Annotated in this window: 194 protein-coding genes; 88 read left to right on the top strand and 106 right to left on the bottom strand. The window is 57.9% G+C overall.

Going from position 1 to position 184680, the window contains the following annotated elements; translation table 11 throughout:
- The first annotated feature begins 321 nt into the window (after nt 1-321).
- The 5 genes from AC2FIP_RS14915 to AC2FIP_RS14895 are packed head-to-tail and all read left to right on the top strand — an operon-like array spanning nt 322 to nt 4096.
- A complete protein-coding gene (locus AC2FIP_RS14915; protein WP_496787025.1) occupies nt 322-972 on the top strand; it encodes a histidine phosphatase family protein in 651 nt (216 codons plus the stop codon).
- A 21-nt stretch (nt 973-993) separates the two neighbouring features.
- On the top strand, nt 994-1608 hold the full coding sequence (locus tag AC2FIP_RS14910) for a glutathione S-transferase family protein (RefSeq protein ID WP_496703581.1): 615 nt from the start codon (nt 994-996) through the stop codon (nt 1606-1608).
- Nucleotides 1609-1623: 15 nt separating this feature from the next.
- Nucleotides 1624-2670, top strand: a complete 1047-nt coding sequence (locus tag AC2FIP_RS14905; RefSeq protein WP_496787024.1) for a saccharopine dehydrogenase — start codon at nt 1624-1626, stop codon at nt 2668-2670.
- 12 nt (nt 2671-2682) lie between these two features.
- Nucleotides 2683-2931, top strand: a complete 249-nt coding sequence (locus tag AC2FIP_RS14900; protein ID WP_142640081.1) for a SemiSWEET family sugar transporter — start codon at nt 2683-2685, stop codon at nt 2929-2931.
- Nucleotides 2932-2953: 22 nt separating this feature from the next.
- Nucleotides 2954-4096 carry a saccharopine dehydrogenase family protein gene (locus AC2FIP_RS14895; protein ID WP_496787023.1) on the top strand — a complete coding sequence of 381 codons (1143 nt, stop codon included), beginning with the start codon at nt 2954-2956 and terminating at the stop codon, nt 4094-4096.
- A 41-nt stretch (nt 4097-4137) separates the two neighbouring features.
- On the opposite strand, the gene AC2FIP_RS14890 is transcribed toward AC2FIP_RS14895, so the two are convergent.
- From AC2FIP_RS14890 to AC2FIP_RS14880, 3 genes are all read right to left on the bottom strand, one after another.
- Nucleotides 4138-5136 (bottom strand): tetratricopeptide repeat protein, encoded by a 999-nt coding sequence (locus AC2FIP_RS14890; RefSeq protein ID WP_496787021.1) that lies wholly within the window; start codon nt 5134-5136, stop codon nt 4138-4140.
- 206 nt (nt 5137-5342) lie between these two features.
- Entirely contained in the window at nt 5343-5660 is a 318-nt protein-coding gene (locus AC2FIP_RS14885) for a DUF3775 domain-containing protein (protein WP_142640076.1), read from the bottom strand.
- A 79-nt stretch (nt 5661-5739) separates the two neighbouring features.
- Complete coding sequence (locus AC2FIP_RS14880) at nt 5740-6516, bottom strand: DUF1365 domain-containing protein (RefSeq protein WP_496787020.1); 777 nt, start codon at nt 6514-6516, stop codon at nt 5740-5742.
- A 147-nt stretch (nt 6517-6663) separates the two neighbouring features.
- Between AC2FIP_RS14880 and AC2FIP_RS14875 the strand changes: the two genes are divergently transcribed.
- Together AC2FIP_RS14875 and AC2FIP_RS14870 are read left to right on the top strand one after the other, a co-directional pair.
- Nucleotides 6664-7320 (top strand): sigma-70 family RNA polymerase sigma factor, encoded by a 657-nt coding sequence (locus AC2FIP_RS14875; protein ID WP_496787018.1) that lies wholly within the window; start codon nt 6664-6666, stop codon nt 7318-7320.
- A 10-nt stretch (nt 7321-7330) separates the two neighbouring features.
- Entirely contained in the window at nt 7331-7981 is a 651-nt protein-coding gene (locus tag AC2FIP_RS14870; RefSeq protein ID WP_496697724.1) for a ChrR family anti-sigma-E factor, read from the top strand.
- Between the two features lie 60 nt (nt 7982-8041).
- Here AC2FIP_RS14870 and AC2FIP_RS14865 read toward each other — a convergent pair whose 3' ends face one another.
- The 6 genes from AC2FIP_RS14865 to AC2FIP_RS14840 form a co-directional block, all read right to left on the bottom strand.
- Entirely contained in the window at nt 8042-9271 is a 1230-nt protein-coding gene (locus AC2FIP_RS14865) for a DNA recombination protein RmuC (RefSeq protein WP_142640068.1), read from the bottom strand.
- Nucleotides 9272-9323: 52 nt separating this feature from the next.
- Nucleotides 9324-11174 carry a DNA mismatch repair endonuclease MutL gene (gene mutL / locus AC2FIP_RS14860; RefSeq protein WP_496787017.1) on the bottom strand — a complete coding sequence of 617 codons (1851 nt, stop codon included), beginning with the start codon at nt 11172-11174 and terminating at the stop codon, nt 9324-9326.
- Between the two features lie 282 nt (nt 11175-11456).
- Complete coding sequence (locus tag AC2FIP_RS14855) at nt 11457-12386, bottom strand: metal ABC transporter permease (protein ID WP_496787016.1); 930 nt, start codon at nt 12384-12386, stop codon at nt 11457-11459.
- Nucleotides 12383-13588, bottom strand: a complete 1206-nt coding sequence (locus tag AC2FIP_RS14850) for a metal ABC transporter permease (protein ID WP_496787014.1) — start codon at nt 13586-13588, stop codon at nt 12383-12385. Before AC2FIP_RS14850 ends, AC2FIP_RS14855 begins: the two co-directional genes overlap by 4 nt.
- A gap of 3 nt (nt 13589-13591) precedes the next feature.
- Nucleotides 13592-14395 (bottom strand): metal ABC transporter ATP-binding protein, encoded by an 804-nt coding sequence (locus tag AC2FIP_RS14845; RefSeq protein ID WP_142640060.1) that lies wholly within the window; start codon nt 14393-14395, stop codon nt 13592-13594.
- A 3-nt stretch (nt 14396-14398) separates the two neighbouring features.
- Complete coding sequence (locus AC2FIP_RS14840) at nt 14399-15352, bottom strand: metal ABC transporter solute-binding protein, Zn/Mn family (protein ID WP_496787012.1); 954 nt, start codon at nt 15350-15352, stop codon at nt 14399-14401.
- A gap of 198 nt (nt 15353-15550) precedes the next feature.
- Here AC2FIP_RS14840 and deoC point away from each other — a divergent pair, with 198 nt between their 5' ends.
- From deoC to AC2FIP_RS14825, 3 genes are all read left to right on the top strand, one after another.
- Nucleotides 15551-16549, top strand: coding sequence for a deoxyribose-phosphate aldolase (deoC, locus tag AC2FIP_RS14835; RefSeq protein WP_496787010.1), 999 nt, complete (start codon nt 15551-15553; stop codon nt 16547-16549).
- An 11-nt stretch (nt 16550-16560) separates the two neighbouring features.
- Nucleotides 16561-18894, top strand: a complete 2334-nt coding sequence (locus AC2FIP_RS14830; RefSeq protein ID WP_496787007.1) for an aldehyde dehydrogenase family protein — start codon at nt 16561-16563, stop codon at nt 18892-18894.
- Between the two features lie 177 nt (nt 18895-19071).
- Nucleotides 19072-19803, top strand: coding sequence for a Crp/Fnr family transcriptional regulator (locus tag AC2FIP_RS14825; RefSeq protein WP_281996041.1), 732 nt, complete (start codon nt 19072-19074; stop codon nt 19801-19803).
- Between the two features lie 3 nt (nt 19804-19806).
- Here the strand turns inward: AC2FIP_RS14825 and AC2FIP_RS14820 are convergent, their stop codons facing one another.
- The 7 genes from AC2FIP_RS14820 to AC2FIP_RS14790 form a co-directional block, all read right to left on the bottom strand.
- Nucleotides 19807-21111 (bottom strand): M16 family metallopeptidase, encoded by a 1305-nt coding sequence (locus tag AC2FIP_RS14820; protein ID WP_271952138.1) that lies wholly within the window; start codon nt 21109-21111, stop codon nt 19807-19809.
- Nucleotides 21108-22448 carry a M16 family metallopeptidase gene (locus AC2FIP_RS14815; RefSeq protein WP_496787005.1) on the bottom strand — a complete coding sequence of 447 codons (1341 nt, stop codon included), beginning with the start codon at nt 22446-22448 and terminating at the stop codon, nt 21108-21110. Before AC2FIP_RS14815 ends, AC2FIP_RS14820 begins: the two co-directional genes overlap by 4 nt.
- An 81-nt stretch (nt 22449-22529) precedes the next feature.
- Complete coding sequence (locus AC2FIP_RS14810) at nt 22530-23048, bottom strand: DUF3035 domain-containing protein (protein ID WP_271952136.1); 519 nt, start codon at nt 23046-23048, stop codon at nt 22530-22532.
- Nucleotides 23049-23098: 50 nt separating this feature from the next.
- Nucleotides 23099-23569 carry a signal peptidase II gene (gene lspA / locus AC2FIP_RS14805; RefSeq protein ID WP_496693040.1) on the bottom strand — a complete coding sequence of 157 codons (471 nt, stop codon included), beginning with the start codon at nt 23567-23569 and terminating at the stop codon, nt 23099-23101.
- Nucleotides 23569-25158, bottom strand: coding sequence for a bifunctional phosphoribosylaminoimidazolecarboxamide formyltransferase/IMP cyclohydrolase (purH, locus tag AC2FIP_RS14800; protein WP_496697742.1), 1590 nt, complete (start codon nt 25156-25158; stop codon nt 23569-23571). The genes lspA and purH overlap by 1 nt, the downstream gene beginning before the upstream one ends.
- Nucleotides 25159-25180: 22 nt before the next feature.
- Nucleotides 25181-26920, bottom strand: a complete 1740-nt coding sequence (locus AC2FIP_RS14795) for a heparinase II/III family protein (protein ID WP_496693042.1) — start codon at nt 26918-26920, stop codon at nt 25181-25183.
- Nucleotides 26921-27010: 90 nt separating this feature from the next.
- Nucleotides 27011-28267, bottom strand: a complete 1257-nt coding sequence (locus AC2FIP_RS14790) for an RsmB/NOP family class I SAM-dependent RNA methyltransferase (RefSeq protein ID WP_496787003.1) — start codon at nt 28265-28267, stop codon at nt 27011-27013.
- Between the two features lie 89 nt (nt 28268-28356).
- Here AC2FIP_RS14790 and AC2FIP_RS14785 point away from each other — a divergent pair, with 89 nt between their 5' ends.
- Complete coding sequence (locus AC2FIP_RS14785) at nt 28357-28539, top strand: DUF1674 domain-containing protein (protein WP_496787002.1); 183 nt, start codon at nt 28357-28359, stop codon at nt 28537-28539.
- On the opposite strand, the gene AC2FIP_RS14780 is transcribed toward AC2FIP_RS14785, so the two are convergent.
- Nucleotides 28540-29397 (bottom strand): LysR family transcriptional regulator, encoded by an 858-nt coding sequence (locus tag AC2FIP_RS14780; protein WP_496787001.1) that lies wholly within the window; start codon nt 29395-29397, stop codon nt 28540-28542.
- 98 nt (nt 29398-29495) lie between these two features.
- Between AC2FIP_RS14780 and tmpA the strand changes: the two genes are divergently transcribed.
- From tmpA to AC2FIP_RS14765, 3 genes are read left to right on the top strand one after another with little or no spacing between them, the layout of a single operon-like run.
- Nucleotides 29496-30632 carry a 2-trimethylaminoethylphosphonate dioxygenase gene (tmpA, locus tag AC2FIP_RS14775; RefSeq protein WP_496703550.1) on the top strand — a complete coding sequence of 379 codons (1137 nt, stop codon included), beginning with the start codon at nt 29496-29498 and terminating at the stop codon, nt 30630-30632.
- A complete protein-coding gene (gene tmpB, locus AC2FIP_RS14770; protein ID WP_142640030.1) occupies nt 30629-31219 on the top strand; it encodes a (R)-1-hydroxy-2-trimethylaminoethylphosphonate oxygenase in 591 nt (196 codons plus the stop codon). Before tmpA ends, tmpB begins: the two co-directional genes overlap by 4 nt.
- Nucleotides 31216-31884 (top strand): ureidoglycolate lyase, encoded by a 669-nt coding sequence (locus AC2FIP_RS14765; RefSeq protein WP_496787000.1) that lies wholly within the window; start codon nt 31216-31218, stop codon nt 31882-31884. The genes tmpB and AC2FIP_RS14765 overlap by 4 nt, the downstream gene beginning before the upstream one ends.
- A gap of 25 nt (nt 31885-31909) precedes the next feature.
- Here AC2FIP_RS14765 and dapB read toward each other — a convergent pair whose 3' ends face one another.
- Nucleotides 31910-32719, bottom strand: a complete 810-nt coding sequence (gene dapB, locus AC2FIP_RS14760; protein WP_496786998.1) for a 4-hydroxy-tetrahydrodipicolinate reductase — start codon at nt 32717-32719, stop codon at nt 31910-31912.
- Between the two features lie 91 nt (nt 32720-32810).
- Here dapB and rbfA point away from each other — a divergent pair, with 91 nt between their 5' ends.
- The 14 genes from rbfA to AC2FIP_RS14690 all read left to right on the top strand — a co-directional run bounded on the left by rbfA (nt 32811) and on the right by AC2FIP_RS14690 (nt 43458).
- Entirely contained in the window at nt 32811-33206 is a 396-nt protein-coding gene (gene rbfA / locus AC2FIP_RS14755; protein WP_142640024.1) for a 30S ribosome-binding factor RbfA, read from the top strand.
- Entirely contained in the window at nt 33203-33940 is a 738-nt protein-coding gene (locus AC2FIP_RS14750) for a phosphodiester glycosidase family protein (protein ID WP_496786997.1), read from the top strand. Before rbfA ends, AC2FIP_RS14750 begins: the two co-directional genes overlap by 4 nt.
- A gap of 60 nt (nt 33941-34000) precedes the next feature.
- Complete coding sequence (gene truB / locus AC2FIP_RS14745; protein ID WP_496786995.1) at nt 34001-34906, top strand: tRNA pseudouridine(55) synthase TruB; 906 nt, start codon at nt 34001-34003, stop codon at nt 34904-34906.
- Between the two features lie 21 nt (nt 34907-34927).
- The gene (locus tag AC2FIP_RS14740) at nt 34928-35431 is read left to right on the top strand and encodes a DUF1643 domain-containing protein (protein ID WP_496786994.1); all 504 of its coding nucleotides are present in this window, start codon (nt 34928-34930) and stop codon (nt 35429-35431) included.
- A 94-nt stretch (nt 35432-35525) separates the two neighbouring features.
- Entirely contained in the window at nt 35526-36539 is a 1014-nt protein-coding gene (locus AC2FIP_RS14735; protein ID WP_496786992.1) for a calcium-binding protein, read from the top strand.
- A gap of 145 nt (nt 36540-36684) precedes the next feature.
- Nucleotides 36685-36954, top strand: a complete 270-nt coding sequence (gene rpsO / locus AC2FIP_RS14730) for a 30S ribosomal protein S15 (RefSeq protein WP_142640015.1) — start codon at nt 36685-36687, stop codon at nt 36952-36954.
- A gap of 689 nt (nt 36955-37643) precedes the next feature.
- Nucleotides 37644-37853, top strand: a complete 210-nt coding sequence (locus AC2FIP_RS14725) for a hypothetical protein (protein WP_496786991.1) — start codon at nt 37644-37646, stop codon at nt 37851-37853.
- A gap of 316 nt (nt 37854-38169) precedes the next feature.
- On the top strand, nt 38170-38523 hold the full coding sequence (locus AC2FIP_RS14720) for an ArsR/SmtB family transcription factor (RefSeq protein WP_142640011.1): 354 nt from the start codon (nt 38170-38172) through the stop codon (nt 38521-38523).
- Nucleotides 38504-38926 carry an SRPBCC family protein gene (locus tag AC2FIP_RS14715; RefSeq protein ID WP_496786989.1) on the top strand — a complete coding sequence of 141 codons (423 nt, stop codon included), beginning with the start codon at nt 38504-38506 and terminating at the stop codon, nt 38924-38926. Before AC2FIP_RS14720 ends, AC2FIP_RS14715 begins: the two co-directional genes overlap by 20 nt.
- Nucleotides 38923-39291, top strand: a complete 369-nt coding sequence (locus AC2FIP_RS14710) for a DUF1761 family protein (protein ID WP_496786988.1) — start codon at nt 38923-38925, stop codon at nt 39289-39291. The genes AC2FIP_RS14715 and AC2FIP_RS14710 overlap by 4 nt, the downstream gene beginning before the upstream one ends.
- Nucleotides 39292-39527: 236 nt before the next feature.
- Complete coding sequence (gene pnp / locus AC2FIP_RS14705) at nt 39528-41678, top strand: polyribonucleotide nucleotidyltransferase (protein ID WP_281973783.1); 2151 nt, start codon at nt 39528-39530, stop codon at nt 41676-41678.
- Between the two features lie 173 nt (nt 41679-41851).
- Complete coding sequence (locus tag AC2FIP_RS14700) at nt 41852-42124, top strand: PepSY domain-containing protein (RefSeq protein ID WP_142640003.1); 273 nt, start codon at nt 41852-41854, stop codon at nt 42122-42124.
- 23 nt (nt 42125-42147) lie between these two features.
- Entirely contained in the window at nt 42148-42678 is a 531-nt protein-coding gene (locus AC2FIP_RS14695; RefSeq protein ID WP_142640002.1) for a helix-turn-helix transcriptional regulator, read from the top strand.
- A 48-nt stretch (nt 42679-42726) separates the two neighbouring features.
- Nucleotides 42727-43458 (top strand): glycosyltransferase family 25 protein, encoded by a 732-nt coding sequence (locus tag AC2FIP_RS14690; RefSeq protein WP_496786987.1) that lies wholly within the window; start codon nt 42727-42729, stop codon nt 43456-43458.
- 71 nt (nt 43459-43529) lie between these two features.
- On the opposite strand, the gene AC2FIP_RS14685 is transcribed toward AC2FIP_RS14690, so the two are convergent.
- On the bottom strand, nt 43530-44180 hold the full coding sequence (locus tag AC2FIP_RS14685; protein WP_142639998.1) for a peroxiredoxin: 651 nt from the start codon (nt 44178-44180) through the stop codon (nt 43530-43532).
- 207 nt (nt 44181-44387) lie between these two features.
- On the opposite strand from AC2FIP_RS14685, the gene AC2FIP_RS14680 reads away from it, so the two are divergent.
- On the top strand, nt 44388-45827 hold the full coding sequence (locus AC2FIP_RS14680; RefSeq protein WP_142639996.1) for an aldehyde dehydrogenase family protein: 1440 nt from the start codon (nt 44388-44390) through the stop codon (nt 45825-45827).
- Nucleotides 45828-45839: 12 nt separating this feature from the next.
- Here the strand turns inward: AC2FIP_RS14680 and AC2FIP_RS14675 are convergent, their stop codons facing one another.
- The 3 genes from AC2FIP_RS14675 to AC2FIP_RS14665 form a co-directional block, all read right to left on the bottom strand.
- A complete protein-coding gene (locus tag AC2FIP_RS14675) occupies nt 45840-46739 on the bottom strand; it encodes a cation diffusion facilitator family transporter (RefSeq protein WP_496697771.1) in 900 nt (299 codons plus the stop codon).
- A 76-nt stretch (nt 46740-46815) separates the two neighbouring features.
- A complete protein-coding gene (locus tag AC2FIP_RS14670; protein WP_281973788.1) occupies nt 46816-47667 on the bottom strand; it encodes a bifunctional helix-turn-helix domain-containing protein/methylated-DNA--[protein]-cysteine S-methyltransferase in 852 nt (283 codons plus the stop codon).
- 77 nt (nt 47668-47744) lie between these two features.
- Nucleotides 47745-48788 (bottom strand): heme-binding protein, encoded by a 1044-nt coding sequence (locus tag AC2FIP_RS14665; protein ID WP_496786985.1) that lies wholly within the window; start codon nt 48786-48788, stop codon nt 47745-47747.
- 210 nt (nt 48789-48998) lie between these two features.
- Here AC2FIP_RS14665 and nth point away from each other — a divergent pair, with 210 nt between their 5' ends.
- Nucleotides 48999-49643 (top strand): endonuclease III, encoded by a 645-nt coding sequence (gene nth, locus AC2FIP_RS14660; protein ID WP_271952085.1) that lies wholly within the window; start codon nt 48999-49001, stop codon nt 49641-49643.
- Entirely contained in the window at nt 49640-50629 is a 990-nt protein-coding gene (locus AC2FIP_RS14655) for an adenosine kinase (protein ID WP_496709465.1), read from the top strand. The genes nth and AC2FIP_RS14655 overlap by 4 nt, the downstream gene beginning before the upstream one ends.
- Before the next feature lie 49 nt (nt 50630-50678).
- Here AC2FIP_RS14655 and trhA read toward each other — a convergent pair whose 3' ends face one another.
- A complete protein-coding gene (gene trhA, locus AC2FIP_RS14650; RefSeq protein WP_496703530.1) occupies nt 50679-51332 on the bottom strand; it encodes a PAQR family membrane homeostasis protein TrhA in 654 nt (217 codons plus the stop codon).
- Between the two features lies 1 nt (nt 51333).
- Nucleotides 51334-51819, bottom strand: a complete 486-nt coding sequence (locus tag AC2FIP_RS14645) for an RNA pyrophosphohydrolase (RefSeq protein ID WP_496703528.1) — start codon at nt 51817-51819, stop codon at nt 51334-51336.
- A 138-nt stretch (nt 51820-51957) separates the two neighbouring features.
- Between AC2FIP_RS14645 and AC2FIP_RS14640 the strand changes: the two genes are divergently transcribed.
- Complete coding sequence (locus tag AC2FIP_RS14640) at nt 51958-53985, top strand: 2,4-dienoyl-CoA reductase FMN-binding domain-containing protein (protein ID WP_496697782.1); 2028 nt, start codon at nt 51958-51960, stop codon at nt 53983-53985.
- 51 nt (nt 53986-54036) lie between these two features.
- Here AC2FIP_RS14640 and AC2FIP_RS14635 read toward each other — a convergent pair whose 3' ends face one another.
- Complete coding sequence (locus AC2FIP_RS14635; protein ID WP_496786984.1) at nt 54037-54645, bottom strand: LysE family translocator; 609 nt, start codon at nt 54643-54645, stop codon at nt 54037-54039.
- A 127-nt stretch (nt 54646-54772) separates the two neighbouring features.
- Complete coding sequence (locus AC2FIP_RS14630) at nt 54773-55213, bottom strand: DUF4399 domain-containing protein (RefSeq protein ID WP_281973795.1); 441 nt, start codon at nt 55211-55213, stop codon at nt 54773-54775.
- Between the two features lie 228 nt (nt 55214-55441).
- On the opposite strand from AC2FIP_RS14630, the gene AC2FIP_RS14625 reads away from it, so the two are divergent.
- Nucleotides 55442-56347, top strand: coding sequence for a LysR family transcriptional regulator (locus AC2FIP_RS14625; RefSeq protein WP_142639975.1), 906 nt, complete (start codon nt 55442-55444; stop codon nt 56345-56347).
- A gap of 57 nt (nt 56348-56404) precedes the next feature.
- On the opposite strand, the gene AC2FIP_RS14620 is transcribed toward AC2FIP_RS14625, so the two are convergent.
- Nucleotides 56405-57322, bottom strand: a complete 918-nt coding sequence (locus AC2FIP_RS14620) for a hydrogen peroxide-inducible genes activator (protein ID WP_496786983.1) — start codon at nt 57320-57322, stop codon at nt 56405-56407.
- 97 nt (nt 57323-57419) lie between these two features.
- Between AC2FIP_RS14620 and AC2FIP_RS14615 the strand changes: the two genes are divergently transcribed.
- On the top strand, nt 57420-58382 hold the full coding sequence (locus AC2FIP_RS14615; RefSeq protein ID WP_496697790.1) for a sodium-dependent bicarbonate transport family permease: 963 nt from the start codon (nt 57420-57422) through the stop codon (nt 58380-58382).
- A gap of 3 nt (nt 58383-58385) precedes the next feature.
- Here the strand turns inward: AC2FIP_RS14615 and AC2FIP_RS14610 are convergent, their stop codons facing one another.
- Genes AC2FIP_RS14610 through AC2FIP_RS14595 form a run of 4 tightly spaced genes read right to left on the bottom strand, consistent with a single transcriptional unit; the run spans nt 58386 to nt 61301 of the window.
- Nucleotides 58386-59288, bottom strand: coding sequence for an OmpA family protein (locus AC2FIP_RS14610; RefSeq protein WP_496786982.1), 903 nt, complete (start codon nt 59286-59288; stop codon nt 58386-58388).
- Nucleotides 59285-59818 (bottom strand): peroxidase-related enzyme, encoded by a 534-nt coding sequence (locus AC2FIP_RS14605; RefSeq protein ID WP_496787028.1) that lies wholly within the window; start codon nt 59816-59818, stop codon nt 59285-59287. The genes AC2FIP_RS14610 and AC2FIP_RS14605 overlap by 4 nt, the downstream gene beginning before the upstream one ends.
- A gap of 35 nt (nt 59819-59853) precedes the next feature.
- Nucleotides 59854-60582 (bottom strand): GNAT family N-acetyltransferase, encoded by a 729-nt coding sequence (locus AC2FIP_RS14600; RefSeq protein WP_496786981.1) that lies wholly within the window; start codon nt 60580-60582, stop codon nt 59854-59856.
- Nucleotides 60579-61301: a competence/damage-inducible protein A gene (locus AC2FIP_RS14595; protein ID WP_496786980.1), complete on the bottom strand. Its 723-nt coding sequence runs from the start codon at nt 61299-61301 to the stop codon at nt 60579-60581. Before AC2FIP_RS14595 ends, AC2FIP_RS14600 begins: the two co-directional genes overlap by 4 nt.
- Before the next feature lie 49 nt (nt 61302-61350).
- Here AC2FIP_RS14595 and sfsA point away from each other — a divergent pair, with 49 nt between their 5' ends.
- Nucleotides 61351-62067, top strand: coding sequence for a DNA/RNA nuclease SfsA (gene sfsA / locus AC2FIP_RS14590; RefSeq protein ID WP_496786978.1), 717 nt, complete (start codon nt 61351-61353; stop codon nt 62065-62067).
- Between the two features lie 291 nt (nt 62068-62358).
- Here the strand turns inward: sfsA and AC2FIP_RS14585 are convergent, their stop codons facing one another.
- From AC2FIP_RS14585 to AC2FIP_RS14575, 3 genes are read right to left on the bottom strand one after another with little or no spacing between them, the layout of a single operon-like run.
- Entirely contained in the window at nt 62359-62895 is a 537-nt protein-coding gene (locus AC2FIP_RS14585; RefSeq protein ID WP_496707019.1) for a GNAT family N-acetyltransferase, read from the bottom strand.
- Nucleotides 62892-63299 carry a DUF6632 domain-containing protein gene (locus AC2FIP_RS14580; RefSeq protein WP_496786977.1) on the bottom strand — a complete coding sequence of 136 codons (408 nt, stop codon included), beginning with the start codon at nt 63297-63299 and terminating at the stop codon, nt 62892-62894. The genes AC2FIP_RS14585 and AC2FIP_RS14580 overlap by 4 nt, the downstream gene beginning before the upstream one ends.
- Nucleotides 63296-63856: a carboxymuconolactone decarboxylase family protein gene (locus tag AC2FIP_RS14575; protein ID WP_496786975.1), complete on the bottom strand. Its 561-nt coding sequence runs from the start codon at nt 63854-63856 to the stop codon at nt 63296-63298. The genes AC2FIP_RS14580 and AC2FIP_RS14575 overlap by 4 nt, the downstream gene beginning before the upstream one ends.
- A gap of 145 nt (nt 63857-64001) precedes the next feature.
- Between AC2FIP_RS14575 and AC2FIP_RS14570 the strand changes: the two genes are divergently transcribed.
- On the top strand, nt 64002-64703 hold the full coding sequence (locus AC2FIP_RS14570; RefSeq protein ID WP_496703513.1) for a winged helix-turn-helix transcriptional regulator: 702 nt from the start codon (nt 64002-64004) through the stop codon (nt 64701-64703).
- Here the strand turns inward: AC2FIP_RS14570 and AC2FIP_RS14565 are convergent.
- From AC2FIP_RS14565 to AC2FIP_RS14545, 5 genes are all read right to left on the bottom strand, one after another.
- A complete protein-coding gene (locus tag AC2FIP_RS14565) occupies nt 64700-65707 on the bottom strand; it encodes an NAD(P)H-dependent flavin oxidoreductase (protein ID WP_496786974.1) in 1008 nt (335 codons plus the stop codon). The two genes, AC2FIP_RS14570 and AC2FIP_RS14565, sit on opposite strands and share 4 nt — an antisense overlap.
- A 12-nt stretch (nt 65708-65719) precedes the next feature.
- Nucleotides 65720-66955: an NAD(P)-binding domain-containing protein gene (locus AC2FIP_RS14560; protein ID WP_496709454.1), complete on the bottom strand. Its 1236-nt coding sequence runs from the start codon at nt 66953-66955 to the stop codon at nt 65720-65722.
- A 27-nt stretch (nt 66956-66982) separates the two neighbouring features.
- The gene (locus tag AC2FIP_RS14555; protein ID WP_496692757.1) at nt 66983-67549 is read right to left on the bottom strand and encodes an OsmC family protein; all 567 of its coding nucleotides are present in this window, start codon (nt 67547-67549) and stop codon (nt 66983-66985) included.
- A 688-nt stretch (nt 67550-68237) separates the two neighbouring features.
- Entirely contained in the window at nt 68238-68483 is a 246-nt protein-coding gene (locus AC2FIP_RS14550) for a hypothetical protein (RefSeq protein WP_496692758.1), read from the bottom strand.
- Nucleotides 68484-68683: 200 nt separating this feature from the next.
- Entirely contained in the window at nt 68684-68962 is a 279-nt protein-coding gene (locus tag AC2FIP_RS14545; protein ID WP_496750627.1) for a hypothetical protein, read from the bottom strand.
- Between the two features lie 327 nt (nt 68963-69289).
- Here AC2FIP_RS14545 and AC2FIP_RS14540 point away from each other — a divergent pair, with 327 nt between their 5' ends.
- The gene (locus AC2FIP_RS14540) at nt 69290-69532 is read left to right on the top strand and encodes a hypothetical protein (protein WP_496786973.1); all 243 of its coding nucleotides are present in this window, start codon (nt 69290-69292) and stop codon (nt 69530-69532) included.
- A gap of 221 nt (nt 69533-69753) precedes the next feature.
- Here AC2FIP_RS14540 and AC2FIP_RS14535 read toward each other — a convergent pair whose 3' ends face one another.
- Entirely contained in the window at nt 69754-70413 is a 660-nt protein-coding gene (locus tag AC2FIP_RS14535; RefSeq protein WP_496692761.1) for a sulfotransferase family 2 domain-containing protein, read from the bottom strand.
- A gap of 590 nt (nt 70414-71003) precedes the next feature.
- On the opposite strand from AC2FIP_RS14535, the gene map reads away from it, so the two are divergent.
- The gene (gene map, locus AC2FIP_RS14530; RefSeq protein ID WP_271952408.1) at nt 71004-71816 is read left to right on the top strand and encodes a type I methionyl aminopeptidase; all 813 of its coding nucleotides are present in this window, start codon (nt 71004-71006) and stop codon (nt 71814-71816) included.
- On the opposite strand, the gene AC2FIP_RS14525 is transcribed toward map, so the two are convergent.
- Genes AC2FIP_RS14525 through AC2FIP_RS14510 form a run of 4 tightly spaced genes read right to left on the bottom strand, consistent with a single transcriptional unit; the run spans nt 71804 to nt 74404 of the window.
- Nucleotides 71804-71983, bottom strand: a complete 180-nt coding sequence (locus tag AC2FIP_RS14525) for a hypothetical protein (protein ID WP_496786972.1) — start codon at nt 71981-71983, stop codon at nt 71804-71806. The two genes, map and AC2FIP_RS14525, sit on opposite strands and share 13 nt — an antisense overlap.
- A gap of 24 nt (nt 71984-72007) precedes the next feature.
- Nucleotides 72008-72655 carry an HAD family hydrolase gene (locus tag AC2FIP_RS14520; RefSeq protein ID WP_496786971.1) on the bottom strand — a complete coding sequence of 216 codons (648 nt, stop codon included), beginning with the start codon at nt 72653-72655 and terminating at the stop codon, nt 72008-72010.
- Complete coding sequence (gene rsmD, locus AC2FIP_RS14515) at nt 72636-73196, bottom strand: 16S rRNA (guanine(966)-N(2))-methyltransferase RsmD (RefSeq protein ID WP_496786969.1); 561 nt, start codon at nt 73194-73196, stop codon at nt 72636-72638. Before rsmD ends, AC2FIP_RS14520 begins: the two co-directional genes overlap by 20 nt.
- On the bottom strand, nt 73193-74404 hold the full coding sequence (locus AC2FIP_RS14510) for an NAD(P)/FAD-dependent oxidoreductase (RefSeq protein ID WP_496786968.1): 1212 nt from the start codon (nt 74402-74404) through the stop codon (nt 73193-73195). Before AC2FIP_RS14510 ends, rsmD begins: the two co-directional genes overlap by 4 nt.
- 99 nt (nt 74405-74503) lie before the next feature.
- Between AC2FIP_RS14510 and AC2FIP_RS14505 the strand changes: the two genes are divergently transcribed.
- The 4 genes from AC2FIP_RS14505 to AC2FIP_RS14490 all read left to right on the top strand — a co-directional run bounded on the left by AC2FIP_RS14505 (nt 74504) and on the right by AC2FIP_RS14490 (nt 76038).
- Nucleotides 74504-74989: a peroxiredoxin gene (locus AC2FIP_RS14505; protein WP_142638675.1), complete on the top strand. Its 486-nt coding sequence runs from the start codon at nt 74504-74506 to the stop codon at nt 74987-74989.
- Nucleotides 74990-75091: 102 nt separating this feature from the next.
- Entirely contained in the window at nt 75092-75337 is a 246-nt protein-coding gene (locus AC2FIP_RS14500; RefSeq protein ID WP_496786967.1) for a glycine zipper 2TM domain-containing protein, read from the top strand.
- 11 nt (nt 75338-75348) lie between these two features.
- On the top strand, nt 75349-75693 hold the full coding sequence (locus tag AC2FIP_RS14495; protein ID WP_142638671.1) for an EF-hand domain-containing protein: 345 nt from the start codon (nt 75349-75351) through the stop codon (nt 75691-75693).
- A 33-nt stretch (nt 75694-75726) separates the two neighbouring features.
- A complete protein-coding gene (locus AC2FIP_RS14490) occupies nt 75727-76038 on the top strand; it encodes a hypothetical protein (RefSeq protein WP_496692764.1) in 312 nt (103 codons plus the stop codon).
- Here AC2FIP_RS14490 and AC2FIP_RS14485 read toward each other — a convergent pair.
- Genes AC2FIP_RS14485 through AC2FIP_RS14470 form a run of 4 tightly spaced genes read right to left on the bottom strand, consistent with a single transcriptional unit; the run spans nt 76035 to nt 78777 of the window.
- Nucleotides 76035-76328: a 4a-hydroxytetrahydrobiopterin dehydratase gene (locus AC2FIP_RS14485; RefSeq protein WP_142638667.1), complete on the bottom strand. Its 294-nt coding sequence runs from the start codon at nt 76326-76328 to the stop codon at nt 76035-76037. The genes AC2FIP_RS14490 and AC2FIP_RS14485 overlap by 4 nt on opposite strands.
- Nucleotides 76325-77512: a GNAT family N-acetyltransferase gene (locus tag AC2FIP_RS14480; protein WP_496786966.1), complete on the bottom strand. Its 1188-nt coding sequence runs from the start codon at nt 77510-77512 to the stop codon at nt 76325-76327. The genes AC2FIP_RS14485 and AC2FIP_RS14480 overlap by 4 nt, the downstream gene beginning before the upstream one ends.
- A gap of 45 nt (nt 77513-77557) precedes the next feature.
- Nucleotides 77558-78325, bottom strand: a complete 768-nt coding sequence (locus tag AC2FIP_RS14475) for a glycerophosphodiester phosphodiesterase family protein (RefSeq protein ID WP_142638663.1) — start codon at nt 78323-78325, stop codon at nt 77558-77560.
- A complete protein-coding gene (locus AC2FIP_RS14470) occupies nt 78322-78777 on the bottom strand; it encodes a RidA family protein (RefSeq protein ID WP_496709451.1) in 456 nt (151 codons plus the stop codon). The genes AC2FIP_RS14475 and AC2FIP_RS14470 overlap by 4 nt, the downstream gene beginning before the upstream one ends.
- A gap of 345 nt (nt 78778-79122) precedes the next feature.
- Here AC2FIP_RS14470 and AC2FIP_RS14465 point away from each other — a divergent pair, with 345 nt between their 5' ends.
- Both AC2FIP_RS14465 and AC2FIP_RS14460 read left to right on the top strand, forming a co-directional pair.
- Complete coding sequence (locus tag AC2FIP_RS14465) at nt 79123-79893, top strand: MlaA family lipoprotein (RefSeq protein WP_142638706.1); 771 nt, start codon at nt 79123-79125, stop codon at nt 79891-79893.
- Nucleotides 79883-80491, top strand: coding sequence for an MlaC/ttg2D family ABC transporter substrate-binding protein (locus tag AC2FIP_RS14460; protein WP_496692767.1), 609 nt, complete (start codon nt 79883-79885; stop codon nt 80489-80491). Before AC2FIP_RS14465 ends, AC2FIP_RS14460 begins: the two co-directional genes overlap by 11 nt.
- A 2-nt stretch (nt 80492-80493) precedes the next feature.
- Here the strand turns inward: AC2FIP_RS14460 and AC2FIP_RS14455 are convergent, their stop codons facing one another.
- The 5 genes from AC2FIP_RS14455 to AC2FIP_RS14435 form a co-directional block, all read right to left on the bottom strand.
- Entirely contained in the window at nt 80494-80826 is a 333-nt protein-coding gene (locus AC2FIP_RS14455; RefSeq protein ID WP_271952393.1) for a putative quinol monooxygenase, read from the bottom strand.
- Between the two features lie 92 nt (nt 80827-80918).
- Nucleotides 80919-82016 carry an ABC transporter ATP-binding protein gene (locus AC2FIP_RS14450; protein ID WP_142638656.1) on the bottom strand — a complete coding sequence of 366 codons (1098 nt, stop codon included), beginning with the start codon at nt 82014-82016 and terminating at the stop codon, nt 80919-80921.
- 4 nt (nt 82017-82020) lie between these two features.
- On the bottom strand, nt 82021-82920 hold the full coding sequence (locus AC2FIP_RS14445; RefSeq protein WP_271952391.1) for a carbohydrate ABC transporter permease: 900 nt from the start codon (nt 82918-82920) through the stop codon (nt 82021-82023).
- The gene (locus tag AC2FIP_RS14440; RefSeq protein WP_142638652.1) at nt 82913-83785 is read right to left on the bottom strand and encodes a carbohydrate ABC transporter permease; all 873 of its coding nucleotides are present in this window, start codon (nt 83783-83785) and stop codon (nt 82913-82915) included. Before AC2FIP_RS14440 ends, AC2FIP_RS14445 begins: the two co-directional genes overlap by 8 nt.
- Nucleotides 83786-83842: 57 nt before the next feature.
- Entirely contained in the window at nt 83843-85087 is a 1245-nt protein-coding gene (locus tag AC2FIP_RS14435) for an ABC transporter substrate-binding protein (protein ID WP_282022100.1), read from the bottom strand.
- A 214-nt stretch (nt 85088-85301) separates the two neighbouring features.
- On the opposite strand from AC2FIP_RS14435, the gene AC2FIP_RS14430 reads away from it, so the two are divergent.
- Together AC2FIP_RS14430 and AC2FIP_RS14425 are read left to right on the top strand one after the other, a co-directional pair.
- Nucleotides 85302-86039 carry a response regulator transcription factor gene (locus AC2FIP_RS14430; RefSeq protein WP_496786964.1) on the top strand — a complete coding sequence of 246 codons (738 nt, stop codon included), beginning with the start codon at nt 85302-85304 and terminating at the stop codon, nt 86037-86039.
- Nucleotides 86036-87487 carry a sensor histidine kinase gene (locus AC2FIP_RS14425; protein ID WP_496786962.1) on the top strand — a complete coding sequence of 484 codons (1452 nt, stop codon included), beginning with the start codon at nt 86036-86038 and terminating at the stop codon, nt 87485-87487. The genes AC2FIP_RS14430 and AC2FIP_RS14425 overlap by 4 nt, the downstream gene beginning before the upstream one ends.
- A 4-nt stretch (nt 87488-87491) precedes the next feature.
- Here the strand turns inward: AC2FIP_RS14425 and fliP are convergent, their stop codons facing one another.
- The 4 genes from fliP to fliF are packed head-to-tail and all read right to left on the bottom strand — an operon-like array spanning nt 87492 to nt 90682.
- Nucleotides 87492-88220, bottom strand: coding sequence for a flagellar type III secretion system pore protein FliP (gene fliP, locus AC2FIP_RS14420; protein WP_496692770.1), 729 nt, complete (start codon nt 88218-88220; stop codon nt 87492-87494).
- Complete coding sequence (locus tag AC2FIP_RS14415; RefSeq protein WP_271952383.1) at nt 88220-88507, bottom strand: FliM/FliN family flagellar motor switch protein; 288 nt, start codon at nt 88505-88507, stop codon at nt 88220-88222. Before AC2FIP_RS14415 ends, fliP begins: the two co-directional genes overlap by 1 nt.
- Nucleotides 88500-89096, bottom strand: coding sequence for a FliH/SctL family protein (locus AC2FIP_RS14410; protein ID WP_496786961.1), 597 nt, complete (start codon nt 89094-89096; stop codon nt 88500-88502). The genes AC2FIP_RS14415 and AC2FIP_RS14410 overlap by 8 nt, the downstream gene beginning before the upstream one ends.
- Nucleotides 89096-90682, bottom strand: a complete 1587-nt coding sequence (gene fliF / locus AC2FIP_RS14405; protein WP_496709448.1) for a flagellar basal-body MS-ring/collar protein FliF — start codon at nt 90680-90682, stop codon at nt 89096-89098. The genes AC2FIP_RS14410 and fliF overlap by 1 nt, the downstream gene beginning before the upstream one ends.
- 119 nt (nt 90683-90801) lie before the next feature.
- On the opposite strand from fliF, the gene AC2FIP_RS14400 reads away from it, so the two are divergent.
- Genes AC2FIP_RS14400 through AC2FIP_RS14380 form a run of 5 tightly spaced genes read left to right on the top strand, consistent with a single transcriptional unit; the run spans nt 90802 to nt 95435 of the window.
- Nucleotides 90802-91299: a flagellar basal body-associated FliL family protein gene (locus tag AC2FIP_RS14400; RefSeq protein ID WP_496703491.1), complete on the top strand. Its 498-nt coding sequence runs from the start codon at nt 90802-90804 to the stop codon at nt 91297-91299.
- Nucleotides 91300-91308: 9 nt separating this feature from the next.
- Nucleotides 91309-91815 (top strand): hypothetical protein, encoded by a 507-nt coding sequence (locus AC2FIP_RS14395; RefSeq protein ID WP_496786959.1) that lies wholly within the window; start codon nt 91309-91311, stop codon nt 91813-91815.
- Entirely contained in the window at nt 91812-92387 is a 576-nt protein-coding gene (locus AC2FIP_RS14390; protein ID WP_496786958.1) for a MotE family protein, read from the top strand. Before AC2FIP_RS14395 ends, AC2FIP_RS14390 begins: the two co-directional genes overlap by 4 nt.
- A 46-nt stretch (nt 92388-92433) precedes the next feature.
- A complete protein-coding gene (gene motA, locus AC2FIP_RS14385) occupies nt 92434-93303 on the top strand; it encodes a flagellar motor stator protein MotA (RefSeq protein WP_496786956.1) in 870 nt (289 codons plus the stop codon).
- A complete protein-coding gene (locus AC2FIP_RS14380; protein ID WP_496786954.1) occupies nt 93300-95435 on the top strand; it encodes a hypothetical protein in 2136 nt (711 codons plus the stop codon). Before motA ends, AC2FIP_RS14380 begins: the two co-directional genes overlap by 4 nt.
- 122 nt (nt 95436-95557) lie before the next feature.
- Here AC2FIP_RS14380 and betB read toward each other — a convergent pair whose 3' ends face one another.
- Complete coding sequence (gene betB, locus AC2FIP_RS14375) at nt 95558-97012, bottom strand: betaine-aldehyde dehydrogenase (protein WP_281995702.1); 1455 nt, start codon at nt 97010-97012, stop codon at nt 95558-95560.
- Between the two features lie 166 nt (nt 97013-97178).
- On the opposite strand from betB, the gene AC2FIP_RS14370 reads away from it, so the two are divergent.
- Complete coding sequence (locus tag AC2FIP_RS14370) at nt 97179-97508, top strand: hypothetical protein (RefSeq protein WP_496690257.1); 330 nt, start codon at nt 97179-97181, stop codon at nt 97506-97508.
- A 13-nt stretch (nt 97509-97521) separates the two neighbouring features.
- Here AC2FIP_RS14370 and AC2FIP_RS14365 read toward each other — a convergent pair whose 3' ends face one another.
- Both AC2FIP_RS14365 and trhO read right to left on the bottom strand, forming a co-directional pair.
- Nucleotides 97522-98025, bottom strand: coding sequence for a potassium channel family protein (locus AC2FIP_RS14365; RefSeq protein WP_142638623.1), 504 nt, complete (start codon nt 98023-98025; stop codon nt 97522-97524).
- 73 nt (nt 98026-98098) lie between these two features.
- Nucleotides 98099-99004 (bottom strand): oxygen-dependent tRNA uridine(34) hydroxylase TrhO, encoded by a 906-nt coding sequence (trhO, locus tag AC2FIP_RS14360; protein WP_496786952.1) that lies wholly within the window; start codon nt 99002-99004, stop codon nt 98099-98101.
- Between the two features lie 96 nt (nt 99005-99100).
- Here trhO and pncA point away from each other — a divergent pair, with 96 nt between their 5' ends.
- Complete coding sequence (pncA, locus tag AC2FIP_RS14355) at nt 99101-99694, top strand: bifunctional nicotinamidase/pyrazinamidase (RefSeq protein WP_496697857.1); 594 nt, start codon at nt 99101-99103, stop codon at nt 99692-99694.
- Here the strand turns inward: pncA and AC2FIP_RS14350 are convergent.
- Nucleotides 99691-100224, bottom strand: a complete 534-nt coding sequence (locus AC2FIP_RS14350; RefSeq protein ID WP_281973310.1) for a hypothetical protein — start codon at nt 100222-100224, stop codon at nt 99691-99693. The genes pncA and AC2FIP_RS14350 overlap by 4 nt on opposite strands.
- Nucleotides 100225-100389: 165 nt before the next feature.
- Between AC2FIP_RS14350 and pncB the strand changes: the two genes are divergently transcribed.
- Complete coding sequence (gene pncB, locus AC2FIP_RS14345) at nt 100390-101682, top strand: nicotinate phosphoribosyltransferase (RefSeq protein WP_142638615.1); 1293 nt, start codon at nt 100390-100392, stop codon at nt 101680-101682.
- A 3-nt stretch (nt 101683-101685) separates the two neighbouring features.
- On the opposite strand, the gene AC2FIP_RS14340 is transcribed toward pncB, so the two are convergent.
- The 6 genes from AC2FIP_RS14340 to AC2FIP_RS14315 are packed head-to-tail and all read right to left on the bottom strand — an operon-like array spanning nt 101686 to nt 109099.
- Nucleotides 101686-103137, bottom strand: a complete 1452-nt coding sequence (locus AC2FIP_RS14340) for an aldehyde dehydrogenase family protein (RefSeq protein ID WP_496786950.1) — start codon at nt 103135-103137, stop codon at nt 101686-101688.
- Between the two features lie 32 nt (nt 103138-103169).
- Entirely contained in the window at nt 103170-104768 is a 1599-nt protein-coding gene (locus tag AC2FIP_RS14335) for an ABC transporter ATP-binding protein (protein ID WP_496786948.1), read from the bottom strand.
- A complete protein-coding gene (locus AC2FIP_RS14330) occupies nt 104765-105580 on the bottom strand; it encodes an ABC transporter permease (protein ID WP_496786947.1) in 816 nt (271 codons plus the stop codon). Before AC2FIP_RS14330 ends, AC2FIP_RS14335 begins: the two co-directional genes overlap by 4 nt.
- Nucleotides 105577-106524 carry an ABC transporter permease gene (locus tag AC2FIP_RS14325; protein WP_281973312.1) on the bottom strand — a complete coding sequence of 316 codons (948 nt, stop codon included), beginning with the start codon at nt 106522-106524 and terminating at the stop codon, nt 105577-105579. Before AC2FIP_RS14325 ends, AC2FIP_RS14330 begins: the two co-directional genes overlap by 4 nt.
- 40 nt (nt 106525-106564) lie before the next feature.
- Nucleotides 106565-107584, bottom strand: coding sequence for a hypothetical protein (locus AC2FIP_RS14320; protein WP_496786946.1), 1020 nt, complete (start codon nt 107582-107584; stop codon nt 106565-106567).
- A gap of 27 nt (nt 107585-107611) precedes the next feature.
- Nucleotides 107612-109099 (bottom strand): ABC transporter substrate-binding protein, encoded by a 1488-nt coding sequence (locus tag AC2FIP_RS14315; protein WP_496786945.1) that lies wholly within the window; start codon nt 109097-109099, stop codon nt 107612-107614.
- Between the two features lie 170 nt (nt 109100-109269).
- Between AC2FIP_RS14315 and panB the strand changes: the two genes are divergently transcribed.
- The 3 genes from panB (at nt 109270) to glpK (ending at nt 112498) form a co-directional block, all read left to right on the top strand.
- A complete protein-coding gene (gene panB / locus AC2FIP_RS14310) occupies nt 109270-110109 on the top strand; it encodes a 3-methyl-2-oxobutanoate hydroxymethyltransferase (protein ID WP_496702501.1) in 840 nt (279 codons plus the stop codon).
- Entirely contained in the window at nt 110106-110948 is an 843-nt protein-coding gene (gene panC / locus AC2FIP_RS14305; RefSeq protein ID WP_496786944.1) for a pantoate--beta-alanine ligase, read from the top strand. The genes panB and panC overlap by 4 nt, the downstream gene beginning before the upstream one ends.
- 71 nt (nt 110949-111019) lie before the next feature.
- Complete coding sequence (glpK, locus tag AC2FIP_RS14300) at nt 111020-112498, top strand: glycerol kinase GlpK (RefSeq protein WP_496786942.1); 1479 nt, start codon at nt 111020-111022, stop codon at nt 112496-112498.
- Nucleotides 112499-112853: 355 nt separating this feature from the next.
- Here the strand turns inward: glpK and AC2FIP_RS14295 are convergent, their stop codons facing one another.
- From AC2FIP_RS14295 to AC2FIP_RS14245, 11 genes are all read right to left on the bottom strand, one after another.
- Nucleotides 112854-113603 (bottom strand): hypothetical protein, encoded by a 750-nt coding sequence (locus AC2FIP_RS14295; protein ID WP_496786941.1) that lies wholly within the window; start codon nt 113601-113603, stop codon nt 112854-112856.
- Between the two features lie 245 nt (nt 113604-113848).
- On the bottom strand, nt 113849-114325 hold the full coding sequence (smpB, locus tag AC2FIP_RS14290) for an SsrA-binding protein SmpB (protein ID WP_271951849.1): 477 nt from the start codon (nt 114323-114325) through the stop codon (nt 113849-113851).
- A 46-nt stretch (nt 114326-114371) separates the two neighbouring features.
- Nucleotides 114372-114914 (bottom strand): isopentenyl-diphosphate Delta-isomerase, encoded by a 543-nt coding sequence (gene idi / locus AC2FIP_RS14285; protein ID WP_496697875.1) that lies wholly within the window; start codon nt 114912-114914, stop codon nt 114372-114374.
- A 207-nt stretch (nt 114915-115121) separates the two neighbouring features.
- Entirely contained in the window at nt 115122-115535 is a 414-nt protein-coding gene (locus AC2FIP_RS14280) for a c-type cytochrome (RefSeq protein ID WP_496786938.1), read from the bottom strand.
- Between the two features lie 113 nt (nt 115536-115648).
- Nucleotides 115649-116665: a P1 family peptidase gene (locus tag AC2FIP_RS14275; RefSeq protein ID WP_496786937.1), complete on the bottom strand. Its 1017-nt coding sequence runs from the start codon at nt 116663-116665 to the stop codon at nt 115649-115651.
- Nucleotides 116666-116747: 82 nt separating this feature from the next.
- The gene (locus tag AC2FIP_RS14270) at nt 116748-117494 is read right to left on the bottom strand and encodes an SDR family oxidoreductase (RefSeq protein ID WP_496697879.1); all 747 of its coding nucleotides are present in this window, start codon (nt 117492-117494) and stop codon (nt 116748-116750) included.
- Nucleotides 117495-117553: 59 nt separating this feature from the next.
- Nucleotides 117554-117973 carry an alternative ribosome rescue aminoacyl-tRNA hydrolase ArfB gene (gene arfB / locus AC2FIP_RS14265; RefSeq protein ID WP_496697881.1) on the bottom strand — a complete coding sequence of 140 codons (420 nt, stop codon included), beginning with the start codon at nt 117971-117973 and terminating at the stop codon, nt 117554-117556.
- A gap of 262 nt (nt 117974-118235) precedes the next feature.
- Nucleotides 118236-118880: a queuosine precursor transporter gene (locus AC2FIP_RS14260; RefSeq protein WP_496697882.1), complete on the bottom strand. Its 645-nt coding sequence runs from the start codon at nt 118878-118880 to the stop codon at nt 118236-118238.
- 91 nt (nt 118881-118971) lie between these two features.
- On the bottom strand, nt 118972-119856 hold the full coding sequence (locus tag AC2FIP_RS14255; RefSeq protein ID WP_496697884.1) for an esterase-like activity of phytase family protein: 885 nt from the start codon (nt 119854-119856) through the stop codon (nt 118972-118974).
- On the bottom strand, nt 119829-120692 hold the full coding sequence (mepA, locus tag AC2FIP_RS14250; protein WP_496697886.1) for a penicillin-insensitive murein endopeptidase: 864 nt from the start codon (nt 120690-120692) through the stop codon (nt 119829-119831). Before mepA ends, AC2FIP_RS14255 begins: the two co-directional genes overlap by 28 nt.
- A complete protein-coding gene (locus AC2FIP_RS14245; RefSeq protein ID WP_271951852.1) occupies nt 120689-122056 on the bottom strand; it encodes an MFS transporter in 1368 nt (455 codons plus the stop codon). Before AC2FIP_RS14245 ends, mepA begins: the two co-directional genes overlap by 4 nt.
- A 132-nt stretch (nt 122057-122188) precedes the next feature.
- Between AC2FIP_RS14245 and AC2FIP_RS14240 the strand changes: the two genes are divergently transcribed.
- From AC2FIP_RS14240 to yaaA, 3 genes are all read left to right on the top strand, one after another.
- A complete protein-coding gene (locus AC2FIP_RS14240) occupies nt 122189-122476 on the top strand; it encodes a YggT family protein (RefSeq protein ID WP_271951835.1) in 288 nt (95 codons plus the stop codon).
- A 78-nt stretch (nt 122477-122554) separates the two neighbouring features.
- Nucleotides 122555-124594 carry a DNA helicase RecQ gene (gene recQ / locus AC2FIP_RS14235; protein WP_496786934.1) on the top strand — a complete coding sequence of 680 codons (2040 nt, stop codon included), beginning with the start codon at nt 122555-122557 and terminating at the stop codon, nt 124592-124594.
- 33 nt (nt 124595-124627) lie between these two features.
- On the top strand, nt 124628-125419 hold the full coding sequence (yaaA, locus tag AC2FIP_RS14230) for a peroxide stress protein YaaA (RefSeq protein WP_496786933.1): 792 nt from the start codon (nt 124628-124630) through the stop codon (nt 125417-125419).
- On the opposite strand, the gene AC2FIP_RS14225 is transcribed toward yaaA, so the two are convergent.
- The 6 genes from AC2FIP_RS14225 to AC2FIP_RS14200 all read right to left on the bottom strand — a co-directional run bounded on the left by AC2FIP_RS14225 (nt 125389) and on the right by AC2FIP_RS14200 (nt 135066).
- Nucleotides 125389-125850 carry a VOC family protein gene (locus AC2FIP_RS14225; protein ID WP_496786931.1) on the bottom strand — a complete coding sequence of 154 codons (462 nt, stop codon included), beginning with the start codon at nt 125848-125850 and terminating at the stop codon, nt 125389-125391. The genes yaaA and AC2FIP_RS14225 overlap by 31 nt on opposite strands.
- 9 nt (nt 125851-125859) lie before the next feature.
- A complete protein-coding gene (locus AC2FIP_RS14220) occupies nt 125860-128076 on the bottom strand; it encodes a response regulator (protein ID WP_496786929.1) in 2217 nt (738 codons plus the stop codon).
- Nucleotides 128077-128388: 312 nt separating this feature from the next.
- Nucleotides 128389-130431 (bottom strand): hypothetical protein, encoded by a 2043-nt coding sequence (locus AC2FIP_RS14215; RefSeq protein WP_496786927.1) that lies wholly within the window; start codon nt 130429-130431, stop codon nt 128389-128391.
- Nucleotides 130428-133190: a DUF4159 domain-containing protein gene (locus tag AC2FIP_RS14210; protein ID WP_496786926.1), complete on the bottom strand. Its 2763-nt coding sequence runs from the start codon at nt 133188-133190 to the stop codon at nt 130428-130430. The genes AC2FIP_RS14215 and AC2FIP_RS14210 overlap by 4 nt, the downstream gene beginning before the upstream one ends.
- Nucleotides 133187-134062, bottom strand: coding sequence for a DUF58 domain-containing protein (locus AC2FIP_RS14205; RefSeq protein ID WP_496786924.1), 876 nt, complete (start codon nt 134060-134062; stop codon nt 133187-133189). The genes AC2FIP_RS14210 and AC2FIP_RS14205 overlap by 4 nt, the downstream gene beginning before the upstream one ends.
- Nucleotides 134059-135066, bottom strand: coding sequence for an AAA family ATPase (locus tag AC2FIP_RS14200; RefSeq protein ID WP_496786922.1), 1008 nt, complete (start codon nt 135064-135066; stop codon nt 134059-134061). The genes AC2FIP_RS14205 and AC2FIP_RS14200 overlap by 4 nt, the downstream gene beginning before the upstream one ends.
- 64 nt (nt 135067-135130) lie before the next feature.
- On the opposite strand from AC2FIP_RS14200, the gene AC2FIP_RS14195 reads away from it, so the two are divergent.
- Nucleotides 135131-135706 carry a DUF1285 domain-containing protein gene (locus AC2FIP_RS14195; protein WP_281995727.1) on the top strand — a complete coding sequence of 192 codons (576 nt, stop codon included), beginning with the start codon at nt 135131-135133 and terminating at the stop codon, nt 135704-135706.
- Here AC2FIP_RS14195 and AC2FIP_RS14190 read toward each other — a convergent pair.
- On the bottom strand, nt 135689-136633 hold the full coding sequence (locus tag AC2FIP_RS14190) for a DMT family transporter (RefSeq protein ID WP_281973329.1): 945 nt from the start codon (nt 136631-136633) through the stop codon (nt 135689-135691). The two genes, AC2FIP_RS14195 and AC2FIP_RS14190, sit on opposite strands and share 18 nt — an antisense overlap.
- A 178-nt stretch (nt 136634-136811) precedes the next feature.
- Here AC2FIP_RS14190 and AC2FIP_RS14185 point away from each other — a divergent pair, with 178 nt between their 5' ends.
- On the top strand, nt 136812-137567 hold the full coding sequence (locus tag AC2FIP_RS14185) for a hydroxypyruvate isomerase family protein (protein WP_496786920.1): 756 nt from the start codon (nt 136812-136814) through the stop codon (nt 137565-137567).
- Nucleotides 137568-137638: 71 nt separating this feature from the next.
- Nucleotides 137639-137869 (top strand): DUF2798 domain-containing protein, encoded by a 231-nt coding sequence (locus AC2FIP_RS14180; protein ID WP_496786918.1) that lies wholly within the window; start codon nt 137639-137641, stop codon nt 137867-137869.
- 42 nt (nt 137870-137911) lie between these two features.
- On the opposite strand, the gene polA is transcribed toward AC2FIP_RS14180, so the two are convergent.
- The 3 genes from polA to AC2FIP_RS14165 all read right to left on the bottom strand — a co-directional run bounded on the left by polA (nt 137912) and on the right by AC2FIP_RS14165 (nt 141839).
- Nucleotides 137912-140710, bottom strand: a complete 2799-nt coding sequence (gene polA / locus AC2FIP_RS14175) for a DNA polymerase I (protein WP_496786916.1) — start codon at nt 140708-140710, stop codon at nt 137912-137914.
- A gap of 70 nt (nt 140711-140780) precedes the next feature.
- The gene (locus tag AC2FIP_RS14170) at nt 140781-141248 is read right to left on the bottom strand and encodes a hypothetical protein (protein ID WP_496786914.1); all 468 of its coding nucleotides are present in this window, start codon (nt 141246-141248) and stop codon (nt 140781-140783) included.
- Between the two features lie 411 nt (nt 141249-141659).
- The gene (locus AC2FIP_RS14165) at nt 141660-141839 is read right to left on the bottom strand and encodes a zinc-finger domain-containing protein (protein ID WP_142638543.1); all 180 of its coding nucleotides are present in this window, start codon (nt 141837-141839) and stop codon (nt 141660-141662) included.
- An 87-nt stretch (nt 141840-141926) separates the two neighbouring features.
- Here AC2FIP_RS14165 and AC2FIP_RS14160 point away from each other — a divergent pair, with 87 nt between their 5' ends.
- Nucleotides 141927-142919 (top strand): ABC transporter ATP-binding protein, encoded by a 993-nt coding sequence (locus tag AC2FIP_RS14160; protein WP_496678519.1) that lies wholly within the window; start codon nt 141927-141929, stop codon nt 142917-142919.
- Here AC2FIP_RS14160 and AC2FIP_RS14155 read toward each other — a convergent pair.
- The gene (locus AC2FIP_RS14155; RefSeq protein ID WP_496697916.1) at nt 142916-143383 is read right to left on the bottom strand and encodes a DUF1203 domain-containing protein; all 468 of its coding nucleotides are present in this window, start codon (nt 143381-143383) and stop codon (nt 142916-142918) included. The genes AC2FIP_RS14160 and AC2FIP_RS14155 overlap by 4 nt on opposite strands.
- Before the next feature lie 165 nt (nt 143384-143548).
- Here AC2FIP_RS14155 and AC2FIP_RS14150 point away from each other — a divergent pair, with 165 nt between their 5' ends.
- A complete protein-coding gene (locus AC2FIP_RS14150) occupies nt 143549-143980 on the top strand; it encodes a group III truncated hemoglobin (protein WP_142638539.1) in 432 nt (143 codons plus the stop codon).
- A gap of 112 nt (nt 143981-144092) precedes the next feature.
- A complete protein-coding gene (locus AC2FIP_RS14145) occupies nt 144093-145031 on the top strand; it encodes a DMT family transporter (RefSeq protein ID WP_496706935.1) in 939 nt (312 codons plus the stop codon).
- A gap of 53 nt (nt 145032-145084) precedes the next feature.
- Here AC2FIP_RS14145 and AC2FIP_RS14140 read toward each other — a convergent pair whose 3' ends face one another.
- Nucleotides 145085-146197, bottom strand: a complete 1113-nt coding sequence (locus AC2FIP_RS14140; RefSeq protein ID WP_142638535.1) for an S-(hydroxymethyl)glutathione dehydrogenase/class III alcohol dehydrogenase — start codon at nt 146195-146197, stop codon at nt 145085-145087.
- 130 nt (nt 146198-146327) lie between these two features.
- On the opposite strand from AC2FIP_RS14140, the gene AC2FIP_RS14135 reads away from it, so the two are divergent.
- Nucleotides 146328-146615: an I78 family peptidase inhibitor gene (locus AC2FIP_RS14135; protein WP_496678465.1), complete on the top strand. Its 288-nt coding sequence runs from the start codon at nt 146328-146330 to the stop codon at nt 146613-146615.
- A 34-nt stretch (nt 146616-146649) separates the two neighbouring features.
- On the opposite strand, the gene AC2FIP_RS14130 is transcribed toward AC2FIP_RS14135, so the two are convergent.
- Nucleotides 146650-147375 carry an SDR family NAD(P)-dependent oxidoreductase gene (locus tag AC2FIP_RS14130; protein WP_496786911.1) on the bottom strand — a complete coding sequence of 242 codons (726 nt, stop codon included), beginning with the start codon at nt 147373-147375 and terminating at the stop codon, nt 146650-146652.
- 178 nt (nt 147376-147553) lie between these two features.
- Here AC2FIP_RS14130 and AC2FIP_RS14125 point away from each other — a divergent pair, with 178 nt between their 5' ends.
- From AC2FIP_RS14125 to AC2FIP_RS14105, 5 genes are read left to right on the top strand one after another with little or no spacing between them, the layout of a single operon-like run.
- Nucleotides 147554-148888, top strand: coding sequence for an NAD(P)/FAD-dependent oxidoreductase (locus AC2FIP_RS14125; RefSeq protein ID WP_496786909.1), 1335 nt, complete (start codon nt 147554-147556; stop codon nt 148886-148888).
- Nucleotides 148839-149384 carry a hypothetical protein gene (locus AC2FIP_RS14120; RefSeq protein WP_496786907.1) on the top strand — a complete coding sequence of 182 codons (546 nt, stop codon included), beginning with the start codon at nt 148839-148841 and terminating at the stop codon, nt 149382-149384. Before AC2FIP_RS14125 ends, AC2FIP_RS14120 begins: the two co-directional genes overlap by 50 nt.
- Entirely contained in the window at nt 149384-150607 is a 1224-nt protein-coding gene (locus AC2FIP_RS14115) for an MFS transporter (protein ID WP_496786905.1), read from the top strand. Before AC2FIP_RS14120 ends, AC2FIP_RS14115 begins: the two co-directional genes overlap by 1 nt.
- Nucleotides 150604-151221 carry a DUF3833 domain-containing protein gene (locus AC2FIP_RS14110; protein ID WP_281995739.1) on the top strand — a complete coding sequence of 206 codons (618 nt, stop codon included), beginning with the start codon at nt 150604-150606 and terminating at the stop codon, nt 151219-151221. Before AC2FIP_RS14115 ends, AC2FIP_RS14110 begins: the two co-directional genes overlap by 4 nt.
- Nucleotides 151218-151760, top strand: coding sequence for a DUF3833 domain-containing protein (locus AC2FIP_RS14105; RefSeq protein WP_496786902.1), 543 nt, complete (start codon nt 151218-151220; stop codon nt 151758-151760). The genes AC2FIP_RS14110 and AC2FIP_RS14105 overlap by 4 nt, the downstream gene beginning before the upstream one ends.
- Nucleotides 151761-151820: 60 nt before the next feature.
- On the opposite strand, the gene AC2FIP_RS14100 is transcribed toward AC2FIP_RS14105, so the two are convergent.
- The 6 genes from AC2FIP_RS14100 to AC2FIP_RS14075 form a co-directional block, all read right to left on the bottom strand.
- On the bottom strand, nt 151821-152828 hold the full coding sequence (locus AC2FIP_RS14100; RefSeq protein ID WP_496678480.1) for a porin: 1008 nt from the start codon (nt 152826-152828) through the stop codon (nt 151821-151823).
- 442 nt (nt 152829-153270) lie between these two features.
- Nucleotides 153271-154392 carry an energy transducer TonB family protein gene (locus tag AC2FIP_RS14095; protein WP_496786900.1) on the bottom strand — a complete coding sequence of 374 codons (1122 nt, stop codon included), beginning with the start codon at nt 154390-154392 and terminating at the stop codon, nt 153271-153273.
- Complete coding sequence (locus AC2FIP_RS14090) at nt 154389-154766, bottom strand: ExbD/TolR family protein (protein WP_496697933.1); 378 nt, start codon at nt 154764-154766, stop codon at nt 154389-154391. Before AC2FIP_RS14090 ends, AC2FIP_RS14095 begins: the two co-directional genes overlap by 4 nt.
- Nucleotides 154767-154770: 4 nt before the next feature.
- The gene (locus AC2FIP_RS14085) at nt 154771-155136 is read right to left on the bottom strand and encodes a biopolymer transporter ExbD (protein ID WP_496703416.1); all 366 of its coding nucleotides are present in this window, start codon (nt 155134-155136) and stop codon (nt 154771-154773) included.
- Nucleotides 155129-155794 (bottom strand): MotA/TolQ/ExbB proton channel family protein, encoded by a 666-nt coding sequence (locus AC2FIP_RS14080; RefSeq protein ID WP_496697937.1) that lies wholly within the window; start codon nt 155792-155794, stop codon nt 155129-155131. Before AC2FIP_RS14080 ends, AC2FIP_RS14085 begins: the two co-directional genes overlap by 8 nt.
- Nucleotides 155791-156225, bottom strand: a complete 435-nt coding sequence (locus AC2FIP_RS14075; protein ID WP_496786898.1) for a hypothetical protein — start codon at nt 156223-156225, stop codon at nt 155791-155793. The genes AC2FIP_RS14080 and AC2FIP_RS14075 overlap by 4 nt, the downstream gene beginning before the upstream one ends.
- 448 nt (nt 156226-156673) lie before the next feature.
- Between AC2FIP_RS14075 and AC2FIP_RS14070 the strand changes: the two genes are divergently transcribed.
- The 6 genes from AC2FIP_RS14070 to AC2FIP_RS14045 all read left to right on the top strand — a co-directional run bounded on the left by AC2FIP_RS14070 (nt 156674) and on the right by AC2FIP_RS14045 (nt 165354).
- A complete protein-coding gene (locus AC2FIP_RS14070; protein WP_496786896.1) occupies nt 156674-159877 on the top strand; it encodes an adenylate/guanylate cyclase domain-containing protein in 3204 nt (1067 codons plus the stop codon).
- Between the two features lie 53 nt (nt 159878-159930).
- Nucleotides 159931-160812, top strand: a complete 882-nt coding sequence (locus tag AC2FIP_RS14065) for an encapsulin (protein ID WP_496786894.1) — start codon at nt 159931-159933, stop codon at nt 160810-160812.
- Between the two features lie 14 nt (nt 160813-160826).
- A complete protein-coding gene (locus AC2FIP_RS14060) occupies nt 160827-161654 on the top strand; it encodes a DUF3237 domain-containing protein (protein ID WP_281995742.1) in 828 nt (275 codons plus the stop codon).
- The gene (locus AC2FIP_RS14055; protein WP_496786892.1) at nt 161647-163695 is read left to right on the top strand and encodes a hydroxysqualene dehydroxylase; all 2049 of its coding nucleotides are present in this window, start codon (nt 161647-161649) and stop codon (nt 163693-163695) included. The genes AC2FIP_RS14060 and AC2FIP_RS14055 overlap by 8 nt, the downstream gene beginning before the upstream one ends.
- Before the next feature lie 3 nt (nt 163696-163698).
- Complete coding sequence (locus AC2FIP_RS14050) at nt 163699-164769, top strand: polyprenyl synthetase family protein (RefSeq protein ID WP_496786890.1); 1071 nt, start codon at nt 163699-163701, stop codon at nt 164767-164769.
- Nucleotides 164770-164889: 120 nt separating this feature from the next.
- Entirely contained in the window at nt 164890-165354 is a 465-nt protein-coding gene (locus AC2FIP_RS14045; RefSeq protein ID WP_142638504.1) for a hypothetical protein, read from the top strand.
- Nucleotides 165355-165865: 511 nt separating this feature from the next.
- On the opposite strand, the gene AC2FIP_RS14040 is transcribed toward AC2FIP_RS14045, so the two are convergent.
- A complete protein-coding gene (locus AC2FIP_RS14040) occupies nt 165866-166762 on the bottom strand; it encodes an alpha/beta fold hydrolase (protein ID WP_496786888.1) in 897 nt (298 codons plus the stop codon).
- 23 nt (nt 166763-166785) lie between these two features.
- Nucleotides 166786-168036 carry an MFS transporter gene (locus tag AC2FIP_RS14035; RefSeq protein WP_496786886.1) on the bottom strand — a complete coding sequence of 417 codons (1251 nt, stop codon included), beginning with the start codon at nt 168034-168036 and terminating at the stop codon, nt 166786-166788.
- A gap of 70 nt (nt 168037-168106) precedes the next feature.
- Here AC2FIP_RS14035 and AC2FIP_RS14030 point away from each other — a divergent pair, with 70 nt between their 5' ends.
- The gene (locus tag AC2FIP_RS14030; protein ID WP_496786884.1) at nt 168107-168523 is read left to right on the top strand and encodes a helix-turn-helix domain-containing protein; all 417 of its coding nucleotides are present in this window, start codon (nt 168107-168109) and stop codon (nt 168521-168523) included.
- A gap of 95 nt (nt 168524-168618) precedes the next feature.
- Here AC2FIP_RS14030 and AC2FIP_RS14025 read toward each other — a convergent pair whose 3' ends face one another.
- A complete protein-coding gene (locus AC2FIP_RS14025) occupies nt 168619-169641 on the bottom strand; it encodes an alpha/beta hydrolase family protein (protein ID WP_496702439.1) in 1023 nt (340 codons plus the stop codon).
- Between the two features lie 137 nt (nt 169642-169778).
- Between AC2FIP_RS14025 and AC2FIP_RS14020 the strand changes: the two genes are divergently transcribed.
- On the top strand, nt 169779-170801 hold the full coding sequence (locus AC2FIP_RS14020) for a helix-turn-helix domain-containing protein (RefSeq protein ID WP_496692830.1): 1023 nt from the start codon (nt 169779-169781) through the stop codon (nt 170799-170801).
- 237 nt (nt 170802-171038) lie between these two features.
- Entirely contained in the window at nt 171039-171695 is a 657-nt protein-coding gene (locus AC2FIP_RS14015) for a helix-turn-helix domain-containing protein (protein WP_496692831.1), read from the top strand.
- Here the strand turns inward: AC2FIP_RS14015 and AC2FIP_RS14010 are convergent.
- Genes AC2FIP_RS14010 through AC2FIP_RS13990 form a run of 5 tightly spaced genes read right to left on the bottom strand, consistent with a single transcriptional unit; the run spans nt 171673 to nt 176035 of the window.
- Nucleotides 171673-172191, bottom strand: a complete 519-nt coding sequence (locus AC2FIP_RS14010; protein WP_496786882.1) for a GNAT family N-acetyltransferase — start codon at nt 172189-172191, stop codon at nt 171673-171675. The genes AC2FIP_RS14015 and AC2FIP_RS14010 overlap by 23 nt on opposite strands.
- A 7-nt stretch (nt 172192-172198) precedes the next feature.
- Nucleotides 172199-173266: a heme-dependent oxidative N-demethylase family protein gene (locus AC2FIP_RS14005; protein ID WP_142638490.1), complete on the bottom strand. Its 1068-nt coding sequence runs from the start codon at nt 173264-173266 to the stop codon at nt 172199-172201.
- A gap of 13 nt (nt 173267-173279) precedes the next feature.
- Nucleotides 173280-174242, bottom strand: coding sequence for a PDR/VanB family oxidoreductase (locus AC2FIP_RS14000; protein ID WP_281973362.1), 963 nt, complete (start codon nt 174240-174242; stop codon nt 173280-173282).
- Nucleotides 174239-174835 carry a dimethylamine monooxygenase subunit DmmA family protein gene (locus AC2FIP_RS13995; protein ID WP_142638486.1) on the bottom strand — a complete coding sequence of 199 codons (597 nt, stop codon included), beginning with the start codon at nt 174833-174835 and terminating at the stop codon, nt 174239-174241. Before AC2FIP_RS13995 ends, AC2FIP_RS14000 begins: the two co-directional genes overlap by 4 nt.
- A gap of 54 nt (nt 174836-174889) precedes the next feature.
- The gene (locus tag AC2FIP_RS13990; protein WP_496703398.1) at nt 174890-176035 is read right to left on the bottom strand and encodes an aminomethyl transferase family protein; all 1146 of its coding nucleotides are present in this window, start codon (nt 176033-176035) and stop codon (nt 174890-174892) included.
- Nucleotides 176036-176374: 339 nt separating this feature from the next.
- On the opposite strand from AC2FIP_RS13990, the gene AC2FIP_RS13985 reads away from it, so the two are divergent.
- The 6 genes from AC2FIP_RS13985 to glnT all read left to right on the top strand — a co-directional run bounded on the left by AC2FIP_RS13985 (nt 176375) and on the right by glnT (nt 182496).
- Complete coding sequence (locus AC2FIP_RS13985; protein WP_271951763.1) at nt 176375-177748, top strand: ammonium transporter; 1374 nt, start codon at nt 176375-176377, stop codon at nt 177746-177748.
- Between the two features lie 11 nt (nt 177749-177759).
- Nucleotides 177760-177975, top strand: coding sequence for a hypothetical protein (locus tag AC2FIP_RS13980; protein ID WP_142638480.1), 216 nt, complete (start codon nt 177760-177762; stop codon nt 177973-177975).
- A 148-nt stretch (nt 177976-178123) separates the two neighbouring features.
- Nucleotides 178124-179053, top strand: a complete 930-nt coding sequence (locus AC2FIP_RS13975) for a class II glutamine amidotransferase (RefSeq protein WP_271951761.1) — start codon at nt 178124-178126, stop codon at nt 179051-179053.
- Between the two features lies 1 nt (nt 179054).
- Nucleotides 179055-179738, top strand: coding sequence for a protein GlxC (locus AC2FIP_RS13970; protein ID WP_496678512.1), 684 nt, complete (start codon nt 179055-179057; stop codon nt 179736-179738).
- A 20-nt stretch (nt 179739-179758) separates the two neighbouring features.
- Nucleotides 179759-181087 (top strand): FMN-binding glutamate synthase family protein, encoded by a 1329-nt coding sequence (locus AC2FIP_RS13965; RefSeq protein WP_496678521.1) that lies wholly within the window; start codon nt 179759-179761, stop codon nt 181085-181087.
- Nucleotides 181088-181167: 80 nt separating this feature from the next.
- Nucleotides 181168-182496, top strand: a complete 1329-nt coding sequence (glnT, locus tag AC2FIP_RS13960) for a type III glutamate--ammonia ligase (RefSeq protein ID WP_496678514.1) — start codon at nt 181168-181170, stop codon at nt 182494-182496.
- A gap of 431 nt (nt 182497-182927) precedes the next feature.
- Here the strand turns inward: glnT and AC2FIP_RS13955 are convergent, their stop codons facing one another.
- Nucleotides 182928-183362 carry a group II truncated hemoglobin gene (locus AC2FIP_RS13955; RefSeq protein WP_496786880.1) on the bottom strand — a complete coding sequence of 145 codons (435 nt, stop codon included), beginning with the start codon at nt 183360-183362 and terminating at the stop codon, nt 182928-182930.
- A 109-nt stretch (nt 183363-183471) separates the two neighbouring features.
- On the opposite strand from AC2FIP_RS13955, the gene AC2FIP_RS13950 reads away from it, so the two are divergent.
- Nucleotides 183472-184347: an EamA family transporter gene (locus AC2FIP_RS13950; RefSeq protein ID WP_496786878.1), complete on the top strand. Its 876-nt coding sequence runs from the start codon at nt 183472-183474 to the stop codon at nt 184345-184347.
- Nucleotides 184348-184680 lie beyond the last annotated feature (333 nt).

The raw sequence follows: 184680 nt of genomic DNA, 5'->3' as shown, positions 1-184680 counted from the left end.
TGAACAGGCATCTCCCAACCAGCAAAATCAACCAACTTACCTCCCAACTCAACATGCAAACCATGCAAAGGCGTGCGCTTAATATCCGTCATAAATAAACCCTTTCCCAAGCCAGTTTTCCGAGGTCATCGAATAGCTTGCAACGATGAATTTGCAGGACAGTCTGATATCACCAAGGTTCCTGTGGACGGTCTTGCGAGTCAACAACAATACCGCCCGGCCAGATTCGGGGGTGAGCGAGAATAATTTCCAAACCGCAACGAACGGCTCTGGCCCCGGACCTAGACCTGTCCTAAGACTTGCCACGCAAGAGGGACCGACATGTCACATATCACACTGGTGCGTCACGGGCAGGCCAACACTACCGCGCGCGACGAAAAGAACTATGACAAGCTCAGCGATCTGGGGCATCAGCAGGCCCGCTGGCTGGGGGCGCATCTGCAGGACACACGCAGCCATTTTCCCCGGGTCTATTGCGGCACCCTGATCCGCCACGCCGAGACCACCGCCAGCATGGGGCTGGCTGATCCGATCCGCGATCCGCGGCTGAACGAGATCGAGTATTTCACCATCGCGCAGCTGTTCGAGGAACAGCACGGAGTGAAAGTGCCCACTGATCGCGAAGGTTTTGTCGAGCATCTGCCCCGCACCTTTGCCGCCTGGGCCGATGGCGCCATCAAAAACACACCGGAAACCTTCGAGGAATTCGAAACCCGGGTGCGCGACGCGCTGACCGATATCGGAACCGAAGGCGGCCCTGCCATCGTTGTGACCTCGGGCGGATTGATTTCGATGGTTGTCCGGCAGGCGATGGGGCTGGATATCCCGGCCATGGCGCGGGTGGCTCTTGCCATCATGAACACATCAATGCACCGTTTATACCCGATAGGTACACAGCTCAGCCCGGTTCTGTTCAATGCCGTTCCGCATCTGGAAGCACCAGACCGGCAGTTTGCACAGACCCACCTGTAACCCCAAACCAGAGGCTTTGTGATGCAACTTTACTATGCCCCTCGCACGATTTCGGTCGCCGTTGCGATTGCACTGGAAGAGGCCGGGCTGGACTATGAGGCCATCCAACTGGACTTTGCCGGTGGAGAGCAAACCAAATCCGCCTACAAGCAGATCAACCCAAAAGGCCGGGTTCCGGCGTTGGTGGTAGACGGTGGGATTTTGACCGAAACCGGGGCACTTTTGGAGTTCATCGCAGCAATGGCTCCGAAGGCCGGGCTGGTGCCTGCGGACCCGATCATGGCCGCCCGGATGCGCGAGGTGATGTATTACCTTGCCTCGACCATGCATGTGAACCACGCCCATAAGCTGCGCGGCGCACGGTGGGCCGACAAGAAATCCAGCTGGAAGGATATGACGGCAAAAGTCGCGCAGACCATGGCAGCGTCCTGCGACTATATCTGTTCGAACGGTCTGCGTGGACCGTTTGTGCTGGGCGAGGCGTTCTCGCTTGCCGATGCCTATTTGTATGTGGTTTGCAGTTGGTTGGAAGGCGACGGCGTCGACATCGCAGCCTACCCCAAGATCGTCGCCTTTCGTGAGGCGGCAGAGGCGCGCGCTTCGCTGAAAGCCGTACGTGCCGCCGGAATGCTCTGATAAAGGGGACAAAATATGACGCATCTATGGGTCCGGGCCGAACAGCGCCCGAACGAAGAACGGGTCGGGCTGACCCCTGAAGGCGCTTTGGCTCTGATCGCTGCTGGCATCCGCGTAACGGTCGAGGAAAGCCATGTTCGCGCCATCCCCATCGACGGTTACAAGGCTGCTGGCTGCGAGATCGCGCCCGAGAATTCCTGGCCAGATGCACCTAATGACGCGATCATCTTTGGCCTCAAGGAACTGCCCGAGGATGGCACGCCCCTGCCCCACCGCCACATCATGTTCGGCCATGCCTATAAGGGTCAGCATTCCGGCCGGGCGCTGCTAGAACGGTTCAAGGCCGGGGGCGGAACGCTGTATGATCTGGAATATCTTGTCGAGGAAAACGGCCGCCGAGTCGCCGCCTTTGGCTATTGGGCCGGCTATGCCGGGGCTGCGGTGACACTCAAGACTTGGGCCGCGCAGCAGCGGGGCGCGGAATGCCCTCCGGTTGGTGTCTATCCCAGCAAGGACGCGTTGAATTTCGAGCTTCTGGCTGAACTAGATGCCATCGAGGCCAATAAACCAAGGGCCATCGTCATCGGTGCTCTTGGCCGCGTGGGTACCGGCGCCAGCGACCTTTGCACGGCGATGGGTGTCAGTGTCACCAAGTGGGACATGGCCGAAACCGCCAGCGGCGGGCCGTTCCCTGAAATCCTCGACCACGACCTGTTCCTGAACTGTATCTTCGCGCGCCCAGGCACGCCGATTTTTGTCCCGCATGAGGCACTGGCCGCTGACCGCAAGCTGACCGCCATCGGCGATGTCGCCTGTGACCCTGACAGCGATTATAACCCTGTTCCGGTTTATGACCGAGCAACCACTTGGGACGCACCTGCCCTGCGCGTGGCGACCAATCCGGTTCTTGATGTAGTTGCAATCGACAATCTGCCGTCGATGCTACCGGTCGAAAGCTCGGAAGATTATGCAGCACAGCTTCTGCCTTCTCTGTTGACCCTGACCGACTTGGACAGCGGCGTCTGGGGCCGGGCCCGCGATACGTTCGACAACCATGTCTAGGAGTAGCCACGCATGGAACACCTGATCGGGGGCGCGGCTGCGGTGCTGGGCACTGTATGTTGGCTTCCTCAAACCCTAAAGACCTGGCGCTCCCGCGAGACCAAGGATCTGTCTATGCCGGCGAACCTGTTGATTCTGGCCACGCTGAGCCTGTGGCTGATTTACGGAGTGATGATTGCGGCATGGCCGCTGATATTGGGTAATGTGATATCGATCCTGCTTGTCAGCGCGATCGTGATTGCAAAACTGAGGTTTGGCTGAACAGCCGTAAAGGAGTTTTCACATGACGATTCACTGGTGTGGCACCGGCCTGTCGGCCATTCCCGGCTTACGCCGCCTGATCGAAGGCGGGCAAAAGGTCACAGTCTGGAACAGGACAATCGAAAAGGCCAAGGCCGAAGTTGGTGACCTGACCAGCGATATCCGCGTTTTTGACATCGACGCCTTGGCCGCGGTGCTGGAACAGGGCGATGTCATCGTTTCGATGTTGCCCGGCGATTGGCACGTGCCCTTGGCCGAGCTTGCAATCGCGAAACAGGCGAATTTCGTCTCATCCTCCTATATCGCCCCCGAGATGCGCGCGTTGGACGACGCGGCCCGCGAAGCCGGGGTGGCGCTGGTCAACGAGGTCGGGCTGGACCCGGGCATCGATCACTTGATGGCTCATGCACTGATCGACGACTATCGCGCTTCGGACGCGTTCGACCCGCAGAACCACCTGAGTTTCATCTCTTATTGCGGTGGTATCCCCAGGCATCCGAACCCGTTCCGGTACAAGTTCAGCTGGTCACCGCTGGGTGTGCTCAAGGCGTTGCGTTCACCATCGAAATCAATTCGCAATTATGCTCTGCTGGACGTGGCGCGCCCATGGGATGCGATTACCAGCTATATCGCACCCCTGCCCACACCCGAAAGCTTTGAGGTCTACCCGAACCGCGACTCGATCCCGTTCATGGCGCAGTACCATTTCGAGGATCACTGGCCGGTCAAGGAATTCGTCCGCGGTACGCTGCGTCTGAATGGCTGGGCCGATGCGTGGTCAGATGTGTTTGCCGAAATCGAAACCCTGTCAGGGCCCGAAGGCGATGCACGCCTGAAGGAGATGTCGGACCAGTTCTGGGCCGAAAACGCCTATGACGAGGGCGAGCCGGACCGTGTGGTTCTGTGTGTGGGCCTGAAGGCGGAAAAAGACGGCGTTCCGGTCTGGCACAAAACCTATGTGATGGATGCCTGGGGTGACGACCGCGGCACGGCAATGGCGCGGCTGGTCTCGGTCCCCGTTTCACTGGCTGTCGAAGCCGTCTTGAACCGCGCTATCCCGGCAGGCGTTCATGCGGCCCCCAATGATCCAAAGCTGGTGCAGAGTTGGATGGCTGAAATTGACCGGCTGGCGCAGCATCTGCAGGTGGTGGATCACGCGGGCTGAAAACTAAGCCCGCACCAACCTGGATTGGCCGGGTTGGTACATCAATTCAGATGCGTATACGCGAGATCGACAAGGTTTCTACGCAATTCCGGTCCAAACAAGTGTTCAGCTGCATAGCGGTGTTCTTCGGAGCCCTTATCCGAGCCCGAAAAGTAATATTCGCCACCCGAAACACACTCAAACATGGCGCTGTCTACTATCAACCTATTTGCATATTCTTTTGACGCAGTCTGCTCGAATCCGATTGCTGTGCCGAGGTAAACAACCTGCACCAGGACCTTTGCACGCCAATCACCTTGGTCGATCAGGTCATACGGCGTATCAAAACCAGCTCCGCTGTGAAAATCTGGATATTGCTCTGCAAACTGCAATGCAATGTCTTCGCAGCTAAGCTCAGCATAGCTCGCGCGTTTTTCAGGAAACAGAGGCGGGCAATCTGGGCCAGCAAGTCGGCAGGCCTCAAGGAACTTGCGGCGATCATATGCATTGTGTGGATCGGCATGTAACGCTTCGGAAAAGGCCAAAGCCGAGGGTCTATACTCCTTTGCCCGCAATCTGAAATAGCCAGCATAGCTCCAGGCCCACGGGCCCACTTTATGGTTGGCTATGGCGTCTTCAACCAGAGGCTCAACCTCTGACAACCGATCCATCCGGCGCAAGAGTTTGGCTTTTGTCTCTAGCGAATAGTCATTACCCGGGGCAATCTCCAGCGCTGCCTCAATTGCCTCCATCGCCGCTGGGTATTCTTCGGCGCGGGCGTGGGCCAGCGCCTTCCACTGCCACGGCACGCGGCTTTCAGGGTCTTCTGCAATAGCCAGATCAGCCTCGCTTTGGGCAGCCTCCCAGTCTCTATTCCACATATGTGCCCGCATCTTGTGTCGATGGATCAGCGACCGGGTTGACGGGTTATATGCCGCCCATATCAACAACGTATCACAGGCGGCCAACTTGTCTTCCAAGTCAGCCTTACTAAAGTTGCAGGTAGCCATCAGCTTTTTACGTTCTTGGCCTAGCACCAAAACCCCAGCGATTGCGATCAAGACAATACCCGTTAGAACACGGGCGAGCTTCGATTTTCTGTGTCGCAAAGAAGCTGGGGTATCGGATGTCATTCGTTCAACCAAAAGTAGTTCACCCGAACCTAAATCAAACCTGGCTAAAATTGTCCACGACCATCCCTTTATCCGATTAAACCACCAGACAAGAAGGTGTGGAAAACTCTGTCCTCGATCCGTTGCGCAATCGCCTACATCAGATCGTTTTCCACATCTTCCGCCGATACCCCCAGCGCATCCAAACCATTTTCCAGATGATCTGACATGTGCGGCGTGCCGATCAGGTAATCAGCGCAGGGGGTTGAGGCTTCGGCCCTTGCGGTGGCGATGGCTTCGACCAGATCCTCGGCGAAGAAGCTTTCACGCCCGATCCACATGATAGCCACCAGTTCGGCCTGTTCGTCCTCGCTCATGTGATCAATGAACGCGCGCAACTCGCCCTCGGCCCGATTCAGCTCGCGCCCCATCAGCGCAACCTGAGCAACTTTTCTTGCTGAAATTTCCAACATGACCCGACTCCTGTGTTCGCGGCTTTCGAATGAAACAACCACTAGGCAGAGCCCGAGTCTTTGATCTTGAACAAACGCGTTAGCGCAGGCGCACACGCGAAACCGGCTGATCCGGCACCGGTGCGGTTCTGAACGGGCGAAAGGTGGCTTTTTTCACCCAAAGTTTAAGTGCTTGCCAGATGATCAGCGCAAAGGTCCGCCGCGCACCAAATGGGCGGCGCAGCAGCGACCACAGGATCACCCGGTTGGTCAGCGGACGGCGTGTCCCGGTCAGGGTGGCGATCAATCCGCCCTCGGGGCGGGTATACTCGATCCAAACGCCAACACGTTCGGGGCGATAGTCGAAACGGAAGGTATAGCTGCCCTCGATCTTCTGGAAGGGCGAAACATGCAGCAGCTTGTCAGCCACCATCCTGTCGGTTGCCTTGATGGGTGAAAAGCCGGGATTGTGGCACAGATAGCTGTGGCGCGTGCCATAGGTATTGGTCACCTCGGCCACAACCGCATAGAGCGCACCCTGCCCATCGAAACAGAACCAGAAGCTGACCGGGTTGAAGACATGACCCAAAACCCGGGGCTGGGTCAGCAACATCAGGCGCGCCGGTTGCGCCACCTGCATCTGATCGAACTGGGTGCGCAGCCATACGGCAGCGCCGCCTTGGCCCGGCGCCCCCCCGTGGTCCTGCGACCGCCAGTTGGTAAGGTTGGACCGGTTCACCGAAAACAGCACTGGTGTAGTCAGATCACATTCGGGGTTCAGAAGAATGTAGTCGACCGAATAGCGGAAGGCGTTTTCGATCGCCCCCTTGCGCCCGTGAAAGGTATGGCCCGCAACATGATCAACGGTTTGTGTCATTCAGTATGGTCCGGCCCGCTTGTAACCGCCCGGAGGGGCGTGGTTTTCTGAAGGTTTCTGTTAGTTAGAATACGGCATCCAGCCAGGATTGGATCAAAAATATCGCTTCAGAGTGATCCGGCTTGGGACACCAACCGTATTGTGGTTATGTTTACCGATATAGACACCGTGACCTTGGACGAGCCGGCGGCTATACCCGCCGTGCTCAAGCCATGGCGCTCAAGAAAACGCATCAAGGGTAAACAGGTGAACGGAACACAAAGCAGTTGCGACACCAGGATTGAGTGGGTGGACCATGTCAGGCGCATTCGGGATGCGCAGGATCAGGCGGCTTTTGCCGAGCTGTTCCAGCATTTTGCGCCGCGTATCAAGGCGTTCCTGATGAAGTCAGGCTCGGACGCGACCATGTCCGAGGAATGTGCGCAAGAGGTGATGGCGACCTTGTGGCACAAGGCCCATCTGTTCGATCCGACCCGGGCAACGGTGGCCACATGGGTGTTCACCATCGCACGGAACAAACGCATCGACGCCCTGCGCAAGCAACGGCGCCCCGAACCGGAAGAACTGGGATGGGGCCCCGAGTCCGAACCTGATCAGGACGACGTGATCGTCTTGCAACAAGAAACCGCGCAGCTGCGCACTGCCTTGAAGGCGTTGCCTGACGCGCAAAGAGACTTGATCGAAAAGGCCTATTTCGGAGACCTGAGTCACCGGGAAATTGCGTTTCAGACTGGATTGCCTCTGGGAACGATCAAATCAAGAATTAGGCTGGCGCTGGATCGCCTGCGCCACGCAATGAACTGAGACAGAGACGATGAGCAAACAGATTAAGCATCACCTGACGGAAGATCTGCTGATGGCATATGCCGCTGGCAGCCTGCCCGAAGCGTTCGATCTGATGGTCGCGACCCATCTGTCGCTGTGTGACCATTGCCGCGCGCAGGCTGAAAGCTTTGATGCGGTTGGCGGACAGATACTGGACGAGCTGCCCTATCCTGCCCAAATGAGCGACAGCGCGCTGGCTGCGACGATGGCGCTGATCGCCCAAGGCGCACCGACCCCCAAGCCCGTGAACAAGGGCTGCGCCGTCCTACCTGCCCCCCTGCAGGACTACGTCGGCGGCACTGTCAACGACATCCGATGGCGGCCCATCGGAATGGGCGTCAGACAAGCTATCTTGCCGACGAGCGGCGACGCTTCGGCACGTCTGCTGTTCATTCCGGCCGGAACCGCAGTTCCGGATCACAGCCATAACGGTATGGAATTGACCATGGTTCTGCAGGGTGCGTTCTCGGATGAGGTTGATCACTTTGCACGCGGCGATGTCGAGATTGCCGATGAAGATCTGCATCACACCCCGACCGCAGACATTACCGCAGATTGCATCTGTCTGGCCGTTACCGACGCGCCGCTAAAATTCACCAAGCTCATGCCCCGCTTGTTCCAGCCCTTCCTGCGTATCTGATCTCTGGGACCTGACGCGGTGTGCTGGCCAATTCCGGCCAATGTCGCATCGAACGGCTTGTCAGATTTCGTGCCGCGCCAGCGGTACAACGCCCGGCGTGTCGTCAGGTGCGATCTCTTCGAAATCGAAATTGTCCAGTCGCTGCGCCCGGCGCCCTGCCTTTTCAGCGCTGATCTTGATTTCCGAGATATCCTTGGCCGCCTGCCCGAAATGACGGTCCAGATTGGAAACCCGATCGCCCAGGCGATCTACATCCTTGTGCAGCAGACCCAGCTCTTTGCGGATAGCACCCGCCTGTTCCCGCATCCTTGCGTCCTTCAGGATCGCGCGCATCGTGTTCAGCGTTGCCATGCAGGTGGTGGGCGAGACGATCCAAACGCGTTTGGTAAAGCTCTCCTGCACCAATTCGGGAAACTTGGCGTGCAACTCGGCATAAACCGCTTCAGAAGGTAGGAACATCAACGCGCCATCGGCGGTTTCCCCGTCCAGAATGTATTTCTCGGAGATGTCGTTGATATGCTTGCGCACAGTTGTTCGGAACATCTGCACCGCCGCTTTCAGCTCCGTATCATTGGTCGACCCGATCAGCGCCTCATACGCTTCCAACGGGAATTTGCTGTCGATCACAATGGGGCCTGGTGGGTTGGGCAGGTGAATCAGGCAATCCGCCCGACGCCCGTTCGACAAGGTCGCCTGCAGCTTGAAACTGTCCGAGGGCAATGCCTTGGAGACGATATCGTTCAACTGAATCTCTCCGAACGCACCGCGCGTCTGTTTGTTCGACAGAATATCCTGAAGCGACAGCACATCGCCCGACAGTTTGGTGATGTTATCCTGCGCCTTGTCGATGGCCGCCAGACGCTCCTGCAACTGGGTCAGTGACGTCGCCGTCTGTTTCGACGAGCCGTGCAGCGATTCCTTCATCCGCTCCTGCATCTCGGCCAGCGCACGCGCGGATTTCATCGCGTTATCTGCCAGCCGATCGTTCATCTGCTGCTGCACCGAAGACAGGCGGGATTCAACCGTCTGGATCACCTGCAGCTGCGCATTGGCCTGCGTGTCCGAGACATGCTGCAGACCACCGCGCAGCTGCTCTTGTCCTTGTCCCAACTGCTGAACATGCTGACCCAGATGCGCCATTTGCCGCGACAGTGGCTCGGCCATCCTGGCTGACCGGTTGGCCGCTCGCAAAGACAGGAACAGCAGCAACAGGATCAATGCCACCACCCCGCCAACGATCAGGATCACGGGGTCGTTCAATGCAAATTGGGTTCCTGCAATCTCGATCATTTTGCCTCGGGTGTTCTTGTTTTATTCTTCATAGCCCGCGCACCCCGCGGGATCAACTGCGTCCGAACAATCGTTCGATATCGGCCAGTTTCAGTTCCACATAAGTTGGCCGCCCATGGTTGCACTGGCCGGAATGGGGTGTCGCCTCCATCTCGCGCAGCAGGGCGTTCATCTCTTCGGCCCGCATTCGGCGGCCCGAGCGGATCGAACCGTGACAGGCGACACGGCTGAGGATCGCCTCAATCCGCGCCTGCACCATCTGGCTTTCACCCTGATCGGACAGCTCATCCAGAATATCCAGAATCATTGCGCGGGCGTTGACCTCACCCAGAATGGCCGGGGTTTCACGCACGGCAACCGCACCGCCGCCGAAGGGCTCGAGCTTCAGGCCAAAGCGCGAAAGATCATCTGCCACAGCCATAAGTCGCGCGCAGTCGCCTTCAGACAACTCTACGATCTCGGGGATCAGCAGCGCCTGCGCCGCCACGCCGTTCGCCGCCATCTGGGTTTTGAGCTTTTCGTAGACCAACCGCTCATGCGCGGCGTGCTGATCGACAATCACCATACCATCAGCGGTCTGGGCGATAATGTAGTTTTCATGCACCTGCCCGCGTGCAGCCCCCAAAGGCAGGTCTTCTACCGGCGTCTCGGAAACAGATTCCGCGACCGGCTCGACCACGCTGCCGCTGTAATCGCGGGTCAGTTCAGCAAAGCCCGGTGCCTGCGCCTGATAGGCCATCTGGCGCGCGGCAGGTGAAGGGCGATCCATCTGATACACCCGCGCCGGAATGGGTTGCGGTGATTCAGGCCGCATCGCGCCAAGCGTCGCGTTTGCGACGGTCGAGGACGCCCGGTGCCCCGCTTCGGCTAGTGCGTGCCGCAGGGCCGAGACGATCAGCCCGCGTGCGACGCCGGGATCGCGGAACCGCACTTCGGATTTGGCAGGGTGCACGTTCACATCCACCAGCGCCGGATCACAGTCGATGAACAGAGCCGCCGCCGGATGCCGATCACGGCTGAGAAAGTCGAAATAGGCCGCCCGCAATGCACCGGTCAGCATCTTGTCACGCACAGGCCGTCCATTGACGAACAGGTACTGCGCCACCGCTGCGCCCCGAGAATAGGTCGGCAGAGCGGCATAGCCATACAGCCGGATACCCTCACGCGTGGCGTCAATTTGCAACGCGTTCTCGGCAAACTCGCGCCCGATCACGCGGGCCAGTCGGGCATGCAACGCGTCAAACAGATCACCATTCTCGCGGTCAGCACGGAAGGTTACGCGCCCCTCGCCGCCGCCCGAGACATCGCGCAGGGTAAAGGTGACCGAGGGCTCGGCCATGGCCAGACGTTTGACCGTATCGGCGATGGCCTGCGTCTCGGCGCGGTCGGTACGCATGAATTTCAGACGCGCAGGCGTGGCAAAGAACAGATCGCGCAACTCGACCACGGTACCCGCGCGCAGAGCCGCGGGTTTCACCGCGGACATTGTGCCACCAGCGACCTGAATCTGCGCCGCATCCGCCCCCGGAACACGACTGGTTATGGTCAAACGCCCGACCGCGCCCAGCGAGGGCAACGCCTCACCGCGAAAGCCGAAAGTATGAATGTTCAGCAGATCCGACCCGTCGATTTTCGAGGTTGCGTGGCGGGACAAAGCCAACGGCAAGTCCGCCGCCGCAATACCACAGCCGTCATCGGTGACGCGAATCAGCGTCTTGCCCCCATCGGCGATCTCTATCGCAACCCGCGTGGCACCTGCATCAATGGCGTTCTCGATCAATTCCTTGACCGCAGAGGCCGGTCGCTCGACCACTTCGCCGGCTGCGATCCGGTTGATTGCAGCATCGTCCAACTGCCGAATTACCGGTCGAAACTCGTTGATATTGGGGTTTGCCTGCTCCATACCCCTAGACCTAGCACATGCGCACACGATTCTGCCACCGCTATGGTATTCAGATTTTGTGCAAGAGGGGGGCGTTCGGACAATCGCGCCATGTCGGCCTGCAAGGCGACGACCTTGATCACGATTGCCCGAACAAGCCGGGGTGAGTGGTGGTCAGTTGCTTAACAATACAACAACCTTAGCACGATCTGCAGATTAAGGCTCATTAACTCTGGCCGTGCTGTTCGCGTTGGCAAAGTTCAGCCGAAATACGGCATCAGCCAACAGCAGGAATTTGCCGGATCAGACAGTGCCTGGAGCGCCGGCGCGGGTCCGGCAGGGGCCGAAAACAGCCGCAAGCGCCAGAATCACACCCGATACCGTTGCGATCATTCCGGCGGCACTCACGGCATCGCGGGCACCCAGCCAAAATGGGCCATAGCCCGCCAGAACATAGCCCATCACCGCCGAAACCACGGCAAATACAACACTCCATGCGATTTGAGTTTCCAATCGGTTGGTCATCAACCGCGCCGCAGCGGGGGGGCAGATGAACATGGCGATCACGATGATCGAGCCAACCGCGTCGAAGGCTGCGACGGCAGCTATCGCCGCTGTGATCACCAGCGCAAACCCCAAAGGACCGGTCCGAATACCAATCGTGCTGGCAAAACCTTCGTCAAAGGTCGAAATCTTCAATGGTCGCCAGAATACCCAGGTAAACAGCGAAACCCCCGCAAGCGTCAGCGCGATACGCGGCAATTCCGGGGGCAACCCCGCAAGCGCGGCCGGGTCCCGCAGCGAGGCCCATCCCGTTGCGTCCAGCCAGATCAGACTTTCGAGATTGCCATACAGCGCGTGTTCCACATCCAGATGCACGGTCGAGGTGTCCGTCTGCTCCAACAAAAGAACACCCGCCGCAAATAGGGTAGTAAAGACCACGCCCATTGCCGCACCGGGTTCGATCTGACCCAGCCTGCGGATCGCCTCGATCATCACCACAGCAACCACGGCAGCACCCGCCGCGCCCAGCATCATCGGCCAGGTCGAGATCGCGCCGGTCAGCAGAAAGGCCACCACGATGCCCGGCAACACTACATGGCTGATCGCATCCCCGATCAGCGCCTGTTTGCGCAGAACCAGAAAGTTTCCCGGAAGAGCGCAGGCAATGGCCGCAAATGTCCCGATCAGCAGCGGTGTCAAAGACAGTGGAACGAATTCTTCGCCGCTCATGTTGCTACCCCCTGCGGGCCACCAATCTGCCGGTCGATTTCGGTAATCTGGTCGTGCGTTAGCACTGTTTCGATATCGCGCAGCCCATCATACAACGCCGCTGTTGCTTCGTGGGCCTGGTCCGTGCGAACGACCTCCCACCGCTTTTCGTCGCGCAGGGCTTTGGCGGCGCGGGCCTTGCCAGCCTCGGTTGCCACGCCGTCGGGGCGTGCCAACCCGGCCCGGCGCAACAAACGCAGGGTCAGCGGCTCATAGATTTTCTGCCCTTGTGCCAACGCAAGCAAGCCCTGCCGGATATGAACCCGACGCTGGAATTGCAGGTGCCGCAACACCGCCGCCATAACACCGCGAACCGGCGCCAACAGCAACGACAGGACAAACACGGCAAAACTGACAAGAACGATAAGCGGACCCGTCGGCAGATTGGGAGCCGCCGCCGACAGCGCCGCACCGATATAGCCCGAGACGCCCCCGATCAGACCCGCCAGCAACACTACTCTTTCGGACCGCTCAGTCCAAAACCGGGCTGTCACCGGCGGAATGATCAAAAGCGCAACGATCAGGATCAACCCGACAACTTTCAGGCCAACCACTGTGACGGCCATTACCAGACCCATCATTGCAAGGTCGATGCGATGCACCGGCAGGCCCCTGGCTGCGGCAAATTCAGGGTCAAAGGCCACGATCGTCATTGGACGGCGGATAATCATGACAAGCGCCAGCGTTGCCGCGCCTCCGATCGCAATGATCATCGCATCTGCCCAAAGCATCCCAGCGGTCGAGCCCAGCAGAAACCCTTCAAGCCCCGCCTGTCGGCCCACACCCATGGTCTGGATCACCGTCAGCAGCACAATGCCGAAACCAAAGAATACAGATAGGACCGCTCCGATCGCGGCATCCTCGGCCAGCCGCGTGTGCCGCGTCAGCCAGTTCATACATAAAAGGCCGATCCAAGCGGATATTGCCGACCCAACGAGCAGGCCGATCAGGTTTCTGCCGTCCCCACCGAGGGCCACAAGCACCATAAAGGCCAGACACACACCCGGCAATGTCGCATGGCTGATCGCATCGCTGACCAGTGCACGTTTGCGCAAGAACAGAAATGTGCCGGTTACCCCGGCGGAAATGCCCAGCAGGCTTGCACCGATTGCGACAAGCGTGGCGTTATAGCCAAGCTGAAGGGTCAGAGCATCCCAATGCATGACTCACCCCAGCGCGCGTGAGATCTGGTCGATCTGCGCAGTAGCCAGACGGCCGCCATAGGCAGATTGCAATGTCTTGGCCGTAAATGCCTCGGCCACGGGCCCCTCGGCGACTTTGCGCGTGTTGATCAGGAAAACATGGTCGAAATAGTCGGTGACGGTCGCCAGGTCATGATGCACCGCAACCACGGTCTTGCCCGCCTCTTTCAGCGATTTCAGGACGGAAATGATGGCCTTTTCCGTTGCCGCATCAACCCCGGCAAAAGGTTCGTCCAGCAGATACAGATCGGCGGCCTGGGCCAAGGCGCGCGCCAGAAAGACCCTCTGCTGCTGGCCGCCTGACAACTGGCCGATCTGCCGGTCGGCAAAGTCACGCATCCCTACACGGTGCAGACAATCCATCGCCTGCGCCTTATGCCGGGCGCGCACCCGCCCCAACAGCCCCAGTTCGCGCGACAAGCCCATCAGAACCACGTCAATCACGCGCGTCGGGAAGTCCCAGTCCACGCTGGCCCGCTGCGGCACATATGCGATCCGGGACCGCTGTCGATCCAGCCGATCGCCAAACACCGTCACCTGACCGGACAGGGGTGAGACAATCCCCAAAGCCGCCTTCAACAGGGTCGATTTACCAGCACCGTTTGGCCCGATGATCGCTGTCATTGCACCCGGCTGCACGGTCATATCAACCGAGAAAACCGCCGGCTTCTGCCCGTACGAGACGGTCAGGCCACGAATGGCCAGCGGGCTTTTTCCAATGTCGTTTTCCGGAAGGGGGATGCCCTGATGTGCCGCCAGTTCCAGCATCTCTTAAAACCCCGCGGACAGATTGCCGCTCATGCCGGTTTTGGGAATATCAGCCCCCAGAGCGCCTGCAATTACAGTGATATTGTGATCCAGCATCCCGATGTAGGTACCCTCATAGGTGCCGGGCTCGCCCATCGCGTCCGAATAAAGCTGTCCACCGACTTCGACCTGATGTCCCCTGGCCGCTGCGCCCTCGATCAGTGCACGCATCGACCGATCCGAGACCGAGCTTTCCACGAAAACTGCCGTCAGTTGCCGGTCAACCAGCGTATCGACCAATTCGCTAATCCGGTTCAGTCCCGCCTCGGATTGGGTTGAAATACCCTGAATTCCAAGCACATCGTACCCGTATTCAGCACCGAAATACCCAAAGGCATCATGTGCCGTCACCAGAACACGGTTGTTTTCCGGGACCGCCGCAAGCACTTGCTTGCCATAAGCCTCCAGTTCCGCAATCCGCACAAGAAAAGCCTCTGTGTTTGCCGCAAAGATGCCCGCGGCCTCGGGGCGCGCCTGGGTCAGCGCTTTTTGCACCTCGACCACGACATCGCGCCACAGGGTCGGGCTCATCCAAAGATGGGGATCGTATTTGTCAGCATAATTGTCATGCGCGTGCAGCTTTGAATTATCAACGCCTTCGGCTACCGCAACAACCATGCGTTTACGCCCAAGGTCATGAAAGAACTCTTCCATCTGCGCCTCAAGATACAGACCATGCCACAGGATCAGATCGGACCTGGTCATAGCGACGATATCACTGCGGGTCTGACGATAGGCATGCGGGTCGACACCGGGGCCCATAAGGCCCTTCACCTCGACCTGATCACCTCCGACCTGACGAGCGGCATCGGCAATCATACCGGTCGTGGCCACCACTTTCAGCGGCGCATCGGCCCAGGCCGAGAATGGGAATACAGCGGCGAATGCCAGCGCTGCAAGGAAACTACGACGAATCATGTCAGGCCCCAGAATTGGTATCTTGCTAAGATGAATATGAGAACCGCTCGCAACTAAGTCAATGCTATTGAGAATTATTCGCAAGAAAACGCCTATTTTGTCCATTTGGTCAAAAAATTTACCCTTCCAATGCCGGATGGCCTTCCATTTGCATCTTACCCGTGCGAATTTGATACAAACCTCCCAAAGGATGTGAAAATGGAAACGCAGAGCTCAGAAAGCCCCGTGCGCACCGCGCATCTGCCGCAAGTGACCGAGCCCCGGAACCCTGGAATGGAGCTTGATCTGGATTGGGTGCGGGCCGTACAGGTCAACACCTCGGCCGTTGAGCGCCGCGCAGCCACCCTGCCGGGTCGGCGCTCGGTAAAAAAGGACTACCAGGCGGCGTGGCTGCTCAAGGCGATCACCCTGATCGACCTGACCACCCTATCGGGAGACGATACCGTCGGCCGTGTCCGGCGCCTGTGCGCCAAAGCGCGGCAACCCGTGGCTTCTGCAACACTTCAGGCGTTGGACATGCCACCGATCACCACCGGCGCGGTCTGTGTCTATCACGACATGATCGAAACCGCTGTGGATGCGCTGAGGGGCACCGGGATTCCGGTGGCCGCCGTATCGACCGGATTCCCTGCAGGCTTGTCCCCGTTCCACCTGCGCGTGGCCGAGATCGAAGAAAGCGTCAAAGCCGGAGCCGAGGAAATCGACATCGTAATCTCTCGGCGTCATGTGCTGTCGGGCGACTGGAAGGCCTTGTATGACGAGATGAAAGCGTTCCGCGTGGCTTGTGGCGACGCGCATGTCAAAGCCATCCTTGCAACCGGCGAACTGGGCAGCCTACGCAACGTGGCGCGTGCCTCGCTGGTCTGCATGATGGCGGGGGCGGATTTCATCAAGACTTCGACCGGTAAGGAAAGCGTCAACGCCACGCTGCCCGTGTCGCTGGTGATGATCCGGGCGATCCGCGATTACTATGACCGCACCGGGTATCGTGTCGGATATAAACCCGCAGGCGGGATTTCCAAAGCCAAGGACGCACTAGTTTACCTGTCGCTGATCAAGGATGAGTTGGGCGACCGTTGGCTGGAGCCGGACCTGTTTCGCTTTGGCGCGTCGTCGCTGTTGGGCGATATCGAACGGCAGCTAGAACATTTCGTAACGGGTGCTTATTCCGCCGGTTACAGGCACTCGATGGGCTGAGGACGAAAACAATGACAGTCAAAGAGATTTTCGAGACCATGGATTACGGCCCTGCCCCCGAAAGCTCAGCCGAAGCGCTGGCCTGGCTGGTCGATCAGGGTGACAAATTTGGTCACTATATCGACGGGGCCTTCACCAAACCGGGCAAGGGGTTCGACAGCCGCAACCCGGCGACCGGAGAGGTTTTGGCCAAGCTGACCCAGGCCAGGCAAGCCGATGTCGACGCCGCCGTATCCGCCGCCCGCAAGGCGCAGCCAAAATGGGAGAAGATGGGCGGTGCGGGTCGTGCGCGCTACCTCTATGCCGTCGCGCGCCTGCTGCAGAAGCACTCGCGTCTGTTTGCAGTGCTGGAAAGCTTGGATAACGGCAAGCCGATCCGTGAATCGCGCGACATCGACATCCCTCTGGTACAGCGCCATTTTTACTACCACGCCGGCATGGCGCAGTTGATGGAAAGCGAACTACCCAACGCCGAAGCGCTGGGAGTGTGTGGACAAATCGTTCCTTGGAACTTCCCGCTGCTGATGCTGGCTTGGAAGATTGCTCCGGCGCTGGCCATGGGTAACACGGTCGTTCTGAAACCTGCCGAATATACCTCTCTGACTGCGCTGCTGTTTGCCGATATCTGCTCACAGGCCGGGCTGCCCAAGGGTGTGGTCAACATCGTCACGGGCGATGGCGCGGTGGGTGAGATGATCGTGGCCTCGGACGTGGACAAGATCGCCTTTACCGGCTCAACCGCAGTGGGTCGGCGCATCCGTGAGGCGACCGCCGGTTCGGGTAAGGCGCTGACTTTGGAGCTGGGCGGCAAGTCCGCCTATATCGTCTTTGACGACGCCGATATCGATTCCGCCATCGAAGGCCTGGTCGACGCGATCTGGTTCAATCAGGGTCAGGTTTGTTGCGCAGGTTCGCGTCTGTTGGTTCAGGAAGGCATCGCCGATCGGTTCCACGAGAAACTGCGCGCCCGAATGGACACTCTGCGCATCGGTGATCCATTGGACAAATGCATCGACGTGGGTGCTGTGGTCGACCCGGTCCAGTTGCAGACCATCAAGAGCATGGTCGACAGCAACTCCGCGGGTCACGTTTATCAGGCGGCTGGCGCGCTGCCCGAAAATGGCTGTTTCTACCCGCCAACGCTGATCTCGGGCCTCGAAACCTCCGATCAACTGATGCAGGAGGAAATTTTCGGTCCGGTGCTGGTGTCCTCGACCTTCCGTACTCCGGAAGAGGCGGTTGAGCTGGCCAACAACACCCGTTACGGGCTGGCGGCAACGGTATGGACCGAGAACGTGAACCTTGCACTGGATATCGCACCGAAGCTGGTCGCGGGCGTTGTCTGGGTGAATGCCACCAATCTGTTCGATGCCGCAGCCGGGTTCGGCGGTGTGCGCGAAAGCGGCTTTGGCCGCGAAGGTGGCTGGGAAGGTCTGACCGCCTACACCAAGCCCAAAGGCAAAGGCAAGCCATTGGCCAAGGCCGAGGCCGCGATGGGCGAAGGTGCCCCGGTCGATCCGATTGACCGTACTGCCAAAATGTATGTCGGCGGCAAACAGGCCCGTCCTGACAGCGGATATTCGAAACCCGTCTGGGGCAAGCCTGGCCTGCTGGGCCATGTGGGTCTGGCCAACCGCAAAGACGTCCGCAACGCGGTCGAGGCCGCAGCGGGGGCCAAGGGTTGGTCCAAGACCACCGGCCATCTACGGGCACAGATCTTGTATTACATCGGCGAAAACCTCTCGGCCCGCGCGGGTGAATTCGCTGCGCGCCTTGATGCCATGACCGGCAGGAAAGACGGCGCGAAAGAGGTCGAAGCCTCGATCCAGCGCCTGTTCACTGCCGCTGCCTGGGCCGACAAGTATGACGGCCAGGTGCACGGCGTTCCGATCCGGGGCGTGGCCATTGCCATGAAAGAACCTGTCGGCGTGATCGGCGCGCTCTGTGCTGACGAGGCGCCGCTGCTGGGTCTGGTCTCGGCCATGGCGCCTGCGATTGCGATGGGCAACCGGGTGGTTCTTGCGGCAAGCGAGCCTTACCCGCTGGCGGCGACGGATTTCTACCAAATCCTCGAAACCTCTGACGTGCCCGCTGGCGTGGTCAACATCCTGACTGGCAGCCACACGGAACTGGCGAAGCCGCTGGCTTCGCATCTGAATGTGGATGCGATCTGGTCATTCTCGTCTACCGATCTGTCGGCCGAGATCGAGCGGGCTTCGGCCGGGAACCTGAAACGGAGTTGGGTTAATAACGCCATGGCAACCGACTGGCACGAGGATCAGACTCGCCGCTTCCTGCAGGCTGCGACCGAGGTTAAAAACATCTGGGTGCCCTACGGCGAGTAGGGCCCCAGCCCTGGAAAACCCAGGGGTGCAAACAGTTTGTTCGGGTACAGATGGCGCGCTGCTGCATAGAGTGATCATTGAATGCACATAACGATGATTAACATGTGACATTGTTCATATACAGCGCCGCCACTATCCCTCAGCTTGGATCCAGTCTTTACAAGGTTGGATCGGTCCATGCTGAGTTTTCCATACGAGTTTCCAGAACTGGTACAGGTCGCCACGATGATCGGCGTCTTTGGCGCGGGCCTCTACATCACCAGCTATTTTCTGCTGCAGATGGGGATCATCCGGGGCAACGGCAGCCTCTACCCCCTGCTTGTGATCGCCGCAGCCGGATGTGTTCTGTTCAGCATGTCGGAAGAATTCAACCTCGCGGGCTCGATCATTCAGCTGGCCTATATCTCGATCTCGATCCTGGGCCTGCTGCGCGGGTTTCTGTCCCGGCATCTGCTTCGGTTTTCAGATGACGAACGTCAGTTCATTGCCCTGCACCTTGAATCGCTGAAACCCCACCAAGCCCGGAAACTGTTGAACACCGCCGCCGTCAAGACCTATGAAAACGGTGACATCCTGATCGAAGAAGGCAAGACAACCGACTTTTTGGGCTTTGTCTTAAAGGGGCGGACCACGATCCTGAAAAACGGCCGGGTCATCAACCAATGTGGCGAAGATGAGATTTTGGGAGAGCTGACCTTTGGCCTTGGGCTGCCTGCCACAGCCACGGTAATAGCCACCGAACCCACCAAATGCCTGGTCTTCGACAATATCAGCCTGATGCGCTTGCTGCGGCGGAGCCGCCATATCGACGATGCATTGAAAGCAGCGCATTTCCGACATACACGGCAAAAGCTGTTGAACAGCAACAAGCACACGCTGCAGGCCCAGAGAAGACCTGCAGCGGCCTAAGGGTCAGCCGTCCAGACCTTCGGGTTTGCCAACGATGGTAAAGTGTAAACCATCTGGGTCCAGCAGTTCGGAGGCCACCCGGTTCACATCCTCAAGCGTCACTGCATTCACCTTGTCATTGCGTGTGGCGATATAGTCGATAGGCAAATCCTCCATCTGCATACCCACCATGATCCCAGCGATCTGGCTGTTGCCATCAAAGCGCAGCGGATAGGCACCGGTCAGATAGGTCTTGGCGTCGTCCAACTCCTTCTGAGTGACCCCTTCGGATGCGGCGCGCGCCCATTCGTTGCGGATCACATCAACGGCTTCGGCGATACGGTCATTGGCCGAGGACACCGACCCAAGATACACAGAGGCCAGATCCTTTGGCACCAGATAGGTCGCCACGCCATAGGTCAGACCGCGTTTTTCGCGCACTTCCTGCATCAGGCGGCTTTCGAAACCCCCGCCGCCAAGAATATGGTTCAACAGATAGGCGGAAAAGAAATCCGGGTCGTCGCGGTCGATCCCGGCATGGCCGAACAGAGCCACCGATTGCGGCGTATCGAACTCGATCACGCTCACTCCGCCAGTGATCGTCACATCGGCCCGCTTAGGGATCGGTTTGCCGGTATCCGGCAGATCAAGCAAGAGCTCGTCCAGCACCGCGCCCAGTTCCTCTGGGGTGATATCGCCGACCGCGCCTACATACAGACGATCCTTGGTAAACACGTTCTCATATGCCGTGACCACATCATCGCGGGTCAAGGCGCTGACACTCTCGATCGTGCCCTTGCCTTCGGAGCCGTAGGGATGATCGCCATAGGCCATTTCCGCAAAGCTGCGCCCGGCAATGTCACTGGGGCTGGTCTGATCTGACCGCAGACCCGACAGAACCTGAGCGCGAACACGGTCTACTGCATCCTGATCGAAACGCGGTTCGTGAATCGTGGTCCGCAGCAGGTCAATCACCTCATCCCTGTTTTCGGTCAGAAACTGTGCCGAGATCGACACTGAATCGTCTGAGGCGCTATACCCGAACGACGCGGCCAGAGATTCCAGCTCGCGCGCATAGGTACGGGCATCCATTTCGCCAGCGCCTTCTTCGATCAGGCCGCTCATCAGATACACCGCGCCGCGCTTTGTCGGGTCGTCCAGCGACGTGCCACCGCGGAACCGCAGCTCCAGGGCGGTGAAGGGGATCGAGTGATCCTCGACCAGCCATGCGGTGATGCCACCCGGCGAGGTGACTTCTTCAATCTCGATCTCGGCCCATGCAGGAACTGCGATGACCAAAGCAATCAGAGTTACAAATATCCGCTTCATTGCGTTACCTCATCGTCTCGCATCAGCCAGCCCGTGACCGAGGTTTCAGGCTGCAGCACCTCGCGCGCGGCGGCGATGATCTGATCACCGGTCACCGCCTGCAGGACATCAGGCCAAGCCTGTACATCTTCGACCGTCAGCCCGCTGGTCAGGGCACGGCCATAGCGATTGCCGATCCCGTCCACATTGTCACGCGCATAGGTCTGCGCGGCGCGCAGCTGCATCTTGATCCGATCCAGATCCTCTTCGTTCACACCTTCGGCGATGAAATCGGTCACGGCCTGATCCATCGCATCCTCGGCCTCTTGCAGCGACACGCCTTCGGCCGGAACAACCAGCAGATCAAATGTGGTATCGTCAAGCGACACGCCTCGGTAGAACGCACCGGTATAGACGACCTTTTGCTGCTCGAACTGCAGTTTTTCATTCAGGTACGACGTCGTGCTGCCTCCCAGTAATTCAGCCAGAAGGAACAGGGCGGCGGCTTTTTCCTGCGCACCTGCGTCCCGTTCGGGTGCAAGATAGCTGCGCTGAACATAGGGCTGCGATACGCGCGCATCCTTAAAGGTCAGACGGCGTTCAGCGGTTTGTGGCGGCTCCTGTGATCGCACCCGTTCGGGCAGGTCCGGGTTTGCCGGGATTACCCCGTAATATTGCTCGGCCAGGGATTTGACCTCGTCTGGCTCAACATCGCCGGTCACCACCAGGATGGCGTTATTTGGCGAATAGTGGATCTGATAGAAGGACAGTGCATCGTCCAGGTCCAGCGTTTCCATCTCGTGTTTCCAACCGATAACGGGGACACCATAGCGGTGGTTGAGGTATTGCGCCGCGCTGACCTGTTCACCGAACAGGGCGCGCGGGTTGTTTTCGGTACGCTGGTTACGCTCTTCCAGGATCACGTCGCGCTCGGTGGCGATGTCGTCATCGGACAGGCGGATATTGCGCATCCTGTCTGACTCCATCCGCATCATCAGCTCAAGCCGGTCGGCAGCGACACGTTGAAAATAGGCGGTGTAATCATACGAGGTGAACGCGTTGTCATTGCCGCCATTGGCCGCGACGGTGGCAGAAAACTCGCCCGCCTCCAGCGTGTCGGTGGCCTTGAACAACAGGTGTTCCAGAAAATGCGCCACACCGGACGAACCAACCGGCTCATCCGCCGATCCGGCGCGATACCAGACCATGTGCTGCACGACTGGGGCGCGGTGATCCTCGATCACGACAACGTCCATACCGTTATCCAGCGTAAAGGTGGTGACCGCCTCGTGCCCAACTTCGGCAAAAACCGGGGTGGCGGCGATCAGAGCAGCCGACAGTGCCAGAGCCCGAACCATGGGGCATCCTCCGTTTCGTTTCTGGTGTTCAAACTACGGTGGTGCCGCGCGGGTTCAACCCCGATGACGGAAAGTTAAGAATTATTCATTGACCGGCGGCGCCGATGGCGTTTCGATCCCAGCGTTCCGCGCAGCCTGGGTTTGCTTGTTCGGGTCGATAGCCCAGCGACGGTAAACCTGCGAATATCGATCTACGTTGAACAGCCGCAAACGGGTCCAGCGCCCCTGACGCTTGCGGAAATCCGCATCTTCTTGGTTGACGACCTGCCGTGTGTTTGACGGAACGCCATATCGGCTAGAGGCCGTGACAAGCGCGCCATCAGAGGCAGGCACAGCGGTATTTGGATTCGAAGCAGCCGGATTCCCGCCCAGCGCGGCAATAGCATCCCCTGTGGGATTGGCATCGGTCAGGTTGGTGCCACCCGGTGTCGGTGCGGGCAAAGAGTTGTAGTTCTCGGGCTGGGTCAGAGGTTTGACCGGCAGAATCGCAAACTCGTCCGGACCCGGGCCCGGCGGCTCGAGGTGGCGCAGACCGATATCCGAACATCCCGCAACCGCAAGACTCATAGTCACAACAAATATGGAACGCGGCAACCGCATGAAAGTCTCCAGCCTGTTTCAGGCGCTTTTATCGTATTTCCAAACCCGCGTCACGAGGGCTTTTTCCTATCAAACAGCACCAACCCGAACGCACCTGCGAATATGAATACATCGGCCAGATTGAACACATAGGGGTTGTCGAAACCACAGCAGGACATGTTCAGAAAATCCAGCACATATCCGTACAACACGCGGTCCACCACATTGCCAAGCGCACCGCCGATCAGCAGGCCGCCACAGACCAACATGAGCTTTGAGGGGGCCGTGCGCATCAACCAAATCAACACGCCCACTGAAATCACCAGTGAAACTCCGATCAGAGCCCAGCGCGCGGCGTCGCCATTGCCCTGAAACAGGCCGAAATTGATGCCGCGATTCTCGCCATATCTGAACACCAGAAAGGGCGGCAGAACGCTGATCGGCTCTTCGGCCACGCGCATCACATGAACGACCAGGTACTTGCTGATCTGGTCGATCAGAAACGCGGTCAGCGCCGCCCAGAGGAGCAATCGGGCACGCATCAGTGACGGAAATGCCGCATGCCGGTAAAGACCATGGCCAGACCGGCCTCATCTGCGGCGGCGATCACGTCGTCATCTCGCATCGAGCCGCCAGGCTGAATCACGCAGGTGGCCCCGGCCTCTGCGGCCTCCATCAAACCGTCGGGAAAGGGGAAGAACGCGTCCGACGCCACCGCTGAGCCGATGGTCAGCGGCTGTGGCAGGCCTAGAACATCGGCCATGCGCTCGGCCTTTTTGGCCGCGATCAGGGCCGAATCCACGCGGCTCATCTGGCCAGCGCCGACACCCACGGTCGCGCCGTCCTTAACATAGACGATGGCGTTGGATTTCACGTGCTTTGCCACCTTCCAGGCAAACAGAAGGTCGCGCATCTGTTCATCCGTCGGGGCCTTCTTGGTGACAACCGTCAGGTCATCCATGCCGACGAAACCGTTATCCTTGTCTTGCACCAACAGACCGCCCGCGACCTGACGCACGGTTTTGCCACCGGCGGTCACATCCGGCAGGCCTTCGGTCGTCAGAAGGCGCAGGTTTTTCTTGGCGGCAAAGATCGCCTTGGCCTCATCCGAGGCGCCAGGTGCGATCACAACCTCGGTGAAAATCCCTGTGATCTCCTGCGCGGTTTCAGCGTCCAGCGGCTGATTCAGGGCCACGATCCCGCCAAAGGCCGAGGTACGGTCACAGTCGAACGCGGCCTTATAGGCGTCCAGCAGCGTGCCTCCTGTCGCAACGCCACACGGGTTGGCATGTTTGATGATGGCACAGGCCGCACCCTTGACGGGATCGAATTCCGCAACCAGCTCAAACGCCGCATCAGTGTCGTTAATGTTGTTATAGCTCAGTTCCTTGCCCTGATGCTGAAGGGCGGTCGCCACACCGGGTCGGTTGGTACCGTCGGTATAAAATGCAGCGGTCTGATGGCTGTTCTCGCCATAGCGCAGTGTCTGTTTCAACTCGCCCGCAAAAGCGCGGCGTTTGGGGGCCTCAAGCAGCAGCGCATCGGCCATCCAGTTCGACACGGCGGTGTCGTAAGCAGCGGTGCGGGCATAGGCCTTTTGCGCCAGCCACTGACGGAAACCATATGAGGTCTTGCCATAATTCTCGTCCAGCTGATCCAACAGCGACGAGTAATCCTCGACATCGACCACGACATTGACAAACGCGTGGTTCTTGGACGCGGCGCGGATCATCGCCGGGCCGCCGATGTCGATATTCTCGATACATTCGTCATAGCCAGCGCCTTTAGCCACGGTCGCCTCGAACGGATAGAGGTTCACCACCAGCAAGTCGATCGCGTCGATGCCGTGTTCGTTCATCGCGGCGACATGGGTGTCATTGTCACGCAAGGCCAGCAAGCCGCCATGCACCATCGGGTGCAGCGTTTTGACCCGGCCATCCATCATCTCGGGGAAACCGGTGATCTCGCTGACATCCTTCACCTCCAACCCCGCATCGCGCAACGCTTTTGCTGTGCCGCCGGTCGACAACAACTCGACCCCGCGGTCGGCCAGCGCCTTACCCAGCTCGATCAGCCCGGTCTTGTCGGATACGGAAAGCAACGCGCGGCGCACGGGGTGAAGATCGGTCATGGGTCCAAAGGTCCTTTTGGCGTCAGTCAAACTCGGGCTCGTCCCGGTGCAGGTCGCGCACGGCAAAGGCTGTATCCTGCGCCTTGCTCAACGTCCACCGGATGCGCGTCGCATACTCCATTGCGCGGCCAGATAGAACGATCTGTTTTGTCGCGCGTGGCTTCAAACGGCCCTTTTCAAGGTAAACACTTGGCTCGATTGACAATTTCCCCACACCATCATGGCGGAACACCCAAATCTCACCGCTTTTGAGCGCCATGGACACCGCCGCACCGCCCAAATCTATCGCCGCATCCACGTCCGGATGCAGATGGAACCGTATGTCAAAGCCGATACCAGTCAGGTTCGACGCATCCAGCGCCTTGTCAAATTGCCGCTTGGCCCTGTCACTTGTGGTAAGCAGAATATCTTCGCCGGTCAGCTCCCGCCCGTCAAAGCGCAGCTCGAACGTTCGGGCATGGGTCAGGCCGAACACTTTCGTATAGCCATCATGCCCGGCCATGAACCGGGTTCCCTCGAACGCGTCTTCGAACTCGACCGGAACATCCTTTGGCGCGTCGACCAGCCCTTCACGTTCCGTACCAGGAACAGCTGAGGTCAGACGCGCACTTGAAAAGCCGTCAAGACAAAGTGTCGAATGCGACGGCGTGGCGCGCCCGGCCCGACGCCATTCCAGCCCAAAGGTTTCCCCAGACCCACAATTCACAATCAGAGGTCGGCGGCCCGAGGTCAGCTCGAACGCCAGGGTCGACGCATGTGCGTTATATGACGCATCCCCTTTGGGCGGCGAACTGGCATCAATAATCACACTGGTCCGTGCCGCATAGAGACGGGCAAATCCCATGGACAGGCCGTTCTCGCTCTGCGGTCTGACGCCGCTTTGCGCCAGAGCCTGATCCAGACGCCCCTCGACCCCGCGCCCGCCCCCGTGGAAACGGGCCAGTGCACCATCCGAATGACGCAGATTGCGCATGGTCGGGGCCATCCGTTTAATCGCATTCGCCTGCGCCCCAGGTGTACCCCGCCCCAAATCGCTAAGTGCCGCCGATGTCCAGGCGAGCAGCGTGAAGACTTCCAGCAGCTCCTCGGGGTTACGCGTGGAGATACCACCTTTTTGATCTATCTGACTGTCACATTCCCGCGCCAGAGCGCGCAGGGCGGGCTCTGCCATCTGCTCAAGCCCTTCCAAAGCCAAACCGGCCTGCACCAGACCGGCTAGCGCCTCGAACCGGGGCAGGCCAGGCGTCGCAGCATGCCAGCGTTTCGACAGGAACCAGGCCTGCTGAGATAGCGAACTGAAAAAGACCTTGCTTTGTTGCTCATCCACACCGCGCAGCAAAAAGATCGCGTGATTGATCCAACGCATCACTCGCCGGCCTGTCAGATCAGGTGCCCAACCGGGCCCGTGCCCGCGCCCATGTGCTTCGATCCAGCCCCAGACCCAGCGTTGCGCCTTTTCGCGCGCCCGGATGTCGCCAACAGCCGCCAGATCATCCAGCCAGGCAAAACCGTGGCGTTCATCGTCGAATCCGGTGCTGGGCGCGGTGACATCCCATAAGCCTGTATCCTGCGCCTCAACCAGATAGCCCGAGAACAGCAGGTTCCCAGCCACCAACTGACGCCCGCGCGCAAATGATCCAACCGTGCGTGGTTCCGGATCGCCCACAAATCCGGTAACGGCCTTGCGCCGCTGACTGAGCCGCGCATAAAGCCGGTTCTGAAACCGCGACCATCGGTTTGCCATGGTGTCCGAATTTGACATGACGCTCGTTACTCTGCCCCTTGCGCTCTGCTGGCGCCTGAGACCCAACGATAGACCGGAGCAATCGTCAAGTCATCGAAAAGCGTGCCTTCAGGTCGATTTCGTCAGGCAGGCGATATAGAAGCCGTCCATGCCGCCTGTCCCCGGCCAATAGTCAGGCCGCAGACGCAAACCGCCCTCTTCGGTGATCCAGCCGGCTTCGACCCCCGCGACCTGCAAAGCGGCCCGGTCCGCTTGCATATCAGGATACATCTGTAGCGCCTCTTCAACCTGCACCTCGCCTTCATCGGGCAGTAACGAGCAGGTGCAGTACACCAACCGCCCGCCCGGTTTCAGAAGGGTCCAGGCATGAGCAAGCATCTGCGTTTGCAGCTCGATCAGCGCGCCGAATTCCGACCCGTCCTTGGCAAAGGGCAGATCAGGATGGCGGCGGATCGTGCCGGTGGCGGAACAGGGCGCATCCAGCAGGAGGGCGTCATACTGACCCTGGTGTTCCAGCGCGTCAGCCGCGATGACCGAAGCCATCAGGCCCGTCCGCGTCAGGTTCTCGCGGACTCGTTCCAGCCGCGATTCCGAGATATCCAGCGCAGTCACATCGGCCCCCGCAGCCGCCAGCTGCAACGACTTGCCACCGGGCGCAGCGCAAAGGTCCAGAATTTTCTCTCCGGCCTTAGGCGCCAGGACTCGGACAGGCAGTGCGGCGGCGGCATCCTGAACCCACCAGTCACCGCGATCATATCCCGGCAGAGCGGACACCTGCCCCGCATCCCGAACCCGCATCGAACCGGTCGGAAGCATCTCACCCGGCGCGGTTGCCCCTGGCTTGACTGAAAGATCCAGCGGCGCGCCCTCGAAATGCGCCAGCTCCATGCCGGTCACGGCCTCGGCACCCCAGGCCATGATCAACGGATCGCGCAGCCACTCGGGCAGGCGCGGCACACGCATTTTCGGCCAAGCCTCTGGCCCTTCCGCCGCGACCTTGCGCAGAACCGCGTTCACCAACCCCTTGAGCCGTCCATGCTTGCGCGAGCGACCGACAATCTCAACCATGGAATTTACGACGCCATGCGCTGCCTCGCCATGGCACAGCTCAACCGCTCCCAGACGCAGGGCATTATGCACGGTCAGGGCGGGGGTGCGGTTCAGGTGATTGACCAACAGACGGTCGGCGCGTTCGAGCCCACGCAGCGTTTGCAACGCCAGCCGCTGTGCCCGCGCCCGGTCTTCTGGTGCCAATCGCTCCAGCGCACCTGCAGCCAGACATTCTGACATCAGCCGCCCCTCACCCAAGATCTGATCCAGAAGGTAGATTGCGCTGCGTCGCGCGGCCGTTGCGTTATCGGACATTGAATCGCCTTTGATGTGACCCTCGTCCGCATTGCCAAGGGCGGACGGGGGCGTATATCAAGCCAATGCACTGAAAGGAACCCGATGTCATGAATGACGAGCCCAAAGACCTGCCGCCTGCCGCACAACGCGCGCTGGCCGAGGCGGAGGACCGCCACCGCAAGGCCGAAGCCGACGCAAAAGCGCGACCCAAAGAGCTGGGCGGACGCGACGGCCCCGATCCTGCACGTTATGGCGATTGGGAAAAGAAAGGCATCGCGATAGATTTCTGATCAGTCCCCGCGCAGGGCCTGCAGAAAATCCGCGATGAGCGCCCGTTGCTTATTGGATTTCGCACGCTCTTCGGGCCAGGTCAGCCAATAGCCATCTTTTGCGTTCAATTCGGGCAAATCCAGTCGACGCAACCGCCCCGCTCGCAAGTCCGATTGCGCCAAGGGCATGGATCCCAACACAACGCCCAAACCCTGCCGAGCCGCCGAAATCGCATGTTCCATCGAATCGAAGCTCATTTTCGAGGGCGGCAGGTCGGTCTGAGTGGTGTTTTTCGCCCAATCACGCCAGCCGGGCCTTTCACCGCGCAGATCAATCAAGGGCGCGGACCAATCCACACCAGGCGCGGCCATCGGCACCAGCACTTCGGCGGCAATCAGTTCGGAATCTCGCCCGGGCCACGCCCCACGCCCATAGCGGATTTGAAGCCAAGTCCTTTCTTCATCCAGCGAAGACCGTCGCGCCACAGAATCTGTCAGCACCCGAACTTTGGGGCGCAGGTCGTGAAAACGTGCAAGAGCGGGTATGACGAGGGCCTTAATATGGGAAGACAGGCCAGCCACCCGCAATTCGCGCGGGGATTTTCCGAAAAGGTCTTCGGTATTGCGCTCGAGCGCTTGCAAGCTGTCCTGGACCAGCGGCAGATAGCTTTCGCCCTCGACGGTCAGAGATACACCGCGCGCCTCGCGCACAAACAGCGTGCGGCCCAACCAGGCCTCAAGGTTGCCGATGCGCTGACTGACGGCAGCCTGCGTTAGACCGAACTCGCGCGCCGCTGCCGAGAATCCACCCAACCGCCCCGCCGCTTCGAATACGCGCAACCAGTCCAGAGGGGGCAAGCCAATCTTCTTTTTATCCATAAGTTTTTCCAGGCCTCAGCAGCAACAAGGATTAATTGTCGTAATGCCACAGGGGACGTATATCCTCAAGCAAAGCCCGCGCGAACAGGAGAAACCCCATGCTGCGCTCTGCCACCCATACTCCGTCAATCGTCACCGTGGAATTCGATACAGGCCCAAGTACCCGCTTTCACGCCATCTGGCTACGCGACAACGCGCTTGATCCTGACACACGGGCACCGGGCAACGGACAGCGCCTGATCACCATTGGCGATATCCCCGCCGATACCATGGTCAGCGCTGCCTCAGTGGCCAACGGCGACCTCACCGTCACATTTCAACCCGAAAACAAGACTGTCACTTTCCCCGCTGATTGGCTGGCTGCGCATAGCTATGACCAAGAGGACAGCCGCACCTTTGGCCGCACCGCGCCCGGGATCACCACCTGGGAGCAAGGGCTCGACGCGCCCAGCGCTGACTGGAGCGACGTCCACGCAAACCCCGCAGCCAAGCGCGGCTGGCTGGCAATGGTCGCCGAATACGGGTTTGCCAAACTGACCAGCGGCCCGACCGAACCGGAATCTCTGTTGAAGGTGGCCGATCTGTTCGGATACGTCCGTCAGACCAACTATGGCCCCTATTTCGAGGTTCGAACCGAGGTGAACCCGACCAACCTGGCATTTACAGGGCTTGGCCTTCAGGCGCACACGGACAACCCCTATCGCGACCCGGTACCGACATTGCAGATCCTCTACTGCCTGGAGAACAGCGCCGAGGGTGGAGATTCCATTGTTGTGGACGGGTTCCGGGCGGCGGAGAAACTGCGCGATCAGAACCCCGATGGATTTGCCCTGTTGGCAGGTTTCCCGGCCCGGTTCGAATACAAGGGCTCGGACGGGGTCTGCCTGCGGTCGCGCCGCCCAATGATTGAGCTATCGCCCGATGGCGAGTTGATCGGTATCCGCTTTAACAACCGCTCGTCGGCTCCGTTTGTGGACATCCCTTTCGATCTGATGGAGGCCTATTACGCCGCCTATCGCCAGTTGGGTGAGATAATCGACGATCCGGCCATGGGCGTGTCGTTCAAGCTGGAGCCGGGCGAAAGCTTCATCGTTGACAACACCCGCGTCCTGCACGCGCGTCTGGGCTATTCCGGCGCCGGGTCGCGGTGGTTGCAAGGCTGCTACGCCGACAAGGACGGCTTACTGTCAACCCTGGCGGCGATGGAACTGGCGACACTGGAGGCGGCGGAATGAAACCTGATTTCTCGACCCTGACCCCCGACAATATCGTGGCCTTCATCGGGGATATCTTTGACCGCCGCGGCGGCGAGGAATATCTGGGCGAACCCGTCACCATGGCAGAACACATGCTGCAGGGCGCGACCATTGCCGAACAGAACGGCATGCCCGAAGAGATCATCGTAGGGGCATTGCTGCATGATATCGGTCATTTCACATCCGAATTCGGCACGTACCACCCTGACGACACCGAAGACCGCCATCACGAAGATGCAGGCGCCGAGGTGCTGGAACAGTTCTTTCCGTCAGTTATCACCGATTGCTGCCGCTATCACGTGGCGGCCAAACGGTATCTTTGCGCTACCAAGCCCGAATATTTCAACCGCCTGTCCACGGCTTCGGTTCATACACTGGAACTGCAAGGCGGGCCGATGAGTGCCAGAGAAGTTGCCGAATTCGAGCAGAACCCGAACCTGAAAGAGATCATTCAGGTGCGTTATCTGGACGAAGCAGGTAAACGTGCAGACATGGAAACCCCCGATTTCAACCATTTTGCGCCGATGGTACAGCGAATGGTCGAAAAATATCAGGAGCTCACATGAACGCCCCAGAATACATTTTTGAGGCCAACGCCAAACCCTCCCTGCCTTGGCACGAGGTCCCCTTGATCCGTGCTACAGACAAGTCGGTCAAGGACTATGGCTGTCTGGTCGACGACCCCGAAGAATTCGAAATTGAAATCGTCCGTTGGCCGCAACAGGGTTGGCGGTCCATCGACGAAGGTACCGGTGATGAGGCCGGTTGGGTCGAAGGCACATTTCATGGTGAGTGGAAAGGGGACGTCCTTTACGGGGAGAACGAAGCGGTCAACGGCCACTATGTCCTCGGCTGGTCCACTGATCCGCAACAGGCCAACGCCAACCGGCAAACTGCTCCGCGTGATCAAGTTCTGCTTTGGCACATGAACTATCACCCCGATGGCGGACAGATGTTCTGGCCGATCGACAACAAGCCTTTCATCATCCCTGCCGCATTGCCGGGCGACAATCTGACACCGGAAAAGGTGGTGGCCTTTTGGTGTGATGGGTCACGCGGGCTGTATATCCATCCTGGCATCTGGCACGAGGGGATTTTCCCGGTCGAGGATAATCAGCGTTTTCTGGATCGGCAGGGCAAGGTTCACGCGCGGGTCAGTGCGGATATCGGCAAAGAATTCGGCGTCTATCTCGCCTGCCCTTTGCGCGCAGATAAGATCCGAGAGTTGTAGTCGGTCTGTCGGCTCCCGGGCGGTGTCAAAGCCCCAGAACGTCCACCATGTCATATTGGCCAGGCACTTTACCCTGCCCCCAAAGTGCGGCTTTCAGGGCGCCGCGCGCGAAAATGGCGCGGTCGGTGGCCAGGTGGCGCAGCACGATGCGTTCGCCCGGTGCTGCGAATAGCACGTCATGCTCACCCACGATGTCGCCGCCGCGTATGGCATGGAACCCGATATCGCCCCGCTTGCGCGCGCCGGTCATACCATCGCGGCCCCGATCGGACACCTCAGCCAGATCTACACCACGCCCTTCGGCAGCGGCCTCGCCCAGCATTAGCGCGGTGCCCGAGGGTGCATCGACCTTGTGGTGGTGATGCCCTTCGATCACCTCGATATCGAAATCTTCATCCAACGCGGCAGCGACCTTTTTGGTCAGCTGTACCAGCAGGTTCACACCCAGGCTCATATTTCCCGCCCGCACGATCACCGCATGACGTGAGGCCGGCTCCAGAGCGGCAATCTGCTCGTCACTCATCCCGGTAGTGCCGATCACATGCACACAGCGCGCCTGCGCCGCCAACGCGGCGAATTCCAGCGTCGCCTCGGGTGCGGTGAAGTCAATCACGGCCTGCGCCTGGGCAAAGGCCTCCAGCGGATCATCGGTCACCGTGACGCCCAGCGCGGCACCGCCCATGGCCACGCCCACATCCTGCCCAACCCAATCATGACCCGTGCGCTCAACCACGCCGACCAGACGGGCCTGATCACTGTCGGTCACGGTCCTGATCAACATCTGACCCATACGGCCCGAAGCCCCTGTGATGACGATCCCCGGAATATGGGTCATTGCGCTGGTCCTTTCGCATTGATTGGCTCAAAGCCTCCTACCCGGTTCGCACCCGCTTGGCAAAGCCCCGCTTTGCGCTTAGATCGGGGATATGGCTAAGAACAAATTCCACGATGGCCCCGGCCCGTCCCAACGACAGCTGCGTGTCGGCGAACTGATCCGCCGCACCCTGTCCGAGGTTCTGGCGCGCGGAGATGTCCACGATCCCGACCTGAATCGCATGTCAATCACTGTGGGTGAGGTGCGCACCTCGCCCGATCTGAAGATCGCCACCGCCTTTGTGCTGCCCCTGGGCGGCAAAGGGCAGGAGGATGTAATCGAACTGCTGGCCCGCAACAAACACGAGCTGCGGCGCATGGTTGGTAAAAAGGTCGGGCTGAAATTCTCCCCCGATCTGCGATTCCGGCTGGATGACACATTCGACCGTCTGGATGACACCCGCCGCATGTTCGATCAGGACGCGGTGCGCCGCGATCTCGACGAGTGATCCGGGCATTTGTCACTTTGGTCGCTTTCCTGTGGGCGGCGCAAGCCGGGGCAGTGACATGCGAAAAGGTCACGCATAGTGACAAACGCTACACTGTCTGCGAGGTGGATGCCGCGAATGAGGACATGCGCTTGTTCCTCAATGACGAGAATGGCGACCTGTTGGGGCATTTCTCGGCGGTGAATGAGGCGCTGGAACCTGGTGGCAAGCGTCTGGCCTTTGCGATGAACGCAGGCATGTATCACGACGACCGCTCGCCCGTCGGCCATTATGTCGAGGACGGGCAGGAGCAGATGCGTGTGATCCCGAACCCCGGTCCCGGAAACTTCGGCCTTCTGCCCAACGGGGTGTTCTGCATCCGTGAGGGCCGCGCCGACGTGTATGAGACGCTCGAGTTTATTGATCAGGCCCTCGAATGTCGCTTTGCCAGCCAATCCGGCCCGATGCTTGTCATCGACGGAGAGCTGCACCCAAGGTTCCTGCCTGATTCGACGTCGGTTTATGTGCGCAATGGCGTGGGCACCAGCGCCGATGGCACCCGCGCGGTGTTCGCCATTTCCGAGGATTACGTCACCTTCCACCAATTCGGCAGCCTGTTCCGCGATGTGCTGGAAACGCCGAATGCGCTGTTCTTCGACGGCAATATCTCTCGCATGTATGACCGGGCGAACAGCAGATCCGATGTCGGGTTCTCGCTGGGGCCGATTGTCGGTGTGGTTGAAGACACGCCCTGAAATTGACAGGGCCAGACCGATCCGCTAACTCGCGCGCCTCGGCATAGAACAAGGTGCACAATGGGACGCAAACGCAAGGGTCGCGACATTTCCGGTTGGCTGGTGGTGGACAAGCCCGCGGGCATGACCTCGACCGCCGTGGTCAACAAGGTGCGCTGGGCAATGGACGCAAAGAAGGCGGGCCATGCGGGCACGCTGGACCCCGAGGCCACCGGCGTTCTGGCCGTGGCTTTGGGTGAGGCGACCAAGACCGTTCCCTATATCACCGACGCACTCAAGGCCTATACCTTCACCGTGCGACTGGGTCAGGCCACCAATACCGATGACGCCGAGGGCGAGGTGATCGCAAGCAGCGATACGCGCCCCTCGGATGAACAGATCAAAGAAGCCCTCGCGCCCTTTATCGGTGAGATCATGCAAGTTCCGCCGAAATTCTCGGCGGTGAAGATCGACGGGCAACGTGCCTATAAGCTGGCTCGCGATGGCGAGGATGTGGAACTCGCTGCGCGCCCTCTGTGGGTCGAGGAACTGGTTCTGGTTGATCGCCCAGATGCCGACCACGTCATGCTGGAAATGACCTGCGGCAAGGGTGGTTATGTCCGATCGATCGCGCGTGATCTGGGCGCGGCGCTGGGATGCTACGGCCATGTCCGCGAGCTGCGCCGTATCTGGTCCGGCCCGTTCGAGACCAAAGACGGACTGAGCATTGAACAGATCGACGAGATGGCCAAAACCACCGCGCTGGATGATTACCTGCACCCGCTGGAAACTGGCCTATCGGACCTGCCCGAACTGAAATGCACCCCCGAAGGTGCGACCCGTCTGCGTAACGGCAACCCTGGTATGGTTCTGGCGTCCGATGTGGAATACGGGGATGAGGCCTGGGCCTCGCTGGATGGTCAGGCGGTGGCGGTCGGCATCTATAAATCCGGCGAATTGCATCCCAGCCGGGTGTTCGTCACGTAATCTGCGTGCTAGTCGAAACCCATGATCACGCGCACACATACCAAGGGCGACGCGCCCTCGACCGCTGTTTATTCGGATTGCGAAAGATACCGCTATAGCCTGACGCGCATTTGGGATCCGGCCGGGCGCAAGGCGCTGTTTGTGATGCTGAATCCCTCCACCGCGACCGAGGTGCAGAACGATCCCACGGTGGAACGCTGCGAACGCCGGGCGCGCGCGCTGGGGTTCGGCGCGTTTCAGGTCACCAATATCTTTGCATGGCGCGATACTGATCCACGCAAGATGCGGACCGCCGCCGATCCAGTGGGGCCAGAGAATGACATGGCCATTCTGAATGGCGTGGGCTGGGCCGATCACGTCATCGCTGCCTGGGGCACCCATGGCGCGCATTTGGATCGAGGCACCGCCGTCGAAACCCTGCTGCGCGGCACCGGTCAGCCGGTGTACCACCTTGGGCTTACCAAGGACGGCCACCCCAAGCATCCGCTCTATATCGCTTACACCCAAAACCCCGAACCCTGGTGACAAAGGGTTAACCACAAGCTCAGCTAGGCTTTGACCAAAGCCCTGATTGCATGAGACATTTCACCCTCGAAGCAATGCGTTCAAGGAGGTTGTCATGTTTCTGATCGGATTGCTGAGTCTGGCGGCTGTCGGCGGGGCCGCCTATGCCATCGGCGATGTCTTTGACATAGATGAAGATCCCGGTGAGGACGATATCGTCGACGACCAGCCTCCTGCGGTCGAAACCGGCGAATTCCTTGACGTCGGTGAGAATGTCGAGGAACTCGAAGCGCCCGAGATTTCGACCGGGACGATCATATCCGAAATCGAGGGCGACATGATCATCGCGGGTACCGAGGATCTGGACATCCTGACCGGTCTGGAAGGCGACGATCAGATCAATGGATATGCGGGGGATGACACGATTTATGGTGGCGAAGGCGATGACACCCTGCATGGGGGAGGAGGCGCTGATACGATCTTTGGCGGCACTGGCCAGGATGTCCTTCACGGAGGGGCGGGCGACGATCAAATCTCGGGCGATGAGGGGGATGATGCACTTTACGGGCATTTCGGCGCAGATCACCTGGACGGCGGGATGGGCGAGGATGAGCTGTATGGCGGGCAGGATGACGACATTCTGACCGGCGGTGAGGGCGATGACGCACTGCATGGCGGGTTTGGTGATGACCGGTTGAGCGGTGGCGAAGGCGAGGACGTGCTGTTCGGCGGTGATGGCGACGATATTCTGGACGGTCAGGATGGAGAGCACCCCGACGCGGTGGATTTCCTGAACGGTGGCGCCGGGGATGATACGATCATTGCTGAAAGCGGGGATATCGTAACCGGAGGCGAAGGCGATGATGACATCGCTGTTTCGCCCGAACCGGATGACGACGCCGTAACCGTCATGGATTTTCAGCCCGGTCAAGACAAGCTGCTGATCTCATGGGAAGGTCAGGAAAACCCCGACATTCAGATCAAGGCAGACACCGAAGACAAGAACCTGACCCAAGTAATTGTCGACGGGCAGAACGTGGTGCAGCTGATCGGGGCAGACGGAGTCAGCGCCGATGACATTCAACTGATATCCTCAGGCGACCTGGCGCAGCTCAGCGCGCTGGGCTGAATTTCCAGAATCCCTTTGCCATTGACCGCAAATGCGCCTATACGCGCGCATCCGTGTCGGAATCGATGCGGTTTTCTCCATGGGCCTGCGCTGGACGACATCCCGGCCTGTGCCATCAACCCTAACCTTTTCAAAGGAGACCCCGATGTCGATTACTGCCGCTGAAAAAGATCGCGTCATGAAAGAATTCGCAACCAAGGACGGCGACACCGGTTCGCCAGAAGTCCAGGTTGCCATCCTGACCTCGCGCATCACCACCCTGACCGAGCACTTCAAGACCCACAAGAAAGACAACCACGGTCGCCGTGGTCTTCTGAAGATGGTTGCCCAGCGCCGTAAGCTGCTGGACTATCTGAAAGGCAAAGAAGAAGCACGGTACCAGGACCTGATCAAAAAGCTGGGCATCCGCCGCTAAGCGCGCGCTGCTGTTTTTGATACAGAGGCTGAAAAGCCTATAGATCATGATACGCTCGCCATTCGGCGGGCGTATTTGGTTTTGGGGTTCTCTCCGACCTTGAAGCAAAGCCTTTCGCTGCCTTCTCGATGACCGATCACGACAACATCTCGGACGATGGAAACTTTTTTCGCGCCGTGTGATCCACTTCACCGACAAGCTGCTCAAATCGCTGCAGTCTAGGAACTGTAGTGAGTAGGCGCTTATTTTTTTTCGAGCGTTAGGTTTTTCATAGTCCTCCCTTTTCAAGGCGCGCCCACAATGGGCGCGCCCGTTTTTATTGGGAGCCACGGTTCCGCCTGATTGCACGATAGAATCGCCCCTAAAGACGGCCGCTTTTTTGCCTTCAGGACCGTTGAATTTGCCCGTGATGAACAGGTGACAAATTGTGACGTTGCGTCGCAGAATCTCAGCGCTGGTTTAGAAAGTTGACGTAAACGTAAGCAACGTCGTGTTTTTTTATCAGAGAGTCAAAAAATGACGCGAAAGGCCAATATCTTCCCCCTTTGCACAGGATCGGTCGGTTCCTAAATGCCGCCTGTCGCTGCGGGTACACACTCACGGCAAACGGTCTTTGAGCCCTCCCACCCTCGTGGTTCGGACTGGCCCGCAGCGACAGAGTCTGACGACTATTTTACTGGAGTTTAACAATGCCTCTAAAATCAGTTTTGAACCGCGTTTTTGCAGCTAACCTTTCCCAAGCTCCTAAATCAGAAAAAAAGTCAACAATGGTCCCTGGCACAGATGGCATCGTAAAAAGAATGTCCGAGGTGGAAACTGCCGCAATCCTCCGCGGCATACTGAAAGAAGAAGAATTGGGGTTTCCCCAACCGCGTAGCAAAGAAGATTCGTTGCAATAGGCCCAGACCCGCTTTGATCCCGGATATATGAAAACCGCTTTCTGCACGATCATAATAGAATGGATCTTCTTCTTTAAGCTGGAGACGGGGCCAATACGGTCCGATCTCACCCGTAATCAGTGGCTCCACCAACATCGTTAGCCACACATGTCCTCCCCAAATTTTACCTGACTCAGACTGTATTCGGCCACATCTGCACCGATCAGGGCCAAACCCTTATCCAACAGGGTGCATTTGGCGACTGGTCAATCAGGGTTTCAACATGTTATTCACCCAAATGGTTGACTGAAGCAGAATAAGGTTGTAATTCATCCAAATGGTTGAACGAGAGAGTCGATATGACCTCAATGCAATATTGAAGGCCGCGTCCGACCCGACCCGCCGCGCTATTCTGACGATGCTTGCGCAGCAGGGACCTTTGCGGGTGACGGACATAGCGCGGCAATTCGATATGAGCCTCAACTCGGTCTCCAAGCACATCAAGGTGCTGGAAAACGCCGAGCTGGTGCAGCGCCGGACCGAATGGCGCGAACATCTGATCGAGGTTCAGATGGCTCCTTTATCAGCCGTTGATTCTTGGTTTGCCGGGTTGCGTTCGATTTGGGCGCTTCGGCTGGACGCCTTGGAAACTGCTTTGGAGGACCCAGAAGATGACGGACCTGTCACTTGAAATAACGCGCGCCATTCCACATCCACCCGAAAAGGTGTTTGATGCCTGGCTCAACCCCGAGATGCTGGCAAAATTCATGCTGCCGGCACCGGGCATGACCGTGCCCGAAGCGCATTCCGACGCCAAGGTCGGCGGCCGGTTCAAAATCATCATGCGCGCGCCCGAGGCTGGCGATCTGCCGCATGAGGGTGAATACAAGGTCATCGACCGCCCCAACCGTCTGCAATTCACCTGGAATTCGCCCTACAGCCAAGACGATTCTACGGTCACACTGGATTTCACACCCACCGAAAAGGGCACCGAGCTGCGGCTGCACCACATCCGCTTTCCCACGCAGGAAAGCCGGGACAATCACGAGGGCGGCTGGTCCGCTATCCTTGCGGCGCTGGAGACGGCACTATGATCAACTGGCTGGCCCTCGGTGCAGGGGTGGTCGCTGCCTTTTTGTTGGGCTGGCTGGTCTACGGCCCTATGGGCTTTCAGAAACGCTGGGCCGAGGGCACCCGCATCGACCCGACGCCGCCCGAAACCCTGCCATTGGGCGCGATGGCCACACAGATCGTGTTCCTGATCCTGCTGGCTGCGGTAATCGCGGTGACCGAGACTACCAATAGCCTGGGCGTCGCCCTGCTTGCGATCCTTGCGGTGGCGGCGCAGACAGCTTCGGTCGGGGCATGGGCGCAAAAAAGCGGCTTCGCCATTGCGGTCGACACCGGCTATGCGCTGGGCTGTGGTATCGTCATGATCTTGGCCCACGCGATCCTGTAGGATCGCCGCGTCTGCCCGATCCTCGATGGATCGGGCATGCGCCCTTTGTACCCTTACTCTTCCTCGGAACTCCTGCCTTTCCAAAGCCCCCAAACTGCTGTATGGGCGGTCCATCTGAGACGTTGTGCTCTGACCCCGGCACTCGAATGGAAGATAAAGTGGGGTCGGCGGCAATGGGGCCGCCACGCAAACGGGAGACCCGCAGGGGCGGGAGTGCTCCCTTCTAGGATACGCAAATGTTTGATGTAACAAAGAAATCAATTCAGTGGGGCGAAGAGACGCTGACACTGGAAACCGGCAAGGTTGCCCGTCAGGCGGACGGCAGTGTGATTGCCACGCTGGGCGAGACCAGCGTGATGGCAAACGTGACCTTTGCGCGGAAGCAAAAACCCGGTCAGGACTTTTTCCCGCTGACCGTCCACTACCAAGAGAAATATTATGCCGCCGGTAAAGTTCCGGGTGGCTTTTTCAAGCGCGAGGCGCGCCCGACTGAAAAAGAGACGCTGACCGCGCGTCTGATCGACCGGCCGATCCGCCCGCTGTTTGTTGACGGCTTCAAAAACGAAGTTCTGGTGATGTGCACCGTGCTAAGCCACGATCTGGTCAACGACCCTGACATGGTGGCGATGATCGCAGCCTCTGCCGCGCTGACCATTTCCGGCGCACCGTTCAGAGGCCCGATTGCTGGTTGCCGCGTTGGTTTCGAGGATGGCGAATACATTCTGAACCCGACTGTGGACGACATGCAGGACCTGCGCCTGAACCCTGAACAGCGACTGGATCTGGTTGTTGCCGGCACCAAAGACGCCGTGATGATGGTTGAATCGGAGGCTTACGAACTGTCCGAAGCCGAGATGCTGGGTGCGGTCAAATTCGCACACGAGCAGATTCAGCCGGTTATCGACCTGATCATCTCGTTGGCCGAAGACGCGGCAAAAGAGCCGTTTGATTTCCAAGCGCCCGATTATTCTGAGCTGTCCGCCGCCGTTAAGGCCGCAGGTGAAGAGCAGATGCGCGCCGCCTTCGCAATCACCGACAAGCAAGAGCGCACTGCCGCTGTTTCCGCTGCCCGCGATGCGATCAAGGAAGCCCTGACTGAGGAACAGCTGGAAGACGCGAACCTTGGCTCGGCGATGAAAAAGCTGGAAGCAGGCATCCTGCGCGGCGACGTCGTCAAAGGCGGCAAGCGAATCGACGGTCGTTCGACCACCGATATCCGTTCGATCGTTGCAGAAACCTCGATGCTGCCGCGGACACACGGCTCGGCCCTGTTCACCCGTGGTGAAACACAGGCGCTGGCTGTAACCACGCTGGGCACCGGTGATGATGAGCAGTTCATCGACGCCCTGCACGGCAACTTCAAATCGAACTTCCTGCTGCATTACAACTTCCCTCCTTATTCGGTTGGTGAAGCGGGTCGCGTGGGCCCTCCGGGACGTCGTGAGATTGGTCACGGCAAACTGGCATGGCGTGCGTTGCAGGCGGTTCTGCCTGCGGCAACCGACTTCCCCTACACGATCCGCATCGTGTCCGAGATCACCGAATCCAACGGATCAAGCTCGATGGCGTCTGTTTGCGGCGGTTCGCTGTCGATGATGGATGCGGGCGTTCCGCTGAAAGCACCGGTTGCCGGTGTTGCCATGGGTCTGATCCTGGAAGATGACGGCGATTACGCGATCCTGTCGGACATTCTGGGTGACGAAGACCACCTGGGCGACATGGACTTCAAGGTTGCGGGTACCGAAAACGGCATCACCTCTCTGCAGATGGACATCAAGGTTGCGGGCATCACGCCCGAGATCATGGAGAAAGCCCTGGCGCAAGCCAAGGACGGCCGGATGCACATCCTGGGCGAGATGGGCAAAGCCCTGTCCGAGACCAATGATTTCTCGGTCCATGCACCGCGCATCGAAACCATGAACATCCCGACCGACAAGATCCGTGAAGTGATCGGTTCCGGCGGCAAGGTCATCCGCGAAATCGTCGAAGTTTCGGGTGCCAAGGTCGACATCAACGACGATGGCGTGATCAAGATCGCCTCGCCCGATGGTGAATCGATCAAGAAGGCATACGAGATGATCCATTCGATCGTTGCCGAACCCGAAGAAGGCCAGATCTACACCGGTAAAGTGGTCAAGATCGTCGACTTTGGTGCTTTCGTGAACTTCTTTGGCAAGCGCGACGGTCTGGTCCATGTGTCCCAGATCGAAAACCGTCGCCTGAACCATCCGTCGGATGTTCTGAAGGAAGGCCAGGAAGTGAAAGTCAAGCTGCTGGGCTTTGACGACCGCGGCAAGGTGCGCCTGTCGATGAAAATCGTCGATCAGGAAACCGGCGAAGAGATCGCACCTGAGAAGAAAGAAAAGAAAGAGGAAGGCGCAGAGTAATCTGCTCGCCCCTCTGATTTCTCGAAAGACCCCGGTTTTGTCCGGGGTCTTTTTTTGTTCAATCAGCATAAACCTTGGACCAATTCCGCCCAATTCAACCGAAATCCAATCGCGCCACCGGCCAGGCGAACCCACGTCTCCTACATCGACGCAACAAATCTAGGAGATGCGAAATGGAGACTTTCAAAATGCTGACTCTGACCGGACTGATCGCGACCGCCCCGGTGCTGGCTTTTGCCAACGTGACAGTCGGGGACAAGCTGGGCACCACCGAGACCGATATCCGCACCACTCTCGAGGCGCAGGGATACCAGATCGAAGAGATCGAATTCGAAGATGGCGAGATCGAGGTTGAACTCGTCAAGGATGGCGTGGAAACTGAACTGGTCCTGAACAAGACCGATGGCGTTGTCACCGCGATCGAGCTTGAAGAGGACGACGACTGACCAGACAATCTTAAAGGAGCGCTATGAAGATTTCACAGACGTCTTTACTCTGGCTCCTTCTGGTGGTGCAGGCTGTCTGCGCCACCTTTTTCCTAACCGATGCAGCGCTAGATTGGTTTGGCGGCGAAACTGCCGGGTTTCGGCATTTGCACCAGTTCGAATTGTTCCTGTCCCTGGCTCTGATCGGTGGTTTGGTGGCGACAATCACCCTGATCCGGGCTCAGAGCTTGCGCGTGCAGGACATGCAGCGTCAACTGGGCGTGGCGCAGGGCGCGTTTTCGCAGGTCATCGAAAATCAATTCACGCAGTGGCAGCTCAGCAATGCGGAACGCGATGTCGCAATCTTGTCTATCAAAGGTCTGTCGATCGCAGAAATCGCCGAGCTGAGACAGACGAAAGAAGGGACTATCAAGGCACAAAGCGCTGCGATTTACCGCAAGGCGGGTGTCTCGGGACGGCTTCAACTGCTCAGCTTTTTTGTCGAAGAGCTTTTGTCCGAACCCCTAGTCAACACGTCCTCATCGTCAGAACCCGCCGACCAGAGCCAGGCTTAATCCACGGTTGCTCTTTCCCCGCCTGACGCGGTGTTCTATGCACGGGGCATGCGATCCTTTGTCATCCATATGTCCTCGAGCACCGCGCGCCGTCCCAATGCTGATCAGCTCTGCGCGGCCCTGCCCAATGCTGAACTGTTTGAGGCCGTAAATGGCCGCGACCCTGACCAGATTTCCGGTGTCGAACTGCATTCCGGAAATCTGTACCGCCCGCATTACCCATTCCCCTTGCGACCCGCAGAAATCGGCGTGTTCGAAAGCCATCGACGCATCTGGCGCAAGCTGGTCGAGGACGATATCGACCTGGCCATCATCACCGAGGATGACCTGCGCATAGATCGGGCGCGAATGGAACAGGCGCTTGGGTTGCTGGCCTCAATCGCCACCCCCGATCACTATATCCGCATCCCCGTAAAACAGCGCGAAGTACCGGCACAGGTCCTGGCAGAACAAGATGGCCTGCGGCTGATCCTACCCAAGGTGATCGGCCTGCAATGCGTATGTCAGATGGTGGGGAAAAACGCCGCCGAACGCCTTTTGGCGACCACCGACCAAATCGACCGCCCTGTCGATACCTTCTTGCAGATGCACTGGCTGACAGACCAGCCGGTTCACGCCTTGCAAGGCAGCGGAAATCAGGAAGTGGCACAGGAAATCGGCGGCTCGACCATTCAGACAAAACCGCCCCTGTCAGACAAATTAACCCGAGAGTTCAAGCGCGCAGCCTACCGCGCCAAGCTGCACCTGCACCCGCAGCGCCCGCCTGCTTCATCTGGCTGAAAATACCTTCCGGGGGGAATCGCGCCACGAGGCGCGATGGGGGGCAGACAGCCCCCCTGACCTGGGCCGTCTTACGACGGCGCCTTGGTCTTGCGCAGATAGGGGAAGATGGTCTCGAACTCGCCAAACTTTGCTTTGGCGTCGTCGTTTGAGACAGCAGGCGGAATGATTACGTCTTCGCCAGGCACCCAGTTCGCCGGGGTAGCCACGCCTTTCGACGACATCTGCAACCCGTCCAGTGCACGCAGAATCTCGGCAAAGTTACGTCCCACAGTCATAGGATAGGTCATCGACAGCTTCAGTTGCTTATCCGGCCCGATGATAAAGACCGACCGCACGGTCGCGCTGTCGGCCGGGGTACGCCCGTCCGGCAAATAGGCCTCGGCGGGCAGCATGTCGAAGGCCTTTGAAACGGCCAGACCATCATCGGCAATGATTGGAAAACCGGGATGCGCGTTGCCATAGGCCTCGATATCCTTTTTCCACTTCTTGTGGTCTTCGACGCCGTCAACCGAAACGCCCAGGACCTTGGTGTTGCGCGCGGCCCACTCATCGCTTAGCTGCGCGACGGCCGAAAACTCGGTGGTGCAGACAGGAGTGAAATCCTTGGGGTGCGAGAACAGAATGGCCCAGCTATCCCCAATCCAGTCGTGGAACTGAATGGTGCCCTGATCCGTTTCTGCAGTGAAATTGGGGACTGTGTCGTTGATGCGCAAACCCATGAAGCATCTCCTTTGCTAATTACAAAACCGAGTCGGTTGTCCAGAACCTAATCACTTTGCGCCGATGTTAAACAGTCAGCAAGTCACTTTAGCCCTAGGCCAGACCTCAAAATTCCATTTGATCAAATCGCGCTTGCCGGTTTCCTGAAGGCCTGACACAGTGGCGCCGAACCAAGAATCCCCGTCGCATGGTCAGGAGGATGCACCATGATCGAGAAACGCAATTTTTACATCAACGGTCAGTGGGTTGCCCCATCGGTTACGCATGATTTTCAGGTCATCAACCCCTCGACCGAAGAACCATGTGCCGTGATTTCGCTGGGCGATCAGGCCGATACGGACGCGGCTGTTGCAGCGGCCAAGGCGGCGTTGCCCGGCTGGATGGAAACCCCGGCGGAAACCCGCATCGCGATGGTCGAAAAGCTGATCGCGCTTTATGCCGAACGGTCCGAGGATCTGGCCCAGGCAATGTCGTTGGAGATGGGCGCCCCGATCGACATGGCGCGTAGCCAGCAAGTCGGAGCAGGAAGTTGGCACCTGGCAAATTTCATCCGCGCTGCCAAAGCGTTTCCTTTCGAGCGGCCGCTGGGCGATCACGCTCCCAACGACCAGATCATCTATGAGGCCGTCGGTGTCGCCGCCCTGATCACACCGTGGAATTGGCCAATGAACCAGGTCACGCTGAAGGTCGGTGCGGCTGCGATTGCGGGCTGCACAATGGTTCTGAAACCCTCGGAGCAAAGCCCGCTGAACGCGATGATCTTTGCCGAGCTGATGGATGAGGCCGGATTCCCACCCGGTGTCTTCAACCTTGTCAACGGTGACGGGGTTGGCGTCGGGTCTCAGCTGTCCACGCACCCCGATGTGGATATGGTCAGCTTTACGGGATCCACCCGCGCGGGCACGGCTATTTCCAAAGCCGCAGCCGATACACTGAAGAAGGTGCATTTGGAACTGGGCGGCAAGGGTGCAAACGTGGTCTTTGCCGATGCGGATGAAAAGGCCGTCAAACGTGGCGTGCTGCACATGATGAACAACACCGGTCAAAGCTGTAACGCCCCTAGCCGGATGCTGGTTCAGCGTCCCATCTATGACGCGGCGGTGGAAACCGCAGCTGAGGTTGCCAAAGGTGTCACCGTTGGCCCGGCGATGGAAGAAGGCCGCCATATCGGCCCGGTTGTGAACGAGCTGCAATGGGGCAAGATTCAGGACCTGATCCAAAAGGGTATCGACGAAGGCGCGCGCCTTGTCGCTGGTGGCACTGGCAGGCCCGAAGGGCTGAACAAGGGCTATTACGTGCGGCCCACGGTCTTTGCCGACGTCAACAACCAGATGACCGTCGCCCGCGAAGAGATCTTTGGACCGGTTCTGACCATGATCCCCTTCGATACCGAGGAAGAGGCCATCGAAATCGCCAATGACACACCTTATGGGCTGACCAACTATGTCCAGACACAGGATAACGTCCGTGCCAACCGCATGGCCCGCGCTTTGCGGTCGGGTATGGTCGAGATGAATGGCAAATCCCGCAGCGCGGGTTCCCCGTTCGGCGGCATGAAACAATCCGGCAACGGGCGCGAAGGCGGCGTCTGGGGGCTGGAGGATTTCCTTGAGGTCAAGGCCGTCGGCGGCTGGGCTGCCGAGTAACCCACCTGCCGTCTAACCTGTTTTCGGGGCCCGTGCGCTATCTGCGCCGGGCCCTTTAGACTCTGAATCCGGCTCAAGATGAATCACAAAAACCGATCCGGGGAACTGATCGGTCAAAGCGTCTTCGATATCGTCACAGATATCATGGGCCGTCGCCACGCTCATGCTACCGTCAACGACCAGATGGAACTCGACAAAGATCATGCTGGCGGATCGGCGGCCCCGCAGGTCGTGATATTCCAGCGCCCGGCCCAGATTTGCATCGATGATGCTCCGCACTTCATCCAGTTCGGGATCAGTAAGGGACACGTCCATCAGACCGTCAATCGACTTGCGAATGACCTTCCATCCCTCCCACAGAATGTTCAGGGCGACCAGAATGGCCAGGATCGGGTCCAGGATCAGCCAGCCGGTGGCAAGGGCCAACACCAATCCGATGACAACGCCCACCGAGGTGAACACATCGGTAAAGATATGCTTTGCGCTGGCCTCAAGCGCCGGAGAGGCGTACTGCCGCCCGACCCGCAGCAACATATAGGCCCAGGCACCGTTCAGAGCGGTTGCCAGCACATTGATTGCCACCCCGGTCAGCGGGGCCTGGTCCAGATGCGACGATGACAGCGCGGCAACGGCCTCTCGCAGGATTAGAAGCGCCGCCAGCACGATCAGCACACCTTCGACAACAGCAGACAGGTATTCGGCTTTCTTATGCCCAAAGGGGTGATTATCGTCAGGAGGTTTGCCGCCGATCGAAACCGCAAAGAACGCCAGCAAGGCCGCGACCACATTGACCACGGATTCCATCGCATCGGACAACAAGGCGACCGACCCCGTCAACCACCAGGCCAACAGTTTCAAGGCCAGAACCGCGATCGAAATCGGGATCGACCACAGGGCAAATTTCTGGATCATCGCATTGGTGTCCTGCAACCTTGGGACAGGTCTATCACTTTGTTCGATGATCCCTATGGCTTTTTCTGATCAGAAATCAAGCGTCTGCTTGTGCCGCCTCATAGGCCAGCATGGCGCGTTTCACCGGCAGGCCCCAATGATACCCACCCAGCCCCCCGGATTTTCGCAACGCGCGGTGGCAAGGGATCAGCCAACTGACCGGGTTTCGACCCACGGCCGTCCCGACGGCGCGCACAGCTTGCGGTGATCCCACCCGTTGCGCGATCTCGGAATAGGTTGTGACCTGGCCCGAAGGGATATGCATCAGCGCTTCCCACACTTTGATCTGCAGGGGCGAGCCAATCAGATACAGAGGCGTTGGTTCCAATCGGTCGCTCACCGCGCCAAATGCACTGAGCGCCCAGGGCCGCAGGCGCATCGGGTCCTCGACGAAATTGGCATTGGGCCAACGCGACAACATATCCGCCATGGCATTTTCTTCGCCGGTTTCGGCCCCAAAGGCCATTCCGCAGATGCCCTTGTCGGTGCCCATCACCAAAGCAGGACCAAAAGGACATTCAAACCATCCCCAATAGATGGTCAAACCGGCACCCCTACGAGCGTATTCGCCTGGGCTCATGGATTCCCATTTCAGGAACAGATCATGCAGGCGACCGCTGCCGGACAGGCCCACATTCAGAGCGGTTTCCAGTGTCGTGAACCGCTCGCGCAGCAACGCCTTGGCATGGCCCAGCGTCAGATATTGCTGATACCGCTTGGGCGATACCCCGGTCCAACGTGAGAACAGGCGCTGGAAATGCGCGGGGCTCATATCCATCTGCTGTGCCAGTTCCTCAAGACTCAGGGCCTCTCCACCCTGATCAATCAGGTCAATCGCCCGGCGCATGACATTATAATGATAGCCGCTTTCTGGGGTCTGGACATTCATGGTCGCACTCCTTCGATAGACAGAAGATGGCCTGTTACCGACCAGAGTGCGACCCGATTCTTGCGCTATCTGCGCCCTCAGACTTGCGGGATAACGGTATAAGGTGCCGCCTCTTCCGGAGGTGCAACCTTTTCCATGACGTTGATGCTGACATGCGGCCAGCGGATCAGACCGGGCTTCCCGTCAAAGCGTGGGAAGAAATCCAGACCAACATTCTGCAGATACATCATCAGCAGCTTGGGCTCACCGCCAATTCCCGGCTCGTCCAGTTCCATGATCCAAAAGATCGAATCCATCACCGCCGCGTTGGCTTGTTTGACAACAAACGGAATGTTGACGATCCCGGCATCCTCAAGCGCGGTGTTGAACGGCAATATCGTGGTTTTTTTCACGTTGTTCGGTATTCCAGCTGCCAGCAACAGATGCGGGTGCACAGGATCGAAGCCTGGGAACCCCGGGGCGGTCACAACGCCGTTGAACGGATTATCGTGATAATGTTTGTAGGGCGAAAGATATCCGCTGTTCAGGTCCTTTGTGGCCCCTTCGGGCAGCCCGTCGACTACCGGAATCGTTGGCGGTCCATCGATCTCGCTCGCTTCTCCAAGACCTAACAACGAGTCGCCATGTGGCACCGTTCCCAAACGTGCAACGTTCAGATTGTTTGTTGTCAGATTAGTCATATGCAGGAACAGACCGGGCTCGTGATGGATGGCCAGATCGGCAGGTCCCGCCAGTCCGCTGTCGGGGCGATCTTCAGCCGAGAGCTGCGCGATGGACTGCTGATAATCCAGCGTGACCACAAACTGATCGGTGTTATTGGTCGGGTCTCCTGAGGCCGGGTTCGGACGCTCAATCCCGCGGTTTGGAACCGCTTTGTCAACGGTCGTGAATTGAAGCGTTTCCTCGAATTGATTAACCAGCAGACGATAGTTGAGACGGCTGCCAGGCTCGGTCGCAAACGGAAGCGCGATCATGTTCCAGCCACGTCCGCGCGTGCTGTCGCCGTTCTTCCAAACTCCGGGCAATAATTTCAGGGGGCCGAGGTCTTCGTCGCCTTGATGGGCCAGCTCAACAGACCGATAACGGGACTGCATTTTTGCGGCAAGATCTGGGTTCGCCATGGATCAACCTTTCAACAATTAAATAAAATATCCGCCAATGCGGGAAAAATGCGCTGAAATAAAAATAGGCTGCGCCTGGCAAGAATAACACGAATCAGGCTTACCCAACGTAATCCAAAACCCACAGCTATCCGCTAAGCAGATTCTTGCTTGTGTGGTTACCCGAGCCATCGGCTTGCCCTGCGCCGCAATACGTGCATACGTCGCCGCATGGCCAAGCAACTTGATTACCACACGATCCGAGAGATTTTTACCCGCTTTCAGCAGGCTGACCCGGAACCTGAGGGTGAGCTAGAGCATGTGAATGTCTATACTCTGGTCGTAGCGGTGGCGCTGTCTGCACAGGCCACCGATGTCGGCGTCAACAAGGCTACGCGCGCCCTTTTCAAAACCGCCGACACCCCGCAAAAGATGCTGGACCTGGGCGAAGATGGCCTGATCGAGCATATCAAAACCATCGGTCTATTCCGCCAAAAGGCAAAGAACGTCATCAAGCTCAGCCGTATTCTGGTCGAAGAGTATGACGGCGAAGTTCCCAATTCCCGCGCCGCGTTGCAATCGCTGCCGGGTGTCGGGCGTAAGACCGCCAATGTGGTGTTGAACATGTGGTGGCGCTATCCGGCGCAGGCCGTGGATACGCATATTTTCCGTGTCGGAAACCGAACAGGCATCTGCCCGGGAAAACATGTGGATGCGGTTGAACGCGCAATCGAAGATAACATCCCGACCGATTTCCAACTGCACGCACATCACTGGCTTATCTTGCATGGCCGGTATCACTGCAAAGCACGCAAACCTATGTGCGGAACCTGTATCATCCGCGATCTCTGCCAATTCGAGGACAAGAACCTATGAAAACCTACCAGCTCACCGGTATTGGAAACGCCGTTGTGGACGTGATCTCTCAGGCCGATGACAGTTTTCTGGAACTGATGGGCATCGAGAAGGGCATCATGCAGCTGATAGAACAGGAGCGGGGTGAACTTCTTTACGCCGCTATGGAAGGCCGCGTGCAAACGCCGGGCGGATCCGTTGCGAACACGATTGCCGGTGCCGGCGCTCTGGGACTGAGCGCAGCCTTTATCGGACGTGTACATGATGATGCGTTGGGACGATTCTACGCAGAGGCGATGCACGAGGACGGTGTGGATTTCGTGAACCCTCCCGTACCGGGTGGAGAGCTTCCGACCTCGCGCTCGATGATTTTTGTCTCACCCGACGGTGAACGGTCGATGAACACCTATCTGGGGATTTCCTCGGAGCTTTCCTCGGCGGATGTGTCAGCCGAGGTCGCGGGTAACAGCCAGATCATGTTCCTTGAAGGCTATTTGTTCGACAAGGAAAAAGGCAAAGCTGCGTTCCTTCAGGCCGCACGGGATTGCCACAAGGGCGGCGGCAAGGCCGGGATCGCCATTTCTGACCCGTTCTGTGTTGAACGGCACCGGGTCGATTTCCTGCTGCTGATCGAAAATGAACTGGATTTTGTGATCGGCAACGAGGCCGAGATCAAATCCCTGTTCGAAACCGACGATCTTGAGGATGCACTGGCGAAAACCGCCGATATCTGCCCTCTGGTGGTCTGCACCCGGTCAGGCGACGGGGTAACTGTGCTGAATGAAGGTCAGCGCTTTGACATTCCGGTGGAAAAAATCGTTCCCGTCGACGCCACCGGCGCAGGCGACCAATTCGCAGCCGGGTTCCTGTTTGGCATGGCCACTGGGCGAGACTATGAGACCTGCGCCAAGATGGGCAATGTCTGCGCCCGTGAGGTGATCAGCCATATCGGCCCGCGCCCCAAGGCGGATATGATCGATTTGCTCAAGCAGGGCGGCTTGCTCTAATCGGATCAGGACTGGCCTATAGTTTGTGGGAGGGGCAGAGCCCCTCCCCTCACGGGTATCCCTGCACGAACAGGGCGATCCAGATGCCTACGAACATGAATATGCCGCCAAGATTGACCCAAGCGTGCCAAATCGCATAGCGGAAAGGCAGTGCCTTGCGGGCATAAAAGACTGTGCCGATCACGTAGCTTGCCGCCCCGGCCAGAATGCACCACAGGACTGAAACGGGGACATCTTTCAGATCGGGTATGGCGCACAGCCCCAGCGCGCCCAGACCCAGATAGGATGCTGTTGACCATCGGGATTTGACCGTCTTGTTGGCGATCTTGTTCCAGATGGCCACCACAGTCAGCCCCCAGCACAACCAGAGCAAAGTCATGGTCCAGCCGGTACCGGCCAGCAGGAAAAAGGGTGTGAAGGTGCCGCAGATACTGGAATAGATTGCGGCATGGTCTATGCGTCGCAGCAGCTGCCGACGCTGGTGCCAGCGGGAAAAGTGATAAAAACACGAGGCCAGATTAGAGCCCAACGCACAGGCTACATAAACCAGAACCGCAAGAATAAGCCCGCTGTCGAGCATCAGGTACGATTTGCGGATCAGCGCTCCGCCAGCGGTCAAAATCAACGCCAGACCGATAAGATGCACGACCAGATCGGCGCGGCGGTGGCGTGGGTCCGGACTGGGATAGGTCTGTGGGATCATGTCAGTTCAGGTGATCCGAAAACGCTGCAACCACGTGTTCATACACGTCGCGTTTGAACGGCACGATTTCGGCAACCAGCTGGCCCGGTTCCTGCCATTTCCATCGGGTGAATTCGGGATGCTCAGTCTGAATGTTGATCTGATCGTCGCGGCCAGAGAACCGCATCAGAAACCATTTCTGCTCTTGCCCCCGATACCGACCTTTCCAGATCTTCGGCACGATGTCATGCGGCAGATCATAGGGCAACCACCCCTCGGTCTCGGCGATGATCTCGACCAGATCTGCCGTGACGCCGGTTTCTTCCCACAGCTCGCGCAGCGCCGCATCGCGCGGGTCTTCACCCTGGTCCACACCACCCTGAGGCATCTGCCAGGCGTCCTTGTGGCGGTCGTTGCGCTGGCCGACGAATATCTTACCCTCGGCATTCATCAACATCAGCCCGACGCAGGGGCGGTAGGGCAGTTTGGCAATCTCTTCGGGGGTCATACGCGGCCTCGTGAACATGCTTTGGAGCGTCTGTAACAAGCAGCGGGCCCAAGGCAAAGGGTATGACGTTAGGTTTTGCGTGACAAAGATGACGCGAAGGTCAATCTGGCAGCCAAATTCTATAAGGGAGAGTTCTGGATGACTGCATACCCAAACATGCTGGCCCCGCTGGATCTGGGCTTTACCACGCTGAAGAACCGCGTGCTGATGGGCTCGATGCATACCGGGCTTGAGGAGACTGGCGATTGGAATCGGGTGGCCGAGTTCTATGCCGACCGCGCGCGCGGTGGCGTGGCGCTGATGGTGACTGGTGGGATCGGACCAAATCTTGAAGGTTCGGTACTGCCGGGGGCATCAATGATGACCAACGACAAAGAAGTGGCAAACCATTCCATCGTCACCCAGCGGGTGCATGAGGCCGGTGGCAAGATCGCGATGCAGATCCTGCATGCGGGGCGCTATGCCTACGGGCCGAAATGTGTCGCACCCAGCCCGGTGAAATCTCCGATCTCTCCTTTCCCGCCGACCGAGTTGGACGAAGAGGGTATCGAGAAACAGATCAGCGATATCGTGAACGCCGCGGTCCTGGCCCAGAAAGCGGGCTATGACGGGGTCGAGATCATGGGATCCGAAGGGTATTTCCTCAACCAGTTTCTGGTGACTCACACCAACAAGCGCGAGGACCGTTGGGGCGGCTCTTATGAGAACCGGATGCGCCTGCCGATCGAGGTCGTGCGGCGCACGCGCGAGGCCGTCGGCACGGAATTCATCATCATCTACCGCTTGTCGATGATTGACCTGGTTCCCAACGGATCTACTCATGATGAGGTTGTGGAACTGGCGCAGCGGATCGAACAGGCCGGTGCCACGATCATTAATACCGGCATCGGCTGGCACGAGGCGCGGATTCCCACCATCGCCACCAGCGTTCCGCGCGCGGCCTTTGCTTGGGTGACCAAAAAGCTGATGGGCAAGGTCTCGATCCCGGTCATCACGTCGAACCGGATTAACACGCCGGAAGTCGCCGAAGAAGTTCTTGCCACGGGGTGCGCCGACATGGTCTCGCTGGCCCGCCCGATGCTGGCAGATGCGGATTTCGTCAACAAAGCCATCGCTGCTGAGGCGGCGACGATTGCACCCTGCATCGCTTGCAACCAGGCCTGTCTGGACCACACATTCCAGGGCAAACTGACCTCGTGCCTGGTAAACCCGCGCGCTTGTCACGAAACTGAACTGGTGATCATACAGGCCGACAGCGTCAAGAAAGTTGCCGTCGTCGGCGCGGGCCCCGCAGGTCTGTCGACCGCAATGACCGCCGCCCAGCGCGGCCATGACGTGACCCTGTTTGACCGCGCCAGTGAGATCGGCGGTCAGTTGAACATGGCCAAGCAGGTTCCGGGCAAAGAGGAATTCTGGGGTCTGGTCGACTGGTACCACACCATAATTGCCGATTTGGGCGTTAAGGTAGAGCTTGAGCGCGAAGTGGGCGCCGACGATCTGGCCGGCTATGACGAGGTGGTGATCGCCACCGGCGTCGTCCCGCGTGATCCGAAAATCCCCGGTCAGGACCGTGACAATGTCGTCGATTATATCGACGTCCTGCGCCACAAGACCCCGGTTGGCAAATCAGTGGCCGTGATCGGAGCAGGTGGGATCGGCTTTGACGTGTCCGAATTCCTGCTGGAAGAAGGCCACAGCATCACCACCGACTTGCCTGCCTGGATGAAGGAATGGGGCGTTACCGACCCGGCCGAGCATCGCTCGGGGCTGGCACCTGAAGGGCCACAACCTGCCGCCCCCGTGCGCCAGGTGACTTTGCTGCAGCGCAAGGCGCAAGCCCATGGCAAAGGGTTGGGCAAGACCACCGGCTGGATTCATCGCGCAACGCTGAAGATGAAAAACGTCAATTTCGTCGGTGGCGTGAATTATGAGCGGATCGACGATGACGGGCTGCATGTGAGTTTCGGCGAAGCACGCGAGAACCCGACGGTAATTGCGGCGGATACGATTGTTCTGTGCTCGGGCCAGATCTCTGACCGCAGCCTGGCCGATACATTGATCGAACGTGGCATCACCCCACATGTGATCGGCGGCGCGGATGTTGCAGCCGAATTGGACGCCAAACGGGCCATCAATCAGGGCACGCGGCTGGCAACCACTTTCTGATATGCCTTGGCCCGGTCCAGAACCGGGCCAATCGCTCTGCTGGTATTGGGGTCAGTCGGCCAGCGCCAGCTTTGCACCCAATGCCCCAAAGGCCCCGGCGAAACAGCGCCTGACCCAAGCCATGACAGTGGGCCGCTGGATCACATAGTCGCGTGCCACCGCAGCGAAAGCGCCATAGCCAACAAAGACGACAAAGGTCATGGCCATGAAGGACAAGGCCAACTTGATCAGCTCTGCTTCGGCGGCACCTGTACCGGCGGGAATGAATTGCGGCAGAAAGGCCAGAAAGAACAAAGATAGCTTGGGGTTCAACACATTGATCAAGGTGCCCGTGATTGCAATCTTCACATACCCTTTTGCGGGTTTCTGGCTCTGTACATCCAATGCTCCGTCTTGCCGGACGATCCCCCAGGCCATGTAGAACAGATACAGCACCCCAAGGTATTTTAGCACCAGAAAGGCCAGCGCGCTGGTATGCAGCAGGGCCGCAAGACCGACGATACTGGCCAGCGCAGCAGGTATGATCCCTATGGTACAGCCAATCGCCGCCGCAAAACTGGCCCAAAAGCCACGCCCCAACCCAACCGCAAGCGTATAGATCACGCCGGTGCCCGGTAAAAGCACAACGATCAGAGACGTCAGTAGGAACTCTGTCGACATCCTAGCCCTCCCTTTCCTAGCACGCAGAATTTCCGGTTCGAAAGGAAAAGTAAACGCCATACATCACCGTGGCCCGGCGACATTCCTGAAAGCCCACCGGATACCAACAGCAGACGTCTCTTATCGCTTATTCAACGGTTATCGTAATCACCTCGGACACGATGGGCGTGGAATGCGGCACATGACCTGCATCGCCCAGAACCAGCTGAAGCGTATGTTCGCCTGCAGCCATTTCCAGCGTCACCTCGGTCTGACCGCCGCCAAAATGGATATGATTGTCATCCGCGGGCAGACCATAAGACAACTCATCCGCACCGTCCTCTCCCTGCCCCAAAGGCGGTCGGTCGATCAGCAGATGATGATGCCCGGTGTTTTCCTTTTCAGTACCCGCCGGCGCGACCCCCATGCCGCTGAGGCCAAAGACCACGGTGACCGGAGATTGGACAACGTCGCCGTCAGACAATTTCACAAAATAGACCTGCGCTTCGGGGTTTGATGGTGTTTCACCCCCGGCCAGAGCAAATGTCGCCGACAGGCAGGTTGCGGCAATAGCTAAAACAGCTTTCATAATCTTCTCCGTTGTCACAAATTTGCCATCCTCATGGTAGCATGTTTCGGCCCGAAATCGAGGATACCCGTTGTCAAAAGGCTTGTGGCCCATATGGAAACCACTGTTTCAGAGTTTCCCAAGCGCAAACGATCCGATTCAAATCCCTGATATTATCCCATGTCCGCCCTGTTTCCGCCCAGATTTGACGTAAAGATCAGCTAAAGAACCTACACCTGGGGAACAAGAATGGACCGACTGACCGAAATGGAAGCCTTCGCCAACGTGGTGGACCAAGGCGGTTTCACCGACGCGGCCAAGAAAATGGGCATCTCAAAATCGGCTGTGTCCAAGCACGTTTCCAGCCTGGAAGCACGCCTGGGCGCAAGACTGCTGAACCGCACGACGCGCCGCGTGTCACCAACCGAAATCGGGCTGGCCTATTATGACCGGGCCCGCCGCGTTCTGAATGACGCGGGCGAGGCTGATGCGCTGGTCACCTCGATGCAATCTGCCCCCTCTGGTCTGCTGCGGATCAGTGTGGCGACAGATTTCGGCGTCAATCACCTGTCTCCGGTTCTGTCGGGATTTCTAGCTGCCTATCCCGACATCACGGTGAATATGGTGCTGAACAATCGCTATGTTGAGCTGATCTCGGAAGGGTTCGACGTTGCCGTGCGGATTGGTGAGCTGGAAGACAGCACATTGCGCGCCCGCAAGCTGACCGAAACCGTCAAGCGGATGGTCGCCGCGCCCACCTATATCGAGAAATTCGGGCGTCCGCAAAAGATCGACGACCTGAACGAACACAAGCTGTTACATTATTCCAGCCAGTCTTCGGGCAATGTGTGGAAACTGACCGCACCTTCGGGTGAAAAACGTCAGGTCCGCACCGCCGGGTGGCTCAGCGTGAATGATGGGCAATCCTTGTTGAACGCTGCGGTCTCGGGGCTTGGGATCGCGCATCTGCCCAGCTATCTCTATTCCGACGCGCTGAAGTCGGGCGAAGTTGTCGACGCAATGCCGTCGCTGCCCGATGAAGTGCAAGGCGTTTATGCCGTCTACCCGCCCGGTCGCTTTACGCAGCCCAAGGTGCGGGCATTCATTGATTTCCTCGTCGATGCCTTCAACGAAAAAGGTCCGATGGACTGGTAATTCTAATTTCTCCCGGTGGAAACTGAACGGCCCGCACATGTTGTGTGGGCCATTTTTTTAGTCGCTGATCACGGCCAGCCCCATACTCTGCGCGACCGTACGCAAGGATTGGATCAGGATATTCTGTCCGGGCAGATCAGCTTCTTTTCTGCGGGAAAGAAGCGCGATATCGCGGTTGGCATTTGCGATTGTCAGCGGGCGCAGACGGACCTCATCGCGGTAAATGCCCTGACGCCTTGCATAGAGGTCCGGCAATACTGCGACCCCAACCCCCGAAGCCGCCATCAGCACGATGGAATCAAGCGTGGTGCCCTCGTATTCATCCGACACCACCCCGCCGCATTCCGCCGCAAGCGCATAGACGATCCGGGACAGACGGTGGCTTTGGTCCAGGGTCAGGATCAGCCGGTCTCGCAAATCCTGGGCGGTGACACCTTGCGTATCACCCGCCAGCACATCATCTACAGCGACCCCGATCCACAGGGATTCGTTGAACAGGCGCTGCTGGATTGTGTTCGGATGGTCCTCGGGCGTGGACAGGATCAGATCGAACCGACCGGATTTCAGCCCTTGTTCCAGATCACGGGTGTTTTCCTCGCGCACGACAACGCGCAGATCGGGGCGATCCTGATGGACCTTTTTGATGACCTGAGGCAGCAGATACGGCCCGATTGAGGGCAACACGCCCAGCCTTAACCGTCCCGAAACCGGTGTCTCGCTGCTCATCGCGTGGCGCAGATCCCGGACATCGGCAAGGATCTTCTGGGCGCGTTCGATGAACTCTTGGCCTTTGGCCGTGACCTGAACACCGCCCCGGTTGCGATCAAAGATGCGCAGGCCAAGCTCTTGTTCTACAGACGCAATTTGTGCCGAGAGGCTAGGCTGGCTGACATTCAGAACCTCGGCCGCCAATCCAAACCGGCCCAGTCGGCTAACCGTAACGATATATTCCAGCTGTCTTAATGTTGGGCGCATTTCATAGCTTCTAACTATCCTAAATTTAGAAAGATAGTATTGGGATAACAAAAATAGGCAAGGCACTTAGCCCGCACTACCGGGACAGGAGCCAAAAATGCCCAGCGTGATCGAAACCCTTTCCAGCAACCTGCTGGTGCCGACCATCCTATTCTTCGTCCTCGGGCTGCTCGCGGCTTTTGCCCGCAGCGATCTGTCGATCCCCGGTGGGGCAGCCAAGTTCATGTCGCTGTATCTGCTGCTGGCCATCGGCTTCAAAGGCGGCAGCAGCCTGGCCGAGCATGGCATCCACATGGATCTGTTCCTGACTTTGCTAGGCGGTGTGGCGTTGTCTTTTGTCATCCCCTTTGTGGCATTCGGCCTGCTCCGGGTCATGACACGGCTGGACGCGTTGAATGCGGCGGCTGTTGCCGGGCATTATGGATCAATCTCAATCGTGACCTTCGTCACCGCAACCAGCCTGCTGGATTTGGTGGGTCTTGATCATGACGGCTTCATGGTTGCTGTCGCCGCCGCGATGGAGGTTCCCGCCATCCTTTCGGCCCTTTGGCTGGCGCATAAAACCAGCAGCAAGGGCGTCAATGACAATGGGCTGTGGCGCGATCTGTTGGCAAACGGGTCGATTGTCCTGTTGACCGGGGCCTTCCTGATCGGCGCTGTTACGGGTGGCGAAGGGATGCAGATGATTGCGCCCTTCATCGTCACGCCCTTCACCGGCATCCTGTGCCTTTTCCTGCTGGATATGGGCATTTCCGCGGGGCGCAGCCTGATCAAGAACCGCGATAAGCTTTCGCTGGGTCTGTTTGCCTTTGGCGTGCTGATGCCCCTGATCGGCGCTGCGATGGCCTGGGTGGTCGGGGCGGTGATCGGTCTGCCCGAAGGCAGCCTGTTCCTGTTCATGGTCCTGTCCGCATCGGCCTCGTATATCGCTGTGCCCGCTGCGATGAAGATCGCGCTGCCAAAGGCAGAGGCTGGGATCTATCTTACCCTGTCGCTGGGCGTGTCCTTCCCGTTCAACATCACGATCGGACTGCCGCTGTACCTGTGGTGGGTGATGTAGGGATCAGTTGATCAGCAGAACCGCCTCGACCCGGCGGTTCAGTTCGCGACCTTCGGGCGTTGCATTCGAGGTGATCGGGGCCAGATAGCCGATCCCCCGCGCCTCGACCCGGTCGGCGGCCACGCCGTATTTCTCGATCAGCCGGGCGCGCACAGTCTGCGCCCGGCCGGTGCTGACCGATATGTTGGCCTCGAGTGCGCCGGTATCATCCGTGTGCCCGACCAGAGCCAGCCGCGTTCCGGGATTGTCCGACAAATACTGCGCAATCTCATTCAGAGAGCCGAAAGGCCCCTCACCCAGCGTTATCTCGCCCGTGCGAAAATGCAGATCGCCCAGTATCACGTGGCCCTCTTGGGCAAGCTCTGCCAACAGCCCCTGTGCCTGATCGACCGCTTCTTCGATCACCAACGGAGGCGCGGTTTCGGCTTCTTCCGGTGACACACGGATCATCTGCACATAGCCATCGGGCGGGTTTCGGCTAACCAACAGGCTCAGAACATCGTCACCCTTAGCAGCAGACAAAAAGCGATAGTCCTGGATGGCCACATACATGTCAGGCGTGGGGACAACTTCGGTTCCAAAGCGAAAATCGAAGCCGCCGCAGCTGCGGGCTTCGCAGTCAAAGAGAACCTCATACCCCTGGGCTTTGAGCTGTTCCCGCAACGGGGCTAGCAGCTGCAAAGTGGTGCTGGACCCGGCCTGCAGCCGCCAGGTATAGCGCTCGACACGTCCTTCAACCCGGCGCGCCGGGACTGCTCCGTCGGTATAGGGGCCAGTGGGCAGGTCATAGCTGTCCAACGGGCTCGTGCGGTCGCTGACCAATCGCGTACCCGAAGGAAGCGTCAGCTCCTGCCCGACAACAGGCGATGCCATGAGCAACAGGAATATAACGAGACGGCGGATCATCTTGATTGGGCGTGATACTCGGGGTTGGGGGACATCGCGGTCGCGCTTGCAACACGGTTCGACATGTTGAAAAAGCCGGTCACGTTGGCAATGTCCCAGATATCGCGGTCGCTAAACCCGGCATCCCGCAGGACCTGTCGGTCGGGCTCTTCGATCTTGGTGCTTTCGGTGGTCATTTTGGCCGCGAAATCCAGCATGGCACGCTGCCGCTGATCCAAAGGCGCAACCCGGTAGTTCATGACCAGCATTTCGCCCAGTTGCGGATCACCCGACAACTGCCTGACAGCCGCCCCATGTGCGACAAGGCAATAGAAACACTTGTTTATTGCCGACACGACCACCGCGATCATCTCGCGTTCAAGCTTGGACAACCCACTATCCGCTAGCATCAGATCATTATACATCGCGGTGAACGCGTTCAGCTTGTCGATGTCAAAGGCATAGGCCCGCAGAACGTTGGGCACAAAACCCAGCTTTTCGACGCAAATGTCGAAATATTTCTGCGTCTCCGGCGGCAGCGGATCCATCATCTGAAGGTTCAGCGCGGTGGGTGGGGTAAGATCGGTCACTTTGGGTTCTCTCCTTCAGCCAGCTGACGGTAATGGTATTCTCCGGCAAGCTCCATCCCAAGCGCGCGATAAAGGCCATTGGCACCCGCATTCGCCTTGGTGCAAATCACGCTGAGCGTCCCGGCGCCCTGATCCTGTGCCCAGAGCGCAGCCGCGCGCATCGCCCATTGCCCAAGGCCCTGACGGCGATGAGCAGGCAAAATCTCAAGTGCGTGGACCATGACCACGTCCCCGTGCATCGCAACAAACCCGGTACCAGCAGGTTGGTCACTATGGCGAAGCAGCAGGCCAGTCTTTGGACCCGGGGCTCGCTCCATCACGGCCAGCCGCTCTGGTCCAATCCCGCCCTCGGCCCAGATCTCACGCATGATTGCCAGCGGCTCCCATATCGAGAACACCGTTACGCGGGGGAGCGGAAGATCAGTCAGATGCTCAACCGGGCAGGTGTAAATATTGACCGGATCCAACACGGAATAGCCCCGGCCTTCAAGCTGCGCATCCAGCGCCTCGTCCCCTGGCCACAGGCAAAAGATGCGCTTTTGCCCCAGTACCTGCATCGCGACCTCGGCCGCCGCAATATCCTCATCCGAGGCAGGCCCCAGCGCATTGGCCGCACTTACCCGCGATCCGCCGCCCAGACCCTGACGCACCCAAAACGGCCCCTTCCTGTCGCGATGCGCAGATGGCCAAGTGCCATCGACGACATCAGGCCAGACAACGCTCACAGACCAAGCTCTTTCGCCAACCGGGTTGAGGCCGCATCAATCTGGGCGCCATCGGTTCCGCGGATGACAACGTTGGCACCGAACACACCATTGATCTGAAACGGATAACACCCGATGGACAGATCCTGAAAATCCGCTGCGAGTGCCGTAAGGGGGGCGGCGATATCGCCTTCGCCTCGATCCACCCGCAAGGTTTGGGACAGCAGAGGAACACCGCCGGTCAGACCCGGCAATACACTCGCCACCATCGCCTGAAAGACCGAGGGCACCCCAGCCATCACATGAACATTGCCGATGGTAAAGCCTGGCGCAGTCGAAACCGGATTGTCGATCAGCGCGGCACCATCAGGGATGCGCGCCATGCGCAAACGGGCAGCGTTCAGTTCCAGCCCGGATTTCTCGTAATGCGCTTCAAGCAAAGCGCGGGCATCGTCGCGGATGTCGATATGCGCGCCAAAGGCACGGGCGATGCAATCGGCGGTGATATCATCATGGGTCGGTCCAATCCCGCCGCTGGTGAAGACATGATCAAAATTTGCCGACAACGCCTGAACGGCGGCTTCGATTGCAGCGGCGTCATCGCTGACCACACGGACCTCTTTCAGGTCGATCCCCTGCTTGGTCAGCTCCTGCGCGAGATAATGCATGTTTGCGTCGCGGGTGCGACCCGACAGGATTTCATCCCCGATCACCAGCATGGCTGCGGTTGGATTTTGCATGGCCTGCGCCCCCTTGATCGACCCTTTCCGCAGGTATAGGCCCTGAAGCATGCGATTTGAAACCCCTCTTGTCCCCGCCCACCTGATCCGCCGCTATAAACGCTTTCTAGCCGATTGCAGGCTTGAGGACGGGCGCGAGGTGACAGCGCATTGCGCCAATCCCGGCTCGATGATGGGACTGGCCGAACCGGGCGAGAAAATATGGTTGGAGCCCAATCACGACCCGAAGAAAAAGCTGAAATATGGCTGGCGGCTGGTCGATCACGAAAACGGGCATTTCACCGGCGTGGATACATCCGTCCCGAACCGGGCGTTGCGCGCGGCATTGATCGCGCGGGAGATCCCCGAACTGGCAATGTATGAAACTGTACGCCCCGAAGTGAAATACGGCGAGAACAGCCGCGTTGATTTCCTACTGACCCAGCCGGGCCTTCAGGACGCTTATGTCGAGGTCAAATGCGTGACCCTGTCTCGCGAACCTGGTCTGGCCGAATTCCCCGACAGCGTCACAGCGCGCGGAACCAAACATCTAGGGGAACTGACGGCTATGGTGGACCAGGGGCATCGCGCAATCCTGCTGTATCTGGTCCAGCGCACCGATTGTGAGCGAATTGCATTGGCCTCAGATATCGACCCGACCTATGCAGCGGCGTTCGAGGCGGCCCAAGCTAGGGGTGTCGAGAAACTGGTCTACGGCACACGGATATCGCCTGAAGGGGTTTGGGTAAACGTGACCGAAAGCCAATCGTTCATGCAGAAGCGTTGAAAAGGCCCTTTGATCCCATCCTGTGAATTCGACCTTCTAGCAACGTGGGATTCTCTGCGTGAGCAAGAAAACCGGGGCGCTGGCCCATCCTGATCTAAACACCCATTGTCTGCCGTAAGAAGTGGGATTGCGGCGAATGCGCTGGCTGTTTGCCGCTGGCACATCCGGCAATGACAACAATGTACGATCATTGGGTCAGCAGTCACGACAAGGCAGATATCTTTCATGAGTATCTGAGGAATGCGTCATTACACGCAGTGCTGTCATAATCAGTCCACAACCTTGATCCAGTCATTGTGGGTCGAGTTGCAGGACCATGAAGGTTAGCCAATCCGCCATTTCCTCGCTGACATCATAATAGGGTTTGATCGGCTTAAAACCGAGCTTTTGATACAATCCTCGTGCCTCGATTTGTTCTGGGCCTGTATCAAGATACATTCTTGAGTACCCAAATTCGCGGGCTCGGTGGGTAAGATGCGTTGCAAGAGCCTGACCTACGCCTTGCCCGTGAAATTTCGGAACGACGAACATGCGCTTCATTTCGCAATATTCTGTATCGAGTGCGCGCAGACCGACACACCCAACGAATTCCTTATCAATGGTTGCGATTAACAACGTTCCTGTGGGCGCTCCATATATGCGATGCAGGTCTGAGAGCTCTCGTTCAAATTCAACCGGGTCGAAATAGCGGGCGACAAGATTGCGATAGGCGTGATGGCGCAAGAACAACCAATCAACCAAGGCGCGCATCATGTTTTGTATGGCGGCGATTTCAGCGGGTGTCTGGGCGGTCTTGACGGCCACGCGCTGCAGAGCTGCGGTTTTCATTTGGGTGTTCCTTCGCTGGTTCTGGGTGTCTCTGATCGGCATGGCGACAGATACCAAAGCACCGCAGCCATAATGATCAGGGCTGGGATATCGCCCACCAAATGACCGATCTCCATATGGTCCCGGCTGACTTGAGCGGCCATAATCGCTGCGTGGACGACACTTGACCAAATGGCAAAACTGATCAGACTCATATGGTTTTGCGGGGCTGAGGATGCCCGGATCAGGAACCATCCCAGAACCGCGTAAATACCGCAGATCATCTGGAAATAGTGCTGACCTCCGCCACCTTGCCAGACCCACCCCGAAGGCCAGATAACGGCCAGTGGATAGATCAGAAAACAGATGATCCCAAACAGGGCCAAGGCGATCTTTAATCCCTTTGCGCGGCTTTCGGGGCTCATGCTGCGTCCGCCTTAGGAGTCCATGCATAGGGCGCAAATTCCGCGTCTAGCGGCAGGTCCAGTAAGTTGGCGGTCATGTTGCTTAGCGTCTTGTTTGCAACGCCTATGATTACCTCCAGCGCCTGCTCTGGGTGATAACCTGCCGCTAAAAATCCCGCGTATTCTTCGGTGCAGTCACGACCACGGTCTGTTGTGAGTTTCCGGGCAAACCGTGCCAGAGCACCAAGACGATCGTCTTCAGGGTCGCGCCCCGCACGCATCGCTTGAACATGGCTGTCACTCAGTTCGGCATCAGCAGCAAAAGCTGTGTGACCCGCGACGCAGTAGCGGCACTTGTTGGCCACGCTAACCGCAAGTTGGATCACCTCGCGTTCGGCGGGCGACAGGCTGCTGTTCCCAAAGGCGCCGGTCAGCCCGGCAAACCCGGTCATCGCATCAGGAAGACCGCCATAGACGGCATAAACGTTAGGAACAAAGCCACGTGCCTGCGTGATCGCGTTGAATATCGGACGTGATTGTGGGGCCGCTGTCTGGAGCGTGTGTATGGATAGGGTCATAAGCACTCTCTGTTTTGCAGATCCGCAGTTGGGCTGCTTGATGTCATGAGATCTATCTGACGGCGTCCCTACGCGATGCTTTACAGATTGGAGCAAAGCACTATACCGATTGGAGTGCCTTACTACACTTTCTGGAGTAACTTTGATGTCGCACAGCTATGGCCAATGGTGCCCCATCGCCAAATCAACTGAAATCTTGGGCGAAAAATGGACCATGCTGATTGTACGCGAACTGTTGATGGGCAGCACACGTTTTTCAGAGCTCCAGCGTGGGTTGGGCGCGATCTCTCCCACGCTTTTGACGCGCAGATTGGTCACGCTCGAGGAGTATGACCTTGTCTATAAGCGTCGTATTCAAGGCGGTCGGGGGCACGAATACCTACCAACCGCAAGCTGCCGGCAGCTGCAGCCAATCCTGCTGGCACTTGGAAGTTGGGGCATGGAATGGTCAAAGGCGTTTATGAGCGACGCGGATTACGACGTCGAACTTTTGATGCTTTATCTTCAACGAAGTATTGTTCCCGAGAACCTGCCCGGCAGCAGAACGGTCGTGTTGTTCCAGTTTACGGATTTCGCTGAGCAACCTAAATGGTGGATCACGGTTGAAGGTGGCAATGTTGATGTCTGCACAACCGACCCCGGTCTGGACGTGGACGTATTCATCACAACCAAGGTGCGCGCGATGGCGGATGCCTGGTTGGGTCACACGACCTATAAGGCTGCCAAAGCCTCTGGCGCGATGGAGATCATCGGACCGGCGGCTCTGACACGTAATATATCAAGCTGGCTTTCCGATTGCATTTTTGCAAGCTTGCCGAATGCCGAAGAGATTTTGGCGGCACGTTAGGACAATCTTAGCGCAGCGCCGGCCTGTGCCATAATACTGTCGATAATCGTTCCAGCGGGTTCAGTGCTGTTCACCAGGCCAACGCTTTGACCTGCCCACATCGATAACGCTTCAATCTCACCGGTCATCGAATGATGGGGTGTCGTGGATTGATAGGCCTTGATTGGGGCGATGCCTCGCATTGCAACCGTTTCACCGGACCGGTGACGTGCCCGATTGCCGGGGCGACCCTCTGCTAGCCAACGATCCGCTACGGCGTTACGCAGCACGCGATGTGCAGCATTTGACCATCCAACATTATAAAGATCGGTCTCATGGACTGTGTCTGAATGCTGGGCCGCTAAAAGCTGTGCGATGTATTCGGAATGCGCCGCACTTTCTGGGGTTGCCAGAAAACGAGTTCCCATGACAACGCCGCTGGCCCCCAAACAGAGGACCGCAGCCAACCCGCGCCCGTCCGAGATACCTCCGGCCGCCAGAACTGGCACCGATCCTGCCACATCCACGACGGCCGGGATCAGCGGCAGGGTCGCAACGGTCCCACGAACATGCCCGCCTGCTTCCCAACCCTGCGCGACCAACACATCAACGCCCGCATCAACGGCGCGTTTGGCCTCATTCGCAGACGAGACGGTTTGGATTACCAATGCCCCGCTGGCATGCACTTGTTTTACGAAGGGCGCTGCATCCCCCCAGAAGAAATGCACAGCATGAGGGCGATGCGATAGGCAAAGTTCTAATCGGGCTTCTTGCGGCATGTCGAGGCAAAGGTTTACGGCAAATGGCGCGCCGGTCTTTGCCCGCAGGTTTGTAAGTTCAGCCTCAATAGTCTCTCTGCTGCTCCACGAGAAGGGCATGATCGGATAGCCGCCTGCATTGCCAACAGCAGCAGCCAAGTCGCTTTCCACGGCGCCGGCCATGGGGGCCAGCGCGATAGGGTGATCAACCGCAACCAGATCTGTAAACGCCGTCGAAATTGCGCGGGTTTTGATCGCCTTGTTCATGATTGAACTCCTTCAAGCCGCGTGGCGGTTTCGATTGGCAATAAGGTGATCGGAAAGGGCCTGCGCATCACCGCCCACGCCATCAATCAGCGCCGACTTCCGACGCCGCATGAAGGGCAATCCCAGGACGTATAGACCGGGTGCAACGATGCCCTGATCGTGGACCAAAATGCTTTTCCGGTCGAACACAGGAAGCTTCAGCCAACTGAATTCGGGGGAATAACCCGTTGCCCAGATGATGGTGCAGATCGCTCCGTTTCTCAGATTGGACATGAGGTGTGGCGGGTTGGACAATAACGTCGGGGGCAACAGCTGCGCCTCGGGAAGGCCTGTAATGTTCACGCGTTCGGCCCAGTCGTCGAAATGCTTAAGAAGGCGGCCGATCTTCAAGTCCGACATGGCACAGTGATTGGCAACTGAGCCGGAAAACTGCGCCATACCGTTTTGAATGCCGACCAGTCGACCCGTTACTGCAACCCCCATCGCCTGAAGCGTATTCAGGTCAATGGAGCCTATTCCAGAATCACCCATCAGTTGGAACGAGGGCACGCGGCGGGCGCGTTCGATATCGTCCACATCCTTGACGCGGACGTCCAGAATGCCGCTACGATCCATCCACCATTGAATATCCCGCCCACGATAACGCCGCGGCGCACGGATATGCTCCCCAACGGCAAGGGTCACAGCATGCCCCGCTTTGCAGAGTTCAGCGGCAACCTGCACGCCGCTGGCTGACCCTCCAACCACCAGCACACCGCCCTTTGCAACTTGATCAGGCGATTTATACGTTCCGAGCGACAGCTGCGTGACGCCTTCCGGAACAGCGCCCGCCAACTGAGGCAGTTTAGGCCGTGCGCAAGCCCCACTGGCGACAACGACATGGTCGCAGATCCAATCGCCCTTGTTGGTGCGAACCAGATAGTTGTTCCCGTGAGAGGTCACAGAATGAACAGCTGTGTGCTCTTCGACCGGGGCATCGATCGCATGGGCATAGTCACGCAGATAACCAGTGATCTGGGGCATGTTCATATACCCGTCCAGATCAGGTCCTTTATACCCATACCCCGGCAACCTTGACTGCCAATTTGGAGTAAGCAGCCGCAGGCTGTCCCACCTGTCTTTCATCCAGGACTGCGCCACCTCGCCCCGCTCCACCACAACATGCGCAACGGAACGGTCCGAAAGACACTTGCTCATTGCGAGCCCGGCTTGCCCGGCGCCAATGATGACAGTCGAAATATGTCGCATGACGCTCGCTCCTGTAGCAATCGCGGCCTAGGCGACGACCACATGTACGTTGGTCGGATTGGTCATAAGATCAAAAACAGTGGATCGTTTTTGTGACTGTGCGACCAAAGCGCGAATGTCATCGTCGCTTGCGTCAGCATCGATATCAAAGGTCACACGGACTGCACTGAAGCCGTTGCGAATGTCGGGGTCCATGCCCAATATCCCGCGCATATCCATATCACCCTCGACAACGCATTGTACGTCATGCAGTTGGATGCCCCGATGTTGCGCAACTGCAGCGATGCCACCGGTCAGGCAGCTCGCCAATGCGGACAATGCGATTTCCGGGGGGGTCGGCGCGCTGTCACGAGCAGCGAAAACTTCTGGATGGTCCGAGCAAATTGAAAAAGTTTCTTTGCGTGTGTGTTCTTCACCTAGGCCAAAATAGCCATTGATGGTGTTGCGGCTTTCACTGCCGTCGACCCAGTCGCAAGTGCTGCGGAATGTGAAGGACGCAGCTTTTGGCATCTCGGCAAATGCGCCCCGTGCCCCGATCAGGGCCTCGGTATTTACGCCATTTGAAACGGGCTTGTCTTGGGGTTGCGTGGTCATTGTGTTGTTCCTTTAGAAGTGTGTTGAGCTGTCGGTGCGGCTCGATACGACGACTTCTATGGAACACGCGCTCTGCGTGATACTTCACGGTCGAAAGCAATCCACTACATATTTGATAGTAAGAAAAAGAAGCTAACGCCGCTAGCATTGCGAAGGATGGATCTGGCGAAATTGGCTATTTGCCTAAGCCGATTTGTTCTGTGCCTTTTTGCCTGTCTTGGTAGGCCGCTCCCCATGTTGTCCGGCAGTACCGTTGAGCGCTTGATGCCAAGCAGGCTTCTTGACAGGGTTTGCACCCGGGCGCCTCGCCTTGGGCTTTTTGGATTTAGGCATTGGGTGTCCTCTCTTGGTTGCAGGCAGGTTTATTAGGTTTGAGACCGGATTGATACCACCGAGTTCAGGCTTGGACATGATGTTGGGCAACTGGAATCAAATCAATCCGATCGTACCCTTATTTAGAAACGCATCAGGGATTGGTTTGCCCCAACAATAAAACTGATCCTTTGTGAATGCTGCGCCATGTATCAACGGCGGCAATGGCGGGCTGCACCGCAGCATGACAGGGCCGGATCGAGTGGCTGCTCTAGGCCGTCCTCATCCAAGTAAATGTGTCTGAACCCCGAATTTCCTTCTGCCTCCAAGGTCTGGTCCAGCCCTACAAAGTCGAAAGCAATTTCTATACTTAAGTTCAACTGGGCAAACCGGCTGCGCGTAGGCCAGCAGCAAGGTGTTCGAAATCATCTGGTTGCCGCCACATCGTCTGAAACCCATGAGTGAGAGTAGAAACGGTTTCTTCATTCACTCGGATACCTCGGCTCATGAGTTCGTCGCGACGCTCGGCTGTAAAATCAACGAGGGCTGCTTCGGCCTCTGCCTGACGATCAAGCTTTGCATAGAAGGCCGCCACGAATGCTGTCACAAGGAATTGAGCCAAGCCTCTCCCATAATCCAATCGATGGCCGGGGGGTGCAAAGGATCCAACTGCATTGCCTCAGATACGACCTCACGCGCCTTCTCATGCCTCTCGAGCAAAAGAAAGGCGTATCCACACCAAGCCATGGACTCTGCCTCGTTTTCGATCAAAGACAGCGTTTTTTCAAACTGGGTCTCAGCCTCTTGCCAAAGGCCTGCGCACTAATAGGCGAAACAGAGTTGGTCCTGGATGTAGACATCCCGGTTGTCCAGTGCCGTCCCCTTTCGAGCAATTTGCAATACATGGTTGGTTGCTTCGGTAACAGCAAACCCTAGCCAAATATCAATGACATAGGTATCTGAAAGGTACATGAACGATCGCGCGATTGTCGGGTCGAGGGCTACTGCCCGTTCTAGCAGGGCCCGTGCCTTTGCCGTATCTCGGGCATTCAGGCCCTCGCGAAGGGCTTTGCCCTTTAGCATTAGCTCGTAAGCCCTCATTTCCTTTTCTGGCTTTCGGGGCAACATCGTGCTGAACCCGCCCGGGGAGGACCGCCACGATGCTTCGTGTCACATCGTCTTGAACCTCCAAAACATCCTCTAATTCACGATCATTTCGATCCGACCACAACTGCAATCCCCAAAATTGAGTCTGAGAACTGCTCCGAAACTCTGACCCGGCTCCCTGCTTTTCGCACACTACCTTCGACAAGATAATCCGCGCCCAAAGTCGCCGCAATTTCAGCTGGATCGGCTTCCTTGCGTCTGAAGCGAAAAGAGGCGTTCCTTGAGACCAACTGAAGCGTGCAAAAGCGCGACAATCCTGTGATGATGTCTTCTGTAATACCATCACTGAAAAAACTGTTCTGGATCATCGCTCAGGTTGTGGAATGGCAAAACGGCGATTGTGGACGAATTGCCATGGCCGCAGATATCGACCCGACCTATGCAGCGGCGTTCGAGGCGGCGCAGCTAGGGGTGTCGAGAAACTGGTCTACGGCACGCGGATATCGCCTGAGGGCGATTTGGGTGAACTTAGCCGAAAAACTATCGTTCATGCAGAAGCGTTGAAGGGGTAGTTTGAGCCCTGGGTGACCAATTTTGCATGACGAACGGACTGGCGCAATGCGCGGAAGGCCGCCTCCTCGTTTCATTAGTACGGTCCAATCCAAACGCACAGATCTGCTATTTTCGCCGCGATGCAGCTTTCGCATTCCTGCCGTTCGTCCCATCTCCTGTAATATTGCGTCGGTAATGACTCGGTCGTGGACTGAGCTGAGTCTCTGGGCGGCTTAGTCAACGGCGCGTGTTTCAAACTCGTACTCAAATCGTTCAATGTCGAGTTTATAAACTTGGTCGACTATCTCTCTTTCACGGGGGCCGTAGTAGCTTGAATAGTGAACTTTCTCAGTGCTGCTCTTATTAAGGTGCGGTGGTGTGCTTCTCACATCGAAAAGACCATATTCGAGCGCAACTTGTTCAACGACCTCGAAGTCGGATGCGAAGTTCTCCAGTTTCCCTAAGAAATCCAACTCCAAAGGTACGTAAAGAGATTGAGGAAGCCAATGATGATTGACCTTCTCTTTCGAGAATTGAAGGAACTGCAGAAAGTCCATGTCTTCTCGCCCACCCATAGAACGCAGTTGATTCACGCGAAAAGGCTGCGTCGTAAACATCTTCCAATTCGACACAGCTCTGGACCAAGGGTTCCGGACAAAAGAAAATCGAAAAAGGTTCTTTGAAAAAAGGGGCAGATGACGAAGGCTTTTGCTTTCATCTTCTCCAAAGAAAGATCTGCGGATAGAACTAGAAGCACTCTTGGGGACGTCAAAATAGACCAAAGGTGCGTTTACATACCGAAAAGTATAGTTTCCTCGTCCTCCGGAACCTGGGCAGCCGCACGTCGGACAGTCGCATTTGATGCGTCTTGCCGTAAAAAAGCTAAGTAACATATGGGCTTCCCTCCCGTGTCGATAGCGCCGCGTTTTCTAGCAAGATCGTTGATAGAGAGAAAGCAATAACTTTGTTTCGCCTATTGAAGAGACCGCGAATGAGGGCGGTTTTGCACTCCCGATTAACTGGGTCGAACACCTTGCAAGAAGCTTCGGTTGTCGCTTTAGTCAGGCTAGCAGACGGTTGTGCTTTTTGCGGGATTAGTCAAAAACGGGGCCACCCGGCGCAGTAAGTTTGAAAATGTGAGTTTGAACGACCGCTCTCGGATCTGCCCTATGTGTCCTTTCGCATCCGCAGCAATCCATAGTTCGTTGCATCGGGTCTTTTTCGAGATGGGCACAGAAAGCAACCACCAGCCGCTCACCAAGGGAGGATGACCCGCAAGATGTCTGCCAAGCCGACATTGGCGGAACCTCTCTGGCTGGGCATAGAGCTCAGAAAAAGGATCCGCCCAAACAAAGGCGATCCGACCAATCCTTGAAGCCACGGCATTGATCCCCATCTTAACCCGCGACCGTGCGCCCTCTGGTACTTTCTGCACAAGCAGCGTAAAAAGGGTGCTGCGCGAAATATTTGGAGCCTCGCATCGATGAAAGAACATCGTGGCCGTCTGACCAAGGACGGTATCCGTATCTATGAACAGGGTGACTTTGCCGGCATGCAGGCGGCGGGGGCTTTGGCTGCGCGGATATTGGATGATATTGCCGATCATGTGTTTGTCGGCCAGACCACTGGCGCGATTGACGGGCTCATCACGCAGATGGTCGAGGATGCGGGCGCAACATCGGCCACGATTGGCTATAAGGGCTATCAGCATGCCAGCTGTATCAGCGTCAATCATGTGGTCTGCCACGGCATTCCCGGCGACAAAAAGCTGAAGGATGGCGATATCCTGAATATCGACGTGACCGTTATTGTCGACGGCTGGTTCGGGGATACCTCGCGCATGTATGTGGCCGGCAAGCTGCCGCGCAAAGCCGAACGGTTGATCCAGATCACTCATGATGCCCTGTTCAAGGGCATCGAGATGGTCAAACCCGGCAACACGTTCGGCGATATCGGCCACGCGATTCAATCATTTGTCGAGGCACACCGGATGAGCGTAGTCCGCGATTTTTGCGGCCACGGGCTGGGCCGGGTCTTCCATGCACCGCCAAACGTTCTGCACTATGGCCGTCCGGGCACTGGTGCGGTTCTGGAAGAGGGCATGTTCTTTACCATCGAACCGATGGTCAATCTGGGCCGCCCCGAGACCAAGACGCTGGCCGATGACTGGACCGCCGTGACGCGCGACAAGTCACTGTCGGCACAGTTTGAACACTCGGTCGGTGTAACGGCAGATGGGGTCGAGATCTTTACCCTGTCGCCAGGCGGTAAGTACCACCCGACTTATTCTTCCTGATCCGCGGCCTGTTCCCGTAGCAGCTTTAGCAGCAGGGTTTCCCGCCCCCATGGCGTGACCGCATCATGGATGAAAACCGGCGCGCGCAGAGGCGTGCGCTGGGGATCGGTTGCGGTGTCAGCCTCTTGCGGAAGTGACCAATTCGACGGGGTCAGTGCACGGTCCATGCCCCGCAGGGTAACATGACCGGGTCAAATCCCCAAAAGCGCCGGAACCTGCGCCATGTCAGAGAAGACTTCGCCCCCCGCAGCGGCCAGTTTTTTACCGCCATCATGCGGTGCATAGGCCAAACAGCGCATATGTGCCCTGCTTGCTGCGGTCACACCGCTGAGGCTGTCCTCGATCACCAGAGGGTTTGACGCGTTGAAGCGTTCAGCCGCAGTTAGAAACAATGTCGGGTCCGGCTTGGCCGTTCCCAGGACATGGGCCGAAAAGGCGACATCGCGAAACCGCTTCCACAACCCGTTCTGACCCAAAGTGATCTGCATCTTGTCCGGGCTGCCGTTCGAGGCGACACAGAAGGGCAGCCCCCTTGCCTCGAGAACCGCCAGCAGGTCCGCCACGCCGGGCATCAGCTGAACACCAAGACGGAGCTGGTCATAGGTTTCCGCATAGACCTCATCGACCCAGTCATTTGACAAGTCCGCGCCCAGCGCCCTTGCCTTGTCCCGCACCCCGGTCATGGTGCCCCCAACGAACAGCTTCATACTGTCTTCGATTGTCAGGTTCAGGCCATAACGGGCAAGATTGTCGACCAGTACCTGATTGGACAGCGGCTCACTGTCGACCAGGACTCCGTCGCAATCAAAGATCACCAGATCATGCATCCGGATCGCCATTCCACATCAGGGTGATATGCGTGTCGCCATATTTGCGGCTGTTTTGCAGGACGAATCCTTTGGGCGGCTGCATGGGCGCGTTTTCCTCCCAGACCACAAGGGCGCCTTGTGCGAACCAGCCCTCTGACAGGGCAGCAATCGCCTTTTGCCCAAGGGATTTACCATAGGGCGGGTCCAGGAAGATCAGATCATAAGGCGCTGCAGGATTGGCTCCCAACCGCGTGGCGTCGCGACGGATCAACTCGGTACAGTCAGAGCTGCGGGTCAGGTCGATATTCTTGCGGATCAGGCCCTGTGACACGCGGCCATCATCGACAAAGCTCACATGTGTCGCACCGCGCGACAAGGCCTCAAGCCCCAGCGCACCGGTGCCTGCGAACAGGTCCAACACGCGCAGTCCGTCAAAATCAATCTGATGGGCCAGTACGTTGAACAGGCTTTCGCGTACCCGGTCTGTGGTCGGGCGCAGATGCGCGCCGGCGTCCCCCTTGCCGACCGAGGCCAAAGCCCGACCTCGGAAGGCTCCGGCGATGAACCTCACGCTTTGAGCAGCGGTTTCAGGTCCGCATCCGGGTCGGCCACAATAGCAGGTTCAGCTGTTTTTCCGCTTTCAATCAGACGCTTACCAACCATATAGGCACGCGGATCGTTCATCGCGTCGACCGCGATCAGCTGATCGCCCTTATAGTACCAGAAGGACACGGTCTGCCCGTCACCTTTGCGGGTCACCACCCGGTCATACCCGGTGTTCAGGCCCGCGATCTGCAGTTTGACGTCATACTGATCCGACCAGAACCACGGGGTCGCAGTATAACCCTTTGCCGCGCCCAACATGTTCTGGGCAACAATCTCGGCCTGATCAATCGCGTTTGGCACGCTTTCCAGACGGATACGCCCGCCAGCATGCGGGAATGAGGCGCAATCGCCCGCCGCCCAGATCGACGGATCAGAGGTGCGCCCAAGCGCATCTGTCTTGATGCCATTGTCCAGCTCCAGCCCGGCCATCTCGGCCAGTTGGGTCGCAGGGGCGATGCCAACACCGACAACAACGAAATCGACCGCCAGTTCTGTTCCATCGGTCAGCACCGCGCCAGTGACCTTGCCGTTTTCACCCAGCAAACGGTCCAACCCGACGCCTTCGCGGATATCGGCACCATATTCGGAATGCAGCGTTCTGAAATAGTCACTGGTTTCAGGGGCGGCGACCCGTTGCAGAATGCGGTCGGCCATTTCAACCAAGGTCACCTTGACCCCGCGCTTGGCGCAAACGGCTGCGGCCTCAAGCCCGATGTATCCTCCGCCCACGATCAGCGCACGCGCGCCTTCGGACACATAGGGTTCCATTTCGTCCACATGGGCCAGATCACGCACCACATGCACCCCGTCCAAATCGCCGCCAATAGCGGCTGGAAGGCGGCGCGGATCCGATCCGGTGGTCAGGGCCAGCTCGTCGTAAGCAACAACCTGATCACCCAGCGTCACGGTCTTGGCCTGAGGGTCGATTCCGGTCACGCGCTGACCAAGGCGCAGGGTGATATTGTTATCGGTATAGAAGTTTTCGGGGCGCAGGAAGAGGCGCTCTAGCCCCATCTCACCCAGAAGATAGGCCTTGGACAAAGGCGGTCTCTGATAGGGCAAATGCGGCTCTGCGCCGATCAGAGTAATCTCGCCGTCGAACCCATCTTTACGCAGCCGGGCGACAAGCGAAGCACCTGCCTGGCCGGCGCCAATCACGACAATATGGCTCATATTCCCCTCACCCTGTCGAATTCCCGTGGTCACTTTTGTTAGCTCACCTATATTGCGGCTAGGCCCGACTCTGCAAATCCAAATGACAGGAGCGAAAAAATGATTTCAACAGGTGACACTCTGCCCGACGCCACATTGACCCAAATGGGGGCAAATGGCCCTGAAGAGGTCCGCGTTTCGGACAAGACCAAAGGGCGCAAGGTTGTCATTTTCGCCGTGCCCGGCGCCTATACCGGCACGTGCACAACGGCGCATGTTCCAAGCTTTATGCGTACCAAAGACCAGTTCGATGCAAAAGGCGTGGAAGAAATCATCTGCATCTCGGTCAACGACCCCTTTGTCATGAGCGCCTGGGGCGAGTCCACCGGCGCAACTGCGACTGGCCTAACCATGTTGGCCGATGCGGCGTCTGAATTCACCAAAGCCATCGGGATGGATTTCGACGCCCCGCCCGTTGGTCTGATCGGCAGGTCCAAGCGCTATGCGATGCTGGTCGAAGACGGCAAAGTGGTCGCCATGAACCTGGAGGAAAATCCCGGCGTCTGCGAGATTTCCGCAGGTGAAGGGCTGTTAGAGGTTATCTGACCTGATCTGGCCCCAGTGCTGCTGGGGCCATTTTCGCAATTTAACTTGCGACACTCTTATGATGGGCGAATACTTGGTACATATTCATCAGGGAGTTTGTTTATGAACCTAAAGACATTTACCTTTCTTTTAGGTCTGACCGGCGCACTTGGCGCTTGTGGACCGGCCCCTACCTCGCAACAACAGGCCGCACGACAGCATGAGATCGCCTGCCTGAGCGGCACAGTGGGTGGTGCCTTGCTGGGCGGCGTCATCGGCAATCAGTTTGGCGGCGGTTCCGGGAAAACCATTCTGACGGCAGCGGGTGCTGCGGTCGGCGGCATTGAAGGTCAGAGGTTCGCATGTTGAGAGGGATGAAGATGAAAACCGCAATCGTCCTGTCGATGTTGTCCCTGGCGGGTGCCGCTACGGCCGAAACCGTGGCAGAGCTGCATGAGAATGAGCTTAAGGCCATCGACACCAATAATGACGGCTTCCTGTCAAAAGATGAGTTCGACGCCTTTTCCGACTATGCGTTCCAGACGATGGATGAGGACAAGAACGGCACATTGGGCCTGGATGAAGCCAAGCCGTTTCTGGATATAAAGCAATTCCAAAAGGTTGACCGGGACCGGGATAGTAATATTTCAAGAACGGAATACGATCAGCATATGACCGAAGATTTTATTTCTGCTGATCAGAACAGCAACGGTCAACTGGACTAGGCTCTGCGGCCTTGGGCCAGACAGGAGTATGCAATGACCAAATGGAGTGCTCTTTTTGCGTTGGGGTTGCTTGCGGCATGTGATGTGCCGCAGGCCCCTATTGTGACCGGCCCTGATGGCCAACCGAGGATAGAGATCAGTACCAATGGCCTGACCTGCTATGACCGGCGTTGTCTCGACATCAACCCCGCAGCACGGTCCGTGCGCATGATCGGCAACAGAACTACCCGGATACCTGCCGAAATCGACGTTAGTGACAACCTGGTCACCTCAGCCGAGTTCAGGCGGCTGGGTCAGGTTGCCAGCCTTGCCGGTGGTGTCGGATCACGCGGTGACAGCGGTTAGACCAGGCTGTCCATCTTGCGGGCCAGTTTGGCGTCCAGCGCCGAAAGCCCGCCGACATCATGGGTGGACAGCGTCACCTCGACCGTGCGGTAGACATTGAACCATTCGGGATGATGGTTCCATTTCTCGGCAAACATAGACACTTGGGTCATCCAACCAAAGGCGTGGACGAAGTCCTCGAACATAAAGGTCTTGGTGATCGCATCCCGGTCCTTGACCATGGTCCAGCCGCTTTTGAACAGCGGGTCCAGCAAGGGGCCACGGGTCTCGGTCGACAGAAGTTCAGTCATTGGTGTTCCTCCGGGTTCGACTTTCTGAACGGGCCATAATCAGTCAGAATCTCGATTTCTTCTCCCACTGCTTGGGCCTCGGCGTCCAGATATTTTTTGATCGCATCGGCAAAGCTGGGGTCATTGACCCAGTGCAGGCTGTGCGTGCGTGTGGGAAGATAGCCGCGCGCCAGCTTGTGTTCGCCCTGCGCCCCTGCCTCGACCCGTGCCAGGCCTTGCGCAATGGCAAAGTCGATTGCCCTATAATAGCACAGTTCGAAATGCAGGCAGGCATGATGTTCGACGCAGCCCCAGTAACGGCCATAAAGCGTCTCGCGCCCGATAAAGTTCAGCGCTCCCGCAATCGGATAGCCGCCGCGCTCGGCCAGAACCAATGCCATGTCATCCGCCATGGTTTCCTGAGCGATATCAAAGAATTGCCGCGTCAGATAGGGCACGCCCCATTTCCGCGCGCCGGTATCCTGATAGAACTCCCAGAACGCGTCCCAATGTTCGGGGCGCAGGTCATCACCGGTCAACGCGCGGATTTCGCCGCCAAAGGCGCAGGCCTGCGCGCGTTCCTTGCGGATGTTCTTGCGTTTGCGCGAGGATAAAGCGGCCAGAAATCCATCGAAATTCGCATACCCGTCGTTCAGCCAGTGAAATTGCTGGGAATGGCGCAACATCAGGCCCATCTGTTCGCCCGCCAGCGCCTCATCTTCAGTGCAAAAGGTCGCATGTACCGACGATACCTGATTTTCCGCGGCTAGCTGCACCGCCCCCTGCACCAAGGCGGACATGCCCACCGCCTGATATCCCGGCCGCAGCAGAAAGCGGCGCCCGGTGGCCGGGGTGAACGGCACGGCAATCTGCAGTTTGGGATAATACCGCCCGCCGGCGTTTTCATAGGCATGCGCCCAGTTGTGGTCGAAGATATATTCGCCCTGACTATGCGATTTTGCGTACATCGGGGCGGCCCCGATCAACATTCCGTCCAGGTAAACCGTCAGGTATTGCGGCTGCCAACCGGTACCCGGCCCGACCGACCCGCTTTCCTCCAAAGCCAAAAGAAAGCGATGAGTGGTAAAGGGATCAAGCGGACGGCCCCCGTCCGCAGCCTCGGGGCAGGCACAGCTGTCCCACTCTGCCGCAATAATCTGCGAGAGCGATCCAAGTACCCGAACCTCGATTTGTGCCTGATCCATGTGCCCTCTGCATTTCATCTTTATCTGTGACGGAAGGGGCGCGGTTCAACCCGGATGCGCGGCTAAGTACCCTTCGAAAGTCACATTATCGGCAATCTTGCGGGCCTCGGCCTCTTGCGCAGCCGAGCGAACGGTCCAGCACAGGACCGGAACACCCTGCGCCTTCAGCTCGGCAACCCTTGGGCGGGACAGGTCTTCGGCTTCGTGGCTGATGAAACTGGCCCCGACCCTTGCGAAATCCGGGATGTCCCGCAGGTAATCGCACACCGCCGCAGGCAAAAGTTCGACTTTGGGCTGATACGAACAGGTCGTGATCCCCCTGGGCAAATGCGGCGCCAACCGCGCCAGTTCAGCCACCGAATTGGGGTTGAACGACATCAGCGCCACCGGACCTTCATAACCCTCAAGGGCTCGTACAGTATCGCGCTCGAGCGGGCCCACATTCGGGCCCATCACACCGTCCTGATCCTTAAGCTCGATCAGCAGGGGCACCTTGCCCGCCACGATTTCCAGCACATCATCCAGTGTCGGAATACCGTCATCAGCGTGCAACAGCTGTGTCTCGGACGCTACCTGCGCCGAAATCTGCCGAACTGGCCCCGGTCGCCCGGTCAGTCGCCCCAGGTCATAGTCGTGAAAGACCAAAGCCCGGTTGTCGGCGCTCAACTGCAGATCAATCTCAATCCCGTAACCGGCCTTAACAGCGGCACGAACCGCCGCCCGGCTGTTTTCCGGGCGGTTGTCCAATTTGTCGTGCAGGGCCCGATGCGTGATCGGGGCCTGTAGGAACGTAGCGGGCAGTACCGGGGTCATGCGATCTCGAAGATGCCTTCGATCTCAACCGCGACGCCCAACGGCAACGACGCTGCACTCACGGCCGAGCGCGAATGGCGACCAGCCTCGCCCAGCGCCTCGACCAGAAAGTCCGACGCACCATTGATCACCTGCGGCTGGTCGGTGAAATCGGCGGTTGAATTCACAAACCCTGTCAGTTTGATCACACGCACCAGCTTTTCTATATCGCCACCGCAAGCAGCCTTGACCTGCGCCAGAAGATTGATCGCGCAGACCTTGGCAGCCGCAGCACCCGCTGCAACATCCATGTTTTCACCCAGCTTGCCGGTGATCAGTTCCGCATCCTTGGAAATCTGTCCTGAAACGTAGACGATATTGCCGACCCGCACGAAAGGCACATAGTTGGCGGCGGGCGCCGGCCCGTCCGGCAGACTGATTCCCAGGCTTTCCAGTTTTGCTGCGATACTCATCTGTTGATCCTCACCTGATATAGACTCGGCGGGACGCTATCCGGGATCGTTCGGTTGGAAAAGTGTGAAACCAGTAAAACTGCGGTCAGTGGCGTATTAAGCGTAACTTCTCTTATCCCGAGGTGTTGAACTTGTGTCACTTTACCAGATGCAGTCGGCCGGGTTAAACGCGAACTGTTTCAAAATGGGCCCAAAACCTTTATGTGACGACAGATTGAGCCGCAAAATGACCGCAGGCATTATTGATTGAGCGTCCAGCCCCACTCACAAAACGGCTGGCGCGTTTGGAGTTGAAATACCGTGTTGAGCAAGATCAGATTCAAGCCCCTGATTGTCGTGACCCTGATGACCGTTCTTGGCGCTTGCGCGTCCCAACCCGCCGATCAGGCCGCGCGCGGCGATACTTTCGATCCCTACGAGAATACAAACCGCGGCATTCACAAGTTCAATCTGGGCGTCGACCGATTCCTGTTCCGTCCGGCCTCGAAGGGCTATGTGAAAATCGTGCCCGATCCGATGGTGACCAGTTTCAACCATTTTGCCGAAAACCTGACTATGCCGGGTCAGGCTCTGGATTATCTGCTGCAGGGCAATCTGAAGCAGTCGGGCAATGCCCTGCTGCGGTTCCTCATCAATACGACCGTTGGTGGCGCGGGTCTGTCTGACCCGGCCAGCGAATTGAACCTGCCGCCCGTGGATACCGATTTCGGTGAAACCCTGCACGTCTGGGGTTTTGGCGAAGGCGCCTATGTGGAATTGCCCTTCTATGGCCCCTCAACATCCAGGGATGCGGTCGGCGTCGTCGTCAACCTGTTTTCGAACCCGATCAACTTCACACCGGTGCGCCCGGTCGAGAATATTGGCGTCTACGCCGAAATCGTAAGGCGGATGGGCGACCGTGGACGGTTCTCGGACACAGTCGATTCCATCCTCTATGAAAGTGCTGACAGCTATAAGCAGGCACAAACAATTTACCTGCAAAATCGACGTTTCGAACTGGCACGCGATGATGAGGACGCCTATCTGGGATTGTATGACGATCCCTATGCAGATATCGGGACCGACCCTGTCAGAGACCCCTACCTTGACCCCTACGAGGATCCATATGCCGAGTAATTATTTGAAGAGAAGAGAGTTTATTGCATCTGGCATCGCCGGCCTGGCGCTAGCCACCCTCCCTTTGCCAGGCTTCGCCCAGACAGAGGCCAGTGCAAAAGCGTTGGTCGTTAGCGTTGTGGATGACATCAACCGCGTCATCAGTTCGGGAAAATCCGAAAAGAGCATGATCCGCGATTTTGAGAAGATTTTCGTGCAATATGCCGATGTTCCGATCATGGCGCGCTATGTGTTGGGGGCCGATGGCCGCTCGGCCAGTGCGTCGCAGATCAGGCAGTTCACCGACGCGTTTCAGGGCTATATCTCCAGCAAATACGGGCGTCGCTTTCGCGAGTTTATTGGCGGCCAGGTGACCGTTCGCAATGCGCGCAAGATCAAAGCGGGATACGAGGTCCGCACCTCGGTCAAGTTGCAGGGATCTTCCCCGTTCGAGGTGACCTTCCTGGTGTCCGACAAATCCGGCCGCGACAAATTCTTCAACATGTTTATCGAAGGCGTGAACATGCTGCTGACCGAACGTACCGAGATTGGCGCCATGCTGGACGCGCGCGGCGGTGATCTGAACCGTCTGATCAAGGATATGAAGCGAACCGGGTAAATTCACAGCGATTTGCTGCAGTCAAAACTTTCAAATCCGCTCGTAGTTTCGACCAGTTCGGCCTCATAGTGTGCGATCATTGGCATTGCAATGGGTTCGATCTGGTCATTCCAGACCGCCTCGCCATAGAAGCTGTCCTTTATCCTGTCGCGTTCTTCCAACGAAGAGAACGCGCGCATCCAATGCACTTTGTCAGGATTTTCCAGATCTCTGAGCGGCCCAAACACAAGCATTCCTGCATCCCGCAACGCAGCGCGATTGTGTTTCTCAAAGAATTCTATGAACGCTTCTCGGCGGCCCGGTTTTAGTGTGTAATGTCGAATTTCCAGTATCATCGATATTCCCCGGGCAATCTCGTTGGCCTGACATGGCGTCAGTACTTGGCGAAATTGCCCGAGTTTAGCAAGAACAAGTCCTGCGCAGTGCGCTAGTTCAACCGCTCGCCGGTTTCCTTGGCAAAATAGGACACTTTGCTCATGTCAAAGGCCAGGTTCAGCTCTTGTCCGGCCTGGGCGCTGGTTTCCGCGTGCAGGCGCGCAGTGACCTGTTTGCCGCCCAGTTCGGACACAACATAGGTGTCAGCTCCAGCAGGTTCGACCATGTCGACCATGCAAACCGCTTCCTGTACACCGTCTCCGGCGCGGAACCCGGCCTCGGCAATATCCTCTGGGCGCAGGCCCAGAATGACATCCTGCGGCAGTGACAGATCACGGGCATCCTTCAGGACTAGCGTTTCACCCGATGACCGCTCGATGGCAATTTCGGTGCCTGTGCCGTTCTTGGTTGCCTTTGCAGGGATCAGGTTCATCGCGGGTGAGCCCATGAAATCAGCCACGAACAGGTTGGCAGGGTTGTTATAGATCTCGGCCGGGCTGCCGATCTGCTGCACGATCCCGCCTTTCAGAACCACAATCTTGGTGGCCAGCGTCATCGCCTCGATCTGGTCGTGGGTCACATAAACGATAGAGGCATCCAGAGTCTGGTGCAGCTTCTTGATTTCTGTCCGCATCTCGACCCGCAGCTTGGCGTCGAGATTCGACAGCGGCTCGTCAAACAGGAACAGTTTGGGGTCGCGCACCAGCGCCCGTCCCATCGCCACCCGCTGACGTTGACCACCGGACAGCTGACTAGGACGGCGGTTCAGCAGCGGTTCGATTTGCAGCAGCGCGGCCACATCCTTTAGCTTAGCGTCCATCGTAGCCTGATCCACGCCGCGCACTTTCATGCCAAAGGTAATGTTCTTGGCCACCGACATGGTCGGGTACAAAGCGTAGGACTGAAACACCATGGCGATGTCCCGGTCCTTAGGGCTGACATGGGTCATGTCTTTGCCACCAATGGCCAGCGTACCGCCGGTGATCGGTTCCAGCCCGGCAATGCAGTTCAGCAAGGTGGATTTACCACAGCCCGATGGGCCGACCAGCACCAGAAAGTCGCCCGGTTCGATCGAGATGTTGATATCCTTCAGGATCTCGGTTGCGCCGTAGTTCTTGTACAGCTTGTTGATATCAAGGATGGGAGCCATCATTCTATCCCTTCACAGAGCCAGCGGTCAGGCCGCGGATGAAATACTTACCGGCAACGACATAGACGAGCAGCGTCGGCAGACCCGCGATGATCGCGGCGGCCATGTCGACATTGTATTCTTTGACACCGGTGGTGGAGTTTACGATGTTGTTAAGCGCCACGGTCACAGGCTGTGTGCCCGCCTGGCTGAACGACACGCCGAACAAGAAATCATTCCAGATCTGCGTGAATTGCCAGATCACGGTTACCACGATGATCGGCAGTGACAGTGGCAGGAAGATCGACCAGAAAATCCGCAGGAACCCGGCCCCATCGACGCGAGCGGCCTTGGTCAGCTCGGCCGGGATAGAGACATAATAGTTGCGGAAAAACAGCGTGGTGAAGCCAAGACCATAGATTACGTGGACAAAAATCAGACCCGGAATGGTTCCGGCAATACCCATCATGCCCAGAAGGCGCGCCATCGGCAGCAGGACGACCTGAAACGGAATGAAGCAACCAAACAGCATCAGCGAGAAGATGATGTTAGCCCCTTTGAACCGCCACTGCGCGACAACGTAACCATTCAGAGCACCCAGCAGGGTCGAGATGGCCACCGCAGGCACCGCAATCAGGACCGAGTTCCAGAAGTAAGGCCGCAGACCTTCGCATTGGATACCCGTGCAGGCGCCCGACCAAGCGGTTTTCCAGGCCTCGAAACTCACCTCACGCGGTAACGATATCAGACTACCGGTACGGATTTCCTCAAGACTTTTGAGCGATGTCGTCAACATCACAAATAATGGCATCAGGTAATACAGCGCGAACAGGCACAGCACCACGTAAAGCAGCCAGCGCAGGGCGATTTTGCTCATGTTACTTTGACTGCGGGTTTGGGTGTGGGGCATCGACAGATCAGTCATTTTTAGCCCTCAATTCTGAGTAGAGATAAGGAACCACGATGGCAAAGACGACCAGCATCATGATCATTGCAGAAGACGCCGCCTGACCGATATCGCCGCGCGAAAAGGCCATCGCATACATGTAGGTGGCGGGCAGATCGGTCGCATAGCCCGGACCGCCTCCGGTCAGGGCGATGACAAGGTCAAAGCTCTTGATTGCCAGATGCGCCAACACGATGAAAGCCGACAAGAAAATCGGGGCCATCGACGGGATGATGATCGCGGTATAAATACGCCAGGTTGGAATACCATCGACCTGTGCGGCCTTGATGATCTCGCCATCGACCGAGCGCAGACCGGCCAGAAACAACGCCATCACAAAGCCCGAGCTTTGCCAGAGTGCGGCAATGACGATGGTGTAGATCGCGTAATCGGGATTCACAAGCCAATCGAATTCGAAGTTGGGAAAGCCCCAACCCTGCACCATGGACTCAATCCCCAGACCGGGGTTCAGGATCCACTTCCACGCCGTGCCCGTGACGATCATCGACAGCGCCATGGGGTAGAGATAGATTGTTCGGATCGCTCCTTCGACGCGGATTTTCTGATCCAGCAGGATGGCCAGCAGCAGGCCCAGCAGCATCGCGATCACGATGAACAGAGTACCAAAGATATACAGGTTGCCAATCGCCGTATCCCAGCGAGGAGAGTCGAACAGGCGCTCATATTGGATGAAGCCATGGATCTCGTATTTCGGCAGCAGTTTTGAGCGTGTAAGCGACACCCATGCGGTCCATCCGATAAATCCGTAGACAAAGATCAATACGGCGATGAACGACGGTGCCAGCACCACCTTGGGCAGGTGGTTTTCCAGCCATTCGGACATATTTTCCTCCGGGGAAAGATGCTCTGCCCCGCATTATAGGGGGCAGAGCGGATTGGATCAGTAGCTGTTCGCCACCGCGTCCGCCAGTTGCTGAACCGCGTCAGCCGAGGACATATCCGAGTTGAAATGCGCGGTCACAACATCGGTGATCGCACCAGCCTGCGACCCGCGCAGCGCCATGCCATGGGCATAAGACGGCAGCAGCGAACCACCCGCCGAGGTCGAGCCCATGTCTTCGGCCGAGATTTGCGCGCAGATGTCAAAGGCATCCAGCGACACATCGGTCCGGGCCGGGATCGAACCCTTGTTCAGGTTGAACACTTCCTGAAAGTTCGGTGCAACAATCAGCTTGGCCAGCAATTCCTGACCGGCGCGATTGTCGTCGCCCTCAACCTCGAACATGGCAAAGCTGTCGACATTGTACAGATATCCATCGCCGGGGGTCGAGGCGCACAGGAAATCCTCACCAGGCTTCTTGCCCGCTGCCAGGAATTCGCCCTTGGCCCAGTCACCCATGATCTGAAAGGCCGCTTCGCCGTTCATCACCATCGCGGTGGCCAGGTTCCAGTCACGGCCCGAGAAGTTCTCGTCCACATAGCCACGCAGGGTGCGCATCTGGTCAAAGACCTGGATCATCATGTCCGAGGTCAGTGCTTCGGGGTCCAGATCGACCAGGGCTTTCTGATAGAACTCGGGTCCGCCAAGACCCAGTGCAACGGCTTCGAAAACCGTGGCGTCCTGCCAGGCCTGACCGCCATGGGCCAGTGGGATCACACCGGCGGCCTGCAGTTTCTCGGCAGCGGCGTTGAACTCATCCCATGTGGTGGGCATTTCGATGCCATTCGCAGCCAGCACATCGGCATTGGCCCAGATCCAGTCGATGCGGTGAACGTTCACAGGCGCCGCGCACCAAGTGCCTTCGCACATCATGTGACCAGCGATCGACGCGGGCAGAACGTCGGCCCAGCCTTCGGCGGCGGCCACGTTCGAGATATCGGCCAGAACGCCCTCTTCATACCATTCCTGAATCGCCGGGCCTTTCAGCTGAACCGCTGTCGGCGCGTTGCCTGCCAGAACCCGCGCCCGCAGCGCCGTCATGGCTGCATCACCGCCGCCGCCTGCGACAGGCATATCGGTCCATGTGCCCCCGTTCGAGGCAAACTCTTCCTGAAGCACGGCCACCGATTTGGCCTCGCCACCGGATGTCCACCAATGCAAGACCTCCGCCTGTGGTTCGGCCACCACAGATGATCCGGCCGCGACGGCCAATGCGGACACAGTCGCAAAAGAAAATCGTTTCATGTTTTCTCCTCCCTGAGAATTCGGTGCCAGTCAAATTGGCAATGCCGCAATACTGTGCCCCTATCTGAGTCTGACAACGCTTAATCCGGGCCAATACCCGGGAAAGGCGCAAATTTTCACCGCTTTTGTTACAGCGTGTTACGTTAGCATTGAATCTGTTTCCGTTCGTTACAATGGACGAAGTTTGGGGCCAGAGAACAGGAGGAAGAACACTGTGAGCATTCCGCGGCTGTTGGTGGTGGATGACGACCCTGAAATGCGGTCGATGATGACCCAGTTCCTGCAACAGAATGGCTTCATTGCGCTGCCCGCCAGTTCCGAAAGCGAAATCCGCGCCCATCTCAAGTCGGGTCGGATCGACCTGATTCTATTGGATGTGATGCTGGGGGATGAAAACGGCGTTGATATCTGTGCCCGCCTGCGGGCCGAACAGGACGTGCCGATCATTCTGGTCTCGGCCTTGTCCGCCGATCATCAACGCATGGCCGGGTATGAGGTAGGCGCCGACGATTACATCGCCAAACCTTTTAATCCGCAACTGATGCTGGCTCGCGTTCGCGCCGTCATGCAACGGGCGCGTCGTACACCTTCGCTTGCCTATCGCCGCCGCACCCGCACCTTTAGGTTTGACGGCTGGCTCTATGACGGCAAACGGGACGAAGTGCATTCGCCGGACGGATATCTGGTATCCCTGTCCCAGCGAGAAACAGCAATGCTAAAGGTTTTTCTGGCCAACCCGCATATTCCCCTGACACGGGATGAAATCGCCGCGGCCCTGGATGTAACAGGCGCTACTGACAAGAGCGAAGGCCAGGGACGCGCCATCGACATGCTGGTCGGGCGGCTGCGATCCAAGATCGAGGCCAACCCCAAAGACCCGCAAATGCTGAAGACCGAACGCGGTTTGGGCTATATCTTTGCCGCAGAGGTGTCTGTGGACGAAACCGCATGACCGTCCGCGCCACGCGCCTGCGCAGCCTGGGCTGGATCTGGACCTGTGCCGCTTTTACCTCGGGGTTGCTGGCCGCAGGCCTTTGGTTCGCCTCGGCCCGGGCATGGCAGGAATTCCAGACCCGTGCATATGTTGCCGGGTTCGCTGTTTACGAGGATTTGCGCATCGGTAAATCCCCACCGTCAGGCATCTCAATCGTACCATTGCCGCCCAAAGCAGCCAGCCTGGCGGATGCCGGGCAGTTTGAGCAACTTCCCGGGTTTTCGGATCGCAGCTTTGTCACCAACCTGTCGATCCTGACTGACAGCTCAGCACCCGTTTCAGGCCGAGAGTTGACGCTGGCTGTGATGTCAGACCGGCTGGTTTACCCGGTGTCCGACATCCTCTCCGGCATCGAACAGACCGGCCCCGAGAAAATGGGCAACCTGACCCGGCTTTTGGCGACCTATTGCAGCGAACCCATACTGATCGCCCGCTATGGGCGCGGCGCATGGCAACAGGTGGACGGGACAGATATCTGGGGATGCCGTGCAGCCCCAACCGACCTGCGTCTGCCCACAATTCTGGTCGCCATTGTCGCGCTGGCGGTGATCCTGACCTCGGTGGGCAATGTATCGGACAGTTTCACCCGGTTTTCGACCGCCTTGCGCGACCGCAAAAGGCGGGGCGGGCCGAACAGTTATGAGGCCGATGGCCCGGCCGAACTGCGCGACATCGTCTCTGCCGTGAACGAGCATCTGGACGCAGAGCGCATGCAACTGGAAAAGCGCGCCACTGTTTTATCGGGTGTTAGCCACGATCTGGGCACCCCGGCCACCCGCGTCCGGCTGCGTGCCGCTTTGATCCCGGATGTCGAGCTGCGCGAAAAGCTTGAGGCCGATGTCGATCAGATGACCGGCATGATCGAAAGCGTTCTGACCTACACAAGGTCCGAGCTGAGCATTGAGGAACCGCGGCAGATTTCACTGACGTCGCTGGTCGAGGCTCTGGTCGCAGACTATCAGGATATGGGACTGCCGGTGACCCTGAAAAAGCTGGCCCCAGTGGCGGTACAGGGCGGCACGTCAGTTTTCATGTCGCGCCGAGGGCATGGATCCCTGCCCGAGACCCGGAGAATGCTGGTCGTCGGCAGGCCAATTTCGCTGAAGCGCGCCCTGACCAACCTGATCGACAATGCGCTGAAATATGGGCGCCATGCCGAAGTTCAGCTGGAAACCGATGCCAAAATAGCAACCATCACCGTCGAGGACAAAGGGGCCGACCTGTCCGTCTCGGATATCGAAGCCCTGATGGCCCCGTTCCGGCGCGGGTCAAACACCGGGTCTTCGGATGGGTTTGGTCTGGGTCTGACAATCGCGGCGACAATCGCAGAACAGCATGGCGGCACCCTCAGCTTCGAAGCCGGAGAGCAAGGCCTGCGCGCACGTCTGCAGATCACCAGGCAGTGACGATTCATGTCATATAGCTACGCACCAGCGCGCTTGCGATCAGCGACCAGCCGTCGGCAATGACAAAGAAGGCTAGTTTGAACGGCAGCGACACTGTTGCAGGCGGAACCATCATCATCCCCATCGACATCAGCACAGCGGCCACCACAAGATCAATGATCAGAAACGGCAGGAAGATCAGAAACCCGATCTGAAAGGCCCGCGCTATCTCAGAGAGCATGAAAGACGGCATCAAGATCGACAAGGGTGCCTCGGCCGACAAGGAAACCGTATCACCCCCGGGTCGCAATGCTGCCATGGCGTGGAAAGTATCCGGATCAACTCGCCCTGCCATAAAGGCACGAAACGGCTGCAACGCGCGCTCCAACGCTGGTTCGACCTCCATCGTTTCTTCGACCATGGGGCGAATACCTGTGGTCCAGGCCTCCGAAAAGACCGGCTCCATGATGAAATAGGTCAGAAACAGTGCGAGGCTGACGATCAGCATGTTGGGGGGGGATTGCTGCAATCCGATCCCTTGCCGCAAGATGGCCAGAACGGTGATCAGGAACGGGAAACAGGTGATCATGATCGCCAGCCCAGGCGCGAGGCTGAGCACGGTAATAAGCAAAATCAACTGAATGGTGCGCGCGGAAATCGACCCGCCTTCGCCCAGTGACAGCGACACCTCTTGCGCGGCGGCCAGAGACGGGGTCAGCGTCAGCAGCACCGCCACCCAAAACAGGAAACGCATTACCCGATCCCGTTCTGCAGATCCGCGATTTCGGTTAGGCGCACGGCCAGTTGCCCGGCTTGATCACCCTCCATCTCTTCCAGCAGACCGCGCGCCACCAGTTGATCGCCAACATATAGGTCCACAGGATCTTCGATCCGTTTGTCCAGGGTGAGAACAGCGTTTTCCCCCATATTCAGCAGATCCCGGATTAGCGGGCGCGCCCGACCGACTGACACGGTTACCTCGATCGGAACGGAATCAAACGGGCTGGCTTTTTCGGGTTTGGGGGATTGCGGGTCACTCATTGTTCAATGCCTCTTTTGCCTCATACACGTAAGCGTCAAATGCTGAACGGATTGTCTCTAGCAAGGCGCTGCTATCCACCTCTCGCTGCGAGGTACCAACCTGCAGACGTGCCTGACCGGCCCCAAGAGACGGGTCCTCGACAACGCGGGTCGGGGTGGCCAATTCGGGGGGCAACAGCCCTTCGACAACACTCACGAACCCCGAAGGCACAAAGATTTGCATCGGTTGGCCAATCTGTTCACCGGCCATTTCTGTAAGCTGTTCGACCAGCCGCGTGGCCTGCCCCCGATCCAGGGTGTCCGGCAACACCAGATTGACGAGGCTCTGGAACATGGGCTCCAACGACATTGTCATCCGGCTCGTTGCCTCATGATAAGTAAAGGACATATCCTCGAGCGCGCGGGCAAGGTTGTCTGATACCTTTCCACGACCCTGTTCCTGGGCCTGAAGGGCATCGTCCCATCCGGCGCTATAGCCGTGTTCGAAGGCACCAAGCCGCTGTTCCTCCAGCGCCTCTTCGTCCAGTAAATGAACTTTGCCGCCGCCTGCCTGTACAGTGAAATCCTCAAGAAGATGAGCTATCGACATCACGCACGCTCCTCACTTTCTTCAAGCCAGCTGCGCAGAATTTCCACGGTTTCCTCCTGCTTGTCGCCGATCATGGCACGCAGCCGATCAACCGGATCAGCGCCTGGATTTGCCGCCAATACCGGCACGTCTGCTGGGGCGTATCCCGGAATGGCGGCGAATTGCCCGCCCTCTTCGGTCGCGATCTCACCGGTCAGAACCGCCTCGGGCTCTGGCGGTGTTCCCGCCGGCAAAAGGGCGGGGGCAAGGGCCGGTTTCATCAGGATCGGGCGGATCACGAACAATCCCAGAACCAGCATCACGATCGCCAGAACGGCCATTTGGACCAGTGACATCGCGTCAAAATGAACCTGCTGCCAGATCGAAGACGAAACCACAGTTCCGCCAGGCTCTACTGCGGGCAGATCCAGCGATTTCAGGGTGATGACGTCGCCACGTTCGGCATCGAACCCAACGGCCGAGGCCACAAGCTCTCCCAATGCGTCAAGCTCGGTCTGGGGCAATGGCGCAAAGCTTTCTGCACCCGAGGCATCAACCGAGCGCGTTCCATTTACCAGAACCGCAACGGTCAGACGCTTGATCGCCCCGGGTGCGGTATGAACCTCTAACTCAGTCTCGGATACTTCATAGTTGACCCGCTCCCGCGTCTGTGTGGCATTTGAATTGGTTGCGTCCCCGCCCGCGCCATCCCCATCGGGCAGGTTCGACGCCACCGTGACGTCGGACGATTGGTTCCGGGCGCTGTCAGACCGTTCCTCGACATCGGTGCTGATGGCCACGCGTCCCTTAGGATCAAAGCGCCTTTCGCGGATGGATTCGGTTTTGGTGACCGTATCAACACTGACCTCAACGACTGCATTTCCGGCCCCCACTCGGGCCTCAATCAGACGCAGGACCCGTTCGCGCAGCTGGCGCGACTTGTCATCCGCGGTATCTGCTGCCACTGCAGTCTCTTTTGCGCCAATGACCGCACCATTGGAATCAATCACCGCCACATTCTCGGGTGCGAGGCCACTGACGGCGGAAGAGACCAGAAACCGGATCGCCTTGGCCTGATCCGAAGTGATATCCGCACCCGAGGACACCAGATAGACCGACGCCGTCGGCGCGACGCTGCGCTGAAACGGATTCGTCGACCCGTTGGCAATATGCACGCGCGCCTGGCTTATATGAGGGCTGCCGACAATCGTGCGCGCAAGCTCACCCTCTTTCGCACGCCAATAGGCCGCATCGAACATTTGCGAGGTGGTGCCAAACCCGCTGAGTGAATCCAAAAGCTCATACCCGCGGTTTCCGTTCGCAGGCAGGCCTTCGCTGGCCAGAGTCATGCGCAATTCGTCCCGCTGCGAGCCGGGCACGTAAATCGAACCGCCCCGAATCTCATACTGTACGCCGCGCTGATCCAGTGATCGAACGATATCCCCCGCCGCGCCGCTTTCCAGCCCGGCATAGAGTAGGGTCATCGACGGCGCCGTCGCCAACCGCGACATCGCAAGGACCCCCAAAAACACCAGCACGACTGCACCGGCGACAATGATTTGCTTTCGCCTGTCCAAACTTGCCCAGACAGTTCCGATCTGCTGCACGCTCACCTCCGACTCGCCGACATTCTGCCCGGCGCATCCCCTGTTTGGACGATTGCCCTTAACAATCGGTTAGTCCTTGCCGGGTTATGACATCCCCAGGCTGAATGAATGAGGACGTCATGACTGACGCGACTGCAGAACAGGCAGAAGCCCCAGAAAAATCGGGGAAAAAGGGACTGATCATAGGGGTGATTCTGGCCGTTGCCGGGGCTGCGGGCGGGTATTTCCTGACCACTTCTGGACTCCTGCCATTTGGCGGCCAACCAGCCGCGGAAGACGCCAAGGAAAAAGACAAAGGGACCGAGGTTAAAGCCCTGCCTGAGGTTGGTTTTATCGACCTGCCGGCGGTGATCGTCTCGGTCAATGCTGGCGATTCGCGGCACCTGAAATTCCGCGCCCAGCTTGAGGTGAACAGCAGCTACGCCTCGGATGTCGAGAAGATGAAGCCGCGAATCATGGATGTTCTGAACGGGTATCTGCGGGCGGTCGAAGTGTCGGATCTGGAGGATTCGCTCGCACTGATGCGCATCCGCGGTCACCTTTTGCGCCGCATTGAAATCGTCGTCGGGGAAGGGCGCGTGCGCGATGTCCTCGTGATGGAATTCGTATTGAATTAGGAGGCCGAGATGGAGCTGATTGCAGATATTTTGCTGGTCGCAGGTGCGCTGGGTGCGGGTCTTTACTGTTTCGTGCTGTCCCGTCGGTTAAAGCGGTTCACTAATCTGGAACAAGGTGTCGGTGGCGCGGTCGCTGTCCTGTCATCTCAGGCGGATGAGTTGAAGAAATCGCTTGATTCGGCACGAACTGCTTCGGACCAGTCGGGCCTTGTACTTGAGGCACTGACCCAAAGGGCGGAATCGGTTGCGCAGCGACTCGAACTGATGATGGCCTCGATGCATGATGTCATTCCGGCCGAAGAATCCACCGAGGACGTCACGGTTGAAGAACCCAAGCCGCAAGAACCCAAGGCCGAGGAACCAACGACGGATCCTGAGCCTGAAGAGGCTCCGGTCGAGGCGGTAGAAAAGCCAGAGGATTCTGTCGCGCCCAAATCCGAGAACGCTCAGGAAAAGCGCCCGGGCGGGCTGATGTTTTTCCGCCACGACCGTAATAGCGGAGAGGCCGCGACATGAGCGGACACATTGAAGAGAAACGACCAAGAAGCGGTGTCCTGACAGTTATTTCACTGTTGATGCTTGGGTCAGCCGCGATTCGGCTGGAGTTTGAGGCTGCACCAGCCCTGGCAAAAGGGGTCGAGCAGGCAGAAGCAAAACCGAAAGAGACCCCAGCAGAGCTGCCCGGAGCCCGGATACTGCTGACCGAATTGCTGCGGCGCGAAGAAGCGTTGAAAAAACGCGAAGCCACAGCCATTGATCGGGAAAAGGCGCTGGCCATTGCCGATGAGGCCATCGAGACCCGCCTGGCCGCCCTGCAGCAGGCCGAAGAGGCGCTGCGTGAGACGCTGGCCATTGCAGAAAAAGCGGCTGAGACAGACCTGACGCGCCTGACGGATGTCTATCAGAACATGAAGCCGAAAGACGCGGCCGCCCTGTTTGAAACGATGGACCCGACCTTTGCCGCCGGATTCCTGTCACGGATGCCGCCCGATGCCGCAGCCGGTGTTTTGGCAGGCCTGAACCCCGAGGCTGCCTATACAATCAGCGTGATTATGGCCGGGCGAAACGCTTCGGCTCCGCAGGAGTAGCCCCCATGATTTTCAACCCTGCATCGGAATTCGCCGGAGACCTCTTATGATCGGAATTGTCGGAATTGTTGTTATTTTCGTCATGGTGTTCGGCGGCTATTTGGCGGCTGGCGGGAAAATGACCATCATCATGAAATCCCTGCCGTTCGAGATGATGATGATTGGTGGCGCTGCGGTCGGCGCATTTATGATCAGCAATGACCTGAGCGCCGTGAAGCACACGATCAAGGATATGGCAAAAGTATTCAAAGGGCCGAAGTGGAAACCAGATGACTACCGTGACCTGCTGTGCCTGTTGTTTTCGCTGATCCGTATCGCCAAGGCCAACCCGGTCGAAGTCGAACAACATATTGAAGACCCCGAAATCTCGCCTCTGTTTTCGACTTATCCGAAAATTCAGGCCGACAAAGAAGCCGTCGATTTGATCTGCGACACAATGCGGGCTGCCTCTTTGAATTATGACGATCCCCACCAGGTCGAAGAGGTGCTGGAAAAGCGGATGGAGGCGAATTTTCACCACGCCATGCACTCTAGCCACGCGCTACAGACTGTTGCTGACGGCCTGCCCGCACTTGGAATTGTTGCGGCAGTTCTCGGCGTTATCAAAACGATGGGCTCAATTGATCAACCCCCAGAAGTGTTGGGAAAGCTGATCGGTGGCGCTTTGGTCGGGACGTTCCTGGGGGTCTTTCTGGCTTATGGGCTGGTCGGCCCATTTGCAGGAAAACTCAAATCCGTGGTGGAAGAAGACAATCATTTCTATCAGTTGATCAAAGAGGTTCTGGTTGCCAACCTGCACAACCACAATCCTGCCATGTGCATCGAAGTCGGACGGCAGAACACTCCCACCCATAACAGGCCGGGTTTCTCAGAACTTGAAGAGGCCTTGAAAGAGCTAAAGCAGGCAGCGGCATGATCCGATACGCCCTAATGGTTTCAGCGGCGCTTACGGCCGCTGGACAGGCTGGCGCGCGCGACATTTCTGTGCGATCGGGCGAGCATGACGGATATACGCGTCTTGTTGTGCAGGTGCCCCCGGGTACGGAATGGGGTCTGAAGCAAACGAAGAATGGCGCAAGACTAGACGTAGCGCTTTTTGATGCCGAATTTCAAACTGGGGCAGTGTTTCAGCGGCTGTCGCAGAACCGTCTGTCTGCGATCTCACAGACCAACCCGGGTGATGCGTTAGAGATGGAATTCGGCTGCGACTGCTTTGCCACCGCATTTCTGCATCAAAACACGATGATTGTTGTGGATATTGCGCCGGGGGCAGCCCTTCCACCGATCAGCAGCGACATTCCACCCCCAACGCTGCCCAAAGCCGCTGTGGTAAACGCCCCGCAGCCCGGGCCACAGGCGCTTGATCCTCTGGTATTGCCGCTTTTGAATCTCAATGCGCAGGTATTTGAGGACCAGCTATCGACGCGATTGTTGCAGGGCGCTGACCGAGATCTGGTTGATCTTGAACTATCTCAGATTGGGCCCAGGAACTCGAATGGCAATCAATCGCTCGACATGCCACCGCGTATGGACCTGAACATCGCAGTTACGTCGGTACTGGACGATCTGGATGGCTTGCTGGGACCGTCCATTCCACAACTGGAAAAGAAACCAGCCTGCATTTCCAGCGCCGAGCTAGGCTTTGACAGCTGGTCCGATGGGCGCCTGTTCCCCGAACAGGTGGCAGAGCTGCGCACTGGCCTGTTTCAGGAGTTCGATCGCGTTGACAAAGAACGGGCCATGAAGCTTGCCAAGCTCTATGCGTATTTCGGCTTCGGTGCCGAGGCGGTTCGCAGCCTTGGCTGGATTGGTGAAGAGACGCCGGAAACGAACCGGATTTCTGCGATTGCCGCTGTTCTGGACGACCGGCCACTGAAAGGGTCAAATCCATTCCGCGACCTACAGCGTTGCGAAAGTGACGCCGCAATCTGGGCCGCTCTGACCGAGGGTAAGCTTGCGGAGGATGCCCAGATAAGGGTTATGGAACAATCCTTTGCGCGACTACCGGATCATCTGCGTCGGCAAGTCGGACCTATGCTGTCCGACATTTTCGTTGCAGCCCAAAAACTTGAAGCCGCGCGGCGCGTCTTGCGGGCTGTTGATCGCATCGAAACCAAACCCAGCCCCGGCGCGATTCAGGCCGAGGCCGGTGTTGCAAAGGCCGAAGGTAATCAGGAAAAATCCGAAACCTTGCTGAAAGACGTGGTGGGCAGCTCGGAAGCGGGGCTCGAGGCGCCTCTGGCGCTGGCGCGACTGATTGAACAGCGGTGGGCGGAACGCGGGTCAGCCTCCGCCTGGGAGCTCGAACTTGCCGCATCTTATACGGTCGAATTGCGCCGATCTGAGATCGGCCCACTTATGCAACGTACATATGCGCTGGCGCTGAGTTTGGGCCAAGAGTTCGACCAGTCTTTTGATCTGTTAGAAGATATTCCGAATTCAGCTGAAACGCTGGACCGGGCCGTTCAAGTACTGACTGCGCGCGCCGACGACGATACCTTTTTGCGGCGCATCTTCAACCTGCCCGAACCGATGGCACAATCGCTGACAACCGAAACCGCAATCTCCATTGCCGAAAGGTTGGCATCGCTGGGGTTTGCCCGTCCAACGCTATTTTGGTCCAACCGACCTCAGGACACTATCAGGCGAAAGGACCGAGCCCTTTTGCGCGCGCAGGCGGCATTGTTGTCCGGCCAGCCACACAAAGCCTTGCTGGAGTTAGGAGATGACCCCTCGGACAAGGCCATGTCACTGCGGGCGCAGGCCGATCTGGATATAGGTGAGTTTGTAAATGCAGGGCGGGTATTGTTGCAGTTTGACAGGGTGAACGAAGCAGAAAGATTGTTCTGGCTTTCTGATATGGAAGACGTCCCGCAGCCTGAGGCCGACCAAAAATTTGGACAGGTCAGGCGGGCGACTCTGGCATTGGCAGAACCTGTAACCAGGATTGAAGAACGACCATTGGCGGATGCAACTGCCCTGCTTGAAAACAGCACCAACGCCCGAGAGAAAATCGCTCAGCTTCTCGCACTTGTGAGGGCAGACTGAAACGTCTGGGCAAAACTCAGGATGGCCACCCAGTCAGGGCTGATCTCCTGACAATCCGCGACATCCAATGCCCTGTTCCCGAGGGAAAACCCCATGAACAGAGCCTGAATTGGTGGATTTAGTCAGTAAGGCGCCTCGACGTCATTCATCGAGACATAGACCGTTTTCATCTCGCTGAAATGATTGATTGCCAATTTCGAGTTTTCCCGCCCGACCCCAGACATTTTTGACCCGCCAAACGGGGCTTCAACCGGTGCGAGGTTGTAGGTGTTGATATAGCAGGTGCCCGCCTCGAACGCGGCCACGATACGATGGGCTCGGGTCAGATCTTTGGTGAACACACCGGCTGCCAGACCGAATTCGGTGTTATTGGCGCGGGCCATCACCTCTTCCTCGGTTTCGAAATCCAACACTGACATAACCGGGCCGAAGATTTCCTCGCGCGCGATGGCCATGTCATCGGTCACATCGGCAAAGACGGCGGGCTGAATGTAGAACCCGTCGCCTTCGATACGCGCACCGCCATAGACCAAACGCGCACCTTCTGCCTTGCCTTTTTCAACATAACCCAGAGCGATATTCATCTGGTTTTCGCTGACCATCGGACCGAAATTAACCTCTTCATCCATCGGGTCGCCGATTTTCACATTCGCCAGACGCTGGGACAGGCGATCGAGGAAGGCTTCTTTGATGCCTTTGTGTACAAAAACGCGGGTGCCGTTGGAACAGACCTGACCCGAAGAGTAGAAATTCCCCAAAATGGCGCCAGACACGGCGTTTTCGATATCCGCATCGTCGAACACGATCATGGGGGACTTGCCGCCTAGTTCCATCGTGACATGCTTCATGCCATCGGCTGCTGCGGCATAAACCTTGCGCCCTGTCGGTACCGATCCGGTCAGCGAGACCTTGGCAACACGGGGGTCCGTCACAAGTGATGCGCCCACATCGCCATAACCCTGAATTACGTTATAGACACCCTTTGGTGCCCCGGCCTCGACCAGGATTTCGGCCACTTGCAGAGCAGACAAGGGCGTGGTCTCGGAAGGCTTGAATACCATCGTGTTGCCGCAGGCCAAAGCAGGCGCGCCTTTCCAGCAGGCAATCTGGGTTGGATAATTCCACGCACCGATTCCGACGCAAACCCCAAGCGCCTCACGGATCGTATATACGAAATCCCCACCACCCAGCGGGATATGCTCGCCGGTCAGCGAGGCCGCCAGACCTCCGAAATACTCCAACGCATCGGCTCCGCTAGTAGCGTCGGCAACCAACGTTTCCTGCAGCGGTTTTCCAGTATCGTGGGTTTCGATGATCGACAGATCACGATTGCGTTCGCGCATGATGTCCGCGGCGCGGCGCAGAACACGGCCCCTTTCGGTCCCAGACATCGCGGCCCAGTCTGCCTGTGCCGATTTTGCGCTGTTTAGAGCCTGATCTATGATCTGCGGAGTAGCAGAATGCAGCCGTGCGATCACTTCCCCTGTTGCAGGGTAGATCACGTCTATGGGTGCTCCGGTCGTATCGTCGACATATTCACCGTTGATGAAATGGCTCGCCTTGGGCTGAAATCTCATTGTGGGGATTCCCTGATCAGAAGCTGTTTCCTCCGCATCTATATTTTATTGACTCAGCAGTCAATAAAACTGATCCAGAGCGACTTCCTGCCAATTCCAACAGGCCGCGGCTTGAAATTTTCGGTTAATGTTCTATTTATGTTCTACATAGTCAGAGGATCAACCGATGGCCCATTCATTGCGAAACGCCGCCCCGCACGGCCCGACAAACGACTATCACCTGCTGCCCGCCACCGATCGGCAGATACGCTATGCCCGCGCCATCGCGGAGCAAACTGCACTTGAGATTCCGGTCGAGGCGCAGCGCGACCGTCAGTCCATGTCTGCCTGGATTTCCAAACACAAACCTGATGATCCCTCGCCATTTGCAAATTACCCGACCGGTAAGCAGGTTGCCTTTGCCGAACGTATCTCGCGCAGCAAACGCCGCCCAATCCCGTCGGAGTGTTTTCGCGACAAGCAGATGATGTCGCGTTGGATAGATCAAAACAAATAGACGAAATCAGAGCCTAATCCGGACTATGATTGCGGGCATACAACGCCACCGCCGCCGCGACGAACAGGCCCAGTAGGATATAGCCGGTCACCGCCTCGGCCACGGCCAGGGCGCGGCACAGCCCGGTTGGGGACATATCGCCGTACCCAACTGTGGTGAAGGTAACATAAGAAAAATACAGGATATCAGCGGGCCCTTGCGCCCCGATGACGCAATTATCCTGGTAGCCGAATGCGCCATAGGCAGCGGCGAACAGGAACGGAACGACCTGAATAAAAGACACACCCATCAAAAGCAGAATGCGGCGCGGTGATTTCACCTGAGTCATATAAAACCAGGATTGAGACACCATCCACACAACCAGCCCCACAGAGGCGATCGTACCGATCGTGTCACCTGCGGTGCCTTCGCTCAGACGGGACAGACCGAACCATGCGAGGAAACTGGCAACCACCATTGCGGCTGCCGCCAGCAGCGTTGATTTCCATTCTTCCAAAGTCGTGGGTTTTCGGGACATGAAATCTCCAACGCGCTGAAATCTCCGGGATTATCCGGTGGACTGTCCTGCGTGGCAACCAGATTTCAGCAAATCAGTCTGCGCCCAGATGCTCCTGTCCCCGCTGACGTGCCAGCAGGATCTGTTTTTGACGTTCCCGGAACCGGGTTTTGTCGACCTCAGAGGTTTCCTCTATGCATTGATGGCAGGACACGCCGTGTTCGTATTCGGCACGTTTCACATCCTCGGGAAGGATCGGGCGACGGCAGCCATGGCACAGGTTGTGCGGCCCTTCGACCAGCCCATGCCCAACAGATACGCGGTTGTCGAACACAAAGCATTCGCCCTGCCAGGTGCTGTTCTCGACGGGCATTTCCTCGAGATACCGCAGGATGCCACCTTTCAGGTGATAGACATCCTCGACCCCCTGACCCAACAGGTAATTGGTGGATTTCTCACACCGGATGCCACCCGTGCAGAACATCGCCACACGCTTATTGTGGAACCGGTCTTTGTTTTCTTCCCACCAGGTGGGGAATTCACGAAAACTGCTTGTTTCAGGGTCTAACGCGCCCTCAAACGTACCGATTGCCACCTCGTAATCATTTCGGGTGTCGATCACCACCACATCATCCGAGCGGATCAGATCATTCCAGTCTTCGGGCTCGACATAATTGCCGACACGGGCTTGCGGATCGATATCCGGTTGGCCCATGGTCACGATCTCTTTTTTCAGGCGTACCTTGATCTTGCCAAATGGCGGTTGGTCAGACGTGGCCTCTTTCAACTCCAGATCAGCACAGCCGGGCAGCGCACGGATATGGGCCAGAACCGCGTCAATGCCAGCGCGGGGTCCGGCAATAGTGCCATTGATCCCTTCCTGTGCCAGCAAGAGCGTCCCTTTGACCGATTGTGCGCGGCACAGCTCAAGCAAGGGCGCACGAAGGGCTTCGTGGTTGGCGAACCGGGTGAAATGATAGAGAGCAGCGATCGTATACATGCGGGCGGTCTAAACCCGCGCGGACAGAGTCGCAAGAGACCGGATTGACGCCCCTTGTCGCGCCCACTACCGATAACGCAACCGAAGGAGGTCCCCATGACCCATGCCCTTATTGTGATCGATGTTCAGAACGATTTCTGTCCCGGCGGTGCGTTGGCGGTTCCCGGCGGGGATGAGATCGTGGCTCCGATCAACGCGATGATGCCAGATTTTGACACGGTGATCCTGACTCAAGACTGGCACCCTGCGGGGCATTCGTCCTTTGCCAGCAGCGATGCGGGCAAAAACCCCTATGACATGACCGAGATGCCTTATGGGCCTCAGGTTTTGTGGCCAGATCACTGCGTGCAGGGAACAAATGGGGCAGCATTTCATGCGAACCTGCGTACGGATGGCGATCTGATCCTGCGCAAAGGGTTCCGCAGCAACATCGATAGCTATTCGGCGTTCTTTGAGAACGACCAGACCACGCCCACCGGGTTGGAAGGGTATCTGCGCACCCGTGAAATCGAGAGACTGACACTCGTCGGGCTGGCCACGGATTTCTGCGTCTACTACTCTGCGGTTGACGCAGCGCGGCTGGGTTTCGACGTGTCAGTTCAGATGAGAGCCTGCAGGGCAATTAACCTGGATGGGTCATTGGCCTCGGCAGAGACCGCGATGAAAGATGCTGGCGTTCGGCTGATTTAAGGGGTTGCCCCCGCAGCCGCCAGATACTTGAGCAGCGCAAAGATAATCACCGCCAACCCCAAAGCAAACCCAACCCGGCCTGGTACAGTTCGGCGATTTGGTCCGGCCGATTCCGCCTGCTGTGGCCTGGGTTTCCACATCGGAACCTCTTTGGGCAACCCGGCGCGCGGCTTAGCGGCTTTTACATCGTTCATGAACTTCAGGAAATCAAACTCGCCGCAATATTCGCCTTTGACTCCCGTCGTCCGGATATTGTGAAACAAGGCTCGCAGAATGCGATCCCTGTCCGCCGTATCCTGTGGACGGTAATATCCATGGGTAATCTCGCTGCGCGTCGAATCCAGACCAAAACCGGCATCATGAAAAATTTTGCGTATTTTGGGTGACGCTGCCCGCAATGCATCGGCTGTTTTCACATTCCGAAACAGCGCACGCACCTTGCGTCCGTTTTGCGCCCCTGACGGGGTCGCCTCCGGATCGTTTTCCCCCGAAGCGATCGTTACAATATCAAAGTCGTACTCGAGAACCATTCACTAACTAAACCTCGACTATCCATCCCCCTCTTTCCACTAACCGGTGAAAAGACCCCACAATATGCTCGCATTGTGACTTGACCTTGTCATTGTCATCAATTTAGCGACTCTTGCCATTCCACGCACCTATTGATCTAACAACGGAAATCGCAGGAGTTCCCAATGGTCGATATTGCGACGCGAGTATACAATCACAAATGGAAGATTGACCCGATTGTCCGGTCTTTAATCGACACAGACTTCTACAAACTGCTGATGTGCCAGTCAGTGTTTCGAAATAAGCCCCAAACGGATGTGGTGTTTTCACTAATTAACCGGTCGAATCACATTCCATTGGCTGAATTGATTGATGAGGGGGAGCTGCGCGAACAGCTGGACCACATTCGGTCACTCAGCCTGAGCCGGGGGGAAAGCACTTGGCTGCGCGGCAATACCTTTTATGGCAAACGTCAGATGTTCCGTTCGGATTTCATGGGGTGGTTCGAGAACCTGCGACTGCCGCCCTATCACCTTGAACGCAAAGGTGATCAGTACGAATTGACCTTTGAAGGCAAATGGCACGAGGTCATGCTGTGGGAAATTCCCGCATTGGCAGTCCTGATGGAGCTGCGATCCCGCTCGGTGCTGAATGCGATGCGGCGGTTCGAGCTACAAATTCTCTATGCTCGTGCGATGACCCGTGTATGGGAGAAAATCGAACATCTACGAGGGATTCAGGGGCTGGGCATCGCCGATTTCGGCACCAGACGGCGGCATTCCTTTCTTTGGCAGGACTGGTGCGTCCAAGCCATGATCGAAGGTCTGGGCCCTGCATTTACCGGCACCTCGAACTGCCTGATCGCCATGCGGCGCGAGGTCGAGGCCATCGGCACCAATGCCCACGAGTTGCCCATGGTTTACTCTGCGCTGGCTGATACTGATGAGAAACTGGCGCAGGCACCCTATGACGTGCTTAGCGATTGGCACGAGGAACATGACGGCAACCTACGGATCATCCTGCCTGACACCTATGGCACCAAGGGTTTTCTGGACGACGCGCCAGATTGGTTGGCGGGATGGACTGGCATCAGAATCGACAGCGGTGATCCGGCAACCGGTGCAGAAACTGCGATCAAATGGTGGCAATCGCGCGGTGAGGATCCCAAACAGAAACGCGTGATCTTTTCTGACGGTCTGGATGTCGGCAAAATCCGCGAACTGCAAAGTCAGTTTGCAGGCCGCACCAAAGTATCCTTCGGCTGGGGCACGCTGCTGACCAATGATTTCAGAGGGCTGGTTCCCGATGACGCGCTGGCACCCTTCTCGTTGGTCTGCAAGGCGGTTTCGGCCAATGGTCGCCCGACGGTCAAACTGTCGGACAACCCGGAAAAAGCGATGGGTCCGGCAGATCAGATCGAGCGCTACAAACGTGTCTTCGGCGTCGGCGTGCAACAGCCAATCGAGGTCATCGTTTAGGCCCTAACCATGGAACGCAGCTACCGTTTTCACCTGTGAGAACCCGTACAGCGCTTCGAACCCTTTTTCGCGACCATGGCCGGATTTCCCGACACCGCCAAAGGGCAGCTCCACACCGCCGCCAGCGCCGTAATTGTTGATAAACACCTGCCCCGACCGCAACTTCTTTGCCAGCCGCATCTGCCGCGCACCATCGCGTGTCCAAATGCTGGCAACCAGCCCGTAATCGGTGGAGTTGGCGATCTGCAGGGCCTCTTCCTCGGTCTCAAAGGGGATCAGCACTTGGACTGGGCCGAAAATCTCATCCTGTGCCAAAACATGATCAGGGGGTACGTCGGCAAACAGGGTCGGTTGCACATAGGCGCCAGTCTCGGGTGCGTGACCAACAATCGGCCCCTGGCCCACGATATTCAGATCTGCGCCTTTGTCGATAAATCCGGTCACGATGTCCTTCTGACGTGCTGAAATCAGGGGCCCCAGGCGCAAATCTTCGGACGCGGGCCCAACGGTCAACTCGGAATAGGCCGAGGCCATGCGCGATTTGACCTGCTCATACACTGCGCGTTGCACCAGAACGCGGGAGGAGGCCGAACAGGTCTGCCCTGCGTTCTGAACGCCCGCATTCACCAGAAATGGCAGGGCCGCATCCAGATCTGCATCGTCGAACACCAGCTGCGGGGATTTCCCGCCCAGCTCCAGCGTCACTGGCACCACGTTATGCCCAGCGGCCTGTTGCACCAACGCGCCGGTGGCAACGGAGCCGGTGAAGGATACATGCTGAATCCCCGGATGCGCCGACAGCGCCGCCCCGGCCTCGGCCCCCAGCCCCGGAACCACGTTCAAAGCGCCCGCCGGCAACCCGGCCTGCTGCGCCAGATGGGCAAAGGCAAGCGCGGTCAAACAGGCCTCTTCCGCTGGCTTCAGCACACAGGCATTGCCCATCGCCAAAGCCGCCCCGACAGAGCGGCCGATGATCTGCATAGGATAATTCCACGGCACAATGTGGCCTGTCACACCATGCGGTTCACGCAGGGTATAGACGGTATAGCCATCCAGATAAGGGATCGTTTCGCCCATCACCTTATCCGCCGCGCCTCCGTAAAACTCGCAATACCGCGCCAGTGCCACCGCATCGGCGCGCGCCTGTGTCAGGGGTTTGCCGACATCCATCGCCTCCAACGCGGCCAGATCATCGACACGCTCCAGCACCATCTGACCCAACCGGGTCAGAATGCGCCCGCGCTCTAACGCGGATTTGCGGCCCCAGTCCCCATCCAGCGCCTTTTGCGCCGCGTTCACCGCAGCATCGATGTCATCAGCATCCCCGCGCGCGATCCGACATAGCTCGGACCCGTCCGACGGGTTGATCAGCGGCAAATCTGCCTGAGACGCAGGCCGCTGCCACGCGCCGCCAATCAGGCACAAGCTGGGATCGAACCACAGGGGATTGGTCATGTCAGGCTCCATTTCGTCTCTAACATTGTAGTTTACGCCACATTCTGACCGATATCCGGCAGGGTCGGTGCGGCGGCGATCAGGGTTTGGGTATAGGGGTGCTGCGGGTCGGAAAAGACCTGTTCCGTCTCGCCCTGCTCGACAATCTGCCCTGCCTGCATCACCAAAACCCGGTCGGTGATCGTACGCACGACGCTTAGATCATGGCTGATGAACAGATAGGTTAGGTCATAAGCAGCGCAGAGCTCGGCCAGCAGATCCAGAATTTGCGCCCGGACAGAAACATCAAGGGCCGAGACCGCCTCATCAAACAAGATCAGTTCGGGCCGGATGATCAGGGCACGGGCGATGGCGATACGCTGCCTCTGCCCGCCCGAGAATTCGTGAATGTACCGACCCGCGTCATCGGGGCTGAGACCTACGGCTGTCAGAATCTCGGCGATCCGATCCTGCTGCTCGGACCCGGTTGGGGGATGTTCGAGCAGGTGAAACGGCTCGGTGATCAGGCGCGTGACCCGGTGTCGGGGGTTGAAGCTGCCATAGGGGTCCTGGAACACAACCTGCATCTTACGCCGGACGGCCAGATTGGGTTTGTGCCCGGTGAATACTGGCTGCCCGTCCAGCAGAATCTGGCCGCTCTGCACCTCTTCCAGCCCCAGGATAGCCCGTGTTAGGGTCGTTTTTCCGCACCCGGACTCTCCGACTAGGCCCAAGCGCTCGCCTTTGTTCAGTGTAAAGCTGACCCCAGCCACAGCCCTGTGGTGTCGCGGCGCATCAAACAAGCCCTTTCGGGGCAAACGGTAATCCCGGACCACCTGTGCAACCTCAAGCAAAGGCTGTGCCTGTTTGGGTTCCGGCAGGTCAACCTGATGGCCCGAGGCCCGGAACAGCATGCGTGTATAGGGATGCTGCATGTTCCGCAGCAAGGGTTCGGTGGCGCCGGCCTCGACGACTTCGCCATAGCGCATGACGATGATCCGGTCGGCCATATCGGCCACAACCGCCAGATCATGGGTGATCATTAGCAATCCCATGTCATATTCGCGCACCAACCCCGTGAGCAGGTCTAAAATCTGCGCCTGCGTAGTGACGTCCAGCGCCGTCGTAGGTTCGTCCGCGATCAGCAACCTTGGGCGCAACGCGATGGCCATGGCGATCACCACGCGCTGACGCTGACCACCGGACAGCTCATGCGGATACCTGGACAGAGGGAACCTTTCGGGCGGAAGGCCGACGCGCGTCAGCACTTCTTCGGCACGGGACTGGGCCTGTGCAGTAGGCATGGCTTTGTGGATCAGGATTGTCTCCATCACCTGGTCCCCGATGGTTTTGACCGGGTTGAGCGCGGTCATGGGTTCCTGAAACACCATCCCGACCGAGGTGCCACGCAGGGCGCACATCTCATCCTCGGAACAGTTCAGCAGGTCCAGCCCGTCCAACCGGATCGCGCCCGCGGCATCCGCACCGTTTGGCAGCAGTTGCATCACCGCCAACGCCGTCATGGACTTGCCCGAACCGCTTTCACCGGTGACGGCGACGATCTCACCCGACGCAACAGACAGGCTGACCTGTTTGAGGATCTCCATGCCATGAATCGACAGGTTGAGATTTTCAATTTCCAGCAGGTTCATGCGCGCGCCACCCGTATTCTTGGGTCCAGCCAATCCCGCAAACCGTCGCCCAGCAGGTTCAGCCCCAAAACAGTGACAATGATTGCAAGCCCCGGAATCAGAGCCAAATGCGGGGCAAAACTGACCATCGTCTGCGCATCTGCCAACATCCGGCCCCAACTGGGCGTAGGCGGTTGCGCACCCAACCCGACATAGGACAGGCCTGCCTCGGCAAGAATGCCAAGGCTGAACTGGATGGTGCCCTGTACGATCAGCAAGTTCGCCACATTCGGCAGGATATGTTCCGCCGATATCCGCGCCGCGCCCTTGCCCGAGACTCGGGCGGCCAGGATGAACTCTCGCTCCCACAGGGACAGCGCAGCGCCACGGGTGATACGGGCAAAGACCGGAATGTTGAAGATACCGATTGCAATGATGGCGTTGACCGCCCCGGCACCGAAAACGGCAGTGATCAGGATGGCGATGACCAACGACGGGAAAGCAAAAACCAGATCGTTGCCGCGCATGATCACCTCATCCAGCCACGCGCCTTTGCGCGCCGCTGCCGCCAGACCAAGTGGCACGCCCAATGTCATGCCGATCCCCACCGCCACCAAGGCCACAGCGATTGAAGTGCGCGCACCCACCATGATCATTGAGAACATGTCCCGCCCAAAATGATCGGTGCCAAACCAGTGCTGCGTATTGGGTGGTTGCAGCTTGGCGGGAATATTCAGCGCGGCGTGCGCATAGGGCGTCCAGACAAAGGAAAGTGCCGCCGCCAAGACCACCAGCGAGGAGAGTACTGCACCAAGGATGAGGTTGCGGCTCATGTCCTGCTCCTCAGACGGGGGTCAACGGCGGCGTAGGCGAGATCAACTAGAAAATTCACCGTGATCACTGCAAAAACCAGCAGCATGACGACCGATTCCACCACGATCAGATCGCGGGCCGAGATCGCCTGAAACACCAAGCGTCCGAGGCCGGGCAGGTAAAACACCTGTTCGATAATGATGGACCCGGCCAGAAGAAAGGAAAACTGCAGCCCGATGATAGTCAGCACCGGGATCAGCGCATTGCGCACCCCGTGACGCCACAGCGCCTGTCGGCGGGACAGGCCCTTGGCCCGTGCGGTGCGCATGAAATCCTCACCCAGAATATCCAGCAGGGCCGACCGCATGACCCTTGCAAGAATCGCCGCCTGTGGCAGAGCCAGCGCTATGGCTGGCAGGGTCAGCGAGTGCAGACCGGTCCAAAACCCGCCGTCCCAGCCTGCGAACCCTCCAGCGTTGAACCAGCGCAGATTGATGGCAAAGACCAGCACCAGCATCATGGCGAACCAGAAATTGGGCACGGCGATGCCGAGCTGTGTGGCCCCCATGACCGCCACATCGCCGGGCCGCCCCCGGCGCGCAGCAGCGTAAATCCCTGCGGGAAAGGCGATCAGGGTTGAAAGGGTCAGTGCATAAAGCGCCAGCGGCAACGACACCCAAAGTCGGTCCGCAATCATCTGAGACACCGGCGTGCGATAGGTGTATGAGGTGCCGAAATCCCCGACCAGCATTCCGCTGACCCAGTTGAAATAGCGCTGCGGTTTGGACACATCCAACCCCAGCTCGGCCCGCAGCGCGGCTAGCGTGTCCGCCTGCGCGTTGACGCCAAGCATGAAGGATGCCGGATCGCCCGGCGCGACCTCGATCACTGCAAAAATGACCACCGAGGCGATAGCCAGGCTGATCACCAGCGAAATCAGACGTTTGAGGGCATAGCGTAGCATTACAAACAGGTTACGGGTGCGAGCCGCGCCTACGCAACAGCTACTTGTAGGACTGCTGCTCTTGCCGGACTAAATCGGTCGCGCAGGTCGAAAGCTTCGCCGCGGGTGCGCTGTCCACCAGCGTTTCCAGATTTGTCTCGGTTCGGGCTAGTGCCGCCCGACGAAGGACCATCAGGCGCGCGCGAGGACTATCCAGAAACTGCTCCTGCGGGATGAGCGTTTCCAGCGGGCTGTCGATGCGGATGACCTCGAAATAGCCGCCAAACAGGGCAAGGAAGGCAAAGGCGCAGTTTGGTGCCTCGGCCCCGCATTGGTCAGAACAGAGCTGCGCGATGGGGCGGGTCGACTGGGATGTCATCAACCAGTTTTCCACCGCCGGGCGCCAGCTATTGTCCACAGACAGATCGCCATATCCCAGCCCCAGGGCCAGCAATCCCGCCATGCCCAGCGCCTGATCGGAATTCATGTCAACTGGATCAGGCTGAATGTGGCGCAGCGCGGCCAGACCGTCGCCGCGCGGCTCGGGATCGACCGTCAGATAACTCAGGTAAGGTTTGAGGTCCTGCATCAGCTGCCCATCCGCCAACAGATCGCCGCGCATTTCTGGATCGCCATAGAGCGCCACAATTCGCGTCGGGTAGTCCGTAGCTTGATGTTCTCCCAACGCATTGAGCTGGGCAATCAACTTCGGATCTGGTGTGGGGCGTTTGGCATCCAACAGCGCTTGGGCAAGCTCATTTCCACCTTTCGCCTCGACCAACAGCCAGGATCGGCCAAAGGCCGTCAGGTCTTTTTGACGAAACAGCTTGCGCGAACCCATTCGGCCCAGCGATTGGCGGAACGGAGATGGTCCAAGATCGGCGGTTTCAATTCGCCCCAACAGCAGACGTGCCTGCGCGTCACCATCAGCCGCCAGCTCCGCCAGCAGTGGCAGAGCGCGTTCATCATCGCCCTCCAGCCATAGTGTCACCGCCTGCTCAAGCGGCGTATCCCCTTTAGCAACCGGCGCAATCACGGCTAAAACCGCGATCATCAACGCAACGAGGGTTGATCTTCTCATGCGCCGGTCTCCTCTCTGGAACTGGTCTTATTCCGCCCAACTGATGGCGGTCAGGTCGATGGCCGCTGTGGGTGCGTTTTCCCAAAGGCCCTGAACGCCAGCCTTGGCAACGCCAAGCTTGGCCAGCTGGAACAGATACCCGTTGACGTAATCATTTGCGATCAGACGCTGCGCTTCGCCCAACAGGCGGGTACGCTCATCAGGGTCGGTGGTGGCGTTCAACGTCTCCATCAGCGTCTGAAAGTCGATGCTGTCATACTGGAAATAGTAGTCGGGCCGCGCATAGATGCCGATATCCATCGGCTCGGTATGGCTGACGATAGTCAGACCAAAATCCTTGCCCTTGAACACCGATTCCAGCCACTGCGCCCATTCGACATTGATGATTTCAGCCTCGATCCCGACCTCGGCCAGTTGCGCGGCGATGATCTCGCCTCCGCGGCGAGCATAAGAAGGCGGCGGCAGGTGCAGAGTGGTCTTGAACCCTTCGGCATAGCCCGCATCGGCCAGCAACTGCGCGGCCTTCTTGGGGTCATACGCCGAATTGCCGGTCAGATCGACATAGGCCGGGTTGTGCGGGGCAAAATGCGTTCCGATGGGCGTGCCATAGCCGAACATCGCGCCGTCAACAATTGCCTGACGGTCGATGGCATGGGCCAGCGCCTGCCGCACCCGGATGTCGTCAAAGGGCGGCTGCTTGTTGTTGGTGGACAGAATCGTCTCACCCTCGGTCGAGCCGACAAGCACTTGAAAGCGCGGATCAGCCTCGAACTGCGGCATGTTCTCAGGCGCCGGGAAAATGTCGAACACATCCACATCTTCGGCCATCATGGCGGCAAAGGCGGCGGTCGGGTCCGAGATGAACTTGAATGTAGCAGACTCTAACGCGGGCTGATCACCCCAATAGTCGGGGTTTCGCGTCAGCGTGATGCTGTCCCCCTGCACCCAGTCCCCAAAGGCAAACGCGCCGGTGCCGACCGGGTTGGTCTTGATCGCCTCTATGCTTTCGGGGGCGACAATCACCGCATCCCCCCAGGCCATATTGAACAGGAAATTCCCGTTTGGTCCTGACAGGGTGACCCTGACGGTCAACGGATCCACGACCTCAACGCTTTCGATCCCGGCAAACAGGGCCTTTTGTGCATTGGCGCTGTCTTCAGCGCGGGCCCGGTCAAGGCTGAATTTGACGTCCTCGGCATCCATGGTGGTGCCATCGTGGAAGGTCACACCATCGCGCAGCTTAAAGGTATAGACGGTGCCGTCGTCTGATATCTCCCAGCTTTCCGCCAGCCCGGGCACGACCGATCCGTCGCCCATGAACCGGGTCAGACCTTCGAAGATATTGGTATAGACAACCGAATCGATGGCCTGTGCCGCAGCGCTGGTCGGGTCCAGATGCGGCGGCTCAAGCTGCATTGCGATGGTGATGTCGGATTTGGCCAGGGCTTGGGTGGCTATCAAACTGGCTCCAATCGCCAGCGCCGATGCAAAAGACCGAAACATCTGCTTTGTCATATCGTTGTCTCCCCACTGAAACTGCGTGGTCCTGCATGTCGCGGACCGGTCTGCGGACCAATGTCCCTTTAAACCTTAGGTCAATCAAGGAAATGTTCGCGCAACCGGGCTATCTTTGGCCCGGCCCAATCTGCTATGCCGCACCGCAACATGAACCGCGAGGAGCGAGCATGAGCGCCACCGCCCGCAAAAGAGCCCCGAATGCCGTGGATATTCGCGCCCGAAAAGGTGGCGAGCCACTGGTCAGTCTGACCGCATATACAACTCCGATGGCCCGACTGATGGATGATCATTGCGACTTTGTTCTGGTCGGTGACAGTGTCGGCATGGTGCTACACGGGTTGGAATCCACCCTTGGCGTGACGATGGAGATGATGATCCTGCATGGTCAGGCTGTTGCTCGCGGGCTGGACAAGGCGATGATGGTCATCGACATGCCCTTTGCCAGTTACGAGGAAAGCCCCGCACAGGCGTTCCGCAATGCTGCCCGCCTGATGGCCGAAACCGGTGCCGGGGCCGTCAAGCTTGAGGGCGGTGTCGAAATGGCCGAGACCATCCGCTTTCTGGTCAAGCGCGGCATCCCGGTGATGGCGCATATCGGCCTGACCCCACAGTCGATCAACACGCTGGGTGGATACAAGGTGCAGGGCCGTGATGATCAGGCACAGACGGTACTGGCCGATGCCCATGCCGTGGCTGATGCAGGCGCCTTTTCCCTTGTGTTAGAGAAGGTCCCGCAGGGTCTAGCCAACCAAATCACTGCCGAGGTCGCCATCCCTACTATCGGCATTGGCGCGTCCGCCGAATGTGACGGGCAAATACTTGTGGTGGACGACATGGTCGGCTTTTTCACCGCTTTCAAACCGAAATTCGTCAAACGATATGCCGAGCTGGGGCCACTGGCCGAGGCCGCCATCGCCGAGTACGCCGCCGAAGTGCGCGCACGCGCTTTCCCCGCCGATGAACATGTCTTTGCCGATCAGGCTCCGTCACAGGGCTCAGCTAAATGACCGCTCCGATCCTGCGTCACCTCTCCGATGTGCGCGCCTTGACCGCCAACTGGCGCAAGAAAGGTGAGGCAATCGGCGTCGTCCCAACTATGGGCGCGTTGCATCCGGGGCATCTGTCTCTGGTTGAAGCGGCCAAAAATGGCACCGACCGAGTTATCGTGACAATTTTCGTGAACCCAAAGCAGTTTAACAACCCCGAGGATCTGGCCAATTATCCGCGCACCGAAATCGAAGATGCTCAGAAACTGGCCCCCTATGGCGTTGATGCAATTTATGTGCCGGACCCGGACGAGATCTACCCGCAAGGCTTTGCCACTACCGTATCTGTAACTGGCCTGACCGATGTGATGGAGGGCGAATTCCGCCCCGGCCATTTCGATGGCGTCGCCACTGTGGTCGCCAAACTGTTCCTGCAAACCCAGGCAGACAGAGCCTATTTTGGGGAAAAAGACTATCAACAGCTGCTTGTCGTGCACCGCATGGCGCGTGATCTGGATATCCCGATCGAGGTGATCGGCTGCCCCACGGTGCGTGAACCTTCGGGTCTGGCCATGTCCTCACGCAATCAGCGCCTCTCGCCCGAGGGAATGGAGATTGCAGCGCACAAACACCGCATCATGCTGGATCTTGCCAACGCGCTAAAGAACGGCGCCCCGTTCGACACACTGGCAGCACAGGCCAGAACCGATCTTTTGGCCGCAGGTTTTACACAAGTGGAATATATCCAACTGCGCTGTGCGGAATCTCTGAACCCGCTGACACATGCCGACCGACCCGCCCGCCTGTTTGCCGCGGCCTGGGCGGATGGAGTGCGTCTAATCGACAATATTCCCGTCTGAACACTCTGGTACGCAACCGACTGTTTGCGCTAAAGTCTCGCAAAACCAAATGCGAAGGGGGGGGCGCAGGCGTGACCTATATTCTTGCCATTGATCAGGGCACCACATCATCACGGGCCATTCTGTTCGACGCGGACATGCAACGGGCAGGCACCGCGCAGCATGAATTCACGCAGCATTTCCCACAAGAAGGCTGGGTCGAACACGATCCCGAGGAAATCTGGGACAGCGTCCTACGTGTCTGCCGCGAAGTGATGCAGAGCGTTGGCGCAACCCCCGATCAGATCGCCGGTATCGGCATCACCAACCAGCGTGAAACAACCGTGGTCTGGGATAAACAGACCGGCGAGCCGATCCACAACGCAATCGTCTGGCAGGATCGACGCACTGCCGATATCTGCGCCCGCTACAAGCAGGCCGGGTGCGAGGATGACGTGACCCAGCAGACCGGGCTGTTGCTGGACCCGTATTTTTCTGGAACCAAAGTCAAATGGCTACTGGACAATGTCCCCGGCGCCCGCGACCGCGCCGAGGCAGGCGAGCTACTGTTCGGCACCATCGACAGTTTCCTGATCTGGCGCCTGACCGAAGGCCGCAACCATGTGACAGACGCCACCAACGCTGCCCGCACACTGCTGTTCGACATCCACAAAGGCTGTTGGAGCACCGAGATCTGCGATCTGTTGGATGTGCCCATGTCCATGCTGCCCGAGGTACAGGATTGCGCCTCGGACTTCGGAGAAACGACTCTGATTGGGGGAGATATCCCGATTCTGGGTGTTGCGGGCGATCAGCAGGCCGCGACCATCGGGCAGGCCTGTTTCCAGCCCGGCATGATGAAATCGACCTATGGGACGGGGTGTTTTGCGCTGTTGAATACCGGGCCTCAGCCGGTCGCCTCGAAGAACCGCCTGCTGACAACGATTGCCTATCAGTTGGACGGGCAAAAAACCTATGCGCTTGAGGGGTCGATCTTTGTCGCAGGGGCTGCGGTGCAATGGCTGCGCGATGCGCTGCAGATCATCGAAACCGCCCCGGAAAGTGGCGAGCTGGCGCAGCAGGCCGACCCCAACCAGCATGTTGTGCTGGTGCCCGCATTTACCGGATTGGGCGCGCCCTATTGGAAACCCGATTGCCGGGGCGCGGTCTTTGGGCTGACCCGCAATTCCGGCCGGGCAGAATTTGCCAAGGCAACACTGGAAAGCATCGCCTATCAGACCCGAGACCTGTGGCATGCCATGCAGGGCGACTGGGGCGCAGATACCGATGTCATCTTACGCGTCGACGGCGGTGCCAGCGCATCCGATTGGGCGATGCAAGGCCTGTCGGATTACCTCGGCGCCGAGGTCGACCGACCCGTGATGCAGGAAACCACCGCTCTGGGCGCGGCCTGGCTGGCCGGTATGCGCGCGGGCATCTACCCTGATCAACAGGAATTCGCGGAAACCTGGGCGCTGGATCGCCGGTTCGAACCCAAACTATCCGCAGAGGAACGCGACGCCGCCTATGACCGCTGGCAACGCGCTGTTCAGGCGGCCATGGCATTCTAATCGCTGCCGCATTTGGGCTCTGCTTTGTTCAAACTTGGGTTCTTATGGGGCCACCTGTGCGAACGGTGAATTTCTACGGCAAGTCAGTGCTGCGAGTAAGGCTGTTGGTCAATGTCGGTAGAGCGGACAAAGCGGGCATTAGCTGCAATTGAACCAACGTCTGCTTCCAAAAATCATATAATGCTATACCCTTTGACGTTTTAATCGAGCTTTCTACACCGAGACACCTTTTTGAGTATGCGTTATGCTGAGCACTTGCCCAACTATGACCGCTCCCAGATGCGCCTTTAAAAATAACGTTGTTGAAAAACTCACTGTCTATTGCTGTTTTTGGGAAATGAAAGTTGCCCTTGATTTAGTTGCATATGTTCTTGTCAGTATCCCTGACTTCAGTATTTTGGATTGCATTTTCGAGTTCCGCCAAAGAATTGGACCAGTCACTCAGGTCCAAGGTTTCCCAATCGGAAGCGGGAGTAGGCCAGTGACCCTCTAAGTCCGACGCAGTATTAAAGGTTACGGAAATCATAGATTTACTTCGCTTCAGACCCGAAAGAAGGCAATTGCGTCTCTCGGAGTCTTCACTGTCGAGTACTCGCCCATTGTTGCAAGATACTTTTACCGGATACCCAAACAATTTTGCATTTTTGGGCACAAAAAGCTCGGTGCCGGATTGTAGCGTCCTGCTCTTTGGAAACGTACCCATCCATGTATCGAAATCCGCCCAAACCCCACTGTACAGCCGTAGCTCGCGAATTTTGTAAGGCGAGTTTCGACCAAGCAAGGTGTCCAGCAAAGGTGGCTGAGAAGAATCTTCGCTTGGGGAGCCAAGAACGATGAGCTTTGCTTTCAAAGGTGCGTTGACGAGGACTTTCTGGATCCGCTCGGGGTCCATTCGGTACAATGATCGGAAATCTCGCAGTGATCCATCGGGTTGAACAATTTTCAATTGAGGAACCAGCGGGACACTCAAAAGCTGCTTGCCTAGGCAAACAGGAAGAATTTTCACGACCGTCGAGTCGGCGCCTGTGTTGCTTCTCGCTTCGGTAAGCGAGATTGAAGCTATCAATATTCCGGCAAACCAAACGGATAGCATATTCCTACTCACGTCCTCGATCCTTGATACAAATTTTCTGGTTTAAGGAGAGTAAATTAGCCTCCACTCACACAATAGGCGTCAACTGAATTTAAGTTGTCAACGATGCTTAGGGTAAAATTTTGAGCTGCCATTCGAACAGAACACAGCATTGGACACTTTGTGCTCAAACCGGACATCTGCCGTCTCCGTAGCCCTGGTAGCCTGATTGAGAACGCGAGGATCAAATCCATCCGACAACCGATAATCGAGCGCCTTTAGCTGTGATCTTTCAGCAAGCGTTGCTTTTGCCGTGACCAGTCGCGCTTGGCCTGGGTTTCGCGCTTGTCGTGGTTTTTCTTACCCTTGGCGATGCCGATCTTAATCTTGGCCAGGCCCTTATGGTTGAAATACAGCACCAGCGGCACAAGGGTCATGCCCTTGCGCTGCGTCGCGTTCCACAGATTTGACAGTTCCTTGCGCGACACCAACAGCTTACGGCGGCGGCGTTCTTCGTGTTTGAAGACCTTGGCCTGTTCGTAGGGGGCGACATAGCTGTTGACCAACCACAGCTCTCCGTCATCAACCGTGGCATAGCTTTCGGCGATGTTCGACCCGCCTGCCCGCAGGGATTTGACCTCGGACCCGTGCAGAATGATGCCGCACTCGATATCCTCTTCGATCGCGTAATCGAAGCGGGCGCGCCGGTTTTCGGCAATGACTTTGTAATTCGGGTCTGTCTTCTGCTTGGCCATGACGGGTTGATTTATGCCCCTTGGGCGGACCTTGCAAGCAGGTGCATCAGGATTTGGCCGAGATAATCAGATCGGGGCCGAAAATCGTGTCGGCGTGGTTGTGCAGATAGATTTTCAGCCAAGGCGTAAACCGGTCAGGATGGCGCTGCACCTCGGCCAGCAGATCGTGGTAGTCGATCCAGCGGATATCCATCACTTCATCTGGGTTCGGCTCGATCTTCAGTGGTCCTCGAACATGGGCCAGGAATACGTCTACCACCTCATGCTCGATCAGCGAATTGCCGACATCGGCGTGATATTCCAAACGGTGACGATATTCGGGGTATAACCCGGTGATCCCCAGTTCCTCGCGCAGGCGGCGGACGGCACAGACCGAGGGCATTTCACCCCAGTCAGGATGGGTACAACAGGTATTCGCCCACAGGCCGGGCGTGTGGTATTTGCCCATTGCCCGGCGCTGCAGCAAAATCTCGGTGCCGCGCACAACAAAGACCGACACCGCCTTGTGCCGCAGACCCTTTTCATGGGCCTCAAGCTTTTCAACGGGGGTCAATTCACCATCAACCCAGGCCGGGATCATGATTCCCATTTGTCGTCTCCTGCTGCCGATCCGCCTATGCGACCGGGATTCCGGAAGGGCTGTGACCCGATAGGCGTGGCTGTCTGGTGCAAAGCGTGAAACAGATGAAGTGCCGCACGGTTCCAAATTGGCGTCTATTGATCTGGTTATCAACCGCACGAAAGGCCGCAGGGGCTGCGGCCTTTTCTGATCTTTCCGACTGCCGGACTTCAGGAGTTATTCGCCCGAAACACTGACAATATAGGCGTAAACGTCCTCGGCGCCCTTTTTCAGCTTGAAGGTCATTTTGGACTTGGCCCCGGTCTGATCCAGATAGGATTGCAGGAAGGCTTTGGGGTCTTGGGCATATTCGACAAAAGTTGCCTCGTCCCAGATCAAACCGTTTTCACCAGCTTCGACAATGCTGTCACCGTATTTAAACCCTTCAACCGTCCCAGCAGTACGGCCAGCAACCCCATAGAGGTTCGGGCCGGTTTTTCCGCCTTTCACGATCACCTCGCCATCGGGATCGGCGATCAGATGACAGGATTTGCATTTGTTGAAGGCCTTCTTGCCAGCGTCGGCGTCACCTTCTGCGTAAACGGGAAGGGCCAACAGGCCGGCGATTGCGGTAGCGAGGATGCGATTCATGGCTTTGCTCCGATATAGGTTTGTTGCGCCGAAAGGACCTTCAGCACCGGTAAGAGTCAATGCGCGGATTGCCGCGCGATGGCACCATGTCACAGATTTGATCCCGCCACGCCTTAACCAAAATCATGTACATCCGACCAGCACGGCAACAAATCGCCCGCTGCCGGAGAGGCAGAAAACACCGCGCGCGCGATGGCACGTGACAGGCACAAAGACGCCACATGCCCGATCGTGCCCAACTCGGATTCGCTCTGCAGCGGGCGCGCACCTGTGCTGACGGCAAAGACCAGATCACCATCTCCGGGGGTATGGGCGGGCAGAATGGCCCGCGCAATCCCGTCATGCGCCGCCACAGCAACGCGCTGACATTGCGGTTTTGTCAGGCAAGCATCGGTGGCGACAATGGCAAGCGTGGTATTTGTCTGATCGGGTCGGGCGGGGCGCATCGCCAGTGCTTTGCGGCTTGGGCGCATCTGGCTTTGATCGGGCGACATATCCGGGCCCAATCCGCCAAATTCCGCACCATGTTCGAATGGGGCCGCCCAGAAATGTCGATCTCCGGGCGTTGTCACACTACCGAGCGGGTTTGCCGCGACAAGCGCTCCGACAGTAATACCGCTGGGCAACACAAATGAGGCCGAGCCAAGCCCGCCCTTATGCATTGCAGCCAATGCCCCGGTGCCCGCCCCGGCGGTGCCAAGTTCGAATTGCGTTGATGCGTTTTGATAAGCGGCACGCCCCAGCACTCGATAGGGGTTTTCAGCCCAGCCTTTTTCGCCTCCGTTAAGAAGGTCAAACAGGATCGCGCCCGGTATGATCGGAACAATCGCCTGACCGACCGGAAAACCGCGTCCATCGGCCCGCATCGCGTCTGAAACACCCGAGCAGGCATCCAGCCCAAAAGCAGACCCGCCCGAAAGGACGATGGCATCAACACGGTCCACCGATTTGTCGGGGGCCAGCAGGTCGGTTTCCCGCGTTCCGGGTGCGCCACCCATGACGTGAACCGACGCAATGAAGGGAGATTCCGCTGTCAAAACAGTGGCACCAGATTTCAGGACATCATCTTGCGCGTTGCCGACCTTGAGGCCGGGGATATCAGTGATAAGGTTTCTGAGTCCTGGGGTCATGTCTACCTCAAGCGTTGGGTAGGAGAGCACGCTGTCGCGCGCTGCCTCCGGCGGAGGTATTTATGGCCAGATGAAGAGCGGATCAGATGCATCGACCACCATCCACTTCCAGGGCTGTGCCGGTGATCATGCTGGCCTCGTCCGAGCACAGGAAGAGGGCCGCGTTGGCCATGTCTTCGGGTGTTGAAAAGCGACCAATCGGGATGGTCGACAAGAATTTGGCGCGTATTTCAGGGGTGTCCTGGCCCATGAAGGATTTCAGCAGCGGCGTTTCCCCAGCCACAGGGCAGATCGCGTTGACACGCACGCCGGACGGAGCAAGTTCCACCGCCATGGTCTTGGTTGCGGTGATCATCCAGCCCTTGGAGGCGTTATACCAGTTCAGGTTGGGGCGCGGGGACAGCCCGGCGGTTGAGGCGACGTTCAGGATCGCCCCGGTTCCGCGTGCCTTCATCATCGGCACAAAGGCGCGGGCGGTCAGATAGACGGATTTCATGTTCACTTTGAAGACACGGTCGAAATCCTCTTCGGAGACGTCTTCGAGCGGGGTCGGCAGATGGGTCACTCCGGCATTGTTGACCAGGATGTCGAGCCCGCCAAAGGCGTCGTGGGCGGTGTCCGCCATTTCCTGAACCGATGCCGTGCTGGCCACATCAACCTGCTGCGCGATGGCCTGCGCGCCCAGCGTTTCTGCCATTTCGCGGGCCGCAGCGCCGTTGATATCCGCGATCATCACGCGTGCGCCCTCTGCAATGAACTTCTGCGCGATACCGGCACCGAACCCGGACGCGCCGCCTGTTACGATTGCGGTTTTTCCCTCCAACCTCATGGCTTTGCCTCCTTGTCGCCTGTCAGGGCAGAGTAGCAAGGCGCAAAGAAGTTACCAGATCAATCTTCGTCGACCCTGCCGCGCAGAGATTTGACATCCGAACGGGCCTTTTTGGCGGCCAATCGACGTTTGACCGAGCCATAGGTGGGCTTGGTGGCGATACGCCGTTTGGGTTTGACCAGCGCGCGGGTGATCAGTTCGGCCAATCGCCCCCGCGCAATCTCGCGGTTGCGGGCCTGGCTACGCGTTTCCTCGCACTGGATGATGATCGCGCCCTCTTTGGTCCAGCGCCGCCCAGCCAACCGTTTCAGCCGCGCCTTGACCGGATCAGGCAGTGAGGGCGAGCGCGCCGCTTCGAACCGCAACTCGACTGCGGTCGAAACCTTGTTCACGTTCTGCCCGCCAGGGCCGGAAGAGCGCACAAAGCTTTCGGTCATTTCCCAGTCTTGCAGGGTGATATCGTCATTGATCCGCAACATGGGGCGGACCTTACAAGTGCTGCGCGGAAACAAAAAGGGCCGCCCTAGCAGGACGGCCCTTCGAAAGTTTAGGAGGTTGGGTCGGTTAGATCAATCGACCAGCCGGAGCGAGCGCTCCGCCAAGGGCTGCCCTAACGGGCGATCCCCCCGGTTGTTCCAACACCTCTCTCCAATCTCTTTCTCGACACTGGATCACCTCCTTTTCTATCTGTTGCGGTTAACTAGGATGGTGACACAAGCTGTGCCATTCTCAAAGCGTTTTTTACACGGGCTGCGCGGTCAGGCGCGCAACGATCACCTTGAAGGGGATCAGCGCCACCAGCGCCAGTGACAGTTTCACCAGCCAGTCGGCAAAGGCCAGCGTGACCCACAGGGGTGCCATCGGGCCAGACAGCATGAAGGGAACAGGCTCCCACGCCCAGCTGATCGCAGCGTCTGCATTGGCGCCAAAGATCGCGATCGAGGCGGAAAAGGCGATGGTGAAGAACAGCGCGGTGTCCAGTGCGGACCCAACCAGGGTTGAGACCAGCGGCGCGCGCCACCAGCGCCCCCCGCGCATGGCGTTGAACACGGTGACGTCGGTCAGCTGCGCGATCAAGAACGCGGTTCCCGAGGCCACGGCGATCCGCAGCGGGACAGCGGCATAGGTGAACCCATCCCCCTGCAGCATGATCTGGCTGCCGATCAGCGAACAGATGATGCCGGTGACAAACCCGGCCAACACGACCTTGCGGGCGGTGGCCACGCCATAGACGCGGTTCATGATGTCGGTGACCAGAAAGGCCAGCGGATAGGTGAAAGCACCCCAGGTCAACAGGCCGTCAAGGATCAGGAACTGGACCAGAATGTTAGAGGCCACAACGATGGTGGCCATGGCAAGAATGCCGGGAATAAAAGCGCGTTGCATATTTTGATGCCCGTTTTGACAAGGTAGCGGCGACTTGGCCAAGGGACCGTCCCAAGGCAAGCCGTGCGTTTAGACCTTTGTTTCAGGCCTGTCAATCGGGCAGCAGATATTCCACCAGCTCCGTCCGCTGAAGGGCCAGAAAATTGTCATCCGAAATCATCGTAACCCGCAACCTTCCCTGATCGTCACGCCAGACCGACAGGCCTTCGAGGTTGTCATGCGTCCCACGCGCGGTTTGCAGCAAGATCTCTTCGGATTGCGGTGTGTCACCATTCAGCTCCCAACGCCTGAGCTGCGACCGAAAGCCTGTCAGGGACACCGATCGTTCCAGCACATAGAACCGCCCGTCGGGGCCGAAATCCGCGGCCACTGGCAGGAACTTGCCCCGTTGCGGCAGGACAAAAGGTGTCGACCACGACTGACCATCCCAACGATATACCGGTATGTCCCCCGATACGGTACGGCTCTTTTCGGTCAGGGTGTACAGCCGCCCAAGCCCGTCAATGGCCAGCCCCTCGAACGAGCCGTTATGGTCAAGAACCTCAAAGGCTTTGGGGCGTGGCAGAACCTGCGCCGGGCCGGTCGGATCGGAATAATAAGCCACCCGGTGCACCCCCTCGAATGAGATATAGACCCCACCGTCAGGGGCGATTGCCAAGCCTTCGGAATCTCCAGCGATGCCCACCAGAACCTTGCCGGTGCTGGACAGGATGGGCCAGTGCCGCTGGATCTCGATGCCAGTAATCTCATCCTCGTTTCGATCAATACGAGCGTCCAACATCGTTGCACGATCACTCAGCGCGATCATGCGGGTGCCACCGTCAAAGATGTGAATTCCGGAATATCCGCCGAACCAATCCGCCTGATGTCGCCAGACAAAATTGTTCAGCAAAGCGGCAGGCTTTACCCCCTCCGCCCAAACCATACCTGTCAGCAGCAGCGCCGCGATCAGTTGGATTGCAAGACGTTTGTGCATTGCTTGGGCAGATCGGCCATCCGGTATTCGCGTCGCTTCTTGGGTGCTGGCGCGTTTGGATCGGGCGGTGGCGGGTTGAGGATGTTGTTCACCCATTGCTGTGCTTCGGCGCAACCATCACCCTTGGGCGGCGGATCCTGGTTCACGCAGCCGCTTGATCCTCTGGGGCAGGCCAGCCGCACGTGGAAATGATAGTGATGGCCCCACCACGGCCGGATTTTACGCAGGTAAGCGCGGTTTCCCTTTTCGTCATTGCACATCTGCACCTTGGCACCGGGAAAGACGAATATCCGCGCCACGCGCTTGTCTTTTGCCGCTGCACGCAGCACTGCGTGATGCTGTTTGGTCCAGCTGCCGTTGACGAAGGCACCGTTCGAGCGGCGCAGGGAAATCGACGAGAGATTCTCGCGCGCCTTGCGGGAAAGACGCATGTTGTCACCGGGCAGCATCCAGATATCGATGTCCAGACCCAGCTGGTGGCTGCGGTGGCCCGATGTCATCGGCCCGCCGCGCGGCTGGCTGATATCGCCTATATAGAGACCATTCCATCCTGACTGCTTGGCCGCAAACCGGCTCAGATCCTGGACATAGTCGATCGCCTGCGGATGGCCCCAGTTGCGGTTGCGTGACAGGCGCATGGCCTGCCATGTGGGTCCGGTTTCGGGCAGTTGTACCGCCCCCGCCGCACAGCCGCGCGAATAACTGCCGAAAGCGGCCGGTTTTTGTTGTGAACTTTGCTTTTGGCCTCCGAATAACTGCTTGGCCAGCGGCTCTGAACCTGCGGTACCGGCGAATGTGATTGCGGCAATGACCGCGAAAAAACGTAGTAAAATCATCTGCTCTGATCCCCTTCCGGTTTCACCCAGCGCATTAGGAACAGTCCCAGAATAAACAACAGAACTATGGGTGACACCCCCAGTCGCGCACTACCGGTCAGGGTTGTGGCAATCCCGATCAACAACGGGGCCGCAAATGCGGTGGCGCGGCCGGACAAGCCATACAGGCCAAAGCTCTCGACCGGGGCAACGGGATCGGTGTGGCGCACCATCAGAGAACGGCTGGCCGATTGCAGGATGCCCCCCATGCCGCCGATCAGAACACCGCAACCAAAGAACACCAGATCCGGCAGGCCCGACCCTTCGGGCAGGGTGATGCCGTAGATCTGGGTCCGGTCCATCATCACGACGGTGATACAGACAAAGATCAGTACCCAGATCGCAACCAGAATGACAGGTTTGGGGCCGTATTTCTTGTCCAGCTTGCCGCCAAGCCAGGCAAAGGCTGCCGCAGCCAGAACGCTGACAATCCCGAATACGCCGATCTTGATTAGATCCCATTCCAGCACCAGCCGCGCATAAACGCCGCCAAATGTATACAGCCCGTTCAACGCGTCACGATAGAACATGGACGAGCCCAGATAGCTGGCGAGGCTAACGCGATTGCGCAGGTTAGAGACTGATTTGACCAGCAGCTGCAGCGCCTCTTTGACGCTGCCTTTCTTTTCGACATCTGGATCGTCGCGCACCCACAGGAAATAGGGGATCATGAACAGAATGAACCACACGGCGGTGAACGGCCCGACAAAACGCGTGCCTTCGCGTGCTGCGGCGTCCAGACCAAAAACAGGGTCCACGCCGATCAGGGTCTTGCCATTACCCTGCTCAACAAACAGGGCCAGCATGATCGCCAGCGAGATAAGCCCGCCGAAATAGCCAAAGGCAAAACCCGAACCCGATATCTCGCCCACCTCACTGTCATCACCCAGATCGGGCAGCTGAGAATTGGCGAAGATCAGCGCGTATTCCGCCCCGACAAAACCCAGGCCAAAGGCCGACAGCATCAGCCACATGTTTGACCCGTCCGGCAACGTGTACCACAGCGCAGCAGAGCCCACCGCGTACATGATCGAAAAGCCGAATATCCACGGAATCCGACGGCCCGAAACATCTGCCATCGCCCCCATCAGCGGGGCACCGAAGGCGATGATCAGCCCCACGATGGTCATGCAGTTCGCCCACACCGTCTGCGCCCGTGCGTCTGCGGCATCGGAACCCAGCCCGGCGTTCAGATAATACTCGGCGGCTACTCCGGCAAAATAGGGCCCAAAAACAAAGGTCACCAACAGCGTGTGATAGGGCTGACTTGCCCAGTCGAAGAACCACCAGCCCCAGATACGTTTGCGCTTGGAAATCTCTGCCATACCTGCCCCGTTTTTTATTGTTGGCGTCATAAGACGGGGCTTTGGCCCATTTCGCAAGCGTTCTGTTGGCGCGGACTTGCTCTTTTGTGCAGGGGCCCTTAGGTCTCAGCAGATGTGAAATCCGGAGGCCCCATGCTGTCGTTGATCCAAATTCTGCTGCTGATTCTGGACATTGTCTGGTTCATCATTCTGGCCCATGTCATCATGAGCTGGCTGATCAATTTCCAGGTGCTGAACCTGCATCAACAGTTGGTAGCGCAGATCTGGTACGGGCTGAACCGCCTGTTAGAGCCGATTTACGGCCCGATCCGACGCGTTCTGCCTGCAATGGGCGGACTTGACCTGACGCCCCTGGTGGTTCTGATCGGTGTCTATGCGCTGCGTATTATCCTGATCAACAATATGGTCTATTTTGTCTGACCTCTTGTTCAGTGAATCTTAGTATGTGATTGTCCTGTCTTAAGAGCAGATAAACCTTAAAGCAGGGCACCCCCGCACATGTTCGACGCCGCGCCTTTGCTGCGAGATGTCTTTGGATTCGACGACTTCCGTCCCGGTCAGGAAGAGATCGTCGATGCCGTCACGTTGGGCGAAAACGTGCTGGCCATCATGCCCACGGGCGGTGGCAAATCCCTGTGTTTCCAACTGCCTGCGCTGATGCGCGATGGGGTCACGGTGGTGATCTCTCCGCTGATTGCCCTGATGCGCGATCAGGTGCGCGGCTTGCAGGAAGCAGGCGTCGAGGCCGGCGCGCTAACATCCGGCAATACCCCCGAAGAAACCGATGCCGTGTGGGAAGCGTTGGAGGCCGGACGGCTCAAGCTGCTGTACATGGCTCCCGAACGTCTGGCCGCCGGATCGGCGCTGGGCATGTTGCGGCGGATCAATGTCAGCCTGATTGCGGTGGACGAGGCGCATTGCGTCAGTCAATGGGGCCATGATTTCCGCCCCGACTACCTTCGGATCGGAGAGCTGCGGCGTGCGCTGGATGTGCCTTTGGCCGCTTTCACCGCCACAGCAGATGCGGAAACGCAGGACGAGATTGTCGAAAAGCTGTTTGACGGTACGGCCCCGCGCAAATTTCTGCGCGGGTTCGACCGGCCCAACATCCACCTGGCCTTTGCCGCCAAGGATGGGCCCCGCAAACAGATCCTGGATTTTGCCGCCGCGCGCAAAACCCAATCCGGCATTGTCTATTGCGGCACCCGTAACAAGACCGAGGTTCTGGCACAGGCCCTGCGTGCCGAAGGCCACACCGCCTGTCACTATCACGGCGGCATGGATCCCGAGGATCGCCGCATCGTCGAGACCCGCTTTGCGCGCGAGGATGGTCTGATCGTGGTGGCCACGGTTGCCTTTGGCATGGGCATCGACAAGCCCGACATCCGCTGGGTCGCCCATGCGGACCTGCCCAAATCCATCGAAGCTTATTATCAGGAAATCGGCCGCGCCGGGCGTGATGGCGCTCCCGCAGAAACCCTGACCCTGTTTGGGGCAGATGACATTCGCCTGCGCCGGTCACAGATAGACGAGGGGCTTGCTCCCTCTGACCGGCGGATGGCCGATCACGCCCGTTTGAACGCTCTGCTTGGCATGGCCGAGGCGCTGGCCTGCCGCCGTCAGACTTTGCTGGGTTATTTCGATGAACAGACCGAACCCTGTGGCAAATGCGATCTGTGTGACAGCCCGCCGGAAGTGTTCGATGGCACCACCCCGGTTCGTATGGCCCTGTCCGCGATCCTGCGCACCGAGGAATGGTTCGGCGCAGGCCATCTGATCGACATCCTGCTGGGCAACGAGACCGACAAGATCCGCGCCCGCCGCCATGATGCGCTGTCCACCTATGGTATCGGCAAGGACTGGTCGCGCCCGCAATGGCAGGCGATCTTTCGGCAGATGATGGGCCATGATCTGGTCCGTCCTGATCCCGACCGCCACGGCGCGCTGCGCATGACTGAGGCCGCCAAGCCGATCCTGAAAGGCGAGGCGCAGATCAACCTGCGTAAGGACACGATCCGCAAAGCAACCCGTCGGCCTGCGGTCAAAGAGATGGTATCCGAAGAAGACGCACCGCTGCTGAGCGCACTGAAGGCGAAACGCCGTGCGCTGGCCGAATCCGCGCGGGTCCCGGCCTATGTTATTTTTCCCGATCGCACCCTGATCGAAATGGCGGAAACCCGCCCTGCAACACTGGATGATATGGCCCGGATCAGCGGGATCGGTGCTAAGAAACTGGAACGATACGGGGCCACGTTTCTGGAGGTTCTGACCGGCGCGGTCGAAGAACTACACCCGGCCCGTCGCAAACTGGCCGGGCGCGATCAGGGTGAGATTTACGACCGCCTGCTCGAAGTTCAGTCGCAACTGTCGCGCGGCCCTGATGGAATCGACAAGCCTCTGACCTGTACCGCCTCGCAACTGGCAAAGGTGGCGCAGTTGCGATCAGACGACCCGCGCGCCATCGAACAGGTTCTGGGTGACCGCCGTCACGAAAGATTTGGCGCCGCCTTTCTGGACGTGCTGCGTATGGCAAGCTAGATACCCATCAACAGGCAAGAAACGAGGGCGACTATGCTGGTAGTGATTTCCCCGGCCAAACGGCTGGATTGGGCAGAACGGAATGCTGAGGTCACGCAACCCGACTTTCAGGATGACGCGATCCGCCTGTCGAAAACCGCCCGCAATCTAACGCTGGGCGACCTGAAAAAGCTGATGGATCTGAGCGATGATCTGGCTCGTCTGAACCGCGACCGTTATCGCGCCTTTTCGGACGCCCCCGATGCTGTGGCGACACGCCCGGCCGCACTGGCCTTTGCCGGAGACACCTATCAGGGGCTCGAAGCGACTTCGCTGGATGCGGAAGAGATGGCCTGGGCCCAGGACCACCTGCGTATCCTGTCCGGACTGTATGGCATATTGCGTCCACTGGACGCCATTCAGCCCTATCGGCTTGAGATGGGCAGTAGGCTGAAGACCCGGCGCGGCAAGAACCTGTACGATTATTGGCGCGACCAACTAAGCAAGGCGCTGAACGCTCAGGCAGCCGGGATCGGTAGCGATGTGCTGTTGAATTGCGCCAGTCAGGAATATTTCGGTGCAGTAGACCCCAAAGCGCTGAAATTACGGGTCATCACGCCGGTCTTCATGGAAGACAAGGGCGGCACACCAAAGATCGTCAGCTTCTTTGCCAAAAAGGCACGCGGGGCGATGGCACGCTATGTCATTCAACACCGTCTGTCCGATCCCGCCAGCCTGACAGAGTTCGACTCGGGCGGTTATGAATACCGCCCTGACCTGTCAGAGAACGACAAGCCGGTCTTTATCCGGCCCTATCAGGCCTCAGCCATCATCGACGGGTCGTAAGAGACCAGTTCAACTGTGTTGCCTTCCGGGTCTTCGGTGAAAATTCCGCGCCAACCAACCCATTCGAACTGCTCGACGCGATAGGGTTGGCCGATCTTGTCATACCAACTCATGACCGCCGCCTGCTCGTCGAAGGGCAGCGACAATGCGATATGATGCAGCGACGATCCCGCTCCAGTTACGGGATCTTCTGCACCGGCCCGATGTTGCCCCGGTCGTGGCGCGGTGCTGTGGTGAAACAGGGCCAGAACTTGCGTATGGCCGCCAAACCCCTCGGCTATCCGGAAGAAGGTTATAGCGCTGTCATGGTCACCGCTCAGACGCTGCAGGCCGATCACCTGTTCATAGAACTGCACCATAGCGGCCATATCTGCGCAGCGAATGGCAATCTCGCCCAGCGCGCGGGGGTGAAATCCACGGTCATCAGTCATGTCGGCAGCCTAGATCGCTCGGGTTTCGTCATCAAGAACCGGTTGCGTCCCGTCTGGCCAATGGTCAAGGATCATCTGGTGGATTTTCTGTTTTTGCAGCGGTTTGGTCAGGTAGTAGTCCAATCCAGCCGATAAAATACCCTGATCATCTCCGCTCATTGCATGTGCGGTCAGGGCTACGATCGGGACGTGCTGATTGGTTTCGACCTCGCGGCGGCGGATTTCACCTGTGGCCTGTTTACCATCCATTCCGGGCATCGAGATATCCATGAATATCAAATCCGGGTCGAATTCCAGATGGGCGGCGACCGCCTCAAGCCCGTTGCCCGCAAAGCGAAGATCAATGTTCAGATCCTTGACCATCTTGCGAAGGATCAGCTGGTTGGTCTTATTGTCCTCAGCAGCCAGAACCCGCATGAGCCTTTGATCCTCGGCAATCGGTCTGACCTGCGCAACCGTTGGGTTTTGCGTGTCGGAACCATTCGATATCGAATCCGCTGATCGTCCCAGAGCGGTCAGACGTGCATATAATTCTGAACGAGGGATCGGCTTTTGCAACACTCCGTCAATTAGCTGGCAGGCCGGATGAGCATGAATCACGCCGGGGTTGGCCGACATGACCACGACAGAGGTATCTGTCCACCCCCGGCCCTTTATCGTGGCCGCCAAATCCAGCCCGTCCATGTCCGGCAGATCGTGATCGCACAGCACCAGATCTACCGTGTCATCAAGCGTAGCCAGCGCCTCGGTTCCGGTGGTACATTCGGTAACCTTGGCACCCAGGCGACCAAGTTGCTTTGACAGGATCGCTCGATTGACAGCCAGATCTTCAACCACGACCACATGGCGCAGACATCCTTCCAGATTCGGGGGGGCAGGTTGCGGACCTTCGACCGTCGGCAGCGTTATCCGAAATCCAAAACAGGACCCCTGGCCCGGCTCGCTTTCGACCCAGATGGCACCGTCCATCAATTTGATCAGTCGTTTGGTGATGGCCAGACCCAACCCGGTCCCTTCAAACTGTCGGTTTTGTTCATCCTCGACCTGATTGAATTCACCAAAGATATGCGCCGCTTTATCCTCGGCAATACCGATACCGGTATCTTCTATGGCAACATGAATATCACAGGCCTGGGCCTCCGCGCGGGGGACCCCCGTGACGCGGATCAAGACATGCCCTTCCGCGGTGAACTTGACCGCGTTGCCAACCAGATTGGTCAAGACCTGACGCACCCGGCCCGGATCGCCCACGAACAGGGTTGGCAAAAACAGGTCATAGTCGACTAAAAGGCTTAAGCCCTTGTCACGAACACTGGGCTGCAGCAGCATCGCCACCTCAAGGATACAGCGTTCGAAATCGAACTGTTCGGGGTGCAGGACCAGCTTATCCGCCTCAATCTTCGAGTAATCCAGAACATCGTTGATGATCACCAGCAAGGCTTCACCGGAATTGCGGATCGTGTTGAGATAGAGCCGTTGTTCTTCATCCAGCGCGGTTTCGGTCATCAACTCGGTCATGCCAACAATACCGTTCATGGGTGTGCGGATTTCATGGCTCATATTGGCCAGGAATGCAGATTTCGCGCGGTTTGCGGCCTCGGCCCGTTCGCGCGCAGCGGTCAGTTCGGCCTGATGCCGGACCGAGGCGGTTATATCAAGCGCAAGGCTGACCACATCGCCACCTCCACCGCGTTGATCAATCAGCTTGATATAGAGCCCGTTCCACAGCTTGACGATTTCAGACGGCGGGTTGGACAACTTCCAACGGGCCAACATCCTGGCGCGCCAATCATCCTGAGCCTCGTCCACGGTATCAATCAGACCCTCCTGCGTGAGGGTTTCCAGAATTCTGCCATAGCTGATGCCGGGCGCTACTTCATCCAGCCCCTCAAACAGGCTGAAATATGAGGCATTTGCCCCGATCAACCGGCTCTCTTCGTCGAAGAATGCAAACCCGTCTGGGAAGGTCTGGATCGAATGCCATAGCCGCCGTTCGGCCACTTCGATCTTGGCATTGGCCAATGTCAGGTCCGATTTAACTTTTTCATTTTCATCGCGCACCGTCTCAACCTCGGCCCGCGTTTCACCAATGCGTTTGGTCAGAGCCATCGCGTGCAGGCCCAATTTCCGGTTGGCCGCTGATAGCTCGGCCTGTTTCATCTCCAGCAGACGTTCAGCGGCAAGCCGTGCGCGTCTTTCCTGTGCCAGTTTGGTTGCAAGACTCATCAAAGGTGATCCCGGTACAATCTGCCCACAGCATCCCGACAGAGCGTGAAAAAGTGTTTAAGCCGTTACCTGTTGCCACAGACCAATGGCAGGCTCAGAGGCCGCAAACGTCCAAAACAGCCAGCCTCGCCGGTACCTGCCTTTTCCTACTCAACGCAAAATCTGCTGTTTCTGAATGCGCTACAGGCGCTCAGATCAAAAAATTGTGTGGGATTACACGACAAACCTGACGCAGCAAAGCCGGTTCAAACGGTGCTTTACCATGACATGATGCTGGCGGCTGGGGCACAATCAGCGTTGTGGTCGAATGACCTAACGCCGACCTTCACGCAGCCAACCCGCCAGAAGGAACCCACCGGCCAGCAAAAGCACCAGCCAGGGCGGTAGAACACCAGCCTGTGTTACAGAGCTGGTCTGGTAGGCATCGCGCGGGGTCAGCCCGATCCAACCGCGCCCCGATGCTGGCCGCCCAGCGCGGACATTGCGGATCGAAGGCAAACCGTCCTCGACCCGGATCACACCGCCGCGCAATTCGGCCAGAACCGGCTCAAGGATCTGATCGGTAGCAATCGTACGCTCAAATTCTTTGGGGGCCGCAGGGCCCAACCCAATCACCGCCGAATGTTCACCCTCTTGCAGACGATAGAGGCCAATCTCGGGGCCGAAGATCTGAGCTTCGAACCGCCCCGGAGAAACTTCGTTCAGCGTCACCTCAAGTTTTTCGCCATTGGGCTGCGTGATGGTAACTGTTCCGACGTCATCCCCCAGGGTTTGACGGATGACGCGCATGATTTGACCATTTGCTTCGGCCCACAGAGCCTCTTCCTCAAGCTCGGGTTCTTTCATCATCCAATGTGCCAATCGCCGCAGCAGTTCAAGCTGCGGACCACCGCCGTCGAAGCCACGGCTCCAGAGCCAAGCGTGGTCAGAGGCCAGCATTGCCACGCGCCCCTCTCCGACCCGGTCCAGCACCAGCAGCGGCCGGTCATCGACGCCGGTCATCAGCGTTTCACCTGATCGGAACAGGACATCAACCTGGCGCAACCATGCACCCCAATGCTCGGAATCGCCCAGATCCGTGGTCACCGGGTGCCGGTGCCCCATATCTGTAACTGTGGGCACAAAGCGTTCTTCGATGACCCGCGCGGTGGGCTGCGCCGGAAGAATCGGCGCCAGCGGCGAGCGGAAGATACTGTCGGCGCTGGCAAAATCAGGACCAGCCGCAATCAGAACCGCACCACCATCATTGATGTAATTGGTGACATTCTCCAGATAGACCGCAGGCAGAATACCGCGCCGCTTATAGCGATCAAAGATGATCAGATCGAAATCGTTGATCTTTTCCAGAAACAGCTCGCGGGTCGGAAAAGCGATCAAAGACAACTCGTCCACAGGCACACCATCCTGCTTTTCAGGCGGTCGCAGGATTGTGAAATGCACCAGATCGACCGAGCTGTCGGATTTCAGAAGGTTCCGCCAGGTCCGTCCACCGGGATGCGGTTCACCCGAAACCAGCAGCACCCGCAGACGGTCGCGCACACCGTTCATCTGAATCAGTGCGGTGTTGTTGCGGTCGGTCAACTCTCCTTCGACGCCGGGTACGGTAAACTGGATGACATTCCGCCCGCCATGGGACAGCTTGACCGGTAGCTCGACATCGACACCGATTGGAATGGTGAAATGCTCTGGCGCATTGCCATCAACCGAAATTTCCAAGGGCGCATTCGCAGCCGCAACAGGAACTGCGCCGCTATCTTTAACCCGCAACGTCAGCGTGACCGGCTCTCCGATAATGGCAAAAGCCGGTGCATTGCGGACGATCAGACGGCGGTCCCAGTCGCTGGCCCGCCCAGTCTGCAACAAGTGCATCGGTGCAGGCAGGTCAGGGGCCTGATCAACGTCATGCACGATCCCATCCGAAACCACGAGGATCCCCGCAATGCGCGCACGGGGTTCCTCGGCCAGGACTTTGTTCAGCGCAGCCATGACCTGTGTGCCCTCATCCCCATCGCTGTCACCCACCCGGATCCGGCGCAGCTCGGTATTGTCGCGCGCGTCGATCTCGGCCGCCAGTTCGGCAGCGGCCTGTGCGGTCTGTTCCGCGCGATCGGACAGGGTCTGGCTGGCGCTTTCATCCTCGATCATCACCACGATGTCGGTCAGCGGAGTGCGATCTTCGATCTGATAGACAGGCCCCGCCATGGCCGCGATCACGACCAGGGCGGCCAACCCGCGCAAGGCCCAGCCAGACAGGCCCCGCCACAGAGCTAGAACAACGCCTGATATGGCAATCGCGGCAACGACCATCAGAACGGGCCACGGAATCAGAGGGTCAAAGATAACGGTTCCGGTCATTGTCCCAACCTGTCCAGCAGCGCAGGCACATGGACCTGATCCGATTTGTAATTCCCGGTCAGCACATGCATCACCAGATTGACGCCAAACCGATTGGCCAATTCCCGCTGCCGCTCACCGGCATATCCGCGCCCGACCGGCAACAGGGCCTGCCCGTTTCGGTCGACGGCCCAGGCTCCGGCCCAGTCATTCCCGCCGATCACTACCGGGGTCACATTGTCGTTTAGGTTGCGGAACGGCATGCCGTCGATTTGTTCCGCATCCGGCGGGGCGGCTTCGACCCAAATCTCGGTACCGGCATATCGGCCCGGGAAATCCTGCAGCAAATAGAAGGCCCGCGTCAGAACATGGTCATCCGGAACAGGCTCTAACGAAGGGATATTCAGCGGGGCGGCCAGTTGTTGCAGCTTGCGGCCATTGGGGCTGGCTGCACCGAAACGCGCCACATCCGCGTCGCGCGTGTCGAACAGGATCATGCCGCCCGAGCGGAGATAGGCATTCAGCTTGGCATAGGCTTCGTCCGAGGGTTGCGGCTGTTCCGGCGTGATCGGCCAGTACAGCAGCGGGAAAAACGCCAGCTCGTCCCGTTCCAGATCAACGCCGATGGGCTCTGCCGGTTCGACCGAAGTGCGGAAGAACAAAGTTTGCGCCAAGCCACGCATCCCGGCGCCCGCGATATCGTCAACCTGCGCGCTTCCAGTCATGACATGAGCCAGTACCAGCTCTTGCGTTGCCATCAGGGCAAAATCGGTTTCCTCGGGCGTCTGTGCCTGAAGGTCAGGTGCAATCAGCAACGCACTCAGCGCCATCGCCGCGGCCCGGGCCAGCCCAAGTCGCCCCGACAACAGAAGTGACGCAATAACGTCCACCGTCAGCAAGATCAGCGCGAGGCTAAGCAAAATGCCCCCGATCGGCGTTTCGGCGCTGATTTCCTGCCCTTTGATGGGCACATCGGATGGCCAGACAGCGGGCATCAGAACCGAGTCCGCGTCCAGCACATTCAGTGCCAGCTTCTGCTTACCGCTTTCATACAGGCCCGGCCGCAGGTCCGGCCCGATTGCGCCCGAGGCCAGATCAACCCCATCGACACCGGCCAGGTTATCCGCATCCGACAAACCTCCGAACCCATCCATGACCTGCAGCGGTTCCCAGGTCGTGCCCTGTAGTTGCGATTCTTCCCGGGATTTCGCAGCCGAGGCAACGGCGAGCCGGTCCAGCATCTCGACAAACAGGCCCGAGAGGGGAAGGCTCGACCATTCGGCATCAGCGGTGACATGGAACAGCACCACCTGCCCCAGCCCCAAGGCCTTGCGCGTGACCAGAGGCGTGCCATCCGTCAGCGATGCAATCACCCGATCGGCCAAATTAGGGTCTGGTTGCGCCATGACCTGCGTGGTCACGGAAACATCCGATGGCACGCGCAGCCCGTAGAAAGGAGACGTTTCGGGGAACGGAGCCAGACCTTTGGCCTCACCCCAGCTCATCGCGCCGCCGACCGAACGGCCACCGCTGCGCAGGCGCACCGGCAGCAAGGTATCCTCGACATCCCGCCCCAGATCGCTGGCGGCCATGCGCGGCCCGGCAAAGCGCAACAGCAGCCCACCCTGTTCGACCCATTCGGTCACCGCCAGTTGTTCCGCTTCGGCCAATTTCGCCACATCCGCCAGAACAATCACATCCGGATTGGCGGGCAACACATCCATCAGGCCGCCCTCGACAAAATCCGCGGTCGGGACCAAAACCTGTGTCAGATAATGCAGCGGCGACAACAGCTCTAACCCTTCACGGTTCAAACTGCCCGCAAGCAGGGCCACCTCACGCCTGCGCAGGCTGTCATCGGTCAGCGTTACGGCACCCGCCGACCGCTGGCCCTGAATCTCGAACCGGGTGATTCTGGCCCGTAGTTCCGAGGGCAGCGCCAGCTCCACCTGAGCAAGCGTTTCGCCTTCAGCAAAGACGATATTGGCGGATTGCAGAACCCGCATTGCGCCCGCCGGATCGCGCCCCTGTGCCAAAATAGTCAGGGTGTTTTCCGGACCAGCAGTGGCGCGTTGGGCCGTCAGTTGAATGACACCATCCTGATAGGCGGCGGGCAGAATCGCATAAACAGGCGAGCCTGACTGGTACACGGTCACTTCCCCGCGCGATTGCAACGCAGCCAGAACCGTTTCCCGACCCGCAAATTCCAGACCGTCGCTGAACCAATATGTATCAAAACCACCATCAAGCTGATCCAGCACATCGAGCACCTGATCCATCTGCAGCTGAGTTGGTTGCCAGGGCATCGGAGTCACCCCCGGAAGCCGACCCCGCCACGCTTCGGCGGCCTGAAAGACTGGGGCTTCTGGCTCCGTCAAGTTGAGCAAGGCCACCGTGCGTCCGGCGCGTCCGGCCTCGGTCAGCTGCGTATCAAGCTGGTCCTGAAGCGATGGCCAGCCGCTTGCACCTGCCCAGCTGGCATCCAGCACCAACAACAGCGGCCCCGAACCCACCTGATCCCGCGAGGGATTCAAAACCGGCCCGGCCAGACCGATAATGATCGCCGCCGCCGCCAGCATTCGCAACAGCAGCAGCCACCATGGTGTCCGATCCGAAACACTCTCGTCGTCCTTCAGCCCCAGCAGCAGCGTTACGGCCGGAAACATTCGCCGGATCGGCGCAGGCGGCACAGCGCGCAGGACCAGCCACAGGATGGGCAGGGTCAGCAATCCCAGCAACACCCAAGGCGCGGTAAAGCCTATCCCAGCCAAAACCGTCATACTCTGCCCCCGTCCAAAGCGCGATACAGCCATAACAGAGCCGCCTGTGCGCTGTCGCCAGTGTGGTGCAACCCCAGTTGCCATCCCGTCACCCGACACAAGCGCATCAAGGCATCTTTTCGTTCGGCAAGGCGCGCAAGATACCGGTCACGAAGATCAGAAGCCTTGAGCGTTTCATGCCGAGCCGAGCCGCCAACGCTTTCGAAAATGGTGCGCCCGCGATAGGGGAAATTCTCTTCACCGGGATCCAGCACCTGCAGGACCACCCCGCGCACGCCACGATCCGCAGCTTTGGACAGTGCCAGTTCAACCTCTTCCATCGGGCCAAGAAAATCAGAGATGAACACCGCCCGCGCATGGGGGATCATGGCGCGGTGCTCGGGTGGCGCATAGTCGGCTCGATCATCCTCGGACCAGGCCTGCGCAAGCCGGATGATCTGGGCATTGCCGCGCCGGGGCGGCAGGGTTGTGCCCGTCAGGCCCACACGCTCACCACCACGCGCCAGCAAGATCGAAGTTGCCAGCCCCAGCAAACGCGCGCGATCCGCCTTGGTGGGCAGCGAAGCGTCCGAGGCAAAGCGCATCGACGCGCCCTGATCCACCCACAGCATCACCGATTGGGCAATCTGCCATTCGCGTTCGCGCACAAATTGTTGATCGCCACGGGCCGAGCGGCGGTGGTCAATCATCCGGCGGCTGTCGCCAACCTGTGCCGGGCGGTATTGCCAGAAATCATCGCCCATCCCGGATCGGCGACGCCCATGGTCACCCAGCAGGACGGTTCCGGCCAGGTGTTCCGCCCGCGCCAACAGGGGCGGCAACCGAGATGCCTCGGCCTCGGATCTTTCACGAAGGGTCAGCCCGGCATTCACGCCGCAGCCTCGGTTCGGATCAACCCAAGTGCAGTCGAGTCAATCAGATCGGCCAGACTGTCACCGCGCGCCCGTGCCGCAAAGTTCAGCGCCATACGATGGCTGAGGACCGGGCGGGCCATCTCAAGAACATCTTCGGCGTTGGGGGCCATTCGCCCCTGCAACATGGCGTTGGCACGCACCGTCATCATCAACGCCTGCGCCGCGCGGGGGCCAGGGCCCCAGGCCACGGTTTCGGCCACACGATCGGACACGCCTGCTTCGCCGGGGCGGAATGCGCGGACCAGATCCAGAATCAGTTCGACCACAGACTCGCCAACCGGCATCCGGCGCAACAGAAGTTGCGCCGCCAGCAATTCCTCTTTGGTGAAAATCTGATGGGCGTCGTCTTCTTCGACACCGGTCGTGGCCAGAAGGATATCCCGCTCGGTCTGACGATCCGGGTATTCTACGTCAATCTGCACCAAAAAGCGGTCCAACTGCGCCTCGGGCAGCGGATAGGTGCCTTCTTGTTCAATCGGGTTTTGCGTGGCCAGCACGTGAAACGGCTCATCCAGCGCACGATCCTCGCCCGCGACGGTGACGGTGCGTTCCTGCATCGCTTGCAGCAAGGCCGACTGTGTGCGCGGGCTGGCGCGGTTGATCTCATCCGCCATCAGCAATTCGCAGAAGATCGGTCCGGGAATGAACCGGAAGTGGCGACTGCCATCCTCGGCCGTATCCAGAACCTCGGACCCCAGAATATCAGCCGGCATCAGATCCGGCGTGAACTGGATACGGTTGCCATGCAGGCCCATCACGGTCGACAAAGTCTCAACCAGCCGGGTCTTGCCCAGCCCTGGCAATCCGATCAGTAATGCGTGCCCGCCGCATAACAGCGCGGCCAGCGTCAGATCCACGACCCGCTCTTGCCCGATAAAGCGTCGGGTGATCGAGGCCTTGGCCTCTTGCAGTTTAGTTTCCAGCGCTTCGATCTCGGATACGAGGTCGGCAGGTTCGCTCATGACTTTCCCTTCCGTGGACGAGTATGGTTGAAGTGTATCGCGCGAAAAGGAAATGGCAAAAGTAATGAGCGGACAAATCCCTGTGACACCTTCTCCTGATGGCATTGCGGCATCAGTCAAAGCCGCGAAAACACGGGATTTACCCCCTGTTCACCTGTGGAATCCCCCGTTTTGTGGCGATCTGGACATCAGGATCGCAAAAGATGGTTCTTGGAGTTATTTAGGCTCGCCCATCAACAGGTTCGAGCTTGTGAAGCTTTTTTCCTCAATTCTTAAGAAAGAAGAGGGCAAATATTATCTGGTGACGCCGGTCGAAAAGGTGGGAATCACGGTCGAGGATGTCCCGTTCGTCGCTGTCGACTTTGATGCCACAGGCTCAGGCGCGGCGCAGATTTTGACTTTCAGCACCCATGTGGGTGACACGGCCAAGGCCGGACCGGATCACCCGATCCGTGTTGAGTTTGATCCGAAGACCCAGGAACCCTCGCCCTATATCCTGATCCGCGCAAATCTAGAGGCGCGCATTGACCGCAAAAGCTTTTACCGACTGGTCGAGATCGGCACCGATCATGAAGACTGGTTCGGGGTGTGGTCGGGAGGTCAGTTCTTTCCGCTGATCCGCTCAGCCGATCTGGGCTGAGCGCGGCCTGCGATCCTGCGCCAGAACAACGGCGACCGCCACGATGCCCGCGCCCAGTGCGCGGGTTGAATTCCACTCATCCCCCAGCACAATCATGATCAGCATCACGTAAAATGGCGCGATGTTCATATGGAATGAGGCCAGCGCCACGCCCAGCTTTCCAACCGAAGCAACGAACAGGATCTGGCTCAGCCCCAGCGAAATCAGCGCGTAAATCCCCAGCATCCCGATCTGCTGCCCGTCAATCGCAACCTTAGGCACCACATCCATACCCAGCAGCCCAGCGGCAAAGCACAAGATCACGGCCATGGCAAAGCCCCCGATCAACGTGATCGTCGCGCGCCCGGTCTGGCTGAGTTCGGGAAAATCGCGCGCTGTGGTCATGCTGCCCCAGCTGAAAAAGACGACCGACACGACCGCGCATAAGGCCCCAAGGCCCAGCTGCGCCGGGGCGACGGCGCTGGTGGCGATCAGCCCGCCGATAATTGAAACCAGAACGCCTAGGCCAAAATTCCAGCTCAGCCGACGTGTGCCCGCCTTAAGCTCCAGCAGGGTTGCGATTAGTGGCGCGCAAGAGGCGATGATGACGACGGTTACCGGATCGGTCAGCTTTTGCGCCAGGATCAGCAGGAACATCGGGCAGCCAAAGCCAAACGCTCCGACAATCATCGCCCATCCCCATCTGGCCCTTAGAATACGGCTGGGACCGTCCAGCATCAGCCAGATCGGCAGCAGCACCAGAACCGCCAGACCCAGACGTGCCGCCAGCAAGCCCACCGGCGACCAGCTTTGCAACAAGACCTCTGCCGCCGGAAAGCCTGCGGCCCATGCCAGCATCGAGGCAACCGCCAACCCGTTGCCAGACAAGGCGGAGTTGCGGTCGGCGGACATAGAAATATCGGTCCCGCGCACGGGGTCAGGGCTCATTGCCATGGGTCATACCTCTGGTCAAAGCGGCGCCAGAAATGATTCGCCGCATTGTCCAGAACGTCACTGAATTAAACCGGGTGATCTGGCCGATTTTCGACAATCTGTCGTTTTCAGTCCCTTTCGCTGAAATCACCCGACCGATATGGTCCGGCGAACAGACACGCAAAGGCCATCCATGCCCAAATTCGCTGCAAATATCTCACTGCTCTTTGCCGAACTGCCCTATCTCGACCGGTTTCAGGCCGCCGCGCAGGCCGGGTTCAAGGCTGTTGAGGTTCTGTTTCCCTATGATCTGGCTACCAAGGAAACCCGCCGTGCTCTACTGGCTAACGGGCTCGACCTGGTGCTGATCAACGCGCCACCACCCAACTACACCGGCGGCACTCCCGGATATGCAGCCGTTCCGGGCGGTGAGGCGCGGTTCCAGTCCGACATCCGCCGTGTTCTACGCTATGCTCAGGTGCTGCGGCCCGAAAAAATCCACATCATGTCCGGATATTCTTCGGGCGCGGATGCTATGGATTGCTTTGTTCAAAACCTGCAATGGGCAGCAGACCACGCGCCCCAACAGCCGTTCACGATCGAACCGCTCAACCCGGTGTCGCAGCCTGAATATTTCCTGAACTCTTACGATCTGGCCGCCGAGGTTTTGGATCGTGTGAACCGGCCCAATGTTGGCCTGCAATATGACAGTTTTCACGCCCAGATGATCCATGGCAACGCGTTGCAGGTCTGGCAGCAGTTCCAAACCCGCATCGTGCATGCCCAGATTGGAGCGGCACCGGATCGCTCAGAACCCGGTCGAGGTGAGATGAATTTTGCCGAGTTGTTCCGAGCGATTGATGACAGCGGCTACACCGGCTGGGTCAGTGCCGAATATCAGCCCTCGATCCAACGTACCGCCGAGACGCTCGGCTGGATGCACCTTTGATTGTCCGCTCGCACTGGTATTACCCGGAAAAATGGCGCAGATCATTGCTACCTCACACCAAGGATGTCCGGATGATCCCTGCCCGCTATGCCCGCGCCCTGTTCAGCCTGATCATGTCAGGCATGATGTCCTGCATCGTCACCGGTATCGCCACGGCCAAGGCCGTCGGCTTCGGTCCCGCGACGCTGGGCGACTGGATGGGCTCATGGGCTTTCTCCTGGCCCATCGCGTTCACAGTTATCCTACTGCTGGGCCCCAGCGTGCAACGAATGGTCAACCGCATGATCAGACCACAGGGCTGACCCGCCGCGAAGAGGGCCCGCAGGGCTTGATGAACGGCGGCGCTAGTGCGCCTCGGCCCAATTCGCGCCCTGTCCCGCATCAACGCTGAGTTTCACATCCAGTTTCACCGCTGGGTCCGAGGCCCCCTCCATCACGTCGCGCGCCGCGTCGATCAGCGGGTCAACGGCGTCCTCGGATACTTCGAACAGCAATTCGTCATGCACTTGCAGCAACATTTTCGCGGGCAACCCATGGATCGCATCCGGCATCCGCACCATCGCGCGGCGGATCACGTCGGCCGCGGTGCCTTGAATCGGAGCGTTGATCGCTGCCCGACGCGAAAATCCGGCATGCGGCCCCTTGGCATTGATCTCAGGCGTATGGATTTTGCGCCCGAATAGGGTCTGCACATAGCCATTCTCTTTGGCAAAGGCGACGGTGTCGTCCATATAGGTCCGAATGCCGGGGAAGCGTTCGAAATAGCGGTCGATGAAGCCCTGCGCCTCGGCCCGTGGAATGCGCAGGTTGCGCGCCAGACCAAAACCCGAGATGCCATAGATCACACCGAAGTTGATCGCCTTGGCCTGACGGCGAATATCCGGCGTCATCTCATCCAGCGGCACGTCGAACATTTCCGACGCAGTCATGGCGTGAATGTCCAGCCCATCGGTAAACGCCTGCTTCAAGGCCGGAATATCGGCAATATGCGCCAGAATGCGCAGCTCGATCTGGCTATAATCCAGGCTGACCAGCACATTTCCCGGCTCGGCAATAAATGCTTCACGGATACGGCGGCCTTCTTCGGTGCGCACGGGGATGTTCTGCAGGTTCGGATCGGTCGAGGCCAAACGACCCGTATTGGCCCCGGTGATCGAATAGGATGTATGCACCCGGCCTGTATCGGGGTTGATATGGGTCTGCAGCGCATCCGTGTAGGTCGATTTCAGTTTCGACAGCTGACGCCAATCCAGCACCCGACGCGGCAATTCATGCTCGGTCGCCAGATCCTCAAGGATATCGGCCCCGGTTGAATATTTACCGGTCTTGCCCTTCTTGCCGCCTTCCAGACCCATCTTGTCGAACAGAATCTCGCCCAGCTGAGCGGGCGAGCCGACATTGAAGCTTTCACCAGCCAATTCGTGGATTTCAGCCTCTAACCCGGCCATTTTCTGGGCAAAAGCGTTGGACATGCGGCTGAGGACATCGCGGTCAACCTTGATGCCATGCATCTCCATTTCGGCCAGAACCGGCACCAGAGGGCGCTCCAACGTTTCATAGACGGTCGTTACCTGAACCTGATGCAGCTGAGGTTTGAACAGTTTCCACAGCCGCAGGGTGATATCGGCGTCCTCGGCGGCATAGGCCGTGGCCTCGTCAATCGGAACCTTGTCGAAGGTGATCGCGGATTTGCCGGATCCCAGCAGCGGTTTGATCGGAATCGGCTTGTGGTTCAGATAACGCTCGGACAGGGTGTCCATGCCATGCCCATGCTCGCCGCCATGCATCGCATAGGACATCAACATCGTGTCATCAATCGGCGCCACATCGACGCCATAGCGGGCAAAAATCTTGGCATCGTATTTCATGTTTTGCCCGATCTTGAGGATCGACGGGTCCTCTAACATCGGTTTTATTAGTGTTAGAGCCTGTTCAATCGGCATTTGCCCCTCGGCCAGCGCGCCCGACCCGAACAGATCGTCTGTGGCGCTTTGACGATGGATCAATGGGATATAGCAGGCCTCGCCCGCCTCAATGCAGAGCGAAATGCCAACCAGATCTGCGATCATCTCGTTCAGCCCGGTGGTCTCGGTGTCCACTGCAACCCAGCCACGCTCATAGGCCTGGTCTATCCATTTCTGCAAAGCCCCCGCGTCGCGGACACATTCATACTTCGACGCGTCGAATGGAATGTCTTCAGCCTCGGCCACATCTGTAACGGGCGCAGGCGCGTCTGCAATCACCGGTGCCTCGGCCCCCAGCTTGTCCGCTATACGCTTGGTGAGGGTGCGGAACTCCATCTCAGCCAGAAAGCCCAGCAGAGTGTCCGGTTCAGGGTCTTGCACCTCAAGATCGTCTAAGGTGAAATCCAGCGGCGTATTCTCATCCAACTGCACCAGTCTTTTCGACAGCTCAATCTGGTCGCGTTTGTCGATCAGGGTCTGGCGGCGTTTGGGTTGTTTGATCTCTTCGGCGCGGTCCAGCAGGGTTTCCAGATCACCAAATTCATTGATCAAAAGCGCCGCCGTCTTGATCCCAATGCCCGGGGCCCCCGGCACATTGTCCACGCTGTCCCCGGCCAGCGCCTGCACGTCCACCACACGTTCCGGCCCGACGCCGAATTTTTCGAACACACCATCGCGGTCTATGCGTTTGTTCTTCATCGCATCCAGCATTTCGACCCCATCGCCGACCAGCTGCATCAGGTCCTTGTCGGAACTGACGATCGTGACGCGACCACCGGCCTCACGCGCCTGTATGGCAAGGGTGGCAATGATGTCGTCGGCCTCATAGCCCTCAAGCTCTTTGCAGGCGATATTAAAAGCGCGGGTCGCCTCGCGGGTCAGGGGCATCTGAGGGCGCAGATCCTCGGGCATGGCCTCGCGGTTGGCCTTGTAGAGGTCATACATGTCATTGCGGAACGTATGAGAGCCCTTGTCGAAAATCACCGCCACATGGGTCGGCGCGTCTGGCCCGGTGTTTCCTTCGACATATTTCTGCAGCATGTTGCAAAAGCCAGACACGGCCCCAATCGGCAACCCATCTGACTTCCGCGTCAGCGGCGGCAGCGCGTGATAGGCCCTGAAGATAAAGGCCGATCCGTCAATAAGATGAAGGTGACACCCTTTTCCGAAATTGCTCATGCGCGCGCTCCATGTCGGTCAGGGATGGTTCTGCCACAGGGGCGCACGGGTGACCAGTACAGAAGGTGAACTATCCGCCGAACAGGCCGCCAAATACATCCGAAAAGCTGTTGAGCAGTGCCATAATGACCAGCACACCGAGGAAAGCGAAAAACGCAAAAGCAAAGAACTGAAACAGGATTGCGCCGATGCCGATTGCAATACCCGCAATGGCCGGGCGCAGTTTTTCGTGGCGCAGAATGCCTATGGCCGACAGGATGACGGCCAATCCTCCCAAAAGGGCCACGCCGATCTGCAGAAAGTCGTCCAGGTCCCGTGAGGGCGTTACAGGCTCGGGCTGGTCGAGCCCGGCGGCCGAGCGCAGGGTGGATTTTCCAAGCTCGGCTGCAAGCTCTCCTAACGACACGCCAGTCGATTGTTGCGGTGCGAATGGCCCAGCCCAAAACAGGAACAGGGCGCCCAACAGGGCCATCGCGGAAACACTAAAACCAATCCATCCGAAGACCGGTTGGTTGGTATTTTGGATACTGGCGTCCATCAACACACTTCCTCCATTGAGCCGGCGCAAAGCTATCGTCAGAACACGACATTAGTTGGGCAGGTTAGACCTTGCCTGATTGGTTTATCAAGCAGGACAAAGTGATCGAGTAAGGCAATGGCACCCATGTGCCGAAGTCTTCATTCGCGGACCACAGCACCTCACCGGCCCAGACATGGCAGGTTCGCAGCGCGTTGAAACACCCTTTGGCCTTAAAACTGATTGTGGTTGGAAAAACCCGGCAGCCAGGAGGCCTGTAGATCGGCCCGCTGACCAGGCGATTTCGATCGTATCATCGCCCTGCGCCCGATTTCCCGATCCGGTTAGAAGCATTCCGATAGCGGCGGCCAGAAAATAGCCAACAGCTCCAATGATCAGGCAGAGGCCAAACCTGCCCGCGGCTTTGCACAATCAGGCGCTGGCCTCGTGCCCTTTTAAGACAAATTTGCAGTCGCAATAGGGGCACTCGACCCAGCCGGTGTCTTCGGGGATTTGTAACCAAACACGTGGGTGGCCCAATGCACCTTCGCCGCCATCACAGGCGACACGAGAGGTTTCGACGATCTTGGTTTCCGGCGCTTCGATTGTCACGGCTGGCGATCCTTCACTGGTTGTCGGCCTCGCGGGCATGCATTAGGTGCGTTTATGAGCGATGAGCAAACCGGGGGCAAGAGCCACATGGACAATGCGGCAATCAGGATCGAAGGGCTGCGCAAGACCTATCGCGGCAGCAAGGGCCAGCCTGAAAAGCAGGCGCTGAAGGGCATCGACCTGACAATCCCGCGCGGTTCGGTCTTTGGATTGCTGGGGCCGAACGGGGCCGGGAAATCAACCCTGATCAACATTCTGGCCGGGTTGGTGGTGAAGTCTGCGGGCCATGTGTCGATCTGGGGTCATGACCAAGACCGCAACCCGCGCCAATCTCGCGCTGCCATCGGCGTTATGCCGCAAGAGCTGAACCTGGACCCGTTCTTTACCCCGCGCGGTGCTTTGGAGGTTCAGGCTGGCCTATATGGTGTACCAAAGGCGCAGCGGCGCAGTGATGAAATCCTCGAACTGGTTGGCCTCAGCGACAAGGCCGAGGCCTATGCCCGCACCCTGTCCGGCGGGATGCGGCGCCGGTTGCTGTTGGCCAAGGCTTTGGTGCATAACCCCAAAGTGCTGGTTCTGGACGAACCCACAGCGGGCGTGGATATCGAGCTGCGCCAAATGCTCTGGGCCAACGTGCGCAAGCTAAACCAGCAGGGCATGACCATCATCCTGACGACGCATTACCTGGAAGAAGCACAGGAGATGTGCGACCAGATCGCCATCATCAATCATGGCGAAAAGATCGCACAGGACAGCACGGCAGACCTGCTGAGCCGCATGGATGGCCGGACGATGGTAATTATTCCGGATGGCCCCGTCACTGAACTGCCTGCGACCGAGGGAGTCGAGGCCACACTGCGCGACGATGGCAGCTTGGTGCTGCGCTATCGCAGTGCCCAGACCAGTGCCGAACAGGTTCTGGAATCCGTCAGGGCCGTGGGCATCCGTATCCGGGACGTTCGCACCGAAGAAGCGGATCTTGAGGATGTGTTCCTGGCCCTGACCTCGACCCGGGCGGGCGATGTCCCGGCAGCTGATCTTGATCAGCCGCGCCGGGGATTGCACCGGGTTAAGCTTTAGGCGCGGTCGATCCGCGCGTGATAGCAGTTATTCGACGCGGATCTGATGTGGATATAGGCGACATCCGCGCGGGCAAAGATATCCCCGGCAACGTTTTGCAATTCCGCCTGCGGCGTAATGATCCCGGTGCCGTAAACAATCCTGTCGTCCGATCCGTACCCTTTAATCAGATAAGTGGGTGAGGCGGTCAGCGCCTCGGGCAGGTTGGTGAGATCCTCATAGCGCTGACAAGGCTCTACACAAAGGTAAATCGGCCCGGTTTCAGCAAAAGGTTGTGTCGCTGGAAAGGGCCGGTGGGCCAGCACCAGCATTTCCTTTCCCTTGGGAATATAGGTCAGGCAATGACGGCAGGGGTTTCCTTCCCCGTTCGATATCGCCCGTTCGGGCGGGTTGCCATAACCATCAGGCGCACCTTGGCGATAGGCCTGCACCTGCGCGGTGGGGAGGGCGGATATTTTGTGCATGTTAGGTCTCCTTCTTTGTACAAAAGATGCCTGACCCGGCGAGGGGAACCGACCCGTTTCCTGCGCAAACGCTTCTTTGAGTCAGCGCGAGATATACGCGCCGTGGCTTGACAGCACCGGCTACAATCCGATCTGAACGGGACGCAATTCAGTTTCGGAACGCCCATGTCCAAACCTACCTCTCCTGCCCGCCCAGGAATTCCTCCGAGGTTTCCCGCCACCGCTGAACAGATCATGTCGCAGGTGAGCGCATTCTACGCCCGCGTCCGGCAGGACGAGGCACTGGCGCCGGTCTTTGCAAACCATGTCAGCGACTGGCCCCCGCACGAGAACAAGATCGCCGCGTTCTGGCGCAACGCCATTCTGCATGAGCGTTGTTATGACGGAAATCCGCAGCGTATTCACATCGAAAGGCCTGATATCAGGCCCGAATTGTTCGATCATTGGCTGGACCTGTTCGAGGAGGTGGCCCATAGCACCCTGCCCGCAGAAACCGCGCTGCCCTGGGTGGCGCTGGCCCGGCGCATCGGCGTAGGGATGAAAGTGGGTGTACAATCCGCGCGCCAGCCAAAGGACGCGCCACCGATCCTGCGATGATCTCAGATCATGGCCGGTAGTCATGTTAGCGGTAAAATAAAGGCTATCAGACTCTGAAAAATGGGTTTATGCAACGGATGAACCCACCATTCCGCTGCCCAAGGTCAAACCCATGAGCACTCAAAACACCACCCTCAGGGGCCTTGGCTATGCGTTTCTGGGCTTTGCTGTCTTTGCCAGCCACGATGCTCTGATCAAGGTGCTGGGCGGAACCTATTCGGTGATGCAAATCATCTTTTTTGCCACGCTGTTTTCCTTTGTGCCGATGGCCGTGACAATCCTGACAGACCGCTCTACCGGCAACTTCCTTCCGCACCATCCCTGGCTGGTCCTGCTGCGGTCGGGGTTGATGGTCACAGGCATGTCCTGCGCATTTTATTCCTTTTCGGTCCTGCCTTTGGCCGAGGTATATTCACTCCTGTTCTCTTTCCCGCTGATCGTCACGGTCCTGTCGATCCCCATATTGGGCGAGGTGGTCCGCGCCCAGCGTTGGGCCGCGGTTGGCGTGGGCCTGATCGGCGTGTTGATCGTTCTGCGCCCGGGTACCACGGACATCACGCTAGGCCATCTGGCGGCGCTGACGGCCGCGTTCTGCAGCGCGTTCGCGTCGGTTCTGGTCCGTAAGATCGGCAATGAGGAACGCTCGGCCGTTCTGATCCTTTATCCGATGCTGCTGGCTATAGTGGTTATGAGCATCGCGCAACCGGCCGTTTATCAGCCTCCGTCCCTGTTGCATCTGGCCATGATGGCACTGGTCGGAGTGTTTTCTGTCATTGCCCAACACCTGATTATTCTGGCTTATCGTGCCGCGCCAGCGGGGGTCATCGCCCCCAGCCAATACAGCCAGATCATCTGGGCTACGATCTTTGGCATGGCGTTTTTCGGCGAAAAGCCAGACGGCTGGGTTGCCGTCGGCGCCAGCATCATCATCGCATCTGGTGTCTTCGTCGTCTGGCGCGAGAGCCGGTCGAACACCACCTCGGTCAATACCCCGGTTCTGCGGGTTCGCTCACCGCGTTCGGATACAGGGGCGACGCGACCAGGGGAATGACAAACGGCGCGCCAGGAGCGCGCCGTAACAACTTTTCCGTCTGGATTAGAACCTTAGTAAACCACAACCGAGCGGATGCTTTCGCCCTTATGCATCAGGTCGAACCCATGGTTGATGTCGTCCAGGCCCATGGTGTGGGTGATCATCGGGTCGATCTCGATCTTACCTTCCATGTACCAATCGACGATCTTGGGCACATCCGTGCGGCCACGGGCGCCGCCAAAGGCCGTACCGCGCCAGGACCGACCGGTGACCAACTGGAACGGGCGGGTCGAGATCTCGGCCCCTGCAGGTGCCACGCCGATTATGATCGACTCGCCCCAGCCCTTATGCGCCGATTCCAGCGCCGTGCGCATCACGCCGACATTGCCCGTTGCGTCAAAGGTGTAATCTGCGCCGCCCTTGGTCAGATTGACCAGATAAGGCACCAGATCGCCTTCGACCTCGGACGGGTTCACGAAATCGGTCATACCGAACCGGGTGGCCATTTCCACCTTGGAGGGGTTCAAGTCGACGCCGACGATCTGGTCGGCCCCTGCCAGTCGCAGGCCCTGGATCACGTTCAGGCCGATGCCACCCAGACCAAAGACAATGGCGCGGCTGCCGATCTCGACCTTGGCGGTGTTGATCACCGCGCCGATGCCGGTGGTCACGCCGCAACCGATATAGCAGATCTTGTCGAAAGGCGCGTCCGGGCGCACTTTGGCAAGCGCGATTTCCGGCAGGACCGTGTGGTTGGCAAAGGTCGAGCAGCCCATGTAATGCAGGATCGGATCACCATCCAGCGTCGAGAACCGAGAGGTGCCATCGGGCATCAACCCTTGGCCCTGCGTCGAACGGATCGCCTGACACAGGTTGGTTTTGGGATGCAGGCAGTATTCACATTCGCGACACTCGGGGGTGTAAAGCGGGATCACGTGATCGCCCGGCTTCAGGCTGGTCACGCCCGGGCCGACCTCGACCACCACACCTGCGCCTTCATGGCCCAGAATGGCGGGGAACAGGCCTTCGGGGTCTGCACCCGACAGGGTGAATTCGTCGGTGTGGCAAATGCCGGTCGCCTTGATCTCGACCAGAACCTCGCCCGCCTTGGGGCCTTCGAGGTTCACATCCATCACTTCCAAAGGTTTGCCCGCCTGAACGGCGACAGCGGCACGGGTGCGCATGATGTACTTCTCCCAGTCAAATTTGGCCTGACCCTGCGTTAAATGCAGGGTTTTTTCAACTGCGCTTTGATGGCAGCAATGCTAAATATTTGATATTACAGAAACGACATTGCCAGAAAGAGGAGCGCCAATGCGCCGTTTGACCCCTGTTTTGATTTTGCTGGTCGCATGTACGGAGTCGCCCGCTCCTGAGGACGCGCCACTGCCACTTGAACCCGCCCCGGTCGATTTGGCTTTTTGCAGAGGAGAGCCATTTGCCGATGCGATTGGCAAGCCTGTATCGACCATTCAGTCGCAATTACCCGAACGGTCGCGCGTTTTAGGCCCCGATGACATCGCCACACAGGATTATCGCATCGACCGGTTGAACGTCTTTGTGGACGGCTCGGGGATCATACAGAATCTGACCTGCGGTTAAGCCTGGCAGAAGCCCAAAACCCCAATGTTAGGGCCTATCTTCCGCGATATATCACCCAATCCGGCAAATAGCCCACAAGGCGGATCAGCCATGAAAACGGAGCTGGGAAGTCTGTGCGGAATCTGTGGCGGGACATTGCCCGAACCACATGCTGGGCCGCGCCCTGAGGCGTCATCAGCATCGGCATCCTGAAACTGTTCTTTTCGGTCAGGCGAGTCTTGATGAAGCCGGGATTTACGATCCGAACCGTGACGCCCGAACCCGCCAGATCATGCCGCATGGTTTCTGCCAGTGAAATCAAAGCCGCCTTGCTGGCACCATACCCGACTGCAGATGGCAGGCCATGATAGCCGGACAGCGACCCGATCAGCGTGATCTCCCCCTGCCCGGCCTTAACAAACCCAGGAAGTATTTCGCCCAGAACCCGCAAAGCGCCCTGAAAATTAACATCGGACATCCGAAGAGCGGCCTCGGTGTTCCACTCGGTGCTGCGCATCGGGTCATAAGCCCCGGCATTATAGATAAGGCCATCCACCTTTCCGACAGCGGAAGCGGCACGTCGAACAGAGTCTAAATCGGAGACATCGCATCGAATGGCTTTTGAATTTGGCAGAATGCTGCAGATTTCATCCAGGCGTTTCGCGTTTCGCGCCGACAGGATCACCCGGGCGCCGCGATTGCTAAGAGCTTGCGCCAAAGCACGACCCAAACCTTCGCTTGCGCCAACTATCCAATAAGTTTTCCCGTCAAAGCTGTTCATGCCGACCATTTCTGAATTGTGTTATTTCAATACGGTTACACGGCCAGTTTGGATCACCTTCGGTTGCTCGCGGTGAGGCCGCTAAATTGCAGCCGCACCCGAAAAACCCCTGTCTTGAATGATCCAATCCTGCTCCTACTGCGTATTCATTATCAAAACGTCACGTAACGAGGCTATCATGTTCGACGAAACCCAAAGGGGCAGGAAAAAAATCGCCATAGTTGGCGCAGGCATTTCAGGCCTTTCAGCGGCTTATTATCTTTCCGAAAACAATGACGTGACACTCTTTGAGGCTGAACCCAGGCTTGGCGGGCATGCCCGCACGGTCGTGGCGGGCAAAAATGACGATCAACCCGTCGATACCGGTTTTATCGTCTTCAACTATGCCACCTACCCTTACCTGACACGGTTGTTCGATACGCTGAACGTGCCTGTCGAAAAATCCGAGATGAGCTTTGGTGCGACCATCGACAATGGGCGCATCGAATACGGGCTGAACAACCTGCGCACTCTTACGGCGCAGAAACGCAATCTTGCGCGGCCGGCCTATTACAAGATGATCGCCGACATCCTGCGTTTTGGCAGAGAGGCCCCGGACGCAGCCAAGGACGATGACACAACGATCGGAGAGCTGGTTGATCAGCTGCGGTTGGGGCACTGGTTTCGGCACAATTACCTGATGCCCATGTGCGGAGCGATCTGGTCGACCCCAGTTGAATTTGTGGATCAATTCCCGGCGCGGTCGCTGGTGCAGTTCTTTCGCAATCACGCTCTGCTGGCCAATGGCCGCGCCAATCAGCACCAATGGTACACCGTCAAGGGCGGCAGCATTGAATATGTCCGCCGGATTGACGCCACCCTGCGTGCCCGCGGGGCCGAAATACGTCTGGCCAGCCCCGTTCAGAGGGTTCAGCGCAATGAGATAGGCGTGACCGTTCACAGCCAAGGCCAGTCGGATCAGTATGATGAGATCATTCTGGCCACCCACTCGGATCAATCCCTTGCCATTCTGGGCCAGGATGCCACCCGAGCCGAAGCAGCCGCGCTTGGCGCGATCCGGTATCAGCCCAACACGGCCATCCTGCATTGCGATCCGTCGCAGATGCCCAAACGCCGAGCCTGTTGGTCCAGCTGGACCTATCGCTCGCAGGCCGGGAATGTCGGGGTGACCTATTGGATGAACAGGCTGCAGAATATTCCCGACAGTGACCCGCTGTTTGTGACGCTGAACGCCTCATCCGAGATCGCCGCCGACAAGATCTATGATCAGGTCGAATTCGCCCATCCGGTTTTTGACAAGGCCGCACTTTGGGCACAGGGGCAAATCCGCGAGATGCAGGGACAGAACCGCACCTGGTTTGCGGGCGCCTATAACCGGCACGGGTTTCACGAAGACGGGATTGCCAGCGCCATGCATGTCGTCGAGCGGATCACTGGCGGCCCGCAAACCATCGGAGCAGACAATGGCACCCCCGAACAGATCGCGGCCATCCCTGTTGCGGCCGATATTTGAGCTGTTGCGCCAGGCCATTCTGGCGCTGGCGATGGTGCTGCCCTGCGGTTTAGCGGCGTCACCTTTGGCTGAACGGTTGGGCGATCCAAAAGTTCTGGGCAGCTCTACGTTCCGGTTCCTGGGTTTGCCGGTTTACGATGCCAGGCTTTATACGCCCGGCGGCGCACCGTTTGACTGGAATCAAGAGTTCGGACTGAAACTGACATACCGCAAATCCATCGCGCAGAAGGCTCTGATCAAGTCGACGCTTGACGAAATGGTGCGACAGGGCAACCCGACTCCAACCGCCGATCAGTTGCAGGCCTGTTTTCAGGCCGTCAGCAAAGGCGACAGCTATCTGGCAATCCCGGAGGGGCCGGACAAGATCGGGTTCTGGCGCAATGGCAGCAGAACCTGCACCTTGTCGAGCCCGGGTATCACGCGCGCATTCATGTCGATCTTTCTTGGCAGCAACACCAGATCGGCCAACTTTACCCGGCAGTTGAAGGGTCAGTGATGCTGTATCCCCGGGTCAGTCTCTATGCGTTGATGCTCGCCGCTGCAGGCATCCCGCTTTACATTCACCTGCCGCGTTTTGCGGCGGTCAATCTGGGCATTGGCCTTGGGGTGATCGGCGCCATCCTGTTGCTGATCCGTTTGGTTGACCTTGTGCAGGATCCCCTGATTGGCTGGGCGATTGACCGGTGGCCTGGTGGCCAGCTTTTGTTTGCTGCCCTCGCCGCACTTGGGCTGGCCGTTGGCTTCCCGCTGCTGTTCACTCTGTCTGAGGGCGCGTCCGTTGCCAGTTTGGTAGCCATCCTTATCCTGCTGTTTTCAGCCTACAGCCTGGGAACCATCCTGCTCTATGGCCGCAGCGCCACGTTGGCCAAAACGCCCTCCCCGTCCGAGCTGATGACACTCGCCGCCTATCGCGAGGGCGGGCAGCTAACCGGCGTGATACTTGCCGCAACTGCCCCCGCGCTGTTTGTTGCCTTTGGCGCGCAGGCGCAGGGCTATCCTGCGTTCGGGCTGTTTTTGGGCCTCATCGCCATTCTGACCTTTGTCCTGACGGCCCCGATCTGGCGACGCGCGCCGATAACCGGACAAGCCCTGACCTTTTCCGGGCTCGGCGATGCCGGTGCGTTGCGCCTGCTGGTTCTTGCGCTGATCAACAGCTTGCCGGTCGCCATCACCTCGACTCTGTTTCTGTTTTTTGTCGAAGACCGGCTGCAACTGCCAGGCATGGCAGGACCGCTGTTGATCTTGTTCTTCCTCAGCGCGGGGGCAAGCTTGCCCCTTTGGGCGCGGCTCAGCAATCGGATTGGCCCGAAACAGACCCTAATGATCGCCATGCCGCTGTCGATTGCGGCCTTTGTCAGCGCCGCGACGCTGTCAACCGGCAGCCTTGCCGGGTTCGCCCTGATCTGTATTGCATCGGGCGCCGCACTTGGGGCGGATATGGTGGTGCTGCCGGCCATGTTCTCGGTAGCTCTGACACGCGCAGGTCTGAACGCATCCGCCGCATTCGGCATCTGGTCTTTCGCGGGTAAGCTGGGGCTAGCCCTGGCGGCCTTCTTCACCCTGCCATTGCTGGAACGCAGCGGATTCACCCCGGGACAGGCAAATTCAGCCGAGGCGCTGCGAACGCTCAACCTCGCCTATGCCATTTTGCCCTGCATCCTGAAACTCGGCGCGTTTGGAATGGTCCTGACGCTGCCAACTGAGGTCTCAGCCAAATGAAACTACTTGCTATAGCCCTGCTCATCATCTTCGCCCTGTCCATCGCAAAAGGGCGCTATCTCAGCTTTAGGGCCCAATCGCCTGAGGATTACAGCGGCACCGGCCCCGCGTTTAAGATGACGGAAAACCTGAACGGGGAGATCCTGTCCGAAGGGCTGATCTATGGCCCCGACGGTAAGATGTCGAACAGCTTTGTCGCCCGTATGGTCGGGGAATGGGACGGCAACACAGGCACTCTGACCGAGAATTTCACCTATTCCAACGGCAAGAAGATGGCCCGCAAATGGTATCTGACTCTGGGCACAGGAAACACATTCATCGCGACAGCAGATGACATCGTGGGCGAAGGGCGCGGCACGGTCTCGGGCTCGACCGTAAAGTTGACCTACAAGATCATCCTGCCCGAGGACGCAGGGGGACACACGCTGGACGTGACCGACTGGATGTACCTGACGGAAAGTGGCGTGATCATGAACCGGTCCGAGATGCGAAAGTTCGGCATCAAAGTCGCCGAGCTGATCGCCACCATGCGCCCGGCGCCCTCCACCAAATCAACCTATCTGGACCGGGCGAATGGCCATGACACCGCCGCTGAAACACGGGTGCTGCAATGAAACCACGTCGTCTTGTCATCGCGGGCCTTGCTGTTCTGGGGCTGACCGTTCTGGCTGCCTGCTCCGCCAAACCCCGAACTCCCAAGACCTTTTTGTCCGATCGGCAGTTGAACCTGGAAAAGTTCTTTGAGGGTCAGACTGTGGCCTATGGTCAATTTCAGGATGTTCTGGGCAATGTGCCACGCCGGTTCACTGTTGATATCAATGGTACATGGGATGGCGAGACGCTGACCCTGATCGAGGATTTCGTCTATGACGACGGCGCGACCGAGCAGCGCGTCTGGACCCTGACCAAAACCGGCGAGGATACCTGGACCGGCACAGCCCCCGGCGTGCTGGGCACCGCCAGCGGGATCGAGCGTGGCGATACCTTCAACTGGACCTACAAGATCGACCTGCCCGTCAAGGACGGGACCATGCGGGTCGATTTCGATGACTGGATGTGGCTGCTGAGCGATGACCGGCTGCTGAACCGGGCCTATGTCTCGCGCTATGGCATCCGGCTGGGTGAGGTCATTTTGTTCTTTGAAAAGAAATAGTCAGACAGAAAAAGGGCGAACCCGAAGGCCCGCCCTTAGATCAATCTGGTTCAGATCAGCTTAAAAGTTGAACTGAGCACCAAAGTCGGCACGGATCTTGCCGTCGTCGTCGCCGTCTTTGATCTCGCCAACTGCACCACGCAGCGATACACCGCCACCCAGGTCGTAGATGGCGCCAACACCGATGTTGCGGGTGTCGTCGTCAGCCGAACCGTCACCGTAAACCAGCTGCAGCGTGGTTGCCGCACCCAGATCATAGGCGACCGAGAAACCATAAGCGGTGCCGTCTTCGGCGTCGTTGTTGACGTCATCGTCAGCCACGAACAGGGTGCCGTAGAAATCGCCCAGTTCTGCACCAAGGGTCAGAACAGTCAGGCTTTCCTTGTCAACGCCTGCGCCTTCATCAGTTTCACCATATGCCAGCGAGGCGGTGAAGTTGTTGAAGGTGTAAGATGCGCTTACGTCCCAGCGGTCACGGTCGTCAGTGATGCCTGCGCCCAGGAATTTCGTGTCCTGGTCATAGGATGCCGAGAATGCCAGATCGCCAACGGTGTAGCGGAAGAACACAGCATTCGCGCCCGTGCCGGTTGAGCTGTATTCCAGGAAGGAATAGTTCACGCCCGAATACTGACCCAGGAATTCTTCCAGGCCCGGCTCGGTACCGAAGTAGTCATCCAGGTTGTCGAACGAACCCGAAACGTTACCGGCGTCAACACGCAGGCCGCCATAGATAACCGAGAAACGGGCGCCATTCAGGCCAGCTTCGTTCTGCTCGCCGGTGCTTGAATCGTCATCCGCCTGCAGACGAACACGGCCCTGGAATTCAACGCCGCCATCTGTTTCGGCACTGGCGTCGATGTTCAGACGAAAACGCGACACCAAAATGGTATCGTCGGTCGAGGCGTTGTTTGAATTGACCGCACCAGACGCGGTCGTTGTGGTGGTGGTTGCTGAACGGTCTTCTTCATAGCCCAGACCAAAGCGGCCATAGCCGCTGAATTTGACTTCCGCGGCAGCAACACTGGCGGTTGCAATCAGCGCGGTCGATGCGATGAGTACGTTTTTCATGGTTAATCCATAAGTTTTGAGAGGAGTAGTGCCACCGAAGCGGCGGCTAAATTCGTCGAATAATTTCAACATGGGCACAATAGCGAGACGGGATTTTCCACGCCCTCTGCCTGCAACGGTGTTGCCACTTTGCACCGGGCAAAAAGGCCGCAGGGCGCAGATATTCAAGCTTTTCGAGCACTTTGTTCGCCCATTGGAAACGTTACAAAAATTTGAACGCAAAAAAGCCAGACCACCTCTTTAAACCGGGAATTATTGACAGGTCGCATGATTCAGGGATTCTCGGTCCCTAGCCCTGTTGTGACTGCAGCCCAATTTCAGGTGAGTCGCAATCTGAGATTCCGCGTTCCGGGTATTGCCTCGTCCAAGACCACGCCCATTCAGACGGCATAATGCCCAGCCGCGCCTCGGGTCGGATGCGATCCTGCTACGGCACCATATGCTAGTTGCTGCTATAGAAAAATGACAGGCTGCGGCTGACACCGCCAGGGGGCAACGGGAAAGGCGACGCCGCGCGAACCTGCGCCTTGGCAGCACGGTCGACTTCGGGGGATCCAGAGCTGTCGACCACATCGACAAAGGCCAAGGTTCCATCCGGGTTGATCTGAAAAAAGACCTGAGCGAAACCGCGCGCCGAAACATAGACCAAAGGCGCCCGGTTCAGATGCATGAGCACACGGCCAGCATAGTTGGTTTTGCTGGAATTGCCTGGCCCCCTTCCCCCTGAACCGGCACTGGTGTTGCCGCGTGTGAACGGGTCAATCCCCGCGCGTTTGTACTGCGACAGCGGGGATTCGACTTCTTTCTCAGGGAACCGCAGATCACTGAAATCGTTGGAGCCCGGCAAGACGCCCTGCGGTTTGGAACTAGGCCGTTGATCCGGTAGCTTCGGACGCACCGAAGAAGTCAGTGCCGTCTCTGTCTCTTCTTCCGCCTCAGGTTCGGGTTCGACAAGTGGGATGTCGACCTCGGGCGTCTCAGCTATCAGCGGTATCTCTGGAACCGGTGATGGTTCGGGCGTTGGAACCTCGGTCAAGGCCGGGTCAAGCGCTGCCTGTTCTTCGGCTTGCTCCGGGCTGGCTTCGGGCTCTCCCTCCGGTGTTTCGGCCTGTTCACTGGGTTCGGCCAGAGGCGTGGCATCCGTGTCTTGGCTGGCGGCCTCATTCGTCTCCGAAGGAGTCTCAGACGCGGTTTCAGACGGCTCAACCGTTTCCGTCACCACGGGGCGCACAATTTCGGACTTGCCCAGATCGGGTGAAGGGACCTGCTGAGGGTTATCAGAGGCGACCAATGCTTCGCTGACCGGCACTTCTTCGGGTTCCGGTTCGGGCGCCAGCGGCTCTTCCGGTTCCAGTTCGGATTCTGGGGCAGGCTCGGGCTCAACCGGGTCCGCAACGACATCGGCAATCTCTTCGAACTCATTGCCCAGCGCGATGGCATCGGCCGGGCTTGCAGGTTCCGTGGTTTCAGTCAGACGGGGCGCCGTCACGCTCAACCCGACTAAGTGAATCAACAGCGACACCAGGACCGCAATAGTCGCAATGACAACCGAGCGTCTGATCATTCCAGCGCCTTTTCGGTCACTACAAAGACTGAGGTTGCCCCCAGCCGCCGCAAAGTGCCGGTCACCTCGATCAGCCGGTGGCCCGGTGCTTCACGGTCGGGCACGATGCGCACCGGCGCGGGGTCGCGACCGGCCATATAAACTTCGGGGGTCATCGGGCGGCCCCGAAAGCTGAGCAATCCGTTCTTGTGCAGAACCAATGCGTCGGGAGGCTCACTGCCATCCAGTTCTGACGTATCCACAAGTTGCAGATCCGGATCCAGCGGCGGCGCTATCGTTCCGGTGATCAAAAAGAAGATCAGCATCAGAAACACGACATTGATCAAAGCAATGGTCGAATCGCGTTTGCGGCGGGGTCGAAGATTGCGGATCATCGCCTCACTCCAGCACCAGAACGCTCAACCCGTCACGGCCACGCAACCGTACCAGCAGATTGACCAGCCTTTGCGAGGTTGTATCGGGGTCGAGGCTGACCAGGACCTGACCGGTGTTCACCTGTTCGACCACGTCGTCCAATGTGACCGGCACACCGTTCAGGATCAGGCGCTCTGAGCCCAACTGCAGAAACACCCGCTGACCCGTAACTTCGTCGACAGAGGCGCCACCGGTGGCGCTGCTTAATTCGATCTCGGCATATTTCGAGAATGTCGAGGTCAGCATGAAAAAGAGCAACAAGAGAAATATGATGTCGATGAGCGGCGTCATCGACATTGGCCGTCGCACAAATGGTGCAGAATTACGCATGATCTGCTGTCGTTGGGACAGCGGCCACCTGGGCAGAGTCTGACGATCCCCGCCCCGGAACAAGAACGGTCCTCAAGGCCTTGTCGGCAAAAACCCGTTCGCGCGCAGTGCGACTTTCGAACCAGGACAGAACCATCGAGGTCGGCATCGCCACGGCCAGACCAACCGCTGTGGTGACCAGCGCTACCCAGATACCGCCCGCAAGCAGCGAGGGATCAACCGACGATCCGGCAGTCTGAAGGCTCTGGAACGCTTCGATCATGCCAAGGACGGTGCCGAACAGGCCCAGCAGAGGCGCCAGCTGTGCCACGGTGTCCAGCAGGCGAAAGCCGCGTTCAAGGCCCGCCAAGGCCAACCCGGCCTCGGCATCCAGCCTTTGGTCCAACCCGGGCATGATGGGCGCATCCATGGCAGTGCTGACCAGCGGCGCAAGATAGCTGCGGCTTTCCGCCAGCTTGGCCCTTGCGGCTTGCGTGTCACCGGCATCCCAGGCCGCAAGCGCCTGGGACAGGATCTTGTGCCGACCGACACCGGAAACCGTGAACTGCCAAAGCTTGTACAGCGTGACGGCCAGCGTCACGATCGACATGGCGATCAGGACCGCAACCACTGGCCCGCCAAGGGCAACAATTTCACGCAAAGCATCAAGCGGGCTCATCTGAGAAACTCCACATCTGTTCGGTTGTTTAGCGTAAGGGCTTCGTCGCAAAGATCGCTTTCGGCGCCTTCGACCGTACATGTATTGGATCCGTTGATCAGAATCCGCCCAACATCGCCGCAGCTCATGTCCGCGATGCTGAACTGCCGCACCCGCAGACGTCCCGCAGGAATATCGCGGAAATTATACAGCGACAGGCTGACAACATTGCCCTCAGAGTTGAAGATCACGGTTTCATAATTGGCGGCCTCAATCTCGGCACCGGTCTGATTTTGCAACAGAAATGACAGTCGGCAGTTGCCATCGACCTGTTGCAGATTGTTCAGTTCCATCAACAGCCCAGCGCTTGGGTCCTCGGCGGATTGCGCAAGGGACATGGTTGGAATGCCAAGACAAAGGATCGCTAGTTTCGCCAGGCGGAAAGACGTCACAGGTATTCTCCCGGTAATTCAATGAAGACATCGAAGGCCGGCGTTTCGGTGCTGGCGCGTTATTCTTTTATCCAAGAGCTATGGCCCGCGAAAGGGCTCGCGACGCATTTGTGACCAACCGGCATATTTACGGCCATCCGGTCAGACCACTGGTTTCCGGCCGGATTAACCTGAATCCCTGAGGCCTTGTATCTGGTGCCAATTAACCTCGGACCGACCGAAATTGCGTCTGAGTGGTGCGACCACACCGGGCTGGTTCCGATTTGACAACAAAACCATTCATTTGGGAGGCTTGACCGCAATATCATAGCAATTCGGCCCGACATCTGCCACACTTGTTACCAAATTGGTCTGATACCACGTCAATCTTTTGGATTCGGCGCGATATCGACGCGAATGAGGCATGCAACGATGTGCCGAAGAAGTACCAGGGGGCAAGCGCTGATCAATGACGACTGTCATCGGGAAATCCACACGCCTTTCAACTATTCTGCAAAACGCCGATCTACATGACTTCAGCGCGCGGTTTCTCGAAGAAGGGATAGACGACGTAATATTGGACGAATTGACAGACCCGGAACTTCGAGATCTGGGTTTGACAGTCGGTCAAAGGAAACGTTTTCGGCAAACACAGGCAGAACTGAAGCTTCAGGAAGCGTCCGACAAACCCGCAATGTCCCGCGTGGCCGAACGGCGACAGCTGACGCTTGTATTCTGCGATCTGGTCGGGTCCACGCAATTAGCACAGCGGCATGATCCGGAAGAGCTGATGCAGATCATGAATCTGTATCTGGACACCGCCATCGGCACGATGAAACAACACGGATGCCACCTGGCTTATAAGCAGGGCGATGGCATCATGATGTATTTCGGATATCCGAAAGCCACTGAAGATGATACCGAGCGCGCGGTGCGTGCGGTTTTGGAAACCATCGAAGCGGTTCAGAATCTGGAAAACAAGTTCGGTGAAAACCTGGACCTGCGCGCGGGAATCGCAACCGGAGTTGTCGTTGTCGGGGTTGTTTCCTCTGCCAGCCTGGGAACACAGGATTTCATTGTTGGCGAAACGGCCAACCTTGCCTCACGCCTTCAGGGATTGGCCAATCCCGGTGAAGTTGTCGTCTCGTCCGAGACATGGCGCCTGACAAAAGGGGCCTTTAACTTTGAACCGCGCGGCAATCACGAATTGAAGGGATTTGATGGTGAGCGCTCGGTCTTCCGCGTTATTGACGAAAAGATCGCCGCCAGCCGGTTCGACGCGCGCACCGGCAAGTCCACGGTCAAATTGGTTGCCCGCGAAGACGACCTGACCGGCCTGACAGGGCTTTGGGATCATGTGCTGCGCGGATCGGGTCAGGTTGCGCTGGTTGGTGGCCCGGCCGGTATCGGGAAATCGCGCCTGATCAATTCCCTCAGCAAAACGCTGGGACAAAGGCCTATGACCCTGCAATGTGTCCCGCATCTTGCCAGTTTGCCCCTGCACCCGCTACGTGCCGAGCTTCGACGGTTTGCAGGGGATGAGACTGATACCGACAAGGTAACCGAGTCGATCAGGGAATACGCGAAAAACGCCTCTCGTTTGACCGAAGAAGATGCTGCGCTGCTATTGGATTTGGCCGGGTTTGAAACTGACGCTCCGGTCGAACCCGATCCGATCAAGAAAGCCCGCAAATCTTTGGACTTGCTGATCCGCTGTGCCGGGAGCATCTGCGATGAACGCGGGTCATTGCTGTTGGTATTCGAAGATGTGCACTGGGCGGACGCAACCACGCTGGATGCCTTGGACGCGCTGATCGACGCCTTGGACCAGTTGCCCATCCTTGTGGTTCTGACGCACCGCCCTGAATACGAGCCTCCGGAACATTTTGAAGGCCGCGCGTCAATCGTCGAATTGACACCTCTTTCGGTTCTCGAAGCGTCTGAACTGGTGCGCCGTGTTGCCGTACCGCGCAGCCTGCCGGTCACTTTGGTCAGACAGATTGTCGAAAAAGCCGATGGCGTGCCGCTTTATATCGAGGAAATGACCAAGGCGGTTCTGGATCAGCTGCCGCAGGACGTGCCCATCGACGCCGGGGTAATGGGAACCCTCAGTATCCCTGCAACTCTTCATGACTCGCTGATGTCGCGGCTGGACCGGATGGAAAATGCGCGACCTGTAGCGCAGTTGGGATCCGTGATTGGCCGCAGCTTCACGTCGGCGATGATCCATGCGGTAGCGCCCAAGGACACGGATGTGGAATCGGCATTGATCCAACTGATCGGTGCAGGTCTGGTATCCATCACCAGCGAAGCCGGGGCGCCGACTTACACGTTCCACCATGCGCTGGTGCAGGACACAGCGTACCAGTCGCTTTTACTTGAAGACCGGGAACAGATTCACCTGAAAATTGCCAAAGAATTGCTGGCCGGTCACAAGGCTTTTGGTAACCCGACACCGGATACCGTGGCGCATCACTGCGATCTAGGCGGTCTTAAGGGCGAGGCTGTTACCCACTGGGTTCTGGCGGGTGAACAGGCCCTCAGCCGCCTTGCGAACCTACCGGCGATTGCCGCTTTTCAGGCCGCATTGCGCAATATCGAAACGATGCCCGGCGGTCCCGAACGAGATGGGGTAGAGCTTGGCGTTCAGATGAATGTGTTGCCTGCGTTCATGGCGATACACGGTTGGTCATCCACACAGGTTGGGCAGACCGCAGCCCGTGCGATGCATCTTGCACAGGCGCTGGGTGCGGGCGAAACCCTGTTTGCCGCGACCTTCTGCCGATGGACGCATTTCTTTGTGTCGGGCCAGATGAACCGCGCACTTGAGATGGCGCAGGCCCTTGACGGCATGGCCAGCCTTGCACCGGATCCGGTTACAAACGTCCTTGCTGCTCGAGCGCTCAGCTATACTCATTATTTCCGCGGCGAGTTCGCCGATTGCGAAAGACAGCTTGAACGGGGCCTTGCCCTGATCACGCCCGAGCTTGACATGGCCATGATGCCGATGACCCAGTCCTCGACCAGCGCGTCGTTCTTTGCCATTCAGGGCTGTCTTCTGTGGCAGCTTGGCAAATTCGACGAGGCCGAAGAGGCCCGCCTGAAGTCGATCGAAATCAGCAAGCCGTTCGAACACGCCCCCAACCTTGTCTACATTATGGGCGCGTCGTCGATGTTCCTTCCGTATGCGGGCGAATGGGACTTGCTGGACGATACGATGAACGAAGCGCGTCGGATCGCGGACGAAGAAGGGTTCCTGTATCTTCACGCAATGCAGGATATCTATCTGGGTCTGGCTCAGGCGGGCAAAGGTGACGTGATCGGGGGGGCTGCTCGTGTCGGGACCTATATGGACCTTGTGTCCCAGGCTGGCGGCAACTTTACCTTCCCGCAAAACCAGATTGTCCTGTCCGAGCTGTTGATCGATCAGGGTCATATCGAGGATGCCCTGAACCGGCTTGAACATGTTTGCACGCCCGGGTGGGAGCGTGGAGAGATGCTGAACAAGCCAGAATATCACCGTGTGCGCGCCAAAGCATTGGCCGCCCGTGGCGACCTTGACCAAGCTGTCGCCGAGGCAAATCAAGCCCTGCAGCTTGCACGTGACATCGGGGCAGTTGTTCAAGAGAAACGCGCTCTGGATTGCCTGAACAAATTTGCTAAAACGTTATGAAATTAGATAGCTGCCAGATTTAACCGCGCAGTGCCATCCAGAAGGGGGAGACGATGACCGAAGCACTTGAATTGGACCAGCAGCAGTGGGACGCTGTGAACAAGGCCGTCCACGATGAAGCGTTGCGCGCGCGTATTGCTGCCAGTTTTCTGCCGCTCTACGGCCCGCTACCGGCTGATACCCAATCGGTTCCTCTGAACAAGCTTGAACTGGTTCCCGAAGCGACCGGTCCAAAGATGCGCTATGGCGTGAATGATTTTGATACGACGCGGCTGTCGACAGTGTCCGTGAACGTCCATGTCAAAGGCGCACAGCTTGCAGATCCTGAACTGGCCGCCGCGCTGATCATGTTCCGCCGGGCGGCTGCCATTGTCGCACGGGTCGAGGATGAGATCATTTTCAACGGTCAGGCCGGCACTGGTGAAGGCCCCCAACCCGCGCCCGGCGCACCCGTCACGCTGCCCCCAGTTTATACCGTAAGCGGTGGTGGAAAATACGAAGGCCTGCTGGAAGCGGGGGAGGCACAACCCATTTCCGGCGGTTCCAAGAAAAAGCCTACCGGCCCCGAGGTTTTCGAGGCCGTGGTTGCCGGGATCAGCCAGCTGGAATCCCTGGGACATCTTGGGCCCTATGCCTGTGTGATGGGTAACGGCCTGTTCCAGGCGGTCACGACACCGATGGAAAACTCAATGGTCCTGCCCCGCGACAGCATTCTGCCATTTCTGGACGGGCCGCTGCTGCGGTCTGGCGCATTTCCAGTGAACAAGGCCGTGCTGGTGTCTTTGCAGGGCGCACCGGTTGAGATTGTTGTGCCTTCTGACATTGCTGTCAAATATCTGCAGACCTCGGCAGATGGCGATCATATCTTCCGCGTTCAGCAGAAGTTCCGCCTCAGGATCAAAGAAGCTCAGGCTATCTCGACCATCACGTGCTGACCGGCGCGATGGGTATGCGGGAATTCAGCGACGGCGGGGTCACCCTGCGCTGGTCCGAGGCCGCCTTTCAAGCAGCCACCGGGGTACAGCGGGTTCTGGTTGAGGCCGGGCCTGCGATATCTCCGCATGACACGCTGCGCCTGTTCTATCGCGAAGGGGGCGGACCTGAACGGGCTGTCCGTGGGTGGCCACTGGGTCAGGATCCACAATCGGGGTTGCAACAATTTGCAGCGGCCCTGCCGGTTCCCGCTGTGGGAAAACAGATGACCTGGCGGCCGGTTCTGACCTCGGGTGGGCGCGATTATGACCCCGGAAACGCGGTCGCGCCGAAACCAGAAGATCGCGCGCCAAAACACGAGACATCCAGTCCGGTGCTGGATCATATCGCCCATTTTGAGGTGCCGTTTTCGGGCAACTTCAACCCATCGGGTGAAACTCCCGATGGCATATGGCTGCATTTTGCGATCAAAGAAGGCGGTACCGTGACCGGCCCGAACCTGAACGGAACGATCGAGCCCGTGGGCGGAGACTGGATGCGCGTGCGCCCTGATGGTGTGGGTATTCTGCATGCCAAGGCGCTGATCAATCCGACAACCGGCGGTGCCCCGGTCATGTTCGACGATACCGGGATCTGCGATTTCGGTACGGATGGCTATGCCGCCCTTGCCAAGGGCAAGCTGCCACCCAGTGCCCCGGTTCGGCTGGCACCCCGGTATCTGACCTCGAATCCGCGTTATATGTGGATCAACCGTCTGCAGGGTTTCGGGATCGGAGAGGCCAGCCTGTCCGACATCACCCTACGATTTGACGTCTATTCCGCGAAAGGAACATCCGATGGCTGAAAAGGTGGTCATATTAGGCGGAGGCGTCGGCGGGATGAGCGCCGCGCATGAGCTGATCGAACGGGGTTTCGAAGTCGAAGTGTACGAGCGTCAGCTTATCGCCGGCGGCAAGGCCCGCAGCATTCCCGTGCTTGAAGGTGAAGACGATCACGGTTCGAAAGAGGAACATATCAGAGCGCTGAAAGACTGGATCGGGATGCACGGCTATGACCTGCCACCCGGTGTCAAACGTCCCTGGTTGCCCGGTGAACATGGGTTCCGGTTCTTCCCCAACTTCTACCGGCACATCACCAATACGATGTCGCGCACGCCCTATTATGACAAGGGCACCTGCTACGACAATCTGGTTCCGACAACCCAGGTATTGGTCAGCCAGTTCGACCACCCCGGTATCATCGTACCCGAGCGGTTTCCACAATCGCTAAAAGAGGTCGCCAATGCGCTCAAGACCTTTGCCTATACAATCTCGCCGCGCAACGAAATCGACTTTGAGGATATCGAACATTTCCTTGGTTGCATGTGGCGCATTGCGACCTCGTGCAAAGAGCGCCGGTTCGATGAGTATGAACGTATCGGCTGGTGGGAATTCATCGGCGCCACGGAGCGGTCCGAAGCCTATCAGAAGTTTCTGGCAATCGGCCTGACCCGGTCACTGGTGGCGGCCAAAGCGACAACCGCAAGCACCAAGACCGTCGGCGATGTCGCCATTCAACTGCAGCTTGGGATCGCAACACCCGAGGCGACCAGCAACAGGCTGCTGAACGGGCCAACCAATCTGGTCTGGATTCAGCCTTGGCTGGAATATCTGAAAAGCCGGGGTGTGGTGTACCATTTCGATTCCAAGGTGACCGGGATTGAATGCCGAAACGGCCGAATTGTCAGCGCCACGGTTGAACAGGACGGCACGCAAAAGCAGATCACCGGCGACTGGTTCATCAGCGCCCTGCCCATTGAACGCATTGCACCTTTGGTGACGCCGGCCATGACAAAGGTAGATCCGGGTCTGGCCAAGCTGCCTTTGCTTGCCGAAGACGTGCAGTGGATGAATGGCATCCAGTTTTACCTGACCAAGGATGTTGAACTGGCCCATGGCCATGTGATCTTTATCGACAGCCCTTGGGCGCTGACGGCTGTTTCGCAAAAACAATTCTGGTCCCAGATAGATTTTGAAAACTGGGCCGATGGTAAGACCAAGGGATTGCTCTCGGTCGATATTTCCGAATGGGACAAGCCGGGCACAAACGGAAAAACCGCGCGCGACAGCTCTCGTGAAGAAATCGCCAAAGAAGTCTGGGAACAGCTCAAACGCAGCCTGAACGTTGATGGCAACATCGTCCTCAGGGATGAAGAACTGCACTATTGGTTCCTGGATCCCGACATCGTCGAGGACCCCGATCATCCTGCCCGAGAAAGCAATGTCGAACCGTTGTTGGTAAACCGCATTAACAGCTGGCGGCTGCGGCCCGAAGCGGCGACGCTGATACCGAACTTTATGCTTGCGTCCGACTACGTCCGGACCAACACCGACCTGGCCACCATGGAAGGCGCAAATGAGGCTGCCCGAAGAGCCGTCAATGCCATCCTGCGGCGCAGTGGTTCTGAGGCGCAGCCCTGTGAAATCTGGGATCTGCATGAGCCCGACATCCTGCAACCCCTGCGGGCCTATGACTATGCCCGGTATCAGGCGGGTGAGCCCTGGGATGAACGCTTTGCCATCGCTGTCGAGGCCGCTTTGCGCATGGGACAAGACGCCACCGGCACCAAACGTGGTGGGCAAGGACCGCTGGCCGCGATTGGTCCGCTGACGGCCGAATACTCCAAGCCCGGCGGAATTGTCGAAGACCCTGCGATCTCGAACGCGTTGCGCATGGTCGCGGCACCTCCAGAGCTCTATAATCTGATGGCCGCGCATCTGCCAGGCCGGGACACACCGATCCCCGGCGCGGACTTTGCTGAAGATCTGGCGATCGGCATTGTCGAGGCGACCACACCGCCAACCGACATGTCCGGTCGCAAAGTCATCATCACGCAGAAAGGCTGACCGGTGACTGTTCCCAAGGCGCAGCCGGCATCCGCGGCCACGCAAGGTTTCCTTGAGCAACTGACGCGTTATGGCGATCAGGCGCGCAAGGTACTGTTGGACAAAATGCCAACGGGTGAGCCGCAAGCCTATCTCTATGGGCCTATGCGGGACTATATCGAAACCTCGGGCAAAGGGCTTAGACCTGCCCTTCTTCTGGCCACGTGTGAAGCATTCGGCGGAAAAGCCGAGGATGCCGAAATTGCTGCTGCGGTCATCGAATTGCTGCACAATGCATTTCTGGTTCATGACGATATAGAAGACCTCAGCGATTTCCGACGGGGTCGGGAATGTATGCACAAACGTCTTGGTGTGCCTTTGGCGATCAATATCGGCGACGGCATGCAATCTCTGGCGCTGAGCCTGCTGCGCCAGAACCTCGGCCCTCTGGGCCCGATGACCGGCGCGCGCGTGGTGGACGAGTTTGATCACCTGCTGAAAGAGTCGATCGAGGGCCAAGCTCTTGAATTGGGATGGATAAAAGACAATCGCCTTGACCTCAGCCCGTCCGACTACCTGACCATGTGTCTGAAGAAAACCTGCTGGTACAGCTTCATTCACCCGATGCGTATAGGTGCCCTGATCGCGCGCCCGGACGATGTCGCCTCAGGAGCGCTGAATCTGGGTGACTTCAACGCGTTCGGCTTTTTTCTGGGGGCCGCCTTTCAGATCCAGGATGACGTTCTGAATCTTGTGGGAAGCCAGGGGAAATACGGCAAAGAGATCGGCGGGGATATCTACGAAGGCAAACGCACGCTGATGCTGGGCCGTCTTGGGGCGCAGGCGGATCGGCAGGAACAGTCCCGACTGTCAGAGTTTCTGGAAAAGCCAAGAACGGCCCGTTCGGAACAAGAGGTCGAATGGGTATTGGCGCGGATGAACCACTATTCTTGCATTGAATATGCTCAGGCCGCAGCAAATGACCTGCTTGCGGCGGCCCGTCGGGAATTCGATCTTGTATTTGCAAATACCAACGCGGCGCCGCGCGCGTTTCTTGGTCAGTTCATGGATTATCTGGTGGCGCGTCAGGTCTAACACTCGCCCTATTTTTTTTGTAGATATTCAATATCTTAAATTTCGAAATCCCGTGAATCCAATACGCGTTCCTTTCAAGTTTGTCATTTACTAAACGCTGTAGGCTGTGCACATTAAGCTATGCCTTATTTCGAGCGAAAACCATTTGTCAGCGCTCTCCGCACGGCCACCAAGGCCGTTCCGGAGCAGGATACACTTCCGATATCTCAGATCGCACGGGGCATTCTGAATGCGGAAAACAGCACCACACAACAGCTGGACGGACCCTTTCACTGCCGCAAGCCCTGCAGGCCCGGTGAGACAGGAACCATTCTGTTGTCCTTTGCGGCACCTGCCGGAGCAGACGTTGTCGACTTGCAGTTCGAACCGGGCGACATGATCAGCCGCGACGGCAACGTGTTGCCAACCGACAAGATGAGCATCCAACCTTCCGCAGTCCGTATTCCCCCGGGACAGGCCGTCGACGTTGCCGTAAGCCTCACCATTCATGATCTGGCAGAACCCGGCCAATATCAGGGGCGCGTATACACCAAAGGCAGCGAAAACACCGCCATCGTTGTCACCTTTGAGGTTGTGGCTGACTAAAGTGATCCTGCCCCGAAGGTACGGTGCAGTACTGCCCGTGGTCGGAGTTTTCTATTTCGATTGCACATATGCAGAAAAATAGCTTCGAAAAATATTTCGAATCGTAATCATGTGCCTCATACGAAGCTGGCACCGGGCGAGGCTAAACATGCGCCTCATAGATAACTTAACTATTCCTGCCATTGGGCTTTTAGGTGCCACAGCCAACGTGAATGCCGAGCAAGAACAAACAGCTTCTTAAATCGGGTGAGATGGGTCGGCTTGGCACAGAAATCGACCAAAAGATTACCGGGCAAACGATACAAACTGCTGAACAACATCGACGCGCGAAGCGAAATGACCAGCCAGGATTGTCCCCCGTCTCTCGCATACGGAATCGAAGGCGGTCAGGCATCGCGCTTTGCTTCAGCCACCTCACGCAGCCAAAAAAATGACGATGCCCTGAACCCAAATTCCGCGCACTCGGAATTGCCGCGATTGTCCGATTTGAGAACGCGCTTCTGTTCGATACTCAACCGCTCAAATCATCTACGGCTTGGCGCACAGCAGCGATCATCTGCGGCGCCAACCCGTTGTGACCCAGTCTCTCAATCTCCTCAAATTCAAGCTTTCCAGCTTGGGCAAAGGCACGGGCAGGTTCAATCGGGCATATTAGGTCATCCTCTCCATGGATCAAACGATGTGGGAGTACGGCGATTGTATTTGGATCTCCGGGGCCGGTAGCAGGTAGGAAGAAATTATTAAGCCAGTACCAAAGGTACACGCGGGTGCGATTTATGTCGCTTTGGGTGACGGCTGCCGGAAGTCGCACAGTGCCGGGTTGCGGTCCATGAAACGCATCTTCAAGGGCCACCACACGGCGGGCTGCCTCACGTGCTTGCGCGTCATTGTCTTCCATACGGGCAAACCATGCTATGGCAGGATGGAGCTGTTCAGTCTCATCGAGAGGATCGAGAAACAGGCCGCGCGCAAGCTGCCCGGCTTCGAAACGCTTTGCCCTATCGCGCAACATCCACTGATCCATTGAAGGACGGCAGATATGCGTGCTGCGCACGATCAATGCGCGTACCCGATCAGGATGAGCGGATGCGTAGGCCAATGCCAGTGCGCCACCCCATGAACCACCCAGCACAATCCAATCTTCATATCCCAGGGCCATCCGGATGGCCTCGGCATCGCGTAGGGTGTGCTGAGTCGTGTTTGCTGTGACCCGACCAGCTCTGCCCGACAACCCTGTTCCGCGTTGGTCAAAAAGAACTACCCGATGGCGGTCGGCGTCGAAATAGGCTGTGTGCTGCGGGTTGAGACCCGACCCTGGCCCCCCATGGAAAATGAGCGCGGGCGTATCGCCATGCCCCCAAATCTGTACGTTCAAGCCGTCTATTGGGACAGGTTTAAAAGTGTTCATCGGTAGGACTGCGACCTCCTTTATCATTGTCTCGCAACTGTCTTACTGGTGATGCTCTTCAACGAAGTTCGACGCGAAAGCCAATACGCCACGATGGCCAATACCCCGCAGATTACAAAGGTGAGCTGCATCCCGTTGGCAATCGCTTCAGCAGTTGCTGCCTCGACGGTGCGGGCGCCGATCCCAAAGGAAAAGACCGTCCCCATGACAGAGGCGCCGAAAATAAGGCCCAAATTGCGCGACAAGCCAAGCAGCCCTGAAACTGTCCCCCGCTGATCTGCCCGAACCCCTACCATTATCATGGTGTTGTTGGCCGCCTGAAACAACTGGTATCCCGGTGTCAGGATGCTGATTGCGCCAATGTAACCAATGACACCAAATGCGACTGGCAGGACCGCAAGTGCAAAGGTCCCGGTGGTCAGAGCAATGAGCCCAAGCGACAGAACACGCGCCGCCCCCCATGCATCCACAAGCCGACCCGATGGGACGCCGAGGAAGATCGATATGATTGGTCCGACCGACATGACAAGCCCCACTTTCGCCGCGCTCAGCCCAAGAGACTGCCCCAGAAAGAAGGGGCCTATCAGCAAAGTGGTCAACATCACATTTGCCACCAGAAAATTTGCCGCAAGGCCGGGGATTGCGCCGCTCTTTCGCAGTGCAGTTAGTCCGACCAGAGGTGTTATCCCAGAGGAAACACTTGCGGGCAAAAGCCGAACGGCCAAAATGGCCGTAGTCAGGCTCATCGGCACCAGGACAAAGAACACTCCTTGCCACCCGAGTTTTCCAATCAGCACCCCACCCAACGAAGGTCCCAGTGCAGTTCCGACCGCCGACATCGTGCCCAACAGGCCCATGGCTTGCCCGACACGCTCTGTTTCAAAAATATCGCGAACGAGTGCGACGGTCAGCACCATGAGGAATGCAGCACCAATTCCCTGAAGAGACCGCGCGGCACTCAACACCTTGAGATTGGGCGCCAAGCCGCAAAACGCAGAGGCCAGCGCGAAAAGTATAAGCCCGAAGATCAGCATCTGCTGTCGTCCAAAGCGGTCCCCAAGTCGTCCAGCCAGCACAGAGAACAGCGTCAGTGTCGCGAGATATGCGATCACCACCCATTGCACTTGATGTACCGGCGCCTTCAGGTCCTGGGCGATTGCAGGCAAGGCGATATTGGCAATGCTGGTGCCCAATGAGGCCAGCAGCATGGACAGGGAGAAACACAACAAAGCGCCGGGTCTCGTTGTCTTCAATGCATTTGATTTGATGTGCACCACTATTTTCCTCTTGTCGGAATCGCTACAGAAGGCGACGTTACGAATTCAAGTCGACTTGAGGTCAAGCATGAAACTTTTGGATATAGGCGAGGTGTCGAAAAAGACCGGCACCCCAACTTCAACGCTGCGTTACTATGATGAGCTTGGCCTGATCTCGTCTGTTGCGCGGCACGGGCTTCGTCGGCAGTTCACGCCGGATGTCGTATTGCAACTAGCCCTGATCACGATGGGCAAATCTGCGGGGTTTTCACTTGAGGAAATCTCGGGGATGTTCGGCCTTGATGGAACTCCGAATATCCCCCGGCAAGAGTTTCACATTCGTGCGGATGCGCTGGATCGGCAAATCCGCGAGCTGACGGCGCTGCGCGATACCCTGCGACATGTGGCGGATTGCCCGGCGCCATCGCATTTGGAATGCCCAACATTCAGACGGCTCATCGACCTCGCCCATCACCGGGGCACGAAGAAAGCCAGTGGCAGGTAGCGGCAAGCCAACTACGAATTTTTGGTATACCGCTGAGGGGTATGGTCGGCCCGAACCATTGGATGCAATGCCGATATGTAAGTGTCCGAAATACACTAATTCAGATCGAAGTGAGCGGCCAAACTGTCAATTATCATGTCAAGAACTTGGGCGCGGTCCGTTCCCCCAGGATCAGTGCAAACAGGATCGTCCTGCTCTTCGATCAAAATCGCTTCACCGGCGGGCTTACATAATCCAAGCGCGGTGAAATGCATTGCGGGCGCGATCGTCATCACCGCAGCCTGAGGAACCAGCGCCTCAAAATTGCTTCCCAGGGCGCTCGTGTCTGTTGCATTCAGCCTGTCGGCCCCGTCACCCAATCCAATCAGAAAAAGCGAGGCTGTCACGTCCCGCACATCCTTATGCGCAAGATCCCAAGTTAGTCCCGGATCAATGGCTGCGACGGCACTGACCCGTGGATCCTTGTAAGATGCCTCATATTTTTCCTGGTCGATTGCGGTTACATCGACGCCCTCTGCCGTCAACTTTGCGCAAAATTGTGACCCTGCCCCTGCGGCCTCGCAATAATCGAAAAATCCGTCACGATTGCCCTGGACGCCCGCAAGCGAAAGGGCTGTCCAGCCACCATAAGAGAAGCCCGTGGCGTAGATCCGTGAAGTGTCGATGAGGGGGGCGAAAACCGGGTCTTGCAGAGCGTGATCCAACGCGGTGGACATGTCCTGGGCGCGGGTCCAATGATTAAATGCGGTATCGAAATCCAAATCTAAGGTCGTGCTGCCTGGATGGTTTACTGCCACTACGATTGCACCGTGCGAGACTAACCCCGCACTAAGCCACGCCATTCGTGCATAATTGCCGCCCCATCCGTGTGAGAGAAGAACAACCGGATGTTGCCCTGGCACCGGCTTGGCGTTTTCGACTACTGCTGTTCCATAGAACACTGCATTTTCTGCAAACATAGTCTGGCGCTGACCTGCCGCAGGGAACATGACAGCCATTTGCATGTCCTGATCATGATGAGGTGCGGCAATCGTCAATTCGACGAGGCCGACATCTTGTGCAGCAATTTCCGTGCCCGCCGAAAGGGTCATGACGAGGGTAAGAAGAGGAAGTTTCATGGCGCGCCTTTTTTGTAGGGTGGCATTAGTGTCGGCCTACATTCAGACGCTGTCGGGATTTCATACGACCTGAATCCGGTTTAAGGTCGCGCAGATCAGGATTTAGGTCCTATGACAGACGAAAACGGACCCCCCTGATGCCAGTTCTACCGATCCCAATGATTACTGCCCTGCTGCTTTCGGGCTTTCTTTTACATCGCTTTCTAACCCGCAAAACCCATCCCACGCTTTTGGTCCTCATCGGATGCTGCGCAGCACAAAGTGCGGTTATCGCGCTTGTGCAATATTATGGCTTTACGGGTCTCAGGGTCGTTCAGCCCATTCTTGCGACTGTAATTGCCGCATCCGCGTGGCTGTCCTTTCGTCAGGCCTCGGTGGGTTATCTGCGCAGACAGGACTTGTATTTGCATGCGGTAGGTCCGGCCCTTGCGATAAGTTTTCTGGCAACCCGACCCGAAGCGCTGGACGTGTTGATCCCCTTTATCTTTGCGGCATACGGTATCGCCATCGCGTTTATGCTCTTGCGCGGCGAAGATAGTTTGCCCCATAGCCGCTTAGAAAACGGGCGCATGATTGTTTGGGTTTGGCGTGTTCTGGCAATCGCTTTGATCGCCTCAGCAGGCAGCGACATATTCATTGCAGCCCGCCTTGCATCAGGAGACACCGAGGTCTTGCTCTGGCTGCCAAGCCTGTTTTCCGCAATCACATTGCTCATATTAGGGGCGCTCAGCCTATCGCATGCAATCGAAAGCCAGAGCATTGGTTCTGACACGCGCGATGCGTATTCCAAGCAAGATAAAACCCGTGACACCGCTATTGTCGAAAAGCTCGACGCTTATATGGAAACACATAAGCCATATCTCGATCCCGATCTCACACTGGCCCGGTTGGCCCGAAAGTTGCAGGTTCCAGAAAAGCAGCTTTCAAGCGCAATCAACAAAGGCAAAAGCGAGAATGTGTCTCGCTACATCAATAGGCATCGGATATCTCACGCTTGCGCCGTAATGAAGACTGGAAAATCGGTGACCGAGGCGATGCTGGCCAGCGGGTTTAACACCAAGTCGAACTTCAACCGCGAGTTCTTAAGGGTGATCGGCGTCAATCCGCGTCGCTGGTTGAGGTCTCTTGTGGAAGTGCCCGATGAAAGGGTCAAAACCTAAGACGTTCTGGTGTACCAAGCATCCTTGCCACAGCCGCCGAACCTTGATTTAGGACATCGGCGTCAGAGCCGTGAAAGCCGTCAAACAGTGAGAATCCGATCTCTATTCTGTTTTCTGCCAGCATGATTATATTACTATCAGGAAAAACTGATGCTATGGTAATCCGAATTGAATTGGGTATTGCGCCGCGCCTGCTTGCAGAACCGGTTTGGACACGTGTAGCAAGACGTTGAAAGAATGAAATTGAAAAAACGCGACAAAGAAATGGCAACAAACCTGACGCAGGACCCACATTCCGTTCGTTCGGGTGACAGAGAGAAAGTTCTTGAAGTTGCCATCGGCCGCGAGGTTCGTGCCTTTCGCAAACAGCAGAACATAACGGTCGCAGAGCTGGCCCAGTTGACCGGCCTCTCGATTGGCATGCTGTCCAAGATCGAAAACGGAAATACGTCACCGTCCTTGACGACTCTGCAATCGCTGGCGGATGCGCTTTCGGTTCCTTTGACAAGCTTTTTCCGACAGTTTGAAGAACGCCGCGAGGCGGTTCATACAAAAGCAGGAGAAGGCGTCGAACTGGAGCGTGAAGGAACACGTGCGAACCATCAGTATAACCTGTTGGGACATATTGGTGCCAACGGATCCGGCGTGATCGTCGAACCGTATCTGATTACCCTGACCGCTGAATCAGATGTGTTCCCAACTTTCCAACATGGCGGGATCGAGACGATTTACATGCTGGACGGTGAGGTGGATTACCGCCACGGGGACCAGATTTACCCGCTAAAACCCGGCGATACCCTGTTCTTTGATGCAGATGCTCCGCATGGGCCCGAACGGCTTGTCAGCCTGCCGGCGCGGTATATATCAGTTATCAGCTATCCGCAGACAAACTGATCGGTTTGCGCAATAAGAAATCTGTGGGTCTGTCATAGCCTTCGCGACTGCCCGTGCTTACGATCGTGAACCCCAGCCTCGAAAATACGCGATGGTTTTCAGTAAGTTCCACGCGTGTTTCCAGTTCCAGCGCAGGTAAGCCAAGCTCTGCTGCACGGCGTTCAGCATGATGCACTAACCTGCGGCCGATACCCTGACCCCGCAATCCATCCTTCACCGCAAGCTTTCCAAGGTACAAACTGTCTGGCTTGGGCGTCAGAAACATACACGCGAAAAGTGGTCGCCCAACGGCCCAGATTTCGCCGCCACCCTGACAATGCACCTGCATTCCTTCCACGTTCAGACTATGGATAGAAGACGGAGGGTCGATCCGGGCATCCATGTACTGAAATGACGCGCGAAGCAGCGCAAGCACGTCATACAATGCAAAATCGTCACTCGAGATGAGCCAAGGCGCTTCGCCCGGATCAATCATATGAGTTGAGAAATTTCGCAAGTCTCGCTTACTTAGACAAAGGCGGTTCCGTTTCCAAATCCGGCCATATCCCCGGAGACGTGGGCAACCCGTCGTCAAACTGGCTGAGATAGTCCAACATCATGGGGCGGTTATCGATGAACCCTTTATAGGTTGCCAGCTCGACCGGCAGGTCCCGGATGACCCGATGCAGACGGCGGCCCCATTTGGGAACGGTCATCAGGTCCTGAAAACTACACAGGTAGCAGCGGATCGGGAATACCAGGGCGTTGGATCGCGGTAGACGGAAAAAGGTTTGCAACTCGACCCGCAGATACTGTTTGTGCGCTATGTTTTCAGGTGTCAGCGTCGTCTTCTGGATACCCCATTTGTGATAGTTCTCCGGGCTGGTATCCAGCAGCGGATTCACTGTCATAGTCCAATTCAGACGCCGTGCTGGGGCACCCTGTTGAATGTTCAGCAGGAATTTCAGGGCGCGTTGGAAAATGCCCATTTCATGGGCTTTGGGAACCGGCGCGTGCCATTCGAAAAAGTTCATTCCGATGTCAAAATCCAGGCTCCAATCCGCTTGGGTCGTCACCATTCCCGCGTCCATCCACAGCATCTCGTCACGCTGATCCAGCACGGCGAAATCACCCTGTGCCTGACGGGTGATGTATTCCATCGGCCCGTACGGAAGCGTGGTTTCGTCCATGAAGGTAAAGCTGTGATCAATGCCCATCGGTTTGTTGACCCAGCGCCACTGGTTGCCATTGCGATGCAGTTCGAACAGATCGGGATAGTCTTCGGACTTGCTAACCATGATTAGTTCCAGCAAGTCCCAGCCAGCCAATGTCATATGCGGCAACGACTGACAGCGCAGCGGGTCCTGATCCAGAACCATTGCGCGGTCTTTCATCTCGGACACATAGTGTTCGTCGACGTCGAACCGCATCTCGTAGACCGATCCTTTGGGCCCGCCGCGATGCTGTTCCATGTTGACTGAATACATATAGCTGTCTTCGTGAAACGGAAACGGAAAGCGTTTGATCGCCCAGTCCGAGTTGTGAAACGTATAGTCGTCGCGGAAGGATTCGTCGTTGAATTGAATGGTCATGTTGGGCCTCCTCTCAACGGTCCAGCACGAGGGACTTGCCCTCGAAACGCGATACACAGGGCATGATTTTCTTGCCCGCAGCCTTTTCTTCGCCCGTCAGCCAGTGATCGCGGTGAACGAAATTACCTTCATGGTCGAGCACAACGGTTTCGCACTGACCGCAGGCCCCACCGCGGCACAGATATGGTGCGTCCACGCCTTCACGTTCGATGGCCTCCAGCAGGCTTTCGTTTTCACCCACATGAATGACCTTATCCGATGCCGCCAAGCGCACCTCGAACGGTTTGCCGGGCTGAGGCGCCAGGAACTCTTCGTAGTGCACGCAATCTTCGGGCCAGCCTTCGGCGGCAGCCGTGTTTCGGACCCAGTCGATCATGCCCTTTGGACCACACACATACACATGCGTTCCCAGGGGTTGCCCGCTGAGCAGATTTTTCAGATCAATCGCCTGGCTCTGATCGTCATAGTACAGATGGGTTTCGTTCGGATGTCTGTCTGTCAGTTGCTCAGCATAAGATGCCAAGGCAGTGTTTCGGCACGCGTAATGCAACTCCCAATGCCCGTGCAGCAATTCCAACTGTTTGATCTGCGCCAGAAACGGGGTGATCCCGATGCCACCGGCCAGAAACAGATGCTTGCGAGCGCGCAAATCCAGTGAAAACAAGTTGACCGGATAGCTGATGGTCATCTCGTCGCCCAGCTTGACCTGGCGGTGCATGAACAGCGACCCCCCCCTGCCCTCATCATCGCGTCGAACCGAAATTGTATAAGATGACTGATCAAACGGATCCGACATCAACGAATAGGGGTTAAGCCGTGTAATGGCACCATCCTGCATTTCGACCACAGTATGTGCCCCGCCCGAAAAGGTTGGTAATGGCGCGCCGTCGATACGTTCGAACCGGAACCGCGTCACCAATTCGTTCAGCGGAGTGATCTCGGTCACTTTGACCTGAATTTTCTCAGCACCGCTCATTCGTAAATCCCCTTCGACTCGGGCACATTACCATGATCCTCGGCGTCGATACGGACGCCCTGATAGGCGGCAAGACGGCGGGAGTAGTGATCGCGCACAAACAGGTTTAAGCCGCAATGTGAACAGACAAACGGGTCAATCTCGACGTCTTCGGTGATGCCCTTGCAATGCACGCATTGCATCCGACGGGCGACCGATCCGCGATGTTCGGTCTGGATCGCCGTGTGTGGCAGACCCACAGCCATCACTTCATTCATGGCCTGCCCCATCATGCCTTCGGTGCCGGTCAGGTAGACCTGCAATCCCATATGCGCGTCCTCCAGAACCCGACGAATGCGCGGCAGAGACGCCTCGAAAGACGGGCCTTCATAGAACTGAGCAGGGTTCAATGCCCTTAGCTTTTCCGCGAAATCCGTGCCTTTCGGGATATAGATCAGATGGGTTTTGGCCATCAGGTCAGGTGTTGCGATGTCGAGAATGGCTTCGGCCCCTTCAGCCTCGGCTATCATGAGATGATGTTCGCCCTGGCGAACCTCTAGCGTGCCCCAGACCGGGCGGCTTGCGATTGACTTGGGAAATTCGAACTTTGACATTGTGCCCTCAATAGGAAAAGGGCGCCACGGTGTGTCCGTCGCGCCCCCTGAAACTCAGCCCTTTGCGGTTCTGATCGATTTGTCCTGATCGTAGAACGGCATCTCTTCCGCAGTTGCCGTTATTTCTGTCCCATCGCCGTTGCGCACCGTCAGCTTGGTACCGGGTGATGCACATGCGACCGGCATCCGCGCGATACCCACATTGTGACCATTGATATCAGAATACATGCCGAAGGTGACAACGCCGACTTTCTCGCCGTTTTGCAGCAGATCCGCGCCTTCATCCGCCGGCGTCGTGCCGTTCAGTTTGACGCCATAGATCTTAAACCGCTCTTTGCCTTGCGATGCATAGTGGTTCTCGGCGCCGATAAAGCCGGTTTTTCCAGGTGAGACAGTGAAATCCAGGCCCAGTTCCCACAGTGTATCACCACAGGTATCGCCATCGAACGGATAGGTTTCGGAATTGTCGCCGGGGTAAAACAGCAGGTAGCTTTCGGTGCGCAACAGGTCGAGCGTCGAAAACTGGACCGGGACGATGCCCATATCCTTGCCATCAACCAGAATGCTGTCCCACAAGTGAACGGCGTGCTTGGCCTGACAGAAGATCTCATACCCGCGCTCACCGGTATAGCCGGTCCGCGAAATCATCACCGGGCAGCCATATAGCTTGGTCTGCATGATGCCGAAATAGGCCAGATCGCGAATTCCGGGGATGTGCTTAGCCAGGAAGTCTACAGCCACCGGACCCTGCAGCGACATGTCATGCATGTCATCATCAAAGATGACCGAACAATTCTTACCCGCCGCCACGGATGTCAGCTGCTCCATTCCGGTGCCTGTGCCATGCACCACCAGCCACGTGTTCACCGACAGGCGATAGATGATGCAATCATCAACAAACTTGCCTTCGGCATTCAGGATCGAGGCATAGGTCGACCGCCCCGGCATGATCTTTTCGACGTTCCGCGTGGTGACACGATCAATGACATAGGCGGCATCCTCACCAACCACGTGAACCTTTTTCAAACCGGAAACATCCATAAGACCAGCTTTGGTCCGAATTGCTTCGTAGTCAGCTTTGGCGCGTTCAGGGCTTTGGTCATAGAACCAAGCAGTCCCCATCCCGTTCCAGTCTTCAAGCTCGCCGCCGATCTCGGCGTGGCGCTGCGCAAGGGCCGACGTCCTCCAAAGAATGGCCATGGTTCGGTTCTCCCGTTGATCGTTTTTGTTGCCCATATTGAGGCCGATGTTGGGTTGAAAATCAACACTTGTGTGCAGAATTTTTTCCTGTTGGGAATATTTGCCTGCAATTTTTGCACCCTAAAAGCATCCGGGAGTATTGATATTTCTTTTCTTTATCTGTGGCTTAGTGCGTTTTTGGACGTGAGAGGACATACCTCAAGCACAGACCTTAAAGATGTTTGCCCCACATATCTATTGACAGGTCGCCAATGAGATTGTCCCCTTAGTATACAATTATTCCCAGCAGGAAATGCTTCGCAGAAAGACCTCCTGCTGCAACAACAGGGAGACTACGAAGTGGATGGCAATCTAAATGCACTTACGACGGTCTTTACCGAGTTTTATTACTGGGTAACGGTCGTCTTCATGTTCCTCATCCATGTGGGCTTTTGCATGTACGAAGTCGGCGCCAGCCGGGCCCGTAACCATATGCACACATTGATGAAAAACATCATGATCATCCCGCTGGTGACGGTCACGTTCTTCTTCTTTGGATGGTGGATCTACTGGGCGTTCCCGAACTTTCCGTTCTGGGGCGGTCTCGACACCGAAGCAGGTGCCGCAAATCTACCGTGGGCGAACACAATGGCAACCAATTTGGACGACAGAATCACAGGGGTCTTCTGGGCCGCGTTCCTTCTGTTCTCGTGGACAGCTGCCTCGATTGTTTCTGGTTCAGTGATCGAACGGATCAGGTCATCGGCTTTGTGGGTCCATGCAGTCATGATCGGGTCCGTCTGGTGGATCATCGACGCTGCTTGGGGCTGGCACTATGGTGGCTGGATGGTGCGCATCTTGGGGTATCACGATGCTTATGCATCAGGCGTTATCCATGCAATCGCAGGTGGTTACGCACTTGGTGTGATCATGGTGCTGGGTCCGCGACTTGGCAAGTTTGCCAAGGATGGAACGCCGCGGGATATTCCTCCGCATAATCCATGGTTGCTGACCATCGGTATTTTCCTGATCTATACCGGGTTCTGGGGTTTCTATGCGGCATGCAACGTGCCTGTAATCTCGCCCGAGGTTATCGACGGTCAGATCGTTGGCGCCACCTGGACTGCAACCAACATCTATCTGGCCCCGACCACGCTGTCGGCGATTACCTTTAACTTCCTGATGTCGCTGTCGGGTGGGTTGATGGCAGCCTATGTCGTCTCGAAGGGAGATGCCTTCTGGACCTTCTCTGGCGGTCTGGCCGGTATCATCACCGCGTCTGCTGGAAATGATTTGTATCACCCGATCCAAGCGATGATCATTGCCGCAATCGGCGTCGTGATCGTCTATAATCTGCACTACTGGGTAGAGCGTCGGTTCAAGCTGGATGATGCTGTCGGTGCTGTTGCCGTGCATGGCTATGCAGGTGTCGTCGGGCTGGTCATCGCGGGCTTTGTCCTATGGGGCGTGCCTTCGTCACCATATGAAGGTTATGCAACCATCAACCCGATCGGTCAGATCACGGGTGCGGTCATCATGTTCTTTGTCCTTGGGTTCCTGCCAGGCTGGGCTCTGGCGAAAATGCAATCCGCTGCCGGCGTACTGCGCATCCCGGAAGAAGTTGAACTTCAGGGTCTCGATTACGCTGAACACCATGCCTATGAGGACGCCAAAGCTGCCATTATCGAAGCCGATAAAGAAGAACTGGCCGCCCGTGGCGTAGCAGCGAAATGAGGGAGTAAGATATGTCTACGAATGGTTATACAAACTGGGCCGTGGATCTGGCCGAAGTCGGGCCGGTCTATCCCTTCCAAGGTTACGAAGTTCTAATGGTCATCATTGGTGTCGTCTTCTGGGTTGGCTGGCATCGCATCCAATTCGTCCGCGAAGCTGAGCACCTGGAAAAGGCGCGCCACACCGGTGACGAAGAAAAGGTGAAAGCACAGTTGGAACGATATTGATCCAGCCTTGAATGCTTGCAATGGGCGCGAAAAACACAGGTCGCGCCCATTGCCTCTTAGGAAAAAAACTTTCCTATGATTATTGATGTCCCACTGATTTGTTGGTACCGTCGAATCATAATGAAACACATAAGGAGATCTGCCAGCCATGTGCGGAATTGTTGGATTATTCCTCAAAGACCAGTCTCTTGCGCCCCAACTGGGCAATATGCTGACAGACATGCTGATCACGATGACAGATCGTGGCCCCGATAGTGCCGGTATTGCAATCTACGGCTCTGAGTCCGATGGCAAAACCAAGATTACAGTTCAGTCCCCCAACCCCGAAACGGACTTTGTCGACTTGGCTGATGAGCTAGGCAAAAGTCTTGGCGTGACGGTTGGTCAGGCAGACAATGATACACATGCCGTCTTGGAAATTCCCGCCCGTCAGTTCGAAGCCGCGCGCGCCGCGCTGGCTGAAATCCGGCCGACGGTTCGAATCATGAGTCGTGGCGAAAGCCTCGAAATCTACAAGGAAGTTGGCCTGCCCAAGGATGTCGCAGACCGCTTCAGCCTCAGCGGCATGAGCGGCACTCATGGCATTGGACACACACGCATGGCGACGGAATCCGCCGTGACAACAATGGGCGCACATCCGTTCAACACGGGGTCCGATCAATGTCTGGTTCACAACGGATCGCTGTCCAACCACAACTCGTTGCGCCGCAAGTTGCGCCGCGAAGGCGTTACCATCCAGACAGAGAACGACACCGAAGTTGGTGCCGCATACCTGACCTGGAAAATGATGAATGGCGCCACTTTAGGGGAAGCTCTGGAAACCAGCATCGATGATCTAGACGGCTTTTTCACTTTTGTTGTTGGCACCAAAGACGGGTTTGGCGTCGTACGTGACCCAATCGCTTGCAAGCCTGCAGTGATGGCAGAAACGGATCAATATGTTGCCTTTGGCAGCGAATACCGCGCCTTGGTGAACCTGCCAGGAATCGAAGACGCCCGAGTTTGGGAACCTGAACCGGCCACCGTATATTTCTGGTCGCACAACGACAGTCCAACAACCCACGAAAAGGCCGCCTGAAATGCAGACCTATGATTTAGAGGCAGACGGACTGCGTGGATTGAACTCGTCCCTGCAGGCGCAAAACGCCGAGACCAACCAAACCAGTTGGGAAATTGTAAATCCAAAAGGCAGCCATGCGATTGCTGTCGGACTGGACGCGCCGATCGAAGTGACGGTCAAGGGGTCTACCGGATACTATTGTGCCGGCATGAACCAACAGGCGACCATCAAGGTTCACGGCTCAGTTGGTCCGGGTGTGGCTGAGAATATGATGTCCGGCCAGGTCATCGTCGATGGCGACGCCAGCCAGTATGCCGGGGCCACAGGCCATGGTGGGTTGCTGGTCATCAAGGGCAACGCAAGCTCGCGCTGCGGTATTTCGATGAAAGGTATCGACATCGTGGTGCATGGCAATATCGGCCACATGTCCGCCTTCATGGCACAGGCAGGAAATCTGGTCGTCTGCGGAGATGCGGGCGATGCGCTGGGGGATTCACTCTACGAGGCACGGCTGTTCGTGCGTGGTTCGGTCAAAAGCCTCGGTGCTGATTGCATCGAGAAAGAAATGCGCCCTGAGCATCTGGATATTCTGAGGGATCTGCTGGACCGCGCTGGCAGCGACGCCAAGCCGGAAGAGTTCAAACGCTATGGCTCGGCTCGTCAGCTTTACAATTTCGACATCGACAATTCCGCAGCTTACTGAGGAAGAAGGGTATGAAAGATATGGACGATCAGATCCCCCGCACCCTGCCGATTCAGTCGGCGACATTTACCAATCCGATCAATGCTGAGATCCGTCGCGCAGCTGCGACAGGTATCTATGACATTCGTGGCGGTGGCGCCAAACGGAAAGTTCCTCATTTCGACGATCTACTCTTTCTGGGTGCGTCGGTGTCGCGCTATCCGTTGGAAGGCTATCGGGAACGCTGTGATACCTCAGTTACGCTGGGCACACGCTTTGCCAAAAAGCCGATCGAGCTGGATATCCCGATCACCATTGCGGGTATGAGCTTTGGCGCATTGTCCGGTCCGGCGAAAGAAGCTCTGGGCCGCGGCGCATCCGCAGCGGGCACGTCAACCACCACCGGTGATGGTGGCATGACGCCCGAGGAACGTGGCCACTCAACCAAGCTGGTGTATCAATACCTGCCCTCACGCTATGGCATGAATCCCAACGATCTGCGTAAGGCTGATGCGATTGAGATTGTGGTTGGCCAAGGCGCCAAACCCGGCGGGGGCGGTATGTTGTTGGGTCAAAAGATCAGTGACCGTGTGGCCGAGATGCGGACCCTGCCCAAAGGCATTGACCAACGGTCCGCTTGCCGCCATCCAGACTGGACAGGGCCGGACGACCTTGAGATCAAGATCCTCGAACTTCGGGAAATCACTGATTGGCAAGTGCCTATCTATGTGAAAGTTGGCGCCACGCGCCCCTACTACGACACTGCATTGGCAGTGAAAGCCGGGGCGGACGTTGTCGTCATGGATGGCATGCAGGGCGGCACCGCTGCGACGCAGGACGTATTCATTGAGCATGTCGGGTTGCCAACACTGTCATGCATCCGCCCTGCCGTTCAGGCATTGCAGGATCTGGGCGTACATCGTGAGGTTCAGTTGGTCATCTCGGGCGGCATTCGCACCGGGGCCGATGTGGCCAAGGCATTGGCACTGGGTGCAGATGCAGTTGCCATTGGCACGGCTGCTCTGGTGGCCCTTGGGGACAACGATCCCAAATGGGAATCCGAATACCAGAAGCTGGGCACAACCACTGGCGCTTATGACGATTGGCACGAAGGTCAGGACCCGGCAGGGATCACCACGCAAGACCCCGACCTGGCTTCGCGTCTTGACCCGGTTGCTGCGGGTCGCAGGCTGCGCAACTATTTGAAGGTGATGGCGCTTGAGGCCCAAACCATCGCGCGTGCATGTGGCCACAATCACCTGCACAATCTGGAACCTGAAGACCTGTGTGCCCTGACAATGGAGGCGGCCGCCATGGCGCGAGTCCCCTTGGCGGGCACCAGTTGGTACCCGGGCAAGGAAGGGTTCTGAACCGATGCTGCGCGGCTCCCTGATGGGGGCCGCGTTTTTGCTTTGAAAAACTAGAATTCAACAGGGAAAGGAAAGCAATCGTGACGACAGATCTCGCAGCTTTCGCAAAAGAAAAAGGCGTCAAATACTTCATGATCTCGTTCACCGACCTGTTCGGTGGACAACGGGCCAAGCTTGTGCCGGCGCAGGCGATTGCCGACATGCAGCAAGATGGTGCGGGCTTTGCCGGGTTTGCCACCTGGCTGGATATGACACCGGCTCATCCTGACATGCTGGCAGTTCCAGACCCTTCATCGGTCATTCAGCTGCCCTGGAAGCCCGAAGTGGCTTGGGTTGCTGGCAACTGCGTTATGGAAGGCAGCGATGTCGCGCAAGCCCCTCGTAACGTATTGCGCCGCCTGATCGACGAAGCTGCAAACGAAGGCATGCATGTCAAAACCGGTATCGAAGCCGAGTTCTTCCTGATGACGCCGGACGGAGAGCAAATTAGCGATCCTTTCGATACAGCTGAAAAGCCTTGCTATGACCAACAGGCCGTGATGCGCCGGTATGATGTCGTGCGCGAAATCTGTGACTACATGCTGGAACTGGGCTGGGGACCTTATCAGAACGACCACGAGGACGCCAACGGCCAGTTCGAGATGAATTGGGAGTTTGACGACGTTCTGCGCACTGCTGATAAACACTCTTTCTTCAAGTTCATGACCAAATCGGTTGCTGAAAAACACGGGCTGCGTGCGACGTTCATGCCGAAACCGGTGGAAGGCCTGACCGGTAATGGCTGTCATGCGCATATCTCGGTCTGGGATGCGCCAGGCGATGCGGCCAAGACCAACGTGTTTGCAGGCGAGGGCGACGGCCCGACCGGTGAGGTTGGTCTGGGAGAGCGTGGCAAGCACTTCCTCGGTGGCATCATGAAGCACGCGTCAGCACTGGCCGCGATCACCAACCCCACGGTGAACAGCTACAAACGCATCAACGCGCCGCGGACGATGTCGGGTGCAACATGGGCTCCCAACACCGTGACATGGACGGGCAACAACCGGACTCACATGGTGCGTGTGCCCGGCCCCGGGCGGTTTGAATTGCGTCTGCCGGACGGAGCAACCAACCCCTACCTGCTTCAGGCCGTCATCATTGCGGCTGGACTGTCAGGTATCCGATCCAAAGCAGACCCTGGCAAGCGCTGGGATATCGATATGTATGCCGAAGGCCATAAAGTGCGCGGAGCACCAAAGCTTCCGTTGAACATGCTTGATGCACTGCGCGAATACGACAAAGACAAAGACCTGAAGGGCATGATGGGCGCCGAATTCTCGTCTGCTTTCCTGAAGATGAAGCATCAGGAGTGGAATTCCTTCGTGTCGCATTTCTCGCGCTGGGAAAAGGAAAACACGCTGGATATCTGATCCGGTAAAACTGGAAGACATCGAGGTTGCGGCCTGTGCCGCGGCCTTGTTGTTCGTTAACCAACAACGATCACGTCGGGATGTTTTTTCAGTCAACACGCGCCGGGCGAAGATCGAGGCGCGTCTTTTGCACACATATCGTCAAACGGGGATTCCGTTGAAATTGTGCGCCTTTAAGACGGGAACCCAATCCCCGCATTGCACAGCTGCTTTGGGCGGCCCCTTGGTTGTCTGGGAAATCGGAACCATCCCTGGCTTGCGGCCGAAAAGCAGTCAATCAGGGCATGGCTAAGGGTGCTGTGCAAAAGATGACACCTAAACGACGATATCGCGATCGAGCAAATCTTTGTGACGTTCAATACTTAAGACCGGCTTCATCTAATCTGAACGGTTGGTTGTTTGACGACTGATTTCGAGACCCTGCAAATAGCCTAATCTGGGACTTCTTGTCCTTTTTTCCTATCCACCTCGATGCGCCAGTCGGGAACGTCGTTAACAAGCATCAATGCCGCACGTCGCAGGGAGGTTCGCATTTTATCCACCGTCGGGCCGCGTAGTTCACAATCTTCCAAAGCGGCGTCAAAGGTTTCCAGCCAAAGCTCTGCATCGGCCTCGCGAATAGGCACATGGGCATGTATTTCCCGTAAATCCATGTGGCCAAATCGTTCCCGGTAATAAGCTCGCCCGCCCAAAAAACCGCTGAGGAACTCGAACTGCGCTTGTCTTGTATGGTTCAATCCGTGACCCCGAAAATGCAGCCGGTGCAAGGAATACACAGCCGGATCGGCCTCCATTCGATCATAAAATTGTTCGACAAGCGCGCGCAGGCTCTCTTCGCCTCCAAGTTGATCCAAAGCCGAGGACATAGTGGATTCTCCGGGTCTCCATTGCCTAATTTATTGCATAACAGGAATATTAGTTTATCAACAGTGACATCTTGGCGCTGTTGATATCTGGGACCGAACACATGCCAATATGGTCGACACTACAACAATCTTCCCTTACATGAGCGCCCTTGCACTCGGGTTGCTAGCTGCGTTGTGCTGGGGCATTCATGATCTCTCGGTCCGCTATATCAGCCAGTCCGTCAGCGTGGTCGCCTCGCTTATGTTTGTTTTGCTCTTTGGTGCCATCCTGCAGATCGGGATGGTTGCAGCCTGGGGCGACATCAACTCCATATCGGGCAACGCGATGGCTTATGCGATTGCAGCAGGTTTTTTTTACCTCTTGGCCGGGCTCAGCATGTACGAGGCTTTTCATCGAGGGCCCGTGCGATTGGTTGCGCCGCTAGTTGCCAGCTATCCGGTCTTGTCCGTCACCGTCGCAATTTGGCGCGGCTCGATGGTCAGTGCGTGGCACTGGTTGGCCGTAATTGCAATCGGCCTCGGAGTATCCATCGTCGCAGCCCGCTCAGACAAAACCGAGACAACCTACCCTGCCCGTGGCCCAACCATTGTCTTGTCTTTGCTCGCCGCAACCGGGTTCGCCGCAGCATTTGCCCTGGGGCAATACGCGGCAGAGATCAGCAACGAATACACCGTGTCTCTAATCGGTCGACTCACGGCAATTCTGGTTCTGGCAGCGATAGCTTTTGCGTCTCGCAAGTCGATTTGGCCCAGCACAAAAGCACTGCCCCTTTTGTGCTTAATGGGTTTACTGGATGCCGTCGCAATTCTCAGTGTGGTCGCGGCTGGTAGGTTGCCCAATGCCCAATATGCATCCGTCGCGGCTTCGGTTTTTGGATTACTGACCGTTGTCCTTGCCTGGGCAATCTTGAAAGAGCGTATGTCACCAAGCCAGTGGCTTGGTTGTGTCGTCGCGTTTGCCGGAATCGGCTATCTCGCGCTCTGAGAACGGCCTTGCGAATTGACGTGCCTGATGGGCTGCAGCCGGGCTGTTTCGCAGGCACTCAATCTCGCCTGAGCGTGGCGGTCCGGATTTACACCACGCTCGTAGTAGGGGGGATCGGAGGGAATTGGGAGGCGACACGCCAATGGATACGATCACCATGCACAAGTTACGACCTAAAATGTCGCCAATACCTACCAAAATCAGAACGGAAAAAAGAACAGCCGCAGTTTGAACAGCGGCGGCCTCGTTTTAAGCCGTCAGGCCTTCTGGTTCTGGGAGTTTGTTTGCGCGGCATGCGGCGGTCAGGGTGTTGGCCAGCAGGCATGCGATTGT

This window comes from Ruegeria sp. CDSB114 (genome assembly GCF_059611025.1).
Note: the sequence above shows the minus strand (reverse complement) of the source record. Positions and strands in the feature narration are given on the sequence as shown.

What these genes read in the sequence shown, in the direction of transcription:
- AC2FIP_RS14260 (WP_496697882.1), bottom strand. Translation starts at nt 118,880, where the DNA reads ATGCAACGCGCTTTTATTCCCGGCATTCTTGCCATGGCCACCATCGTT.
- AC2FIP_RS14595 (WP_496786980.1), bottom strand. Translation starts at nt 61,301, where the DNA reads ATGCAAAATCCAACCGCAGCCATGCTGGTGATCGGGGATGAAATCCTG.
- AC2FIP_RS14195 (WP_281995727.1), top strand. Translation starts at nt 135,131, where the DNA reads ATGAGCGGACAAATCCCTGTGACACCTTCTCCTGATGGCATTGCGGCA.
- purH (WP_496697742.1), bottom strand. Translation starts at nt 25,158, where the DNA reads ATGACCGATCTTCACCCCGTGCGCCGCGCGTTGCTTTCCGTATCCGAC.
- AC2FIP_RS14690 (WP_496786987.1), top strand. Translation starts at nt 42,727, where the DNA reads ATGCGATCCTTTGTCATCCATATGTCCTCGAGCACCGCGCGCCGTCCC.
- AC2FIP_RS14115 (WP_496786905.1), top strand. Translation starts at nt 149,384, where the DNA reads ATGCTGTATCCCCGGGTCAGTCTCTATGCGTTGATGCTCGCCGCTGCA.
- AC2FIP_RS14105 (WP_496786902.1), top strand. Translation starts at nt 151,218, where the DNA reads ATGAAACCACGTCGTCTTGTCATCGCGGGCCTTGCTGTTCTGGGGCTG.
- AC2FIP_RS14570 (WP_496703513.1), top strand. Translation starts at nt 64,002, where the DNA reads ATGTCGCACAGCTATGGCCAATGGTGCCCCATCGCCAAATCAACTGAA.
- AC2FIP_RS14670 (WP_281973788.1), bottom strand. Translation starts at nt 47,667, where the DNA reads ATGAATGTCCAGACCCCAGAAAGCGGCTATCATTATAATGTCATGCGC.
- trhO (WP_496786952.1), bottom strand. Translation starts at nt 99,004, where the DNA reads ATGTATACGATCGCTGCTCTCTATCATTTCACCCGGTTCGCCAACCAC.
- arfB (WP_496697881.1), bottom strand. Translation starts at nt 117,973, where the DNA reads ATGTTGCGGATCAATGACGATATCACCCTGCAAGACTGGGAAATGACC.
- AC2FIP_RS14440 (WP_142638652.1), bottom strand. Translation starts at nt 83,785, where the DNA reads ATGTCCGAATGGCTGGAAAACCACCTGCCCAAGGTGGTGCTGGCACCG.
- AC2FIP_RS14025 (WP_496702439.1), bottom strand. Translation starts at nt 169,641, where the DNA reads ATGAAACTTCCTCTTCTTACCCTCGTCATGACCCTTTCGGCGGGCACG.
- betB (WP_281995702.1), bottom strand. Translation starts at nt 97,012, where the DNA reads ATGAGATTTCAGCCCAAGGCGAGCCATTTCATCAACGGTGAATATGTC.
- AC2FIP_RS13955 (WP_496786880.1), bottom strand. Translation starts at nt 183,362, where the DNA reads ATGTCCTCGGCTTTGGATCAACTTGGAGGCGAAGAGAGCCTGCGCGCG.
- AC2FIP_RS14870 (WP_496697724.1), top strand. Translation starts at nt 7,331, where the DNA reads ATGAGCAAACAGATTAAGCATCACCTGACGGAAGATCTGCTGATGGCA.
- AC2FIP_RS14630 (WP_281973795.1), bottom strand. Translation starts at nt 55,213, where the DNA reads ATGAAAGCTGTTTTAGCTATTGCCGCAACCTGCCTGTCGGCGACATTT.
- AC2FIP_RS14060 (WP_281995742.1), top strand. Translation starts at nt 160,827, where the DNA reads ATGCGGGAATTCAGCGACGGCGGGGTCACCCTGCGCTGGTCCGAGGCC.
- dapB (WP_496786998.1), bottom strand. Translation starts at nt 32,719, where the DNA reads ATGACCCATATTCCGGGGATCGTCATCACAGGGGCTTCGGGCCGTATG.
- AC2FIP_RS14495 (WP_142638671.1), top strand. Translation starts at nt 75,349, where the DNA reads ATGAAAACCGCAATCGTCCTGTCGATGTTGTCCCTGGCGGGTGCCGCT.
- yaaA (WP_496786933.1), top strand. Translation starts at nt 124,628, where the DNA reads ATGCTGGTAGTGATTTCCCCGGCCAAACGGCTGGATTGGGCAGAACGG.
- AC2FIP_RS14465 (WP_142638706.1), top strand. Translation starts at nt 79,123, where the DNA reads ATGACCGTTCTTGGCGCTTGCGCGTCCCAACCCGCCGATCAGGCCGCG.
- AC2FIP_RS14915 (WP_496787025.1), top strand. Translation starts at nt 322, where the DNA reads ATGTCACATATCACACTGGTGCGTCACGGGCAGGCCAACACTACCGCG.
- AC2FIP_RS14680 (WP_142639996.1), top strand. Translation starts at nt 44,388, where the DNA reads ATGATCGAGAAACGCAATTTTTACATCAACGGTCAGTGGGTTGCCCCA.
- deoC (WP_496787010.1), top strand. Translation starts at nt 15,551, where the DNA reads ATGGAAACGCAGAGCTCAGAAAGCCCCGTGCGCACCGCGCATCTGCCG.
- AC2FIP_RS13990 (WP_496703398.1), bottom strand. Translation starts at nt 176,035, where the DNA reads ATGGCCATTCTTTGGAGGACGTCGGCCCTTGCGCAGCGCCACGCCGAG.
- AC2FIP_RS13970 (WP_496678512.1), top strand. Translation starts at nt 179,055, where the DNA reads ATGCAGACCTATGATTTAGAGGCAGACGGACTGCGTGGATTGAACTCG.
- AC2FIP_RS14110 (WP_281995739.1), top strand. Translation starts at nt 150,604, where the DNA reads ATGAAACTACTTGCTATAGCCCTGCTCATCATCTTCGCCCTGTCCATC.
- AC2FIP_RS14895 (WP_496787023.1), top strand. Translation starts at nt 2,954, where the DNA reads ATGACGATTCACTGGTGTGGCACCGGCCTGTCGGCCATTCCCGGCTTA.
- AC2FIP_RS14245 (WP_271951852.1), bottom strand. Translation starts at nt 122,056, where the DNA reads ATGGCAGAGATTTCCAAGCGCAAACGTATCTGGGGCTGGTGGTTCTTC.
- AC2FIP_RS14225 (WP_496786931.1), bottom strand. Translation starts at nt 125,850, where the DNA reads ATGACTGATGACCGTGGATTTCACCCCCGCGCGCTGGGCGAGATTGCC.
- AC2FIP_RS14125 (WP_496786909.1), top strand. Translation starts at nt 147,554, where the DNA reads ATGTTCGACGAAACCCAAAGGGGCAGGAAAAAAATCGCCATAGTTGGC.
- AC2FIP_RS14150 (WP_142638539.1), top strand. Translation starts at nt 143,549, where the DNA reads ATGTCCAAACCTACCTCTCCTGCCCGCCCAGGAATTCCTCCGAGGTTT.
- AC2FIP_RS14735 (WP_496786992.1), top strand. Translation starts at nt 35,526, where the DNA reads ATGTTTCTGATCGGATTGCTGAGTCTGGCGGCTGTCGGCGGGGCCGCC.
- truB (WP_496786995.1), top strand. Translation starts at nt 34,001, where the DNA reads ATGGGACGCAAACGCAAGGGTCGCGACATTTCCGGTTGGCTGGTGGTG.
- AC2FIP_RS14685 (WP_142639998.1), bottom strand. Translation starts at nt 44,180, where the DNA reads ATGGGTTTGCGCATCAACGACACAGTCCCCAATTTCACTGCAGAAACG.
- trhA (WP_496703530.1), bottom strand. Translation starts at nt 51,332, where the DNA reads ATGATCCCACAGACCTATCCCAGTCCGGACCCACGCCACCGCCGCGCC.
- AC2FIP_RS14795 (WP_496693042.1), bottom strand. Translation starts at nt 26,920, where the DNA reads ATGTCAAATTCGGACACCATGGCAAACCGATGGTCGCGGTTTCAGAAC.
- AC2FIP_RS14120 (WP_496786907.1), top strand. Translation starts at nt 148,839, where the DNA reads ATGGCACCCCCGAACAGATCGCGGCCATCCCTGTTGCGGCCGATATTT.
- fliP (WP_496692770.1), bottom strand. Translation starts at nt 88,220, where the DNA reads ATGCGTTTCCTGTTTTGGGTGGCGGTGCTGCTGACGCTGACCCCGTCT.
- AC2FIP_RS14715 (WP_496786989.1), top strand. Translation starts at nt 38,504, where the DNA reads ATGACGGACCTGTCACTTGAAATAACGCGCGCCATTCCACATCCACCC.
- AC2FIP_RS14070 (WP_496786896.1), top strand. Translation starts at nt 156,674, where the DNA reads ATGACGACTGTCATCGGGAAATCCACACGCCTTTCAACTATTCTGCAA.
- AC2FIP_RS14540 (WP_496786973.1), top strand. Translation starts at nt 69,290, where the DNA reads ATGATGTCTTCTGTAATACCATCACTGAAAAAACTGTTCTGGATCATC.
- AC2FIP_RS14085 (WP_496703416.1), bottom strand. Translation starts at nt 155,136, where the DNA reads ATGCGTAATTCTGCACCATTTGTGCGACGGCCAATGTCGATGACGCCG.
- AC2FIP_RS14190 (WP_281973329.1), bottom strand. Translation starts at nt 136,633, where the DNA reads ATGAGCCCTGACCCCGTGCGCGGGACCGATATTTCTATGTCCGCCGAC.
- AC2FIP_RS14830 (WP_496787007.1), top strand. Translation starts at nt 16,561, where the DNA reads ATGACAGTCAAAGAGATTTTCGAGACCATGGATTACGGCCCTGCCCCC.
- AC2FIP_RS14855 (WP_496787016.1), bottom strand. Translation starts at nt 12,386, where the DNA reads ATGAGCGGCGAAGAATTCGTTCCACTGTCTTTGACACCGCTGCTGATC.
- AC2FIP_RS14880 (WP_496787020.1), bottom strand. Translation starts at nt 6,516, where the DNA reads ATGACACAAACCGTTGATCATGTTGCGGGCCATACCTTTCACGGGCGC.
- AC2FIP_RS14905 (WP_496787024.1), top strand. Translation starts at nt 1,624, where the DNA reads ATGACGCATCTATGGGTCCGGGCCGAACAGCGCCCGAACGAAGAACGG.
- AC2FIP_RS14580 (WP_496786977.1), bottom strand. Translation starts at nt 63,299, where the DNA reads ATGAGCCCCGAAAGCCGCGCAAAGGGATTAAAGATCGCCTTGGCCCTG.
- AC2FIP_RS14850 (WP_496787014.1), bottom strand. Translation starts at nt 13,588, where the DNA reads ATGCATTGGGATGCTCTGACCCTTCAGCTTGGCTATAACGCCACGCTT.
- AC2FIP_RS14620 (WP_496786983.1), bottom strand. Translation starts at nt 57,322, where the DNA reads ATGCGCCCAACATTAAGACAGCTGGAATATATCGTTACGGTTAGCCGA.
- polA (WP_496786916.1), bottom strand. Translation starts at nt 140,710, where the DNA reads ATGAGCAATTTCGGAAAAGGGTGTCACCTTCATCTTATTGACGGATCG.
- AC2FIP_RS14145 (WP_496706935.1), top strand. Translation starts at nt 144,093, where the DNA reads ATGAGCACTCAAAACACCACCCTCAGGGGCCTTGGCTATGCGTTTCTG.
- AC2FIP_RS14845 (WP_142640060.1), bottom strand. Translation starts at nt 14,395, where the DNA reads ATGCTGGAACTGGCGGCACATCAGGGCATCCCCCTTCCGGAAAACGAC.
- AC2FIP_RS14095 (WP_496786900.1), bottom strand. Translation starts at nt 154,392, where the DNA reads ATGATCAGACGCTCGGTTGTCATTGCGACTATTGCGGTCCTGGTGTCG.
- AC2FIP_RS14155 (WP_496697916.1), bottom strand. Translation starts at nt 143,383, where the DNA reads ATGCACAAAATATCCGCCCTCCCCACCGCGCAGGTGCAGGCCTATCGC.
- AC2FIP_RS14380 (WP_496786954.1), top strand. Translation starts at nt 93,300, where the DNA reads ATGATCCGATACGCCCTAATGGTTTCAGCGGCGCTTACGGCCGCTGGA.
- AC2FIP_RS14400 (WP_496703491.1), top strand. Translation starts at nt 90,802, where the DNA reads ATGACTGACGCGACTGCAGAACAGGCAGAAGCCCCAGAAAAATCGGGG.
- AC2FIP_RS14215 (WP_496786927.1), bottom strand. Translation starts at nt 130,431, where the DNA reads ATGACCGGAACCGTTATCTTTGACCCTCTGATTCCGTGGCCCGTTCTG.
- AC2FIP_RS14820 (WP_271952138.1), bottom strand. Translation starts at nt 21,111, where the DNA reads ATGAAGCGGATATTTGTAACTCTGATTGCTTTGGTCATCGCAGTTCCT.
- AC2FIP_RS14780 (WP_496787001.1), bottom strand. Translation starts at nt 29,397, where the DNA reads ATGGATAAAAAGAAGATTGGCTTGCCCCCTCTGGACTGGTTGCGCGTA.
- AC2FIP_RS14545 (WP_496750627.1), bottom strand. Translation starts at nt 68,962, where the DNA reads ATGAGGGCTTACGAGCTAATGCTAAAGGGCAAAGCCCTTCGCGAGGGC.
- AC2FIP_RS13975 (WP_271951761.1), top strand. Translation starts at nt 178,124, where the DNA reads ATGTGCGGAATTGTTGGATTATTCCTCAAAGACCAGTCTCTTGCGCCC.
- AC2FIP_RS14575 (WP_496786975.1), bottom strand. Translation starts at nt 63,856, where the DNA reads ATGACCCTATCCATACACACGCTCCAGACAGCGGCCCCACAATCACGT.
- AC2FIP_RS14200 (WP_496786922.1), bottom strand. Translation starts at nt 135,066, where the DNA reads ATGAGCGAACCTGCCGACCTCGTATCCGAGATCGAAGCGCTGGAAACT.
- motA (WP_496786956.1), top strand. Translation starts at nt 92,434, where the DNA reads ATGATCGGAATTGTCGGAATTGTTGTTATTTTCGTCATGGTGTTCGGC.
- idi (WP_496697875.1), bottom strand. Translation starts at nt 114,914, where the DNA reads ATGGGAATCATGATCCCGGCCTGGGTTGATGGTGAATTGACCCCCGTT.
- AC2FIP_RS14000 (WP_281973362.1), bottom strand. Translation starts at nt 174,242, where the DNA reads ATGAGCGGTGCTGAGAAAATTCAGGTCAAAGTGACCGAGATCACTCCG.
- AC2FIP_RS14055 (WP_496786892.1), top strand. Translation starts at nt 161,647, where the DNA reads ATGGCTGAAAAGGTGGTCATATTAGGCGGAGGCGTCGGCGGGATGAGC.
- AC2FIP_RS14695 (WP_142640002.1), top strand. Translation starts at nt 42,148, where the DNA reads ATGAAGATTTCACAGACGTCTTTACTCTGGCTCCTTCTGGTGGTGCAG.
- rpsO (WP_142640015.1), top strand. Translation starts at nt 36,685, where the DNA reads ATGTCGATTACTGCCGCTGAAAAAGATCGCGTCATGAAAGAATTCGCA.
- AC2FIP_RS14015 (WP_496692831.1), top strand. Translation starts at nt 171,039, where the DNA reads ATGAAATTGAAAAAACGCGACAAAGAAATGGCAACAAACCTGACGCAG.
- AC2FIP_RS14815 (WP_496787005.1), bottom strand. Translation starts at nt 22,448, where the DNA reads ATGGTTCGGGCTCTGGCACTGTCGGCTGCTCTGATCGCCGCCACCCCG.
- AC2FIP_RS14030 (WP_496786884.1), top strand. Translation starts at nt 168,107, where the DNA reads ATGAAACTTTTGGATATAGGCGAGGTGTCGAAAAAGACCGGCACCCCA.
- AC2FIP_RS14220 (WP_496786929.1), bottom strand. Translation starts at nt 128,076, where the DNA reads ATGAGTCTTGCAACCAAACTGGCACAGGAAAGACGCGCACGGCTTGCC.
- AC2FIP_RS14740 (WP_496786994.1), top strand. Translation starts at nt 34,928, where the DNA reads ATGATCACGCGCACACATACCAAGGGCGACGCGCCCTCGACCGCTGTT.
- AC2FIP_RS14185 (WP_496786920.1), top strand. Translation starts at nt 136,812, where the DNA reads ATGCCCAAATTCGCTGCAAATATCTCACTGCTCTTTGCCGAACTGCCC.
- AC2FIP_RS14270 (WP_496697879.1), bottom strand. Translation starts at nt 117,494, where the DNA reads ATGAGGTTGGAGGGAAAAACCGCAATCGTAACAGGCGGCGCGTCCGGG.
- AC2FIP_RS14900 (WP_142640081.1), top strand. Translation starts at nt 2,683, where the DNA reads ATGGAACACCTGATCGGGGGCGCGGCTGCGGTGCTGGGCACTGTATGT.
- AC2FIP_RS14435 (WP_282022100.1), bottom strand. Translation starts at nt 85,087, where the DNA reads ATGAAACGATTTTCTTTTGCGACTGTGTCCGCATTGGCCGTCGCGGCC.
- AC2FIP_RS14765 (WP_496787000.1), top strand. Translation starts at nt 31,216, where the DNA reads ATGAACGCCCCAGAATACATTTTTGAGGCCAACGCCAAACCCTCCCTG.
- AC2FIP_RS14475 (WP_142638663.1), bottom strand. Translation starts at nt 78,325, where the DNA reads ATGACCCCGGTACTGCCCGCTACGTTCCTACAGGCCCCGATCACGCAT.
- AC2FIP_RS14700 (WP_142640003.1), top strand. Translation starts at nt 41,852, where the DNA reads ATGGAGACTTTCAAAATGCTGACTCTGACCGGACTGATCGCGACCGCC.
- AC2FIP_RS14045 (WP_142638504.1), top strand. Translation starts at nt 164,890, where the DNA reads ATGCCTTATTTCGAGCGAAAACCATTTGTCAGCGCTCTCCGCACGGCC.
- AC2FIP_RS14790 (WP_496787003.1), bottom strand. Translation starts at nt 28,267, where the DNA reads ATGTCCGATAACGCAACGGCCGCGCGACGCAGCGCAATCTACCTTCTG.
- panB (WP_496702501.1), top strand. Translation starts at nt 109,270, where the DNA reads ATGAGCGCCACCGCCCGCAAAAGAGCCCCGAATGCCGTGGATATTCGC.
- AC2FIP_RS14555 (WP_496692757.1), bottom strand. Translation starts at nt 67,549, where the DNA reads ATGACCACGCAACCCCAAGACAAGCCCGTTTCAAATGGCGTAAATACC.
- nth (WP_271952085.1), top strand. Translation starts at nt 48,999, where the DNA reads ATGGCCAAGCAACTTGATTACCACACGATCCGAGAGATTTTTACCCGC.
- AC2FIP_RS14505 (WP_142638675.1), top strand. Translation starts at nt 74,504, where the DNA reads ATGATTTCAACAGGTGACACTCTGCCCGACGCCACATTGACCCAAATG.
- AC2FIP_RS14455 (WP_271952393.1), bottom strand. Translation starts at nt 80,826, where the DNA reads ATGATACTGGAAATTCGACATTACACACTAAAACCGGGCCGCCGAGAA.
- AC2FIP_RS14240 (WP_271951835.1), top strand. Translation starts at nt 122,189, where the DNA reads ATGCTGTCGTTGATCCAAATTCTGCTGCTGATTCTGGACATTGTCTGG.
- AC2FIP_RS14005 (WP_142638490.1), bottom strand. Translation starts at nt 173,266, where the DNA reads ATGACCATTCAATTCAACGACGAATCCTTCCGCGACGACTATACGTTT.
- AC2FIP_RS14500 (WP_496786967.1), top strand. Translation starts at nt 75,092, where the DNA reads ATGAACCTAAAGACATTTACCTTTCTTTTAGGTCTGACCGGCGCACTT.
- AC2FIP_RS14130 (WP_496786911.1), bottom strand. Translation starts at nt 147,375, where the DNA reads ATGAACAGCTTTGACGGGAAAACTTATTGGATAGTTGGCGCAAGCGAA.
- AC2FIP_RS14390 (WP_496786958.1), top strand. Translation starts at nt 91,812, where the DNA reads ATGAGCGGACACATTGAAGAGAAACGACCAAGAAGCGGTGTCCTGACA.
- AC2FIP_RS14720 (WP_142640011.1), top strand. Translation starts at nt 38,170, where the DNA reads ATGGTTGAACGAGAGAGTCGATATGACCTCAATGCAATATTGAAGGCC.
- AC2FIP_RS14370 (WP_496690257.1), top strand. Translation starts at nt 97,179, where the DNA reads ATGGCCCATTCATTGCGAAACGCCGCCCCGCACGGCCCGACAAACGAC.
- AC2FIP_RS14865 (WP_142640068.1), bottom strand. Translation starts at nt 9,271, where the DNA reads ATGATCGAGATTGCAGGAACCCAATTTGCATTGAACGACCCCGTGATC.
- pnp (WP_281973783.1), top strand. Translation starts at nt 39,528, where the DNA reads ATGTTTGATGTAACAAAGAAATCAATTCAGTGGGGCGAAGAGACGCTG.
- smpB (WP_271951849.1), bottom strand. Translation starts at nt 114,325, where the DNA reads ATGGCCAAGCAGAAGACAGACCCGAATTACAAAGTCATTGCCGAAAAC.
- AC2FIP_RS14415 (WP_271952383.1), bottom strand. Translation starts at nt 88,507, where the DNA reads ATGAGTGACCCGCAATCCCCCAAACCCGAAAAAGCCAGCCCGTTTGAT.
- AC2FIP_RS14640 (WP_496697782.1), top strand. Translation starts at nt 51,958, where the DNA reads ATGACTGCATACCCAAACATGCTGGCCCCGCTGGATCTGGGCTTTACC.
- AC2FIP_RS14040 (WP_496786888.1), bottom strand. Translation starts at nt 166,762, where the DNA reads ATGAACACTTTTAAACCTGTCCCAATAGACGGCTTGAACGTACAGATT.
- AC2FIP_RS13995 (WP_142638486.1), bottom strand. Translation starts at nt 174,835, where the DNA reads ATGTCAAAGTTCGAATTTCCCAAGTCAATCGCAAGCCGCCCGGTCTGG.
- AC2FIP_RS14560 (WP_496709454.1), bottom strand. Translation starts at nt 66,955, where the DNA reads ATGCGACATATTTCGACTGTCATCATTGGCGCCGGGCAAGCCGGGCTC.
- AC2FIP_RS14020 (WP_496692830.1), top strand. Translation starts at nt 169,779, where the DNA reads ATGCCAGTTCTACCGATCCCAATGATTACTGCCCTGCTGCTTTCGGGC.
- AC2FIP_RS14135 (WP_496678465.1), top strand. Translation starts at nt 146,328, where the DNA reads ATGCGCCGTTTGACCCCTGTTTTGATTTTGCTGGTCGCATGTACGGAG.
- pncA (WP_496697857.1), top strand. Translation starts at nt 99,101, where the DNA reads ATGACCCATGCCCTTATTGTGATCGATGTTCAGAACGATTTCTGTCCC.
- AC2FIP_RS14525 (WP_496786972.1), bottom strand. Translation starts at nt 71,983, where the DNA reads ATGGACCGTGCACTGACCCCGTCGAATTGGTCACTTCCGCAAGAGGCT.
- AC2FIP_RS14610 (WP_496786982.1), bottom strand. Translation starts at nt 59,288, where the DNA reads ATGATCCGCCGTCTCGTTATATTCCTGTTGCTCATGGCATCGCCTGTT.
- mepA (WP_496697886.1), bottom strand. Translation starts at nt 120,692, where the DNA reads ATGATTTTACTACGTTTTTTCGCGGTCATTGCCGCAATCACATTCGCC.
- AC2FIP_RS14480 (WP_496786966.1), bottom strand. Translation starts at nt 77,512, where the DNA reads ATGGATCAGGCACAAATCGAGGTTCGGGTACTTGGATCGCTCTCGCAG.
- AC2FIP_RS14210 (WP_496786926.1), bottom strand. Translation starts at nt 133,190, where the DNA reads ATGACGGTTTTGGCTGGGATAGGCTTTACCGCGCCTTGGGTGTTGCTG.
- AC2FIP_RS14810 (WP_271952136.1), bottom strand. Translation starts at nt 23,048, where the DNA reads ATGCGGTTGCCGCGTTCCATATTTGTTGTGACTATGAGTCTTGCGGTT.
- AC2FIP_RS14320 (WP_496786946.1), bottom strand. Translation starts at nt 107,584, where the DNA reads ATGAGAAGATCAACCCTCGTTGCGTTGATGATCGCGGTTTTAGCCGTG.
- AC2FIP_RS14365 (WP_142638623.1), bottom strand. Translation starts at nt 98,025, where the DNA reads ATGTCCCGAAAACCCACGACTTTGGAAGAATGGAAATCAACGCTGCTG.
- AC2FIP_RS14785 (WP_496787002.1), top strand. Translation starts at nt 28,357, where the DNA reads ATGAATGACGAGCCCAAAGACCTGCCGCCTGCCGCACAACGCGCGCTG.
- AC2FIP_RS14675 (WP_496697771.1), bottom strand. Translation starts at nt 46,739, where the DNA reads ATGATCCAGAAATTTGCCCTGTGGTCGATCCCGATTTCGATCGCGGTT.
- AC2FIP_RS13950 (WP_496786878.1), top strand. Translation starts at nt 183,472, where the DNA reads ATGGTCGACACTACAACAATCTTCCCTTACATGAGCGCCCTTGCACTC.
- AC2FIP_RS14065 (WP_496786894.1), top strand. Translation starts at nt 159,931, where the DNA reads ATGACCGAAGCACTTGAATTGGACCAGCAGCAGTGGGACGCTGTGAAC.
- AC2FIP_RS14885 (WP_142640076.1), bottom strand. Translation starts at nt 5,660, where the DNA reads ATGTTGGAAATTTCAGCAAGAAAAGTTGCTCAGGTTGCGCTGATGGGG.
- AC2FIP_RS14635 (WP_496786984.1), bottom strand. Translation starts at nt 54,645, where the DNA reads ATGTCGACAGAGTTCCTACTGACGTCTCTGATCGTTGTGCTTTTACCG.
- AC2FIP_RS14585 (WP_496707019.1), bottom strand. Translation starts at nt 62,895, where the DNA reads ATGAAAACCGCAGCTCTGCAGCGCGTGGCCGTCAAGACCGCCCAGACA.
- rbfA (WP_142640024.1), top strand. Translation starts at nt 32,811, where the DNA reads ATGGCTAAGAACAAATTCCACGATGGCCCCGGCCCGTCCCAACGACAG.
- AC2FIP_RS14490 (WP_496692764.1), top strand. Translation starts at nt 75,727, where the DNA reads ATGACCAAATGGAGTGCTCTTTTTGCGTTGGGGTTGCTTGCGGCATGT.
- AC2FIP_RS14825 (WP_281996041.1), top strand. Translation starts at nt 19,072, where the DNA reads ATGCTGAGTTTTCCATACGAGTTTCCAGAACTGGTACAGGTCGCCACG.
- AC2FIP_RS14910 (WP_496703581.1), top strand. Translation starts at nt 994, where the DNA reads ATGCAACTTTACTATGCCCCTCGCACGATTTCGGTCGCCGTTGCGATT.
- AC2FIP_RS14450 (WP_142638656.1), bottom strand. Translation starts at nt 82,016, where the DNA reads ATGGCTCCCATCCTTGATATCAACAAGCTGTACAAGAACTACGGCGCA.
- AC2FIP_RS14160 (WP_496678519.1), top strand. Translation starts at nt 141,927, where the DNA reads ATGGACAATGCGGCAATCAGGATCGAAGGGCTGCGCAAGACCTATCGC.
- pncB (WP_142638615.1), top strand. Translation starts at nt 100,390, where the DNA reads ATGGTCGATATTGCGACGCGAGTATACAATCACAAATGGAAGATTGAC.
- AC2FIP_RS14445 (WP_271952391.1), bottom strand. Translation starts at nt 82,920, where the DNA reads ATGACTGATCTGTCGATGCCCCACACCCAAACCCGCAGTCAAAGTAAC.
- AC2FIP_RS14725 (WP_496786991.1), top strand. Translation starts at nt 37,644, where the DNA reads ATGCCTCTAAAATCAGTTTTGAACCGCGTTTTTGCAGCTAACCTTTCC.
- AC2FIP_RS14655 (WP_496709465.1), top strand. Translation starts at nt 49,640, where the DNA reads ATGAAAACCTACCAGCTCACCGGTATTGGAAACGCCGTTGTGGACGTG.
- AC2FIP_RS14875 (WP_496787018.1), top strand. Translation starts at nt 6,664, where the DNA reads ATGTTTACCGATATAGACACCGTGACCTTGGACGAGCCGGCGGCTATA.
- AC2FIP_RS14335 (WP_496786948.1), bottom strand. Translation starts at nt 104,768, where the DNA reads ATGAACCTGCTGGAAATTGAAAATCTCAACCTGTCGATTCATGGCATG.
- AC2FIP_RS14840 (WP_496787012.1), bottom strand. Translation starts at nt 15,352, where the DNA reads ATGATTCGTCGTAGTTTCCTTGCAGCGCTGGCATTCGCCGCTGTATTC.
- AC2FIP_RS14280 (WP_496786938.1), bottom strand. Translation starts at nt 115,535, where the DNA reads ATGAATCGCATCCTCGCTACCGCAATCGCCGGCCTGTTGGCCCTTCCC.
- AC2FIP_RS14520 (WP_496786971.1), bottom strand. Translation starts at nt 72,655, where the DNA reads ATGGCGATCCGGATGCATGATCTGGTGATCTTTGATTGCGACGGAGTC.
- AC2FIP_RS13965 (WP_496678521.1), top strand. Translation starts at nt 179,759, where the DNA reads ATGGACGATCAGATCCCCCGCACCCTGCCGATTCAGTCGGCGACATTT.
- sfsA (WP_496786978.1), top strand. Translation starts at nt 61,351, where the DNA reads ATGCGATTTGAAACCCCTCTTGTCCCCGCCCACCTGATCCGCCGCTAT.
- tmpB (WP_142640030.1), top strand. Translation starts at nt 30,629, where the DNA reads ATGAAACCTGATTTCTCGACCCTGACCCCCGACAATATCGTGGCCTTC.
- AC2FIP_RS14535 (WP_496692761.1), bottom strand. Translation starts at nt 70,413, where the DNA reads ATGTTACTTAGCTTTTTTACGGCAAGACGCATCAAATGCGACTGTCCG.
- AC2FIP_RS14605 (WP_496787028.1), bottom strand. Translation starts at nt 59,818, where the DNA reads ATGATGGATCCGCTGCCGCCGGAGACGCAGAAATATTTCGACATTTGC.
- tmpA (WP_496703550.1), top strand. Translation starts at nt 29,496, where the DNA reads ATGCTGCGCTCTGCCACCCATACTCCGTCAATCGTCACCGTGGAATTC.
- AC2FIP_RS14510 (WP_496786968.1), bottom strand. Translation starts at nt 74,404, where the DNA reads ATGAGCCATATTGTCGTGATTGGCGCCGGCCAGGCAGGTGCTTCGCTT.
- AC2FIP_RS14090 (WP_496697933.1), bottom strand. Translation starts at nt 154,766, where the DNA reads ATGATCCGCAATCTTCGACCCCGCCGCAAACGCGATTCGACCATTGCT.
- AC2FIP_RS14710 (WP_496786988.1), top strand. Translation starts at nt 38,923, where the DNA reads ATGATCAACTGGCTGGCCCTCGGTGCAGGGGTGGTCGCTGCCTTTTTG.
- AC2FIP_RS14275 (WP_496786937.1), bottom strand. Translation starts at nt 116,665, where the DNA reads ATGACCCCAGGACTCAGAAACCTTATCACTGATATCCCCGGCCTCAAG.
- AC2FIP_RS14255 (WP_496697884.1), bottom strand. Translation starts at nt 119,856, where the DNA reads ATGCACAAACGTCTTGCAATCCAACTGATCGCGGCGCTGCTGCTGACA.
- AC2FIP_RS14615 (WP_496697790.1), top strand. Translation starts at nt 57,420, where the DNA reads ATGCCCAGCGTGATCGAAACCCTTTCCAGCAACCTGCTGGTGCCGACC.
- panC (WP_496786944.1), top strand. Translation starts at nt 110,106, where the DNA reads ATGACCGCTCCGATCCTGCGTCACCTCTCCGATGTGCGCGCCTTGACC.
- map (WP_271952408.1), top strand. Translation starts at nt 71,004, where the DNA reads ATGAAAGAACATCGTGGCCGTCTGACCAAGGACGGTATCCGTATCTAT.
- AC2FIP_RS14180 (WP_496786918.1), top strand. Translation starts at nt 137,639, where the DNA reads ATGATCCCTGCCCGCTATGCCCGCGCCCTGTTCAGCCTGATCATGTCA.
- AC2FIP_RS14080 (WP_496697937.1), bottom strand. Translation starts at nt 155,794, where the DNA reads ATGAGCCCGCTTGATGCTTTGCGTGAAATTGTTGCCCTTGGCGGGCCA.
- AC2FIP_RS14350 (WP_281973310.1), bottom strand. Translation starts at nt 100,224, where the DNA reads ATGGTTCTCGAGTACGACTTTGATATTGTAACGATCGCTTCGGGGGAA.
- AC2FIP_RS14410 (WP_496786961.1), bottom strand. Translation starts at nt 89,096, where the DNA reads ATGTCGATAGCTCATCTTCTTGAGGATTTCACTGTACAGGCAGGCGGC.
- AC2FIP_RS14625 (WP_142639975.1), top strand. Translation starts at nt 55,442, where the DNA reads ATGGACCGACTGACCGAAATGGAAGCCTTCGCCAACGTGGTGGACCAA.
- AC2FIP_RS14325 (WP_281973312.1), bottom strand. Translation starts at nt 106,524, where the DNA reads ATGCTACGCTATGCCCTCAAACGTCTGATTTCGCTGGTGATCAGCCTG.
- recQ (WP_496786934.1), top strand. Translation starts at nt 122,555, where the DNA reads ATGTTCGACGCCGCGCCTTTGCTGCGAGATGTCTTTGGATTCGACGAC.
- AC2FIP_RS14460 (WP_496692767.1), top strand. Translation starts at nt 79,883, where the DNA reads ATGCCGAGTAATTATTTGAAGAGAAGAGAGTTTATTGCATCTGGCATC.
- AC2FIP_RS14340 (WP_496786950.1), bottom strand. Translation starts at nt 103,137, where the DNA reads ATGACCAATCCCCTGTGGTTCGATCCCAGCTTGTGCCTGATTGGCGGC.
- AC2FIP_RS13980 (WP_142638480.1), top strand. Translation starts at nt 177,760, where the DNA reads ATGTCTACGAATGGTTATACAAACTGGGCCGTGGATCTGGCCGAAGTC.
- lspA (WP_496693040.1), bottom strand. Translation starts at nt 23,569, where the DNA reads ATGCGTGCCCGATTGCTCCTCTGGGCGGCGCTGACCGCGTTTCTGATC.
- AC2FIP_RS14170 (WP_496786914.1), bottom strand. Translation starts at nt 141,248, where the DNA reads ATGGACGCCAGTATCCAAAATACCAACCAACCGGTCTTCGGATGGATT.
- AC2FIP_RS14425 (WP_496786962.1), top strand. Translation starts at nt 86,036, where the DNA reads ATGACCGTCCGCGCCACGCGCCTGCGCAGCCTGGGCTGGATCTGGACC.
- AC2FIP_RS14665 (WP_496786985.1), bottom strand. Translation starts at nt 48,788, where the DNA reads ATGGCGAACCCAGATCTTGCCGCAAAAATGCAGTCCCGTTATCGGTCT.
- AC2FIP_RS14315 (WP_496786945.1), bottom strand. Translation starts at nt 109,099, where the DNA reads ATGACAAAGCAGATGTTTCGGTCTTTTGCATCGGCGCTGGCGATTGGA.
- AC2FIP_RS14395 (WP_496786959.1), top strand. Translation starts at nt 91,309, where the DNA reads ATGGAGCTGATTGCAGATATTTTGCTGGTCGCAGGTGCGCTGGGTGCG.
- AC2FIP_RS14140 (WP_142638535.1), bottom strand. Translation starts at nt 146,197, where the DNA reads ATGCGCACCCGTGCCGCTGTCGCCGTTCAGGCGGGCAAACCTTTGGAA.
- AC2FIP_RS14470 (WP_496709451.1), bottom strand. Translation starts at nt 78,777, where the DNA reads ATGAGTATCGCAGCAAAACTGGAAAGCCTGGGAATCAGTCTGCCGGAC.
- AC2FIP_RS14100 (WP_496678480.1), bottom strand. Translation starts at nt 152,828, where the DNA reads ATGAAAAACGTACTCATCGCATCGACCGCGCTGATTGCAACCGCCAGT.
- AC2FIP_RS14330 (WP_496786947.1), bottom strand. Translation starts at nt 105,580, where the DNA reads ATGAGCCGCAACCTCATCCTTGGTGCAGTACTCTCCTCGCTGGTGGTC.
- AC2FIP_RS14565 (WP_496786974.1), bottom strand. Translation starts at nt 65,707, where the DNA reads ATGAACAAGGCGATCAAAACCCGCGCAATTTCGACGGCGTTTACAGAT.
- AC2FIP_RS14645 (WP_496703528.1), bottom strand. Translation starts at nt 51,819, where the DNA reads ATGACCCCCGAAGAGATTGCCAAACTGCCCTACCGCCCCTGCGTCGGG.
- AC2FIP_RS14485 (WP_142638667.1), bottom strand. Translation starts at nt 76,328, where the DNA reads ATGACTGAACTTCTGTCGACCGAGACCCGTGGCCCCTTGCTGGACCCG.
- mutL (WP_496787017.1), bottom strand. Translation starts at nt 11,174, where the DNA reads ATGGAGCAGGCAAACCCCAATATCAACGAGTTTCGACCGGTAATTCGG.